The 228,775-nt window shown below is 64.2% G+C and carries 201 protein-coding genes, 1 tRNA gene, 1 pseudogene and 1 riboswitch (2 of these 204 cut by a window edge); of the genes and pseudogenes, 94 read left to right on the top strand and 109 right to left on the bottom strand.

Going from position 1 to position 228,775, the window contains the following annotated elements; genetic code table 11:
• Positions 1–317, top strand: the 3' portion of a protein-coding gene (locus QAZ47_RS22335; protein WP_278230742.1) for a DUF423 domain-containing protein. It extends 58 nt beyond the left edge of the window; the window shows 317 of its 375 coding nt (coding positions 59–375); its start codon lies beyond the left edge, outside the window; its stop codon occupies positions 315–317.
• 46 nt (positions 318–363) lie between these two features.
• Here QAZ47_RS22335 and QAZ47_RS22340 read toward each other — a convergent pair whose 3' ends face one another.
• Together QAZ47_RS22340 and QAZ47_RS22345 are read right to left on the bottom strand one after the other, a co-directional pair.
• Positions 364–501 (bottom strand): hypothetical protein, encoded by a 138-nt coding sequence (locus tag QAZ47_RS22340; protein ID WP_278202835.1) that lies wholly within the window; start codon positions 499–501, stop codon positions 364–366.
• A 56-nt stretch (positions 502–557) separates the two neighbouring features.
• Positions 558–701 (bottom strand): hypothetical protein, encoded by a 144-nt coding sequence (locus QAZ47_RS22345; protein ID WP_278230743.1) that lies wholly within the window; start codon positions 699–701, stop codon positions 558–560.
• 178 nt (positions 702–879) lie between these two features.
• Between QAZ47_RS22345 and QAZ47_RS22350 the strand changes: the two genes are divergently transcribed.
• The gene (locus QAZ47_RS22350; protein WP_278230744.1) at positions 880–1,959 is read left to right on the top strand and encodes a substrate-binding domain-containing protein; all 1,080 of its coding nucleotides are present in this window, start codon (positions 880–882) and stop codon (positions 1,957–1,959) included.
• Positions 1,960–2,014: 55 nt separating this feature from the next.
• Here the strand turns inward: QAZ47_RS22350 and opgC are convergent, their stop codons facing one another.
• The gene (opgC, locus tag QAZ47_RS22355) at positions 2,015–3,250 is read right to left on the bottom strand and encodes an OpgC domain-containing protein (RefSeq protein WP_278230745.1); all 1,236 of its coding nucleotides are present in this window, start codon (positions 3,248–3,250) and stop codon (positions 2,015–2,017) included.
• A gap of 202 nt (positions 3,251–3,452) precedes the next feature.
• On the opposite strand from opgC, the gene QAZ47_RS22360 reads away from it, so the two are divergent.
• Entirely contained in the window at positions 3,453–4,112 is a 660-nt protein-coding gene (locus QAZ47_RS22360; RefSeq protein WP_278230746.1) for an alpha/beta hydrolase, read from the top strand.
• A 74-nt stretch (positions 4,113–4,186) separates the two neighbouring features.
• On the opposite strand, the gene sthA is transcribed toward QAZ47_RS22360, so the two are convergent.
• On the bottom strand, positions 4,187–5,575 hold the full coding sequence (gene sthA, locus QAZ47_RS22365) for a Si-specific NAD(P)(+) transhydrogenase (protein ID WP_278230747.1): 1,389 nt from the start codon (positions 5,573–5,575) through the stop codon (positions 4,187–4,189).
• A gap of 199 nt (positions 5,576–5,774) precedes the next feature.
• On the opposite strand from sthA, the gene QAZ47_RS22370 reads away from it, so the two are divergent.
• The 3 genes from QAZ47_RS22370 (at position 5,775) to QAZ47_RS22380 (ending at position 8,170) form a co-directional block, all read left to right on the top strand.
• Positions 5,775–6,245 (top strand): RDD family protein, encoded by a 471-nt coding sequence (locus QAZ47_RS22370; protein WP_278230748.1) that lies wholly within the window; start codon positions 5,775–5,777, stop codon positions 6,243–6,245.
• A gap of 140 nt (positions 6,246–6,385) precedes the next feature.
• Positions 6,386–7,150 (top strand): arginyltransferase, encoded by a 765-nt coding sequence (locus tag QAZ47_RS22375; RefSeq protein ID WP_278202842.1) that lies wholly within the window; start codon positions 6,386–6,388, stop codon positions 7,148–7,150.
• A 123-nt stretch (positions 7,151–7,273) separates the two neighbouring features.
• Positions 7,274–8,170: a DMT family transporter gene (locus QAZ47_RS22380; protein ID WP_278230749.1), complete on the top strand. Its 897-nt coding sequence runs from the start codon at positions 7,274–7,276 to the stop codon at positions 8,168–8,170.
• Here QAZ47_RS22380 and QAZ47_RS22385 read toward each other — a convergent pair.
• A complete protein-coding gene (locus QAZ47_RS22385) occupies positions 8,158–9,357 on the bottom strand; it encodes an AI-2E family transporter (RefSeq protein WP_278230750.1) in 1,200 nt (399 codons plus the stop codon). The genes QAZ47_RS22380 and QAZ47_RS22385 overlap by 13 nt on opposite strands.
• A 251-nt stretch (positions 9,358–9,608) precedes the next feature.
• Positions 9,609–11,861 carry a DNA topoisomerase IV subunit A gene (parC, locus tag QAZ47_RS22390; RefSeq protein ID WP_278230751.1) on the bottom strand — a complete coding sequence of 751 codons (2,253 nt, stop codon included), beginning with the start codon at positions 11,859–11,861 and terminating at the stop codon, positions 9,609–9,611.
• Between the two features lie 434 nt (positions 11,862–12,295).
• Between parC and QAZ47_RS22395 the strand changes: the two genes are divergently transcribed.
• A complete protein-coding gene (locus QAZ47_RS22395; protein WP_278202849.1) occupies positions 12,296–13,486 on the top strand; it encodes a hypothetical protein in 1,191 nt (396 codons plus the stop codon).
• Positions 13,487–13,718: 232 nt separating this feature from the next.
• Here the strand turns inward: QAZ47_RS22395 and aspS are convergent, their stop codons facing one another.
• Complete coding sequence (aspS, locus tag QAZ47_RS22400; protein WP_278233845.1) at positions 13,719–15,506, bottom strand: aspartate--tRNA ligase; 1,788 nt, start codon at positions 15,504–15,506, stop codon at positions 13,719–13,721.
• 118 nt (positions 15,507–15,624) lie between these two features.
• Positions 15,625–16,383 carry a DeoR/GlpR family DNA-binding transcription regulator gene (locus QAZ47_RS22405; RefSeq protein WP_278230752.1) on the bottom strand — a complete coding sequence of 253 codons (759 nt, stop codon included), beginning with the start codon at positions 16,381–16,383 and terminating at the stop codon, positions 15,625–15,627.
• Positions 16,384–16,492: 109 nt separating this feature from the next.
• Between QAZ47_RS22405 and QAZ47_RS22410 the strand changes: the two genes are divergently transcribed.
• From QAZ47_RS22410 to rnd, 3 genes are all read left to right on the top strand, one after another.
• Positions 16,493–17,725: an MFS transporter gene (locus QAZ47_RS22410; RefSeq protein ID WP_278230753.1), complete on the top strand. Its 1,233-nt coding sequence runs from the start codon at positions 16,493–16,495 to the stop codon at positions 17,723–17,725.
• 135 nt (positions 17,726–17,860) lie between these two features.
• Positions 17,861–19,102: an MFS transporter gene (locus QAZ47_RS22415; RefSeq protein ID WP_278230754.1), complete on the top strand. Its 1,242-nt coding sequence runs from the start codon at positions 17,861–17,863 to the stop codon at positions 19,100–19,102.
• Between the two features lie 77 nt (positions 19,103–19,179).
• Positions 19,180–20,331: a ribonuclease D gene (gene rnd, locus QAZ47_RS22420; protein WP_278230755.1), complete on the top strand. Its 1,152-nt coding sequence runs from the start codon at positions 19,180–19,182 to the stop codon at positions 20,329–20,331.
• A 36-nt stretch (positions 20,332–20,367) separates the two neighbouring features.
• Here rnd and QAZ47_RS22425 read toward each other — a convergent pair whose 3' ends face one another.
• The 4 genes from QAZ47_RS22425 to QAZ47_RS22440 form a co-directional block, all read right to left on the bottom strand.
• Positions 20,368–21,021, bottom strand: coding sequence for a hypothetical protein (locus tag QAZ47_RS22425; RefSeq protein WP_278230756.1), 654 nt, complete (start codon positions 21,019–21,021; stop codon positions 20,368–20,370).
• Positions 20,957–22,459 carry an IMP dehydrogenase gene (gene guaB, locus QAZ47_RS22430; RefSeq protein WP_278202857.1) on the bottom strand — a complete coding sequence of 501 codons (1,503 nt, stop codon included), beginning with the start codon at positions 22,457–22,459 and terminating at the stop codon, positions 20,957–20,959. Before guaB ends, QAZ47_RS22425 begins: the two co-directional genes overlap by 65 nt.
• Positions 22,460–22,598: 139 nt before the next feature.
• Positions 22,599–23,048: a PIN domain-containing protein gene (locus tag QAZ47_RS22435; RefSeq protein WP_278230757.1), complete on the bottom strand. Its 450-nt coding sequence runs from the start codon at positions 23,046–23,048 to the stop codon at positions 22,599–22,601.
• Positions 23,045–23,293, bottom strand: coding sequence for a type II toxin-antitoxin system prevent-host-death family antitoxin (locus QAZ47_RS22440; protein ID WP_278230758.1), 249 nt, complete (start codon positions 23,291–23,293; stop codon positions 23,045–23,047). The genes QAZ47_RS22435 and QAZ47_RS22440 overlap by 4 nt, the downstream gene beginning before the upstream one ends.
• Positions 23,294–23,507: 214 nt before the next feature.
• Between QAZ47_RS22440 and QAZ47_RS22445 the strand changes: the two genes are divergently transcribed.
• Entirely contained in the window at positions 23,508–24,929 is a 1,422-nt protein-coding gene (locus QAZ47_RS22445) for an MFS transporter (protein ID WP_278230759.1), read from the top strand.
• Between the two features lie 225 nt (positions 24,930–25,154).
• On the opposite strand, the gene QAZ47_RS22450 is transcribed toward QAZ47_RS22445, so the two are convergent.
• Positions 25,155–25,868, bottom strand: coding sequence for an RlmE family RNA methyltransferase (locus tag QAZ47_RS22450; protein ID WP_278230760.1), 714 nt, complete (start codon positions 25,866–25,868; stop codon positions 25,155–25,157).
• Between the two features lie 337 nt (positions 25,869–26,205).
• The gene (locus QAZ47_RS22455) at positions 26,206–27,567 is read right to left on the bottom strand and encodes a Ppx/GppA phosphatase family protein (protein WP_278230761.1); all 1,362 of its coding nucleotides are present in this window, start codon (positions 27,565–27,567) and stop codon (positions 26,206–26,208) included.
• A 254-nt stretch (positions 27,568–27,821) separates the two neighbouring features.
• On the opposite strand from QAZ47_RS22455, the gene QAZ47_RS22460 reads away from it, so the two are divergent.
• The 4 genes from QAZ47_RS22460 to QAZ47_RS22475 all read left to right on the top strand — a co-directional run bounded on the left by QAZ47_RS22460 (position 27,822) and on the right by QAZ47_RS22475 (position 30,092).
• On the top strand, positions 27,822–28,754 hold the full coding sequence (locus QAZ47_RS22460; protein WP_278230762.1) for a YbhN family protein: 933 nt from the start codon (positions 27,822–27,824) through the stop codon (positions 28,752–28,754).
• A 146-nt stretch (positions 28,755–28,900) separates the two neighbouring features.
• Positions 28,901–28,974, top strand: a tRNA-Gln gene (locus QAZ47_RS22465).
• Between the two features lie 318 nt (positions 28,975–29,292).
• The gene (locus QAZ47_RS22470) at positions 29,293–29,574 is read left to right on the top strand and encodes a hypothetical protein (RefSeq protein ID WP_278230763.1); all 282 of its coding nucleotides are present in this window, start codon (positions 29,293–29,295) and stop codon (positions 29,572–29,574) included.
• A 284-nt stretch (positions 29,575–29,858) separates the two neighbouring features.
• Positions 29,859–30,092: a hypothetical protein gene (locus QAZ47_RS22475; RefSeq protein ID WP_278230764.1), complete on the top strand. Its 234-nt coding sequence runs from the start codon at positions 29,859–29,861 to the stop codon at positions 30,090–30,092.
• Positions 30,093–30,251: 159 nt separating this feature from the next.
• Here QAZ47_RS22475 and QAZ47_RS22480 read toward each other — a convergent pair whose 3' ends face one another.
• From QAZ47_RS22480 to QAZ47_RS22490, 3 genes are read right to left on the bottom strand one after another with little or no spacing between them, the layout of a single operon-like run.
• Positions 30,252–30,635: a hypothetical protein gene (locus QAZ47_RS22480; protein ID WP_278230765.1), complete on the bottom strand. Its 384-nt coding sequence runs from the start codon at positions 30,633–30,635 to the stop codon at positions 30,252–30,254.
• A gap of 3 nt (positions 30,636–30,638) precedes the next feature.
• Positions 30,639–32,006, bottom strand: coding sequence for a hypothetical protein (locus QAZ47_RS22485; RefSeq protein ID WP_278230766.1), 1,368 nt, complete (start codon positions 32,004–32,006; stop codon positions 30,639–30,641).
• A 17-nt stretch (positions 32,007–32,023) separates the two neighbouring features.
• The gene (locus QAZ47_RS22490) at positions 32,024–33,553 is read right to left on the bottom strand and encodes a HEPN domain-containing protein (RefSeq protein ID WP_278230767.1); all 1,530 of its coding nucleotides are present in this window, start codon (positions 33,551–33,553) and stop codon (positions 32,024–32,026) included.
• A gap of 774 nt (positions 33,554–34,327) precedes the next feature.
• Here QAZ47_RS22490 and QAZ47_RS22495 point away from each other — a divergent pair.
• Together QAZ47_RS22495 and QAZ47_RS22500 are read left to right on the top strand one after the other, a co-directional pair.
• Complete coding sequence (locus QAZ47_RS22495) at positions 34,328–34,522, top strand: hypothetical protein (protein WP_278230768.1); 195 nt, start codon at positions 34,328–34,330, stop codon at positions 34,520–34,522.
• Positions 34,523–35,113: 591 nt separating this feature from the next.
• The gene (locus QAZ47_RS22500; protein ID WP_278230769.1) at positions 35,114–35,263 is read left to right on the top strand and encodes a hypothetical protein; all 150 of its coding nucleotides are present in this window, start codon (positions 35,114–35,116) and stop codon (positions 35,261–35,263) included.
• 114 nt (positions 35,264–35,377) lie between these two features.
• Here the strand turns inward: QAZ47_RS22500 and QAZ47_RS22505 are convergent, their stop codons facing one another.
• From QAZ47_RS22505 to ehuB, 5 genes are all read right to left on the bottom strand, one after another.
• Positions 35,378–36,094, bottom strand: a complete 717-nt coding sequence (locus QAZ47_RS22505; protein ID WP_278230770.1) for a GntR family transcriptional regulator — start codon at positions 36,092–36,094, stop codon at positions 35,378–35,380.
• A complete protein-coding gene (gene ehuA, locus QAZ47_RS22510) occupies positions 36,091–36,870 on the bottom strand; it encodes an ectoine/hydroxyectoine ABC transporter ATP-binding protein EhuA (RefSeq protein WP_278202940.1) in 780 nt (259 codons plus the stop codon). Before ehuA ends, QAZ47_RS22505 begins: the two co-directional genes overlap by 4 nt.
• Positions 36,867–37,526, bottom strand: coding sequence for an ectoine/hydroxyectoine ABC transporter permease subunit EhuD (gene ehuD / locus QAZ47_RS22515; protein ID WP_278202941.1), 660 nt, complete (start codon positions 37,524–37,526; stop codon positions 36,867–36,869). Before ehuD ends, ehuA begins: the two co-directional genes overlap by 4 nt.
• The gene (gene ehuC, locus QAZ47_RS22520; RefSeq protein ID WP_278230771.1) at positions 37,523–38,251 is read right to left on the bottom strand and encodes an ectoine/hydroxyectoine ABC transporter permease subunit EhuC; all 729 of its coding nucleotides are present in this window, start codon (positions 38,249–38,251) and stop codon (positions 37,523–37,525) included. The genes ehuD and ehuC overlap by 4 nt, the downstream gene beginning before the upstream one ends.
• A gap of 260 nt (positions 38,252–38,511) precedes the next feature.
• Positions 38,512–39,375 carry an ectoine/hydroxyectoine ABC transporter substrate-binding protein EhuB gene (gene ehuB / locus QAZ47_RS22525; protein WP_278230772.1) on the bottom strand — a complete coding sequence of 288 codons (864 nt, stop codon included), beginning with the start codon at positions 39,373–39,375 and terminating at the stop codon, positions 38,512–38,514.
• Positions 39,376–39,626: 251 nt separating this feature from the next.
• Between ehuB and QAZ47_RS22530 the strand changes: the two genes are divergently transcribed.
• The 8 genes from QAZ47_RS22530 (at position 39,627) to QAZ47_RS22565 (ending at position 48,582) form a co-directional block, all read left to right on the top strand.
• Positions 39,627–40,808 (top strand): M24 family metallopeptidase, encoded by a 1,182-nt coding sequence (locus QAZ47_RS22530; protein ID WP_278230773.1) that lies wholly within the window; start codon positions 39,627–39,629, stop codon positions 40,806–40,808.
• Between the two features lie 38 nt (positions 40,809–40,846).
• Positions 40,847–41,995: a Xaa-Pro peptidase family protein gene (locus QAZ47_RS22535; protein WP_278230774.1), complete on the top strand. Its 1,149-nt coding sequence runs from the start codon at positions 40,847–40,849 to the stop codon at positions 41,993–41,995.
• Positions 41,996–42,004: 9 nt separating this feature from the next.
• Positions 42,005–43,258: a sarcosine oxidase subunit beta family protein gene (locus tag QAZ47_RS22540; protein WP_278233846.1), complete on the top strand. Its 1,254-nt coding sequence runs from the start codon at positions 42,005–42,007 to the stop codon at positions 43,256–43,258.
• A 13-nt stretch (positions 43,259–43,271) separates the two neighbouring features.
• Entirely contained in the window at positions 43,272–43,550 is a 279-nt protein-coding gene (locus QAZ47_RS22545) for a sarcosine oxidase subunit delta (protein ID WP_278230775.1), read from the top strand.
• Positions 43,547–46,489: a sarcosine oxidase subunit alpha family protein gene (locus QAZ47_RS22550; RefSeq protein ID WP_278230776.1), complete on the top strand. Its 2,943-nt coding sequence runs from the start codon at positions 43,547–43,549 to the stop codon at positions 46,487–46,489. The genes QAZ47_RS22545 and QAZ47_RS22550 overlap by 4 nt, the downstream gene beginning before the upstream one ends.
• Positions 46,482–47,012 carry a sarcosine oxidase subunit gamma family protein gene (locus tag QAZ47_RS22555; protein ID WP_278230777.1) on the top strand — a complete coding sequence of 177 codons (531 nt, stop codon included), beginning with the start codon at positions 46,482–46,484 and terminating at the stop codon, positions 47,010–47,012. The genes QAZ47_RS22550 and QAZ47_RS22555 overlap by 8 nt, the downstream gene beginning before the upstream one ends.
• A 564-nt stretch (positions 47,013–47,576) precedes the next feature.
• Positions 47,577–47,810: a hypothetical protein gene (locus QAZ47_RS22560; protein WP_278202950.1), complete on the top strand. Its 234-nt coding sequence runs from the start codon at positions 47,577–47,579 to the stop codon at positions 47,808–47,810.
• A 223-nt stretch (positions 47,811–48,033) separates the two neighbouring features.
• Positions 48,034–48,582, top strand: coding sequence for a hypothetical protein (locus QAZ47_RS22565; RefSeq protein ID WP_278230778.1), 549 nt, complete (start codon positions 48,034–48,036; stop codon positions 48,580–48,582).
• Positions 48,583–48,754: 172 nt separating this feature from the next.
• Here the strand turns inward: QAZ47_RS22565 and QAZ47_RS22570 are convergent, their stop codons facing one another.
• Positions 48,755–50,188 carry an aldehyde dehydrogenase family protein gene (locus QAZ47_RS22570; protein ID WP_278230779.1) on the bottom strand — a complete coding sequence of 478 codons (1,434 nt, stop codon included), beginning with the start codon at positions 50,186–50,188 and terminating at the stop codon, positions 48,755–48,757.
• 425 nt (positions 50,189–50,613) lie between these two features.
• Between QAZ47_RS22570 and QAZ47_RS22575 the strand changes: the two genes are divergently transcribed.
• Positions 50,614–51,546, top strand: coding sequence for a YeiH family protein (locus QAZ47_RS22575; protein WP_278233847.1), 933 nt, complete (start codon positions 50,614–50,616; stop codon positions 51,544–51,546).
• Here QAZ47_RS22575 and QAZ47_RS22580 read toward each other — a convergent pair.
• A complete protein-coding gene (locus tag QAZ47_RS22580; protein ID WP_278230780.1) occupies positions 51,543–52,040 on the bottom strand; it encodes a GAF domain-containing protein in 498 nt (165 codons plus the stop codon). The genes QAZ47_RS22575 and QAZ47_RS22580 overlap by 4 nt on opposite strands.
• A 91-nt stretch (positions 52,041–52,131) precedes the next feature.
• Here QAZ47_RS22580 and QAZ47_RS22585 point away from each other — a divergent pair, with 91 nt between their 5' ends.
• From QAZ47_RS22585 to QAZ47_RS22610, 6 genes are all read left to right on the top strand, one after another.
• Complete coding sequence (locus QAZ47_RS22585) at positions 52,132–52,560, top strand: NUDIX domain-containing protein (protein ID WP_278230781.1); 429 nt, start codon at positions 52,132–52,134, stop codon at positions 52,558–52,560.
• Positions 52,557–53,525, top strand: coding sequence for a GlxA family transcriptional regulator (locus QAZ47_RS22590; RefSeq protein ID WP_278230782.1), 969 nt, complete (start codon positions 52,557–52,559; stop codon positions 53,523–53,525). The genes QAZ47_RS22585 and QAZ47_RS22590 overlap by 4 nt, the downstream gene beginning before the upstream one ends.
• A 318-nt stretch (positions 53,526–53,843) precedes the next feature.
• Positions 53,844–55,139, top strand: a complete 1,296-nt coding sequence (locus QAZ47_RS22595) for a Xaa-Pro peptidase family protein (protein ID WP_278230783.1) — start codon at positions 53,844–53,846, stop codon at positions 55,137–55,139.
• 307 nt (positions 55,140–55,446) lie between these two features.
• Positions 55,447–56,124: an isochorismatase family protein gene (locus QAZ47_RS22600; protein ID WP_278230784.1), complete on the top strand. Its 678-nt coding sequence runs from the start codon at positions 55,447–55,449 to the stop codon at positions 56,122–56,124.
• Between the two features lie 5 nt (positions 56,125–56,129).
• Entirely contained in the window at positions 56,130–57,173 is a 1,044-nt protein-coding gene (locus tag QAZ47_RS22605; protein WP_278230785.1) for an alpha/beta hydrolase, read from the top strand.
• 263 nt (positions 57,174–57,436) lie between these two features.
• The gene (locus QAZ47_RS22610) at positions 57,437–59,077 is read left to right on the top strand and encodes an ABC transporter substrate-binding protein (protein ID WP_278230787.1); all 1,641 of its coding nucleotides are present in this window, start codon (positions 57,437–57,439) and stop codon (positions 59,075–59,077) included.
• 231 nt (positions 59,078–59,308) lie between these two features.
• Here the strand turns inward: QAZ47_RS22610 and QAZ47_RS22615 are convergent, their stop codons facing one another.
• Positions 59,309–60,091 (bottom strand): hypothetical protein, encoded by a 783-nt coding sequence (locus QAZ47_RS22615; RefSeq protein ID WP_278230788.1) that lies wholly within the window; start codon positions 60,089–60,091, stop codon positions 59,309–59,311.
• A gap of 150 nt (positions 60,092–60,241) precedes the next feature.
• On the opposite strand from QAZ47_RS22615, the gene QAZ47_RS22620 reads away from it, so the two are divergent.
• Genes QAZ47_RS22620 through QAZ47_RS22645 form a run of 6 tightly spaced genes read left to right on the top strand, consistent with a single transcriptional unit; the run spans position 60,242 to position 66,186 of the window.
• Entirely contained in the window at positions 60,242–60,868 is a 627-nt protein-coding gene (locus tag QAZ47_RS22620) for a DUF4129 domain-containing protein (RefSeq protein ID WP_278202965.1), read from the top strand.
• On the top strand, positions 60,865–62,079 hold the full coding sequence (locus QAZ47_RS22625; protein ID WP_278230789.1) for a DUF4350 domain-containing protein: 1,215 nt from the start codon (positions 60,865–60,867) through the stop codon (positions 62,077–62,079). Before QAZ47_RS22620 ends, QAZ47_RS22625 begins: the two co-directional genes overlap by 4 nt.
• Positions 62,066–63,022, top strand: coding sequence for a MoxR family ATPase (locus QAZ47_RS22630; RefSeq protein WP_278202967.1), 957 nt, complete (start codon positions 62,066–62,068; stop codon positions 63,020–63,022). Before QAZ47_RS22625 ends, QAZ47_RS22630 begins: the two co-directional genes overlap by 14 nt.
• Positions 63,019–64,323 carry a DUF58 domain-containing protein gene (locus tag QAZ47_RS22635; protein WP_278230790.1) on the top strand — a complete coding sequence of 435 codons (1,305 nt, stop codon included), beginning with the start codon at positions 63,019–63,021 and terminating at the stop codon, positions 64,321–64,323. The genes QAZ47_RS22630 and QAZ47_RS22635 overlap by 4 nt, the downstream gene beginning before the upstream one ends.
• Complete coding sequence (locus QAZ47_RS22640) at positions 64,320–65,336, top strand: stage II sporulation protein M (protein ID WP_278230791.1); 1,017 nt, start codon at positions 64,320–64,322, stop codon at positions 65,334–65,336. Before QAZ47_RS22635 ends, QAZ47_RS22640 begins: the two co-directional genes overlap by 4 nt.
• Positions 65,323–66,186, top strand: a complete 864-nt coding sequence (locus QAZ47_RS22645; protein WP_278230792.1) for an RDD family protein — start codon at positions 65,323–65,325, stop codon at positions 66,184–66,186. Before QAZ47_RS22640 ends, QAZ47_RS22645 begins: the two co-directional genes overlap by 14 nt.
• Before the next feature lie 243 nt (positions 66,187–66,429).
• Here QAZ47_RS22645 and QAZ47_RS22650 read toward each other — a convergent pair whose 3' ends face one another.
• A complete protein-coding gene (locus QAZ47_RS22650) occupies positions 66,430–67,116 on the bottom strand; it encodes a D-lyxose/D-mannose family sugar isomerase (protein ID WP_278230793.1) in 687 nt (228 codons plus the stop codon).
• Positions 67,117–67,320: 204 nt separating this feature from the next.
• On the opposite strand from QAZ47_RS22650, the gene QAZ47_RS22655 reads away from it, so the two are divergent.
• A complete protein-coding gene (locus QAZ47_RS22655; protein WP_278230794.1) occupies positions 67,321–68,379 on the top strand; it encodes a D-TA family PLP-dependent enzyme in 1,059 nt (352 codons plus the stop codon).
• A gap of 215 nt (positions 68,380–68,594) precedes the next feature.
• Here the strand turns inward: QAZ47_RS22655 and QAZ47_RS22660 are convergent, their stop codons facing one another.
• The 8 genes from QAZ47_RS22660 to hutI form a co-directional block, all read right to left on the bottom strand.
• Complete coding sequence (locus QAZ47_RS22660; RefSeq protein WP_278230795.1) at positions 68,595–69,374, bottom strand: heme ABC transporter permease; 780 nt, start codon at positions 69,372–69,374, stop codon at positions 68,595–68,597.
• A 225-nt stretch (positions 69,375–69,599) separates the two neighbouring features.
• Complete coding sequence (locus QAZ47_RS22665) at positions 69,600–71,369, bottom strand: glucan ABC transporter ATP-binding protein/ permease (protein ID WP_278202975.1); 1,770 nt, start codon at positions 71,367–71,369, stop codon at positions 69,600–69,602.
• Between the two features lie 375 nt (positions 71,370–71,744).
• Entirely contained in the window at positions 71,745–80,321 is an 8,577-nt protein-coding gene (locus QAZ47_RS22670; protein ID WP_278230796.1) for a glucoamylase family protein, read from the bottom strand.
• A 270-nt stretch (positions 80,322–80,591) separates the two neighbouring features.
• Positions 80,592–81,179 carry a HutD family protein gene (locus tag QAZ47_RS22675; RefSeq protein ID WP_278230797.1) on the bottom strand — a complete coding sequence of 196 codons (588 nt, stop codon included), beginning with the start codon at positions 81,177–81,179 and terminating at the stop codon, positions 80,592–80,594.
• A 4-nt stretch (positions 81,180–81,183) separates the two neighbouring features.
• A complete protein-coding gene (hutU, locus tag QAZ47_RS22680) occupies positions 81,184–82,854 on the bottom strand; it encodes a urocanate hydratase (protein WP_278230798.1) in 1,671 nt (556 codons plus the stop codon).
• A 37-nt stretch (positions 82,855–82,891) separates the two neighbouring features.
• Positions 82,892–83,710 carry an N-formylglutamate deformylase gene (hutG, locus tag QAZ47_RS22685; RefSeq protein ID WP_278202980.1) on the bottom strand — a complete coding sequence of 273 codons (819 nt, stop codon included), beginning with the start codon at positions 83,708–83,710 and terminating at the stop codon, positions 82,892–82,894.
• 220 nt (positions 83,711–83,930) lie between these two features.
• The gene (gene hutH / locus QAZ47_RS22690) at positions 83,931–85,466 is read right to left on the bottom strand and encodes a histidine ammonia-lyase (protein ID WP_278230799.1); all 1,536 of its coding nucleotides are present in this window, start codon (positions 85,464–85,466) and stop codon (positions 83,931–83,933) included.
• The gene (hutI, locus tag QAZ47_RS22695) at positions 85,463–86,692 is read right to left on the bottom strand and encodes an imidazolonepropionase (protein WP_278230800.1); all 1,230 of its coding nucleotides are present in this window, start codon (positions 86,690–86,692) and stop codon (positions 85,463–85,465) included. The genes hutH and hutI overlap by 4 nt, the downstream gene beginning before the upstream one ends.
• Before the next feature lie 99 nt (positions 86,693–86,791).
• On the opposite strand from hutI, the gene QAZ47_RS22700 reads away from it, so the two are divergent.
• Positions 86,792–88,147: a formimidoylglutamate deiminase gene (locus QAZ47_RS22700; RefSeq protein WP_278230801.1), complete on the top strand. Its 1,356-nt coding sequence runs from the start codon at positions 86,792–86,794 to the stop codon at positions 88,145–88,147.
• 10 nt (positions 88,148–88,157) lie between these two features.
• On the top strand, positions 88,158–88,898 hold the full coding sequence (hutC, locus tag QAZ47_RS22705) for a histidine utilization repressor (protein WP_278233848.1): 741 nt from the start codon (positions 88,158–88,160) through the stop codon (positions 88,896–88,898).
• 203 nt (positions 88,899–89,101) lie between these two features.
• Here hutC and QAZ47_RS22710 read toward each other — a convergent pair whose 3' ends face one another.
• On the bottom strand, positions 89,102–89,446 hold the full coding sequence (locus tag QAZ47_RS22710) for a RidA family protein (protein WP_278202984.1): 345 nt from the start codon (positions 89,444–89,446) through the stop codon (positions 89,102–89,104).
• Between the two features lie 229 nt (positions 89,447–89,675).
• On the opposite strand from QAZ47_RS22710, the gene aztA reads away from it, so the two are divergent.
• From aztA to QAZ47_RS22730, 4 genes are all read left to right on the top strand, one after another.
• Positions 89,676–90,506 carry a zinc ABC transporter ATP-binding protein AztA gene (aztA, locus tag QAZ47_RS22715; protein ID WP_278202985.1) on the top strand — a complete coding sequence of 277 codons (831 nt, stop codon included), beginning with the start codon at positions 89,676–89,678 and terminating at the stop codon, positions 90,504–90,506.
• Entirely contained in the window at positions 90,506–91,381 is an 876-nt protein-coding gene (gene aztB / locus QAZ47_RS22720; protein ID WP_278207913.1) for a zinc ABC transporter permease AztB, read from the top strand. Before aztA ends, aztB begins: the two co-directional genes overlap by 1 nt.
• A gap of 29 nt (positions 91,382–91,410) precedes the next feature.
• Positions 91,411–92,352, top strand: coding sequence for a zinc ABC transporter substrate-binding protein AztC (gene aztC / locus QAZ47_RS22725; RefSeq protein ID WP_278202986.1), 942 nt, complete (start codon positions 91,411–91,413; stop codon positions 92,350–92,352).
• Positions 92,353–92,498: 146 nt separating this feature from the next.
• Complete coding sequence (locus QAZ47_RS22730) at positions 92,499–92,837, top strand: TIGR01244 family sulfur transferase (RefSeq protein WP_278207914.1); 339 nt, start codon at positions 92,499–92,501, stop codon at positions 92,835–92,837.
• A gap of 232 nt (positions 92,838–93,069) precedes the next feature.
• Here the strand turns inward: QAZ47_RS22730 and QAZ47_RS22735 are convergent, their stop codons facing one another.
• A complete protein-coding gene (locus QAZ47_RS22735) occupies positions 93,070–93,537 on the bottom strand; it encodes an Lrp/AsnC family transcriptional regulator (RefSeq protein ID WP_059187534.1) in 468 nt (155 codons plus the stop codon).
• A gap of 138 nt (positions 93,538–93,675) precedes the next feature.
• Here QAZ47_RS22735 and hppD point away from each other — a divergent pair, with 138 nt between their 5' ends.
• From hppD to QAZ47_RS22750, 3 genes are all read left to right on the top strand, one after another.
• Positions 93,676–94,791: a 4-hydroxyphenylpyruvate dioxygenase gene (gene hppD, locus QAZ47_RS22740; protein WP_278202987.1), complete on the top strand. Its 1,116-nt coding sequence runs from the start codon at positions 93,676–93,678 to the stop codon at positions 94,789–94,791.
• A gap of 69 nt (positions 94,792–94,860) precedes the next feature.
• On the top strand, positions 94,861–95,085 hold the full coding sequence (locus QAZ47_RS22745; RefSeq protein ID WP_278202988.1) for a type II toxin-antitoxin system prevent-host-death family antitoxin: 225 nt from the start codon (positions 94,861–94,863) through the stop codon (positions 95,083–95,085).
• A complete protein-coding gene (locus tag QAZ47_RS22750) occupies positions 95,082–95,459 on the top strand; it encodes a type II toxin-antitoxin system VapC family toxin (protein WP_278202989.1) in 378 nt (125 codons plus the stop codon). Before QAZ47_RS22745 ends, QAZ47_RS22750 begins: the two co-directional genes overlap by 4 nt.
• Before the next feature lie 11 nt (positions 95,460–95,470).
• Here the strand turns inward: QAZ47_RS22750 and QAZ47_RS22755 are convergent, their stop codons facing one another.
• The 6 genes from QAZ47_RS22755 to hmgA all read right to left on the bottom strand — a co-directional run bounded on the left by QAZ47_RS22755 (position 95,471) and on the right by hmgA (position 99,887).
• Positions 95,471–95,791, bottom strand: coding sequence for a BrnA antitoxin family protein (locus QAZ47_RS22755; RefSeq protein WP_278202990.1), 321 nt, complete (start codon positions 95,789–95,791; stop codon positions 95,471–95,473).
• Positions 95,778–96,035 (bottom strand): BrnT family toxin, encoded by a 258-nt coding sequence (locus tag QAZ47_RS22760; protein WP_278202991.1) that lies wholly within the window; start codon positions 96,033–96,035, stop codon positions 95,778–95,780. The genes QAZ47_RS22755 and QAZ47_RS22760 overlap by 14 nt, the downstream gene beginning before the upstream one ends.
• Before the next feature lie 76 nt (positions 96,036–96,111).
• A complete protein-coding gene (locus QAZ47_RS22765) occupies positions 96,112–96,648 on the bottom strand; it encodes a DinB family protein (protein WP_278230802.1) in 537 nt (178 codons plus the stop codon).
• A gap of 4 nt (positions 96,649–96,652) precedes the next feature.
• Complete coding sequence (locus QAZ47_RS22770) at positions 96,653–97,678, bottom strand: fumarylacetoacetate hydrolase family protein (protein WP_278230803.1); 1,026 nt, start codon at positions 97,676–97,678, stop codon at positions 96,653–96,655.
• Positions 97,675–98,577: an MBL fold metallo-hydrolase gene (locus QAZ47_RS22775; protein ID WP_278202994.1), complete on the bottom strand. Its 903-nt coding sequence runs from the start codon at positions 98,575–98,577 to the stop codon at positions 97,675–97,677. Before QAZ47_RS22775 ends, QAZ47_RS22770 begins: the two co-directional genes overlap by 4 nt.
• Positions 98,574–99,887 carry a homogentisate 1,2-dioxygenase gene (gene hmgA / locus QAZ47_RS22780; RefSeq protein ID WP_278230804.1) on the bottom strand — a complete coding sequence of 438 codons (1,314 nt, stop codon included), beginning with the start codon at positions 99,885–99,887 and terminating at the stop codon, positions 98,574–98,576. The genes QAZ47_RS22775 and hmgA overlap by 4 nt, the downstream gene beginning before the upstream one ends.
• 133 nt (positions 99,888–100,020) lie before the next feature.
• Here hmgA and QAZ47_RS22785 point away from each other — a divergent pair, with 133 nt between their 5' ends.
• Positions 100,021–100,467, top strand: a complete 447-nt coding sequence (locus QAZ47_RS22785; RefSeq protein WP_278233849.1) for a MarR family transcriptional regulator — start codon at positions 100,021–100,023, stop codon at positions 100,465–100,467.
• Between the two features lie 206 nt (positions 100,468–100,673).
• Here QAZ47_RS22785 and tdh read toward each other — a convergent pair whose 3' ends face one another.
• Together tdh and QAZ47_RS22795 are read right to left on the bottom strand one after the other, a co-directional pair.
• Positions 100,674–101,708 (bottom strand): L-threonine 3-dehydrogenase, encoded by a 1,035-nt coding sequence (gene tdh, locus QAZ47_RS22790; RefSeq protein WP_278230805.1) that lies wholly within the window; start codon positions 101,706–101,708, stop codon positions 100,674–100,676.
• Positions 101,709–101,926: 218 nt separating this feature from the next.
• The gene (locus QAZ47_RS22795; RefSeq protein ID WP_278202999.1) at positions 101,927–103,114 is read right to left on the bottom strand and encodes a glycine C-acetyltransferase; all 1,188 of its coding nucleotides are present in this window, start codon (positions 103,112–103,114) and stop codon (positions 101,927–101,929) included.
• Positions 103,115–103,413: 299 nt separating this feature from the next.
• On the opposite strand from QAZ47_RS22795, the gene QAZ47_RS22800 reads away from it, so the two are divergent.
• Together QAZ47_RS22800 and QAZ47_RS22805 are read left to right on the top strand one after the other, a co-directional pair.
• Positions 103,414–105,483 (top strand): EAL domain-containing protein, encoded by a 2,070-nt coding sequence (locus QAZ47_RS22800; protein ID WP_278230806.1) that lies wholly within the window; start codon positions 103,414–103,416, stop codon positions 105,481–105,483.
• Between the two features lie 73 nt (positions 105,484–105,556).
• Positions 105,557–106,294 carry a polysaccharide deacetylase family protein gene (locus QAZ47_RS22805; RefSeq protein WP_278230807.1) on the top strand — a complete coding sequence of 246 codons (738 nt, stop codon included), beginning with the start codon at positions 105,557–105,559 and terminating at the stop codon, positions 106,292–106,294.
• 5 nt (positions 106,295–106,299) lie between these two features.
• Here the strand turns inward: QAZ47_RS22805 and QAZ47_RS22810 are convergent, their stop codons facing one another.
• A complete protein-coding gene (locus QAZ47_RS22810) occupies positions 106,300–106,728 on the bottom strand; it encodes a MarR family winged helix-turn-helix transcriptional regulator (RefSeq protein WP_278230808.1) in 429 nt (142 codons plus the stop codon).
• A 144-nt stretch (positions 106,729–106,872) separates the two neighbouring features.
• Here QAZ47_RS22810 and QAZ47_RS22815 point away from each other — a divergent pair, with 144 nt between their 5' ends.
• Positions 106,873–107,280 (top strand): hypothetical protein, encoded by a 408-nt coding sequence (locus QAZ47_RS22815; protein ID WP_278230809.1) that lies wholly within the window; start codon positions 106,873–106,875, stop codon positions 107,278–107,280.
• A gap of 216 nt (positions 107,281–107,496) precedes the next feature.
• Here the strand turns inward: QAZ47_RS22815 and QAZ47_RS22820 are convergent, their stop codons facing one another.
• A complete protein-coding gene (locus tag QAZ47_RS22820) occupies positions 107,497–109,542 on the bottom strand; it encodes an NADH:flavin oxidoreductase (RefSeq protein WP_278230810.1) in 2,046 nt (681 codons plus the stop codon).
• 141 nt (positions 109,543–109,683) lie between these two features.
• Between QAZ47_RS22820 and queF the strand changes: the two genes are divergently transcribed.
• Positions 109,684–110,145 (top strand): preQ(1) synthase, encoded by a 462-nt coding sequence (gene queF, locus QAZ47_RS22825; protein WP_278230811.1) that lies wholly within the window; start codon positions 109,684–109,686, stop codon positions 110,143–110,145.
• Between the two features lie 218 nt (positions 110,146–110,363).
• On the opposite strand, the gene QAZ47_RS22830 is transcribed toward queF, so the two are convergent.
• The 4 genes from QAZ47_RS22830 to QAZ47_RS22845 form a co-directional block, all read right to left on the bottom strand.
• Complete coding sequence (locus tag QAZ47_RS22830) at positions 110,364–110,945, bottom strand: hypothetical protein (RefSeq protein ID WP_278230812.1); 582 nt, start codon at positions 110,943–110,945, stop codon at positions 110,364–110,366.
• Between the two features lie 4 nt (positions 110,946–110,949).
• Positions 110,950–111,423 carry a DUF3828 domain-containing protein gene (locus QAZ47_RS22835; protein ID WP_278230813.1) on the bottom strand — a complete coding sequence of 158 codons (474 nt, stop codon included), beginning with the start codon at positions 111,421–111,423 and terminating at the stop codon, positions 110,950–110,952.
• A gap of 99 nt (positions 111,424–111,522) precedes the next feature.
• Positions 111,523–113,172 (bottom strand): ABC transporter substrate-binding protein, encoded by a 1,650-nt coding sequence (locus QAZ47_RS22840; RefSeq protein ID WP_278230814.1) that lies wholly within the window; start codon positions 113,170–113,172, stop codon positions 111,523–111,525.
• A 64-nt stretch (positions 113,173–113,236) separates the two neighbouring features.
• Positions 113,237–114,787: a trimethylamine methyltransferase family protein gene (locus QAZ47_RS22845; protein WP_278230815.1), complete on the bottom strand. Its 1,551-nt coding sequence runs from the start codon at positions 114,785–114,787 to the stop codon at positions 113,237–113,239.
• A 90-nt stretch (positions 114,788–114,877) separates the two neighbouring features.
• Here QAZ47_RS22845 and QAZ47_RS22850 point away from each other — a divergent pair, with 90 nt between their 5' ends.
• Positions 114,878–115,780 carry a LysR substrate-binding domain-containing protein gene (locus QAZ47_RS22850; RefSeq protein WP_278230816.1) on the top strand — a complete coding sequence of 301 codons (903 nt, stop codon included), beginning with the start codon at positions 114,878–114,880 and terminating at the stop codon, positions 115,778–115,780.
• 73 nt (positions 115,781–115,853) lie between these two features.
• Here QAZ47_RS22850 and QAZ47_RS22855 read toward each other — a convergent pair whose 3' ends face one another.
• Positions 115,854–117,233, bottom strand: coding sequence for a putative sensor domain DACNV-containing protein (locus tag QAZ47_RS22855; RefSeq protein ID WP_278230817.1), 1,380 nt, complete (start codon positions 117,231–117,233; stop codon positions 115,854–115,856).
• Between QAZ47_RS22855 and mutL the strand changes: the two genes are divergently transcribed.
• Positions 117,199–119,073 carry a DNA mismatch repair endonuclease MutL gene (gene mutL / locus QAZ47_RS22860; protein WP_278230818.1) on the top strand — a complete coding sequence of 625 codons (1,875 nt, stop codon included), beginning with the start codon at positions 117,199–117,201 and terminating at the stop codon, positions 119,071–119,073. The genes QAZ47_RS22855 and mutL overlap by 35 nt on opposite strands.
• Positions 119,074–119,265: 192 nt before the next feature.
• Here the strand turns inward: mutL and QAZ47_RS22865 are convergent, their stop codons facing one another.
• The gene (locus tag QAZ47_RS22865; protein ID WP_278230819.1) at positions 119,266–120,159 is read right to left on the bottom strand and encodes a DMT family transporter; all 894 of its coding nucleotides are present in this window, start codon (positions 120,157–120,159) and stop codon (positions 119,266–119,268) included.
• A gap of 90 nt (positions 120,160–120,249) precedes the next feature.
• Between QAZ47_RS22865 and QAZ47_RS22870 the strand changes: the two genes are divergently transcribed.
• Positions 120,250–121,176, top strand: a complete 927-nt coding sequence (locus tag QAZ47_RS22870; protein ID WP_278230820.1) for a LysR substrate-binding domain-containing protein — start codon at positions 120,250–120,252, stop codon at positions 121,174–121,176.
• 571 nt (positions 121,177–121,747) lie between these two features.
• Here the strand turns inward: QAZ47_RS22870 and QAZ47_RS22875 are convergent.
• The gene (locus QAZ47_RS22875) at positions 121,748–122,338 is read right to left on the bottom strand and encodes a hypothetical protein (RefSeq protein WP_278230821.1); all 591 of its coding nucleotides are present in this window, start codon (positions 122,336–122,338) and stop codon (positions 121,748–121,750) included.
• 114 nt (positions 122,339–122,452) lie between these two features.
• On the opposite strand from QAZ47_RS22875, the gene QAZ47_RS22880 reads away from it, so the two are divergent.
• Positions 122,453–122,686, top strand: coding sequence for a DUF2093 domain-containing protein (locus tag QAZ47_RS22880; protein ID WP_278078145.1), 234 nt, complete (start codon positions 122,453–122,455; stop codon positions 122,684–122,686).
• A gap of 13 nt (positions 122,687–122,699) precedes the next feature.
• Here QAZ47_RS22880 and lpxK read toward each other — a convergent pair whose 3' ends face one another.
• The 6 genes from lpxK to QAZ47_RS22910 all read right to left on the bottom strand — a co-directional run bounded on the left by lpxK (position 122,700) and on the right by QAZ47_RS22910 (position 128,358).
• The gene (gene lpxK, locus QAZ47_RS22885) at positions 122,700–123,728 is read right to left on the bottom strand and encodes a tetraacyldisaccharide 4'-kinase (protein WP_278233850.1); all 1,029 of its coding nucleotides are present in this window, start codon (positions 123,726–123,728) and stop codon (positions 122,700–122,702) included.
• A gap of 74 nt (positions 123,729–123,802) precedes the next feature.
• A complete protein-coding gene (gene waaA, locus QAZ47_RS22890; protein WP_278230822.1) occupies positions 123,803–125,119 on the bottom strand; it encodes a lipid IV(A) 3-deoxy-D-manno-octulosonic acid transferase in 1,317 nt (438 codons plus the stop codon).
• A complete protein-coding gene (locus QAZ47_RS22895) occupies positions 125,116–125,892 on the bottom strand; it encodes a lysophospholipid acyltransferase family protein (protein WP_278207916.1) in 777 nt (258 codons plus the stop codon). Before QAZ47_RS22895 ends, waaA begins: the two co-directional genes overlap by 4 nt.
• A gap of 5 nt (positions 125,893–125,897) precedes the next feature.
• Entirely contained in the window at positions 125,898–126,143 is a 246-nt protein-coding gene (locus QAZ47_RS22900) for a DUF4170 domain-containing protein (RefSeq protein ID WP_278078142.1), read from the bottom strand.
• Positions 126,144–126,218: 75 nt separating this feature from the next.
• Positions 126,219–127,028 carry a 3'(2'),5'-bisphosphate nucleotidase CysQ gene (locus QAZ47_RS22905; protein WP_278230823.1) on the bottom strand — a complete coding sequence of 270 codons (810 nt, stop codon included), beginning with the start codon at positions 127,026–127,028 and terminating at the stop codon, positions 126,219–126,221.
• Positions 127,015–128,358, bottom strand: coding sequence for a TldD/PmbA family protein (locus tag QAZ47_RS22910; RefSeq protein ID WP_278230824.1), 1,344 nt, complete (start codon positions 128,356–128,358; stop codon positions 127,015–127,017). The genes QAZ47_RS22905 and QAZ47_RS22910 overlap by 14 nt, the downstream gene beginning before the upstream one ends.
• Before the next feature lie 225 nt (positions 128,359–128,583).
• On the opposite strand from QAZ47_RS22910, the gene QAZ47_RS22915 reads away from it, so the two are divergent.
• Entirely contained in the window at positions 128,584–129,000 is a 417-nt protein-coding gene (locus tag QAZ47_RS22915) for a VOC family protein (protein WP_278078140.1), read from the top strand.
• Positions 129,001–129,158: 158 nt separating this feature from the next.
• Here the strand turns inward: QAZ47_RS22915 and epmA are convergent, their stop codons facing one another.
• Positions 129,159–130,202: an EF-P lysine aminoacylase EpmA gene (gene epmA / locus QAZ47_RS22920; protein ID WP_278230825.1), complete on the bottom strand. Its 1,044-nt coding sequence runs from the start codon at positions 130,200–130,202 to the stop codon at positions 129,159–129,161.
• Between the two features lie 129 nt (positions 130,203–130,331).
• On the opposite strand from epmA, the gene efp reads away from it, so the two are divergent.
• Entirely contained in the window at positions 130,332–130,901 is a 570-nt protein-coding gene (gene efp / locus QAZ47_RS22925) for an elongation factor P (RefSeq protein ID WP_040974006.1), read from the top strand.
• 265 nt (positions 130,902–131,166) lie between these two features.
• Here efp and QAZ47_RS22930 read toward each other — a convergent pair whose 3' ends face one another.
• Entirely contained in the window at positions 131,167–133,113 is a 1,947-nt protein-coding gene (locus QAZ47_RS22930; protein WP_278230826.1) for a hypothetical protein, read from the bottom strand.
• A gap of 314 nt (positions 133,114–133,427) precedes the next feature.
• Between QAZ47_RS22930 and QAZ47_RS22935 the strand changes: the two are divergent.
• Positions 133,428–133,610: pseudogene (locus QAZ47_RS22935) on the top strand (alpha/beta fold hydrolase); the annotation flags it as partial.
• A gap of 221 nt (positions 133,611–133,831) precedes the next feature.
• Here QAZ47_RS22935 and QAZ47_RS22940 read toward each other — a convergent pair.
• Complete coding sequence (locus QAZ47_RS22940) at positions 133,832–134,281, bottom strand: cupin domain-containing protein (protein ID WP_278230827.1); 450 nt, start codon at positions 134,279–134,281, stop codon at positions 133,832–133,834.
• A 116-nt stretch (positions 134,282–134,397) separates the two neighbouring features.
• Between QAZ47_RS22940 and QAZ47_RS22945 the strand changes: the two genes are divergently transcribed.
• Entirely contained in the window at positions 134,398–135,327 is a 930-nt protein-coding gene (locus tag QAZ47_RS22945) for a LysR family transcriptional regulator (protein WP_278230828.1), read from the top strand.
• 113 nt (positions 135,328–135,440) lie between these two features.
• Here QAZ47_RS22945 and QAZ47_RS22950 read toward each other — a convergent pair whose 3' ends face one another.
• Both QAZ47_RS22950 and QAZ47_RS22955 read right to left on the bottom strand, forming a co-directional pair.
• Positions 135,441–136,163: a phytochelatin synthase family protein gene (locus tag QAZ47_RS22950; protein WP_278203023.1), complete on the bottom strand. Its 723-nt coding sequence runs from the start codon at positions 136,161–136,163 to the stop codon at positions 135,441–135,443.
• 439 nt (positions 136,164–136,602) lie between these two features.
• Positions 136,603–136,851, bottom strand: a complete 249-nt coding sequence (locus QAZ47_RS22955; RefSeq protein ID WP_278230829.1) for a DUF1127 domain-containing protein — start codon at positions 136,849–136,851, stop codon at positions 136,603–136,605.
• Between the two features lie 170 nt (positions 136,852–137,021).
• On the opposite strand from QAZ47_RS22955, the gene QAZ47_RS22960 reads away from it, so the two are divergent.
• The gene (locus QAZ47_RS22960; protein ID WP_278230830.1) at positions 137,022–139,007 is read left to right on the top strand and encodes a BTAD domain-containing putative transcriptional regulator; all 1,986 of its coding nucleotides are present in this window, start codon (positions 137,022–137,024) and stop codon (positions 139,005–139,007) included.
• Here QAZ47_RS22960 and QAZ47_RS22965 read toward each other — a convergent pair whose 3' ends face one another.
• Positions 139,008–139,673, bottom strand: coding sequence for a metalloregulator ArsR/SmtB family transcription factor (locus tag QAZ47_RS22965; RefSeq protein WP_278230831.1), 666 nt, complete (start codon positions 139,671–139,673; stop codon positions 139,008–139,010).
• 112 nt (positions 139,674–139,785) lie between these two features.
• Between QAZ47_RS22965 and QAZ47_RS22970 the strand changes: the two genes are divergently transcribed.
• The 3 genes from QAZ47_RS22970 (at position 139,786) to QAZ47_RS22980 (ending at position 142,948) form a co-directional block, all read left to right on the top strand.
• The gene (locus QAZ47_RS22970; RefSeq protein ID WP_278230832.1) at positions 139,786–140,517 is read left to right on the top strand and encodes an MBL fold metallo-hydrolase; all 732 of its coding nucleotides are present in this window, start codon (positions 139,786–139,788) and stop codon (positions 140,515–140,517) included.
• Positions 140,514–141,746 (top strand): MFS transporter, encoded by a 1,233-nt coding sequence (locus tag QAZ47_RS22975; RefSeq protein ID WP_278230833.1) that lies wholly within the window; start codon positions 140,514–140,516, stop codon positions 141,744–141,746. The genes QAZ47_RS22970 and QAZ47_RS22975 overlap by 4 nt, the downstream gene beginning before the upstream one ends.
• A 113-nt stretch (positions 141,747–141,859) precedes the next feature.
• A complete protein-coding gene (locus tag QAZ47_RS22980) occupies positions 141,860–142,948 on the top strand; it encodes an acyltransferase family protein (protein WP_278230834.1) in 1,089 nt (362 codons plus the stop codon).
• A gap of 37 nt (positions 142,949–142,985) precedes the next feature.
• On the opposite strand, the gene QAZ47_RS22985 is transcribed toward QAZ47_RS22980, so the two are convergent.
• Together QAZ47_RS22985 and QAZ47_RS22990 are read right to left on the bottom strand one after the other, a co-directional pair.
• Entirely contained in the window at positions 142,986–143,624 is a 639-nt protein-coding gene (locus tag QAZ47_RS22985) for a DUF5074 domain-containing protein (RefSeq protein ID WP_278230835.1), read from the bottom strand.
• A gap of 31 nt (positions 143,625–143,655) precedes the next feature.
• Entirely contained in the window at positions 143,656–144,876 is a 1,221-nt protein-coding gene (locus tag QAZ47_RS22990) for a helix-turn-helix domain-containing protein (RefSeq protein ID WP_278230836.1), read from the bottom strand.
• 118 nt (positions 144,877–144,994) lie between these two features.
• On the opposite strand from QAZ47_RS22990, the gene QAZ47_RS22995 reads away from it, so the two are divergent.
• Both QAZ47_RS22995 and QAZ47_RS23000 read left to right on the top strand, forming a co-directional pair.
• The gene (locus tag QAZ47_RS22995) at positions 144,995–145,744 is read left to right on the top strand and encodes a DUF899 family protein (protein WP_278230837.1); all 750 of its coding nucleotides are present in this window, start codon (positions 144,995–144,997) and stop codon (positions 145,742–145,744) included.
• A 98-nt stretch (positions 145,745–145,842) separates the two neighbouring features.
• On the top strand, positions 145,843–146,091 hold the full coding sequence (locus QAZ47_RS23000; RefSeq protein ID WP_278203035.1) for a hypothetical protein: 249 nt from the start codon (positions 145,843–145,845) through the stop codon (positions 146,089–146,091).
• Between the two features lie 164 nt (positions 146,092–146,255).
• Here QAZ47_RS23000 and QAZ47_RS23005 read toward each other — a convergent pair whose 3' ends face one another.
• Positions 146,256–147,212: an AraC family transcriptional regulator gene (locus QAZ47_RS23005; RefSeq protein ID WP_278233851.1), complete on the bottom strand. Its 957-nt coding sequence runs from the start codon at positions 147,210–147,212 to the stop codon at positions 146,256–146,258.
• Positions 147,213–147,263: 51 nt separating this feature from the next.
• Here QAZ47_RS23005 and QAZ47_RS23010 point away from each other — a divergent pair, with 51 nt between their 5' ends.
• The 3 genes from QAZ47_RS23010 to QAZ47_RS23020 all read left to right on the top strand — a co-directional run bounded on the left by QAZ47_RS23010 (position 147,264) and on the right by QAZ47_RS23020 (position 150,438).
• A complete protein-coding gene (locus QAZ47_RS23010; RefSeq protein ID WP_278230838.1) occupies positions 147,264–148,091 on the top strand; it encodes an oxidoreductase in 828 nt (275 codons plus the stop codon).
• A gap of 61 nt (positions 148,092–148,152) precedes the next feature.
• Positions 148,153–149,613 carry a phospholipase D-like domain-containing protein gene (locus QAZ47_RS23015; protein ID WP_278230839.1) on the top strand — a complete coding sequence of 487 codons (1,461 nt, stop codon included), beginning with the start codon at positions 148,153–148,155 and terminating at the stop codon, positions 149,611–149,613.
• A gap of 24 nt (positions 149,614–149,637) precedes the next feature.
• Positions 149,638–150,438, top strand: a complete 801-nt coding sequence (locus QAZ47_RS23020) for an endonuclease/exonuclease/phosphatase family protein (RefSeq protein WP_278230840.1) — start codon at positions 149,638–149,640, stop codon at positions 150,436–150,438.
• Positions 150,439–150,542: 104 nt separating this feature from the next.
• Here the strand turns inward: QAZ47_RS23020 and QAZ47_RS23025 are convergent, their stop codons facing one another.
• Positions 150,543–152,516, bottom strand: coding sequence for a BTAD domain-containing putative transcriptional regulator (locus QAZ47_RS23025; protein ID WP_278233852.1), 1,974 nt, complete (start codon positions 152,514–152,516; stop codon positions 150,543–150,545).
• 150 nt (positions 152,517–152,666) lie between these two features.
• Here QAZ47_RS23025 and QAZ47_RS23030 point away from each other — a divergent pair, with 150 nt between their 5' ends.
• Positions 152,667–153,470, top strand: a complete 804-nt coding sequence (locus QAZ47_RS23030; protein WP_278230841.1) for a DUF1194 domain-containing protein — start codon at positions 152,667–152,669, stop codon at positions 153,468–153,470.
• Between the two features lie 53 nt (positions 153,471–153,523).
• On the opposite strand, the gene QAZ47_RS23035 is transcribed toward QAZ47_RS23030, so the two are convergent.
• From QAZ47_RS23035 to QAZ47_RS23050, 5 genes are all read right to left on the bottom strand, one after another.
• Positions 153,524–154,417 (bottom strand): methyltransferase domain-containing protein, encoded by an 894-nt coding sequence (locus QAZ47_RS23035; RefSeq protein WP_278230842.1) that lies wholly within the window; start codon positions 154,415–154,417, stop codon positions 153,524–153,526.
• Positions 154,418–154,481: 64 nt separating this feature from the next.
• Entirely contained in the window at positions 154,482–154,727 is a 246-nt protein-coding gene (locus QAZ47_RS32135) for a hypothetical protein (protein WP_347567156.1), read from the bottom strand.
• On the bottom strand, positions 154,660–155,541 hold the full coding sequence (locus QAZ47_RS23040) for a methyltransferase (RefSeq protein ID WP_347567157.1): 882 nt from the start codon (positions 155,539–155,541) through the stop codon (positions 154,660–154,662). Before QAZ47_RS23040 ends, QAZ47_RS32135 begins: the two co-directional genes overlap by 68 nt.
• A gap of 207 nt (positions 155,542–155,748) precedes the next feature.
• Positions 155,749–158,256: a two-component system VirA-like sensor kinase gene (locus QAZ47_RS23045; protein WP_278230843.1), complete on the bottom strand. Its 2,508-nt coding sequence runs from the start codon at positions 158,254–158,256 to the stop codon at positions 155,749–155,751.
• Positions 158,253–159,305 (bottom strand): cytochrome c peroxidase, encoded by a 1,053-nt coding sequence (locus QAZ47_RS23050; protein ID WP_278230844.1) that lies wholly within the window; start codon positions 159,303–159,305, stop codon positions 158,253–158,255. Before QAZ47_RS23050 ends, QAZ47_RS23045 begins: the two co-directional genes overlap by 4 nt.
• 96 nt (positions 159,306–159,401) lie before the next feature.
• Here QAZ47_RS23050 and QAZ47_RS23055 point away from each other — a divergent pair, with 96 nt between their 5' ends.
• Positions 159,402–160,181 carry a response regulator gene (locus QAZ47_RS23055; RefSeq protein WP_278230845.1) on the top strand — a complete coding sequence of 260 codons (780 nt, stop codon included), beginning with the start codon at positions 159,402–159,404 and terminating at the stop codon, positions 160,179–160,181.
• Positions 160,182–160,446: 265 nt separating this feature from the next.
• Here QAZ47_RS23055 and QAZ47_RS23060 read toward each other — a convergent pair whose 3' ends face one another.
• The 6 genes from QAZ47_RS23060 to QAZ47_RS23085 all read right to left on the bottom strand — a co-directional run bounded on the left by QAZ47_RS23060 (position 160,447) and on the right by QAZ47_RS23085 (position 167,565).
• A complete protein-coding gene (locus QAZ47_RS23060) occupies positions 160,447–162,435 on the bottom strand; it encodes a glycoside hydrolase family 127 protein (protein ID WP_278230846.1) in 1,989 nt (662 codons plus the stop codon).
• Positions 162,436–162,454: 19 nt separating this feature from the next.
• Positions 162,455–163,312, bottom strand: coding sequence for a carbohydrate ABC transporter permease (locus tag QAZ47_RS23065; protein WP_278203051.1), 858 nt, complete (start codon positions 163,310–163,312; stop codon positions 162,455–162,457).
• Complete coding sequence (locus QAZ47_RS23070; protein ID WP_278230847.1) at positions 163,312–164,253, bottom strand: sugar ABC transporter permease; 942 nt, start codon at positions 164,251–164,253, stop codon at positions 163,312–163,314. The genes QAZ47_RS23065 and QAZ47_RS23070 overlap by 1 nt, the downstream gene beginning before the upstream one ends.
• 372 nt (positions 164,254–164,625) lie before the next feature.
• Positions 164,626–165,873: a sugar ABC transporter substrate-binding protein gene (locus QAZ47_RS23075; protein ID WP_278230848.1), complete on the bottom strand. Its 1,248-nt coding sequence runs from the start codon at positions 165,871–165,873 to the stop codon at positions 164,626–164,628.
• Positions 165,874–165,938: 65 nt separating this feature from the next.
• Positions 165,939–166,991: a LacI family DNA-binding transcriptional regulator gene (locus tag QAZ47_RS23080; RefSeq protein ID WP_278230849.1), complete on the bottom strand. Its 1,053-nt coding sequence runs from the start codon at positions 166,989–166,991 to the stop codon at positions 165,939–165,941.
• 232 nt (positions 166,992–167,223) lie between these two features.
• Entirely contained in the window at positions 167,224–167,565 is a 342-nt protein-coding gene (locus QAZ47_RS23085) for a hypothetical protein (protein ID WP_278230850.1), read from the bottom strand.
• 146 nt (positions 167,566–167,711) lie between these two features.
• Here QAZ47_RS23085 and QAZ47_RS23090 point away from each other — a divergent pair, with 146 nt between their 5' ends.
• Positions 167,712–168,341, top strand: coding sequence for a hypothetical protein (locus QAZ47_RS23090; protein ID WP_278230851.1), 630 nt, complete (start codon positions 167,712–167,714; stop codon positions 168,339–168,341).
• Here QAZ47_RS23090 and QAZ47_RS23095 read toward each other — a convergent pair.
• The 3 genes from QAZ47_RS23095 to QAZ47_RS23105 all read right to left on the bottom strand — a co-directional run bounded on the left by QAZ47_RS23095 (position 168,297) and on the right by QAZ47_RS23105 (position 170,859).
• Positions 168,297–168,863 (bottom strand): biosynthetic peptidoglycan transglycosylase, encoded by a 567-nt coding sequence (locus QAZ47_RS23095; protein WP_347567207.1) that lies wholly within the window; start codon positions 168,861–168,863, stop codon positions 168,297–168,299. The two genes, QAZ47_RS23090 and QAZ47_RS23095, sit on opposite strands and share 45 nt — an antisense overlap.
• A gap of 357 nt (positions 168,864–169,220) precedes the next feature.
• Positions 169,221–170,108, bottom strand: a complete 888-nt coding sequence (locus QAZ47_RS23100; RefSeq protein ID WP_278230852.1) for an HNH endonuclease — start codon at positions 170,106–170,108, stop codon at positions 169,221–169,223.
• 103 nt (positions 170,109–170,211) lie between these two features.
• Positions 170,212–170,859 (bottom strand): class I SAM-dependent methyltransferase, encoded by a 648-nt coding sequence (locus QAZ47_RS23105; RefSeq protein WP_278230853.1) that lies wholly within the window; start codon positions 170,857–170,859, stop codon positions 170,212–170,214.
• A 566-nt stretch (positions 170,860–171,425) separates the two neighbouring features.
• On the opposite strand from QAZ47_RS23105, the gene QAZ47_RS23110 reads away from it, so the two are divergent.
• Both QAZ47_RS23110 and QAZ47_RS23115 read left to right on the top strand, forming a co-directional pair.
• Positions 171,426–172,703, top strand: coding sequence for an outer membrane beta-barrel protein (locus tag QAZ47_RS23110; protein WP_278230854.1), 1,278 nt, complete (start codon positions 171,426–171,428; stop codon positions 172,701–172,703).
• 111 nt (positions 172,704–172,814) lie between these two features.
• Positions 172,815–173,357, top strand: a complete 543-nt coding sequence (locus tag QAZ47_RS23115; RefSeq protein ID WP_278230855.1) for a dihydrofolate reductase family protein — start codon at positions 172,815–172,817, stop codon at positions 173,355–173,357.
• Between the two features lie 22 nt (positions 173,358–173,379).
• On the opposite strand, the gene QAZ47_RS23120 is transcribed toward QAZ47_RS23115, so the two are convergent.
• The 8 genes from QAZ47_RS23120 to QAZ47_RS23155 all read right to left on the bottom strand — a co-directional run bounded on the left by QAZ47_RS23120 (position 173,380) and on the right by QAZ47_RS23155 (position 187,389).
• Positions 173,380–174,720: an HlyD family type I secretion periplasmic adaptor subunit gene (locus QAZ47_RS23120; RefSeq protein WP_278230856.1), complete on the bottom strand. Its 1,341-nt coding sequence runs from the start codon at positions 174,718–174,720 to the stop codon at positions 173,380–173,382.
• On the bottom strand, positions 174,717–176,390 hold the full coding sequence (locus tag QAZ47_RS23125) for a type I secretion system permease/ATPase (RefSeq protein ID WP_278230857.1): 1,674 nt from the start codon (positions 176,388–176,390) through the stop codon (positions 174,717–174,719). Before QAZ47_RS23125 ends, QAZ47_RS23120 begins: the two co-directional genes overlap by 4 nt.
• Before the next feature lie 210 nt (positions 176,391–176,600).
• Positions 176,601–180,656, bottom strand: a complete 4,056-nt coding sequence (locus tag QAZ47_RS23130) for a VCBS domain-containing protein (RefSeq protein WP_278230858.1) — start codon at positions 180,654–180,656, stop codon at positions 176,601–176,603.
• Positions 180,657–181,225: 569 nt separating this feature from the next.
• A complete protein-coding gene (locus QAZ47_RS23135) occupies positions 181,226–182,059 on the bottom strand; it encodes a patatin-like phospholipase family protein (RefSeq protein ID WP_278230859.1) in 834 nt (277 codons plus the stop codon).
• Positions 182,056–183,357 carry a pitrilysin family protein gene (locus tag QAZ47_RS23140; protein ID WP_278233854.1) on the bottom strand — a complete coding sequence of 434 codons (1,302 nt, stop codon included), beginning with the start codon at positions 183,355–183,357 and terminating at the stop codon, positions 182,056–182,058. The genes QAZ47_RS23135 and QAZ47_RS23140 overlap by 4 nt, the downstream gene beginning before the upstream one ends.
• Before the next feature lie 287 nt (positions 183,358–183,644).
• A complete protein-coding gene (locus QAZ47_RS23145) occupies positions 183,645–185,006 on the bottom strand; it encodes a pitrilysin family protein (protein WP_278230860.1) in 1,362 nt (453 codons plus the stop codon).
• A gap of 84 nt (positions 185,007–185,090) precedes the next feature.
• Entirely contained in the window at positions 185,091–185,645 is a 555-nt protein-coding gene (rsmD, locus tag QAZ47_RS23150) for a 16S rRNA (guanine(966)-N(2))-methyltransferase RsmD (RefSeq protein ID WP_278230861.1), read from the bottom strand.
• Entirely contained in the window at positions 185,626–187,389 is a 1,764-nt protein-coding gene (locus tag QAZ47_RS23155) for a pseudouridine synthase (protein ID WP_278230862.1), read from the bottom strand. The genes rsmD and QAZ47_RS23155 overlap by 20 nt, the downstream gene beginning before the upstream one ends.
• A gap of 183 nt (positions 187,390–187,572) precedes the next feature.
• On the opposite strand from QAZ47_RS23155, the gene QAZ47_RS23160 reads away from it, so the two are divergent.
• Positions 187,573–188,031, top strand: coding sequence for a nucleoside deaminase (locus QAZ47_RS23160; protein ID WP_278230863.1), 459 nt, complete (start codon positions 187,573–187,575; stop codon positions 188,029–188,031).
• A gap of 91 nt (positions 188,032–188,122) precedes the next feature.
• Here QAZ47_RS23160 and QAZ47_RS23165 read toward each other — a convergent pair whose 3' ends face one another.
• Entirely contained in the window at positions 188,123–188,800 is a 678-nt protein-coding gene (locus tag QAZ47_RS23165) for a hypothetical protein (RefSeq protein ID WP_278203077.1), read from the bottom strand.
• 246 nt (positions 188,801–189,046) lie between these two features.
• Positions 189,047–192,031, bottom strand: coding sequence for an isoleucine--tRNA ligase (gene ileS / locus QAZ47_RS23170; RefSeq protein WP_278230864.1), 2,985 nt, complete (start codon positions 192,029–192,031; stop codon positions 189,047–189,049).
• A gap of 410 nt (positions 192,032–192,441) precedes the next feature.
• On the opposite strand from ileS, the gene QAZ47_RS23175 reads away from it, so the two are divergent.
• Positions 192,442–193,113 carry a hypothetical protein gene (locus QAZ47_RS23175; RefSeq protein ID WP_278230865.1) on the top strand — a complete coding sequence of 224 codons (672 nt, stop codon included), beginning with the start codon at positions 192,442–192,444 and terminating at the stop codon, positions 193,111–193,113.
• Between the two features lie 13 nt (positions 193,114–193,126).
• On the top strand, positions 193,127–194,134 hold the full coding sequence (locus QAZ47_RS23180; protein WP_278230866.1) for a hypothetical protein: 1,008 nt from the start codon (positions 193,127–193,129) through the stop codon (positions 194,132–194,134).
• A 28-nt stretch (positions 194,135–194,162) separates the two neighbouring features.
• On the opposite strand, the gene QAZ47_RS23185 is transcribed toward QAZ47_RS23180, so the two are convergent.
• The gene (locus tag QAZ47_RS23185; protein ID WP_278230867.1) at positions 194,163–194,960 is read right to left on the bottom strand and encodes a MipA/OmpV family protein; all 798 of its coding nucleotides are present in this window, start codon (positions 194,958–194,960) and stop codon (positions 194,163–194,165) included.
• Positions 194,961–195,180: 220 nt separating this feature from the next.
• Here QAZ47_RS23185 and QAZ47_RS23190 point away from each other — a divergent pair, with 220 nt between their 5' ends.
• The gene (locus QAZ47_RS23190) at positions 195,181–195,735 is read left to right on the top strand and encodes an HdeD family acid-resistance protein (RefSeq protein ID WP_278230868.1); all 555 of its coding nucleotides are present in this window, start codon (positions 195,181–195,183) and stop codon (positions 195,733–195,735) included.
• Between the two features lie 319 nt (positions 195,736–196,054).
• Here QAZ47_RS23190 and QAZ47_RS23195 read toward each other — a convergent pair whose 3' ends face one another.
• Together QAZ47_RS23195 and QAZ47_RS23200 are read right to left on the bottom strand one after the other, a co-directional pair.
• Positions 196,055–197,038 carry a bifunctional riboflavin kinase/FAD synthetase gene (locus tag QAZ47_RS23195; RefSeq protein ID WP_278230869.1) on the bottom strand — a complete coding sequence of 328 codons (984 nt, stop codon included), beginning with the start codon at positions 197,036–197,038 and terminating at the stop codon, positions 196,055–196,057.
• A gap of 47 nt (positions 197,039–197,085) precedes the next feature.
• Complete coding sequence (locus QAZ47_RS23200) at positions 197,086–197,946, bottom strand: TIGR01459 family HAD-type hydrolase (protein ID WP_278230870.1); 861 nt, start codon at positions 197,944–197,946, stop codon at positions 197,086–197,088.
• Positions 197,947–198,243: 297 nt separating this feature from the next.
• Between QAZ47_RS23200 and QAZ47_RS23205 the strand changes: the two genes are divergently transcribed.
• The 3 genes from QAZ47_RS23205 (at position 198,244) to QAZ47_RS23215 (ending at position 202,962) form a co-directional block, all read left to right on the top strand.
• Positions 198,244–200,151, top strand: a complete 1,908-nt coding sequence (locus QAZ47_RS23205; protein WP_278230871.1) for a TadE/TadG family type IV pilus assembly protein — start codon at positions 198,244–198,246, stop codon at positions 200,149–200,151.
• Between the two features lie 27 nt (positions 200,152–200,178).
• Positions 200,179–202,152 (top strand): pilus assembly protein, encoded by a 1,974-nt coding sequence (locus QAZ47_RS23210; protein WP_278233855.1) that lies wholly within the window; start codon positions 200,179–200,181, stop codon positions 202,150–202,152.
• A gap of 177 nt (positions 202,153–202,329) precedes the next feature.
• Positions 202,330–202,962, top strand: a complete 633-nt coding sequence (locus QAZ47_RS23215) for a LysE family translocator (RefSeq protein ID WP_278230872.1) — start codon at positions 202,330–202,332, stop codon at positions 202,960–202,962.
• 1 nt (position 202,963) lies between these two features.
• Here QAZ47_RS23215 and QAZ47_RS23220 read toward each other — a convergent pair whose 3' ends face one another.
• Positions 202,964–203,788 (bottom strand): DUF2189 domain-containing protein, encoded by an 825-nt coding sequence (locus QAZ47_RS23220; protein WP_278230873.1) that lies wholly within the window; start codon positions 203,786–203,788, stop codon positions 202,964–202,966.
• Between the two features lie 204 nt (positions 203,789–203,992).
• On the opposite strand from QAZ47_RS23220, the gene QAZ47_RS23225 reads away from it, so the two are divergent.
• Positions 203,993–204,538, top strand: coding sequence for a CAP domain-containing protein (locus tag QAZ47_RS23225; protein ID WP_278230874.1), 546 nt, complete (start codon positions 203,993–203,995; stop codon positions 204,536–204,538).
• 233 nt (positions 204,539–204,771) lie between these two features.
• Here QAZ47_RS23225 and QAZ47_RS23230 read toward each other — a convergent pair whose 3' ends face one another.
• The 4 genes from QAZ47_RS23230 to QAZ47_RS23245 all read right to left on the bottom strand — a co-directional run bounded on the left by QAZ47_RS23230 (position 204,772) and on the right by QAZ47_RS23245 (position 209,384).
• Complete coding sequence (locus tag QAZ47_RS23230; RefSeq protein ID WP_278230876.1) at positions 204,772–206,304, bottom strand: DHA2 family efflux MFS transporter permease subunit; 1,533 nt, start codon at positions 206,302–206,304, stop codon at positions 204,772–204,774.
• A gap of 349 nt (positions 206,305–206,653) precedes the next feature.
• Complete coding sequence (locus QAZ47_RS23235) at positions 206,654–207,898, bottom strand: HlyD family secretion protein (RefSeq protein ID WP_278230877.1); 1,245 nt, start codon at positions 207,896–207,898, stop codon at positions 206,654–206,656.
• The gene (locus QAZ47_RS23240) at positions 207,895–208,374 is read right to left on the bottom strand and encodes a MarR family transcriptional regulator (RefSeq protein WP_278233856.1); all 480 of its coding nucleotides are present in this window, start codon (positions 208,372–208,374) and stop codon (positions 207,895–207,897) included. Before QAZ47_RS23240 ends, QAZ47_RS23235 begins: the two co-directional genes overlap by 4 nt.
• A 119-nt stretch (positions 208,375–208,493) precedes the next feature.
• Positions 208,494–209,384, bottom strand: a complete 891-nt coding sequence (locus QAZ47_RS23245; protein WP_278230878.1) for a hypothetical protein — start codon at positions 209,382–209,384, stop codon at positions 208,494–208,496.
• Between the two features lie 280 nt (positions 209,385–209,664).
• Here QAZ47_RS23245 and QAZ47_RS23250 point away from each other — a divergent pair, with 280 nt between their 5' ends.
• The 7 genes from QAZ47_RS23250 (at position 209,665) to QAZ47_RS23280 (ending at position 216,536) form a co-directional block, all read left to right on the top strand.
• Entirely contained in the window at positions 209,665–210,561 is an 897-nt protein-coding gene (locus QAZ47_RS23250) for a glycosyl hydrolase family 43 (RefSeq protein ID WP_278230879.1), read from the top strand.
• A gap of 103 nt (positions 210,562–210,664) precedes the next feature.
• Positions 210,665–211,273, top strand: coding sequence for a CDP-alcohol phosphatidyltransferase family protein (locus tag QAZ47_RS23255; protein ID WP_278230880.1), 609 nt, complete (start codon positions 210,665–210,667; stop codon positions 211,271–211,273).
• Between the two features lie 31 nt (positions 211,274–211,304).
• Positions 211,305–213,092, top strand: coding sequence for a bifunctional alpha/beta hydrolase/class I SAM-dependent methyltransferase (locus QAZ47_RS23260; protein ID WP_278230881.1), 1,788 nt, complete (start codon positions 211,305–211,307; stop codon positions 213,090–213,092).
• A 75-nt stretch (positions 213,093–213,167) separates the two neighbouring features.
• Positions 213,168–214,505: a phosphatase PAP2/dual specificity phosphatase family protein gene (locus QAZ47_RS23265; RefSeq protein ID WP_278230882.1), complete on the top strand. Its 1,338-nt coding sequence runs from the start codon at positions 213,168–213,170 to the stop codon at positions 214,503–214,505.
• The gene (locus QAZ47_RS23270; RefSeq protein WP_278230883.1) at positions 214,502–214,945 is read left to right on the top strand and encodes a hypothetical protein; all 444 of its coding nucleotides are present in this window, start codon (positions 214,502–214,504) and stop codon (positions 214,943–214,945) included. Before QAZ47_RS23265 ends, QAZ47_RS23270 begins: the two co-directional genes overlap by 4 nt.
• Positions 214,942–215,601 carry a lysophospholipid acyltransferase family protein gene (locus tag QAZ47_RS23275; RefSeq protein WP_278203115.1) on the top strand — a complete coding sequence of 220 codons (660 nt, stop codon included), beginning with the start codon at positions 214,942–214,944 and terminating at the stop codon, positions 215,599–215,601. Before QAZ47_RS23270 ends, QAZ47_RS23275 begins: the two co-directional genes overlap by 4 nt.
• Positions 215,601–216,536 (top strand): phosphatidate cytidylyltransferase, encoded by a 936-nt coding sequence (locus QAZ47_RS23280; protein WP_278230884.1) that lies wholly within the window; start codon positions 215,601–215,603, stop codon positions 216,534–216,536. The genes QAZ47_RS23275 and QAZ47_RS23280 overlap by 1 nt, the downstream gene beginning before the upstream one ends.
• 11 nt (positions 216,537–216,547) lie before the next feature.
• Here QAZ47_RS23280 and QAZ47_RS23285 read toward each other — a convergent pair whose 3' ends face one another.
• Genes QAZ47_RS23285 through QAZ47_RS23295 form a run of 3 tightly spaced genes read right to left on the bottom strand, consistent with a single transcriptional unit; the run spans position 216,548 to position 219,327 of the window.
• A complete protein-coding gene (locus QAZ47_RS23285) occupies positions 216,548–217,534 on the bottom strand; it encodes an iron ABC transporter permease (RefSeq protein ID WP_278233857.1) in 987 nt (328 codons plus the stop codon).
• 29 nt (positions 217,535–217,563) lie between these two features.
• Positions 217,564–218,511 carry an ABC transporter substrate-binding protein gene (locus tag QAZ47_RS23290; protein WP_278230885.1) on the bottom strand — a complete coding sequence of 316 codons (948 nt, stop codon included), beginning with the start codon at positions 218,509–218,511 and terminating at the stop codon, positions 217,564–217,566.
• Positions 218,512–218,538: 27 nt separating this feature from the next.
• Positions 218,539–219,327, bottom strand: coding sequence for an ABC transporter ATP-binding protein (locus tag QAZ47_RS23295; protein WP_278230886.1), 789 nt, complete (start codon positions 219,325–219,327; stop codon positions 218,539–218,541).
• 179 nt (positions 219,328–219,506) lie between these two features.
• Positions 219,507–219,712, bottom strand: a riboswitch (cobalamin riboswitch).
• A 207-nt stretch (positions 219,713–219,919) separates the two neighbouring features.
• On the opposite strand from QAZ47_RS23295, the gene QAZ47_RS23300 reads away from it, so the two are divergent.
• Positions 219,920–220,753: an AraC family transcriptional regulator gene (locus tag QAZ47_RS23300; RefSeq protein ID WP_278230887.1), complete on the top strand. Its 834-nt coding sequence runs from the start codon at positions 219,920–219,922 to the stop codon at positions 220,751–220,753.
• Between the two features lie 163 nt (positions 220,754–220,916).
• Here the strand turns inward: QAZ47_RS23300 and QAZ47_RS23305 are convergent, their stop codons facing one another.
• The 4 genes from QAZ47_RS23305 to QAZ47_RS23320 all read right to left on the bottom strand — a co-directional run bounded on the left by QAZ47_RS23305 (position 220,917) and on the right by QAZ47_RS23320 (position 225,795).
• Positions 220,917–221,852, bottom strand: a complete 936-nt coding sequence (locus tag QAZ47_RS23305) for a helix-turn-helix domain-containing GNAT family N-acetyltransferase (protein WP_278230888.1) — start codon at positions 221,850–221,852, stop codon at positions 220,917–220,919.
• A gap of 331 nt (positions 221,853–222,183) precedes the next feature.
• Entirely contained in the window at positions 222,184–223,320 is a 1,137-nt protein-coding gene (locus QAZ47_RS23310; protein WP_278230889.1) for an alanine racemase, read from the bottom strand.
• Entirely contained in the window at positions 223,317–224,597 is a 1,281-nt protein-coding gene (locus tag QAZ47_RS23315) for a D-arabinono-1,4-lactone oxidase (RefSeq protein ID WP_278230890.1), read from the bottom strand. Before QAZ47_RS23315 ends, QAZ47_RS23310 begins: the two co-directional genes overlap by 4 nt.
• A gap of 13 nt (positions 224,598–224,610) precedes the next feature.
• The gene (locus QAZ47_RS23320; protein WP_278230891.1) at positions 224,611–225,795 is read right to left on the bottom strand and encodes an MFS transporter; all 1,185 of its coding nucleotides are present in this window, start codon (positions 225,793–225,795) and stop codon (positions 224,611–224,613) included.
• Positions 225,796–225,914: 119 nt separating this feature from the next.
• Between QAZ47_RS23320 and QAZ47_RS23325 the strand changes: the two genes are divergently transcribed.
• Positions 225,915–226,541: a TetR/AcrR family transcriptional regulator gene (locus QAZ47_RS23325; RefSeq protein WP_278230892.1), complete on the top strand. Its 627-nt coding sequence runs from the start codon at positions 225,915–225,917 to the stop codon at positions 226,539–226,541.
• Positions 226,542–226,756: 215 nt separating this feature from the next.
• Here the strand turns inward: QAZ47_RS23325 and QAZ47_RS23330 are convergent, their stop codons facing one another.
• The gene (locus QAZ47_RS23330) at positions 226,757–226,966 is read right to left on the bottom strand and encodes a LysR substrate-binding domain-containing protein (RefSeq protein ID WP_278233858.1); all 210 of its coding nucleotides are present in this window, start codon (positions 226,964–226,966) and stop codon (positions 226,757–226,759) included.
• Between the two features lie 379 nt (positions 226,967–227,345).
• Here QAZ47_RS23330 and groES point away from each other — a divergent pair, with 379 nt between their 5' ends.
• Together groES and groL are read left to right on the top strand one after the other, a co-directional pair.
• Complete coding sequence (groES, locus tag QAZ47_RS23335; RefSeq protein WP_040975262.1) at positions 227,346–227,642, top strand: co-chaperone GroES; 297 nt, start codon at positions 227,346–227,348, stop codon at positions 227,640–227,642.
• A gap of 62 nt (positions 227,643–227,704) precedes the next feature.
• A protein-coding gene (gene groL / locus QAZ47_RS23340) for a chaperonin GroEL (protein ID WP_278075846.1) crosses the window boundary here: on the top strand, positions 227,705–228,775 show its 5' portion. Its footprint extends 582 nt past the window's final position; the window shows 1,071 of its 1,653 coding nt (coding positions 1–1,071); it begins with the start codon at positions 227,705–227,707; the stop codon falls past the right edge of the window.

The following is a 228,775-nucleotide window of genomic DNA, read 5'->3' on the forward strand; positions in this document are numbered from 1 at the left end:
GCCTCGTCGGCGCGGCAGGCGTGGCGCTGTCGGCCGCCGCCGCGCATTTAGGCGGCGTCTTCACCGGCACGGCCGCATCCTTCCTGTTGATGCATGCGCCGGTCTTTCTCGGCATCGGCCTTGTCGGCGGCAACCGGTGTCTCCGGATCGCAAGCCTGGTGCTGCTCGTCGGCCTGCTGCTGTTCTCGGGCGACCTGCTCGCCCGGGATTTCCTCGGTTCGCGACTGTTCCCGATGTCGGCGCCGATCGGCGGCACCTTGCTTATCGCCGGCTGGCTGGCGATCGCGGTCTCGGCGCTACTGCGTCCACGGCCCTAGACTGACCCGCCTCGTGGCGGGGCTCGCCGCGAATGAAACGGCGGGATTACTTGCGCCCCGGACGCAGCTTCAGTCTGCGCGTCGCCGGCTCCGCCGCGCGCTGCCGTTCCGGGCGGTCGGTCGCCGGCGATATGCCCCAATAGTTGCGATAGATGTCCTGGAAAAGATGGCTGATCGGATGCATGACTGGCCCCATGAATTGAATCGATCCAATCGATCGACGCGAAAAAGGCTGATTTTTCAGGCGCGCTTGCGCTTCACGATGAAATGGGGTTCGCGCTTCCACGGGCTTGCACCGCCGCGGCGCCGCTCGCTCCGCGCGGCCGAGGCGATGCCCCAATCGTTGCGGTAGACGTCTTCAAACAAATAGTTGACCGGATGCATGGCACCCTCCTCTTCGAACTTTGCTCCTAATCGCCGAAGCGACATTGGATCGATTCAAATCATATGCCTCACGCCACTGGAGTCAAGCGAAAATTTGAATCGATCCAAGAAAAATGTTAGATGACCGGCAACCATTCCACGGTCATGTTGGCTCTGTGACCGGATTCGGAGGAACGACATGGCATCACCTATCGAAGGCCAAGCACGACCCATCCGGCTGGCGGACATCGCCAAGGCGGCCGGTGTCTCGCACGGCACGGCTTCCAACGTCTTCAGCCGCCCGGAGATCGTGCGCGCCGAGGTGCGCGAAAAGGTCAAGGCGGTGGCGGAAGCGATGGGTTATGCCGGCCCCGATCCGAAGGGCCGGCTGCTGCGTGCCGGCAAGGTTAACGCCATCGGCGTCGGCACGACCGAACCCCTCTCCTATTTCTTCGAGGATCCCTTCGCCCGCGTCATGATGGCCGGCATCTCCGAAGCCTGCGACGCAACCGGCGCCGGGATCGCCCTGGTCTCGGCCGCCAACCAGGAAAAGCTCGCCTGGAACATCCAGAGCGCGCTTGTCGATGGCTTCATCCTGTTCTGCATCGAAGGCGGCTCGCGCCTCGTCGATCTGACGCGGGAGCGCAGGCTGCCCTTCGTGGCGCTGGAACTCGGCTTTCACGATGAGACCATTTCGGCGATCGGCGTCGACAATGTCGCCGGCGGGCGACTCGCCGCGCGCCATGTCGCCGAACTCGGCCACCGTCGCTTCGCGGTTCTGTCGCTGACCCTCGGCGAGGAACGCACCGGTTTCGTCACGCCGGAAATGGTCCGATCGGCGGTCTATACGGGAACGCGTGATCGTCTCGCCGGCTATTTCGAGGAACTGTCCCGCTTCGGTATCGACACGACAAAGATCCCAATCTTCGAAACCGAGAACGAAGAAAAAAGCACCAGGGCCGGGCTCGAAGCGATCTTCACCCGCGGCGAGCGGCCGACCGCCATCCTGGCGATGTCCGACAGGATGGCCTTGATCGCCATCGAATGGTTGGCCAAGCGGGGCCTCAAGGTGCCGGAGGATGTTTCCATCGTCGGCTTCGACGGCGTGCCGGACGGCGCGCTAAGCGACCCGCCGCTGACCACGATTGCCCAGCCGATCACCGAGATCGGCCGCCGGGCTGCTCACATGATCCTCGACTTCGACGGCACGGTGCGGCGTGAGACGATGGGCGTCGAGCTCGTCGTCAGGGCCTCTACCGGCCCTGCGCCGAAAAGCTGAACAATTCCCAGCAGTTCAGCTAGGTAGCTGAACTACTGCTTTCCTGGATTTTATTTCAGTACCCGCCAATCCTCGCCGGTACCGGTTGCGCGCCGAACGCGGCGCGCGCGGACTCCCCGCGTGCCGGCTTGGCGCGAGCCGGACCGAGACCGGCGAACCATTCGAGATAGAGCGCCAGCGCGAACTGCATGGCGATGCCGGCCGCGATCAGCAGCGTGTCAAAGGCGAGCCCGCCCGGATTGATCAGCTTCAGCACCTGCGCAACCATGGCGATCAGCGTTCCGGCAATGAACACCGGCAGCGAGCGCTTGCCGAGGATCGCCAGCGGATTGTCGGGCTTGGCGCGGAACAAGTTCGACACGGCCGGCAGAGCCACGATCAGATAGCTGACGGCCAGGATGTGCAGCAGCCGCGGCAGCGACAGGAAGGTCTTGTCGAAACCGCCGATCACAACCGGCAGGTTGAACCAGGTGATATGACCCCAGAGCGGGCTGTGCACCCAGATCGCCGCGCCGGCCACGTAGACGCCGGCGAAGCCCACCAGCCACCGGTTCACGGGGATGGTGCCGCCGCGCTTGACGTGCAGCATGGCGGCAAGGCCGATATTGAACAGGAATTGCCAGGACAGCGGGTTCAAGAACCAGAGACCCGGTTCGGGATAGTTCGGCGGCGCGATCTGCCAGATCCCGGCAACCAGCCACAGCAGGCCGGACACCGTCAGTGCCGCCACGGGCCTGCAGCTGACGAACAGCACGAAGGCCGGCGCCGCCAGAAGCAGCGCGGCATAAACCGGCAGGATGTTGTTGTAGCCGAGCTGGTGACCGAGCGTGACGATGCCGAGCAGCACTTCCGGCGTGTTCCTCATCAGCGGCTCGATGTTGATCATCTTCAACAGCTCCGGCCGGTGGGCAAACACCGCCGTAGCGCAGAACAGGGCGATCACCGCCATGGTGATGACGATATGGGTGACGTAGAGCACGCCGGCGCGCCGCCACATCTTAAGCGTCGCCAGCAGCCTGCCGCCTGGCTTGAACTTGCTGCCATAGGCGAGCGCCACGGAGATGCCGGAGATCAGCACAAAGGCCTCGGCCGCGTCGGAAAAGCCGAGATTCTTATAGGTCAGGTTTTCGAAGACGGTGCCCGGCACATGGTCGACGAAAATGGTGAGCAAGGCGAGCGCGCGCAGCACGTCGATACGCGTGTCGCGCTGGTTGATGCGCGTATCACGGTCCTTGGTAGGCGTGTCGCGATCGTCGGCTCGCGTATCGCGCTGAGAAACGGGGATGGTCATCGACAAAAGGCCTCAGAGCTGGTGTTTCATGTCCAGCAATGCGACCCCCGACGCACCGCTTCGATTCCTCCCGTCGGGAGGGTATCGGCGCAGAAACGGCCTGAAATGCGCCCGGTTCAATCAACTTTCGCGGAGCTTGAAAACATTCCGTTTTGAAGCCGGCAAATCAACGAAATCACCATAAAATCAACAGGATGTGATCATGTCCGAACATGCCAATAAAAACAGCGTGCTGCATCATGATCTGCCTTTTCCCTACCGCTTGATGAGACCGGCAAATGCGAGCTGCGACTGCCTTTTCGTGCTGCATGGATCGGGCGTGGACGAAACGACGCTGGCGCCGCTGGCAAGGCAGATCGCGCCGCGCGCGGTGCTTGTCGCGGCGCGCGGCCGCATCCGGCAGGAGGACGGTTTCCGTTGGTTCGAGCGAATCACGCCGACCAGCTTCGAGCAGTCGAGCATCCGCGCGGAGACGGCCGCCTTCGCTGAATTCGCAACCGAAGCCGCCGAGCGCCACGATCTCGATTTTTCACGCGCGACCTTCCTCGGCTATTCGAACGGCGCCAATCTGGTTTCCACGCTCATGCTGCTTCATCCCGGGCTGGTGCGGCAGGCGGCATTATTGAGAGCGATGCCGGTGCTCGACGACGCGCCGGCGACCGACCTTTCCGGCACGCGGGTGCTGATCATCGCCGGCGCGACAGACCAGACCTACGGCCCCTTCGCGCCGGCCCTGGTGACGCTGCTCAGCGAGCACGGCGCCGAGGTCGATGCGCGCATCGTCGCCTCCGGCCATGAATTCGGCGATGCGGACGCCATGATCGCGCGGCAATGGCTTGCCGGAGCTAACCCGGCCACCTGACTGCACTCCTGACGCGGAATTCGCGTGCCGACATGGCAGCCGACTCCGGTGTAGCCGGCTCCGTCTAGGGCCACTCAGCCCTGACCCATCCTGTTCCAGGCATCCAGGCCGGCGATCTTGTAGGCTTCGGCCAGCGTCGGATAGTTGAAGGTGTTGTTGACGAAGAAGTCGACGGTACCGCCGAGATTGATCACCGCCTGGCCGATATGGATGAGCTCGGTGGCGCCCTCGCCGACGATATGGGCGCCGAGCAGGCGGCGGGTCTCGACCGAGAACAGGAGCTTCAGGAAGCCGCTGCTGACACCCATGATGTGGCCACGTGAGGTCTCGCGGAAACGCGCAACGCCGACCTCGTAGGCGATCCCGCTCTCGCGCACCTGTTCCTCCGACTGGCCGACGGTCGAGATTTCCGGCACGGCATAGATGCCGTAGGGAAAGGTTTCCGGCGCCGGCGGCAGGGTGACGCCGAAAGCGTGACAGGCAGCCACCCTGCCCTGCTCCATGGAGGTCGAGGCCAGGCTTGGGAAGCCGATGACGTCGCCGGCGGCATAGATATTCGGCGCACTGGTCTGGAACGTTTGCGGGTCGACCTTGATGCGACCTCTCCCATCGGCTTCGATGCCAACCATCTCCAGGCCGAGGCTGGCGACGTTGCCGGTGCGGCCGGCGGCGTAGAGCACCATCTCGGAACGGATGGTGCGGCCGTCGGCCAGCGTCACCTCGGCATGATCCGGCTTCGAAGCGATTTCCTTGACCGTGCTGCCGAGGCGAATGGTCATGCCACGATCGCGCATCTGGTGGATGAAGTCGTCGACGATCTCGCGATCGATGAAATCGAGGATGGTGCTGCGCGGCTCGACCAGCGTGACCGGCACGTCCAGCGCCGAGAAGATGGTCGCGTATTCGACGCCGATGACACCGGCGCCGATCACTGTCAGCGTGCGCGGCAGATGGTGGAGTTCCAGCATCTCGTCGCTGTCGAAGATGCGCTTCTTGTCGAACGGCACGTCCCCTGGGCGATGCGGCCTGGTGCCGACGGCGATCAGCGCGTTGGCGAAACCGACTTCGCTGTAGTCACCGTTATCCGCCGTCAGGCTGACCCGATTGGGGCCAAGGAATTTGACTGCGGCGCGCGCACTCCTCACGGTATTGCGCATGAACTGGTGCTGCAGCACCTCGACCTCGTGGTCGAGCGTCTTGTGCAGGCGATCGACGAGATCGGCGATCGAAATATCCTGCTTGACCCGGTAGCCGCGGCCGTAGAAGCCGCGCTCGCGCCAGCCGGAAAGGTTGAGCACCGTCTCGCGCAGCGTTTTCGACGGAATTGTGCCGGTGTGCACCGAGACGCCGCCGAGGCGACGGCCCCTGTCGACCACCAGCACCGATTTGCCAAGCTTGGCCGACTGCACCGCGGCGCGGCGCCCGGAGGGGCCGCTGCCGATGACAAGCATGTCGTAATCCATATTTCCCCATCCCCTCGGCGTCTTGCTGCGCCGCAGCAAGCTAACGCGATCCGCGCCATGAATTCAACCATAGCGCCCCGGCTCACCACGGCTTGTCGCGCATGCGTCACCGGTCGTCGATCTTGATTCCGCCGCCGGCTTTCACCATTTCAGTGGCGAATGGCCGACACCTATTTCGGGCCAATTACGAGGATATGACATGAACGCGCGCGTTCTTGACGGCGAGATCATCACCACGAGGTTCGAGGACACGCGCGCCTATCGCGGCGTGCGCACAAGGCGCATCTTCGCCTTCATCCTCGACTATTTCATCGTTGCGCTGCTCACCATCCCCTTCGCGATACTGGTCGCCGTGCTTGGCCTTTTGACCTTCGGCCTCGGCTGGGCACTGTTTTCCGTGCTGGTGCCGGCGGTTGCCATCCTCTACATCTGGAATACGTTGGGCAGCCGCGACCAGGCCACGACCGGCATGAAGATCATGGGCATCCGGCTCGACAAGCTCGACGGCACGCGCATCGACGGCCTGACAGCGGTGGTGCATTCGGTGTTGTTCTGGGCCGCCAACGTCATCCTGACGCCGCTGGTGCTGCTGGTCACGCTGTTTTCGGATCGTAAGCGCACGCTGCATGACCTGCTTCTGGGCACCGTCGTCACGCGCACCGACATTTAGCGGTGTCCGCGACCGCCATCACCACGGCGGTTATGCTAAAATATGAACAGCCTTGACCGGCCGCGGCCGCACAATCCTGTTGAATTTTTCCCCGGTCGGGCCAAAGGTAGGGCGATTCGCAGGAGCGTTTCCAAGAATCGATGACGCAGCATCCGACCCAGTCGCCGCAGTTCTTCCTGACCGCGCCGTCGCCGTGCCCCTACCTTGAGGGCCAGTTCGAGCGCAAGGTGTTCACGCACCTTGTCGGCGACAAGGCCCCCGAGATGAACGACCTGTTGACCCAGGGCGGCTTCCGGCGCTCACAGAACATCGCCTACCGGCCGGCCTGCGAGTCCTGCCGCGCCTGCGTGTCGGTGCGGATCCTGGCGCAGGAGTTCACCGCCAGCCGCAACATGCGCCGCGTGGTCCAGCGCAATGCCGATCTGATCGGCGCCATGCACGACGCCCAGCCGTCGACCGAGCAGTACTCGCTGTTCCGCGCCTATCTCGACGCCCGCCATCGCCGCGGCGGCATGTCCGACATGACCGTGCTAGACTATGCGATGATGGTCGAGGACACGCATGTCGATACCAAGATCATCGAATACCGGCGCCGCGGCCCGGACACCTTCATCACCGGCAAGGGTCAGGGTGAATTGATTGCGGTCGCGCTGACCGACAAGATGGCCGACGGTCTGTCGATGGTCTATTCCTATTTCAATCCCGATTTCGAGGACCGTTCGCTCGGCACTTTCATGATCCTCGACCACATCGCCCGCGCCAATGCGATGGGACTGCCCCACGTCTATCTCGGCTACTGGGTCAACGGCTCGCGCAAGATGAGCTATAAGATGCGCTTCATGCCGCAGGAGCATCTCGGCCCGAAAGGCTGGGAACGCTACGACCACGAAGCGGTCAGTCGCTGATCCGCTTCATCTTTCACCCTTAAACTGTTTCAGGGAGGAGGATGCCGGCCTTTCGGTCGTCAGGCTGAAAGGGCCGACGCATGGCCGCCGTGCGCCTCCTCAAGATTATTGCGAGATTGCCGAGTGTCCACCCATACCGATCACCAGAAGGGCCTGCTGATCACTGCCTTCGGCGGATTGACGCTCACCGTCGACATCCCGCTGATCCGGCTGGCCGACGGCAGCCCCTGGACCATCATGATGCTGCGCACCGGCACCACGCTCGTCGCCGCCTTGGTGGTCTGGGCTGTCTGGCGTGCACTGCGCAGCGATGCGCCAAGGCTCATTCCCGGCTGGTCAGGGCTTGCCGCGGCGCTGTGCTACGGTTTGACCGGCGTTACCTTCGTCACCGCCGTCTACCACACCTCGACCGCCGATCTCGTCTTCATCCTCGCCTTCAACACGGTGTTCGCTGCGCTGCTGTCGTGGCTGTTCCTGCGCGAAAGGCCCCGGCTCGGAACTGTAGTCGCCATGTTCGCAATGATCCTTGGCGTGCTGATCATCGTCGGCGGTTCGGTCGGCACGGGGCATCTGTTCGGCGATTTCATGGCGCTGTGCTCGACTTTCTTCGTCGCTTTGGCCATCACCATCTCGCGCGCCAGCGGCAAGGATATGGGCTTTACCGCGCTCGTCGGCGTCGTCCTGCCGCTGGCGGTCGCCTTGTTCATGGTCTCGGGCGAAGGCCTTCACGTCAACCAGCCATGGTGGATCATCTTCAACGGCGCCGTGATCATGCCGATCTCGTTCTTCTGCCTCGCCAATGGACCGAAATACATCTCAGGGCCGGAGGTGGCGATGTTCTATCTGCTCGAGACCGTGCTGGCCCCGATCTGGGTGTGGCTGATCTTTGCCGAGACGCCGTCGCGCAACAGCCTGATCGGCGGCACGATCCTGATCGTGACGCTGGTTGCCCATTCGCTCTGGCAATTGCATGAGGGCCGCAAACGGCGCGCGGCGCTGGCCGTGGTTCACCCTGCCTGAATTTTCCTGGCTTCGGGCGCCGCCTCGATCCGTGGCGGCCCTCTCTCTTCGTCGGCGGCGCGCGCCTGTTCGTCCATCATCTCGACCTCGCGCAGCCATTCGCGCCAGATGGCGACGAGCAGCGCCATCAGCACCGGACCGATGAACAGGCCGAGGAAGCCCATCGTCTTGACGCCGCCGATCAGGCCGAAAAAGGTCGGCAGGAACGGCAGCTTGATCGGCCCGCCGACCAGCTTCGGGCGCAACGTCTTGTCGACGACGAAGAGCTCGACCGCGCCCCAGACGAACAGCGCCATGCCGGCGAACAGCTTGCCGCTGGCGGCGAGATAGATCGATACCAGCGTGAAGGAAAGCGGGGCACCGCCCGGGATCAGCGCCATGATGCCGGTGAGCGCGCCGAGCGTCACCGGCGACGGCACGCCGGCCAGCCAGTATGCGATGCCGAGCACCAGGCCTTCGCCGATGGCGATGATGGTCATGCCGGTGACGGTCGACGAGATGGTGGCCGGCACGACGCGCGAAATGCGCTCCCAGCGCGCCGGCAGGATGCGCTCGCCGAGACGATCGACCTGGGCCGCGAAAGCCTCGCCATCGCGATAGGCGAAGAACAGTGCGATCAGCATGAACAGCAGCGTCAGGACCAGGCCGAAGGCGCTGCCGCCGGCCGCCAGCGCGCCGCGGTAGATGGTGCCGATATTGGAGCCGCTCACCATCTGGATCAATTCGCCGATGCCGCCGGGATGGCCGAGATTTTCCGTCCACTGCTCGTTCAACCACTCGCCGATCACCGGCATGGTGGCGATCCATTGCGGTGTCGCCGAGCCATGGCGATTGGTTTCGATCGCCCATACCACCCATTCGCGAAGCTCGTTGATTGCATAGGTCCCGGCAAGCGCGATCGGCACCACCAGGAAGGTCAGGATGAAGAGGATGGCAAAAGTCGCGCCGATAGTGCGGTTGCCGCCGACGGCGGCAAGCAGCCTGCGGTAGAGCGGCCAGCTGGCGAAAGCAATGACGAGCGCCGCAAGCACAGGGAACAGGAAGCCGTGGAAGAAATAGACGCCGGCGGCAACGATCAGCACCAGGAGCCAGCGCGCCGCCGACAGCGGCGGGATGACGGCCGCCCTGATCGGTGTCGACAGACCGAACAGGCGCTGTCCCGGCTTCTGGATTTCAGCCCGCTTCAACCCGGCGTTTCTCCCCTGCCCGACAAATTCGATAAAGGCTTATGCACCATGATAGTGCAGCAATCGTGACGATAGTCCAAATAGCTACTTTTCCTTCTCCCCTTGTGGGAGAAGGTGGATCGGCGCGCAGCGCCGAGACGGATGAGGGGTGCTGGACGGAATGAGACGTTGGCGTTCCCTGGAACACCCCTCATCCGACCGAGCTTCGCTCGGCCACCTTCTCCCACAAGGGGAGAAGGTTGGGCGCCTCGCTACCCAAATTTCCCCGTCCTCGGGAAACCCTTCGGCACTATGCGGCCGGCGGCGGCGCGGGCGCCGATCCATTCGGCCAGTTCCTCGCGCGACTTGGTGAAGGTGCGGTCGGCCGAATCCTGCCAGGTGAGCCCCGCTGCAATCGTGAAGGTTTTCAGGTCCAGCACGCCGCCATCCTTGTATTTCTGCAGGCGCACGCCCTTGCCGCGCGCCATCTCCGGGATTTCGGCGAGCGGGAAGATCAGCATCTTGCGGTTCTCGCCGACGATGGCGAGGTGGTCGCCCGCGACCGGAACGCAGCGCTTGGCCTCGTCCGGCGCCTTGACGTTCATCACCTGCTTGCCCTTGCGGGTGTTGGCGACGACCTCTTCCTCGGAGACGACGAAACCGTTCGCATCATATGAGACCAGGAGCAGCTTGCGCTTCGGATCATGGACGAAGGCGGTGACGATGTCCTGGTCGTTCTCCATGTCGACGATGATGCGGATCGGCTCGCCATGGCCGCGTCCGCCCGGCAGCCGGTCGGCGCCGATGGTGTAGAACTTGCCGCCGGTGGTGAAGACCAGGATCTTGTCCGTGGTCTGCGCATGGAAGGCGAGCTTCAGGCTGTCGCCTTCCTTGAAGGCAAGCTGCGAATGGTCGGTCAGGTGACCTTTCATCGCGCGCAGCCAGCCCTTTTCCGAAACCACGACGGTGACCGGCTCGCGCTCGATCATGGCATGCGCGATGTCGGTCAGATCATGCTCCGGCGCGTCGGCGAACTGGGTGCGGCGCTTGCCGAGCTCGGTCTCGGGCCCGAACTGATCGCGGACCTTGGTGACTTCCCAACGGATCGTCGCCCATTGCTTGGCGTCCGACGCCAGCAGCGCCTCGATCTGCTTCTTCTCCTCGGTGAGGCCGTCGTGCTCCTTGCGGATTTCGATCTCTTCGAGCTTGCGCAGGGCCCGCAGCCGCATGTTGAGGATTGCTTCGGCCTGGTTGTCGGTGAGCGACCAGCGGGCCATCATCACCTGCTTGGGCTCATCCTCCTCGCGGATGATCCTGATCACCTCGTCGATGTTGAGATAGGCGATGAGATAGCCGGCGAGGATTTCCAGGCGCTTCTCGATCTCGCCCAGGCGATACCGCGAGCGGCGGATCAGCACCTCGCGGCGGTGGTCGAGCCATTCCTTGAGCACGCCCTTGAGCGAGAGCACGTTCGGCACCTTGCCGCGCGACAGCACGTTCATGTTGAGCGGGAATCGGCTTTCGAGCTCGGTGAGCTTGAACAACGATTCCATCAGGATGCCGGGATCGACGGTGCGGCTCTTCGGCACCAGCACGATACGGATGTCCTCGGCGCTCTCGTCGCGAATGTCTTCGAGCAGCGGCAGCTTGCGCGCCATCAGGAGCTCGGCGATCTTCTCGATCAGCCTGGCTTTCTGGACGCCGTAGGGAATTTCGGTGACGACGATGCTCCAGGTGCCCCTGCCCTGGTCCTCCTGCCCCCACTTGGCGCGCACGCGAAAACCGCCGCGGCCGCTCTCATAGGCTTCGAGAATCGAGGCGCGGCTGTCGACGATGATGCCGCCGGTCGGGAAATCCGGTCCCTGGACGAAATCCATCAGCTTCGCCACCGGCGCGTCAGGATGCTCGATCAGATGCAGCGCCGCGTCGCAAAGCTCGGCGGCATTGTGCGGCGGGATCGAGGTCGCCATGCCCACCGCAATGCCGGACGAGCCGTTGGCGAGCAGGTTCGGGAAGGCGCCGGGCAGAACCGACGGCTCCTCGTCCTCCTCATTATAGGTCGGCCGGTAGTCGACGGCGTCCTCGGTGATGCCGGCAAGCAGCTCGGTCGCCACCTCCGTCATGCGCGCTTCGGTGTAGCGCATGGCGGCGGCGTTATCGCCGTCGATATTGCCGAAATTGCCCTGCCCGTCGACCAGTGGGTAGCGCATGGAAAAATCCTGGGCGAGGCGCACCAGCGCGTCGTAGATCGACTGGTCGCCATGCGGATGGAACTTGCCCATCACCTCGCCGACGATGCGGGCGCATTTGGCGAAGCCCTGATCGGGATTCAGCCGCAGGAGCCGCATGGCGTGCATGATGCGGCGATGGACCGGCTTCAGCCCGTCGCGCACATCCGGCAATGCCCGGTGCATGATGGTCGACAGCGCATAGGCCAGATAGCGCTTCTCGAGCGCTTCCTTCAGATCGACCGGTTCGATGTTGTCGCCGCCACCATCTTCGGGCGGCAAATGCCTTTTTCCCATGGATTTGGACTAGCCGAGCGGGTGATTCGCGGCAAGCGCCGGGTTGGGAGTCGGCGGATTCGTCGCGCGCGATGCGGGCAGGCGAAACCGCAACCGGCGATGTGAAGGATTTCACGGAAGCGGCAAGGCGAACATTCCAGTTTGCCGGCAATCTGCAACCGGCATCGGCTGTGCCGGGGCGCCGGCCAACATCAATCTGTTACATGCGCCCTCTATCTGGGCAAGCAACGCGATCTGAGCATGCAACGCGGGCGGAGGAGAGCCGCGGTCTTCATGACAAATTCACCGCACCATGCAAAGCGTGCCGGCCGGGTTTGCTTTTCATCGCCCTTTTCGACAAATGTGCCGGGAAACGCCTTTTTCCCGTCCCGTTCGTCGCGGAATGGTGATGGGGCAGGAATTAAAAACACTTTTCAGGACAGGGAACTCGCCAAATGACAATCCAACGCTCAATGCTCAAGAAACTGGCTTTTTCAACCTTTCTGCTGACCCTGCCGCTCAACGCCGCCCTCGCCGCCGATCCGGCCGTGGCCGAGCGCGTCAAGGCAACGCTTGCAGCCCAGGGCGTCGATATTTCCTGGACCGGTGTCACGGGTGACGATTCGAACGTCGTATTACAGGGCGTCTCCATCAAGCCGGCTGCCGAGAAGGAGGCGCTGCCGATCGGCGACGTGAAGCTGGAGGGCGTCACCGAGGCCAATGGCGGCTTCGACATCGCGACCGTCTCGACCTCCGCCTTCGAGCGCACCCAGGACGGCGTGACGCTCAATCTCAGCCCCTTCATCATCCACGACATGAAGGTGCCGCCCGAGGGCAGCACCGACCCGCTTGGCTCGCTGGTGATGTACAAGTCGGCCGAGCTCTCCAACTTGACGGTCAAGGTCGGCGACAAGACGGCCTTCTCGATGGATGAGCTTGCCGTCCAGATCACCCCACCGGCCGACGGCAAGGCGATGGACTTCACCGCCAACACGGGAAAGTTCAATGCCGACCTGACGCTGGTCGACGACCCGAAGTCGAAGGAAGCGATCGAGGCGCTCGGCTACCAGAACATCTCCGGCAACATCTCGATGGCGGGCACCTGGCAGCCCAGCGACGGCAAGATGGAGCTATCGAAATATGACATCGCCGTCGACAATGCCGGCAAGCTCGGCATGACCTTCAATCTCGGCGGCTACACGCTCGACTTCATCAAGTCGATGCAGGCCATGCAGAAGCAACTCGCCGCGCAGCCCGAGGGCGCCGACAACTCAGCGCAGGGCATGGCCATGCTTGGTCTTTTGCAGCAGCTTTCGTTCAACGGCGCATCGGTTCGCTTCGATGACGCCTCGCTGACCAGCAAGGTGCTCGACTATGTCGGCAAGCAGCAGGGCATGTCGGCCAAGGACGTCGCCAACCAGGCCAAGGCGATCGTGCCGTTCGGCATGGCGCAACTCAACAATCCCGAACTGACGGCCGAGGTATCGGCCGCGGTCAACAAGTTCCTCGACGACCCCAAGAGCCTCGAAATCTCGGCCGAGCCGCCGTCGTCGGTGCCGTTCGCGCTGATCATGGCGGGCGCCATGTCCAACCCGCTCGACCTGCCCAAGACGCTCGGCGTCAAGGTCAAGGCGAACGAGAACTGATCGAACTAGCTGCCTTCTCCCCGTCACTACGGGGAGAAGGTGCCGGCAGGCGGATGAGGGGCAGCGCCGACGCCTGCAAATATGAAATTCGATGCTGAACCGATTGGGTGTCAGAAGGCATCAGCAGCTATGATCGCCTTCTAATCGCCAGTTTCCGCGCTGCCCCTCATTGTCCTGCCGGACATTTCTCCCCGTATAGTGACGGGGAGAAAGGGCAGTTGCGACGCTGCCGTCAGTCCTTCTTCGCCACCGCGACGCGCAGCGACAGTTCGCGCAGCTGCTGCGGGGTCGCTTCCGAGGGCGCATTCATCAACAGGTCGTAGGCCTGCTGGTTCATCGGGAACATTGTGACCTCGCGCAGGTTCTTGGCGCCGACCAGCAGCATGACGATGCGGTCGATGCCGGCCGCCATGCCGCCATGCGGCGGCGCGCCGTACTGGAAGGCGCGATAGAGGCCGCCAAAGCGCTCCTCGACCGTCGCGCGATCGAGCCCAACCATCTCGAAGGCCTTGACCATGGTTTCCGGCAAATGGTTGCGGATGCCGCCGGAAGCGATCTCGAAGCCGTTGCAGACTATGTCGTACTGGAACGCCTTGATGCCCAACGGCTCCTGACCGCTCAGAGCGTCGATGCCGCCCTGCGGCATCGAGAACGGGTTGTGGGCGAAGTCGATCTTCATCTCGTCCTCGTTCCATTCGAAGAACGGGAAGTCGACGATCCAGCACAATTCGAAGCGGTCGCGGTCGACGAGGTTCAGCTCCTCGCCGGCGCGCGTGCGCGCGGCGCCCGCGAAGGCGACGAATTTCTTCGGGTCGCCGGCGACGAAGAAGGCGGCATCGCCATCGGCAAGGCCGAGCTGCTGGCGGATCGCCTCGGTGCGCTCCTCGCCAATGTTCTTGGCGATCGGGCCGGCGCCTTCGAGTTTTTCACCTTCCTTGCGCCAGAAGATATAGCCCAGCCCGGGCTGCCCCTCGCCTTGCGCCCAGGAATTCATGCGGTCGCAGAAGGCACGGCTGCCGCCGGTCTTGGCGGGAATCGCCCAGACCTCGGCCTTCGCGTCGTTGGCGAGGATGTTGGCGAACACCTTGAAACCGGAATCGCGGAAATGATCCGAGACCGCCTGCATCTCGATCGGGTTGCGCAAGTCCGGCTTGTCGGTGCCGTAGGTGCGCATCGCCTCATCGAAGGGAATGCGGCGGAATTCCTGCGTTACCGGCTTGCCTGCGGCGAAAGTCTCGAAGACGCCGCGAAGCACCGGCTCCATGGTGGAGAGCACGTCATCCTGCTCGACGAAGCTCATCTCGAGGTCGAGCTGGTAGAATTCGCCGGGCAGACGGTCGGCGCGCGGATCCTCGTCGCGGAAGCAGGGCGCGATCTGGAAGTAGCGGTCGAAGCCGGAGACCATGATCAGCTGCTTGTATTGCTGCGGCGCCTGCGGCAGGGCGTAGAAGGTGCCGGGGTGAATGCGCGACGGCACCAGGAAGTCGCGCGCGCCCTCGGGCGACGAGGCCGTCAGGATCGGCGTCGAGAACTCGGTGAAGCCTACCTCGCCCATGCGCCTGCGCATCTCGGCGATGATCTTGGTGCGCGCAACGATGTTCTTGTGCAGCGTTTCGCGGCGCAGATCGAGGAAGCGGTATTTCAGGCGGATGTCCTCCGGATAGTCCGGCTCGCCGAACACCGGCAGCGGCAGCTCCTTGGCCGCCGACAGCACCTCGATCTCGCGCGCGAACACCTCGATCTCACCGGTCGGCAGGTTGGGGTTCACCGTCTCCGGCAGGCGCGCCTTGACCTCGCCATCGACACGGATCACCCATTCTCCACGCATGGTCTCGGCCACCTTGAAGGCCGGCGAATCCGGATCGGCGACGATCTGGGTCAGGCCGTAATGGTCGCGCATATCGATGAAGAGCAGCCCGCCATGGTCGCGCACGCGATGCACCCAGCCCGACAGGCGGACGGAATTGCCGACGTCGCTCTTTCTCAATTGGGCACAGGTATGGCTGCGGTAACGATGCATTGTCATTGGTGAAGTCCGGAATTGCGGGCGAAAAGCCCGGCTCGAAAATTGGCGCGAAAAGCGCATGAGAGGCCGGCTTTGTCAAGGCAAGCGGTCACACTCGGGCGCGGGCCTGAGATCAGGCAAAGTGGATTTCGGCACCCAGGCGTTCGAAATCGGCGAGGATGGCATAAGGCGCCGTCTTCTCCACCACCAGATGGCGGATCGCGTCGGATGCCGCTACACGATAAGGCGCCGCGGTGGCGAGCTTGTCGTTGGTGGCGGCGATGACGATGCCGGCGCTGTTCCTGGCCATGGCGCGTTTCACCTCGGCTTCGGCCGAATCGAAAGCCGTGACGCCGCGCGAGGCATCGAGGCCGCAGGAGCCTAGGAAGAACAGATCGGCGCCGAGCTGCGCCACGGCCGCAAGCGTATCGCCGCCGACGCAGGTGCCGAGGTCGCGGACATAGCGACCGCCGACCATGATCAGCTCGACCCGCGGAAGATCGGCAAGCGCCGATGCGACGCCGAGCGAATTGGTGGCCACGGTCAACTCGATGTCGTGCGGGATCGCTCTCGCGATCGCCTCATTCGTCGTGCCGCCGTCGATGAACAGGGTCTGTCCCGATGCGAGCACGCCCACCGCGGCCTTCGCTAGGCGCAGCTTCTCCTCGACCGCGTGACCGCCGCGCTGGCTGATCGTTGCCGCGGCGAACGGCGCCAAGGCGACTGCGCCGCCATAGACTCGGCGCAGCTGCCCTGTCTTGGCGAGTTCCCGCAAGTCACGGCGAACCGTATCCTCAGAGACACCGAAGCGGCTGGCGAGCTCGCCGGCCAGTACCTTGCCTTCCGCCGCCAGTCGGTCGCGAATGAATTGGTGACGTTCCTCGGTCAGCATGCACGATCCTGTTTTGTTGTGCACGTTCTTGCATGTTTTGCATGTTTGTGCAAGGAATAACGCATTGGATCGGCGATGCCGTCCCACCTCCCGAACGGAAATGCTGCAAATGACCTTTGGCTTGAAACTCGCCCCTCAGCACCGCGTCTATGCCGGTTTCCTGATCTACTCCTTCGCCATGGGCAACATTTTCCCACGGCTGCCGGACATCAAGCGCGCCATGGACATCGAGGACGGCGCGCTGGGTCTCAGCCTGATCGGGACGCCGATCGGCACCTTGACCGCGCTGACGCTCGCCGCGCCGATCCTGGAGCGCGTCGGCTTTCGCCGCGCGCTGCTCTGGCTCGTTCCGCTTCTGGCGCTCGCCTATTCCATCGCGGTGCATGCACCGGGGCCGGTCGCGCTGTTCCTCATGCTGCTGCCGGTCGGGCTGATGATCGGCAGCGTCGAGATCATCCTCAATGTCGAGGCCGACAGGACCGAGTTCCTGCTCAAGCGACGCATCATGAACCGGGCACATTCGTTCTGGAGCGCTGGCTTCTTCGGCGCCGGGCTATTCGGCGGCGCGCTGGCGCATCTCGGCCTGTCGCCGCAACTCCATCTGGCGCTGGTAGTGCCGATGGTGGGAATAGCGATGGCGCTGTTTCTCGGCGGCTACGAGCCGGCGCCCGCCCGCTTCGCCAGCACTGGCGACAAGGCGCCGGCGTTCGCGCGGCCGACGCTGCCGATCCTCGTTCTCGTCGCGGTGACGCTTTCGGCGATGCTCCTGGAAGGCGCCAGCATCGACTGGTCGGCGATCTACATGCGCACCGTGTTCGACTCAGGACCCTTCGTCGCCGGCTTCACAGTGGCGCTGTTCGCCTTCTCGCAGGCCACCACGCGCTTCTTCGCGGACTCCTTTGTCGACCGTCACTCGCCAAGCGGCGTGGCGCGCGTGCTGCTGGCCGCCATGGCCACCGGCGTTCTTCTCGTCTTCTTCTCGCCGGCGCCGTCGGTGTCGATGCTGGGCTTTGCCCTGTTGGGCATCGGCAGCAGCGCCCTCTTCCCGCTGGCGATCTCCGCGGCAGCGCAACGGACGGATCGTCCGGCCGCGATCAACGTCGCGGCACTTTCGCAAATCTCCTTCATTGCCTTCCTGCTCGGCCCGCCGCTGCTCGGCTTCGTGTCGGACCATTGGGGCATCCGCTCCGCCTATGGAATCGGCATTCCCTTCATCGCGCTCAGCCTGCTGACCGCGGGCTCTCTCGGCCGAAGGCCGACCGCAGAGAGTATCAATGCGATTCCAGGCGAGGCGCCATCCACGATCGTGCAGGAGATGGAAATACGAGCCGGCAAAGCTTAGGGCCGCTACCCGATTGGCAGCCCATGTCCTTCGTCGGGTGCGAGAATGTGACCGTGTTCGTGTCGCATTTGCCCCTGGCATTGACGGGATCTATGGTCCAAGAAGAGGTCACAGATCCGTGATTGCCTCTCTTCGATGTCTTCCATCCGCCCGCTCATCCCGCTCCTCGTCGCCGCAGGCATCCTGCTTGGCGGCAACGGGCTGCAGGGCACACTGATCGCATTGCGCGGCGCGCAGGAAGGTTTCTCCGCTTCCGATATCGGCCTCATGGGCACGTTCTATTTCGCCGGCTTCCTGCTCGGCTGCCTGGCAGTCACCCGTATCCTGAAGGCGGTCGGCCATGTCAGGGCCTTTGCCGCTCTCGCCGCAATCGCCTCGGTCGGCACGCTGCTTCTGGTGCTGGTCATCGACCCCGTCATGTGGTGCGCGGTGCGCTTTGCCGGCGGCTTCTGCTTCGCCGGGCTGTTCACCGTCATGGAAGCCTGGCTGAATTCCGGCGTCGGCAACAAGGACCGCGCCCGGGTGCTCGCCATATACCGCATGGTCGACATCGGCTCGGTGACCGGCGCCCAGTTCCTGATTCCGATCTTCGGCGCCGGCGGTTTCGCCATCTTCGCCGTCATGTCGATGATGATCACCTTTTCGCTGGTGCCGGTCTCGCTCGCAGACCGCTCGAACCCGGCGCCGCCGGAAGACGTCAAGCTCGACCTGCCGCGCGTCTGGCGGATCTCGCCGCTCGGCTCGATCGGCTGCATCGCCGTCGGCGTCACCAACAGCGCCTTTCGCACGCTGTCGCCGGTCTACGCCGAGGGGATCGGCATGTCGGTTGCCGATGTGGTGACGTTCGTCAGCGTCGGCATATTCGGAGGCGCCCTCATCCAATATCCGCTGGGCTATCTTTCCGACCGCCGGGACCGGCGCTCGGTGTTGCTGGCGATGACGTGCTGCGCCATGCTTGCCGCGCTGGCGCTGGCCTTCGTGGCGCGGGCCGACCCGTTCCTCAACTTCGTCATCGTCTTCATCTTCGGCAGCTTCGCCATGCCACTTTATTCACTATCGGCCGCGCACGCCAACGACCGGGCCGATAAAGGGGAATTCGTGCTGATCAACGCGGCGCTGATGCTGTTCTATTCCTTCGGCGCCATTGGCGGTCCGTTCGCGGCATCGGCCGTGATGCAGTATTTCGGACCGAGCGCCCTGTTCGTGTTCAGCGCCGTTGTCTACGCCATTCTCATTGCCGTGATCCTCTACCGAATGCAGGTGCGAGAGGGTGTGCCGGCAGGCAAACGCGGCCGCTTCACTGCACTTTTGCGCACCTCGACGTTGTTCGCGCGGCTCGCGCGGAGAAGCGGCGATTCGGACGCGGCCAACGAATGATGACGTGGCGCCGGCTTGACGAAAGCGCACGCGGCTGAAATTGAAAGGGGCGTAAAAATGATGCCAAAAGCGATTTGATGCACGTCATCACCACCCAGAAAGAACTCGAGAGCGTCATCGCGGCGTTCGAAAAGTCGGAATTCGTCACCGTCGATACGGAATTCATCCGCGAAACGACCTTCTGGCCGATCCTCTGTCTGATCCAGATGGCCGCGCCCGGCGTGACGGCGCTGATCGATCCGCTGTCGCCGGACATCGACCTCAAACCCTTCTTCCGGCTGATGGCCAACGAAGCGGTGGTCAAGGTCTTCCACGCCGCCCGCCAGGACATCGAAATCATCGTCCATCTGGGCGACCTGGTGCCGCATCCGGTGTTCGACACGCAGGTGGCGGCCATGGTCTGCGGCTTCGGCGACAGCGTCTCCTACGATCAGCTGGTGCAGCGCATCACCGGCGCCCGGCTCGACAAATCCTCGCGCTTCACCGACTGGCGACACCGGCCGCTCTCCGACAAGCAGCTCGAATATGCGCTTGCCGACGTCACCCATCTGATCAAGGTCTATCAGCACCTCAGCGCCGAGTTGAAGCGCGAGGACCGCGCCCATTGGCTGAACGAGGAGATGGACGTCCTCACCTCGCGCCAGACCTACGATCCGCATCCGGAGGACGCCTGGAAGCGGCTGAAGATGCGGCTGCGCAAGCCGCAGGAACTGGCGATCGTTCAAACGGTGGCCGCCTGGCGCGAGCGCGAGGCGCGCGAGCGCGACGTGCCGCGCGGCCGCGTGCTCAAGGATGATGCGATCTACGAGATCGCGCAACAGGCGCCGCGCGACGCCACGGCCCTCGGCCGGCTGCGCACGACGCCGAAGGGCTGGGAGCGTTCGGCAACAGCCATGGCGCTGCTCGGCGCGGTCAACACGGCGCTTGCCATGCCGAAGGAAGCGATGCCCAAACTGCCGAAGACGTTCCAGCCGCCCGAGGGCTCGAGCGCGGCAGCGGAACTGCTCAAGGTGCTGCTCCGGATCGTCGCCGAGAAGGAAGGCGTCGCCTCCAAGGTGCTCGCCTCCAGCGACGACATCGACCGCATCGCCGCCGAGGGCGACGATGCCGACGTGCCGGCGCTGCAAGGCTGGCGGCGGGCCGTGTTCGGCGAACAGGCGCTGAGGCTGGTGCGCGGCGAGATCGGCATCAAGTTCGACAAGCGCAGGATAGCGGTATTCGATTTGTAGCGCCTTCCCTTCTCCCCTGGGAGAAGGAGAGACCGTTCAGCGCCGTTGTACTGCCAGCGCGAACACCGCGACGACCGCGACGGGAATGGCCAGAAGCGCGAACTTGGTCACGATCAGCGATGAGGCGAAGGCCAGCGAATCGGGATTGGCCAACTGGAAATCCGACAGCAGCCGCGCGATCACGAAGTTCTGCGCGTAATCGGCGAGCGTGTAGGGCAGAACCAGCGCCAATGCCGACAGCGCCTGCAACTGGGCAGGCATGGCGCGGAAATTGCTCAGCCGCCGGCCGAAAGCCAGGATCAGACTGAGCAAGGTGAGCGACAGCAGCGCCGGGAACAGCAGGTCAAAAGTCAGATAATGCCAGACGATGATGATCTCGCCGCCCCGCCGGCCGAGCGCCGTCAGCCACGCCATGCCTTCATCCGGCGTGAAGCCGGTGATGCGCATGTCGAGCGACGGGAGCCCGCCGCTCAGGCGGCGGAAATAGAAGAACTCCAGCGCCGTCATGGCGATGAAGATCGCGGCGGACGCGATGGAGAGCGCCGCCGCGTGACGCGACAGGCGCAACACCGTCACGATCAGGTTGCGCCATAGTCCCAGGCGATCCGGCCGCTCGCCGGCCTGCTCAAAGTCCGCCCGGATAGTTCGGGCTTTCGCGGGTGATCGTGACGTCATGGGCGTGGCTTTCACGAAGTCCGGCGTTTGATATGCGCACAAAGGTGGCGCGTTCACGGAACTCGGCAAGATCGCGCCCACCGACATAACCCATAGCGGCTTTCAGGCCGCCTGCAAGCTGGTGCAGCACGCCAGCCACAGGTCCTTTGTAGGGAACCTGCCCTTCAATGCCCTCCGGAACCAGTTTCAGCGTGTCGCGCACCTCGGCCTGGAAGTAGCGGTCGGCCGAGCCGCGCGCCATTGCGCCGACCGAACCCATGCCGCGATAAGCCTTGAAGGAGCGGCCCTGGTGCAAATAGACCTCGCCCGGGCTCTCGTCAGTGCCGGCAAGCAGCGAGCCGATCATGGCGGCACTTGCGCCGGCGGCGAGCGCCTTGGCGAGATCGCCCGAATATTTGATGCCGCCGTCTGCGATCACCGTCACGCCCGCCTTGTCGGCCGTCTCCACCGCCGACATGATCGCCGAGAGCTGCGGCACGCCGACGCCGGCGACGATACGGGTGGTGCAAATGGAGCCCGGGCCGATACCGACCTTGACGGCGTCGGCACCGGCGTCGATCAGCGCCCGCGTGCCTTCGGCGGTGGCGACGTTGCCGGCCAGGATGCGCACGGAGTTCGACAGCTTCTTTGCCCGCGTCACGGCATCCAGAACGCGTTGCGAGTGGCCGTGCGCGGTGTCGATGACCAGAAGGTCGACGCCGGCGTCGATCAGGCGTTCGGCGCGCTCGAAGCCGTCATCGCCGACGCTGGTGGCGGCGGCGGCGCGAAGCCGTCCCTGCGCGTCCTTGGTGGCGTGCGGGTTGAGCTGCGACTTCTCGATGTCCTTGACGGTGATCAGGCCGACGCAATTGCCCTTCCGATCAACCACCACCAGCTTCTCGATGCGGTGCTTGTGCAGCAGGCGCTTGGCCTCGTCCTGGTCGACATTCTCCTTGACCGTGATCAGGTTCTCACGGGTCATCAGCTCGTAGACCTTCTGCGACGGATCGGAAGCGAAGCGCACGTCGCGGTTGGTGAGGATGCCGACAAGGCGCCCCACCGTGTGACCGCCGGTACCGCCATTCTCGACCACCGGAATGCCGGAAATGCCATGGGCGCGCATCAGCGCCAGCGCGTCGGCGAGCGTGGCGTCGGGGCCGATGGTGACGGGATTCACCACCATGCCGGATTCGAACTTCTTCACCTGCCTGACCTGCTCGGCCTGCTCGGCCGGCGAGAAATTGCGGTGGATGACGCCGATGCCGCCGGCCTGCGCCATGGCGATCGCGAGCCTCGCTTCGGTGACCGTGTCCATGGCCGCCGAAAGGATGGGCACGTTGAGATCGATGTCGCCAGCGATGCGGGTGCGGATGTCGGTCTGGCCGGGCATGACCTCGGAATGGCCGGGCTGCAGCAGCACGTCGTCGAAGGTCAGCGCCAGCGCGCCGGTGGACGTCTCGATGATTTTTGCCATGGCCAGTCCTTTTGAATGCGGAAAAGGCGCTGGACCGGAATGGCCAGCGCCGACTCTCATCTTCCCTTTCAGGATTGGCGCTGGCTGGTAACACGTCCTGTTGCGGTTGAAAAGCCGATCGTTGCGGGCGCTTGAGGTTCTACGCCGCAGCGAGGAGAGCATCCAGCAGAGCGTGACGCGGCGATGCAAACGGATTGACAACGGTTACACCGCCCCAGGTGAAGCCGTCCTGCAGGTCTTCCGACAGAAGCAGCCGGCAACCCGTTTGCGAAGCAGCGGAAAGAATGACGGCATCCCAGATGCCGAAGCGATGGTCCGCCGCAAGATCGACAGCCATCGTCATCACCTCCGGCGTCGTTCCAGCAATCCGGTAGGCGTCACTCCAGCCAAGCAACGCATCTCGAGCTTCCTGAGGCGACCTTCCGGCCTTGCGGACAAGAACATTGAACAGTTCGCCCAGCACCTGGACCGGAATAATGGCAGCCTCTTGTGGAACGTTGTGTAACAGGTCGAGAACGAGGCCGCGTTTCTGCACGTCGTTGACGCCCTCCGCGTAGGCAAGGACATTGGTGTCGATCGCGACCTTCACCGATCGTCCTCATAAAGTTCGTCGCGGGTCCAGCGTCCGGCATCGACGATCGGTTGCCGTTCGAGTCGCGACAACAATGCTGCGCGCGAGCGGGAGGCCACGCCACCCTCATGCTTCTCGATAGGCACGATCCGCGCTACCGGCCGCCCGTGGCTGGTCACGACGTAGCTGAGACCCTCTCGCACCTCACGCAAGATATGGGAGAATCTACGATTGGCATCGGCTGCCGAAACGGCTTCGTCCATGGCTGCACCCGTCTGTAGTTATTTTCACTACAATAATAATGCAGTTCGAGTTTAGCAAGCCATTGCCGGGTCGTGACGGCCACCAGCGGTTGCGGTCGCGCAAAAGTGACCGCAATTTAATGCGACATCCGGGCCTAGGCGTGTTAACCGCCCGGGCGTGCCGGATCGCCCCCAGCCTGGCCTGGAAATCGCGAAGACAAATCAGGGCATTCCCTTGAACCGCATCATCCCGCTCATCCTGGCGGTCGCACTGTTCATGGAGAACATGGATTCGACCGTGATCGCGACCTCGCTGCCGGCGATCGCCGTCGACATCCACACCAGCCCGATCGCGCTCAAGCTGGCGCTGACGGCCTATCTGGTGTCGCTGGCGATCTTCATTCCGATCAGCGGCTGGATGGCGGACCGGTTCGGCGCCAAGAGCGTGTTTCGCGCCGCGATCGCCGTCTTCATCGCCGGCTCGGTCGCCTGCGCCTTTGCCAACTCGCTGCCGGCCTTCGTGGTGTCGCGCTTCCTGCAAGGCATGGGCGGCGCCATGATGACGCCGGTCGGGCGCCTGGTGCTGGTGCGAACCACGCCGAAGAACGAGCTCGTCGCGGCGATGTCATGGCTGACGGTGCCGGCGCTGGTCGGACCGCTGGTCGGACCGCCGATCGGCGGCTTCATCACCACCTATTTCACCTGGCACTGGATCTTCCTGATCAACGTGCCGATCGGGCTTCTGGGCATCTGGCTCGCCACCCGCTATTTGCCGGAGACCGCGCCCGCCGAGACGCCCCCGCTCGATTTTCCGGGTTTCGTGCTCAGCGGCCTCGCCGCGTCAGGCATCGTCTTCGGCCTCTCGGTGGTCAGCCTTCCCGCCTTGCCGCCGATCGCCGGCTTCATCACCGTAGCCGTCGGCCTGGTTTCGGGCGTGTTCTATCTCCTGCATGCCCGGCGCGCCAGGAATCCGCTGCTGGCGCTGGAGCTCTTCCGCAACCAGGTGTTCCGTTCTTCCGTGCTTGGCGGCTCGCTGTTCCGCATCGGCATCGGCGCAGTGCCTTTCCTGCTGCCTCTGATGTTCCAGATCGGCTTCGGGCTGACGCCGTTCCAGTCCGGCATGATCACCTTCGTCTCGGCGGTCGGCGCCATCGGCATGAAGTTCGTCACCGCGCTGCTTTTCCGGCTCGCCGGCTTCCGCCGGGTGCTGATCTGGGGTTCGCTGATCGCCGCCGGCTCGATCGCCATCTACGGCCTCTTCACCCCCGAGACGCCCTACGCGCTGATGCTCGCGATCCTTTTGGTCGGCGGCTTCATCCGCTCGATGTTCTTCACCGGCGTCAACGCACTTTCCTATGCCGAGATTTCCCCCGCCGACACCAGCAAGGCGACGCCGATAACCGCCGTCTTCCAGCAGCTGTCGATCGCGCTTGGCGTGGCGCTGGCCGGCGGCATCCTCGAAGTATCGACCTCGATCCATGGCGGCCCGCTGACCTTAAGTGACTTCCACATCGCCTTCTTCATCGTCGCGGCGGTGTCGGCGATCGCCTCGCTCACCTTCATGCGGCTGGCGCCCGATGCCGGCAACGCGGTGTCGGGCCACGGCGGGCTGACGAAGCCGAAGACGCTGGAGACGGTGGGCACTGCAGGGAAGTAGTGGGGTCGGCGCGCCGCGTGACTTCGTCATCCTAGGGCGAAGCGACGCGAAGCGGAGCGCAGACCCTAGGATCCATGCCGTGACATTTCAGCATTTCTACGGCGCAGAATCTGCGGTTTGAACGGCGGCAAAAGTCGGGCTTTTTCTGCGACGCAAGCGTTGGTCGGCAAAGGTAACGGCATGGATCCTAGGGTCTGCGCGCGTCGCTTCGCTCCTTGCTCCGCCCTAGGATGACGAAGTGCCAGAGCCCTTGAACTCCTTTGCCAGCAGATAAAGCTCCACCGACTCATCGCGCGAAGCCGGCGGCTTGACGTGGTGGACCGAGCGGAAATTCTGCTTCAGCCGCGACAAGAGCTCGTTCTCCGCACCGCCCTGAAAGGTCTTGGCCAGGAAATGCCCGCCGGGCTTCAAAACCTGGAGCGCGAAATCGGCCGCCACTTCGCATAGGTGCATGGTGCGCAGGTGGTCCGTGCGGCGGTGTCCGGTGGTGGGAGCCGCCATGTCGGACAGCACGACATCGGGTCGGCCTCCAAGCGCCTCGGACAGCCTTTGCGGCGCTTCCGGATCGAGGAAATCCATCTGCAGGATGACGGCGCCCGGCACCGCATCCATCTCGAGATAATCGATGCCGACGACATGCGGATTTTCCGCTGTCGACTTCGTCCGCGCCGCCGCCACCTGGCACCAGCCGCCGGGAGCGGCGCCGAGGTCGATCACCTTCATGCCGGGCTTCAGAAGATGATGCTTGTCGTCGATCTCGGTCAGCTTGTAGGCGGCGCGGGAGCGATAGCCGTCGGCCTTGGAGCGCTGCACATAGGGATCGTTCATGTGGCGCTCGAGCCAGCGGCGCGAGGACTCCTTCAGGCCGCTCTTCTTCTTGATCCTCGTCTTCAGCACGCGCATGCCGGCCGAGCCCGGCTTTTCAGGTTTCTTTGTCATTGCCTGATTTCTTGCCCGAGCATGATCTTATGCGAAAACCGATCGCCACTTTTCGCTGGCCCGGTCCTGAAATTCAGGATCAGGATTTCCGATCCGCTTCTTCCCGCTCGCTTCGTCGTGCCGGCTTTGCGGCGGCTTCGCGTTTCACGGAGGGCTTCCCCCACTCCGTCGCCGCTTCGCGGCGCCACCTCTCCCCCCTCCGGAGGGAGAGGAAGGATGCCAGGCGACACAAGCTCGCGCCTTTCCTCTCCCCCGTCGATCGGGGGAGAGGTGTCGAGCGAAGCTCGACGGAGTGGGGGTCGACTGCTCATCAAAACAACGCAGCCACTTTTTGGGATCATGCGCGGCGCCCATCGTTGCGCCAGACGCCGTCATCGGCCATCAGCTCGCTCAATATGCCTTCGCGCAGGCCGCGATCGGCGACGCGCAGCCGCTCGGACGGCCAGACACCGCGGATCGCTTCCAGGATGGCGCAGCCGGCAAGCACGAGGTCGGCGCGATCGGCGCCGATGCAGGGATTGGCCACGCGCTGCTGGAAATCCCAGCCGATCAGCTTTTCCACCATGCGGTCGACGCTCTGGCGGTCCATCCACAGGCCGTCGACGCGGCGGCGGTCGTAACGCTCGAGATCGAGATGGACGCCAGCCAACGTCGTCACCGTGCCGGAGGTGCCAAGCAGATGGAACTGGGGACTGGCCAGCACATGCGCCAGCCGGTCGCGCCCGTCGAAAGCCTTGAGCCGCACCGCGACGTCGTCGACCATCGCGGTGAAGGTTTCGCGCGTCACCGTGCGGCCACCAAAACGCTCGGCAAGCGAGACGACGCCCACGGGAAGCGACGTCCAGGAGACGATGTGGTTGGCGAGCCGCGGCGAGCGCTGGCCTCGGCTGAGGTCGATCAGGGCGATTTCGGACGAGCCGCCGCCGATATCGAACAGCACCACGCCGCGCGTGTCGCGCTCGACCAGCGAGCCGCAGCCGGAGACGGCCAGGCGGGCCTCGGTCTGGCGGTCGATGATCTCCAGCTTGAGCCCCGCCTCGCGTTCGACGCGGTCGAGGAACTCGACGCCGTTTGCGGCGGAGCGGCAGGCCTCGGTGGCGATCAGCCTCGCCTTCCTGATCTTGCGGTTGCGCAGCTTATCGCCGCAGATCTTGAGCGCCTCGACGGCGCGGTCCATGGCGGCCTGGCCGAGCCGGCCGCTGGCGGAAAGCCCCTCGCCCAGCCTGACGATGCGCGAGAAGGCATCGATGACGCGGAACTGGCCATGGCGGCCGGGCACCGCCACCAGCAGCCGACAGTTGTTGGTGCCGAGATCGAGCGCCGCGAATACCGGCAGTTCCTGCAGCGGCTGGCGCGGCACGTTGGGAACCGGCGGCCGCGGCTGTGACGTTGCCACAACGGGCTGAGGCGCATGGCTGGCGGGAGCGCCGGCAGCCGCCGGTGGCGGTACGGCGCCGTTTTCGTCGCGCACGAAAACCTTACGGCCGCGCCTGCGCTTGCGGCGCTTGCGCGTCTTGCCCTTCTGGTTCTCGCCTTGATGGTCGGCATGTCTTTGGTTGGCATGTCTTGGGTCGGCATGTCTGGCGTGCGCGCCCGCATGACGGCTGAATCGCACCGTGGACGGGCCTGCCTGCCCCACCGGCGACGCCCCAGACATGCCCACTTCCGACGCGCCGGCGCCGGTGTCGTGGTCTTCCACTTCCGTTCCTTTCGGCGCCGCGCGAACCGGAAAGGACGCAGCAGGCACCTCGATTTGTTTCAAGTTGACGCCAGACTAGCAGCGCGTTTGACAATCACCAAGAGCGCATGGTCCGATTTTTGCCGCCACCCGTCTCCCGCAAGGGGACGGTGCTTCGCAGTTGAATAGCCGGCTTCGATCGGGCATGTCTCAAAACGAGGGACAGAGGCCGGGCAACAAGCGATCCATGAGCTGCAACGAATGACGATCTCGCCATGAACTGGAGGCGTTATTTCTGGCCGGTCATCGGCATCGGAGCGGTGATCTTCTCGCTGCTCCTGCTCTGGCATGAGCTGCGCGGCATCTCGATCGACGACGTCTGGGACGGCATCGCCGCCATTCCGCCGCGCGGCTGGATATTGGCGGCGCTGAGCTCGATCGTCGCCTATGCCTCGCTCGCCGGCTACGACCACATCGCGCTGCTCCATATCGGCAAAAAGGTATCGTGGCTGTTCGTCACGCTTTGCTCCTTCACCACCTATGCGCTGTCGCACAACATCGGCGGCTCGGTGATCTCGGGCGCCGTGATCCGCTACCGCGCCTACGGCACCAGGAGCCTGACCGGCCAGGACGTCGGCGTGCTGGTGGCGATCTGCTGGATCACCTTCGTGCTCTCCAGCCTGCTCGTCGGGGGCCTCGTGCTGGTGCTGGAGCCACAGATCGTCGATCGCTTCTCCGGCGCGCCGCATCACGGACCGGCGATAGCCGCGGGCCTCGCCATGCTGATCCTGGTCGGCGCCTACGCCTTCGGCAGCTGGCTGCATCTGAGGCCGCTCAAGATCGGCGGCTTCCAGCTGCATTATCCGGCGCTGCCGATCGTGGCGCGGCAGTTGCTTGTCGGCCCGGTCGAGCTGCTGGCGGCCGCAGCGATCATCTACTTTGCCCTGCCGGCGGCCGGCAATCCCGGCTATTTCGTCGTGCTCGGCGTGTTCATGGTGTCCTTCTCGGTGGGGTTGCTGTCGCATGCGCCGGGCGCCCTCGGCGTGTTCGAGGTCGTCTTCCTCACCGGCTTTTCGGACATGGATCCGGTCGGCGTGCTGGCGGCACTCCTGGTGTTCCGCCTGTTCTACCTGATCGTCCCGCTGCTCATCGGGCTCGGCGTGGTGCTGTTCTTCGAGCATTCGCAATACAGCCGCGGCGACCGCTGAGCCTGCCCAAGCGTTCCGCGGCCGAAGGAGAAAAAAGGCTGCGGTTGAACTGCGGCGCGGGGTTGACTATTTTCGGGCGGCGGCTACAAGGCAGCGCTCGCGGCGCTTGAGCCGCCCGCTTCGCGCGTTATACCGATCGCGCCTGCTGGGGAATAGGTTAACGGTAGACCAGCGGACTCTGACTCCGTTAGTCCTGGTTCGAATCCAGGTTCCCCAGCCAGCGACTTTCTATTTTGTTTTCAATGTCTTGCGGCTAACGGCCGTTCATAAATTCGTGTCGCACTATCCGTGCAGGCCCTTTACATCTAAGTCATTGTAATCATTGACTGTCCTAAACTGTCGCTTTTCGTCTGTGCAACACGATTGCAGCACGGAATTGCTCGATTTGTGCCCGCATCCGCCAAGAGCTCAGCCCAAAAGAACACGAAAAAAATCGCAGACCTTGCATGCGTTAGGGTCCCCGCAACCTTGGCTGAACGCAAAGCCACACCTACATGGCGCCGCAGAGGACATCCGCCTGTTTTCGAGGAAACAAACAATGCATATTGAAGTAAACGGAACGGCCCTTATTCGGGCTCTGACGACCGGAAATGAGCGAGAGATCGAAGCTGATGAACTCGCCTGGGAGGAGCATATCGAGGAGCGCGCGATGGGTGCGGAAGCTACGTACGCCGCCCGCTTCGATTTTGAGGATGGTCATGTGGCGTGGGAGGTCACGGAATACCCGGTCGGCGCGTTCAATTCCAAGCACACGCACGAAGTGAGGGTGAAACTTGTGCGCGATTTTCAGATCTCGCTCGTGCATGACGAGGACGACTAGCTACTAGCGGCAATTCAGAATATGGGGGCAAGGGCCGCCGCAAGCGGTGGTCGTTGCCCCCATCCCCCAAATATTCCAGTTGCTGACGATGACTGGGAGCCTGCCCTACCGGCACCGCGTCACCGGCAGGCGAAGCGCAGAGGGGGCTCTCGCCCAGCGCTGATCGTGCGCAGCAAGTCGTTTACCTGCGACCGCCCCTCACCCGTGAAGGTGGTCGCGAACGAAACCTCGCATTCATCGTCGCCAGCCTCCCAGCCCTCGACACCTTCGCCAGCCTGGCGCCAATGCTCGCGGCACGCGATGGCTCGCCGGCACAGTTGGCGATCGCCTTCATGCACGGCTTCATAAACTGCGCCTTGGATGCGATGGAGCGTGGCGACGGCGAGCAGCAGATCATGCCGGACGTGCTGGAGCGGATCATGCGTTTGATCGAAGCGTTGAGAGACGGAACGGTGAGGGGCGTCATCGCCGGTCGGCCGCACTCGCGTCTGACGGTCCTGCCGGGCGGTAAGGAATGATTGCCAAGCTCGCCTTTGCCTTGGCCGTGGCGTTCGTGCAGACGATGACTTGGTGGCCGTCCTAACTCGCGTGTACACGGGGCTGCATCTATGCGGCGACGTCTAGACGCCACATCAGGAAGGGATAGGAGAGAGGAAGTATGAAGACGGACAACGATCCTATTGAGCTGAGCCGCCGGCGGCAGACGTCAGCATACGTTGAGCAAATTTCTGTGCTAGTTGATGAGGAACCTCTATTCCTAGAACAGCCTCGCCAAAATAGAACATCAGTGTCAGCGATGTTGGTGTGCGACCAGGGGCGATGTTCAATCCTGTGCATTGAACCGATGTAAGCGAAACTTCTTCATGCCTTGACATATGCGGGTTCGGTTTGCCGCTAACCCTGTGAGCCTCGGCGGCCACGCCCAAGGCTGTTCCGGCCAGCTTGCTGACTTCATCGATTGGCAGCTTGAATGAATCAATCACATCATCATCTCTGACGAGAGAGACTGTCATCGTGGGATCCGGATAATTGGCATTGAATTTCAGCCCCGCTCTAGCCATCTCCTATTGCTCTCCGCCAGCGCCGTCATCTCTGTCACCGCCAACCCGAAGCGGTGAAATGGCGGGGTCTTTTGCTCCGAAAGTGATGTCGATCCAGTCATCGTCCTGCGGATGCCCGTGCACAAGTTCGATCTTTATGATGGTCCTGCCCTCCCTTTGGAACTTGGCAAAGCGATCGGACGCCCGTAGGGGAGAGTTTACCCCTCCATCCAAAACCTCTGCCGCAGACCCTCCTGCGAGTATCTCGCCCAGAGATCGGGCCGGTATCCGTATCTTGTTTTCGCCGAAAGTTGCCACGCCCTTGCGGAATCCCATGCTGCTGCCCTCCCTCATCCGATTGGCGTATGCCGATTCTATGTTCTGCACCGGTGGATCGAGGGGGGATAACGCCTCGCGGACAAGCCCTTCAATCTTTTTTTGGATGGAATCTGTCCTTGCGATCACGTCGTAGCTGACGGTGTACCTCTTCTTCTGTCCAGTGAGTAGCGAGGCTGGCAGCAGAACCAACTGCGAGCCCGACGGTTCAAGAGGCTCATAACTTTCTTGGACAGTGAAGAGAACAATGAAATCCAGCTTGTCGGTCTTCGCCAGATAGCCTCGGGCGATGTCGTGGATGGGGAAGGTTCTATAGGACGCTCCTTTGGACCATAGGTCGGTGCCGCCATCGCAAAGGTAAACTCCTCTCAGCGATCCTTCCGGTGCCGATGCCAACTGTTCGCTAGCTTCATCGAGGGCTCTGGTGGCGACGGAGCGCTCATTGCTTCTGAGAGTCGTGAAGGACGTGTAGTTCGACCCGATTAGCGGGAAGTTTGGACGGGATGGCTTGTAAGATATCGTGGTTGTCACACCTCGAAACTGAACATTGTGCGCAAATAGGGCTGAGAAGTCACCGCCGAGGCGTTTTAGATCCTTCACGATTTCCTTAGCGATGCTCGAAATCTCGTTTTTCTCGGGCAGTGCTGGAACATGAGTTGACTGACCATCGACATCCTCCAGTCTTGATCCGAATTCGACGTGGAAATCGCCTAGCACCGGGAGGCGGCGCCGAACTTGCTCCATGAATGTGTCCATGAAGAAATTGACCGGATAAACGTCATGAGCGTTGTCGTCGGAGATCGTTTTGACGTCGATATAGACCTCATGTCGCGGTAGATGGATATCGGGCTTCTTCCCGCTTGAAAGCGGCTGCTCGTGCACTGCATCGTGAGCCAAGATATGGCCGACCAGTAGATAGAGTTCCCAGACGTCCGGAATGCCGCTTCTTTTTTTCCTGTCAACGTTCGCTGCCAGTCTCTCAAGATGCGTCTTGGCTACCCGCGGCTCTGCTATGTCGATCAGCTGCTGTACCGTGCGCCTCGAAAAAATCAGCACCTCAGACCTCCACGGGCTTAAGCGTCAGGCTTGCCGATCAGCGATTTAGCAATTTCTAGGTGTTCCTTATAGCCGAACTTGTATTCGAAAAAGGGGTGTGACAGCGTCGAGCTGCGCGATGCCCAGGCTTCGATATCCCAGCCGCCTTCAAGCAAATCAGAGGCCGCAAAAACGAACTCGAGTGACTTTGTGAAAAAGCCGCCGAGGTCCTGAAAATTGGCGGCGTAGTCGGCTTTGGCCTTGCCTAGCGCCCCGTGCACATAGTGATTTCTGCAATTGACGGCTTGGTCCAATACCCAGATTAGGTCCGGAAACTTGTCCCCCACAGCCGCAATTATCGGAGCCGCCCTGTGGCGGACCTTGTTTTTCAGGTTGGCTTTTCCGAGTCGCTTGAGCTCCAGCAGAATGCTGGCTCTTTCGGGGCTATCCGGCAGCGCCTTGAAAAGTTCACGGCTTTGATCGCGGGCAGTTTTCAACGCTACGGATAGCTCGACTTCTGCCGGCACCGCGGCACTGGGGAGAATGTCGAACATATTGGCCGATCCCACCAAGCGGTCGATGTCGAAAAGATCCTGCTTTCGCAGGCATTCCGAATAGCGCGCACGCGCATCTCGCCAATCCGGACCGCGTCTCACCCAGTCCGTCAGCACACTTGCAAATTCCTCTGGCCGCCAGACTGGATTGAGCGGCAGGTCCGCCGGGTGGGGACCTCTGCCGAGAGGAAATCGAAGGGGCTCTTTCATGCTGCTGTAGACATTAAACACCAACGGGCTGCCTGCGTCCGGTCCGTCGGTTGAGCTAGAAAGCAACCTGATTTCTTCGAATCTTTGGGGCCTTCCAGCTACCATCGAAAAAAAAGGTTCGAGCAGGAATGCCAGGTCGATGGCGCCGTTGAAACTCTGGGGGCGGACGAACTCAATGTCTAACCAGATGGAGTTGGAGAAACCGCTGCCTGTCGGCCCGCCCAATGAGATCGTCGGCGAATTGTTGGCCGAGATCGTCCCAATTTCGGTCGGAACTCGTATGATCGAGTACTTGCCAGAAAAATATGCAAGCGCAGGATGTTCCCCCACGAAGAGGTCACGATCGCCTGCCTTCGCCTTTGCCGCCAATGTCTCTTTAGCGATAGAAGGATCAACGATGGTTCCGAACGTAAAATAATCATAAAATAGTTTCGTTGAATCAGTTAGGCGCAAAGAAACTGATGTGAATATCGGATCGACGTCAGTGACGTGAATGTCTCCAAAGATAACATGGTGAGGGAATATATTATGAATATGCTTTGAAACATTTCCATCAGAATCAGCTTTCTGATTGCTGCTGATAGGAATGCAATCCAGAAGAGAGATCTTGACCGTATGGTCGACGACGCCGTGAATGGTTGGGCTCAACGATCCCGGATATAGCCCATGCTCGACGTCATGAAGCACGAGTTTTGAATCGTATCCATCCAATGACAGTTCGCCATATACGCCGGCTTGCGAAGGCAGGTCGAACTTGCCAAGGCCTTTAAAGCCGTCAGTCCACTTTCCGGTCATTTTAAGCATGCCGTTTTTTCAAGGTGGGTTCGGGGGCAGGCGTCTCTAGCTAGAGCTTCCCTCCACCAATCAGATTTAGCTCGCCGCTGCTGAAAATGCGCTCCTACGTGTGAAGGGTCCAGATAAGGATTGCTTTTTTTCAGCCAGAAGCTCGGAGCTTTCGTTTGGCGGCCCGCAATTCGATGTTTCCGCCCCTCACGCTAATGCGCTAAAGCTTCCCGGAGGTCTTCGATGCAGCGGGATTGCATGCGCAAGATGTTTCACGGCAACTATCTTCCCGGCGTGGAAGTTACCGGCGTCCGGAAACCTTCAAGTCCGCCATCGTCATCTCGTCTTTCCAAGCATGTCAGCTCTGCCGCGGTGAAGAAGAGACGTTGCGAAGAGGTTGCGCGCCTCTACTCGCCAGCCGCGCCGGCGTGGCGCATCATGCGCAGGAAGCTCATGGAGATGTGGGCGCGCCTTATGTGCCCGATCGATTCCCAGTCGCCGATCTCGGCCGCGGCCAGGACTTCCTTCCATCTCGCGCCGGAACGCGGTGAACTCCTCCACCAGTATGGGCGTCACGCGCCAACTTGGCGACATACAGTCGCCCGCGCACGGATGCCGGACCGTAGCTATGCCAGATCCGTGGCGGAGGTTGAAACCCTTTTAGCGCCCTACCGCAAATAGATGAGCCCACGTCTCCAATCGACAGAATGAAAAACATTATCGCCGGATGCTACTTTGAGGGACGGCAACCCGGTTTTGCGGCCCTAGAAGCCAGTTGGGCTTTGGGGGTTAGACATGAGCAAGACGACTCTCATTGCTATCGCTATCCTCGCGATCGGCGTCCATTGTGCCGAAGCCAAGGACCGTAAGGTCGCACCGGTTTGCACCGCGTCAAGCCGGCCCTTCGAGGTCCTGGCTGGCAAGTGTTTTCTCGTCAAAGGTTCGATGATCTATGGCGACATCGCCGATCTGTCCCAGATAATCACTTAGGGTGGTAGTCATGGGCGACAGCGCTCGGAAAATTAGCAAAAGCTTGAATTCCCTTTAAACGAGGAGCATCGTTAGGTCAGGGAGGGCCACCCGCGCGCAACAGGTGATTTTTGAAGGGGTACATCATGGAATCTGTTTGCTTCGATCCCAGTGCGATGATCTGCATTCCATCAGTTTTCCTTGCCGTCACGTTCGCCTTTCTCGCTATGACGCCGTTTGCGGCTGCGCGGCTGCTCGTTTTGAGGATGCGCGCACGCTCGGGACGATCCGGCGAAAGCTCCGTCGGCGAAGTCTTATCAGCCGGAAGGCTCCAGCCCGCTTAAGAGGGGGCCGCGGACAAACTCAATATCGGCGCCGAACCGGCCGGCAAGGTGGCGAAAGCGCAAGAGCCAAGGTCGCGGACGGCATCTGATCGACCAGGCGGTTGTTTGGGCTCGATCGTGGTCGCCGTGGCGATCTCACTTACCCCCATGGCTTTGAAGGCTGGGTGGCGCGGCTGATCAATGAGCGAATGTTAGCAACTTCTTGTATTAAAAGCTCGGCAAGATCATAATAGCGGCGCGCGTACGAGGGGCTTTGAGGGAGGTTCCGATGCGACCGATCCTATTGATCGCCGCCGCTGTTGTCGCGTTCTCTATCTGGGACGACTTGGCAAACAAGAGCGCCTATCGGATTGCGTTGATGAAGACGGTTGACCAGGTCGAGAACTTCCAAGGCCCTGTTCGCGTCACCTGGAATTAGTGTTGCAAACCGCCGAATGCCGCGGCTGCGACCTGCGCAGGTCGCGAGTAAAGTGTCAGCGAGCCGGGACGCTCCCCGCATAAGAAGGGCTGGCGCAAGATTGCGCGCCTTATCCTATTCGCCGGCCGCGCCGGCGTGGCGCATCATGCGCAGGAAGCTCATGGAGATGTGGGCCCGCCTTATGTGCCCGATCGATTCCCAGTCGCCGATCTCGGCCGCGGCCAGGACCTCCTCCATTTCGCGGCGGAACGCGGTGAACTCCTCCACGAGCCCCAGCTGCGGCATCATCTTGAGGACGACGCGCGCCACCTGGAAATACAGCCTCTCGCTGATCTCGCGCAGCGGCTGGTTCCCGGTCATGCCCGACAGTTCGGTGAAGAAATCCATGTTAAGCTGCAGGAAGGCGCGCTGATCCGGATTGAGCATGTCGGAATCGCAGCGGGCAATGAGCGCCCGGATCCGATCGAGATCCGCCGCGGTGCGCGGAATCGGCGAGAGCTTGCCGACCAGAAGCGCCAGTTCCAGGCGCAGATGATAGACCTGCTGCAATTCCTCGATGTCGACGTCGGTGACGAGGGTGCCGACGCCGTGGACGGATTGAACCAGGCCTTCCGACTCGAGGCGCGCAAGCACGCGCCGGACCGGCGTGCGGCTGATCTCGAATTCCTGGGCGAGTTCCTCCTCGGAGAGCCGGCTTCCCGGCGGATAGTCGAGCAGGCAAATGCGGTCGCGCAGGATCAGGTAGATGCGTTCGAACCGTTCTCGCGCCGAAAGCGGACGCGGGGGCGACGCGGCCATGGTCGCGGGCGAGGCATCCGTGTCAAACGTCATCCAGCCTCCAGGACGGCGTGCAGGAACTGCCGCGTCCGCTCATTCTTGGGTGCGCCGAAAAGCTCGCTCGGCGGCCCCTGCTCGCAGATCTTGCCCTGGTAGAAGAAGCAGACGCGATCGGAGAACTCCTTGGCGAAGCCCATCTGGTGGGTGACCATGAGCATCGTCAGATCATGCTCGCGGCCGATCTGCCTTATCACCTGCAACACTTCGCCGACAAGTTCCGGGTCGAGCGCCGACGTCACCTCGTCGAACAGCATGATCTTGGGCCGCATCGCCAGCGCCCTGGCGATGGCGACGCGCTGCTGCTGGCCGCCGGAGAGCTGGGAGGGATAGTGATCCTTCTTCTGCGACAGCCCGACCATGTCGAGAAGCTCGGCCGCGCGCGCCTCGGCATCCGCGCGCTTCATGCCGAGCACGGTGATCGGCGCCTCGATGCAGTTGGCCATGGCGGTCATGTGCGGGAACAGGTTGAAGGACTGGAACACCATGCCGATCTTCGCCCGGATGCGCCGGATGTGCGCGAGGTTGGCGGGCACCAGTTTTCCGTTCTGCTGCATATGCGTCAGCGGCTCGCCTTCGACCCAGATGACGCCGTCATTGATGGTTTCCAGCGTCATCAGCATGCGCAGGACAGTGGTCTTGCCGGAGCCGGACGGACCGATGACGGACACCTTCTCGCCGCGCGCAATGTCGAGATTCAGGCCGTCGAGAACCGTCAGCGCGCCGTAGCGTTTGGAAACGTTGTCGAAGCGGACCATCGGTTGCTCGGTCATCGTACGGTCCTTCTGTTGAGCAGGCGTTCGAGGGCACGGATGAGCGCGGCCGATACGAGGCTCATCGCCAGAAAGAACAGGCCGACCAGCGTGATCGGCTCGGTGTAGCGGAATGTCTCGGAGCCGATGATCTTGGCGGTCTGCATGAGTTCCAACACCGCGATCGCCGAAAGCAGCGGCGTTTCCTTGAACAGCGCGACGAGATAGTTGCCGAGCGCCGGCACGATCGGTGGGATCGCCTGCGGGATGATGATGTCGCGAAAGGTCGTCCAGGATGAGAGATTGAGCGCGATCGAAGCTTCCCACTGGCCGCGATGGATGTTGTCGAAGCCCGCGCGATAGACCTCCGAGCAGTAGGCGGCGTAGTGGATGCCGATGGCGATGACGCCGGCGGTGAACGCGTCGAGCACGAGGCCGAATTTCGGAAAGACGAAATAGATGAAGAAGATCTGTATGAGCAGCGGCGTCGAGCGGATCAATTCGACCAGCACGGAGATCGTCCAAGCCGTCCACGGCACGGCGATGCGGATCACGGCCAGGACCAGGCCAAGCGTCGCCGCTATGACGAAGCCGAGAAGCGTCGCCTCGATCGACACGACGGCCGCCTGCGCCAGCACCGGCAGGATCTGGAAGGTAAAATTCCAATCCCAGATCATGCCGCCCTCCCCCGCGCCAGGCCGAGCGAGGCCCGCCTTTCGAGGAGCCGCATCCCGATGGAAATGACCAGCGACATGGCGAGGTACATCAAAAGCACGAGCGTGAAGATCGGAATGGTCTTGAACGTGTTCTGGTTCATCTGCTGCGCCTTGAAGGCAAGATCGGTGAGCGTGATCAGCGAGACCAGCGCGGTCGATTTCAAAAGCTCGATGAACAGATTGCCCCAGGGCGGGATCATGGCGATGAAAGCCTGCGGCAGGATGATCCGGCGCAGCATCTGCGACCGGCTCATATTGAGCGCGGCTCCGGCTTCCCACTGGCCGCGCGGCACCGATTGGATGGCGCCGCGCACGCATTCGGAACCATACGCGCCGACATTCAAGCCGAGCGCCAGCACGGCGACCAGAAATGCGTCGAGCGTCACGCCGAACTGCGGCAGCACGAAAAACAGCCAGAACAGCTGCACCAAAGCCGAGGTGCCGCGGAAGATCTCGACATAGACCGTCGCCAGCCATCTGAGCGGCGCCGGGCCATACATGCGCGCAAGCGCGGCAAGCACGCCCATGACGACCGCGAGCAGGCTGCCGAGCACGGCTATCTCGATGGTCAGTTGCGCGCCCTGCAGCAGCCCCGGCAGGAACAGCCTGTAAGAGGCTTGCGTCGCCAGCACGCCGATCACGGCGAGCGCGACAACCAGCATGGCGACGAGTGTGCGAATTCCCATCTGCGCTCCTAGAGCGTTTCACCGTTTCACGGAAACGCCGAACCGCTCTAACTGTTTGTTTTCACGCAATTCCGGACGGAAAGCCGCTCACACACTTTTCCTGGAATTGCTTTAGAGCAGTTCATCGTTTTCGCGGAAACGCCGAACCGCTCCAACTGTTTGTTTTCACGCAATTCCGGACGGAAAACCGTCACACACTTTTCCTGGAATTGCTCCTGAAAAAAGAGGCGGCGCTTTCGCGCCGCCAGCAGTTGGGAACCTTACTCGCCCTTGCAGAGCTGCGCCGTGGTCTTGTTCGGCAGATAGTCCTTGCCGAAGCCGAGCGGCTCGACCAGGGCGATGTGCTCGGGCGACCCGATGAACTTCTTCAGCTCGGCGTTGAACGCTTCCTGCAGATCGGTGTCTTCCTTGCGGAAGCCGAAGCCGCCATGGCCCTTCACCGACTTGCCGGCGACTTCGCCGAACGGCTTGGTCGATTCGACGCCGTCGGCCTTCTTGGCCATCTCGGCGATCGACAGCGCGGTGAGAGCGGCCGCATCGGCGCGGCCAGACTGGACGGCCGCGACCAGGCTGGACTGGTCAGGCAAGGTGACGAGCTGCCCGGCGGCCACGCCCGCGTCCTTGGCGAAGCCGCCTTCGACGGCGCCGGCCATCACGGCGAGCTTGAGATCCGCATTGTCCTTGAAGCTGGAAAAGTCCTTCACGCCCTTGGGATTGCCCTTCGTTACCAACATGGCCTCGCCGATGCCGTAGGACGGCTCCGAGAAATTGATCTCGGCGCAGCGCTTCGGCGTGATGAACATGCCGGCGGCGATGATGTCGAAACGGCCGGCCTTGAGGCCCGGAATGAGCGAGCCGAACTCGGTCAGCACGCCGTCCACCTGCGAGATGCCCATCTTGGCGAGCACCGCCTTGGCGACCTCGGGCGCTTCGCCGGTCAGCTTGCCGTCGGGCGTCGCGAAACCGAATGGCGCCTCGTTGGCGAAGCCGACGCGGATGTAGCCGTCCTTCTTGGCGCGCTCGAGGGTCGTCTCGGCCTTGGCCGGCAGTGACGTGAATGCGGTCGCGGCGAGCGCAAGGCAAGCAGCGGCCTTCACAACCGCGCGGCGGGATATCTGTGACATGAACATGCGTTCCCCTTTGCTTTCAATGATTGTTTGGCTCGAAACGACGTTTCTCCACCACCGCCTCAAGCACAGAAGACGTATACAACTGATCTGGACATATCGCAAGATGCGCTGTACGAATCTCGATAAATAGCCGTTTACTTCCCGGTATACGGCTGAAACATTCAACAGTTGTGCACAATTAAGGCAATTTTCCCGGGATCGCGGCGCAAGCCGTGTCCCGCGCGAGATCGGGAGGAAAGACGGTTTTGAGCGGGTCGGGCGGGTTCACCAAGGTGGAGTACGAGCGGCGCCTGGCCGACGTGAAGCGGCGCATGGACGAGGCCGGCTTCGATCTCATCATCTGCCAGGATCCCGCCAACATGTGCTGGCTGACCGGCTATGACGGCTGGTCCTTCTACGTGCCGCAATGCGTGCTGGTCCATCTGGAGGAAGACCGCCCGATCTGGTTCGGCAGGGCGCAGGACGCCAAGAGCGCCCGCATGACCACCGGCCTGCCCGAACGAAACATCGTGCCGTTCTCGGAGCGGCTGGTGCAGCATCCCGCCGAGCATCCCTATGACGAGCTTGCCGGGCTGATCAGGGCGCGCGGCTGGGACCGGGCGCGGATCGGCGTCGAGATGGATGCGCACTACTACACGGCGCGCTGCCATGCCCATCTCGTCGGCGGCCTGCCGGAGGCGCGCTTCGCCAACAATCGCGACCTCGTCAACTGGGCGCGACTGGTAAAATCGGATGCCGAACTGGCGCTAATCCGCGAGGCGGGCGCGATCTGCAGCAATGCCATGAACCGCGCCATCGAAAAGATGCGCCCCGGCGTGCCGCAGAACCATGTTATCGCCGAGATCTATCACGCGCAGATCATGGGCGTGGCCGGCGCCGGCGGCGACTATGCCGCCATCTGTCCGCTGATGCCGGTCGGCGAAGGCACCAGCACGCCGCATCTGACCTGGTCGGACGCGCCGCTCCCCGACAGCGGGCTTGCCATCGTCGAGATCGCCGGCGCCAGGCGGCGCTACCATGCGGCGCTGACCCGGACGGTGCATTTCGGCAAGCCGCCGGCCGCGCTCTCCGATATGGCCAAGGTGATCGTCGAGGGCGTCGACGCCGGCCTCGCAATGGCGCGGCCCGGCAACACCGCGGAACAGGTCGAAGCCGCCTGGCAGGCGGTGCTGCGCCGGAACGGGCTCAAGAAGGAAAGCCGGGTCGGCTATCCGGTCGGCCTCGCCTACCCACCGGACTGGGGCGAGCGCACCGTGAGCCTGAGGCCCGGCGACAAGACTGAGCTTCAGCCCGGCATGTGCTTCCACTTCATGGCCGGGGTCTGGCTCGACGATTTCGGCGTCGCCATTTCGGAGTCCTTCGTCGTCGCCGAAGCCGGCGGCGAGCGGCTCTGCGACGTGACGCGCGATCTCATCGTCATCGACTGACCGCTGAAGCTCCACAACAGGCAATTCGAGGATACACAATGGACCGCAATCCCTTTTCGGAAGCCGAGATCGCCGGCCGCCTGTTGAAGGTGCGCAAGGCGCTGGCCGAGCGCGGGCTCGATGCCGCCGTCTTCGCCTCGCCGGAAAACATCTTCTATCTCACCGGCCTCGACCATTGGGGCTATTTCGCGCCGCATCTTCTCATCGTCCCGCTCGACCGGCAGCCGGTCCTAGTCACCCGGTCGATGGAGAAGGTGACGATCGAGAACCAGGTGAAGGCGGCGGAGTTCCGCGGCCATTCCGACAGCGAGACGGCCGCGGATCTCGCCGCGCGCGTCCTTTCCGAACTCGGCCTGACGGGCAAGCGCATCGGGCTCGAACACTGGACCTCGGGCCTCAGCCATGGCCTCGCCCTCAAGCTCGAGGCGCAGGCCGACGCCAAGTGGAGCGACGTCTCCGGGCTGGTCGACAGGATGCGGCGGGTGAAGAGCGCCGAGGAACAGGCGCTGATGCGCCGCGCCGCCAAGGTCACCGATGCGGCGGCGCAAGCTGCGATCGCGGCGATCAGCGACGGCGCCGCCGAGCAGGAGGTCGCCGCCCAATGCGTGGCGGCGATGGCGCGCGCCGGCGGCCATGCGCCCGGCTTCGGCCCATTCATCCGCCCCGCCGCCCGGCTCGGCGAGGAACACACGACTTGGGGCGACGGCGTCTATCGCCGCGGCGAGCCGGTCTTCGTCGAACTGTCCGGCTGCGTCTCGCGCTATCACGCGCCGCTCGGCCGGCTGATCCGGATCGGCACCATCAAGGACGAGGACGCCGCCATGGCCGAGGTGACGGCCAAGGCGTTCAACGCCGTCGTCAAGGCGCTCAGGCCCGGCGCCAGGGCGCGCGAGGTCTACGCCGCCTGGCAAAGCGTCGCCGACGAGGCAGGCCTGTCGCACTATCGCCGGCATCATTGCGGCTATCTCGTCGGCATCGGCCAGCCGCCGTCCTGGACCGGCGGCAATTCGGTGACGGGCTTGCGGCACGATTCCGATCTCGAGATCGAGACCGGCATGAGCTTCCACATCCTGTCCTGGCTGATGGGCACCGGCCGCGGCGACGACTTCATCTCCAACACCGTGCTTCTGACCGAGACTGGCGCCGAGGTGCTGACGCGCACGCCGACCGGCCCGATCGTCCGCTAGACCATGACCATGCGCTACTCGGCGTTTTCGATTTTCCGCAACGGCCTGTCCGGCCAGAAGAACTGGCAGCGCGCCTGGCGCGCCGCCGAGCCGAAACCAACCTATGACGTGATCATCGTCGGCGGCGGCGGGCACGGGCTTTCCACCGCATTCTACCTGGCCGAGAACCACGGCATCCGCAATGTCGCGGTGCTGGAGAAAGGCTATATCGGCGGCGGCAATGTCGGCCGCAACACCACCGTCATCCGCTCCAACTACCTGCTCGACGGCAACACCCAGTTCTACGAATTTTCGGTCAAGCTGTGGGAAGGCCTGTCGCAGGCGCTGAACTTCAACGTGATGTTCTCGCAGCGCGGCCAGATCGTCACCGCCCATTCGGCCGATCAGCTCGACGCTTTCAGCCATCGCGCCAACATCATGCGGCTGAACGGCATCGACGCCGACATCCTCGACCGCGACGAGGTGCGGCGGCTCGTGCCCTATCTCGATTTTTCCGACACGGCACGGTTTCCGATCCACGGCGCGATCCTGCAGGGCCGCGCCGGCACCGCCCGCCACGACGCCGTCGCCTGGGGCTATGCGCGCGCCGCCGACGGCCATGGCGTCGACATCATCCAGAACTGCGAGGTGACCGGCTTTGTCCGCGACGGCGACAGGATCGTCGGCGTGGAGACGAGCAAGGGCCGCATCGGCGCCGGCAAGGTCGGCCTCGCGGTCGCCGGCCACACCTCGGTGCTCGGCCGCAAGGCCGGGCTGGAACTGCCGATCGAAAGCCACGTGCTGCAGGCCTTCGTCACCGAGCCGCTGAAGCCGCTGGTCGACCATGTCGTGGCCTATGGCGCCGATCATTTCTATGTCAGCCAATCCGACAAGGGCGGGCTGGTCTTCGGCGGCAATCTCGACGGCTACAATTCCTATGCCCAGCGCGGCAATCTCGGCGTCGTGCGCGAGGTGTCGGAAGCGGCAATCGCGCTGATGCCCTGCATCTCGCGCGTCCGGCTGCTGCGCCATTGGGGCGGCGTCATGGACATGACGCCCGACGCAAGCCCGATCATCTGCCCGACGCCGATCGACGGGCTCTATCTCAACGGCGGTTGGTGCTATGGCGGCTTCAAGGCGACGCCCGCCTCGGGCTGGTGCTTCGCGCACACCCTGGCGACCGGCACGCCGCATCCCTTGATCGCCGCCTATCGCCTTGACCGTTTCCGCACCGGCCGCACGCTCGACGAGGCCGGCGTCGGCCCTTCGGCCTGGCTGCAATAGAGAGCAAGAGAAAATGCTTCGCATCGAATGCCCGTGCTGCGGCCCGCGCGACCATGACGAGTTCCGCTATGGCGGCGACGCTTCGGTAGCGCGTCCGGCGCATGACGATCCCGATCCGGAAGCCTGGTACCGCTATGTCTATGTGCGGAACAATCCGGCCGGACCGCACCGCGAGTTCTGGCAGCACGTGTCCGGCTGCCGGCAGTGGCTGATCGTCGAGCGCGACACCAGAAATCACACCATCGCATCGGTCGGCTTTGCCCGGAAAATGACCAGGAAAGTGCCCGCATGAACAGAAATCGCCTCGCCACCGGCGGCCGCATCGACCGCGCGCGGCCGCTGGGCTTCGTCTTCGATGGCCGCGAACTCACCGGGTATCATGGCGACACATTCGCTTCCGCGCTACTCGCCAACGGCGTCGCGCTCACCGGCCGCAGCTTCAAATATCACCGGCCGCGCGGCATATTTTCGGCCGGCCCGGAAGAGCCGAACGCGCTGGTCACGCTCGGAACCGGCGGGCGGCGCGAGCCGAACCTGCCGGCGACGACGCTCGAACTGGCGGACGGCATGACCGCCGAAAGCCAGAATCGCTGGCCCTCGCTCGCCTTCGACATGCAGAGCATCAACGGGCTGTTTTCGCCCTTCCTTTCGGCCGGCTTCTACTACAAGACATTCATGGGGCCGACGCGGCGCGCCTGGATGTTCTATGAGCATTTCATCCGCAAGGCGGCGGGCCTGGGTCGCGCCGGCACCGAGCCGGATCCCGGCCGCTACGAGGCGCGGCATGCATTCGCCGACGTCGCCGTCGTCGGCGGCGGCCCCGCCGGCCTGTCGGCGGCGCGCGCCGCCGCGGCCGCCGGCGCAAGCGTCGCTCTCATCGAGCAGGACTTTTTGCTCGGCGGCCAGCTTTTGTCCGAACGCCCGGACGGAGAGGCCGCCGCCTGGCTGAGCGCGGTCGAGGCCGAACTGGCGGGCTTCGGCAATGTCGCCCTGATGCGCAGGACGATGGCGTTCGGGACCTTCGACGGCAACACGCTGGGGCTGATCGAGCGATGCGACGATCCGGCGGCGGAAAGCGCCGCGCGCCAGGTCTTCACCATGCTTCGCGCCCGTTCCATCGTCTTTGCCACCGGCGCCATCGAACGGCCGCTGGTCTTTTCCAACAACGACCGGCCGGGCGTCATGCTGGCGTCCGCCGCCCGGACGTATCTCAACCGTTTCGCAGTCCTGCCGGGCAAGAAGGTCCTCATCGCCACCACGAATGACGGCGCCTACCGCGCCGCCTTCGACCTCGCCGCCGCCGGCGCCGAGGTGATGGTCGCGGATCAGCGCGGCGCCCCGCCCGTTAGCCTGGCTGCGGATGCGAGCCGCCTGAACGTAGCGATCCGACCCGGCACCTTGATCACCGACCTGCGCGGCGGCCATGCGGTGAAAGCCGCGCGGCTGGCTGGGCCGGACGGCAAGCTGGAAGTTGCTTGCGATCTCGTCTGCCTGTCCGGCGGCTGGTCGCCGAGCGTGCATCTTAGCTCGCATCTCGGCGTCAAGCCGGTCTATCGCGGCGAGATCGACGGCTTCGTTCCGGGCGGCTTTCCGGCAGGCCAGTTCGGCGCCGGCGCGATGATGGGACGCTTCTCGACTGTCACCGCCATCGAGGACGGCCACCGCGCCGGCGCGGAAGCCGCATCGTCTTGCGGAAAATCAAAAGCCGTGCCGGCGCCGCTCAAGCTCGACCTCGGCGAGGCGGCATCCGGTCCGTTCCGCGCGATCCCGTCCGTCGGACGCGGCAAGGCCTTCGTCGACTTCCAGATGGACGTGACCACCAAGGACATCGAGCTCGCCCATCGCGAGGGTTATGAATCGGTCGAGCACCTGAAGCGCTACACCACGCTCGGCATGGGCACCGACCAGGGCAAGACCAGCAATTTCGCAGCGCTGTCGGCCATGGCGGCGCTGCGCCAGGCGACGATCCAACAAACCGGGACCACGACCTTTCGCCCGCCCTACGCGCCCGTCGCGATCGGCGCGCTCGCCGGCCGCGCCGTCGGCCACCATTTCAAGCCGATCCGCCGCACGCCGATGCATGACCGGCATTTGGCCGACGGCGCCGAAATGCTCGAGGTCGGGCTCTGGATGCGGCCCTATTTCTACCGCGGCGCCGGGCGCGACGTGAACGAAGCCTATGTCGCCGAGATGCGCATGGTGCGCGAAGCCGCCGGGCTGATGGATATCTCCACCCTCGGCAAGATCGACGTGCAAGGGCCGGACGCCGCCGCCTTCCTCGACCGTGTCTATGCCAACGGCTTCGCCAAGCTGCCGGTCGGCCGCGCCCGCTACGGCGTCATGCTGCGCGACGACGGCATCGTCTTCGACGACGGCACGACCACGCGGCTCTCGGAAACCCGGTTCTTCATGACCACCTCGACCGCCAAGGCGGCCGATGTGCAGTCGCGGCTGGAATTCCTGCTCGACACCGCATGGCCGGAGCTGCGTGTCGCCGTCACCTCGGTCAGCGACGAATGGGCGGCGGTGTCGGTCGCCGGCCCGAGGAGCCGCGATGTCCTTGCCGCGGCCTTCCCGGGGCTCGACGTCTCGAACGAGGCGCTGCCTCATATGGGCTTCATCGAGGCCGAGTTCGACGGATGCGCGCTGCGCATCATCCGCCTCAGCTATTCAGGCGAGCGCGCCTACGAGATCTATGTCGGCGCCAGCCGCGGCGAGCGGCTCTGGAGCCACCTGCTGGAAGTGGGCGCGCCGTTTGGGCTGAAACCCTACGGGGTCGAGGCGCTCGGCGCGCTGCGCGTCGAGAAGGGCCACGTCGCCGGGCCGGAGATCGATGGCCGCACCACGCTCGACGATCTCGGCCTTGGCCGCATGGTCGGCAAGCGCACCGGCTTCGTCGGCGAAGTCCTGCGACATCGCCCGGCATTTCTTTCGCCCGACCGCCAGCGACTGGTTGGATTGGAATGCATCGAGGAGGGCAAGCGACTGCGCGGCGGGGCGATATTGTTCATGCCGAATGATGCAGTGGCCGGTCATGGACGCGGCCGGATCACCTCCGTCACTTTCAGCCCCGAGCTCGGCCGCTATGTCGGACTGGCACTGCTCGCCGGCGATGTCGCGGCAGAGGGCAGCGAGGTCGTCGCCGCCTATCCGATGCGGGCCGAGATTGTTCGCGCCCGCATCGTGTCGCCCGTGTTCCTCGATCCCAAGGGAGAGCGACTGCATGGCTGAGGCTCTGTCGTTGAACAGTTTCAACTCGTTGAAGGATTTCAAGCTTTCGGCAGCCGATTGCCCGATCGTCCAGATCGAAGGCTGGGACGGGACGCTGGCACGATTCGAAGCAAGCGTCTCGAAAGCATTGGGGGTGCCCCTGCCCGCAGCGGTCGGCGAGACGGTCCGCCATGCCGATGTCCTGATCGTCCGCGTTGCTCCGCGCCGTTTCTGGCTGATTTTTGAAACCGGCATAAAGCCGACGCCCCCGACCATCGATCCCGAACTGGGCTGTTCGGTTTTGCTCGACGAAGGTCGGGTGCGCCTCAGGATGGATGGAGCGCGTCTCCAAGAAATTCTCTCGAAATGTGTCGCCGTCAACTGGTCGTCGCCGGCGGCCGCTCCCGGCCACGCCTGGCACGCGGCCTTTCACCACATACCGGTGCTTCTGTTGCGCACAGCCGAAACCGCCTGCGACCTTATCGTGCCGCGAAGTTTCATGCGCAGTCTGACGGACTGGATCGCCGACAGCGCGGCAGGGTGAGTTGCCGAGCACCTCTCCGGCCAAGACTTTCGAATTGTGTCGTGAAAGGTTGCAGCCCCTCTTCCGGTGACGGCGAAAGCCGCATCCGCCGGTTTTGTACGGCTTTCAGTCGTCGGATTAACGAATCGTAGACCGCGCTGTCCTATTCTGGGACAGCGCGGATCCACTACCCATCGGCCGCGCAGGCGGCTCCGACCTTCAGGCAACCCTACCCCTAGTCGGAGCCGCCACCTTCTACATACCAGCAATGGTTGAATCAACCCTTACCAAGCATCCTTACTGGTGCATTTTGCCGATCGTTAGATTTTGAAATATCGGCGACACTATTCGTGGCACCGGAGACATCGTCATCGATCTCGGTTGCACGCATTCTGCTATGATTTGCTTTCACCGTGTCCAATAGCATCCGCGAACCTTCCTAAAATGCCTCGCTAAACATATTAGCGATCAACAATATATTAACGGCTATGGCGCAACCTTCCCGCGCCGGGGATGAGAACCGCCCCCTGATCGACGATCCGGCACCGATGTGCCGAGACGTTCGACCGATGCGGAGCAAAACGCATGAGTGTCGAAACTGCGCTGGCGCAACTGTTGCGCATGCTTCACCGTCGAGCCTTGAATTTGGCAACCTTGCCGGACGACGAAAGAGACCCGCACTACGACCGCATCCGCCGCTCATGCTGCGGAGCAGCCGAACATATCGGCCAGAGCCCCGACAATGCAGCCATCACAGCCAACAGCATGGTCGAGTTTACACGCGCCATGGTCGGGATCATCGAGGCAAGGCACGAGTAGGACGGCGGGAGAAGAAGAGGCGATCGGCCGCCGAACGACCTGTCCGCAGTGCGGCGGCCGGATCTAGCCAGGCTGCCCAACAATTTCGCCTTCCGGTAAAGGGACGACCCCTGCCCGCCGGCTGGCCTCGCCACGATCTCATCCACGACATCACTACAGCAATTTCTCCCAAGACCTGGAGCCCGCAACGCTGCGACGATCGGGTCGGTAATGTTGCAGCGCCTTGTCGCTGCGCGCCTATCCATCGGAGAAAAGCATGACGAGCACAATTTTCCCGTTTCTCGCGGCTCTCGGATCTGAAGGTCCCCCGGCAGACCGAGCGAAAGACATGGACCTCTATGGATGGTTGATCGGAAGCTGGGAGATGGACACCGTCCACCACCTCGACGACGGCACAATCCGGAAATGGAATGGAGAATGCCATTTTGGCTGGGTGCTCGAAGGTCGAGCGATTCAGGACATCTGGATCAGGCCCAAGCGCCCGGCACCCTCCACCATGTACGGCACGACTTTGCGCATCTTCGATCCCGCGATCGGCGGCTGGCACATCATCTGGAGCGATCCCCTCAACCAGGATTACTCGCGCCAGATCGGGCGGGCCGAGGGCAAGGACATCGTCCAGATCGGCGACGACTCGCGCGGCCTGCAAACGCGATGGCGGTTCACGGAGATCACCCCCGACAGCTTCCATTGGATCGGCGAGGAAAGATCTGCCGAGAGCGATCCCTGGCGAGTGACGTATGAGCATTTCGCGCGGCGTACAAATTCCTGACTTGGCCGGTGGCGACATCCTTCGGGCCGGCGGCGTATTACCCGCAATTCATGGTTGCCATCGTCCTTGCTGGCCGACGGGACCGATAATGCCAAAATGACAAGGCGCGGCCGAGACCGCGCCCTTTCCGATCCATCAGCGCCGACGCCAGCCGTCAGCGAACGCCTGAAGCCTACTCCGCCGCCTCGTATCCCGCGATGCCCTTGATCTCCAGAAAATCCTCCAGTCCGTATTCGGCGTATTCGCGGCCGTTGCCGGATTGCTTGTAGCCGCCGAAGGGGAGGCCGGCGTCCCAGGTCGGGTAGTTGATATAGACGTTGCCGGAGCGCATGCGGGCCGCCGCCTGGCGCGCCTTCTCGATGTCCTTGGCCTGGATGTACGAGGCAAGGCCGAAGACGGTGTCGTTGGCCTGCTCGATCGCCTGCTCGACCGTGTCGTAAGGCATGATCGACAGCACCGGCCCAAAGATCTCTTCCTTGGCGATGCGCATGTCGTGCGTGACGTTGGCGAAAACCGTCGGGCGGACATAGTAGCCGCGGTTGAGCTCGGCCGGGCGGCCGGGGCCGCCGGTGACCAGGGTCGCGCCTTCCTCGATGCCGCTCTGGATCAAGCCTTGGATCTTGTCGAACTGCAGTTGGCTGACCACTGGACCCAGCTTTGTTCCCGGCGCATCGGCCGGGCCGACGGTGAATTTCTCCGCCGCCGTCTTGGCGTAGCCGGCCGCCTCGTCATGGCGCTCGCGCGGCACGAACATGCGGGTCGGCGCGTTGCAGGACTGGCCGCTGTTGCCGAAGCAGCCGGCGACGCCCTTGGCGACGGCCCGTTCGAGGTCGACATCGGGGAACAGGATGTTGGCCGACTTGCCGCCGAGTTCCTGATGCACGCGCTTGACCGTATCGGCGGCGGCCTTGGCGACCAGGATGCCGGCCCGCGTCGAGCCGGTGAAGGACATCATGTCGACGTCCGGGTGGCTGGCCAGGGCCTGGCCGACGGTCGGGCCATCGCCGTTGACGAGATTGAAGACGCCCTTCGGCACGCCGGCCTCATCGATGATCTCGGCGAAGATGATCGCGTCGAGCGGGGCGATCTCGGACGGTTTCAGAACCATGGTGCAGCCGGCGGCGAGAGCCGGGCCGACCTTGCAGGTGATCTGGTTGAGCGGCCAGTTCCACGGCGTGATCAGTCCGACGACGCCGATCGGCTCCTTGACGATCAGCGACGAGCCCTTCACGTGGCGGAACTGGAAAGTCTTCAGCACCTCCGCCATCTTCTCCAGATGCGCCTGGCCGACGCCCACCTGGCTGTCCAGCGCCATCTGGCGCGGCGCCCCCATCTCGCGCGAGACAGCGAGCGCAAGGTCCTTGCTGCGCTTCTTGTAGACGTCGATGACGCGGTTGAGGATGTCGAGGCGCTCACCGACTTCGGTGAAGCCGAAAGTGGCGAAAGCGCGCTTGGCGGCCGCGACCGCCTTGTCGACATCGGCTTTGGTGCCCAGCGAGATCTGCGCGAAGACGTCCTCGTTCGACGGATCGATGACGTCGAAATTGTTCGGCACCACAGGATCGACCCAGGCGCCGTCGATATAGAACTGCAGATTGTGTGACATGCTTCGCTCCCTGTGGGCCGGCGGGCTTCAATCGTGGCGAGGTGATCGTCGTATATCGTCGGAGACAACGATGCGGCGACCGCCCTGTCAAACGCAAGCGGAGGCGATTGAGCCAGTGCGCTGAATTCCCGATGCATACCGCCCAAAAATGCGCTGCGGTTTCGAGAAAACGACATGCATAAAAGACAGTCCTGACAATCCGATCGCGGATCCAATCGTTCGATTAAATCGATCATTATAACTCGAATTATTCGTTGGAAAGATTAGTTCTGGAATGGCATTTCCCCGGCGAGCACGCCCGGAGAATTCGATTGTCTTTCCTGCCCGCCACCGCGAACGATCTTCCAAATGGCTTGAATTCGGCCAATTCTGGAAGCTCCGCCCCTATCTATGCCGGCATCGTGCCGGGAATCGTGCTCGCGGCGATGATCACCAGCGTCGCCTATTCGGCGCGCAATCTCTCCGGCCTCGCGCTGTTCAGCCCGATGATCCTCGCCGTCGTCGCCGGCATGGTCTATTCCAACGTTATCGGCACGCCCGCCCATGCCAAGGCAGGCATCGCTTTCGCGCAGCGCCGGCTGCTGCGTTTCGCCATCGTGCTGCTGGGCTTCCAGCTCACGCTCGGCCAGGTGGCGGGCATCGGCCTCGGCGGCGTCGGCATCGTCGCCGCCACGCTCGGCGCGACCTTCTTGTTCACCGTCGCGCTCGGCCGGCTGATCGGCGTCGACGCCAAGCTGGCGCAACTGATCGCGGCCGGCACCTCGATCTGCGGCGCCTCGGCGATCGTCGCCACCAACATCGTCGCCGATGCGCGGGACGAGGATGTGACCTACGCCGTCGCCGCAATCACGCTGTTCGGCACCGTCGCCATGCTCGGCTTTCCGCTGCTGGCGCCCTTGTTCGGCCTCGACCAGCACGCATTCGGCCTGTGGGCCGGCGCCTCGATCCATGAGGTGGCGCAGGTGATCGGCGCCGGTTTCCAGAACGGAACGCAGGCCGGCGAAACGGCAACCGTCGCCAAGCTGACGCGCGTCGCCATGCTGGCGCCGATGGTGATCGCGCTCGGCCTGATGGCGCGCCGCGGCAGCACTGAGGTTTCCGCGAAGCCGCCGATGCCGTGGTTCGTCGTTGCCTTCGTCGCGGTCGTGGCGCTGAACAGCCTGGTAGCTATCCCCGCGCAGGTTCATTCGGCGATCGCCTTGGCCGCGCAAGTCCTGCTGACCATGGGGCTCGCCGCCATGGGCCTCCAGGCCGACATCTCGCAGTTGCGCTCGCGCGGCCTGCGCCCGCTGATGCTGGCCTTCTCGGCCTTCCTGTTCATCTCGGTGTTCAGCTTGACGCTGGTGAAGCTCGTCTAGTCACCAAAGGAGCTGGCGGCGACATAGATCGCGGCGAGCTTCTCGATGCCGGCCTGGTCGTCCTTGTCGAAGCGGCCGGGCAGCGGGCTGTCGAGGTCGAGCACCCCGAACACGCCGTCGGCGTCGCGCAGCAGCACAACCAGTTCCGAACGCGAGTCGGCATCGCAGGCGATGTGGCCGGGAAAATCGTGCACGTCCTTGATCAGCATCGACATGCCGAGATCGACCGCCGTGCCGCAGACGCCTTTGCCGACCTTGATGCGCACGCAGGCGGGCTTGCCCTGGAAGGGGCCGAGCACCAGCTCTTCGTCGGACTGTAGGAAATAGAAACCCGCCCAGTTGAGGCCGGGTACCATCTGATAGATCAGCGCCGAGGTGTTGGCCGCGTTGGCGATCGAGTCGGCCTCGCCTTCCAGCAGCGCTTTCAATTGCGTGGCCAGCTCGTCGTAGAAGGCCGGCTTGTTGCTCGTGTCGATAGCCGTTGCCGCGAACATCCTGGTCGTTTCTCCGTTGCAAGGGCGCTGACGCGCCCGCTACAGTCCCGCCCTCTCTGCCACCAAAGCCGCCGCCGGGGAACAGCTTATCGTGACTTCCAGCCATGCCAAGACCGCCCTGGCAAGAACGATCCGGATCGCCGCCGCCGTGATCCGGGACGACAACGGCAAGCTGCTTCTGGTGCGCAAGCGCGGCACCAACACCTTCATGCAGGCCGGCGGCAAGATCGAGCCGGGCGAGGCGCCTGCCGCCGCTCTTGCGCGCGAACTGCGGGAGGAATTGGGCATCGTCGTCGACCCGGCCGCGGCTTCGCATCTGGGCTCCTTCTCGGCGCCCGCCGCCAATGAGCCGGATGCCCGCGTCGAGGCCGAACTCTTCGAACTGGCGATCGCCGGCGAGCCGATCCCGGCGGCCGAGATCGAGGAGATGATCTGGCTGAGCCCGGAGCTCGCAAGCGGCATGGAGCTGGCGCCGCTTACCGCCGACATAGTGCTGCCGCGCTACGGCCGCCAGCCATGAGCCAGGCAAAGCCATCGCCAGGCGATGCTCCCCTCACCTTCGCCGTGCTGATCTTTCCCGGCTTTCCGATGATGGCGTTTTCCTCGGTCATCGAGCCGCTGCGCGCCGCCAACATTCTTGCCAAGCGCGACTGCTACCGCTGGGTGATCGTCGGCGCCGATGAAGGCACGGTCGAAGCTTCGAACGGCGTCGTCATCCAGCCCGGCTTCTCGGCCGCCGATGCGCCGAAGGTCGATCGCATCGTGGTGTGCTCCGGCGGCGATGCCGACCATGTCGTGGCCGACGAGGCGATGGGCTGGATCCGGAAGAGCCTGCGCGGCGGCGCGCATATCGGCGCGGTGGCGGATGCGGCGTTCTTCCTCGCCCGTGCGGGACTGCTCGACGGGCACGCCTGCACGTTGCACTGGACCAGCCAGGCCGCCTTCACCGAGGCTTTCCCGGATATCGATCTCAGGCGCGACCTCTTCGTCATCGACCGCAAGCGCTTCACCTCGGCCGGCGGCGTCGGCAGCCTCGATATGATGCTGGAGATCATCACGCGCGACTACGGCGCCGAGCTTGCGGCGGGCGTGGCGGAATGGTTCGTGCACTCGCCTTTGCGATCGAGTGTCGACCGCAAGCTGATGCCGCTCAGACTGCGCACCGGGGTGCAGAACGAGCTGGTGCTGTCGGCCATCGCCATCATGGAGGACGCGGTCGAGGAACGGCTTGGCATGGCGGAATTGGCGGAGCGTCTGGGCGTCTCGCCCGACAAGCTCGAGCGCAATTTCCGCGCCGAGCTGGGTATTTCGCCCAACGGCTATTACCGGCGGCTCAGGCTGAAACGCGCCGCCGATCTCTTGGCGCATTCGACGCTGATGGTGCGCGATGTGGCGCTGGCGTGTGGTTTTGCTTCGATGTCGAGCTTTGCAAGGGCGTTTCGCGAGGAGCATGGGCGCGCGCCCAAGGCGATGCGGCGGCATTAGGGTGAGGCGCTGACGCATCCACAACGCCGGCGCGAAGCACCCCCCTCTGTCCTGCCGGACATCTCCCCCTCAAGGGGGGAGATTAGCTGTTGCACCGCTTTCGGCAATCTCAGACGTTGCAGGTGTGCGCGGCGGCGCCAGAGCTGCTGATCTCCCCCCTTGAGGGGGAGATGGCCGGCAGGCCAGAGGGGGGTGCCTCGCGCCCAACGTCTCTCTAGGTCTGCACGCGCAACCTGCGGCATCCAGCACAACAATCGCGGAATACCGCACAAGCTCAACGTCCTGCCCGGCTATGTTCGCCAAGAACAGGAGGCCTCCATGAGCATCGTCGTTTTCGATCCGGACAGCACCGAGGATGTGGACTTCAAGGACCGCATGCGCCATCCGGCGGCGGCCGATCCCGCCGGCGGCATGTGGCTGTCCGACACCGAGCCGTCCTTCATCGACGCCGACGCGCTGCGCAAGGGGCGACTGGCCAGGCTGCGCGCCTGGATGCGCGAGGCGGGCTATGGCGGCGTCGTTTTGTTCGATCCCTACAACCAGCGCTACGCCACCGGCTCGCGCAACATGTTCGGCTATTTCCTGCGCAACTCGACCCGCTATTTCTTCGTGCCCACCGAAGGGCCGATCGTGCTGTTCGAATATCCGCAGAGCTACCATGTCTCGATGGTGCTCGACACGATCGACGAGGCGCGGCCGTCGAAGCTGGTCTGGTCGTCGGTCTCCGGACGCGACGACGAGACCGCCGGACCGTTCGCCGACGAGATCACCGAGCTATTGAAGAAGCATGGCGGCGGCTCGATGAAGCTCGGCCTCGACCGCTGCAGCCATCTGCAGGCGCTGGCGCTGGAAAAGCGCGGCTGCGAGGTGAAGGACTGCCAGGGCGAGATCCTGGCCGTGCGCGCGGTGAAGACGCCTGAGGAAGTGAAATGCCTGCAGGCTTCGATGGCTGGCGCTGAAGCCGCGGTGGCTGCGGTGCGCGAGGCGATCAAGCCTGGCGTCTCCGAGAACGAGCTGTTCGCCATCATGTATCACGAGGTGATCCGCCAAGGCGGCGAGTTCATCGAGACCCGGCTGCTCACTTCCGGGCAGCGCACCAACCCTTGGTTCAACGAAGCCAGCGGTCGCAAGATCCGGCCGGGCGAGCTGGTCGCGCTCGATACCGACACGATCGGCTGCTACGGCTACTATTCCGACTTCTCGCGCACCTTCCGCTGCGGCCCTGGCAAGCCGACGCCCTACCAGAAGTCGCTCTACCGCATGGCGCACGACCAGGTGCAGCACAACATTTCGATCGTGAAGCCCGGCATGGCTTTCCGCGAGATCGCCGAGAAGGCCTGGAAGATCCCGGACCGCTTCGTCGACCAGCGCTATACCTCGGTCATGCACGGCGTCGGCATGCATGGCGAGACGCCCTTCATCGCGCATTCTATGGATTACGAGACCTATGGCCGCGACGGCATCATCCAACCCGGCATGGTGGTCAGCGTCGAAAGCTATATCGGCGAGAAAGGCGGCCGTGAGGGCGTCAAGCTCGAGGACGAGATCCTGATCACCGAGACTGGTACCGAGCTGCTCTCACGGTTTCCTTATGAGGACGAGTTTTTGGAATGAGCAGTTTGAAGCTGGATGTTCATCCTGGTGAAGTGTCGCTAACCTCTTGGAATAGCTGCGGCGCTCATCGTTTTCGTCATCCTAGGGCGGAGCGAGGAGCGCAGCGACGCAGCGCAGACCCCAGGATCCATGCCGTGATATCAAGGCGACACAACGCTAACAGAATTCTGCTCCGCTGCACTCCTCGGCCGAGGTCACGGCATGGATCCCAGGGTCTCCGCGACGGAGCTTCGCTCCTGCTCCGCCCTGGGACGACGGCGGAAACGTTTCAGCCAATCCCCGCTACCTGCGAACCAGTCACATCTGCATGAAAACACCCATCTCCATTCGGCGCGGCACGGTGGCCGCGGTGTTCGTCGATCTCCAGGAAGAGCATCGCAAGGACAAACGCTATCTGGTCGAGGGTTTTGCCGAGCTCCTCGCCAACGTCCAGCGGCTGCAGCAGGCGGCGCGGCGCAATTTCGTGCCGCTCTACCACTGGGCCTATATCGTCGATCTCGCCGAAGCGCGGCCGTTCCATCCGGTGGACGACAGCGGCAAGTCGGTCTTCTCCGACAAGGACGACCCGCTGACGGCGATCTGCCATGAAGTGGCGCCGCAAGATGGCGAAGCAATGCTCATCAAGGCGCAGGCGAGCGTCTTCGGCAAGGGCGATTTCGCCATCAAGCTCCAGGCTGCCGGCATCGAATGGCTGATCATTGTCGGCGTGTGGACCGAAGCCTGCATCGACGCCACGGTCAAGGACGCCATAGCACTCGGCTTCCGCGTGCTCCTGGTCAAGGACGCCTGCGGCAGCGCTACCGCGGCCATGCACCAGACCGGCATCCTCAACCTTGCCAACCGGCTCTATGGCGGCGCCGTCACCAACACGCTCGACGTTTGCCGGCTGATGGCCGGCGACACGGTGAGCGTTTGGCAGGTCGAAGGTTCGGTGCCGCTGCGCTTCACCTTCGAGAACGCGGCGCAACTCTACGCCGAGCTCTGACGGCGATGGCCAGCAACCCAGCTGATCGGGGCAGCCGCGGCAAATATGCCGACCGGCTCGATCCGGAGTTCTGGGACTATATCGACCGGGTCAACAGCTGGTACCCGCCGGAGATCGTGGCCGCACCTATCGCCGAGCAGCGCGCGGTCTACAACCGGATGTGCGTGGCGTTTCACCAAGGGCGTCCCGAAGGCGTGACCACCATTGACGGCGGCGTCGCCACGGCTTCGCATGCCGTCCCGGTACGGCGTTACCGCATGGAGAAAGGGGCCACAGCGGCGATCGTCGTCTATTATCACGGCGGCGGCTTCGTGCTCGGCGATCTCGACAGCCATGACGACATCTGCGCCGAGATCTGCGCCGGCACCGGCTTCGAGGTGGTCTCGGCCGACTATCGCGTTGCGCCGGAGCATCTCCATCCGGCCTCCTTCGACGATGCATTTGCCGTGTTCGAATGGGTCGCCGCGACGAGCACGCCGCCGATCGTGCTCTGCGGCGAAAGCGCCGGCGGCAATCTCGCCGCCGCGGTGGCGCACGCAACGCGGCACCACCCTCGACACGCCATCGGCCAGGTGCTGATCTATCCAGGCCTCGGTGGCGACAAGACCGGCCGCTCCTATGTCGAGCACGCCGAAGCGCCGCTGCTGACGCTCGCCGATATCGACTTCTACCGCCGCGTCCGCTCGGCACCGGCACAGTCGGCGGACGATCCGACCTTCTCACCACTCAAGGATCGCGATTTCTGCGGCCTGCCGCCGACGGTCATCGTCACCGCCGAATGCGATCCGCTGTCGTCCGACGGCGAGACCTATCGCGACAAGATCCTCGCCGCCGGCGGGCAGGCCGTGTGGCGAGAGGAGCCGCGGCTGGTGCACTCCTTCCTGAGAGCGAGGCCGACGGTGCCGCGCGCGGCAAAGGCGTTCGCGAGGATCATTGACGACATCGCCAGACTGGGTGCCGGCGATCGAGTGCTAATCTCCCCCCTTGTGGGGGAGATGGCCGGCAGGCCAGAGGGGGGCGCGAAGGATCGCGACCTTTCGGAATTCTGATCATCTGAACAGTTTGGGAACGCCATTGTGATTGGCTGAGACGCTGGCGGGACAGCGCCCCCTCTGCCCTGCCGGGCATCTCCCCCACAAGGGGGGAGATCAGCTGTTTCCACGCCCTGCGGAACAGCGCACAAGAACTGCGGAAAATCAAACATTTCGCTGCGGAAAGCGGACCTATCATCGTCCGGCAGGCAATGGCGCTCCGGCGGCTGCATCCGTCCCACGACGCGACCGGACCGGAGCGCCCACAAGAGGGAACGACGATGAAATTCATGCTGACCGACAGAAAATTGCACCCGCAGGCCAGGCCGACCGCCGACGATTTCAGGAAAGGCGCGATCAGCCGGCGCGAATATCTTGCGCTGATGGCCGGCCTCGGCGTCAGCGCCGCCGGCGCGCTGGCGCTGGGAGGGCTTACCCCCTCGCCTGCCCGCGCCGACGAGCCGAAGAAGGGCGGCGTGCTGCGCGTCGCCATGAACGTCAAAGGCTTCAAGGACCCGCGCACCTTCGACGGCGTCGAGATGTCGAACGTCGCGCGCCACTGCAATGAATATCTGGTGCGCTGGAAAACCGACTTCACCTTCGAACCGTGGCTGCTCGAAAGCTGGGAGACCAGCGACGATGCCAAGATGATCACGCTGCATGTGCGCAAGGGCATTACCTGGTCGAACGGCGACACTTTCAACGCCGACGACGTGATCCACAATCTCAACCGCTGGTGCGATGCTTCGGTCGCCGGCAATTCGGTCGCGGCGCGGATGGGCGCGCTGGTCAACGCCAACACCAAGAAGCCGGTCGACGGCGGCATCCAGAAGGTCGACGACTACACCGTCAAGCTCAACCTGCCCAAGCCCGACATCTCGCTGATCGCCGGCATGGCCGACTATCCGGCGCTGATCATGCACCGCTCCTACGAGGGCGATGGCGACCCGAAGAAGGCTTTGGCCATCACCACCGGCCCCTGCGAGCTGGTGAGTTGGGATGCCGAGACGGGCGCCGAGGTGAAGCGCAAGGACAAGCCCTGGTGGAAGGGCGAGTTCTATCTCGACGGCATCAAATGGGTCGATTACGGCTCCGATCCCAATGCCATGCTGTCGGCTTTCGAATCCGGCGAGATCGACACCGATCACGAGACCGCTTCCGATGCGGTGTCGCAGACCGACCAGATGGGCTTGCAGAACTCCGAGATCGCCACCGGCTCGACGATCGTCGCGCGCTTCAATGTCGGCAACGCGCCCTATGACGACGTCAAGGTGCGCCGCGCCGCCCAGCTCGCCGTCGACAATGCGGCCGTGCTGAAGCTCGGGCTCGACGGCAGAGGCAAGCCTGCCGACAACCATCATGTCGGCCCGATGCATCCGGAATTCGCCGACATCGGCCCGGCCAAGCGCGATGTCGAGGCGGCGAAGAAGCTGCTCGCCGAAGCCGGCAAGGCCGACCACGAATATGAGCTGATCTCGGTGGACATCGAATGGCAAAAGAGCACCGCCGACGCGATCGCCGCCCAGATCCGCGAGGCCGGCCTCAAGATCAAGCGCACCGTGCTGCCGGCCGCGACCTTCTGGAACGACTGGAGCAAGTTCCCCTATTCCTGCACCGAATGGCTCGGCCGTCCCCTCGGCGTCCAGGTGCTGGCGCTCGCCTATAAATCGGGCGCGGCTTGGAACGAAAGCGCCTATTCCAACAAGGAGTTCGACGAGCTTCTCGACAAGGCGCTGGCAACGCCCGACGCCGCGGCGCGCAAGGAGATCATGGCCAAGATCGAGCAGAATTTGCGCGACTCCGGCGTCATCATCCAGCCCTACTGGCGTTCGGTCTACCGCACCTACCGCAAGGGCGTGCATGGCTGCGAACAGCACCAGGCGCTCGAGCAGCATTTCGAGACGGTCTGGCTGGAGTCCTGATCATCGCGTGGTCTGTCCGGGTGCTGCTTAGAGCAGGACCCAGACTGACGCGCGGCCTGCAACAGGCGGCGCGGCGAGACCAAGGACCTATCGGTCTGCAGGCAAAACTTGCCGTGGATGTGCCGATCACTTCGTCACGCCTGTGCCGGACGATTGTGCGGGCACACTATGCTGTTGTCATTGAGCGGACGACCGCCGCCCACATCCGCGGACGGCAGCTCGAGCCATTCCCTACGAGAAGATCTTCGCCAGTTCGTCGATGCTGGTGCCTTCCTTGACCTGGCGCAGCTCGACATAGCTGACCGCCGTGGCAACGGAGAGCACCATCGACACCACGGCCTGAACCAGCGCGGCTCCCAGTTCGGCGAGGATCCCGCCGAAGAGGAGCAGCACCACCAGGATCCCCCACTGGATGACCATCGCGATGATGAGCAGGATCAGGAAGAGCCCGAACAGCGACCAGCGATTGCCCTTGGTCAGCGCACGGCTGCGCGACATCGAGCCGAACACGCCCAGCCGTTCCTGGATGAGGACCGGAACCGACATCGACCATCCGAGCCACAGGATGATGCCGGGAACGATCAGCGCGATCATCGCAAGCGCGGAGCCGATGCCGACGAGCAGGCCGATCGCAAGCGTTGGCAGCAGGAAGCGGATGGCAATCTGGATACAATCGCCGAAAGATGGCCGCCTTCCGTTCAGATCCTCGATCGTTGCCCGCACCAGCGACGACTGGAGCAGCAGCGTGAAGACGAAGGAAATCAAGCCCGCGAGGATGCTGAGATAGGAGTTGCGGAGCACCAGGTTGGGATCCGCCACGGCGCTCGGATCGCCATTCATCACCGCTTCCATCTGCGGCTGGGTCCACAATCTGATCAGCAGCGTCGGCACGCCGGCAAACAAAAGCCCAAGCCCGACGCAGAGTCCTATGTTACGCGTAATAACGGCAAAGGTGCTGTTGAACACCTTGCCAATCTCGAATTTGCCTGGTCGTCCCAATGTCGCAGTGGTCATGATAGTTTCCCCCGAGCCGCCGCCGCATCCAATTCGGCAACTTCAAGGCAAATTTGCCAAGATTGATGGGGCGCGTCCAGTGCACTTGCAATTGTTTGGGCATATTGCCAGTGTCGGAGCCGAACCGCAGGTTGCAGGGGGAACGCGCGGGTGACAGAACCGGGCACGGCCGACGCCGAATGGCTGGCCAGGATGCACAAGCAACTGCTGGCGGACGATTCCATCCAGTTCGACCTGCCGGCGCTGGTGCGGCCGGAACCGCCGGAATGGCTGAGGCCCCTGATCGAGGCCCTGGCGAAGCTCGGCCCCTATATGATCTATCTGTTCTGGGGCGCCGTGATCACCGGCGTCGCCATCATCGCATTCCTGCTCGTCCTCGAGGCGAAAGGTGTCGCCTGGCGGCTGCCATGGCGGCGCGCGCGCAAGGAGGATGAGACGAAGGAGGAATGGCGCCCGGACGCCGGCGCGGCGCAGATCCTGCTCTCCGAGGCCGACGCGCTCGCCGCGCGCGGCGACTATGACGAAGCGGTGCATCTTCTTTTGCGCCGCAGCGTCGCCGATATCGCCACTCGCCTGCCCGACTTCCTGCGCCCGTCGCTGACGGCGCGCGACATCGCCGCCGCAAGCTCCATCCCGTCCCGCCCCCGCGCGGCCTTCAGCGAGATCGCGCGCATCGTCGAGGCGGCGCTGTTTGCCCGCCGCCCGGTCGGCGCCGAGGGCTGGCGGCAGGCGCGCGGCGCCTATGAGCGCTTTGCCTTCCGGGATGCATGGGCATGAGCGCGGAAGGAACGGAGGCAGCCGAGGCGCCGTTCAGCCGCGGAACGCTGTTCTGGGGCATCTTCGCCAGTCTGCTGGCCGCCGCCGGGTTCTTTCTCCTGTCCACTTACGCTCCCGACTTCCGCCAGCCCGAGGGTGGCGGCACGCCTTTCTCCAAGGGCGGCACAGGCTACGCCGGGCTAGTCGAATGGCTGAAGCTCACCAACGGGCAGGCGCCGCCCATGGCGCGCGGCGAGAAAGACCTGGAATCCCCGTTGGCATCGACCTTCCTGCTGATCGTCACCATCGCGCCCGGCAGCGACCCGGCAGCACTGCAGCGCACCGTAAAGCTCCGCTCGGGTAAGGACACGCTGTTCGTGTTGCCCAAATGGGTCACCATTCCGCAAGGCGGCCATGAGGGCTGGGAGACGAAGGTCGAGCGGCTGCCCAGCACGGTGGTCAACGACTGGCTCGGCCGCCTCGCCAAGGCGAAGCTCGGCGAAGGCAAGCCAACGGTCGACAAGATCGATGTCGACGGCCGCAAGATCGCAGTGCCGGAAGAGCTCCAGTGGGTGGCAGACGAGCATCCGCTGATCTCGGCGGGTGACGGCAAGGCTGTTCTCACCGAGCTCGACAACGAGCCGTTCTACATCCTGACCGATCCAGATCTCATCAACAACGCGGCGCTGAAGGATGAGCAGACGGCGGCCGCGGCGCTCGACATGATCGCCATGCTGGAGCCCGCCAAGGGCGCGGTGATGTTCGACCTGACGCTACACGGCATCGGCCAGAACTACGACCTCGGCAAGCTCCTGGTCGAGCCGCCTTTCCTGGCGCTGACGCTGTCTGTTCTGGTGGCGGCGGCACTTGCCTTCCTGCACGGGCTTGGCCGCTTCGGTCCGCCGCGCGCCGAGGGCCGCGCTATTGCCTTCGGCAAGCGGGCGCTGGTCGACACCACGGCGATGCTCCTGAAGCGCGCCGGGCGATTGCAAGAACTTGGCGATCGCTACGCGGCGCTGATGCGCCAGCGCGCCGCAGCCCTGCTTGGCGCGCCGCACGGGCTGCAGGGCGAGGCGCTCGACCGCTGGCTGGATTCCCGCGACAAAAGCGAGGCGCATGGCTTCACCCAACGGTTCAAGACTGTAAACGATTCCAAAACATTGGCCGGAATGCATGAAGCAGCGGAAGAGCTGCATGACTGGACGGCAAGGAGGCTTGGTGAACGTCGATGAAGTGAAAGCCCTGGCAACAGCGATCAGGGAAGAAGTGGCGAAGGCGATCACCGGGCAGCGCGACACGGTCGATCTGATGCTGACGGCGCTGTTTGCCGGCGGGCACATATTGCTCGAAGGCCCGCCGGGCACGGCAAAGACCATGACCGCGCGCTGCTTCGCGCAGGCGCTTGGCGTCTCCTACGGGCGCATCCAGTTCACGCCCGACCTGATGCCCGGCGATATCGTCGGCGCCAACATCTACAATTTCCAGACGGGCCAGTTCACGCTGACGCGCGGCCCGATCTTCTGCGACCTGCTACTTGCCGACGAAATCAACCGCACGCCGCCGAAGACGCAGGCCGCGCTTCTCGAAGCCATGCAGGAGCATGCCGTCACCTTCGACGGCACGACGCATTCACTTGGCCGCACCTTCATGGTGGTGGCGACGCAGAACCCGATCGAGCATCAGGGCGTCTATCCACTGCCCGAGGCACAGCTCGATCGCTTCCTGTTCAAGCATCGGGTCAGCTATCCGGATGCGCAGGAAGAGCGCGCCATCATCATTCACCATGGCGGCGGCGCGGACTCGCATGACATCAAACAATACGGCATCACGGCCCAGACCGACCGCGCCACGCTCGAGGCGGCCTTGGCTACGGTCGGCGGCGTCATGTTGGTCGAGGACGTCGTCGGCTATATCGCGGCCCTTGTGCGCGGCACGCGCGAGAGCCCGGATCTGGAGGTGGGTGCCAGCCCCCGCGCGGGCGCCATGCTGGCACGGGCCGCGCGCGCCAGGGCGGCGCTCGACGGCCGCAGCTATGTCATCCCCGACGACGTCAAGGCTTTAGCCGTGCCGGCGCTACGCCACCGCGTCATCCTCTCGCCGGCGGCGCAGATCGATGGGCGCCTGGTCGAGCAGATCGTCTCCGACCTCGTCGACCAGACGGAAGCGCCGCGTTGATCTATCCGAGCGGCAGAGCAGTGTGGGCAGCGGCGGCGGGGGCGATCCCCGCCTTCATGATAGCGCTCGCGCTGCCGCATGTCTGGTATCTCGGGCTGCTGTGGATCTGCGCGTTGCTCGCCTTCCTGGCGGTCGACGCGGCGGCCGGGCGCGGGCGCTCTTCCCTCGGCGCCACGCTGACCGCGCCGCCGCAGGTCGGCGTCGGCGGGCGTTTCACGCTCCATATCGCGGCCGGCCTCGGCGCGCGGACGCGCCGCCTGCAGGCGCGCGTAGGGCACGACCAGCGGTTGGCGCCGGTCAACGGCACCGGCGGCGCGCTGCCGGCGAATGGCGGTACGCTCGACCTCGAATTCGATGCGGTGAGACGCGGCATCGCCAGCTTCGATCGGCTCTGGCTGCGCTGGCAGGGACCGTTCGGGCTGGTCTGGAACCAGGCCGTGCTGCCGATGGACCGCAAGGTGGCGGTGCTGCCGGACGTCAGCCGCGCGCGCGACGAGGCGATCACGCTCTTGCAGCGCTCAGCGCTTGCCGACGGCCATGCGCAAAAGCGCGCCGGCCAGGGCCGCGAGTTCGAGGCGCTGAAGGACTATCAGCCCGGCATGGGCCGGCGCATGATCGACTGGAAGCGGAGCGCCCGCCACGGCAAGCTTCTGGCGCGCGAGTTCCGCATCGAGGAGAACAATAACATCGTTCTAGCAATCGACAGCGGCCGCCTGATGTGCGAGCCGGTCGACGGCGTGGCGAAGGTCGACCGGGCGGTGACGGCGGCGCTGCTGTCGGCCTTCATCGCGCTGAAGGGCGGCGACCTCGTCAGCCTGTTTTCCTTCGACGCCCGGCCGCGCGTCTCCAGCGGCGCCGTGCGCGGCTCGGCGAGCTTCACCATGATCCAGAAGCGCGCAGCAGAGATCGACTATTCGACCGAGGAGACCAATTTCACCCTGGCGCTGACGACGCTTGCGGCGAAGCTCGACCGGCGCTCGCTGGTCATCGTCTTCACCGATTTCGTCGATCCGATCAGCGCCGAGCTGATGCTGCGCACCGTGGGGCGGCTGACCGAGCGGCATCTGGTGCTGTTCATGCTGATGAAGGATGTCGAGCTGGAGACGCTGGCCGACATGGCGCCGGCGGCGCCGGAGGATGTCGCCCGCGCGGTGACTGCCGGCGACCTGCTCAGGCAGCGACAGGTGGTGATCGGGCGGCTGCGACTGCTCGGTGCCCATGTCATCGAAGCCGACCACCAGCGGCTCGGCCCGGTGCTGGTCGAGCGCTATATCCAGCTCAAGGAGGAAAACCTCTTATGACGCTGCCCGCCGGCACGGATGCCGTCCGCCAGTCCCTGGCGAGCTTCCGCCAGGAGCGCGAGGCCGACTGGAAGGCGTTCGAGGCGCTGCTTGCGCGCGTCGAAAAGCGCGCGCCGCGCGCGCTGTCGGAAGACGAGCTCTTGTCGCTTCCCCTGCTCTACCGCTCGGCGCTGTCCTCGCTGTCGGTGGCGCGCGCGACCTCGCTCGACAGCGCCTTGATCGCCTATCTCGAAGCGCTCTGCCTACGCGGCTATTTCTACCTCTATGGCGCGCGGCGATCTCTGAGGACGCGCATCGGCGACTTCTTCCTGCACGACTGGCCGGCGGCAATCCGCGACCTGTGGCGGGAGGTGTGGACGTCGGTCGCGCTCACGGTGATCGGCGCCATTGCCGGCTACTGGCTGGTCGCCTCCGACAAGCGCTGGTACGACGCCATCATCGCGCCGAGTCTCGCCGGCGGGCGCAATCCGGATTCGTCCGCCGAGATGCTGCGCAGCGTGCTCTACGGCGGCGGCGACCACTTCCTGTCGGGTTTCGCCGTCTATCTCTTCACCCACAACACGCAGGTGTCGATCCTGGCCTTCGCGCTCGGCTTCGCTTTCGCGGTGCCGAGCGTGCTGATCATCCTGATGAATGGCTGCATGCTGGGCGCCATCTTCCAGATCTATGCCGCCAAGGGGCTCGGCTTACAGCTTGGCGGCTGGCTGTCGATCCACGGCACGACCGAGCTGTTCGCGATCGCGATCGCGGGCGCGGCCGGCATGCGCATCGGCACCAGCATCGCCTTTCCAGGCGAGCTGACGCGCATGGCCGCGGCCGCCCGAGCCGGACGGGTTGCGGCGACCGCCATGGTCGGCGTCGCCGTGATGCTTTTGTTTGCCGGCTTGCTCGAAGGCATCGGCCGGCAGACGATCACCAGCGACATCGCCCGCTATTCCATCGGCGGCGGCATGCTGGCGTTCTGGATCTGCTATTTCTACCTGTTGCGGATGGTGCGGCATGGCGACCGCTAGGAACCCCGCCGCCCACGTGCGCCCGCTGGTCACGCCGGAGGGCGTGGACCTGCGCGTCAAGCTGGCGGATGCCGGCACGCGGGCTTCGGGATTCCTGCTCGATGTGGTGATCATCATTATCGCCGCGATCGTTGTCAGCATCGTCGCGCTGTTCGGCCTGGGCGGCCTCGGCGTGAAGGACGCCGAACCGCTCTTCGTCGTCTGGATCATCTTTATCTTCCTGCTGCGCAACGTCTATTTCATCGCCTTCGAGGCGGGCCGGCGGGCGGCGACGCCGGGAAAGGGCATGGTCGGCGTCCGCGTCGCCTCGCGCAGCGGCGCGGGCCTTAGCCTCGACCAGGTCATCGCGCGCAATCTGATGCGCGAGATCGAGGTGTTCCTGCCGCTGTCGATCCTCGCCGCGCGCGGCAGCGCCGGCGTGGCCGATACGCTTTCGACCATCTTCGGCCTGGTGTGGGCGCTGCTGTTCTCGCTGTTTCCGCTGTTCAACCGCGACCGCTTAAGGATCGGCGACCTGCTCGCCGGCACCTGGGTGGTCGAAGCGCCGAAAGTAGCGCTGCTCGAGGATCTGTCACAGCGCAAGGACCCAATCGCGGCCCGCTTCCAGTTCAGCGCCGCACAGCTCGACGCCTACGGCATCGCCGAGCTGCACAAGCTGGAGGAAGTGCTGCGCCGCGACGACTATTTCGCGATGAAGGCGGTAGCGGAAACGATCGGCCGCAAGATCGGCGCCAGGGTGGAGCCTGCCGATTCCAAGGCCTTCCTCACCGCCTATTACGGCGAGCTCAGGGCGCATCTGGAACGCAAGCTGCTGCTCGGGAACAGGAAGGCGGATAAGTACGCGCGGTGAGCCTGGCGATAGCTGAAAAACGTCGGCGCTGCCCCTCATTGCCCTGCCGGGCATTTCTCCCCGTATAGAGACGGGGAGAAAGATGCTGTCGCTGGCGATTCGCCAATCTCAAACGTTGCAAGAAGGGCGGCGAGGTCGGGGCCATCTCCTTCTCCCCGTCACTATACGGGGAGAAGGTGCCGGCAGGCGGATGAGGGGCGGCGCCAGCCTACGAAATAAGGCTACGCGCCGGGCGGCTTCCGCCTACCCCACCCACTTCTCATAGTCGGACACCAGCAGGTGCAGCGGCGCCACATCCTCCTCGACATTGGAGAAGCGGCCGATAGGATCGCGGAAGACGTTGTCGGTGAGATCGTCATTGACGGTCGAGACCTCGCCGATCAGCACGTCCTTGCCTTCGGCCCAGAAGGCGTGCCAGACGCCGGGCAGCAGTGTGACGCTCTGGCCCGGGTCGAGCTTCAGGAGCCCGCCCGCCGGCAATCTGGTGATGGTGCCGTCTACCGGCACCGACACTTCGGCTTTCGGATCGATGCCGCCGTCGCGGTCGTGCATGAACAGTTCCAGCACCAGCTTGCCGCCGCCGCGGTTGATGATGTCCTCGGCCTTGATGTTGTGGCGGTGCATCGGCGACAGCTGGTCCTTGCGCGAGATCATGATTTTTTCGGCATACAGCATGCCCATGCCGAGCTTCATGTCCGCGTAGCGGCCGTTGCGCACGGTGAACAGAAAGAGGCCCAGCTCGTCGAACTTCTCCTGGCCATAGTCGGTGATGTCCCAGCCGAGACGCGAGCTGAAGATGGCCGCGGAGTCCGCCTTGTGCGCCTTCATCTCTTCCGGGCTCCAGTAGGCGAAGGGCGGCATGATGTAGCCGAACGAGCGGATGAAGGCGTCGGCGTCGCGGATAATGTCGTTGATGATCGAGCGTTTCATGGGTCTTTTCCTCCGGCCGCCGCCTGCTGAAATCTGCCAATCCGAATAGCCCAATGCCGGTCCGCTGTCGACGCAAACTGACGGCTCTGGCCCGGTGACAATCGGCCGGATCGGGACCATAAACCCAACCGGTCTTTTGATTGCGCATGTCTTTGTCCCGAAACCGCTCCACTTTCGGGAGACATGCTTTTGAATGGTGATTTCATGCCAAGCATAGACGACCTCGACACGCCGGCGATCCTGATCGACGCGGCCCGCGCCGAAGCCAACATCAAAAACGCGCAGGCGCATGCCGACAGCCACGGGCTGAAGCTCCGGCCGCATATCAAGACGCACAAGCTGCCTTACTGGGCGAAGAAGCAGGTCGCGGCCGGCGCCGTCGGCATCACCTGCCAGAAGATCGGCGAGGCCGAGGTGATGGCCGATGCCGGGCTCACCGATATTTTCCTCCCCTACAACATCCTCGGCCGCGCCAAGCTGGAGCGGCTGAAGGCATTGCATGGCCGAGTCACGCTTTCGGTGACGGCAGACAGCCATGAGACGCTGGAGGGGCTCGCCGCGACCTTCACCGATGCCGGCCATCCGCTGCCGGTGCTGGTCGAGTGCGACACCGGCATGGGGCGCTGCGGCGTGCAGAGCCCGGCCGAATCGCTGGCGCTGGCGAAAATGATCGACCAGGCCAAGGGCCTCGCATTCGGCGGGCTGATGACCTACCCGGCCGCCGGCCGCGCCGCCGAAGCGGAGGCCTGGCTGAGGAACGCGCGCGAGATGCTCGCCTCGGCCGGGCTCGAATGCCGGCGCATCTCCAGCGGCGGCACGCCGGACATGTGGCGCTCGGGCGAGGACAGCGTCGTCACCGAATACAGGCCCGGCACCTACATCTATCTCGACCGCTACCAGGTCGCCAAAGGCGTCGGTACGCTCGACGATTGCGCGCTGACGGTGCTCGCCACCGTGATCAGCCACCCGACGCCGACCCGCGCTATCCTGGACAGCGGCAGCAAGGCGCTGTCCTCCGACACACTGGGGCTGCCCGATTTCGGCGAGCTCCTCGGGATGCCCGGCGCGCGGCTGACCGGCCTCAGCGAAGAGCACGGCAACGTCACGCTTTCCGATGGCGCTGCCTTGCGCATCGGCGAGCGCGTGCGCGTCGTGCCCGATCATTGCTGCGTGGTGACGAACCTGTTCGACCAGGTGCACCTGATCGACGGCGACAAGGTGCTGGAAACGCTGCCGGTGGCGGCGCGGGGGAAGATGGGGTGAGGAGCGCCTTTACCTTCTCCCCTTGTGGGAGAAGGTGGATCGGCGCGCAGCGCCGAGACGGATGAGGGGTGCTCCAGCGGAGTGAGACGCTGGCGTTCCCTGGAACACCCTCATCCGGCCGCTTCGCGGCCATCACCCGGCCCTTCGCTGGCTCAGGGCGTTCGAAGCTCGAAAAGCCAAGCAATTGGCTTTTCGTCCGCTACGCGGACCGCTTCTCACCCCACAAGGGGAGAAGGGGGAGCCCGTTCCGCCTGCCTTGCCGCCACTCTCCGCATCGCACTCACGCGCCGCCTGAAAATCTCCGTGCGGATCGCCATCAGGTGCAACGCAAAGAACAAAACAGTGAATCCGAGCGCCATGACGGCTAAAGGCCACAGCATCGAAGGATCGATGGTCGGGCCGCCGAGGCGGAAGACGGAGGCCGGCTGGTGCAGCGTGTTCCACCAGTCGACCGAGAATTTGATGATCGGGATGTTGATGAAGCCGACCAGCGTGATGATGGCGGCGGCCCAGGCGGCGCGGCCGGCGTCATCCAGCGCGCGGGTCAGCGCGATGATGCCGAGATACATCAGAAAAAGCACGAAGACCGAGGTCAGCCGCGCGTCCCATACCCACCAGGTGCCCCACATCGGCTTGCCCCAGATCGAGCCGGTGATCAGCGCCAGCGCCGTGAAGACGGCGCCGATCGGAGCCGCCGATTTCAGCGCCACGTCGGCCAGCGGATGGCGCCAGACCAGCGTGCCGAGCGCCGAGATCGCCATGATCGTGTAGCACATCATGGCGAGCCAGGCGAAAGGCACGTGGATATACATGATGCGCACGGTGATCCCCTGCTGGAAATCTTCCGGCGCGGTGAAGCTCATATAGAGGCCGACGCCGAGCAGGATGGCGGCAATCGCCGCCAGCCACGGAATGACCTTGTCGGCCAGCCCGACGAAGCGCGTCGGGTTGGCGAGGTCGATCCAGCCGGCGAGGCGTGAAGTGGTGTCGCTCATGCCGACCTAAATAGACCGGCGTGAAGTTTGGGGCAATTGGACGGTTGTCGCAGCCTTTCCTTCTCCCCTTGCGGGAGAAGGTGGATCGGCGCGCAGCGCCGAGACGGATATTGGAAGGAATGAGGCATTGGGTGTTGGCAAAGTTCTTGCCAAGCTGGAGCACCCCTCATCCGTCGCCTTCGGCGACACCTTCTCCCACAAGGGGAGAAGGAAAAGTGCTGTGCCTTACGCCGCTTCGGTTACCGGACGGCTGAGGCGACGGACTTCCTCGTCGTTGAGCAGGCCGCCGGCGCGCAGCAGGGCTGCGAAGCGGCCGTTGCGCAGCGACAGCTCGGTGAAGCCGCCGTATTCGACCACCTTGCCCTTGTCCATGAAAACGACCAGGTCGGCGTCGCGCACGGTGGTGAGGCGGTGGGCGATGATGAAGGTGGTGCGGTCGCGGCGCAGCTCGTCGATCGCTTCCTTGACGCGGTCCTCAGTCTCGACGTCGAGCGCGCTGGTCGCCTCGTCGAGCACCAGGATCGGCGCATCCTTCAGCACCGCGCGGGCAATGGCGATGCGCTGGCGCTCGCCGCCCGACAACTGGCCGCCGCGCTCGCCGACCACGGTGTCGTAGCCGCCGCTCTTCGACAAGATGAAGTCCTGCGCGGCGGCGGCATTGGCTGCGGCGTGGACCTCGTCATTGCTCGCATCGGCGCGGCCGACACGGATGTTGTCCTCGATCGAGCGGTTGAGCAGGCCGGCGTCCTGGAAGACGGTGGCGATCGAGTGGCGCAGCGACTTGCGGGTCACCGTGCGGGTGTCGATGCCGTCGATCAGGATGCGGCCGCTGGCCGGCGTGAAGACGCGCTGCAGAAGGTTGATGAGCGTCGTCTTGCCGGCGCCGGTCGGGCCGACGATGGCGACCGTCTTGCCGGCCGGAACCTCGAAGGACACGTCCTCGATGCCGTGGCCCGAGTTGGCGAACTCGAAGCTGACGTTCTCGAAGCGCACATGGCCGGTGACGTTGGTAAGCTCGCGCAGGCCATCGGGCTCGGCGGCGTCGGCGGCTGAGTCCTCGAGGCGATAGAAGTCCTCGAGCTTGGCGCGCGCCTCCGATATCTGGTTGGCGAAGGCCGACATCTGGTCGAGGCGGGCGATCAAAAGCGTGGCGAAGCCGGTGAAAGCGATCACGTCGCCGACGCGCAGCTGGCCGTGGGTGACCAGATAGGCGCCGATCAGGAGCACGATCATCATCGAGATGGTCGAGGACAGCCGATGCAGCGCATTGGCGACCGCCCACCAGTCGAGCACGGGGTTCTGCGCGTCGAGCAGATTTTTGACGTAGCGCTTCAGCGTCGCGGTCTCGTGGCCGATGCGGTTGTAGCTCTGCAGCACGGCGACGTTGCTGACGGAGTCGGTCACATGGGCGAACACGGTGTGATAGTGGCGCTCGACGGCCGCCTGCCCCGCCTTGGTGCGGCGCATGACGAGCCGGCCGATGCCGAGATAAAGCGCGCCGAGGCCGAGCAGCACCATCGACATGCGGATGTCCATGGAAAGCGCGGTCGGGATCAGCAATGCCAGCGCGACGGCCGTCGACAGATGCTGACGCATGAATTCGAGCCAAAGGCTGAACAGCGTCTCGACGGCGCGCAGCAGCGTGTGTAGCGAATTGGAGGTGCCGCGCTGGTGGTGCCAGGCGAGCGGCATGGTGATGACGCGCTCGAAGGACTCGCAGAGCACTTCCGAACGGCGGGCATGGGCAAAACGGTCGGCGCCGCGCGCCACGAGCACGAAGGCGACGATGTTGAAGGCGCCAAGCGCAGCCCAGACGGCAAGCGTGGAGAACACCGAGCCGTGGCTCGAGATGGCGTCGATCACCCGGCCGAACAGGATCGGCTCGACGATGGCGATCATGGCAAGAGCGATGTTGGCGCCGCAGATGACCGCGACGCGCTTCTTGTCGGCTGCCAGATAACCCAGCGCTCTCAAGTAGATCTGCAGAAGTGTCACTTCAGCTACTCCGCCAAACTCTTTAGTCGTGCTCAATCCCGGTTTTGTGCACTGCACCATTTTTTGACACGTACCGGTTAACGCGTCGCAAAACAATGCCCGTCTATCGCTTCCGTTCCCATTTAGCGAACAAAAGATGACGACGGTGCGAAATCTGGCGTGATCACCTAACGGTTTGAGATAAAAGGTGAAATGTGAGCCTTGCGGCAAAATAATGGCACGTGCCCCGCACTGCCACATTTTTAATCACAAGGCGCTTGCTTAGCCGGTTCTAAAGGAGCCCGGGACACGCGGCGCAGGATCATCGCCAAGTAAAACGCCGAGCTTGGCCGCGCATCCCAGAGGATGCGCGGCCTGTCAGCCAAGCCGTTGATTTTACGCAGGTATCTTGACGACGACCTCGGTCTTCTCGCCGGCCTTCGGCTCGAAAGATCCCGATTTCGTCTTCGAACCATTGACTTCGAGCGAGATCGACTTGGTCTTTTTGTCGCGGGTGACGCGAACCTTGATTTCGCCATCGAACATCTTGAGCGTGGCGGCGTAGCCATCCCAGTGTCCAGGCAGCTTCGGCCTAAACGTGATCTGCTTGCCGCGCCGCTCGATGCCCAGGATGCCCTCCACCGCGGCGCGATAAAGCCAGCCGGCCGAGCCCGTGTACCAGGTCCAGCCGCCGCGGCCGCCTTTTCCTTCGCCGGCGTAGATATCGGCCGCCACCACGTAGGGCTCGACGCGGTAGTGCTCGGCCGCCGCTTCGTCCGATGCATGGTTGACCGGGTTCAGCATCGAGAAGCAGCGATAGGCCTCGTCGGTGCGCCCCATCTCGGCCAGCGCGATGACGAACCAGGTCGCGGCGTGCGTGTATTGGCCGCCATTCTCGCGCACGCCCGGCGGATAGCTCTTGATGTAGCCGGGATCGTTGTGGCTGTTCGAGAAGGGCGGCGTGAATAGCTTGACGATCTTGAGCTCGTCATCGACGAGCATCTTCGTCGCCTGTTCCATGGCCGTGGTCGATCGCGCCGGATCCCCCTCGCCCGAAAGCACGCTCCAGGACTGGGCGATGGAGTCGATCTTGCACTCGTCCGAGTTGTGAGAGCCGAGCGGCGTGCCGTCGTCGAAGCTGCCGCGCCGATACCACTGGCCGTCCCAGGCCGTGCTCTCCAGCGCCCGCTTCAGGAGGTCCGCGTGCTTCGTCCAGGCCTGGGCGCGCTTGCCGTCACCCTGCCCCTTGGCGACGGGGGCGAAATCGCCCAGCGTCTTCAAGAGGAACCAGCCCAGCCACACGCTCTCGCCCTTGCCGCCCTCGCCGACACGGTTCATGCCGTCGTTCCAGTCACCGCCGAGGATCAGCGGCAGGCCGGCCGGGCTGCTGCGCTTGATGGCGAGATCGAGCGCCCTTGCGCAGTGGTCGTAGAGCGAGGCGGTGGTCTTGGTGATCTCGGGCGTGAAGAAGGCGTCGTGCTCGCCCTCGCCGAGCTCCTGCCCGTCGATGAAGGGGATCTGCTCCTTGAGGATCGCAGAATCGCCCGTCACCTCGACGTAGCGGGCGGTGGCGTGCGCCAGCCAAACCACGTCGTCGGAGATCATGGTGCGCACGCCGGCATCGGTGCGCGGCAGCCACCAGTGCTGCACGTCGCCTTCCGGAAACTGCCGGCGAGCGGCATTGAGGATCTGGTCGCGCGCCAGCTTCGGATCGTGCGCCAGCAAGGCCAGCGTGTCCTGCAGCTGGTCGCGGAAGCCGAAGGCTCCGCTCGCCTGGTAGAAGGCCGAGCGCGCGCGGATGCGGCAGGCCAGGCTCTGGTAGGGCAGCCAGTGGTTGACCATGGCGTTGAGCGCCTTGTCCGGCGTCTCGACCTGAATAGTGTCGAGGAAGCCGCGCCAGACGCGTTCGTTGTCGGCCAGACGCTGGTCGAAATCCTTGCCGCGATGGGTTTGGACCAAGGCGCTCGCCTCGGCGGCGGTCGCCGCATCGCCGAGCAGCCAGAATAGCGTCACGTCGCCGCTGGCCGGGATGTCGATGTCGCTGGCGATCACCGCGCACGGATCGTCGCCCGCCTCGACCCGGCCGGACAAGCCGACTCCGCCAAGCACGGCCTGCGGATATTCGGTCGTGCCGTGCCTGCCGATAAACTCTGCGCGGTCGGCGGTCACCGAATGGACCGGCGCCGTCGCGGCAAGGAAGGCCACCCGCTCGCCGAAGTCGAGCCCATAGGGGTTCTGGGCCAGCATGGCGCCGGTCGCCGCGTCCCGCGTCGGCACGATGGTCGCCGCCGTGCGCGAGCGATGGCCGCCGAGCACCCACTCGGCAAAGGCATAGACGCGCAGCCTTGCTGGTGCCGAACCGGTGTTCTGGATGCGCAGCCGGGTGATCTTCACCGGATCCACCGGGTCGACCACCTGCGTCAGGTCCATCGACAGCGGCCCGCGCTTCGAGCGGAAGGTGGAGAAGCCCTGGCCGTGCCAGGTCTCGTAGATCATCGAAGGGTCGCGCACCACCGCGGCCATCGGCGAGAACGCCTTGCCGCTCAACTGATCGTGGATATAGAAGCCCTCGCCCGGCCGGTTCGACACCGGATCGTTCGACCACGGCGTCAGCTGATAGTCGCGGCTGTTGCGGCTCCAGGTGAAGCCCGCGCCTTCGGCCGAAACATGGAAGCCGAAGGAAGCGTTGGAGATGACGTTGATCCAGGGCTGCGGCGTCGTGCGGCGCCCAGTCAGCCGCGTCACATAGTGGCGGCCGTCGCCGTCGAAGCCGCCGAAGCCGTTCCAGAGGCTGAGGCCGGTGCCGTCGGCGGCGATATCGGCGCCCTGGCTTGCCGGCGCCGGCTCAGGCAAAGGCGGCGACGGCTGGCGGGCCGGAGCGCCTTCCGCCTGCAGCAAGGCGTCGCGAGCCTGCAATGCCGCCGTCTCGGCCCGCTCGAGCTGGTCGAAGATGGTGCCGTTGCGGGTGTGGAGCGCGACGCGCGCGACCGACAGCAGGGTCTTGTAGGTCGGCTCGTCCATCAGATCGCGGCGCACCGCGAAGATGTGCTGGCGAGGTCCAAGCTCGCGTCCGCGCAGGCGGCTGTTCTCGCACAGCGTCTCCACCGCGCGCTGCAGGTCCTGCACATAGGAAGACGCCTGCTCGTTGACGACGACGAAGTCGATCATCATGCCGCGGGCGCGCATGTATTCCTGGAAGCGCAGCGCCTGGGCGACGATCTCGAGGTCGGCGACGTCACCGATGCGCACCAGGAAAATCGGGAAGTCGCCCGAGATGCTGGTCGGCCAAAGGCTCGACTGGCGACCGAGGCCCGAGGCGATGGATTCGGCCGGCAAGCGCAGGAACGGATCGGGATAGATGAGGTAACGCGCCAGCTTCTGCACGTTGGCGGCATCGGTCAGGCTGAGGCCGAGATGGCGCGTCTGCACCTGGCTGCGCGTCCAGGCGAGCATCGCCTGGCGAGCGAAGCTCTCCTGATGGTCGAGGCGGCCGATCGCCTCGTCGAGCTCGCCGCGATTGGCGCCGACGACGGTCCAGAAGGTCAGCGAGATCTTCTTGTTCGCCGGCACGCGCACCTGGCGGCGCAAAGCCGCGACCGGATCGAGCGTGAAACCTTGGCCGCCGCCGAGCCTGACGCCTGGATCGAAGGCGACGGCGTTGGCGATGGTACGGCCGCGGCCGATGAAGGCGCGCCGGTCGGTTTCGGCCTCGGCATCGCGCGACGGACCCGACGGGTCGGTGACGAAATGCACCATGGTGAGGTCGGGCTCGCTCTTCTCGCGCTTGCGCCTGGTGGCGAAGATGGCGCCGTTGTTCGGCGCGATCTCGGTCTCGACGAACATCTTCGAGAACGCCGGATGGGCGTTGTCCGAGGCTTCGTTGCCCAGCACCAGTTCGGCGAAGGACGTCACCTCGATATGCCGGTCGGTTGGACCGTCATTATAAATCGTGATGCGACGGCCTTCGCCGTTGCCTTCGGAAATGACGATGCATTCGACTTCTGAGCGCAGAGACCCAACCGACTTGGTGAAGCTCGCCTTGTCGTCGGCAAATAGCGTCTGGACGCGCTCGTTCTCAGCCCGCTTGGGCTCGGCGGTGGCCGACCACCAGTCGCCGGTCGCGGTGTCGCGCAGGAAGATGTAGGAGCCGAGGCGATCCTCGCTCGGGTCCGGCTGCCAGCGGGTGACGGCAAGCTCGCCGAAGCGGCTGTAGCCGGAACCGGTTGCGGTGACCATGACCGAGTAGCGGCCATTGGACATGACGCTGGTCGCGCGCAGCGCCTTGACCGGATCGAGGATGATGCGGGTGTCCGGGCTCTCGGTCTCAGTCTCGTCCTTGGCGCGCTCGTCTGCCTCGGTCCTGACGGTGGCGGCCGGGATGTCGCGCGGCGCCTTCTCCTGCAGGAGCAGCTCGGCCGATTCGATCACCGGATCGCTGTGGAAGCGCTCGCGCAGCCGGCCCTCGAAGATGGCATCCGCCACGGCGGCGATCGACATGCCGGAATGGTGCGCCATGTAGTTCTGGACGACAGCATGATCGGTGCCTTCCGGCACGCGCTGCGGCGTGAAATCGACCGCGTCGTAGTAGCCGTGGCGGCCCATGGCGCCGATCGCGCGCAGCCGCATCAGGTTCTGCACCGCCTCGCGCGGGTTGAACTGCGCCGCCAGGATGGTGGCGTAAGGAGCGATCACGGTGTTCTGGCCGAGGCCGCGCTTCAGGCCGAGCCCTGGCACGCCGAAATTGGTGTACTGGTAGGTGAGCTCGCGGTCGCGGGCGTTGTAGGCCGCTTCCGAGATGCCCCAGGGCACATTCTTCGAGCGCGCATACTGGATCTGGCGCTTGATGATGAGCTTGCTGGTCTGGTTGAGGATGGAGCCGTGCGGCTCCTTCATCACCAGCGGCGGCATCAGGTACTCGAACATCGAGCCCGACCAGGACATCAGCGCGCCTTTGAAGCCGATCTCGACGATCGGCCGGCCGAGCCGGAACCAGTGTTCCGTCGGCAGGTCGCCCTTGGCGATGGCGAACAGGCTGGTCAGCCGCGCCTCGGAGGCGAGCAGGTCGTAGCAGCTCTCGTCGAGCTGGTGCTCCTCGACACGGTAGCCGATCGACAGAAGCTTGCGCTCCTGCCGCATCAGGAAGGAGAAATCCATCTCGAAGGCGTAGCGGCGGCAGCGTCCGCGCAGCGCGAGCAGCTTGGTGCGCAGCGCCGAGACCGCGCTTTCGTCATTGTGCGAATCGTGCACATGCGCCTCGCAGGTCGCCTCCAGCCTTGCCGCCCAGTCGGCGATGACGTCGCTCTTCGGCGACGCGGCCTCGGTGTGGATCGCAGTGGCGAGCTTGCGGATCTCGCCGGCGAGCACGGCGAGATTGATGGTGCGGATCGAGGCCATCTCGGGCTGCGCCTTGATGGTCATCACCGCGCGGCGCATGCCGTCGAGCCGATCGGCGAGACGCTGGCGCAGCGGCCTCAGCTGCCGGCGGTCGTCGGGCAGTTCCTCCAGGCTCTCGTCGAGGATGGTGACGGTGTCGAGGATGCCCTCGAAATCGCCCTGCAGGTGGACGGACGGCGCCTCGGCCCATTCGGCGCAGGCCGCGGCCACCGCGACCAGATGGCCGGCAAGGTTGCCGCTGTCGACCGCCGAGATATAGAGCGGATAAAGCGGCTTCAGCGTCGTCGTGTCGTACCAGTTGTAGAGATGCCCGCGATCGCGCGGCATGTTCTCGATGGTCGTCATCGTGGCGTCGATGCGGGTGATGGCGTCGGACAGGCTGATCCAGCCGAAGTCGCGCGCCGACACCACCGAGAGCAGATAGACGCCGATATTGGTCGGCGAGGTGCGCGGCGCCACCACCGGCGCCGGGCTTTCCTGGAAATTGTCGGGCGGCAGATGATGATGCTCCGCCGTCACGAAGGTCTCGAAATAATGCCAGGTGCGGCGCGCCACGGTGCGCAGCGCATGGATGTCGGACGCCGAAATGCGCAGCCGGTCCTCGGTCTCGGCGGAGCGGCTGATCCAGCAGGCAACCGCCGGCGAGCCTATCCAGAAAATGGCGAAAAAGAAGGCGACGAACGCGCCGGTGGAATCGGCAAGCACCGGAATGGCGAGGCCGATGACGCCGATGATCACGGCGCCGTACATCATGCTGTAATAGGCACCCAGATCGCTGCCGCCGCTCTTATGCGCCTGCGAGGCGGTGCGCCACTCTAGGAGGTTCTGGCGGCTGACGAAGAGCCGGTAGAGCGTGCGGATGATGGCGTCGCCCATCATCCAGGCAAGATGCGCCATCAGCAGCACCTTCAGCGCCACCAGCGCCGTGCCGAAGACGGTGTCGCGCGCTAGCGCCGAGAAGTGGCCGCGCGGCGTCTGGTCGCCGCTCTTCGGCAGGATGCCGTTCACGATGTCGAAGGTAGGGGCCATGAACAGGCTGAGGATCAACAGCGCCTGCCACTGCGCGGCCTGGGTAAAGGGCAGCAGCGTCCAGCCGGCGACGCAGGCCATCACCCAGAAGATCGGGGTGAGCGAGCGGCGGAGGTTATCGACCATCTTCCAGCGCGACAGCGCGGGCACGCCGGAGCGCGGGTCGAACATGAAGCCGAGCAATTGCCAGTCGCCGCGCGCCCAGCGGTGGTGGCGCGAAGCGTCGACGGAGTAGCGGGTCGGATAGTCCTCGACCAGCTCGACGTCGGTGACGAGCGCGGCGCGCGCCAGTGCGCCTTCGAGCAGATCGTGGCTGAGGATGGTGTTTTCCTCGATACGGTTCTTCAGCGCCGTCTCGAAGGCATCGATATGGTAGAGGCCCTTGCCGGTGAAGGAGCCGTCGCCGAAGACGTCCTGGTAGACGTCGGAGACGGCGAAGACGTATGGGTCGAGGCCGCGATTGGCCGAGAAGACGCGCTGGAAGAAGGAGGCGTCGTCGCCGCTGGTCAGCGAGGCGGTGATGCGCGGCTGCAGGATGGTGTAGCCGGCGGTGACGACGCGCTTGGCCGGGTCGAAATGCGGACGGTTCAGCGGATGCGCGAGCTTGCCGACCAGCGTCGAGACCGCGTCGCGCGTGGTGCGCGTGTCGGCGTCGAGCGTCATCACATAGGTGACCTTTTCCGGCAGCGGCACGTCGAGCGGCAGGAAGGTGGTGTCGCTGTCGCCGCGCAGCAGCAGGTTGAGCTCGTGCAGCTTGCCGCGCTTGCGCTCCCAGCCCATCCAGCAGCCTTGCGCCTGATTGTAGAGGCGGCGGCGGTGCAGGAGGTAGAAGCGCGGCGCGCCTTCGGACGGGTAGCGGGCGTTCAGCCTGGCGATCTCGTCGCGGGCATATTGCAGGATCTCGATGTCGGCTGCGTCGATCTCGGTCTTGGAATCCGGCCAGTCGGACAAGAGCGCGAAATGGATTTCTTCCGCCGTGTTGGCGAGGTGATGCACCTCGATGTTGCGGATGTTTTCCTCGACGTCGTCGCGCGAGCCGATCAGCGAGGGCACCACGACCAGGGTGCGCGCCTCGGCAGGGATGCCGTGCTTGAAGTCATAGCCGACAAGCCTTGTCGGCTTCAGGAACAGCGAGACGACGGTGTTGAAGAAGGCCAGCGCGCCTTCGCTGGCGGGCACGGCAAACAGCGCCAGCATCAGCGTGATCGACGGCACGGAGAGGCCGAGATTGGCAAGCGCCTTGCCCGAAAGGAGGAGCAGCAGCGCTGTCAAAAGGAAAACCGGCACGACAATGCCAAGCCAGCCGGTGGCCGCGAAGGCCCGCTTGAAGGTCACATAGAACGGAGCCCGGTAGCCGATCGCCTCTTCCAGCTCCTGCCGACGCGGCCCGACCAGGAAAAAGCCGACATCGGTATGCACAGCGGGATCGGCAGTCTCAGGCACGCCGGACGCATCGGTGACCCCAGGGGTGTGGCCCGCAAGCTCGATCGCCTTTTCGGCGACACGGTATTCGGAGAGGTCGGAGCGGCGCGCAAGCTGCTCGATCGCGGTGCGGTACTGGTCGCGCGAGAAGAAATCGAGCGCGGCGAAATCGGTGCGTTCGCGCAGCAGCGTGTCGATACGGCTGACGCCTTCGAACCAGACCGTCCAGTCGACGTCGTTGATGAGGCGCAGGCCGCGGATGATGTTGCCGGTGGTGACGTTGCCGCTGGAGAGCGTCTGATGCTCGGAGATGATGATCTCCTCGGCGTCTGAGCCCGTCTTCTCCAGTTCACCCTCGAGCCATTCCAGCGCCCGGCCGGCGTTCTGCGAGCCGTCGCGCAGGCGGTAGAGGAGCTGGGTGGCGAAAGTCGTGTCCTGCGCATGCGCGGCGTAGGTCGACAGGATCCTGGTCCGATCGGCATTGTCGTCGGTCGCGAGCACGCGATCGGCGACCTCGTTGGCTATATGGCGCATCTTACGTGTGCGCTCGACCCGCACCGCGATACGGCGCAGGTTTTCGATCAGCACGAAGCGCAGCAGCGACGGCAGCGCCCAGAGCTCGCCGATCTTCAGCGGCTCGACCGACTGGAAGCCCTCGACGATCGCCTTGAACATGGTCGCCGAGACCGCGCTGTCGGAATGCTCGACATAGCTCCAGGCGACGGCGAAGGCGCGCGGCAACGCGGTGCCGTCGGCAAGCTTGAGCGTCGGCAACTGGCGGTAGAAACGGCGCGGCAGGTCGCGCTTGACCTGAAAGATGGTCTCCTCGACCAGATAATTGTTGTCGAGCAGCCATTGCGCCGCCGGCGTGATCGTCTCGCCCTTGGCCTGGGCGGCATTGGTCGAGCGGTAGACTTCGAGAATCTTCCTGGCGCTGTCGCGGATGCGGGCCTGGAATTCGAACGGCGAGAGCCCGAACAGGTCCCTGACCTCGCCCTTGGCCAGCGCGGCACCAAGCACGCGCAGCCGGTCTTCAGGCAGGAAATTGGAGCGTATCGGCGCTTCCGTGACGGTCGGGAGGCCGGTGCTTGTCTGTTCGATCTTGGTGGGGTTCGTCTGAATGTTCATTGATTATTCCGTAAGGCGGGCGCGATGCGGCGTCACCGCCACGGCAATGGCCCTAAAACCGGTTCAAATGCAATTGGTTGCATGTCAGGTTCGGCCGAAAGTTTTCTTGCGCTCCATGACAGGGGCGTCCCCTTTCGACAACTCAAGGGCGAACGCCCCACGCTTCCTTGCCCCAGGTTCGATCAGGGGAAGGATTCAGGCTTTTTCGTGATACATGCAAGGGGCCGGGCGATATTTCGCCGACGCCGCGATCATGTTTGGCAACAGCCGTTAACCGTTAGCGGCCAGACCGAGGAACCTGATGACGAAGACCTGCCCCTGCCCTTCGGGCTCGAGGCGCAGCTTCGGGCTCGTCCGAGCGAGGATGAGCGCATCGAGCGGTCCTAATAACGAGACGCTATCCATCGGGACTTTGATGCTGCCGCCAACCGGCAAAACAATCGTCGTGCCGTCGCCCGGCACGATTTCCACCTGACCTTGGAGCGGCAAGCGCTCGACCGCATGACTGAAGCGCCCGCGCCGGGTCATGACGTTGAGATCGGTGATCGGGCCGCCGATCAAGGCGGCACCGGTCCGCACGTCGCCCGGAAAGGAAAGCGGCGCCGAAGCTGCCGTCAGCCGCGCCGGCGGCAGGCCGGCGATGTCGAGCACGATGCCGTCCCCTTCCAGCACCGCTAGCGTGCGATCGACCCCGACAAAGCTGGAGAACGGCCCACCGGTCTCGACGCGCGCCATCGAGATGCGCCAGTCGAAATCGTCGAGACCGGCGCCGTCGGGCGAGATGGCAATCTCGGTAGTCGTGCCGCCGCCATTCTTCCACGGCATGACGCGGTAGCCGGCGGCACGAAGAATGCGCATCGCGTCAGCCCAGGATGCCCGGCAGGTTGAGCTGGTGCTCTTTCGCGCATTGGATGGCGATGTCGTAGCCGGCATCGGCATGGCGCATGACGCCGGTCGCCGGGTCGTTCCACAGCACGCGTTCCAGCCGCCTTGCCGCGTCAGGCGTGCCGTCGGCCACGATCACCATACCGGCATGCTGCGAAAAGCCCATGCCGACGCCGCCGCCGTGATGCAGCGACACCCAGGTGGCGCCGGACGCGGTGTTGAGCAGCGCGTTGAGCAGCGGCCAGTCGGAAACGGCGTCCGAGCCGTCCTTCATCGACTCTGTCTCGCGGTTCGGCGAGGCGACCGAGCCGGAATCGAGATGGTCGCGGCCGATGACGACCGGCGCCTTGAGCTCGCCCCTGGCGACCATCTCGTTGAAGGCGAGGCCGAGGCGGTGGCGGTCGCCGAGGCCGACCCAGCAGATGCGCGCCGGCAAACCCTGGAAGGAGATGCGCTGGCGTGCCATGTCGAGCCAATTGTGCAGATGCGTGTTGCCGGGCGTGAGCTCGCGCACCTTGGCGTCGGTCTTGTAGATATCTTCCGGATCGCCCGAGAGCGCTGCCCAGCGGAACGGGCCGATGCCGCGGCAGAACAGCGGGCGGATATAGGCCGGCACGAAGCCCGGGAAGGCGAAGGCGTTCTCGAAACCTTCATCCTTGGCCACCTGGCGGATGTTGTTGCCATAGTCGAGCGTCGGAACGCCGGCATTCCAGAACGCCACCATCGCCTCGACATGCTCGCGCATCGACGCGCGGGCGGCCTTTTCGACGGCCTTCGGGTCGGATGTGCGCTTCTCGCGCCATTCGGCCATGGTCCATCCTTTGGGCAGATAGCCGTTGATGGGATCATGCGCCGAGGTCTGGTCGGTGAGAATATCCGGGCGGATGCCGCGCTTGAACATTTCCGGCACGATCTCGGCGGCATTGCCGAGCAGGCCGACCGACTTCGCCTCGCCGGCCTTGGTCCAGCGCTCGATCATCTCCATGGCCTCATCCAGAGTCTCGGCCTTCTCGTCGAGATAGCGGGTGCGCAAACGGAAATCGATCGAGTCCGGATTGCATTCGATGGCGAGGCAGCACGCGCCGGCCATGACGGCCGCCAGAGGCTGAGCGCCGCCCATGCCGCCGAGGCCGGCGGTCAGGATCCACTTGCCCTCGAGATTGCCGCCATAGTGCTGGCGGCCGGCCTCGACAAAAGTCTCGTAGGTGCCCTGAACGATGCCTTGCGTGCCGATATAGATCCACGAGCCGGCCGTCATCTGGCCGTACATCATCAGGCCTTTTCGATCGAGCTCGTTGAATTTCTCCCAGGTCGCCCAGTGCGGCACGATGTTGGAATTGGCGATCAGGACGCGCGGCGCATCCTTATGGGTGCGGAAGACGCCGACCGGCTTGCCGGACTGCACCAGCAGCGTCTCGTCCTCGCCGAGCGTCTTCAGCGAAGCGGCGATACGGTCGAAATCGTTCCAGGTGCGCGCCGCCCGGCCGATGCCGCCATAGACGACCAGCTCGTTCGGGTTCTCGGCGACCTGCGGGTCGAGATTGTTCATCAGCATGCGCAGCGGCGCCTCGGTCGTCCAATAGCGGGCGTTGAGCTTGTCGCCGCGCGGGGCACGCACTTCGCGGATGTTGTGGCGGGGATCGGTCATATGGTCACTTCCCTTTCGATGAGGTGCGGCGGGCGCGTCAGCGCGCGGCCCAGGCAATCGCGGTTTCGAGAATGGTCTTCAGCGTGGCGCGGATCGGCGCGGCGTAGCTCGGGTCGTAAGGCACCGGCCAGTTTTCCGGCGCTCCCTTTTCATTGGGCTCGCGCATGTAGCCGCGGTTGGAGAGTTCCATCTGCAGCGCGTGGATGCCGTTCTGCGGCTGGCCGAAGCTGCGCGTGATCCAGCCACCCTTGAAGCGGCCGTTGACCACCCAGCTCTCGCCGGTCGCGGCGAGAATCGCGGCCACCTCTTCCTGCAGCGACGGATCGGTGCTCTTGCCGTCATTGGTGCCGAGATTGAAGACGGGCAGCGTGCCTTCGAACAGGCGCGGCAGCACCGAGCGGATCGAGTGGCAGTCATAGAGCACGATCTTTTCGTGCATGCCGCGCAGCCGACCGATCTCGGCCTGCAGGGCGGCATGATACGGTACGAAATAAGTTTCGCGGCGCTGGTCGATCTCGGATGGCGTCGGCTCCTCGCCCATGCGGTAGAGCGGGTCACCATCGAAAGTGTCTGTCGGGCAGAGCGTGGTCGTCGCCTGTCCCGGATAGAGCGAGACGCCGGAAGGATCGCGGTTGACGTCGATGACGGTGCGCGAGATGGCGGTGTGCACGACGGTCGCACCGAGGTCGGCGGCGAAGTCGTAGAGCCTGTCGATCCACCAGTCGCAGTCGCGGCGCCCGAGCCAGGTCGAGACCAGCCGGCTGTCGAGCCCGGCAAGGTCGATGCCGGTGTGCGGGATCGAGACCAGCAGCGGCGCGGTGCCGCGCGTGATGGTGAGCCAGGAAGGGGTGGTCATAGAAAATCTCCCTGCGCTGGAGTTCTACGACGCCCCCCTCTGTCCTGCCGGACATCTCCCCCACTTGGGGGGAGATTGGCGGCTTCGGCGCCTCGCTTGGTCCTGCGGCTTTGGAGATTGGCGAAAGCCGGCGCGACGGCTGATCTCCCCCCTTGTGGGGGAGATGTCCGGCAGGACAGAGGGGGGCGCGAAGGAACTCGACCTCTCATGGCGTGAAGCCTCACGACGCAATCCCCGGCAACACAACCGCGCTCGCCGCTTTCACCGCGGCGCCGCTGCGCACCAGGGCGATCGCCTTTTCCATGTCGGGGTGGAAATGCCGGTCATTGTCGAGATGCGGCACTTCGGTCCGGACCAGCTTGCGCACGGCTTCCAGCGCATCGCTGGACGCCAGCGGTGCATGGAAATCGCAGCCCTGGGCCGCCGCGAGCAGCTCGATGCCGATCACGGCGGTCGCGTTCTCGATCATGCCGAGCAGCCGGCGCGCGCCGTGGGCGGCCATCGAGACATGGTCTTCCTGGTTGGCCGAGGTCGGAATGGAATCGACGCTCGCCGGATAGGCCTTCTGCTTGTTTTCCGAAACGAGCGCGGCCGCCGTCACCTGCGGGATCATGAAACCGGAATTCAGGCCAGGCTTCGGCGTCAGGAAGGCCGGCATGCCGGAGAGCGCCGGATCGACCAGCATGGCGATGCGGCGCTCCGACAGCGAGCCGATCTCACAGACGGCGAGCGCGATCATATCGGCGGCGAAGGCCACTGGCTCGGCATGGAAATTGCCGCCCGAAAGCGCCGTGTCGTCCTCAGCGAAGATCAGCGGATTGTCGGTCACGCCGTTGGCCTCGGTTTCAAGCGTATCGGCGGCCTTGCGCAGCACGTCGAGCGCGGCGCCCATCACCTGCGGCTGGCAGCGCAGGCAATACGGGTCCTGCACGCGCTCGTCGCCGACGCGGTGCGATTCACGGATGGCGCTGCCGGCCATCAGGTTGCGCAGCGCATCGGCCGTCTCGATCTGGCCGCGATGTTTCCTCAACAGATGGATGCGCGGATCGAAGGGCGCGTCCGAGCCGCGGGCGGCGTCGGTCGACAGCGCGCCGGCGACCAGCGCCGACTGGTAAAGCGTCTCGGCCTCGAACAGGCCGGCGAGCGCAAAGGCGGTCGAGAACTGCGTGCCGTTGAGCAGCGCGAGACCCTCCTTGGCGCCGAGCGTCACCGGCTCCAGCCCGTGCGAGACGAAAGCGACCTTGGCCGGGAAGCGGCCATGGGGCGTGAAGCATTCGCCGACGCCGATCATGACCGCCGTCATATGCGAGAGCGGCGCGAGATCGCCGGAGGCACCGACCGAGCCCTGCGCCGGCACCACCGGGATGACGTCATTGGCAAGCATCCCTTGAAGCAGGTCGATAGTCTCGGCCCTTACACCGGACGCGCCCTGGGCGAGGCTCGCAAGCTTCAGCGCCATCATCAGCCGCACCACCGCGACCGGCATCGGCTCGCCGACGCCGGCGGCATGCGAGAGCACGATGTTGCGCTGGAGCGTTTCGAGATCGTTTGCCGGAATGCGGACGCTGGCCAATTTGCCGAAGCCGGTGTTGATGCCATAGACCGGTTCGCCCTTGGCGACGATGCGGGCGACCGCTTCGGCGCTGGCCTTGATCTTCGGCCGGCAGGCATCATCAAGCTTCGGCACGGCGCCGCGATAGATGGCCTGCCAGTCGGCAAGCGTCGCGCTGCCGGGCTTCAGGATCAGTTCGGTCATTGTCCTCTCCAGATGCGGGCATGGAGCGGGTTGAAGCCCATGCGGTAGACGAGTTCGGCCGGGCGCTCGATGTTCCAGATGGCAAGGTCGGCCGACTTGCCGGCTTCCAGCGTGCCGGTCTTGTCGAGCAGGCCCAGAGCCCGCGCGGCCTCGCGTGTGACGCCGGCGAGGCATTCGTCGACGGTCATGCCGAAGAGCGTCGCGGCCATGTTCATGGTGAGCAGCAGCGAGGTGAGCGGCGAGGTGCCAGGGTTGCTGTCGGTGGCCACCGCCATCCTTACGCCGTGCTGGCGGAACAGATCGACCGGCGGCTTCTTGGTCTCGCGGATGAAGTAGTAGGCGCCGGGCAGGATCGTCGCGACGGTGCCGGCCTTGGCCATCGCCGCGGCGCCCTCCTCGTCGGTGTATTCCAGATGATCGGCCGATAGCGCGCCATAGCGGGCGGCAAGTGCTGCGCCATGCAGGTTGGAGAGCTGGTCGGCGTGGAGCTTTACCGGCAGGCCGAGCGCCTCCGCCTTGTCGAAGACGCGCGCGATCTGTTCCGGCGAGAAGGCGATGCCCTCGCAAAAACCATCGACGGCGTCGGCGAGCCTTTCGGCGGCGACTTCCGGCAAAATCGTATCGGCGACGAGATCGATGAAAGCGTCCTTGTCGCCCTTGGCTTCCGGCGGCAGCGCGTGGGCGGCGAGGCAGGTCGTGCGGACCGTGACCGGGCGCTCACCGACCAAACGGCGGGCGGCGCGCAGCGACTTCTTTTCATTGTCAGCATCGAGGCCGTAGCCTGATTTGACCTCGACAGTTGTCACGCCCTCGGCGATCAACGCATCGAGGCGCGGCAGCGTCTCAGTGACGAGCTCGTCCTCGCTGGCGGCACGCAGCGACTTGACCGAGGAGACGATGCCGCCCCCAGCGCGAGCCACTTCTTCATAAGTGGCGCCGGCCAGCCGCATTTCGAATTCGTTGGCGCGGTTGCCGGCATAGACGAGATGTGTGTGGCAGTCGATCAGGCCGGGCGTGATCCAGCGGCCCGCGCAATCGATGTTTTCGGCGCCCTGCCCGAGCGCCACCGGCAAATCGGCCTCGGCGCCGGCGTAGACAATGAGCCCGTCGCGAGCGGCGACGGCACCTTTTTCGACGATGCCCAGGCCTGCCGCGCCTTCGGCCATGGTCGCCAGGCGCGCGTTGCGCCACAGACGAAGGCCGCTCTTCCCGTTTTCTCCACCCATCGTCTTTTCCATTTGAAAGGATGGCAATTATGTATATACATATTGAAACGCGACGCAAGTGGTAATGTCGCTCGGACATTCAGATTCGGGAGTTGGGACGTGACGGCGATCTTTGCGGAACGGGCGCTGCTGCCTGAGGGCTGGCGAGGCAATGTGAGGATCGCTTTCACTGCCGGCCGCATCACCGCGGTCGGGGCCGGCGCCTCCCCGCAGGCCGGCGACGAGCGGCACGCCATCCTGTTGCCCGGCATGCCCAATCTGCACAGCCACGCCTTCCAGCGCGGCATGGCGGGGCTGGCCGAACTGCGGGGGCCTTCCGCCGACAGTTTCTGGAGCTGGCGCGAGGTGATGTACCGCTTCGCGTTGTCGATGACGCCGGACCAGGTCGAGGCGGTCGCCGCGCAGCTTTATGTCGAGATGCTGGAGGCCGGTTTTTCGCGTGTCGGCGAGTTCCACTATCTCCACCACGACCGCGACGGAAAGCCTTATGCCAACATCGCCGAGATGGCCGAGCGCATCGCGGCGGCAGCCGGAGAGACGGGTATCGGGCTGACGCTGCTGCCGGTCTTCTACGCCCATTCCGCTTTCGGCGGTGCCACGCCGAACCAAGGCCAGCGACGATTCATCAATGATGTCGAGCGGTTCGGGAGCCTGCTTGAGAAAAGCCGCGAAAGCGCATCGCAGTTGGAACGGGCAGTCGTCGGCGTCGCGCCGCACAGCCTGCGCGCCGTGACGCCGAACGAGCTTACGGCGGTCGCGGCGATGGCGCCGAACGGCCCGATCCACATCCATGTCGCCGAACAGGTAAAGGAAGTGGAGGATTGCGTGGCCTGGTCGGGCAAACGGCCCGTCGAGTTCCTGCTGTCCAAGGCGGACGTGGACAAGCGCTGGTGCCTGATCCACGCCACGCATATGACCGAGGCCGAAACCTCCGCCATGGCGAAGAGCGGCGCGATTGCCGGGCTGTGCCCGATCACCGAGGCCAATCTCGGCGACGGCACCTTCGCCGCGCCGCTGTTCATCGAGCATGGCGGTCGCTTCGGCGTCGGCTCGGACTCCAACGTACTGATCGGCCTTCCGGACGAGCTCCGGCAGCTCGAATATTCGCAGCGCCTCGCCCACCGCGCCCGCAACGTGCTGGCACGCGCGGGCGGCTCCACGGCGCGCGCGCTATTCGATGCCGCGCTCGACGGCGGCAGCCAGGCGCTTGGAGCCGGCCCGTCGCGGATTGCCGTTGGCGGTCCGGCCGACTTCGTCTCGCTCGACGCCGGCCATCCCTCGCTTGCCGGCAAGACGGACGACGCGATCCTCGACGCCTGGATCTTCGCCAATGGCAGCAAGGTCGATTGCGTTTGGGTGCACGGGAAAAAGCAGGTCAGCGGCGGCAGGCATGCCAAACGCGAGGCCGTCGCCGAGCGGTTCCGCAAAGTGATGACGACGCTTTCCGAGGGCTGATCCGATGAGCATGGCCGCAACGGCAGAGATGGAGGACGGCGAGACCCTTTCGCTGCATCAGCGCATCCTCTCCGACATCCGCGAAAAGATCCTGTCCGGCGCTTGGGCGCCCGGCCATCGCATCCCGTTCGAGCACGAGCTGACGGCGGAATACAAATGCTCGCGCATGACGGTGAACAAGGCGCTGTCACAGCTCGCCAAGGCTGGGCTGATCGAGCGCCGCCGCCGCTCCGGCAGCTTCGTGCGCCAACCGCAATCGCAGGCGGCGGTGCTGGAACTGCACGACATCAGGATCGAGGTCGAAGCGCTCGGCCTGCCCTATCGCTACGAGCGGCTGGAGCGCCTGAGGCGGCGCAGCAATGCCGAGGACCGCGCGTTGCTCGGGCTCTCCGGCCCAGGTCCGGTGCTTTGGCTGGAAAGCCTGCATTTTGCCGGCGAACGGCCGTTCGCGCTCGAGCAGCGGCTGATCAATCTTTCAGCCGTGACCGGGGCCGGCGAGGAAGAATTCCTGGAAATCGCGCCCGGCCCCTGGCTGATCGGCCGCGTGCCGTGGAGCGAGGCCGAGCACCGCATCCGCGCCATGGCCGCCGACGACACAATCGCCGATGCGCTCGACATCGATCCCGGCGCGCCCTGCCTGGTGGTCGAGCGACGAACATGGAGCGCGGAACACCCGGTCACGCATGTGCGCTTCATCTACCCGGCGGAAAGCCACACGCTGGTGGCAAGGTTTACCCCGTCGCAGGGGTAGCGCCAACGCCCCTTCTCCCCTTGTGGGAGAAGGTGGATCGGCGCGCAGCGCCGAGACGGATGAGGGGTGCTGGAAGAAATGAGGCGTCGAAAGGTTGAATGATTACAGGCGCCTAGCTCGCCCGAACTCGCGATCCTTCCAACACCCCTCATCCGGCCGCTTCGCGGCCACCTTCTCCCACAAGGGGAGAAGGGAACGCCGCGCTAAATCGCCGCCGTAATAATGATCTCGACCAGATATTCCGGGCCGGCGAGCTTGGCTTCGCCGGTGGCGCGGGCGGGCGTGTGGCCCTTCGGCACCCACTTGTCCCATTCGGAATTCATCTCGGCGAAGGTGCTCATATCGGCCAGCCAGATGATCGCCTGCACGATCTTGGTCTTGTCGGTGCCGGCCTTGGCCAGCAGTTCGTCGATGGTCTTCAGGATGTCGCGGGTCTGCGAGGCGACGTTGCCGCTGGGCTCGCCGACCTGGCCAGCCAGATAGACGGTGTTGCCGTGGATGACGATCTGGCTCATGCGCGGGCCGACATCGATGCGACGAATGCTCATGGGAGGTTCCTTCCTTATGGGAGTCGTGCTTCTTTAGAGTCCGTGCCGGCTCCGGGCAAGGCCGCCGGACGCGAAACCAATTGAGCCAATTGTCCGACTTCCACCTCTCTCGGCTACACGGCGAGTTGACCGGCCGAGAGACGGTTCCGCCGATCTGTCTTGTTGACTAATGTAATAACATCACATATCGACAAAGCCCCTAAGATTTGCGGCCCGACCCGGAAGCCTGATGACCAATGCCTGCCTGACCTTCAGCGACCTGACGCTCGGCTACAACAGCCATCCGGCCATTCACCACCTCAACGGCATCGTCCGCAAAGGTTCGCTGACCGCCGTTGTCGGCGCCAACGGCTCGGGCAAGTCGACCCTGATGAAGGGCATCGTCGGCGTGCTGAAGCCGATGGAAGGCAAAGTGGCGCGCGCGCCCGGCATGCGCACCGCCTATCTGCCGCAGCAGTCGGAGCTCGACCGCAGCTTTCCCGCGCGGGTCGTCGACCTGGTGTCGCTCGGCCTGTGGCCCAAGCGCGGCATGCTCGGCCGCTACACCAAAGAGGATCGCGAGTCCGTCAGCAAGGCGCTGATGGCTGTCGGCCTCGGCGGCTTCGAGAAGCGGCCGATCGACACGCTGTCCGGCGGCCAGCTGCAGCGCACGCTGTTTGCCCGCGTGCTGTTGCAGGACGCCGATTTGATCCTGCTCGACGAGCCGTTCAACGCGGTCGACCACAAGACCGTAGGCGACCTCATCCAGCTGATAAAGCGCTGGCATGGCGAGGAGCGCACGATCATGGTCGTCGTGCACGACCTCGAACTCGTCCGGCAGAATTTTCCGGAGACCCTGCTGCTTGCCCGCCAGCCCGTCGCCTGGGGCGACACGAAAGAAACGCTGCGGCCGGAGAACCTGCTCAAGGCACGGCGCTTCCACGAGGCCTGGGAAGAGAATGCGCCCTGGTGCGAGCCCTCCGAACACGATCATGGCCACGACCACGCGCATGGCGACCATGCCCATGCGCACGATCACCATCATGACCATCAGCACGGTACCGGACCGAGGGCGGCGTGATGGATTTCCTATACGGCCTGTTCATCGCGCCTTTTGCCGATTTCGCCTTCATGCAACGGGCGCTGTTCGGCTCGCTGATGCTGTCGCTCGGCGCCTGTCCGGTCGGCGTCTTCCTGATGCTGCGGCGCATGAGCCTTTCGGGCGACGCGATGGCGCATGCCATCCTGCCGGGTGCGGCCGCCGGCTTCCTGCTCTATGGCCTCGAGATCCTGCCGATGACTGTCGGCGGCCTGATCGCCGGCATCATCGTGGCGCTCGGCGCCGGCGCCGTCTCGCGCTTCACCATCCAGCGCGAGGACGCCTCGATGGCGGCCTTCTATCTCATTTCGCTCGCCGTCGGCGTGCTGATGGTGTCGATCCGCGGCTCCAGCGTCGACCTGATGCATGTGCTGTTCGGCACCGTGCTGGCGCTCAACAATGAGGCGCTGGCGCTGATCGGCGGCATCGTGGTGGTGACGCTCGCCAGCCTCGCCATCTTCTGGCGCGCGCTGGTCGCCGAATGCCTCGATCCGCTGTTCCTGCGCTCGGTGAGCCGCATGGGCAGCCCGGTGCATTTCGTATTCCTCGGCCTCGTCGTGCTCAACCTCGTCGGCGGCTTCCAGGCGTTGGGCACGCTGCTGTCGGTTGGGCTGATGATGCTGCCGGCCGCCGCCGCGCGCTTCTGGACGGTGCGCGTCGAGCCGATGTGCGGGCTGGCGGTGCTGATCGGCTTTGCTTCCTGCATCGCCGGGTTGCTGCTCTCCTATCACGCATCGCTGCCCTCCGGCCCGGCGATCATCCTTTCGGCCGGCGTCGTCTATTTCTTCTCGATCGTGTTCGGCTCGCGCGGCGCGTTGCGCGCCCGCATCGTGCATCACCGCCACCGGACCGCCTGAGCTCAAACCCAAGCAAGGAGACCTTCACAATGCTGAAATCCGTCCGCGCCGTCCTAGCGATGAGCGTTATAACATTAAGCACCTTCGCAAGCGCGTCGGCCTTCGCGGCACCGCTGAAGGTGGTGGCGAGCTTCACGGTGATTGCCGACTTCGCCAAAAATGTCGGAGGCGACCGCGTCGACATCACCACCATTGTCGGGCCGGACGGCGACGCGCATGTCTACGAGCCGAGCCCGGCCGATGCAGTGGCGATGGCGAAGGCCGATGTCGTGCTGGTCAACGGCCTGCATTTCGAAGGTTTCCTGCAGCGGCTGGTCGACGCCAGCGCCACCAAGGCTTCGATCGTCACCTTGACCAAGGGTATCACGCCGATCGACTTCAAGCCGGAATTCGCCGATGCGGACGCTGCCGAAGGAGCCGGCACCGGCGGCGGCAAGACGGTTACCGACCCGCACGCCTTCCAGTCGATCGACAATGCCAAGATCTATGTGAAGAATATCGCCGATGCCTTTTGCACAGCGGATAGCGAGGGTTGCGACAGCTACAAGGCCAATGCGGCCGGCTATACCACCAAGCTCGATGCCCTGGAGGCCGAAGTGAAGGCGGCGATCCAGTCGATCCCGGAAGCGAAGCGCGTGGTCATCACCTCGCACGACGCCTTCGGCTATTTCGAGCACGAATATGGCCTGACCTTCCTGGCGCCGCAGGGAATCTCGACCGATTCCGAACCGTCGGCCGCCGACGTCGCCAAGCTGGTCGAGCAGATCAAGCAGGACAAGGCGGCGGCAATCTTCATCGAGAACATCACCAATCCGCGGCTGATCGAGCAGATCGCCGGCGAGACCGGCATCAAGGTCGGCGGCACGCTCTATTCCGACGCGCTGTCGCAGCCCAACGGCCCGGCAGCGACCTATATCGACATGATGCACAACAACATTACACAGATCAAAGGCGCCATCCTCGGCAGCTGAGCTGTCTAGGATCCAACCGGGCCGGGAGCGGCCTGGTTGGATTTTCCGGCTCGCACTCTCTATTTGGCAGAGAAATCCGCTGGCACGGATTGCCGCCCTTGTCCCAGGGTGGCATGACTGCGGCCAAAGATTGCGAGGACAAGACGATGGAATACCGCCAGATCAGTGACGACTATTCGGTCTCCGGCCAGATCCAGCCCGAGGATATCGCCGCCATCAAGGACGCCGGCTTCAGAAGCGTGATCTGCAACCGGCCGGACAACGAGCAGCCGGGCCAGCCTTCGGCCGACAGCATCAAGGCGGCGGCTGAAGCCGCCGGCCTTGCCTTCCGCTACATCCCCGTCATCAGCGGCCAGATCACCATCGACAATGTCGAGGATCAGGCCGAGGCGCTCGACGAGCTCGAAGGCCCCGTGTTTGCCTATTGCCGTTCAGGCGCGCGCTGCACCAACCTCTATGGGCTGATCCAGCAGCAGCGGGGTTGAAGGCTTCCCGATAAGCCAATTCCGCAGGTTGGCGATCCTTCGCGCCCTCCCTCTGGCCTGGCGGCCATCTCCCCCGCTTGGGGGGAGATCGGCAACTCCGGCGCCTCGCTCGCCCTGCACCGTCTGAGATTGGCGAAAGCCAGCGTGACGTCTGATCTCCCCGTTGTGGGGGAGATGTCCGGCAGGACAGAGGGGGCGCTGTCCCGCCGACGTATCCATAAATCAGCGAAAACTAAATCGGCAGCGCGCCGGTCTCCTTCAGCGTCTCCAGCACGATCGCCGTCTTCACATGCTGCACCGATTCATGCGGCAGCAGCACACCGTTGACGAACTCCGACAGTGATTTGAGATCGGGCGTCACCACCTTCAAAATGTAGTCCATCTCGCCGGTCAGCGCATGCGCCTCCTGCACCTCGGGCAGCCGCGCCACCAACTCACCGAAGCGGCGGGCATTATCGCGGTTATGGGTGGCCAGGGTCACCGAGATCACATTGACCAGCGAAAAGCCGAGACGATCGCGGTCGAGCACGGCGCGGTAACCTCTGATGTAGCCATCCTCCTCCAGCCGCTGGCGGCGGCGCGAGCATTGCGAGGCCGACAGGTTCACGCGCTCCGACAGGTCGTTGTTGGTGAGCCGTGCATCGCCCTGCAGAAGCGCCAGTATCTTGCGGTCAAACTGATCAAGACGCGCGTCATCCATGGATTTTCCTAAAAATGTGCATGACTTGCGCATAATTCGAGCATTTCAAGCGGTTGAATGCAAGCACTGTGCGACCGCTTCGCGCTAAAATGGATGAGGATGAAAATTGGTCGGCCGCAACAGCCTTGGAGAATTGCCATGGGTCCCTTCCCGCATGACGCACCGCCCGCCAAGATCAGCAAGCAAAATCCCGCCGGCACCGACGGCTTCGAGTTCGTCGAGTTCGCGCATCCGGAGCCGGCAAAACTCGCCGAGCTCTTCACCCGCATGGGCTATGTCGCGGTGGCCAAGCACCGCACCAAGGACATCACCGTCTGGCGCCAGGGCGACATCAATTATGTCGTCAATGCCGAGCCCGGCTCGCATGCGATGAAGTTCGTCGATAAGCACGGCCCCTGCGCCGCCTCGATGGCCTGGCGCGTGGTCGATGCCAAGCACGCCTTCGACCATGCCGTGTCGAAAGGCGCGACACCTTACGAGGGCACCGACAAGGCGCTCGACGTGCCGGCCATCGTCGGCATCGGCGGTTCGCTGCTCTATTTCATCGAGGCTTATGGCGAGAAGGGCTCGGCCTATGACGCCGAGTTCGAGTGGCTTGGCGAGCGCGACCCGAAGCCCGAAGGCGTCGGCTTCTATTATCTCGACCACCTCACCCACAATGTCTATCGCGGCAACATGGACAAGTGGTGGGACTTCTACCGCGACCTGTTCGGCTTCAAGCAGATCCACTTCTTCGACATCGACGGCCGGATCACCGGGCTGGTCAGCCGCGCCATCACCTCGCCCTGCGGCAAGATCCGCATTCCGCTCAACGAATCCAAGGACGAGACCAGCCAGATCGCCGAATACCTGAAGAAGTACAATGGCGAAGGTATTCAGCATATCGCCGTCGGCACCGATGCGATCTACAATGCCACCGACAAGCTCGCCGCCAATGGGCTGAAATTCATGCCCGGCCCGCCCGACACCTATTACGAGATGTCGCACGAGCGCGTGCACGGCCATGACGAGCCGATCGAACGGATGAAGAAGCACGGCATCCTGATCGACGGCGAAGGCGTCGTCGACGGCGGCATGACCAAGATCCTGCTGCAGATCTTCTCCAAAACCGTGATCGGCCCGATCTTCTTCGAGTTCATCCAGAGGAAGGGCGACGAAGGCTTTGGCGAAGGCAATTTCCGGGCGCTGTTCGAGTCGATCGAGCAGGACCAGATCAAGCGCGGTGTGATCAAGCTGGACGGCAAGGCGGCGTAGCCAGCCGATCTGGATATCTTGCGGCTCGATCAATTATGACCTAAATTATGGTCATAAAGGATCGAGCCCATGAATGTTTCCATTGCCGAGGCCAAGGCCAAATTGTCGGAACTTGTAAGCCGCGCGGAAGCCGGTGAAGAGATCGTGCTTACGCGCCATGGGAAGGTTGCCGCGCGTATCGTACCTCCGGCAGTGGTGGAACCACTGCCACGTATCGGAGCCTTAAAGGGCAAGATCTGGATCGCGGACGATTTTGACGAACTCGGTCCTGGATGGGACCAGTACGTGAAATGACGACCGGCCCGTTTCTCGCCGACACCCACATTATTCTCTGGTCGATTTCGGATGATCGACGTCTCAGCGATCACCACCGCGCAATCTTGGAATCGGACGCGGTGGTTTTCGCGAGCGCGGCAAGTGTTTGGGAAATTTCGATCAAACGATCAATCCGAAAGCTTCATGCGCCAGACGATCTGCCAGCATTGCTTCCAAGAATGCGATTTCAGCCGCTCACCGTGACTCTTCAGCACGCCCACGCGGTCGGCGATCTGCCTCCTCACCATGGCGATCCGTTCGACCGGTTGCTGATCGCGCAGGCGCAAATAGAAAACCTGACTATCCTGACATCAGACCCGCATTTTGCCCGATATGAGGTCGCGCTGGCCTGACCGCCATGCGATCAAAGGCCGGCGGCTTTCCGCAAAATGTCGTTGATGCGGCTCTGCCAGCCGGGTCCGCCGGCGCGGAAGCGGGCGATGACGTCGCTATCGAGACGCAGCGTCACTTGTTTCTTCGGATTGTCGAGCGCCGGCCGGCCGCGCGAACGGCGAATGCTGTCGGCAAGATCCGGAAACACCTCGGCGAAGGGACGAGCATTCCGAAAGTCCTCCTCGGTCCATTCGGGATTGTCTGAAACCGCATCCCAGTCTTCCCTGGTGAAGCCCTTGCCTGACTCGAATTCCTTGTCGGGCTTCTTGATGCGTAGCTTAGACTTTGCCATCGAACAATCTCCTTTCCGCCTGGTTGGCCGGCCGCATCGAAATGATCGAAATGCCCTCGGAGCCAAGTCGGGCAAAGACCACTGCAACAACGCCGCCGACTATCCAACCAATCGCCATGAACCGACCGGCCTTGGCCGCCCGGATCGTCGACGCAAGGAAAAACTCCTCGTCCAACGCCGCGAAATCCAAGCCGTGTTTGTCGATGTTAGCCAACCGTTTCGGTTCATCCCAAACGATCTTCATCGGAATTTATGTACCTACAATAATTAAGTCAACAATTTTCGTAACTACGATAATTCTCGAGGGCATACTCGCTCGTTCACAACCCCAGCCGTTCGACCTCGTCCTTCCTCAGCTTGATGTCGTAATCGAGCAGGAATTCATCCAATTGCGGCGGCGCCACCGAGGTGCCCGAAAGCATGGCATGCACCTGGCCGCGATGGTGGATGTCGTGCAGGAAGACATGGGCGAGGATGTCGCCGATCCTTTCCGGGATCATGCCGTCCTCGCGCCTGTCGGTGATGACGCGGCGGTCGAGATCGGCTTCGGACAGACGATCGCAGAAGGCAATCAGCTTGCGGTCGAAATCAGCCTGTGCCGCCGCCAGGCTCGCCACATCGTCGAACGGCACGAAGGTGTCGTAGGCCGCGGCGCCGAGGCCGCCATCGGTCAGGAAATCGAGATAGAGACGATCGACCGCGATGATGTGGTTGAGCGTCTCCTTGATCGACGGGAAGAAGCTGGTGCGCCTGGCCTCGAACTCGCCGGGCTGGAGCGCCAGCACGGCGCGGTAGAGCCGGTCGTTCGACCACAGATTGTTGCGCGCCATGCGGCGCAGGTGCTCGATCAGGGTCACCTTTTCAGGTTCCTTTCTCCCCCTCGTATTTCTCGACCTTCTGTTCGATCGCGCCGAAGATCGAATGGCCGGCCCTGTCCTTCATCTCGATGCGCACCGTGTCGCCGAAATGCAGGAAGGGCGTCTTCGGTTCGCCGCTCTCGACGGTCTCGATCATGCGCAGCTCGGCAATGCAGGAATAGCCGGCGCCGCCGGCCGAAACAGGCTTGCCCGGCCCGCCATCCAGTTTGTTGGAAACGGTGCCCGAACCGATTATGGTGCCGGCGGCAAGCGGCCGCGTCTTTGCCGCATGCGAGATAAGCGCCGGGAAGTCGAAGGTCATGTCGATGCCGGCATTGGCGCGGCCGAACGGCTTGCCGTTGAGGTCGACCAGCAGCGCGAGGTTGACCTTGCCGCCGTCCCAGGCGTCGCCCAGCTCATCCGGTGTGACCGCGACCGGCGAGAAGGCAGAAGACGGTTTCGACTGGAAGAAGCCGAAGCCTTTCGCGAGCTCCGGCCCGGTGATGGCGCGCAGCGTCACGTCGTTGACCAGCATGACGAGGCGGATCGCGTCCCTCGCCTCGGCCAGCCCGGCGCCCATCGGCACGTCGTCGACGACGACGGCGACCTCCGCCTCCATGTCGATGCCGAAGGCCTCGTCCGCCATGCGGATCGGATCGCGCGGCGCAATGAAGGAATCGGACCCGCCCTGGTAGATCAGCGGATCGGTCCAGAAGCTCGCCGGCATCTCGGCGCCGCGCGCCTTCCGCACCAGCTCGACATGGTTCACATAGGCCGAGCCGTCCGCCCACTGATAGGCGCGCGGCAGCGGCGAATGCGCGTCATGCTCGTGGAAGCGCGCCGAGGGCACCGCGTTGGTCTCCAGCGATTCCGCCATGGCCGCCAGATGCGGCGCAATCCGCCGCCAGTCGTCGAGCGCCGCCTGCAGCGTCGGCACCAGGAAGGAAGCGTCGGTGAACCGCGTCAGGTCGCGCGAGACCACGACCAGCTTTCCGTCGCGCGTCCCGTTCTTCAATGTGGCAAGCTTCATGCGGTTTCCTCTCTTGGCGCGGCCTGGTCGCCGCTTAGCCGTACAACAAGGCCGTCGCGGGCGATCGTCAAGTCACCGGCCCATGTTTTCCTAACAGCAGCGGTCCAGTCGGCTTCGCCGATCAGAGGATCGTCGGCTGGAATGAGATGGTTGAGTACCAGCTGCTTCACGCCGGCATCAGTGGCGATGCTTCCTGCCTCTTCGGCTAAGCTGTGGCTGGCGAAGAGATGCTCGCGCAGCCGCGCGCCGTTGCTGGTCCTGGCGACCAGCCTCTCGACGCCCGCTTCCAGCATGGCTTCATGGACGAGAATGTCGGCGTCGCGCGCAAACTCGGCCAGCGGTGGGAAGAACGCCGTGTCGGCCGAGAACACGACGCTTCTGCCGCCATGCTCAAAGCGCAGCGCAAAGCAGTCGGTCACCGGCGGATGGTCTACGCGCAGCGCCGCCACCATCAGACCACGCTCCTCCAGCACCAGCCCTTCGCCGAACTCCTCGACCGAGACCAGTTCGCGGATGTCCGGCCGGCCTTCGTCGACGATGCGGATTTCGATGTCGAACTCCATCGCCTGGCAGAAATGCCGCCAGCAATTGGCGGTGCCCGGCGGCCCGTAGACAATCACCGGCGTTGCCAGCCCAGCCGTCCAGGCGGTGTGGATCAACGGCCCGAGTTCCAGCACGTGATCGGAATGGAGATGCGTGATGAAGACCAGGTCGAGTGTCTTCAGGCTGACGCCTGCATCGGTCAAGGCGCGCGTGACGCCCAGCCCGCAGTCGACGACGATTACTCGCCCGCCGATCTCGATCAATGATGAGCTCGGCCAGGGCCCGCCCGGCCGCAAGGCCGGGCCGCCCTTGGAGCCGAGAAGGACGAGGCGCTCCGACGTCTCCCCGGCGCTCAAGACCAGTCGCCCTCGGGCGTGCCGTTGAAACGCTTCTTCAGCTCGGCCCAGCAGTCGATGTAGTTCTCCTGCAAGGTGTCGAGCTCGGCGGCATAGCGGGTCAGCATCTGCGGAAAGCGGGTCTCGAACATGAAGGCCATGGTGTTGTCGAGCTTGACGGGCTTGAGGTCGGCACGTGTCGCCTTCTCGAAGCCGGAGGCGTCCGGCCCATGCGCCAGCATCTGGTTGTGCAGGCTGATGCCGCCGGGCACGAAACCTTCCTCCTTGGCATCGTACTGGCCGTGGATCAGCCCCATGAACTCGCTCATGATGTTGCGGTGGTACCAGGGTGGCCGAAAAGTGTTTTCTGCCACCAGCCAGCGCGGCGGGAAGATGACGAAATCGACATTGGCCGTGCCCTCCTCGCCGCTCGGCGCCGTCAGCACGGTGAAGATCGACGGATCGGGATGATCGAACAGGATGGCGCCGACCGGCGAAAAGGTTGCGAGATCATATTTATAGGGCGCGTAGTTGCCATGCCAGGCGACCACGTCGAGCGGCGAGTGGCCGAGTTCCGTAACATGGAACGCGCCGCACCATTTGACGATCAGCCGGCAGGGCGTCTCCTTCTCTTCGAACCAGGCGCAGGGCGTCTTGAAGTCGCGCGGATTGGCGAGGCAATTGGCGCCGATCGGGCCGCGGTCGGGCATGGTGAATTTCGCGCCGTAGTTCTCGCAGACATAGCCGCGCGCCTCCTTGTCGGCGAGCTCGACCTTGAAGACGAGGCCGCGCGGCAGCACGGCGATCTCCCCAGGGCGAAGCTCGATCACGCCCATCTCGGTGACGAAGCGCAGCGCGCCGACCTGCGGCACGATCATGAGCTCGCCGTCGGCGTTGAAGAAATGGTCGTCGACCATCGAGCGGTTGGCGACATAGACATGCGCCGCCATGCCGGACTGGCCGACCGCGTCGCCTGCCGTGGTCATGGTGCGCATGCCTGAGATGAAATCGGTCGGCTCGGCGGGCATCGGCACCGGGTTCCAGCGATACTGGCCGAGCGCCAGCTCATGGTCGCCGATGTTGGGCGCGGTCTTCCATAGAGGGAAGCTCATCCCCTTGAAGCGACCGGTGTGCCGGACGCTCGGGCGGATGCGATAGAGCCAGGAGCGCTCGTTGGTGCCGCGCGGCGCCGTGAAGGGCGAGCCCGAAAGCTGCTCGGCATAGAGGCCGTAGGCCGGCCGCTGCGGAGAGTTGCGCCCCTGCGGCAGCGAGCCTAGCAGCGTCTCGGTCTCGAAATCGTTGCCGAAACCCGGCATGTAGGAAAAGGTCATCCGATCCTCCCTGGTCCCGGGCTCTCCACCTCCTGAAGCGGCGGTTTTCCCGGGGATGTTGACCAAACTGGTTTCATTTGTAACCATTGAAAATGTAACTATCAACGCCGAGGCCGCATCGATGGTGGTTTTGATGGAACCGGAAGTCCTTGAGCTCGAAAGCTTCCTGCCGTACCGGCTCTACCGGCTGGCCGACACCGTCAGCCGGGAATTCTCGCGCGTCTACAAGGAGCGCCACGGCCTGACGCGGCCGGAATGGCGCACGCTGTCAGGCCTCGGCCAGCGCGGCACGATGACGGCGACGGAACTCGGAGAACAGTCGGCGATGCACAAAACTAAGGTGTCGAGGGCAGTGGCCGAGCTCGAACGGCGGCGATGGTTGACGCGCGCGCCGGACGAAAACGACCGCCGCGTGGAGCACCTGACGCTGACCAACGCGGGGCTCGCCGCCTATCGCGAGATGGTGCCGCTGGCGAAGGCGTTCGAACAGGAGTTGCTGGCGAGGCTGAGCGAGGAAGAGCGAGCGGCGATTGTCAGCGGGGTGGCGGCCCTGGAGAGGACGTTGGCAGAAAAGAACTGAGAGGCTGGCGGGACAGCGCCCCCCTCTGTCCTGCCGGACATCTCCCCCACTTGGGGGGAGATCAGATGTCACGCCGGCTTTCGCCAATCGCCAACGTTGCAGGATGAGAGCCGGCGCCGAAGCAGCCAATCTCCCCCCTTGTGGGGGAGATGTCCGGCAGGACAGAGGGGGGCGCGAAGGAACTCAATGTCTCCGTCGACGCGCCCCTACCAATCCATCACCACCTTGCCGGAACTGCCGCTCCGCATCGCGTCGAAGCCGGCCTGGAAATCATCGATGCCGATGCGGTGGGTGATCAGGCCCGAAACGTCGAGCGGCCCCTGCACCAGCGCGATCATCTTGTACCAGGTCTCGAACATCTCGCGGCCGTAGATGCCCTTGAGATGCAGCATCTTGAAGATGACCTTGTTCCAGTCGATCTCGAAGCCGGTCGGCGCGATGCCCAAAATGGCGATCTTGCCGCCGTTGTTCATGGTGTCGATCATGTCGCGGAAGGCCGGTGCGGCACCCGACATTTCCAGCCCGACATCGAAACCCTCGGTCATGCCGATCGAAGGCATGACGTCGCGCAGCTTCTCCTTCGAGGCGTCGACGACATGCTGGACGCCGAGCTTGCGGGCCAGATCCAGACGAACCGGATTGATGTCGGTGATGACGACTTTTCGCGCGCCGACGCATTGCGCCACCAGCGCGCCCATGATGCCGATCGGGCCGGCGCCGGTGACCAGAACGTCCTCTCCGACCAGATCGAAGGACAACGCCGTGTGGACGGCATTGCCTAATGGATCGAAGATGGCGGCGATCTCGTCGGGCACGTCGTCGGGGATCGGCACGACATTGTGCTGCGGGATCACCATGTACTCGCCGAAGGCGCCGGGCCGGTTGACGCCGACGCCAAGCGTGTTGCGGCAGAGATGCCCTCGCCCGGCGCGGCAGTTGCGGCAGTGGCCGCAGACGATGTGGCCCTCGCCGGAGACGCGCTGGCCGACCTTGTACTCGGTGACCGCCGCGCCGTAATCGGCGACCGTGCCGACGAATTCGTGGCCGGTAACCATCGGCACCGGCACGGTTTTCTGCGCCCACTGGTCCCAATTGTAGATGTGGACGTCGGTGCCGCAGATCGCGGTCTTTTTCACCTTGATCAGCACGTCGTTCGGGCCGACCTCCGGCACCGGCACTTGTTCCATCCAGATGCCCGGCTCGGCCTTGGCCTTCACCAGCGCCTTCATCATGTTGGACATCAGGTTCTCCCAGTGTTTCGGAGGCTTGCGTTCTGTCGCGCCCCCCTCTGTCCTGCCGGACATCTCCCCCACAAGGGCGGAGATCGATCATCGCGTTTGCCTTCGCCAATCGCTAACGTCGCAAGATAGACGCCGCGCCGAAACTGCCAATCTCCCCCCAAGTGGGGGAGATGTCCGGCAGGACAGAGGGGGGCGCCGTAGAGCATGAACATTCGCGATTATTTAACTATGCCGAGCTCGCGCCCGACCTCGCCGAACGCCTCGACCGCCCGATCGATATCGGCGCTGGAGTGGGCTGCCGACATCTGCGTGCGGATACGCGCCTGGCCCTTGGGCACCACCGGGAAGGAGAAGCCGATGACATAGATGCCGCGCTTCAGCATGCGCTGCGCCATCTCCTGCGCAAGTGCGGCGTCGCCCAGCATCACCGGGATGATCGGGTGATCCGCCCCGGCAAGTGTAAAGCCGTGCTTACCCATTTGAGAGCGGAAGCGTTGCGCATTGGCATATAGGCGCTCGCGCAGCGCACCGCCATTGCGGATCAGCTCGAAGACTTTCAGCGAGGCGCCGGCGATTGCCGGCATCAGCGTGTTGGAGAAGAGGTAGGGCCGCGAGCGCTGGCGCAGCCAGTCGACCACTTGGCTTTTTCCCGACGTGTAGCCACCCGACGCGCCGCCGAGCGCCTTGCCGAGCGTGCCGGTGATGATGTCCACCCTGCCCTCGACACCGCAATGCTCGGCCGAGCCGCGGCCGTTCTTGCCGACGAAGCCGACCGCATGGCTGTCGTCGACCATGACCATGGCATCGTATTTCTCGGCGAGATCGCACACCCCCTGGAGGTTGGCGATAATGCCGTCCATCGAGAAGACGCCGTCGGTGGCGATCAGGCGGAACCGGCAGTCCTTCGCCTCCTTCAGCCGCGCCTCGAGATCGGCCATGTCGTTGTTGGCGTAGCGGAAGCGCTTTGCCTTGGAGAGCCGGACGCCATCGATAATGGAGGCGTGGTTCAGCGCGTCCGAGATGACGGCGTCCTCCTCGCCGAGCAGCGTCTCGAACAGGCCGCCATTGGCGTCGAAGCAGGAGCCGTAGAGGATGGTGTCCTCCATGCCGAGGAAGGACGAGATCGTTGCTTCGAGCTGCTTGTGCTCTTCCTGCGTGCCGCAGATGAAGCGCACCGAGGCCATGCCGTAGCCGTAGCGGTCGAGCGCCTGTTTCGCGGCCTCGCGCAATTCGGGGCTGTCGGCGAGGCCCAGATAATTGTTGGCGCAGAAATTCAGCACCTTCTGGCCGGCTACCTCGATCTCGGCCGACTGCATCGAGGAGATGACCCGCTCGGACTTGTAGAGTCCGGCCGATTTCAGGCCCTGAAGCTCGTTGTCGATGTGGGAGAGGAACGCTGCGCTCATTGTCTGGCCCTGTTCGTTTGACGCGGACTGTCGCGCCGCGGGCAAGAAAAATCCATCGCAAAAACGACCGCTTCGGTGGCGCTGCGAAAGACGCGCCGCAATCCCCTCACCGCATCGGAACGAGGATGCATTCAAATGTCGGCGATGCCCGAAAGGACGTGATAACCATTTTGCGAGCTTTGTCGCGCGGCCGGGCCCGGCGCCGCGCCCGCTTGCCAAGCTGTTAACCCTTTCAGGTCAAGGGTCTTCCCGCCACGAATCCATGGCAGGAATCCGTCGACCGGAGGGGTCACCGAGTTATGTCGCAGCAGCCAGTGCAGAGCGTTTCGCGCAAGCTGATTCTGCTCATCAAGACCGGTTACTGGCTGGCGCTCACCATCATTGCCGCCATGGTGATGGCCTCCTTCATTCTCCTGCAGCAGCTGATGGCACAGCAGCGGCACAATGATGCGCTGCTCGATATCGTTTCCACGCAGAAGGCGCTGTCGCAGCGCATCGTCTTCCTGGCCAGCGCCACCGGCGCCGCCTCGCGCGACAAGCAGCCGGCGCTGGTCACGGCGCTCAAGCAGGCAACGGGCGAGTTCGAGACCAACTACGACCGGCTGCTCAAGGAGACCGGCGCCGATCCGCTGTCGCCGGCCCGCAACGATCCGAAATCGATCGAATACGTGCTGTTCAGCAAGCCGTTCCACCTCGATTATTTCTCGGTCGGCCTCGTCGCCAACGGCGACAGGCTGGTATCGTCCTTCGAATCCCAGCTCGGCATGAAAAGCGACGGCTACAAGGCCGGCGGCGAACGCGCCGGCCTCGATGCCTCGGTCGCCAATGCGACACTGTCCGGCTATGCTGCGCTCGGCCAGCGTATCAGCGCCTTTGCCGACGAGCGGTCGGGCAACATGCTCGACCTGCACCGCACGCTGTTCTTCGCCACCATCGGCGTCATCGTGCTGGTGGCGCTGTTCATCTTCCGGCCGATGTCGAAGGCCATCCTGCGCAAGACGCATGAGCTGGTCGATGCCCGCAATTCCATGGCCTTCATCGCCGTGCATGACGGCTTGACCGGCCTGCACAACCGCACCTTTCTCACCGATCATTTCGACACGCTGATCAAGGGAGCGCACCGGCGCCGCGAGCGGCTGGCGGTGATCCAGTTCGACCTCGACCGCTTCAAGCAGATCAACGACACGCTGGGGCACGCAGCCGGCGACTATGTGCTTGTCGTCACCGCCCAGCGCATGCGCGATTCCTGCCGCGCGTCGGATCTTTGCGCCCGCCTTGGCGGCGACGAGTTCGTGATGATCCTCAACGGCGCCGGCTCCACAGAGGACATCCACGCGCTGGCCAAGCGCATCCTCGGCGAAATCAACGAGCCGATCACCTTCCAGGGCACGACCATCATGCCCGGCGCCAGTGCCGGCATCGCCGTCTATCCGGTCGACGCCGACAGCGCGCAGGATCTGCTCGTCCATGCCGATCTCGCGCTCTATTCGGCCAAGAAGCTCGGCGGCGGAAGCTTCTCCTTCTTCTCCGAGGAGCTTCGGCGCGAACTCGACTACCGCAAGCAGCTCGAACAGGACATCCGCATCGCGATCGCGGAAAAGACCTTCGAGGTCTATTTCCAGCCGCAGGTGTCGCTCACCAGCGGCAAGATCAGCGGCATCGAGGCGCTGGTGCGCTGGAAGCACGCCACGCGCGGCATGATTTCGCCCGGCGAATTCATTCCCGTGGCGGAGAAATGCGGCTTCATGCCGGACATCGGCCGCATCGTCATCACCAAGGCGATCAACGAGGCGGCCGAATGGGACCGCGCCGGCATCGATTTCGGGCGCATCGCCGTCAATGTCTCGGGCACCGAGCTGCGCGAGACGGATTTCGACACGTTCCTGTTCTCGACGCTGGAGCGGGCCGGGCTCGCGCCGCAGAAGCTGTCGCTGGAAATCGTCGAATCCGTCATCCTCGACGACGAGAAGACAGGCATCGCCGCCAAGCTCAGGCACATCCGCGCCGCCGGCGTCCACCTCGAGCTCGACGATTTCGGCACCGGCTACGCATCGCTCAGCCACGTCAATCCGAACGAGATCGATCGGCTGAAGATCGACCGCCGCTTCGTACAGAACATCAACGAGAACGGCGACAACACCAAGATCGTACGCGCCATCACCGAGCTTGCCCGCGGGCTCGGCATCTCGATCGTCGCCGAGGGCGCGGAAACCGAGGCCGAGCTCGACTCGCTGATGGCGATCGGCTGCGACCAGGTGCAGGGCTATTCGATCGCCTTCCCGATGCCGCAGGACAAGGCGCGCGAATGGCTGACGGCGCGCAGCCCCAAGAAGGCGAAACTGAAGGTGCTGCGGGGCAGCCTCGCATAGCGCGATCGACCGGCAAGCTTGACAAGCGCGGACAGGCATGGCGGCCTGTCGCGATTGCAACCGGAACTTGCGGATGCCGCTGCTTCGACTCCTTGTACAGACGCTGTTGCTCATGGCGTCTCCAGCGCTTGCCGCCGACCGGACCATCTATCTCACCTTCGACGACGGTCCGCTCGCCGGCACAGCCAATATCCTCGACGTGCTGCAGGCCGAGCAGGTGCCCGCAACATTGTTCATGGTCGGCATGCATGCCGAGGCCAATGCGGCCAACCGGGCGCTGCTGCAGCGGGCGAAGTCGATGCCGTTGGTGACGATCGGCAATCACAGCTACAGCCATGCCTACAACCACTACCGGCATTTCTACGGCGACACCGAGGGCGTGGTCGCGGACATGCTGAAGGCCAATGCCGTGCTTGGCCTGAGGCCTGCCGTGCACGCGCGGCTGCCGGGGCGCGACGTGTTCCGGCTGCCGTCGATGTCGAAGGACGACAACTCGCTTGGGCTGGCGCAGGCCGGCCGCGAGGACCCGGACTACGAGTTCGTCGCCGCGTCGGGATTCTGGCTCTACGGCTGGGATCATGAATGGGTGCATGAGGACAGCGGCAAGCCGGTGCAGAGCGTCGACCTTCTGGTGAGCGAGATCGACCATCTGTTCGGCTACGGCCATTTCGCCAAGCCGGGCAGGCTGATCCTTCTGATGCATGACGAGATGTTCCAGGACGCCTTCGACGGCAAGGCGAAGCTCACGGCACTGATTGCGGCGCTCAAGCTGCGCCGCTACGCCTTTGGCGCCATTCCCACCTACGATTGAGCCGGTTAACCACCGGCATTGGCCCGCAGCGCCGCAAGCACCTGCGCGAACTCGGCCAGCCGTTCGTCCGGTAATCCGGTCCGCAGCCGCTTGTCGAAGTCAAGCGCGGCCTTGCGCAGCCTTTCGAACATCGCCTCGCCGGCTTCGGTCAGCGCCACCTGATGCACCCTGCGGTTTCCCGGATCTCGGCGGCGCGTCAGCAGCCCTTGCGCCTCCATGGCGTTGAGGTGATGGGTCAGCGTCGCGCCCTGGATGCCGATCATGCCGGCAAGCTCGCGCTGGTTGGCAAGTTCCTTCGACTTGACCGAGAGCAAGGTCAGCCAGACCGGCAGCGTGCCGCCGGCCTCCACCAGGGCAGCGTCGAAGGCTTGCGCGACCACCTTGGCGGTGCGGGCGAGGTTCATGCCGACTGGCGGGCGATCAAACGGCGTCATGGCCGGACACTAGAACAAGCAGTTGCTGGACGAAACAATATGCCATGCATTGACATCTAACCGTTAGATATCTAACTTTGTCTTATTGATGACGTCGCATCATGCTGCGACGCGCGGCGGCGGGCGGAAGAGAGGAATGCGGTCATGCAATATGTCTACATCGTCGTGATCGGCCTGCATGTCATGGCCGGCGTCTTCTGGGCCGGCACGACCATCGCGGTTGCGCGCGATCCGGAGATCAAGGCGGAGCACTTCATCCGGCCACAACTCGGCGCTTCCGGCCTGGTGTTTCTGACCGGCCTGCTGCTTTGGTATTTCTTTCATCAGGGTGCTTTCGGCTCGATGGAGATGGTGCTTGCCTTAGGCATTGCGACGGCGCTGATCGCAGCGGGCGTGCAGGGCGCCGTCGTGGCGTCCGCCAGCAGGCAATTGGCCGGCGCCGATGGGGCAACGCAAACCCAACTGCGCGCGAAGATGACGAGGGGCGAGCGCATCGCCGGCGGGCTGCTGGTCATCACCGTGCTCTGCATGGCGACCGCCAGGATGTTTTGAGAAATCGCACGTCGCCGGCACCAGGCCGGCGCCATGCGCGGCGCGCAACCGATCGAAGCGGCAGGTGGCTCTCCTTGCTAAGGCCGGTTGCGCGCCACCGATGGAGCTCCATCTTTTTGTTTGATCATGATCTTTTCCGCACCAAAGGTCAGCGCAGCAAAAACCGGTTTCCACTTTTGCTTCGCTGATCTTCGGTTCGGGATCATGCTCCACGCTTCAGATCCGGATCCCGAACCTGATGCCGTCATAGATGGCGGCGTGAATGTTGCGCGAGGCGACCGCGTCGCCGATGCGGAACAGGACGAAGCCGCCCTCCGGATTGCGCGCCGGAAAGATGTCGCCGCCGCTCACCAGCCGCTCGTAGTCGACGGCGCCGCCATTCTTCGACAGCGGCTTCAGCGCAAGGTAAAGATCGTCGAGCGGCGCCGTGCCGTGCTCGACCACCACCTGGTCGACGCGCCGCTCGCCGCGCCAGCCATCGGCGAAGTCCGACGCCAGCTCGGCGATGAGCTGATTGCCCTCGCGCCGCACCGAGCGCAGGCGGGTATTGATGGTGACGGTGACGCCTTTCTCGTGGAAGGCGCGCATATAGGGCACGTGGTTCAGACCACCCATTTCCGGCGCGAAGAAGCGTTCGGGCGAAACCAGCTCCAGTTTGGAGCCGCTGTTGGCAATGAGTTCCGCCGCGCCCATGCCCTGATGGCCGCCATTGTCGTCATAGAGCAGAACATTCTCGGCCGGCTTGACGCTGCCGGCCATGATGTCCCAGCTCGAGGTGACGAGATCGCCGCCTGCGGTCAGCGGCGGGTTCTGCGGCAGACCGCCCGTGGCGACGATCACCACATCCGGCGACAGCGCCAGAACATCGCCCTTCTCGGCCCAGGTATCGTAGCGGATTTCGACGCCGAGCCGGTCGAGCTCGGCCAGCCGCCAGTCGATGATGCCGATCAACTCCTTGCGGCGTGGGTTCTGCGTCGCGAGCCGCACTTGGCCGCCTGCCTGGCTCGACGCTTCGAGCACCGTCACCCGATGGCCGCGTTCGGCCGCGACGCGCGCGGCTTCCAGGCCACCGGCGCCTGCGCCTACAACGACCACGCGCTTGCTCGGCCCGTCGCTCTTTTGGATGACGTGCGGGATATCAGCCTCGCGGCCCGTCGCGGCATTGTGGACGCAGAGCGCCTCGCCGCCCTCATAGATGCGGTCGAGGCAATAGGTTGCACCGACGCAAGGGCGGATCTCATGCTCGCGCCCTTCCATCACCTTCTTGACGATGTAGGGATCGGCGATATGGGCGCGCGTCATGCCGACCATGTCGAGCTTGCCGGTGGCGATCGCATGGCGTGCGGTAGCGACATCGGAAATGCGTGCCGCATGGAAAGTCGGGAACTTCGTCGCCGCCCTCACCTCGCCGGCGAAGTCGAGATGCGGCGACGAGCGCATGCCGGTCACAGGGATGACCTTGGTCAGCGCCGCATCGGTTTCGATCGAGCCGCGGATGATATTGAGGAAATCGACTTTGCCGGAATTGGCCAAGCGCCTGGCGATCTCGACGCCCTCCTCCTTCGACAGGCCCTTTTCGAAATCCTCGTCGGCGACCATGCGGATACCGACGACGAATTTTTCCCCGACCGCCGCGCGAACCGCGTCCAGCACCATGTGGGTGAAGCGCAGCCGGTTGTCGAGCGAGCCGCCGAAATCGTCGTCGCGCTGGTTGGTGGCGGGCGACCAGAATCCGTCCATCAGATGGCCGTAGGATTCGAACTCGATGCCGTCGAGGCCGGCGGCCTGGCAGCGCTGCGCGGCGGAAGCATAGTCGGCGACGATGCGCTCGATGTCCCAATCCTCGATGGTCTTGGGGAAGGCGCGATGCGCCGGCTCGCGCACCGGCGAGGCCGAAAGCACCGGAAGCCAGTCGGCCTTGTTCCAGCCCGTGCGGCGGCCGAGGTGGGTGATCTGGATCATCACCTTGCAATCGTGCTCATGACAGGCGTCCGCCAGCTCTGCCAGCCACGGCACGATGCGGTCGTCATAGACGTGCAGGTTGCCGAAGGCGGCCGGGCTGTCGCGCGACACGACCGCCGAGCCCGCCGTCATGGTCAGCGCCATGCCGCCCTTGGCTTTCTCGGCATGGTAAAGCCGGTAGCGCTCCTTCGGCATGCCGTCCTCGGAATAGGCCGGCTCATGACTGGTCGACATCACCCGGTTCTTCAGCGTCAGATGCTTGAGCTGGTAAGGTTGGAGAAGCGGGTCGTTGCTGGTCATCGTCTTCCTGCCGTTTCAAATTGTGCTAATGAGCGGTCAAACGCGCTGCGCCCGAGAGGACCGCAACGCTTCTTTCAACCTTCGTTTCGCGCCCGCCGCCGTTGAACTGCGCTTCCAGCGGCTGGGAGCAAGGAGTCGCCCATGACCGATGCAAGAAACCTCACCCAGCTCGGCAAGCACGTCGAGACGCCACAGAGCCCGGAACAGGCGGTCCTGGAGACCGTGCCGTTCAATCGCGGCGACGGACCGCCGGCGATCGTGCGCTTCACCTGCCCGGAATTCACCTCGCTCTGTCCGATCACCGGCCAGCCCGACTTCGCCCACATCGTCATCGATTACGCGCCGGACAAGACGCTGGTGGAATCGAAGTCGCTGAAACTGTTCATGACCTCGTTCCGCAATCACGGCGCCTTCCACGAGGAATGCACCGTCATGATCGGCCGCCGCATCGTCGAGGCGACCAAGCCGCTGTGGCTGCGCGTCGGCGGCTACTGGTTCCCTCGCGGCGGCATCCCGATCGACGTCTTCTGGCAGACAGGAGCACCACCGAAGGACGCCTGGCTGCCCGATACCGGCGTGGCGCCCTATCGCGGGCGCGGTTGAAATCTGTTGCGAAAGGCTGGCGGGACAGCTCCCCCCTCTGGCCTGCCGGCCATCTCCCCCACAAGGGGGGAGATTGGCAGCTTCGGCGCCCCACTTATCCTGCAACGTCGGAGATTGGCGAAAGCCGGCGTGACATCTGATCTCCCCCCAAGTGGGGGAGATGGCCGGCAGGCCAGAGGGGGGCGCGAAGGATCGCCGACGCTGATCTTTAGTCACTTTCACTCGCACTGGTACTGGCTTAGCGCCCATTCGCCGGTGACCGACAGAAAGTCGGAGATCTTCCAGTCGCCGCCGACCTTCTTCAGCTTCCATTCCAGCCGATGCTGGTGGCCTTCGACGACGAAGGCCACCACCACCTTGGCATCGTCGCCATTGACGGCCTCGATGGTGCGCAGGCTCTTGTCGATGGCGAGCTTGTCGTAATCGGCATTGTCGAGCGCCATGTTGGGATCGAGGCACTCGCCCTGGCCCGAGGCGCGCAGCGCATCGCTCTTGTCGAGCACGCTCTTCGCGGGATCGATGAAGTTCTTGCGCTGAGCCGGATCCAATTCCAGCCCGAGATGCTCATAGAAGGGCCTTACCACCGCCGTTGGCGATCCGGGTAGGATGGGAGCGGCGGGCGGCGGTTCGGCCGGTTCCGGCGTTTTGGCCGACGGCGACTTGTCGTCCGCCGGCGCATTGTCTCCTGAGGACGCCTTAGGCGGCGGCGCACCGAAGAGCCCCTGGGCGCAAGCGCCGCCGTTCAGCCCCGCGGCCAACATCGACAGGCTCGACAGCGCGAGGACGAGGCGGCGCAGCACGGCATCACTCCGTCGAGGCGCCGCATCCCAGCGCGCTGAGCGTCCAGCTGCTGGTCTTGGAGGTGATGTCGGCTATCTTCCACTTGCCGTCCACTTTCTTCAGCGACCACACCATTTCACGTTTGGAGTCATCGCCTTCCGAGAAAAGATTGAAGTTTGCCGTCACCTCGGCGGTGTCGCCATTGACGGCCTCGGTGAGCTTCAGTGTTTTCGACACGGTCTTCTGATCGAAATCCTGGGCGTCGAGGCCCGGGTCGAAATCGATGCAGGATACCTCGTCGGGCTTCTCCTTCTGCGCCTTGTCGTTGGCCTCGAAGAGCTTGGTGACCGGCTCGGTGAAGCGGTCGCGGTATTTCGCGTCCGCCTCGAACTTCACTTCAGGCACATAGAAGAACTTCACGGCCTTGGACGCCGGCCCGGCAAGTGCCGAGGCGGGCAAGGCGATCGACATGGCGGCGGCCAGCACTATCGGTCTCATGCAGGATCTCCGGATGTTCGGCGGCGTGGTGGCAGGATCACCACCACGCATCCTGCATATCGGCTTTTTCGCGGCGCATGAAGTCCTTGCGCCGCCGTCTCAGGCTTCAAGCCAGACGTTCTGGAAGTCCATTTCGTAGGTCTGATGCATGGCGTAGTTCTTCACCTTCTTGTTCATGTGGCAGTAGAGCTTCTGCCAGAACGGCTGGATGATGACGCCTGAGTCCTGCAGGATCTGCTCGACGTCCTTCATCACCTCCTTGCGCTTGGCGACGTCGATCTGCGACAACGCCTCCTTGAGCTTGGCGTCGAAATCCGGGTTGGAATAAGCCGTCTCATTCCAGGCCTCGCCGGTGCGGTAGCCCAGCGCCAGGACCTGGACGCCGAGCGGGCGCATGTACCAGATGGTCATGGAATAAGGGTATTTCGTCCAGTCGTTCCAGAAGGTCGAGCCCGGCAGCACCGTGCGCTTCACCTTGATGCCGGCATCGCGCAACTGGCCGGCGATCGCGTCGCCTGTGTTCTTCTGCCACTCGTCCTCGACGGTGATCAGCTCGTGCTCGAAGTCGGCCTGGCCGGCTTCGGCCATCAGCTTCTTGGCGCCGGCCGCGTCCCGCTGCTTCTTGGGCAGCGGATAGTATTCGGGATGGATCGGGCTGACATGATGGTTCTCGCCGACCGTGCCGCGGCCATTATAGCCGAGTTGCATGACCTGGTTGTTGTCGACGGCCATCTGCAGCGCGTTGCGCACCCGTTTGTCGTCATAGGGCTTGTGCGTGATGTTGGTGCGGGCGACGAGCGTGGTCGCCGTTGCGACTTCCGATTTCACCAGATCCATCTTGTCGAGCGGGTCGATGAAGTCGGCCGGCGTTTCGAAATCGAGGTCGATCTCGCCGGAATCGAAGGCATTCAGCGTGGCGTTGAAGTCGGTGCCGTAATCGATGAACTCGACCCCGTCGAGCGGCGCTTCGCCACCCCACCACTTGCCGTTCTCGCGGCGCTTGACGACCGCCTTCTGGCCGACCGCGTAGGAGACCAGCTCGAAAGCTCCGGTACCGATCGGCTTCTTGATCGGGTCGGCGCCATCCTTGTCGAAGTCGCGATGCACGATCAGCGCCGGATAGTCGGTGAAGCCCGGTATGATCGCGATATCGGCTTCGGAAAGCGTCAGCTTGACCGTATGGTCGTCGACCTTGGTGATGGCGCCGTCCTTCGCCTTGCCGGTCTTGGCATCGACCAGCGCGCCGACGCGCGCCGCCATGGAATTGCCGGAAGCCCCCTTCTCGCACCAGCGGTTCAGGTTGAAGACCACGTCATCGGCGTTGAAGGCATCACCATTGTTCCAGGTGACGCCTTTGCGCAGATGCAGCGTGTATTCGGTGGCATCGTCGTTGACGTCCCAGCTTTCGAGCAGGACCGGCTCGAAAGTGAACTGATGCGTGTAGCGCACGAGCGGCTCCAGCCAGGTGCGGGTGACGTTTGCCATCTCCGTCCAGTCATAGGTGCGCGGATCCTTCTGCGCCTTGACGGACATTGCGACATGCAGCGTTCCGCCTTTCTTCGGCTCGTCTGCCAGGGCTTTTGTCGGCGCGGCAAGGCCGATCATGCCATAGGCGAAAGCCGTCGATGCGCCGAAGGCGCTTGCCAGAGCCAGGAATTCGCGCCGGTCGACACGACCCGCCCGGGCCTCCTCCGCCATCGCCTCGATAGCGGCCGGGACCCGGTCGCCATTGCTTCTGAAAAGTGTCATTCTCGTTCTCCCATTGATTTCTTCAGGTCTTCGCCCGGTTGGTTTCAACTGTCGTTGATATGCATCAACTAATGCTGTCCGGCAGCTTTTCCTCACGCCGCGCGATCAAATCCGCGAGACCCTCGGCGATGCTCTCGTCGAGTTTCGGCTCCTGGTAGTCGGCGAGCATGGCGCGCGCCTTTTCCCGGCCGCGCGTGTCGTGATCCTTGGCGCCTTCGGCGCTCCACTGCTCGAAGGAATTGAAGTCCATGATGTTTGGCATAAAGAAGGCGCGCTCGAAGTGCTCGAGCGTGTGCTGAGTGCCGAGGAAATGCCCTTGCGGACCGACCTCGCGGATCGCGGCCATGGCGTCCTTGAAATCGTCGAAAGGAACGCCGCCGGCATATTTGTACCAGCCGACGAGCTGCTCGCAATCAGTGGCGAATTTCGAATAGCCGCAGGTGAGGCCTGCCTCGAGCCAGCCGGCGGAGTGCCAGATATAGTTGGCGCCGGCGAGGATCGCGGCATGCATGAGCATGTTCGCCTCGTAGCCGGCCTGGGCGTCGTTGAGCTTGGAGCCGACATGGAAGCCGGAGGTGCGCCAAGGCAGCTTGTACTTCCTGGCCAGCGCGCCCATCAGATACATCATCTGGGCGGCCTCCGGCGTGCCGCCCATCGGGGCGCCGGTCTTCATGTCGACCGTCACCATGAACTGGCCGTATATCTGCGGCGAGCCGGGACGGATGAGCTGGGTGAAGGCAACGCCCGCAAGCGCCTCGGCGTTGACCTGCGCGACCGCGCCGACGGCGGAGGCGGACGTCGAGGCGCCGCAGAGCGCGAAGGGCGCCAGGATCAGCGGCTGGTTGTGGCGGGCATAGACCCGCATGGCGTCGAGCATGGTGGCGTCCCACACCAGCGGCGAATTGCAGTTGGTGATCGCCACCAGCACCGGATTGTCGCGCACGAACTCCTCGCCGAAGACGATCGCAGCCATCGCCATCGTGTCCTCGGCCCTCTCCTTCGACGTCACGATGCCCATGAACGGCTTGTCGGAGTGCTTGAGCGCCGAATGGATGATGTGAAGATGCCGCTTCGGCACCGGGATCTCCATCGGCTCGCAGATGATCGAGCTCGACGAATGCAGCGCCGGCGCCATGTAGGCGAGCTTGTGGAAATTGTTGAGGTCGGCGAGCGTGCCGTAGCGCCGCTTGTTGTCGAGGTCGCGCACATAGGGCGCGCCATACATCGGCACGAAGATCGAGTTCTTGCCGCCGACGCGGACCGTGCGCTCGGGATTGCGCGCGTTGAGCGTGAATTCCGGCGGAACCTTCGAGACGAGCTCCATCAGCAGCGCGCGGTCGATGCGCACACGCGTTTCCCTGACGTCGGCGCCCGCCGCTTTCCAAAGCGCGATCGCCTCGTCGTCACGGAATTCGCAGCCCACTTCCTCGAGGATCTTGAGCGACTCTTCGTGGATCAGTTCCACCGCCTCGTCGGGCACGATCTCGTAGACGGGGATCTGCCGGACCAGCGTCGGAAAGGACGCAACCGGGGCGCTTCTCAGCGCCTTGCGCCCAAGGCGGCCGCCACCGCGACGATGGGTCGGTTCAGTCAATTCAGCGGCCAGTGCGTTCATGGAGCCTCCTTCTTCCCGCCTGCCCAAGTTAGCGAGACGAAATATGGATGTGACGCTGGAAAATCCTGATCTCTTGTATAAGCTGCACTTATGCGAAGTCTACGCCACCTCCTCCCTTCCGCCGGCAGCCTCGTCGTCTTCGAGGCGGCGGGCCGGCTGTCCAGCTTCACTGCGGCCGGGCGCGAGCTCGGCATGACGCAGGCGGCCGTCTCCTATGCGGTGCGCGGGCTGGAGGAACAGCTCGGCGCAAAGCTCTTCCAGCGCCGCCATCGCCAGGTGCTGCTGACGGAGGCCGGCGAGCGCTTCCACGCCGACGTCTCGCTCGGCCTGTCGCATATCCGCAAATCGGCCGAGGATCTTCGGATGCAGGCGACCGGCGGGCACGTGACTTTAGCCGCCTCGACTGCCTTCGGCTCGTTCTGGATGATGCCGCGGCTGCAGCAGTTCCGCGACGAGCTGCCGGGCGTCGACCTGCGCATCCAGACCGCCGACCGCGACCTCGACATCATCGCCGAGGGCATTCCGCTCGGGGTGCGCGGAGGGATGCCCCGCGACTGGCCGGACTATCATTCCCTGTCGCTCTCCGACGAAGAGATTTTCCCGGTCGCCGGGCCTAGCTATCTCGCCAAATTCGGCATGCCGAAGACCGTCGCGGAACTGGCAACGCACAGGCTCATCCATCTCGAGGAGCCCTATCGCGAAGCCCCGAACTGGGACGAATGGTTCGCGTCCGCCGGAACCAGCCTGCGCAATGCCGAGCGCGGGTTGCGCATCAACGACTATGCGTTGGTGATCCAGGCGGTGATGGAGGGGCAAGGCATCTCGCTCGGCTGGCGGCATCTGGTCGAGCGGCTGGTGGCATCGGGCCTGCTCGTGCCGGTGACCGACCATGTGATGCGGACCGGCATCGGCTTCCACGTCATCTGGCCGAAGAACCGCGAGCTCAGCGACAACGCACGCAAAGTGAGGGACTGGCTGGTGGCGCAGGCGTGAAGGAACCGACATTGTTCGGGAATAGAATAGCGCCGACCGGCGACGTACAAAACGTCACCGGGAGACTAAAGCCTTACGCCCAAGGGATGTTCATATTGACCAGGTGAACGCCCTTTTTGACCAAAACTCGATCTTTCTCCCACCAAACTGCGCTAATTGGACCGTCCTGCGACACCACCAAAATCCGACAATCATAATCTCGACTCGCTAGTTTTACTGCGGATCGGTGGCGCATGCCAAACTGCTCGATGTCACATCTCTTGTACTTCCGACGAAACTCGTCGTTAACTTCAAAAATATTTATATCCTGGCGTATTTCCGCTCTAATTTCTGCTCCAAATCCTAACAATCTCAAGTCGTCAGAGATTACGATAGATCCATCGCAACCAGACAAACCGGCAACAAATCGAGTTGCTTCCACCAACGATTCGTAGGAGTCCTTCATCTCGCCCACCGCTTTGTACAATGCTCCCTCGGGGACTAAATGACCGTCCTCATCCAACGACTCATAATCCCCGAGAACGTTTCTTCTATTCATAAAATCGATAAATGATGCCCTCAGCGTACCCGCATCTGTCTCGTACTTTATCTTAATAATTCCTGGGTCAATCTTCGTGTCACCCGCTTTGATTATGAGCATTCCTCCATGGCCTGCTAAACTAATGGCATTTGCGATGGCCGCATAGGTATTCCACATCGCGATAAATTCGAAATCTCTGTACTCTCTCGGATGCTCATATTCAGGATAGTCAATCTCTTCGCTCATTCTTCCTAAACCGGCGTTGGCTGGTTCATGAAGAAAGACATTATAATCCATGCGGCCAGTCTCAATAACTCCGTCCGTAAGCGTAGCCACGAGGAAGCCACCTTGGTATACGCGCAAGCGTCCGGGGCGGTCGACCTGAACAAAGAGGCCACGCGGGTCTCGATAACGGTACTCCAAGCCAGTGCGGGCTCGGTGCCAAGACGTACCAAGGTCAATCAACCCAGCGATCGACCACTCTTGCTCGTTCCAAAAGGCCAATATCGCTGATTTCTTCGAATCGGTGGCGGGAGCTAGGCGACGAAGTTCCCCAACGCTGAGAGGACGCGATGATGCAAACTCATACACAGGCCCCACCGGTGACGGTGTTTTCGTAGAATTTTCCGCAAGAGCAACAATGTTGAAGGATGGATATCGCGCCTCTTCTGGAGCGCTGGCCGTAAGATAGGAAACGTCCAATAACTGCTCGAGCAACTGTAGAGGGGGACATGGGGGAGTTACATAGTCTCCGCCGACCATGTGAGGCCACCGTTTAAACACGACATCCGCTAAATCCTTCGGGAACGCTGCCACGGAAATCTCCAATTTGTTGCACGAATGCTGCAACGGCGGCGAGCGCTGGTTGTCATTCGGCGAATCCATGTAAGATAAAGCCATGCCCATTCGCCAGCTTTCAGAAACAATGATCAACCAGATCGCCGCCGGCGAGGTGATCGAGCGCCCGGCGAGCGTGGTGAAGGAACTGGTCGAGAACGCGCTCGACGCCGACGCGAGCAGGGTCGAGATCGTCACCGGCGGCGGCGGGCTTTCTCTCATCCGGGTCACCGACGACGGCTCGGGCATTCCCGAAAAGGAACTGTCATTGGCGGTCGCCCGGCATTGCACCTCGAAGCTCTCCAACGACATCCACGACATCCGTTCATTGGGTTTTCGCGGCGAGGCGCTGCCCTCGATCGGCTCGGTGGCCAGGCTTTCGATCCGCTCGCGCACGGCAAGCGGCGACGCCGCGGCCGAGATCGGCATCGACGGCGGCCGGGTTTCAGCCGTCAAGCCGGCGGCCGCAAACCGCGGCACGACCGTCGAGGTGCGCGACCTCTTCTTCGCCACGCCGGCACGGCTCAAATTCATGAAGGGCGAGCGCGCCGAAAGTTCGGCCATCAGCGATGTGGTGAGGCGGATCGCGATAGCCTTCCCGGCCGTGCGCTTCACCCTTGCCGGCTCCGACCGTTCGACGCTCGAATTGCCGGCGACCAGCGACACGCCGGAGGGCCGGCTTGCTCGCGTCGCGCAGGTGATGGGCAAGGATTTCCCCGACAATGCCATTGCCATCGATGCCATGCGCGACGGGGTGCATCTTGCCGGCCACGTCTCGATCCCTTCCTACACGCGAGCCAACGCGTTGCAGCAATATGCCTATGTCAACGGCAGGCCGGTGCGCGACAAGCTGATTGCCGGCGCGATCCGCGGCGCCTTCGCCGACGTCCTGCCGCGCGACCGGCATGCGGTCACGGTACTGTTCCTGACGCTCGATCCGGCGACCGTCGACGTCAACGTCCATCCGGCCAAGGCCGATGTGCGCTTCCGCGGCCCGGGCCTGGTGCGCGGGCTGATCGTCGGCGCCATCCGCGAGGCTTTGGCCGGCGCCGGCATCCGGGCGGCAACCACGGGCGCCGCCGGCATGATGGCGGCGTTCCGGCCGGGCGCGGCGCCATACGCGCATCCAGGCCCGACCAGCGGCCACCGCAGCTACGAGGCCGCCTACCATGCCTCAGGCTCCAGCGGTTTCGACCCCTCGCGCTCGCCGCACCGACCGCTCGATATGGGCCATGGCGGGGCGTGGCCGCCGCGAAACGGCTTCGCCGAGAACGAGCAAGCCGCTTTCGACACCGGACCGCTTGCCAGCGCCGACGCGCGGGCGGGTACTGCCGAACCGACTGAGGCGTTGCTCGGCATGGCGCTGGGCGCGGCGCGGGCGCAGGTGCACGAGAACTACATCGTCGCCCAGACCAGGGATTCGCTCATCATCGTCGACCAGCATGCCGCGCATGAGCGGCTGGTCTACGAGGCGCTGAAGAACGCGCTGCATTCGCGCGCGGTGCCGTCACAGATGCTGCTCTTGCCTGAAATCGTCGACCTGCCCGAGGAGGACGCCGAGCGGCTGGCGATGCATTCTGAGACGCTCGCCAAATTTGGCCTCGGCCTTGAGCGCTTCGGCCCCGGCGCGGTGGCGGTGCGCGAGACGCCGTCGATGCTCGGCGAGACCAATGTGCAGCAATTGGTGCGCGACCTTGCCGACGAGATCGCCGACAACGATACGGTCGAGACGCTGAAGGAGCGGCTGGACAAAATCGCCGCGACCATGGCCTGTCACGGCTCGGTGCGCTCGGGCCGACTGCTCAAGGCCGAGGAGATGAACGCGCTGCTGCGCCAGATGGAGGCGACGCCTGGCTCCGGCACCTGCAACCACGGCCGCCCGACCTATATCGAATTGAAGCTCGCTGACATCGAAAGGCTATTCGGGCGACGGTGAATAATCGCATAGGGCGCAGACCCCCACCCCGCCGCTTCGCGGCGACCCTCCCCACAAGGGGGAGGGTAAGGGCGCGGCGCCCTACCTCCCGCTTGTGGGGAGGTCGGACCGAAGGTCCGGGTGGGGGGCCAAGAAAAGAGCCGCTCGAAGCGGCTCTTTTCTTGAGTCGGGAAACGGCTTCAACCCTCTGACTTACCGCTTCAAATTCACCACGATGACGCCGCCAAGAGCCAGCGCGCCGCCGAGGATGCCGAGCAGGCTCGGCACTTCGCCCAGCCAGAAGAAGCCGATCAAGGCGGAGGTCGGCGAGACGAGATAAAGGAAGTTCGAGGCGCGCGCGGCCGGCAGGCGGGAGAGCGCTGTCGCCCAGGCGGCGTAGGCTATCATCGAGGGCACGATGCCGAGATAGATGACGGCGCCGAGGCCGGCGGAGTCGGCGACCGCGGCCTGCGAAAACGCTTCCGGCAGGAAGGGCGATAGGCAAAGCGCGCCGAGCACCATGTTGGAAGCGGCGATCGTCAGCGGATGATGGTGGGCAAAGAGCGGCTTCTGGACGATGGTGTTGACGGCCGAGCAAAGTGCCGAGCCCAGCACCAGGAGCGCGCCGGCGTTGAAATGCAGGCCGTGCCCGTCCGCCACCGCGATGATGCCGATGCCGGTGAACGAGATCACGGTGCCGAGCCATGCCAGGCCGGAAAAGCGCTCGCCGAGCAGCGCCATGGCCATGATCGCCGTGAAGATCGGGCTGACATTGATGATGAAGCCGGCGGCGCCCGCAGAGACGGTCAGCTCGCCGAAATTGAGCATTGCGGTGTAGAGCGCCACGAAGATGGCGCCGCCGAAGCCGAAGCGCCAGAGCTCGTCGACCTGGGGCAGAGCCGGGCGCCTGACGGCGAGGAAGATGGCCGCCGGCACGGCAGCGATGGCAAAGCGCAGCGCCCCCAACTCCAGCGGCTGGAAGGCGGCAAGGCCGGCGCGGATCGCCGGGAAGGCCGAAGCCCAGCCGGCCACGGTCAGCGCCACCGCTATGGCAGCGGTGGTGTCCATGCGCTGTGTCTCATTCAACGTGCCGATGTAAGCGCTCATCGCCGTGTCCTCGTCTTCCAGTGCCATGGGATGAGAAAACCCCATTGCCGACCGATTGACAAACGAGCAATTCGAGGGTCAGCTGTGAGCATGGATCACAGCTCGAACCAGATGCTACCGCTCGAAACCTTGCGCGCCTTCGACGCGGCGGCGCGCACCGGAAGCTTCTCGGCGGCGGCCGAAAAGCTCAACCTCACCCATGGCGCGGTGAGCCGCCAGATCGCCAAGCTGGAGGACTGGCTTGGCCTCAAGGTGTTCGAGCGCAACGCGCGCGGCGTGACGCTGACCAACGAAGGCAACCGGCTGCACCTTAGAACCACCGAAGCCTTCGCTCTGATCTCGGTCAACTCCGACCGCTGGGTCGAGCCGCGCGGCACCGCGGTAGTGCGGCTGGCCTCGATCCCTTCGGTCAGCGGTCTCTGGCTGATGCCGCGCATGGCGGCGCTGGAAAACAACCCGACGCGGCTGCGCATCGTGCTCGATGTCGACAACCGCCAGGCCGACCTTGCCGACGAAGGCATCGACCTTTCGGTGCGCTGCGGGCGCGGCCGCATTCCGGGCCGCGTCTCGGTGCAGCTTTTCGAGGAGCACATTTTTCCGATCGCATCGCCGGAACTGGCTAAGGAGGTCGGGCAGGGCGACCCTGCCCGGCTGCTCAAATTCCCGCTGATCAACGATTCAGACGCCTCCGGCTGGCGCGCCTGGTTCGCGGCGCAGGACGTGGACTATCGCCCTCGCCCGCAGGACCGGCGCTTCGAGGACTACAATCTGGTGCTCGACGCGGCGGCGTACGGGCTGGGCATTGCGCTGGCGCGGCCGCCGCTGACGCAGGATCAGTTGAAGTCAGGCCGGATCGTCGCCGTCGAAGAGCGCGTCGCGCTCAATCCGGTGTCCTACTGGCTGGATAGGCCGGTGGGCCGGCCGCGCGCCGCCGCCGCCGATCTTGCCCGGCGCATCGGCCAACAGGCCGGGCTGGCGCCGGCGAAGCTCCAAGCCTTCCTGCAGGACGACAACTAAGCCGTGAACTCATAAATGCGGAATGACCGGTACGGGTGGAAAGCTTACCACGAAGTTGTTATCCTCCAACCATGAAGCATGAACGCCTTTGCGCAATCGCTCACAACTTCGCCGACTCAATGGCGAGTGGCTTGGGCTTTGTTGTCGGCTACTGCCCTACTGACGTGTTTGAAGAGGCTGCGACCAGTCCTGGCGGAGTAATCGAGATCGACTTCCTAAGTGGGAGTATTATTGGGGGCCGCCCTTCCCACCAATTGAAAGGTGCTGCAGCCATATTCGGGCAAGCCTTTCCTATCTTCTGCAAAAAGAACGGTGCAGAGGCGACTGACTTCCAGAGCTTCCTAGCTGCGTTTGATGCCAAAGGAGGCAGGCGTCGCGCAATGCTGACCGTTGTAGACCGCAACGGCCGGCGATCTTGTACGGAGTATGATGGCGTCCCGCTGAAGCGCTTGAGAGTTCTGGACACTTTGGGCCGCATCCGCCGAAAAGCGAGGCAGATCGAAAAGGCAGGCCAATAAGCAAGGCTCGCAATCTGCATCTTGGTCACGCGATAACGAGTCACGTCCTTCAATCAGCGAAGCAGCAACAGCACGATCGTGGTTGTCGCGGCCGAGACGATGGCCGTCACGATGGATATCGTCCACAGCGACGTCTGGCCGGGTTGGGATCGCGGAGCATGACCCGCCGGGCGGACAGCCGCGCCACGTGCTTGCGGCGCGTTGGCGTTGGCCGCAACCAGCACCGCTGAAGCGAGAGCCGGCGAGAACGAAGACGGTGGCGCTGGCGCGGCCCTCGCTGCGCTGTCTTCGGCCGGCGGCTGCGCCCGGGTCACCGATGGCTGGTCGGCGTCGGCCGCCGGCCTGCGCGCCTGAGCCCTTGCCGAAGCATCATCCGTGCCGGCGTCCGGCTCCATGACGGCTCTGTAGGCACTTTCGATCTCGGCCGAGGACAGACGCTGCGATGCTTGCGCGGGCGGCTTGGCCAGGGAACCGTTCAGCGCCTGCGCGGCGAACTGAGCCGACTGCACCGTTTCGGGCGCCGGCGGCTGGACCAACGCCTTGACCAGCGCTGCAGTCGCCGAGTCAGGCCCGGCCGACGGCACCGGCTGCGGGGCGAGCGCCTCCCTCAGCAGAGACGCCTTGCTGGCATTGGTGATGTCCATGGCGCTTCCTGTCTACCATTGTGCCATGCAGCAATATTACATGAGCGTTGCGCCAAGCTTGACCTTGCCCGCGATTTGTGGCGATTGAACCCATATGAACCCAAGCGTCATTTCATGATGAACCGTTTTGAGGGCCCCGGCGGCAAGGAAGCGCGCATCCGCTATCTCGACGGCGACTTCCAAGTGACCAGCCCCGGCGCGTTCGTGCGCTGCGCGGTGACCGGCGAGAGCATTCCGCTGGACGAGCTCAAATATTGGAGCGTCGCCAGGCAGGAGCCTTATGTGAGCGCCGCCGCGTCGCTGCGGCGTGAGATCGAGATGCATCCGGAGATGAGAAGCCGGCGGTAGGCCCTCACCTTCGTCATCCCCTCAACTTCCGCTGCCGCCACGCATCCAGCGTCTCGCCGACGATGCGCTCCGGCACGTGCTCGATCTCGAACACCGCATCGATCTCCAGCACGTCGAGCTGATCGAGGAAGCCGGCGGGTGCGGCGCCGTGGCGGAGCCGCGCGGCGTCCTTGGCGGTGGTGACGAGGCGCAGCCTTTCGCGTTTGGCAAGCGCAGCAAGGTCGGCGAGCTCGTCCGCGGCGTAGAAATGATGGTCGGGGAAGGCGCGCGACAGCGCCACCTCGCCGCCGACACCGCGCAGCGTGTCGAAGAATTTCTCGGGATGGCCGATGCCGGCAAAGGCAAGAAAGCGGCCGCCGGCAAAGCGCGCCGGGTTCGCCGGCTCGACATGCGCCAGGAAGATCGGACGGCCGGCGCGCGCCGCCTGGCGCACCACCGTATCGGCGCCACTCCCCTCGCCCATCTTCAGCAGGCCGCTGGTGAAGACCAGCTGGTCGACGACCTTGGCCCTGAGCGGCCCGCCGGGAATGACGCGGCCATTGCCGATGCCGAAGCGCGCGTCGACCACGACCAGCGCGTAGTCGATATGAATGCGCGCCGACTGGAAGCCGTCATCCATGATCAGGAAGTCGCAGCCATGCTCTTCCAGCAGCAGCCTGGCGCCGGCGGCGCGGTTGGCCGTCACCGCCACCGGCGCATGTTCGGCAAGCAACAGCGGCTCGTCGCCGACATGCTTGGCGGCGTCGTGATGCGCGTCGACGACATGCGGCTTGGCGAAGGAGCCGCCATGGCCGCGCGACAGGAAGCCCGGCGTGAGCTGCATGCGCCTGGCCTGTTTGGCAAGAGCGATGGCGACCGGCGTCTTGCCGCTGCCGCCGACGGTGAGATTGCCGACGCAGAGCACGGGCGCTGCGACCTTCTCGCGCGGCGCGTGCCGCATGCGACGGCCAGCCACCATTCCGTAGACAGCCGACGCCGGCGACAATGCCAGCACCCGCCAGTCCGGCTTTTCCCACCAGAAGGGGGGCGCTTCGCTGGTCATGGCGCCTGCCCCACGCGCCGTATTCCTGCGCATGATCCTTGCCAAAAATCGGGTCCGATTTTTGGGTTCATGCGCTAACGCCCGTTGGCGCCTTTCAGGCGCGCCTTGACGACCAGCGGCTGGATGTAGGGCTCGAGCGATTTCAGCGTGCGGGCGAGCGCGCCGCGCATCTCGTCGACGGTCGCGGCGCCCGCCGCCATCATCTCGTGGCGTGCGGCTTCATTGGTCAAAAGGAAATTGACGGCTCCGGCCAGCATGTCGCGGTCGCGCACCAGCTTGGCGCCGCCGCGGTCGAGCAGGCGTTGATAGGTTTCGCGAAAGTTCTGCACGTTGCGGCCGGCAAGCACCGCTGTGTCGAGCATCGCCGGCTCCAGCGGATTCTGGCCGCCTTGCGAGGTCAGCGAGCGGCCGACGAAGGCGATCTCGGTCAGCCTGAGATAGAGCCCCATCTCACCGATGGTGTCGCCGAGCAGGATATCGGTGTCCGGTGAGATGCGGTCGCCCTTGCTGCGCCTCGCCACCGTCAGTCCTATGCCGGAAATCTGCGCGGCAAGCGCGTCGGCGCGGTCGGGATGGCGCGGCACGACGATGGTCAAGAGGCCATGATGGCGCTTGTGCAAGGTCGCATGAACTTCCGCCGCGACGACCTCCTCGCCGTCATGGGTCGAGATCGCCGCCCAGGTCGGCCGCCCGCCGATCTGGCGCTGCAGCGTCGCCAGCGCCCGCTCGTCGACCGGCGGCGGGTTGGTGTCCACCTTGAGATTGCCGGAGACGGTGACGGGACGGGCGCCCAGCGCCCGGAAACGCTCGCCGTCGACATCGGACTGGGCAACGACATGGGCAAGGTTCTCGAACAGCGCCTCGGCGACGCTGGAACGCTTCTTCCACGACCGGAAGGAGCGGTCCGACAGCCGGCCATTGACCAGAACCTGCGGCACGTTGCGCGCGCCAAGCTCGAGGATGGTCATCGGCCAGATCTCCGATTCGGCGATGATGGCCAGTTCCGGCTGCCAGTGATCGAGGAAGCGGCTGACCGCGGGCTTGAGGTCGAGCGGCACATATTGGTGGATGATGCGGCTGCCGAGCCGCTCGTCGGCGACCTTCGCCGAGGTCACGGTGCCGGTCGTCAGCACGACGTTGACGCCATAGTCGAGGATGCACTCGACCAGCGGCACGACGGCGATCGTCTCGCCGACGCTCGCGGCATGGATCCAGATCACCGGGCCTTCCGGGCGCGGACGGCCGGCGACGCCGTAGCGCTCGCGGCGGCGGACGCGGTCTTCCTTGCCGCGCGAGGCGCGCCAGGCGACATAGGGCCCGATCAGAGGATAGGCGACGGCCCCCGCGTAGCGGTAGGCGGTCAGGGCAGCGCGCGCCCAGCGCTCGCTCATTTGGCGCCGTCCACGAGACGGTAGGCCTCGGCGGTCGCCGCATTGAGCGAGGCGGTGACCTCCTGGCGCTTGCGCTCCATCTCGGCGTCGTCGGCGTCGGCCGGCACGAAGACGGGTGTTCCGACGATGACCGCGGAGCGGCCGAAAGGCAGGTTGATGGTTGTCTTGTCCCAGCTTTTTTCCAGCACCTTGCGGCGGCTGGTGGCGATTGCCGAAGGCAGGATCGGGCGACCGGACAGCCTGGCCAGCAGCACGATGCCCAGCCCGGCGTCGCGCGGCGTGCCATGCGGGATGTCGGCGATCATGGCGACATTCTTGCCGGCGACCAGCGATTTCTTGAGCGCGATCAAGGCTTTGGCGCCGCCTTTGTCAAGATGCCTCGAACTGTCGCGGCCGCCCGAGCCGCGCACCGCCTCGATGCCGAATTTCTCGATCATCAGCGCGTTGAGCTCGGCATCGGCGCTGCGCGAGACCATGGCGACCAGCGGCCGGCCCTTGGGATAGTAAGCGGGCGTCAGCAGATGCTGGCCATGCCACAGCGCGATGATGCCGGGCTCGAGATGCGCATAGGCACCGCCGGCAACCTGCGTCGATCCCTTGACCAGCGGGCTGGTGATGCGAATCAGGCGCACGAACCAGGCGAACAGGCTGGCGATGAAATTCTTGACGAATCGCGACTGGGCGAGCGGCTCGCGGATGCGGCGCCACAACGTGCGCGTCCCGCCTCGCCTGGCGGCGCGCCCGGCCGCCCCTTTCACCGCTTCATGCTCCATAGATGTCAACCGGTTGCCTTCGTCTCTGGGTCGAGCAACCGATGCAGGTGAACGACGAAATAACGCATATGGGCATTGTCGACGCTGGCCTGCGCCTTCGCCTTCCATGCGGCGTGCGCGGATTGATAGTCGGGGTAGATGCCGACGATGTCGAGCGCATCCAGGTCACGAAACTCGGTTCCACCCAGCTTTTTCAGCTCGCCGCCGAACACCAGGTGCAAAAGCTGCTTCTTTCCGTCTTCTACGGCCATGCCGATCCTTCGCAGATTCATGAGTTTTGTGAAACGTTTAGACCAAAGCGGTCGATTTTGGAACTGTGGGCCGACTCACCCTTCGTCAGCTCCGGCGATGACGCCGGCAAGGACGTCCAGCAGTTCGCCGCTGCCGGCGGCGAGCGCGCCGTGGTTGATCACCTTGCCGGCGTAACGCGGCGGCTGTCCGCCGCGGTCGAGCAAGGCGCCGCCCGCCTCGGCGAGGATGAGGTCGGCGGCGGCGATATCCCAATCATGCGCATTGGGCTTGACGAAGGTCGCGTCGATCTTGCCGTTGGCGATCATCGCCAGCCGGTAGGCGAGAGAAGGGATATAGGCTATGCGGCGCATCCGGCCCTGCCAGGCCTCCGGCATGCGGTCGACCAGCGGCTTGGGCCCGCCGATATCGACGGTCTCGCCCGGCGCGCGCACATGGATGCGCTTGCCGTTGAGGAAAGCGCCCTCGCCCGGCAGCGCCCAGTAGGTTTCGTCCTTGGCCGGGCATTCGAGCACGCCGGCCAGCGAGCGGCCGTCCTCGACCACGGCGACGCTGACGCACCAGGAATGCAGGCCGTCGAGAAAGCCCCGCGTGCCATCGATCGGGTCGACGACGAAGGTGCGGCGGGCCGAAAGCCTGGCATGATCGTCGGCGGTCTCCTCCGACAGCCAGCCGTAATCCGGCCGCGCTTTGAGCAGGGTCTCGCGCAGATAGGCGTCGGCGGCATGGTCGGCCTCGCTGACCGGCGAGGTGCCGCCCTTCATCCACACCTGCGGGTTGTTGCCGAAATAGCGCATCGCGATCGCCCCGGCCTCGCGGGCGGCGTCGCGCAGCAATGCAAGGTCGTCGCGCGCCTCGCTCAAGGCAAGCTGGTCAAGCACCGGCAAGGGTCATCCCCTCGATCAGAAGTGTCGGCGCCGCAGTGCCGAAATTGCGATCGAGGTCGCTTGCCGGCACCATGTTGAGGAACATGGTCTTCAGGTTCGAAGCGATCGTCACCTCGGCCACCGGATAGGCGAGCGCGCCGTTCTCGATCCAGAAGCCGGAGGCGCCGCGGCTGTACTCGCCGGTCACCATGTCGACACCCTGGCCGAACACCTCGGTGACATAGAAGCCGCGCTTCAGCGAGGCGATCAGCTCCTCCGGCGTGCGCTCGCCGGGCTCGATGGCGAGATTGGTCGAGGACGGCGAGACCGAAGAGCCACTGCGCGAGCCGCGACCGTTGGTGACAAGGCCGAGCTCGCGCGCGGCCGACGTCGACAGGAACCAGTGGTTGAGCACGCCCTTGTCGACCATCAAAAGCTTCTCGCCCTCGACGCCTTCGCCATCGAAGGGGCGCGAGGCCTGGCCGCGACGCCGCAACGGCTCGTCGGTGACGGTGATCGCGGCGGCGGCTACCTGCTTTCCCATCATGTCGCGCAGGAAGCTGGTCTTGCGCGCCACTGCGGCGCCGTTGATGGCGCCGGCGAGATGGCCGGCAATGCCGCGCGCCACGCGCGGATCGAACACGACATCGACCGGGCCGGTCGCCGCCTTGCGGGCGCCGAGGCGGCGCACCGTGCGTTCACCGGCCTTGCGACCGATGTCTTCCGGCGCGTCGAGATCGGCGAAATGCTGGCGGGAGGAAAATTCATAGTCGCGCTCCATCGCCGTGCCCTCGCCGGCAATGACGCTGGTCGATCGCGAGAAGCGCGAGGCGACATACTGGCCGAGGAAGCCATGCGAGGTGGCGAGCACCAGGCCGCCGAGCCCGGCGCTGGCGCCGCTGCCGGCGGAATTGGTGACGCCCTTGACGGCAAGGGCCGCCGCCTCCGCCGCAAGCGCCGCTTCCTTCAACTGATCGGCCGACACCTCGGTCGGATCGAAGAGGTCGAGATCGCGCAAGTCGCGGGCAAGCAGCGCCGGATCGGCGAGGCCTTGGTAAGGATCCTCGGGCGAGACTTTCGCCATGGCGACGGCGCGCTCGGCGAGCGCCTTCGGGTCGGAGGCAGCGGTGGCGGAAACGCTCGCCACGCGCTGGCCGACGAAGACGCGCAGCGAGACATCCTCGCTTTCCGACGATTCGGTGCCTTCGACCTTGCCCAGCCGCACCGACACGCCGGCCGAACGGCCGCGCACCGCGACCGCGTCGGCGGCGTCCGCTCCGGCGCGTTTGGCCGCCTCGACCAGCGCCGCGACGCGGTCGGTCAGTTTCGCTGCGTCGAGCGTGTCGGTCATGCGGTTGGTCCTGTCTGTTCAAGCTGTCCTGGAGGGCAGACGCTGCAGCACTGTCTGGGTGCTGACGTGCCAATTGGATGCTGATGCACCATCTATTGTTCCATGCTCGCTTGTGCAATGGGCGCTTGTGCAATGGGCGAAGGCCAATCAGGATGCCGCGACCAAATCGCCCCAAAGCCGCAGACACAGCCGCCCGCGGCACCCTTGCCTGTCCGGAGTTCTCGCATGACGCCTTTCCACCTCGCCTTCCCGGTCCGTGATCTCGACGAAACCCGCGCTTTCTATGGCGAGGTGCTAGGCTGCGCGATCGGCCGCTCGTCCGCGACCTGGGTCGATTTCGACCTCTATGGCCACCAGATGTCGGCGCATTTGCGGCCGCAGGCGACCGAAGCGGCCCGCGACGGCAAGGTCGACGGCGTGGCCGTGCCGATCCCGCATTTCGGCGCGGTGCTTCTGATGGACGAATGGGAGCGGCTTGCCGCACGGCTAGAGGCCCGCTCCGACATAGACTGGCTGGAACGGCCGATGGTGCGCTTCAAGGGCGAGCCCGGCGAGCAGGCGACGCTGTTCATCCGCGATCCATCTGGCAACGCGCTCGAATTCAAAGGTTTCCGCTCGCTGGAGCAGGTGTTCGCGCATTGAGCAGATCGCCAACGTCGGCGCTGCCCCTCACCCTTACCCTCTCCCCGTGAAGGACGGGGAAGGGGGGCCACCAGCGCTGGAGCACATCCCTTCTCCCCGTTCTTCACGGGGAGAAGGTGCCGGCAGGCGGATGAGGGGCAGCGCCGGCATTTGCCGGTTCACGACGCCACCGGCGCCCAGATCACATCCTCGATTTTCTGCGCTCCCGTCGCCAGCATCACCAGCCGGTCGAAGCCGAGGGCCGAGCCGCTCGCCTGCGGCATGATGGCAAGGGCGGCGAGGAAATCCTCGTCGAGCGGATAGCGCTCGCCATAGACGCGCTCCTTCTCGTCCATCTCGGCGACGAAGCGGCGGCGTTGCTCGGCCGGGTCGGTGAGCTCGCCGAAGGCGTTGGCGAGCTCGACGCCGCAGCAATAAAGCTCGAAGCGCTCCGCGACACGCGGATCCTCCGCGCTCGGCCGGGCAAGCGCGGCCTCCGATACCGGATAGCCGTAGAGGATGGTCGCGCAGCCCTGCCCCAGCGCCGGCTCGACCTTTTCCACCATCACCCGGCTGAACAGGTCGGCCCAATTGTCGTCGGGCGCCGTGCGCAGACCGGCGCGGACCAGCGCCGCGTGGAGCGCGTCGCGATCGGTGCTGCCGTCTGCCGCGACGGTCGCCAGCAGGTCGATGCCGGCATACGCCAGGAAGGCTTCGGCCACGCTCAGCCGCTCCGGCTCGGCGAAAGGATCGGCCTCGCGGCCGCGAAAGCGGAAGCTTTTGGCGCCGGCCTTTTCGGCGGCGAGCGCCAGGAATTCGGCGCAGTCGGCCATCAGGCTCTCAACTGTATCGCCGACGCGGTACCATTCGAGCATGGTGAATTCGGGATGGTGCAGCGGGCCGCGCTCGCGGTTGCGCCAGACCGCGCCGAGGCTGAAGATGCGCTTCTCGCCGGCGGCAAGCAGCTTCTTGCACGCGAATTCCGGCGAGGTGTGGAGATAGAGCCGCTGGCGCGACGCGTCGGGCGCGACCGCCTCGGTGGCGAAGGCCGCAAGATGCGCCTCGTTGCCGGGCGAGACCTGCAGTGCGGCCGTCGTCACCTCGACGAAATCGCGCGCCGCGAACCAGCCGCGCAGGGCATTCGCAATGGCGTTGCGCGCCATCAGCCTTGGCCGGCGATCGGCATGAATATGCGGCATCCACCAGGGCGAAGCGGCGGTCATGGGCAGGAAAATCGCGTGGAAGGCTGGCGGTTCGGCGCAAGATGCGCTAGGGCGCACGCGATGGCCGCCGTCGCCGCCTCATGGCAATCGACGCTTGCAGGCCGAAAAACTCGAATGGGATCGAATACCGTGGTCAAGGTCATCGCCAGTTCCTTACGCAAAGGCAACGTCGTCGATAAGGACGGCAAGCTCTATGTCATCCTCTTTGCCGAAAACATCCACCCTGGCAAGGGCACGCCGGTAACGCAGCTCGACATGCGCCGCATCGGCGACGGGGTGAAGGTTTCGGAGCGCTACCGCACGACCGAGATGGTCGAGCGCGCCTATGTCGAGGAGCGCGAGCACACTTTCCTCTATTCCGACGGCGAGGGCTTCCATTTCATGAATCCGGAAAGCTACGACCAGGTCGTGGCCTCCGAAAGCGTGGTCGGCGACATGGCTCCCTACCTGCAGGAAGGCATGGCCGTGCAACTGGCGCAGTTCAACGGCGTGCCGATCTCGCTGACGCTGCCGCAGCGCGCCGTCTTCGAGGTCGTCGACACCGAGCCGGTCACCAAGGGTCAGACGGCGTCTTCGTCCTACAAGCCGGCCGTGCTTTCCAACGGCGTGCGCACGGCCGTGCCGCCGCACATCACCGCCGGCACCCGCGTGGTTGTGATGACCGCCGACGGCTCCTACGTCGAGCGCGCGAAAGACTGAGGCTGTCATAGCAGCCTAGCAACCAGCGGCTCGCCTGCGACCAGGCGGGTCCGCCATTAGGCGACAGGCACGGATTGTTCGCCGTCTGGATGGCAGGTTCTAGCTTAGGCGGATTTTGCGTTGCCACGACGTGAGCAGATCTGCGCCTCATGTCCGCCATTGACTTAATGTGTGTGCGCCCGAGAGCGGAAGTCTGAGGCAGCATACTGTTACGAAAGCTGTCCGCCCCAAGCATCAAGCTCGCATTCTGACTGGTGTGTTGGCATTAAACGCCAAATCCCTGGCCCTTGTCGAGTGCAGGCTGAACTGGCAACGGCATGACACGCCTCAACCGGTGTTCCAATGTCGTGACGAAAAAGCGCATCGCCGCATAGATAAGAAAAGCGAATATCAGCATCTGGCCAACCATGTATGCCGGCTGACGCACATAGCCTTGATCCGTCAACAAGATCAATGCGTGTAGCCCAGCAGGTAGAATACAAGCAAGCAGACAAATCTGGTTGAAGTATCGTCTATTCTGTTTGATGCCACGATGCACATTCTGCGCCGCCTGCGTGGAGACAATGTCTGTCACTATGCACAAGCAGACTGACGCCGAAGCCAAGGCGAAAGCTATCCCAACATTTATCTGCATGACGTGGATCAGATTGTCGCGATCCGGCAACTCCTGAGACCTCGCATAGAATACGATCCACTGGAGCATCAGCGCCGGCAAGGCCATTATCCAGCTGATTAAAAACAACCCAAAGTAGGATGACACCGGGATCGTTGGCAAATCATAAAACGGCAGCCATTCCTCATTTCGAATTCGTGACGACCTCATGAACAGAGCGATCGACGCGGAGAGTAAGAATGCCAGGGCAAGAAATCCAACGTCTGACGCCGAGCTTGCTATTGAGTTACTTATGAGACTGTCTAACGTCTGGGGCTTAAGCTTCTTCAGATTTTCGACCGGAAGGACATATTTCCGAATGACGTCGTTATCGGTCGCCAGTCGATATAAAATGCAGAAAAGATATGCGAATCCAGAACCCACCAACGTTGCGAGCAAGATACTGTTGAACCATGGTTCAGCGGCTATGTTGTTACTTCGTAGAAGTTGTGCAAAGAAGCGCAGACCAGGGTCTGCGTAACGCTTGTCAAGCACACCAGGTCCGTTGATTTTGGGGTTTTTCGCATTCTCCGGGCGCACGAGCTCACGCATCGTACGACGGTCGTTTCGAACAACTATTGAAAAGAGAGCGATCAGCCGTTTAGCATCAATTTCGCACGCCTTAATATGCTCTGACCATTCCTGACGCGCGAACTTCAGATCTTCTAAAAGCGGAATCTGATTAGGGATCACGCCCTTCTTCTTGCCTTGAGTTAGCAGCTTCTCTGCCTCGATCCGAAGGGCTTGCGCCGAGCCCGGATCGATCCGACCGCCAAGTAGCACAGTTGGGTTGCTAGCCAGAACGCTCTTCACGAAAGGGTTAGATTCCGTCTCAAAAACTAAATCTTCAGTCTTCGCTCGGAGCGAGAGATACTGAGGCTTCAGCATAGCAACGACATCATTGTAACGCTGATATTCCGCTTGGGACCAGATGTCTGGCCGTTCCAACGTCCACTCGCCAAACAATCGCAAGGATACACATCTGCGCGATCCGCGCACGGCGTCATCGTACTCGATGCCGAGTATCGACAGGAGAGCAATCAGCGTCCAGAAGGTCTCAACATCACTTTCGTAGTCTGGCGCTCCTACGACGACCGTCTCTATCTCTTGGGCAGAAAGCGCGGTTACACGATTGTAGAACTCGTCTGGAATGTTGGCGATCGCGTGCGCAAACCTACGAAGCGAGTGTTCGATCTGGGCTACAACAGGAGTAGCGGGGAGAACGCCAACCACGAGAAGAGCTGCGAAAAGTGGCCACGAAGCACCCTGGAATTTGATCGTTGTTTTTCCGCCTATAATATCCACCAGAGGCTGAAAAATACAGAGGACAAAATAGAAATATAACAGGAGGAAAACGTAAAAAATGTATGCTCGATTATATGTATCTCTGCCCACAAGCAGAGGAAGAGTCAGCATGCTAGTGAAATCGTATTCTGCGCCCTTGGGTGGTGTAATCAACTCGCCCAGTCGCTTCCCGGCATAGAGAGCAATGACTAAAGTGCCAAAGAGGAAAGAAAGACCAAAAGACTTCTCTCCCAAGCGAGAAAGAAGTTCTACCAACGAACCCCAATTTGATCCGGGGCTGGAGCCTGCTCAATTGGCTCCGGCACGTTAACAAGTCGATACGTTTGGGTTGCAACCTGCCGCAGAACTCGTCGTGGGCATTGCGGCAATAAACGCCGTGCAGATGAAGAGAGCCGCTATTAGCAAAGCTATACTCTTAAGCGCCTTGCGCATTACGTGTCTCCATATATACATGCTAGCTACATTAATACACGCTTCAAAAGCCGTCAATCTGGTATGGGTGCTGATTGCTCGAAACTGGGCATCGGCGACTAGTTGCTGAGGGGCCCTGAGCTGCCGCCTGCCCAACGCCCGTCCTGGCCATCTAGGGTGAGAAGGATCCGTTCTTCATTCCGACTGGCGCCGAGGCGTTCAAGCGGGACGTGCCATCGGCCGATGTTCGTTTCGTCGACAGCGGTCACTTCGCGCTGGAGACCCACGCCCGCGAGATCGGGGCAGCCATGCGCGAGTTTCTCGCCAAGCACCTCGGCTGATGCGGTGGTCCGGGCGCCGCGTGCGGCCGGACTTCTCCCGTTTCACTGGTGACCGCCCCCCTTGCACGCAGTTGGACCCGCGCGAAGGACTGAGGGGGCCGGAGTTTCAGCAGCCACACCACCGGGACACTGCGCTGTACTCAACGCTTCGGCCGGCAAAGGCCGGAAGCGCAGGGAAACCGTCGTTTGCAGGCCGGCCTCAACCGAATATCAACGGGGCCCTAGTCGACCCACTTGGCCGGTCCACGGAACTCGATCCCATAGCGGCCTGCAAGTTCCGCCACTTCCGCTATCTGGTCGGGAATGCGCAGTTCGCGTGCGGCCGCCTCCACGAAGAATTCCTCCAGCCCGCCGGGCGTCAGGATCGTAAGGTTGCGGCCCGGCCCGGCACTCGCGACGCGGAACGTGTGCGGCACGCCGCGGGGTAGGAAGATCGACGCGCCTGGCCGCACCGCCATGACCTGACCATCGAGCCAGAATTCGTATTCCCCTTCGATCACATGGATCACCTCGTCCTCATTGTGGTGCACGTGAACCGGCGGGCCGCCCCGCGAAGGCACGGTCGATTCGAAGACACCGACGATGCCGCCGCTCTGGTATCTGCCGACATTGATCCTGTAGACCGTGTCCATCCATTTGACGGCGCGCGCCGAGCCTGTGGCGATGTTCATCGCGTTTCCCTTTCCATGTTCGGTCAGTTAGGTTCGGTGCTGCAGCGCCGTTTGCATCGTTAGGGCAATGATCCGACTGGCGGAAATCGAATGATAGTATTCGGGATATTGGCGCCGTGAATTTGGCCGCGTTCGATCTCAACCTGCTGCGCGTATTCGATGCCATGATGCTGGAGCTGAGCACGGTACGTGCCGGCGAACGGGTCGGCCTGTCGCAGCCGGCGGTCAGCTCGGCGCTCGGGCGCCTGCGCGCCATCCTCGGCGACGAGCTTTTCGTGCGCGACGGCAACCGCATGATGCCGACACCGCGCGCGCTCCAGCTGAAGGAACCGGTGCGCCAGGCGCTGGTGCAGATCGAGGAGGCCCTTGCGGCAAGCGCTGCCTTTGACCCTCAGACGTCGACGCGATCCTTCATGCTGATTGGCTCGGACTATTTCTCGACATTGCTGATGCCGAAACTGGCGGCGAGGGTCACGCCGATCGCGCCTTCGATCGTCCTCCAGATGATGGACTACCCATCGGCCGACGTTTTCGGCCTGCTGAGCGACGGTAAGGCCGACATCGTCCTGGACAGGGCGTTGGAGACCCCGGAGTGGATCGCCAGCCGGAGGCTGTTCCGTTCATGGCTTGTCTGCATCGCCCGCCGCGGGCACCCCTTGATCAGCGCAACGGAGATCCGGCCAGGGGAGGCCCTTCCAGCCGACGTCTTCTGCGCCATCCCGCAGGTGTTGCGCTCGGCCGACGGGAGCAGGTCCGGTACCATCGATCCGGCGCTCCAGAAGCTCGGCCTGTCGCGCAAGGTCGCCATCACCGTTCCGCATTTCCAGGCCGTTGCGCTTGCCGTGGCGAACAGCGACCTGCTCGGCAGCATCCCGGTTCACTTCGCGCGCCTGGCGGCCGAACACCTCGAACTGGATATTTTCATGCCGCCGATGGAATCGCCGGCGATGGACGTCACAATGTACTGGCATCGCCGATTGGATCGCGACGCTGGCAACGCCTGGCTGCGCGAGCAGCTTGGGGCGGTCGCTTCGTTCGAGCCGTAGGCGCACGCGATCGAGCGAGCAAGGATGACGGTTTGGCGGGCTACGTCGCGAACACCCCGTCGACTTCCGCAAGGGTGTGCTGGTAGGCGCTCTCAGCGGGAAGGTCAGCCAAGCTACTCTCCGGAGAGCGACGATATCAGCACATATCCGCGGGTCCTGTTCTGGTTGTCGCTGTCGACCGTGTTCATCGCCCCGAACAGGTCGACCGTTTTCACCCACACCGGCGGGTATTTGTAACGAGCGACATCGAGGATCAGGAACCTGTCCGCCTTCTCGTCGTAAGCGGCCAGCGGGGATATATGACCGCCCTTCTCCTGGCCTATCGCCTTGCGCAGATAGTTGACGATGACGAAGTGTCCGGGTTTGGAAAGGAATGAACTGGCCTGGGTCCGGAACTGCTCGGGGCTGGCGTCCGAAGCATGGCGGACTTCGGCCTTGATCGGCTGCGTGGAAAGAATGGCCCCGATCTGGTCGAGCGTCATTCCCTGCTTGTCCAGGACCTGGCGAGGAAGAATGGCCTCTGTGCGCTCATTGAGGACATTGTCCTGCGTGAACGTCCTGTAGGGTTCGTATTCCGGCACAGAAGGTGCGGGAAGGTTGAGTGCATTCAGCACCATGACGATGCTTGCCACACCACAATAGGCCTGCGTCTTTTGCGTAAGAAAGTTGCTCGCGAGAGGGAAATAGGCTTCCTTCGCTGTGCTCTCGACCAGAAAGCCCTCTCCGGATGGGGAACTGAATCCGGTCAGGTTGTCCGGAAGCTTCAGCGTCTCCGAGAAGGCGCCGGATGCAGCCAAAAGAAATATCAGCAAGAGCGAATACAAACGCGCAGACATGGTGGTCCTCCGCCCGGTTAAAGAAAGCGTCGAGGAATATACCAGCTTGTCGATACGGTGGCACGTTCGAGTTCGATGCTGCCGGCACGCCGCCACAAGCCACGCAATCCACTCCCGACGCTGATGCCGGCGTCGGGTCAAGTCCGCAAGAGGCTGCGCAGGCGAAGCCGCAGCCGGGGGCGATCGACTGGCGGTTCGGCACCCGTCTCATTGGATGTCTGCTCGCTGGGTGGCAGCAGGTAGAGCCAGGCCAGCATCTCATTGGCCTCGCCACAGCAAGGCCCCGCAATGCCGGCCGAAAGGAGGCTCAGCGCTTCCCCCCGCGAAAGTGTCGTGGGTGCAATCGACGTGCCGGTCCTCGCATGCATGATTAGCCTCCATAATTGGCGGTGGCAGCGACACGCAGGTTTTTCGAGCGACGCGAGACAGGTGGCGAACCTCATCTCATGGACATCAGGTCCGTCATGAGGCCGACCCCTACCCTGACGACGAACTTCGGCGCGAGGGGCTCCAGACAGCCGATATCCTTCAGCTGATCGGGCGTCAGGTCTGCCAACGCCCTGCGTCCTGCAACGGCCCGCCGCCAGGCCGTGAAGGCAGCGAGCGCTGCCGCCACGCTTTTCGACATTGCACCGAGCAGCCGCTGTTTCGGTGCGCGGGTCTTCGCGTGAGTTTCCGTGTGAGCCATTTCGCTCTCCCGTTCCAGACTGATGCCGGAGCGTGTCACGGAGGCGATTTGCGCTTGTTCAGCCAAGCGTGAACCGTTGAGGAAAGGCCATCGGATCGCCGTTAAATCCGCGTTAAATCGACCAGCGAAGATGTTATTGTGCCGGTGCGTTCGAAATTCGGAGGGCAGTCGTGCGCATCCGGTTGCTTGGCGGTCTCGAGGTGACTTCCGCGGATGGCCAGCCCGTCCGCTTCGCGACGCGCAAATCCGGGCTTCTCTTTGCCGCTCTCGTCCTGTCGGGGCGCCGCGGCCACCATCGCGAACGGCTTGCCGAAGGGTTTTGGCCGGGACGAGGCGACGCGCAGTCGCGCAACAGCCTGCGCCAGGCTCTTGCGGATATCCGGCGATGGTTTCCTGCCGCCGGCAGTGCGGCCATTTCCGTCGAGGGAGATCAGGAAGCGGTAGCGCTGACGGCCGGCCCGGACGAAGCGGATATCTGGCTCTTCGAACGCAAGCTCGCCGAAGGCGGCGCGGCGGACCTCGCCTTCGCCGCCGAGCTCTATCGTGGTGACGTGCTTGCGGGCGAAGCCATTCCGGACGGTCTGGATGAATGGTTCGGTCCGCATCAGGTCCGGTACCGGCAGAAAGCGCTGCAACTGGTGGAACGCCTGAGCCTCGCGCTGCCTGAAGCCGGAACCGAGGATGACACGGCCTGCGAGCGGCTCGCCGAAAGGCTGCTCGCCTCGGATCCGACCGCGGAGGCGGCACATCGGGCATTGATGCGGGTCCACGCCGCCAGGGGCCACGAAAACGCGGCCCTGCGCCAGTTTGAATCCTGCCGCGCGCTGCTGAGGAAGTACCTGGACGTCGAACCCGAGGCACAGACCAACGCATTGGCGGCGGCGCTGCAAACACGCGGTGGAAATCGGCTGTCCTCGTCGGCGCACGAGCCGCATCAGCCTATCTCCACGGCGGCGAGGTCGCACGACCAGCCCTCGGTGGCGGTGATGGCCTTCGACAATCTCGGCGGGGCGGACGACGAGTATTTCGCCGACGGCGTCGTCGAGGAGATCACCGCCGCGCTTTCGCGAATCCGGGACTTCTTCGTCATCGCGCGCCAGTCCGCCTTCACCTACAAGGGACGCTTCGTCGACGTGCGCGAGGTCGGCAGGGAACTCGGCGTCAACTATGTGGTCGAAGGCACGGTTCGGCGGGGCGGCGACCGGCTGCGCATTTCCGTGCAGCTGGTCGATGCCGAGACGCGGGCGCAGCTATGGTCCGAGCGCTACGAGGGCGCGATCGAAGACGTTTTCGAGTTCCAGGACAGGATCGCGGCGCAGGTAGCGGGCGCCATCCATCCGGCCATCCGTGGTGCCGAGATCGAGCTGGCCAAGCGCAAGCCGCCGACCAGCCTGCGGGCCTATGATTTCGTCATGCGCGCCTATCCGAACATTTGGGGCCGCCGCAAGGACACCAACGACCAGGCCATAGAGCTGCTGAAGAAAGCGATCGCAGTCGATCCGGCCTATGGCCGCGCCCATGCGCTCCTGGCTTGGTGCCACGCCTCGAATGCCGCATATCTGTGGGCCGAGCACCCGGAAAGCGAGTTGGAAAGGGCGCGCGCGGCGGTCGAGGCCGCGGGCTCGATCGGCGACGATCCTACCGCCCTGGCCGCCGCCGGCTCGGCATCGAGCATGTGCGGCGACCAGGAGCGCGCCGCCACTTTCATCGAAAAGGCGCTCAAGCTCGATCCGAACAATGCTTGGGCATGGGCACGCCATGGCTGGATCGCGATCTACAAGGACGACGCAGCCCACGCGCCGGAACGGTTCCAGCGAGCGATGATGCTGAGCCCGACGGATCCTTTCGCATTCAACATGAGACTGGGAATGGCCACCGCCATGGCCAAGACAGGTTCTCTCACCCAGGCTGTCGCGATCGCCCGCGAGGTGATCGCCGCCCATCCCGACATAATCATGTCCTATCGGTACCTCACCGCCTGGGCAGCGATGAGCGGCGACATGGAGACCGCCCGCTGGGCCGCGCAGAAGCTGCTCGCCGCCCAGCCGGACTTCACGATCGAGCGATACCGGTCGCTGCCTATCTTCCGCAACACCCCGGAATGGGCGGACCGGGTGGTCGAAGCCTTGAAGCAGGCGGGGCTTCCCGAGCGCTGATCAGGCGGCCATTTCCACCGGCAGGCCGGCGGCCTTCCACTCCGGCATGCCGTCCTCGAGACGACGCGCGGAATGGCCGAGCGAGCGCAGCGCGGCCACTGCCTCGAACGACATCACGCACCAGGGACCGCGGCAGTAGGCGACGATCTCCCGGTTCGTATCGCCGCTTTGGGACCAGGCTTTGATTTCGCCGAGTGGGACATTGATCGCACCGGGCACATGGCCGAGTGCGAACTCGTCCGGCGGGCGGACATCGATCAGCGTCACCAGCCCATCGCGCATCAGCGCCTGGAGTTCCTCGCGCCCGACGGGCCGCATGCCGTCTCGCGCCTCGAAATAGCCGCGCACGATGCGGTCGACTTCAGCGAGATGCCGCTCGGCAACGGCGCGCACAGACGCGAAGGCGGAAAGCACGCTCTCATCCGCAAGCGCATAGCGGACGAACTTGCCGTCGCGTACGGCCGAGACGATGCCGGCTCGACGCAGTGCCTGCAGATGCTGGGAGACGTTGGCTATCGGCTGGCCGAGCTTTGCGGCAAGCGCTTCGACGCTGCGCGCGCCTTGCGCTAGATGCTCGATCATTTCCAGGCGCAGCGGGTGGCCGAGCGCCTTGGCGACGATCGCGAACTGCTCGTAGAGCGCCTGTTTCGGATTGCGGATTGACATCGTCCTTTCAGCGACGCATCGTCATTCAATAAAATAATTGAATGACGCTTTCGACCATTGCTGTCAAGCCGGACAGTCCACCCGGAGCAGTCGGCCGTTCGGAGGAAAAGCGATGATTCTCAGGCAGTTCCTGCATACCGACCCGGTTGCCGCCTCCTATCTGTTCGGCTGCGGCGGCAAGGCTTCGGCGGCCGTCGTCGATCCGGTCGGCGACATTGCGCCTTATGTCGAGGCGGCACGCGCGACCGGCATGCGCATCCTCTATGTCGTCGACACGCATATTCATGCCGACCACATCTCGGCCGGACGGACGCTCGCCGAGGCGACCGGCGCCGAATACGTGCTGTTCGAAGGCGCCGAGGCAGGCTTCCCGTTCCGCCGCGTGAAGGACGGCGAGGTGCTCGAGCTTGGCAACGTCACGGCGACCGTCATGCATACGCCGGGCCACACGCCGGAGCATCTAAGCCTTTTGGTCACCGACCGGACCCGGTCGGCCGAGCCCTGGTTCGTGCTCACCGGACACACGCTGATGGTCGGCGATCTCGGCCGCACCGAACTTGCATCCAGCGCCGAGGACGGGGCACGCGCGCTCTATGCCAGCGTGCGCCGGCTGAAGGAATTACCCGACCACATCGAAGTGCTGCCGGGCGCCTATTCCGGCTCGGTCTGCGGCCGCTCGCTGAGCGGCAAGCCGACATCGACCATCGGCTTCGAGCGGCGTTTCAACAAGGCCTTCCGCATCGAGGACGAAGGCGAGTTCGTCGCCGCCATGACTGGCGACATCCCTCCCCCGCCGCCGGACGCCGCCCGCACAAGGGCCGCGAATGCCGGGGCGAAACCTTGAGCGCAGCGGCGCCGGCCGTCGCGCTCGGCCTCAAGGCCAACTGGAAACAGTTCGCGCTCCTGGTGCTGATCAACGCCTTCGTCGGCGGCATGGTCGGCATCGAGCGGACCGTGGTGCCGCTGATAGGAGCGGAGGAATTCGGCGTCGCTTCCACCACGCTGGTTACCTCCTTCATCGTCAGCTTCGGTGTGGTCAAGGCCTGCGCCAACCTCGTCTCCGGACAGCTTGCCGACAGATGGGGCCGCAAGCGGGTGCTGATCCTCGGCTGGCTGTTCGGCCTGCCGGTGCCCTTCATCATCATCTGGGCACCGAGCTGGGGCTGGATCGTCGCCGCCAATGCGCTGCTCGGCATCAACCAGGGGCTCGCCTGGTCGATGACCGTCATCATGAAGGTCGACCTCGTGGGGCCGAAGTCGCGCGGGCTTGCGGTCGGCCTCAACGAGTTCGCAGGCTACCTGGCCGTCGGGGTCACCGCCTTCCTCACCGGCTATCTGGCGAGCCGCTACGGGCTGCGCCCGGTGCCGATCTATCTCGGCGTCGGCTATGCGATCCTGGGCGCCGCGCTGTCGATCGTTTTGGTGCGCGACACGCGCGAGCATGTGCGGCTGGAACTGGCCAACCATCCGAAAGCCGCTTCGCCGCTCGGCTTCCGCGAGATCTTCATGCTGACCTCGTTTGGCGACCGCAACCTCTTCGCGGCCTCGCAGGCCGGCCTGGTCAACAATCTGAACGACGGCATGAGCTGGGGGCTGTTCCCGCTCTTCTTCGTCGCGAACGGGCTCGGCGTCGAGCGGATCGGCATCCTCAAGGCGGTCTATCCGGCGGTCTGGGGCGTCCTCCAGGTCGCAACCGGACCATTGAGCGACCGCTGGGGCCGCAAGGGCCTGATCGTCGCCGGCATGTGGCTGCAGGCGGTGGGGCTCCTGCTTACCGCCATGACGCGCGATTTCGGCTGGTGGCTGCTGGCGAGCCTGCTGCTCGGCCTCGGCACGGCGATGGTCTATCCGAGCCTGATCGCGGCGGTGTCGGACGCCTCGCATCCGTCCTGGCGGGCGCGCTCGCTCAGCGTCTACCGCTTCTGGCGCGACCTCGGCTACGCAATCGGAGCGCTGTCGGCGGGCCTCATCGCCGACTTCTTCGGTTTCGCCGCGGCGATCGCGGCGATCGCGGCGCTGACATTTCTCTCGGGCGCGATCGTGGCCGTGGCGATGCGGGAGACGGCGCGCTGACCCGGAGCGAGGCGACTGGTCGGCAGCGTCGCGTTTACGATATCCGAAGCTTCGTGCTGCCAGGGACGCGCCTGTCCGGTACTATGGCGCCGGGTGCCTTCTCGGGGTCGTTCATGAACAACTCGACGCGCATGCCGTGGGTCGACACGGCAAAAGGTCTTTCGATCATCCTAGTGGTGATGATGTATTCCGCCTACAATACCGGTGAATATACCGGCGGCGTCGGCTTCCTGCATTATGTCATCGGCTTCGCGACACCCTTCCGGATGCCCGAGTTTTTCCTGATTTCCGGGCTGTTCCTGTCGCAGGTGATCGAGCGGCCGTGGCGGCGCTATATCGACCGGCGCGTCGTCCATTATCTCTATTTCTACGTGCTGTGGGCGATCATCTCGATCGGGCTGAAGATCGGCATCTTCAGCCGCGATCCGGCCGGCATGCTGCATGACCTCGCAATGGCCGTCGTCCAGCCCTATGGCGTGCTGTGGTTCATCTACATGCTGGCGATGTTCGGCCTCGTCGCGCGCATCCTGCGCGAACTCGGCGCGCCGCACTGGATCGTCATTGCGGCCGCCGCGGTGCTGCAGATTTGGGCGCCGCATTCGGAGAGCTACGCGCTTACGCAATTCGCCGCCTATTTCGTGTTCTTCTATCTCGGCTTCGTCATGGCGCCGCTGGTGTTCCGGCTGGTCGCGTGGACGCAAGCGCGGCCGGCGATCACCGTCGCGGGCCTGGCCGCATGGGCGGTCGTCAACGGCCTGCTCGTCTATTCGCCGGGTTATGCCGTTCAGCCGGTCGGCATGCAGATGGGCCTGGCGGCATGGCCGCCGCTGCATCTTGCGCTCGCCGTCGCCGGCGCGGTGGCGCTCTGCGTCGCCGGCGGCTTCCTGTCGAAATTCGCCGCGATGGAATGGCTGCGCTGGCTCGGCGAGCATTCGCTGGTCGTCTATGTCGCCTTCACCATCCCGATGTCGATCTTCCGCGGCGCGGCGCTTGCGAGCGGCCTTCTGACCGACACCGGCTGGCTCAGCCTCGCGGTGCTGCTCGTTTCAGTGATCAGCCCGGTCATTCTCTATTTCATCGTCAAGCGCACCGGCTTCGGAAACTTCCTCTTCGAGCGGCCGGCCTGGGCGCATATCGACAGGCCGGTTGCCGGCCATATCTCGAACAAGGGGGTTGCGCGGCCGGCGCGCGAGGCGACCTGACGCCAGTTGGTTCGTCGGCAAGCCGCAGTCCTGCCGGCTATTTGCCGACAGTCGAGGGACGGCGCACGGCCTTGATCTTGCCGCTGCTGCCGCCACCGCAGAAGAAGCAGTCGCCACCGTCGGATTCCAACCCCGACACGCCGGAGGGCATCGCCACCTCCTGCAGCACGTCGCCCGTCTCGGGATCGATGCGCAAGAGGTCGCCCTCCTCGCCTTCCCAGGTGGCATGCCAGAGCTCGCCGTCGACCCAGGTGACGCCGGTGACGACGCGCTTCGATTCGATGGTGCGGATCACCTTGCCCGTCTCTGGATCGATCTGATGGATCTTGTGCGCCCTGTATTCGCCGACCCAGAGCGAACCTTCGGCCCAGGCCATGCCCGAGTCACCACCATTGCCGGGGGCCGGAATGGTGGCGACGACCTCGCCGGTTTTCGGGTCGACCTTGTGGATGCGGTCCTCGCCGATCTGGTAGAGGTGCTCGCCGTCGAAGGCGGTTCCCGCATGCGAGGCGACGTCGATCGATCGCACGATCGTGCCGCTGTCCGGATCAAGCGCCTTCAGCTTGTCGCCGGTGGCGAACCAGACATTCTTGCCGTCATAGGTGACGCCGTTGATGCGCTCGGCGTCCGGGAAGGGTCCATATTCCCGCAGGATCTCGGCGGCGGCTCGTTTCATTTTCGATCTCCATCTGAACAATGGCCGCAGACTAGTCGCTCGGCAGCGGACCCGGGAGTAACAAGACAGTCGGGAATCCGGTCATCGGCGGCGTCATCCAGCGGCGCGCCCTGCCGCGCCCGACCGCTCGCACCTTGTCCTGCGTGGAAAGCGCCTCCAGCGCGCGCTGCACGGTGCGCGGGCTGGCGCCAAGCGCGATCGCCAGCGCCGAGCTCGACCACGACTCGCCGTCGGCCAGGAAGGCGAGCACTGCCCCATGCTCCTCCTCGACAGGCGGAGCGAGCACCACGACTTCGCTGGCACTCATCGGCGTGAGCGTAAAACCGGCCGCCGTCGCGTTGATTTCAGCCAGCGCGCTGAGTTCAGCGCGCAGCCGTCCCATCTCGACCCGGAGCCGAGCGCGATGCGATTCGTCCGCGTGCCTGGCCCTGAAGGCGCGCCTCAGCAGCACCTCCCGCGGCGCATCTGCGGGCCACGCTTCGGCAAGCGTGCGCGCCAATGCAAACAGCACCGGCCGCGTCGCCAGCGGGACCGCCGTACCAGCCTGGCGCACGACATTGCGGCAGGCGTCGATGACGAGCGCGCCGGATGCGAGCAGCGCTTCGACCTCGTCGAGTTGGAGCGGCTTTTCCAAGCCCTTCGATATGAGCCGCGCGACGGGCGTGTTCAGCACCAGCGATGCGGTTTCGACCTCCGCCCTCAGCGCCGGGATGTTGGCTTCGTAGGCCGCAAGCGCCGCCCGGCCGAGCGCCGCGCGCGCAGCTTTCGTCCGCAAACGCCTGACCGCGATGCCCGCGGCCGCGAGCTCATGCGCGACGCGCGCGACCGGTGGCAGCGGCGCCGGATCGAAGCCGGCAAGCAGGCGCTCGGCCTCGTCGATACGGCCGATCAGGATCAGCCGACGCGCCTCGAGGCTTCCTGCATAGGCCGCATTCACGCGATCGCCATGCGATGCAAGCGTCGTCCTTGCGGTTCGCAACGCCTTCTCCGGCCAGCCGAGATCGCGCGAGACGAGCGCGATCTCGGCTTCGGCGACGACACAGCGGGCCCGCGCCACTGCCTCCTTCGGGCTGAAGGCGCGGGCCGCGCTCTTCAGCAGCGCCTTGGCCTTGGCGAAGTCGCCGAGTTGCGCCATCGCGATGCCGCGCAGCGCCAGCGCCGGCGCGTCGTCGCGCAGCGCGACGCGCTTCAAGGCGCCGAGCGGGTCACCCGCGGCAAGCGCGCGGCCGGCGGCATTGATCAGCGAGTCCATGCAATGCCCGTCTTAGGGTCCGCCGGATCAAATCGCGCCACACTTGTAACTCTCACCATCGCGCCGTCCGGCCCTATGTCTGTCCGCGTCACCCTCAACCAAACCGAAAGAATGAGCAATGACCCAGCAAATGCACACACCACCGGTCGTTTCGCCAGAGGCCTGGGAAGGCGCGTATGACGAGATGCTGGTGAAGGAAAAAGCCCTTACCCGCGCCCGCGACGCTTTAGCCGCCGAGCGCCGCCGCATGCCGTGGATGCTCGTCGTGAAGGATTATGTGTTCGAAGGCCCGAACGGCAAGGCAAGCCTGCTCGATCTTTTCGAAGGCCGCCGGCAGCTGATCATCTACCGCGCCTTCTTCGAGCCGGGCGTCTATGGCTGGCCGGAGCATGCCTGCCGCGGCTGCTCGCTCGGCGCCGACCAGGTCGGCAACCTTGCCCATCTCAACGCCCGCGACACCACGCTTGCCTATGCCTCGCGCGCGCCGCAGGCCGACATTCAGCGGCTGAAGCAGCGGATGGATTGGAAGATGCCCTGGTACACCATCACCGACAGCTGGGATAAGGATTTCGGCGTCGACGAATGGCACGGCCACAACGTCTTCATCCACGACGGCGACCGCATCTTCCGCACCTACTTCGTCAACAACCGCGGCGACGAGGCGTTCGGCACGGTGTGGAGCTATCTCGACGTCACCCCGCTCGGCCGCCAGGAGGTGTGGGAGGATTCGCCCAAGGGCTATCCGCAGACCCAGACCTACAAATGGTGGAACTGGCACGACAACTACGAAGCGGGCGCCGCCCCCGACCAGAGATGGGTCGAGGTGTCGGATGCCGGCGAAGCGGCGTTCCGCAATAAGGACGCCTGAACGTGACACGACTTCGGCGGCGCGAACCGCGCCGCCGAAGCCGATCCCCGCATCTCTCCGAATTTTGAAATCCCGACCGCTTCGGGAAGGTGAATATCATGAGCATCGACAATTCCGCCCCTCGCCCAACCGGCTTGAGCAGCTTCGGCCTTGCCGACTGGCTTTGCCTCGCCGCCGCGCCGACCTTCGCCATGATGGCGCTGCTGACCGCCGGCTATGACGGCCACGACATGATGTGCATGTCAGGCTCAGGCGCCTCGATCCTTAGCGGCATGGCGCCGATGTATCTGCTGATGGCCGGCTTCCATCTGACGCCATGGTTGAGGCTGATGGCAAGGCGCGGGTGAGATCTCCACTGAGCGCCACCTGGATTGCGCAGGCTGCGATATCAGGCGCTCGCCGGCTCATGGGACCTCGTCGCCATGTTCGACGTGCTCGAGCACGTTCCGAGCCTTCCTTTCCTTTCCCGCCTTCAGACCAGTCATCTGGCCGTCGCCGTCCCAATGGCGGACTACTCCGCCCAGGCGAGCTCGCCCAGATGGCGACGGACCAAGTTCATCTCTTCAGAAGCCGTGCGCCCAAAATGCCGCTTGAAGTCGCGGCTGAACTGAGCCGCGCTCGCATAGCCGACCGAAGCCGCGACATGAGCGATCCTGCCCGTGCGCGCGATCACCAGCCTTGCCTCATGCAGCCGCATCGCTTTCACGTACTGCATGGGGCTGCTTCCGGTCATCTCCTTGAAATGGACGTGGTAGGAAGGCACGCTCATGCCCGCTTCTCTCGCCAGATCGGCGACCGAGATTTCGCAGCTGTAGTTTTCCCGCAGCCATGCGAGGCTCCGCACGATCCTTCCCGACCGGCCCCTCTGCTGCAGGGCCGCGATCATTGCGCCGCCTTGCGGGCCAATAAGCACCCGGTAATGCAGCTCGCGCAGCAGGCTTGATCCAAGAACGGCGGTCTCGGCAGGGCTGCGAAGCGCCTTCAGCAGGCGCAGCAAGACGTCCTCGATGTCGGTGCCCATCCTGCTTGATACGAGACTTCGCGGCTTACCGCTTGCGGGAACGGAATGCGTCTCCAGCTGCGCTGCAATCTCGGCCGCCAGCCGCATGTCGAACTCGACATAGACCGCAAGCAACGGACGATCGGGGCTGGCCATCGACTCCATTCGAAACGGAACCGGCACCGACACCGCCAAATAGTGTTCTTCGTCATAGAGGTAGACCTCCTGTTCGAGGATGCCTCGCTTGCTTCCCTGCAGGACGAACACCGCGCCGGGTTCATAAAGCACCGGGACGTCATGAAGCACAGCCTCCGTCCGGAGCACCCGCACGCTCTCGAGTGCGGTGGCGTTGTATCCAATGCGTTCGGCGAGAGCTCCAGCCAGGTCGACCAGTTGCCGTCTTCGTCCGGCGTCCGTTCCAATAGGATTTGGCAAGTTATTCATAGGGATCGCGATCGAAGACACCATCGCCAAATACTATTTGCCAAGGCGCACTCCATCAACAAAGGACCGCAGACCATGGCGAAAAAGACCTTCTTCATCACCGGCGCCAATTCCGGCTTTGGCCTCGCCATCGCTTCCGCCGCCATCCAAACAGGCCATACGGTCATTGGCACCGTACGGTCCGAGACGTCGCGCGCGGCACTCGGCAGATCCCTGCCCGCGATCCGAACGGTCATGTGCGATGTCACGGAGTTCGACCGCGTGCCGGGCGTCGTCGCGCAGGCGGAGGAAGAGCACGGGCCCGTCGATGTCCTGATCAACAATGCCGGCTATGGCCATGAGGGGGTGCTTGAGGAGTCGCCGCTCGAAGAGATGCGGCGTCAGTTCGACGTGAACGTCTTCGGCGCCGTGGCGGTCGCCAAGGCGTTTCTTCGGAGGTTCCGCGAGCGGCGCCAGGGCTTCATCGTCAATGTCACCTCGATGGGCGGCATGATCACGATGCCGGGCATTGCTTACTATTGCGGCAGCAAGTTCGCGCTCCAGGGCATATCGGAAGTGATGCGTTCGGAAATGGCCCCGTTCGGCATACACGTTACGGCGGTCTGCCCCGGCTCCTTCCGGACGGACTGGGCCGGGCGCTCCATGGTCCGGACCGAAAGGTCCATCGCGGATTACGATGCGCTGTTCGATCCGATCCGGGAAGCTCGGCAGGCGAAAAGCGGCAGGCAGCTTGGCGACCCCGGCAAGCTTGCCAAGGCCGTGTTGGCTTTGGTGGAATCCGAAGCTCCGCCGCCGCAGCTCCTGCTTGGCAGCGACGCTCTCAAGCTCGTGTCCGAGCGTATCGAGCGCCTCCAGCAAGAGATCGAAACCTGGAGGGCTGTGACCATCTCGACCGATGGCTGAATGAGCGCGGGAATAGCCTCACTGCATTGCCTTCCGCGCCGGCCCGAACAATAGTCGGGCGATGTTCGAGGCGATAGCGAGTCACTGGTCTACGCTTATTCTTCTCCTGTCGTTGGCTATGGCGGCCGTCGGCATCGTCCATGCCATCATGACGAAGGAGGACGTGCGCGCCGCCACCGGTTGGGTCGGCGTGATGCTTTTGTCGCCTTTCCTCGGCGCCATCATCTATGCCATCGCCGGCATCAACCGCATCCGCCGCGCGACAATCAGCGCCCTGCGGCCCGTCACCGGCGAGGCCGCCGAGGCCAGGCACGACCGCGACGTGGCTGTGGAAGCGCTGATCGAAGCTCAGTACGGCCAGCGCTTCATCGGGTTGAAGACGCTCGGCGACAGGGTGGCGCGGCGGCCGCTGACTTCGGGAAACGCGATCGCCGTGCTCGAGACCGGCGACGAGGCCTATGCGGCGATGTGCAAGGCCATCGACGGCGCGCAAAAGAGCGTGCTGCTCGAGACCTATATTTTCGACAACGACGCCGTCGGGCAGATGTTCGTCCATTCGCTGGCCGGCGCCGTCAAACGCGGCGTCGCGGTGCGGGTGCTGATCGACGCCGTCGGCGTGCGCTATTCCGTGCCGAGCATTCTCCACCAGCTCAAGGAAGCCGACGTCGCCGTCGACCTCTTCAACGGCAAGATCGTCATGGGCTTGAGACTTCCCTATGCCAATCTCAGGACCCACAGGAAGATCCTGGTCGTCGACGGCACGGTGGCGTTCACTGGAGGCATGAACATCCGCAAGGGATTCTCGGCCGAATTCGCTGGCTCCGACAGCTCCAGGGACACGCATTTCGAGGTCACCGGGCCGGTGGTGGCCGACCTGTTCTCGGTCGCCGCCGAGGACTGGCGCTTCGCCGGCAATGAGGCGCTGAAGGGCGATATCTGGCCAGTCGAACGCGGCGCGCCGCCGCCCGGCCAGCCGATGCTGGTCAGGGCCGTGGCGACAGGCCCGGATGCCTCGAACGAAACCAACCACAAATTGCTGATGGGAGCGTTTTCGGTCGCGCGCAAATCGATCCGCATCATGTCGCCCTATTTCCTGCCGGACCGCGAGCTGATCAGCGCGCTGACCACGGCCGGCCGTCGCGGCGTCGAAATCGACATCGTGGTGCCGGCGGTGAACAACCTTTTCCTGGTCGATCATGCGATGACGGCGCAGTTCGACCAAGTGCTGAAGCATTATTGCCGCGTCTGGCGCCACGAAGGCCCGTTCGACCATTCCAAGCTGATGGCCATCGACGGCGTGTGGGCGTATGTCGGCTCGTCAAACCTCGACGCCCGCTCGCTGAGGCTGAATTTCGAGATCGACATGGAGATCCTGGACGCCAATTTCGCCGCCGAGATCGATGCCCGCATCGGCGCCGCGATCGCGTCCGCGCAAGAGGTGACACTGCAGACGCTGAAGGCGCGGCCGTTCGTCATTCGCGTTTTCGACCGATTGCTGTGGCTGGGATCGCCCTATCTATAGACGAGGAAGACAAGCAGCAGGCCCATGGAGAGAAACGGACGCAGCCTTCCGGAGACCGTGCTCCTGTCGATCCGCGGCAGAAAGATGCGCAAGGCGATGTCGACGCCGCGCAAGCGGATAGAGGGCGCCGAGATGGTGGTCGCCTCCTACAACGTCCATAAATGCATCGGCACCGACCGCAAATTCGACCCCGAACGGACCGCGCGCGTCATCCGCGAGATCAGTCCTGACGTGATCGCGCTGCAGGAGGCCGACAACCGGTTCGGCGATCGCGCCGGTCTGCTCGACCTCAACCGTCTCGAAATCGAAACGGGACTGGTGCCGGTGCCGATCAGCGGAAACGGCAAGGCGCATGGCTGGCGCGGCAACGTGCTTCTGTTCAAGCGCGGCACCGTGCGCGACGTTCACCAGATCAAGCTGCCGGGCCTGGAGCCGCGCGGGGCGCTGATCGCCGAGATCGATCTCGACGAGAACCGGACGCTTCGCGTGATCGCCGCCCATCTCGGCCTGCTGCGCCGCTCGCGCTCGGAACAGGCCCGCGTCGTGCTCGACATCATGAGCAGCGCCGATGAAAGGCCGACGCTGTTGCTCGGCGACCTCAATGAATGGCGGCTCGGCAACCGATCGGCGCTGAACACGCTGCACACGACCTTCGGCCACGCGCCGCCGGCCGTGCCCACCTTTCCCTCCGGCTTGCCGGTGCTGGCGCTCGACCGGATCATGGGCAACCGGCACGGCATGGTGTCAGCCGTCGAAGCGCATGACACGCCGCTGTCGCGGGTCGCCTCCGATCATCTGCCGCTGACGGCTTACGTGCATCTGTAGCCGAGCGCGGCCCAAGGCGAGGCACTGTCGGTGTGGGCGGCGAATGCATTGGTGCGGGCGCCGCTCAAGGATGAGCGCAATGCCGGCGCTCCAGTATCGGGAAGTCAGGACTCCGGAAGGCCGGCCCGCGCCAGCATTTCGAGGAACCGCGAGTGATGATCATCCCGCACATAGCGCGGCAGAAAGCCGGGGCAGACATTTTCCAGGTTGAGATGCGGAAGTTGCGACAAGCAATGATGGATGGCGCGTGAGGCTTCTTCATTGTTGCCGGTCGCCGAAGCAGCGGCCGCCCAGTAAAGGGCGCCGCGAACGAAACCCGGCTTTGTCCTGACCACCTTGCGGGCGACTTCGAGCGCCCGGCGGTCGTCGCCGCCGGCGAACAGCGCGACCGCCAGTCCATGATGACGCCAGAAGTCGATGACGTCGTGCGTGCCGAGGCGGATCGCTTCATTGGCCGAGCGCAGCGCTTCGCTCACCTGGCCGCGCAAGCCGTAAAGTTCGCCGAGATCGCCGTGGCCACTCGGATAGCTCGGGTTGAGGCTGACCGCATGACGGCATTCGACGATCGCCTCGTCGATCCGGCCATCACATTCGTAGGCGAACGACAGGATGCAACGGGCAATCTCATCATCCGGCACGGCCCTTACCGCATCTTCGGCGAGCCGGATCGCGTTGTCGACATGCTCTTGCTTGCCAGGCAGCGCGCCGAATGCAAGCCCCATGGTCGTCGCGATGGACAGTGTCCGCTTTGCCCGAGCATTTTCCGGCGCGATCAACAGCGCCTTCTCGGCGAGTTCCTTGGACTCCAGCAGCGAGTCCCTGGTCATCTCGAAGTACTTCATCAGCGCTTCATTCACCAACCAGCGCACCTCCGGAACGCCCGCAGGGCTCTTGTCACGAACCTTCCAGTTGGTCAGTTGAAGTTCGAGGCTGACCGCCAGCACAACCGACTGTGCGATCCTGTCCTGGAATTCGAGCGCGTTCTCCGAATGGCCGTCGAATTTCTGGGCCCAGACATTGTGACCACCGGCGGCGTCGACGAGCTGGACGTTCACCCTCAGCTCATCCCCGGACCTCTGGATGCTGCCGTTGAGCGTATAGCGGGCGCGCAGCGTGGTCGGCGCCTTGGAATCCTCGCCGCTCTCCAAGTGCGGGAGCCCCGAGAGAACGACATAGTTGGCCACCTCGGAGAGGGCCGTGGTGATGTCATGAACGAGACCCTTGGCGAAGAAGTCGTCGCCTCGCTCTCCCGTCAAATTGGCGAAGTCGCCGACACTGATGGATGGACGCCCGAGGCGCTGGCCGGCCGGAACCGCATTTGCAGGCTGTTGACCTGGCGACGTATCGGCGGAAGAAAGGGATTGCCAAAGCGCCCGGGTCTCCGGGCTGACGTCGACACCGAACTCTTTCTTCAACACGCTTCTGCAAGCTTCGAAAGTTCGCAGGGCCTTGTCCCGCTGACCGCAGGCAACAAGCAGCTCCATCTTCAGCCGATAGGATTCTTCCCGGGTCGGCTCCATGGCCAGAATTCGATCCGCCACGGCCAGACCGCTTTCGGCATCCACGAGGCGCGCGAGCCTCTCGAAGGACTCAAGAGCACGGCTCAGCAGCCTTTCACGTTCCGAAGCCGCCCAATCATCGAAAGCATTGCTGCCCAGGTAGAACCCGTCGAGAAACGGCCCGGTGTAAAGCGCCAGCGCCGTTTGGAGTTCCTGAGCGGAACGGGCTGAAAGACCGGTTTCAAAATCCTCCACGTCAACCCGCACCGCATCCGGTGCAAGACCGATCAGTTCCTTGTGGGAATGGACGATATCCATGCCGGCTCGCGACAGATCCCGGCGCAGGACGCTCAGCGTCTGCCGCAAACTGTTGCGCGAGTGCTCGCCGTCGCTATCGCCCCATAGAAGGTCGGCCAGCCGTTCCCGACGTGCGGCCATGCCCGGACAGCGGGCCAGATAGGCGAGGATCGCCGGGCCTCGCTTTCCGGTCAGCCAAACCGGACCGCCAGCTTCCTTTTCAATCTGGAAACCGCCGAAGAGTGAGACTTTGCTGCCGGCGACGCCCGCCCCATTTCGCATTTGCTTGAACAGCTTCTCAGAATGACGAAATTCTAACTCAAAACTAACGCTGCGGAAACTGCGCAGCCCCACCTCCAAGCGCTGCCGTGACGGTATGTGATTTAGGCTTAGCTAAATTAGTGGCTTGTTTCCAGCCGAGGGGTGCGGCGAATGTCAAAGCTCATAGCCAACGTACTGCTCCTGTTTGCCGGGCCGCGGGAGCGTGCCTATTCCTTGCTGAGACTGGCGGCGCTCGCCGCCGCGACGTTCTGGGTGCCGACCGCGCATGCCGCCGACGTCGACGGTGCGGTGCTGAACGTCGGCGTCGCGGTCGTCTTCGCGGTGGACTTCTCCTCTTCGATCGACCCCAAGATCGCCGATCTGCAGCGCGAGGGCCATGCCGCGGCGCTCACCTCGCCCGAGATCATCAGGGCCATCTCCCAGAATTACATCGGCTGCATCGGCGTGGCTTATTTCGAATGGTCGAGTCCCGGCTACTCGCGCACGGTGCTGCCGTGGACACGTATCTGCGGCCTGGAAGACGCCAAGCGGGCCGCGTCCGAGATCAGGAAGCACGGCGACACCGGCCATTTTCGCCGGGGCCGCGGCGGAACGTCGGTTTCGGCGGCCATCGATGTCGGAAGCCTTCTGCTCGACCGGTTTCCGGGCAACGCGATGAAGAAGGTGATCGATATCTCTTCCAACGGCGAGAACAATGACGGGCTGCCCGTTCAGCCGAGCCGGCAGAACGCCATTGCCAAGGGATACACGATCAACGCGATCGCCATTCCATCGGACGACGAGGTCCCCGGGCAATCGCTGGCGTCCTATTTTGCGCAGTCCGTCATCGGCGGCTCCCAGGCCTTCGTGGTTTCGTCGGCCGGGCCGCGCGACTACATCACGGCGCTGCGCCGCAAGCTGGTGACGGAAGTCAGCATGAACGACCCGCGCCTTGCAGCAACGGACATTCCTTAGGCCCGCACGGCCGCGCCGTGCCTGGCGGCCGTCTCCTGGCAACGGGCGACAGGCTATTCGACGCGCGCCGCATCCCACCATCCCGGCATGGTCGTCCATGCGCCGACGAAGGGCGGCGTCATCACGCAAGACCGCTGCTCGACCGCTTCGCGGCACAACCGTTCGGCCAAGGTGTCGATCCCGATCTCTTCGGCGGTCGCGATGCCCAGGCGCTCGGCCATAGGCAGCAGGCTGCGCAAGGTCTGCGAGATATAGTTGTAGAGCGGCGAGGCAGGCCCGGCGCCGGCAAGGCCGGCTGAAATCATCTGCGGCGCCGGGAGCCCCGCGGCAGCGAAGGTCATCGGCAGCCTGCTGCCCATGTCGATCTCGAACCCGGCGCGCTCGATGGTGTCGGAGATCCAGTCGACGCACCGGCTGAACAACGGTCCCTCGGGAAAGCTACGCGTGAGCGGCATGGCCAGTTCCTGGAAGGCGACGATGCCGCCCGGCCTGACATGGCCGGCAAGCCGCCTGAGTGTCGCGGACGGATCGGGCAGATACATCAGGACGAGCCGGCCGATCACGGCATCGAAGGTTTCCTCGCAAGCGAAAGCGTCGAGATCCTCCGTGGCAAACCTGGTCCAGTAGCATCGCCCGGTTTCGATGGCGCGACGCTCCGCCATCGCTGTGGCGTCCGCCGAACGGTCGACGCCAAGCACCATGCCGCGAGGGCCGACCAGCTTTGCGGCCAGCAGCGACACGTCGCCCACGCCGCAGCCGACGTCGAGCACGCGCATGCCCGGCCGAATTCCGGCCCGGCGCAGCACATCTTCGGTGAAGTCGCGGATCAACGCGCCCTGCAGCTCCAGCCGCTGCAGTTCGTGGCTGGAGTAGCCCAGCGCATAGGGGCGCGGGTCGGTTGCGGGCGCATCGGCACTCACGACAGGATTGGCAAGTCTCTTTTCCATGAAACTTCTCCTCTTCGCTGAGAAAGTCTGATCGGTGTTCGTCGACCGGGCCGGCGGACACTGGTCATTTGATCCCGACGATGATCGAGGTGGGGCCGGCGAGATGTTCGCAACGGACCTCGGCAAAACCGGCTTCCTTGACCCAGCCGATGCCCTCGGCCCGGGTGTAGTCGAAGCCGCCATTGGTATTGACCAGCATGTTGAGGCTCATCAGCAGCCCCGCGGCATTCTCCCGCCGCTCGTCATCGATGATCTGGTCGTAGACGACGAGCGCGCCGCCCTTTGGGCAGCGCCGACCAAGCCTTGGCAAGCAGCTCGCGCTTCACCTCCAGGTTCCAGTCGTGGAGGATGTGCCCCATCACCAGCACCTCGGCGGAAGGCAGCGGCCCGGCGAGGAAGTCGCCGGAATAGAAGCTCAGCCTGTCCGCCAGCGCATGCCGCTCGACATAGGCCTCGAACACCGGCCGCATCGGCGGCAGGTCGAAGCCGCCACCGCTGAGATGCGAATGGAGGCGGCCGACCTCGACCGGAAGCCTGCCTTCGGCCGTACCGATGTCGATGAAGGTGTCGTAGTTCGCCCAGGGAAACCGGCGGGCGAGCGCTTCCGCAGCCTGCAGGCTGCCGCCGCTCATCGCCTTGGCGAACATCTCCACCTTCTCCGGGTCCGAAAACAGCATCTCGAAGAGATCCTCGCCGTCTGCGGTGCCGTTTTGCGGCTTGCCGGTCCTGAGCGCTTCGGTGAGCAAGCCCCAGTTCGCGTAGAGCCGCCGCCCTGCCCCGGCGAGCATGCCGCCGACATAGGTCGACTTGTTGCGGTCGAGGTAGCGCTCGGTCGCCGCGGTGTTGCGGTAGACGCCGCCGTCGCGCTCCAGCATGCGCAGCGTGACCAGCGCATCGAAGAAATCGCGCGCGCCGCGCTCATGCAATCCAAGACGCTGTCGCAGCGTCTCCCCGTCGAGCGGGCCGGCGGCCAGCTCGGTGAACAGGCCTAGCTCGGCGGCGCTCAGCAACGTCTTCGAGGCCCAGAAGCCGAGACCCAGCTGCAAGATGCCTTCGGGCGAGAGCTCCGTGGCGTCCTTCGCCCCCGCCATCGCTTTCGTCGCCTCGGTGATGCGTGTGTCCATGACAATCCTCCTGGCTCCGGAGCCTGATCCATTGAACTAGGATGAGGCTCCATCCGATTGATCAGCCGCGATCTTTTCGGGCCATAAGATTTCGGATCGCGGCCCAGGTCGCCGCAGGACTGTCGCGGAAGCCTGCTACGGGCTGATTTCAGGAGGCGAGAATTTGGTTACAATGGTAACGGAGTCATCGGCCGGCCAGCATCGGCGTCAGTGCAGATGACGGGCCAGGCATTGCGCGACCGCGGCCGACAGCAGCGGCTTCTTGATGACTTCGCTTATGCCGGCCGCCGTCAGCTGGCGCGATCTCGGCGACCGGCCGTAACCGGTCATCAGCACGACCGGCAATTCCGGCCGAATCCGATGCAATTGGCCGGAGAGCTCGATGCCGGTCATGTCGGGCATCACCTCGTCGGTCAGCACAAGGTCGAAGCGCTCCGGATCCGTGCGGAATGCGCTGAGGGCAGCGGGGGTCCGGTCAAATCCGACCGGCTCATAGCCGAGCGCGGCCAGCATCTCTTCGGCAAGCTGCATGAGCGGCGTGTCGTCGTCGACGACAAGGATCGTCTCGCCGCTGCCGTACCGTATCGGAACGTCGGCGGCCCCGTCCTCCTCCACGTCCTCGGCGGCGCGCTCGATCCGCGGAAAATAGATTTCGAATGTCGTGCCTTCGCCGACCTTGCTCCGCACATCCACCGCGCCCCCGTGAGCCGCGACGATGCCGTGCGCCGTCGACAGGCCGAGCCCCGTGCCCTGCCCCGCCGGCTTGGTGGTGAAGAACGGTTCGAAGATGCGCTCGAGCGTCGCCTGATCCATGCCGCTGCCGCCGTCGCTGACGGCGAGGCGGATGTAGCGGCCGGGCGGCAGATTGCCATGCGACAGCATGCTGGCCTCCACAGGGGCCGTCGTGTCGAGATAGACCCGCATGACGCCGCGATTGTTCATCGCGTGCCCGGCGTTTGCGCCGAGATTCATGACCACCTGCTGAAGCTCGGTCGGGTCGCCCATCATCACGGCGTCGGCGGCGGCAAGATGCGTCTCCACTGAAAGCGTGGCGGGAAACGAGGCGCGCAACAGGTCGACGGCCTCCGCAACCACGGGCTGCGCCCTGAGCGCGTGATGCCGCCGCTCGCGGCGGCGGCCAAAGGCAAGGATCTGCTCGGTGACGTCCTGCGCCCGCTCGCCTGCTTTCATGATCTGCTGGACATAGCGCCGCGCGCGGGACTCCTTGAGCAGCACCGCCAGCGCCATCTCGCCATAGCCGAGGATCGCGCCGAGAATGTTGTTGAACTCGTGCGCTATGCCGCCGGCCAGCGTTCCGATCGCTTCCAGCCGCTGCGACTGGTTGAGCCTGGCCTGCAGCGCCTCGCGTTCGCGTTCGCTCCGCTCGCGTGCGATGGCATTGGCGAAAATCTCCGCGGCGGTGCGCAGGAGGGCGATGTCGTCGTCCGCCCAATGCTTCTCATGCGTCACGGCATCGAGAGCCAGGAAGCCCAGCCGCTCGCCGGTGTGCCATAGCGGTATGCACAGCCAGGATCGAAGCCGCCAGTTCTGAAGGCGCGCCTTCTCAGGGCCATCCGGCAGCTCGCCGACACGAGGGACCGAGATGCAGCCCTGCTGCTCGTTGTCCGCGAGCGACCAGCGCGAAGCGAGCTCGATCATGTCCTTCGCCGGACGACCCGGCATGTCCACGCCCTCGCGGCGATGGGCATAGCCGCCGGCCGGGCCGGCGTCGCCCGCGCGGGTGACGACGATCTGCGCACCGTCGAGCCCGGACTGTGCCACCAGACGGGCAAGACCCTCGGCGATATCGGAGCGGATGCGATCGCGCGGCAGGTTGATGAACTGGGACGAGATCGATGCGATCAGGCCCTCGAATTGCAGCCGCTCGCGCAGGATCTGCGCGTTGCGGCGCAGGCGCGCGAGCAGATAGGCCACGTAGCCGACGAGGACCAGCGCGGCGACGTAGAGCATCGCCTGGAACAGCGCCGCCCTCGCCGCCAGGCGCCCATGCGCCGCGAGATAGGCGTCCTGGAGTTCGCGGGCCCGCTCGCCTGTCGGCGCGGCTTGTAGGCGCGAGACGAGATCGTCGACCTCGGGGAGCCTCGAAACGATAAGCCGGCCATGCGAACCGAGCGACCGGACATCGCCCGCTCGCGCAGTGTCGAGCGACGGGCTTTCCAGCCGATCGAGCGCGGCGGTGACGGCCTTGGCCTCTTCCGGCTGGGGATCGCCGATGAACCGCGACATGGCGATGGTCAGGGCTCCGATCTCCACCGCGCGAAGGCCGCCCTCGGACGCAAGCCGGCCGCTCATGTAGTTGAAATAGTTCAGGGAATTCTGCAGCAGCGCATTGGCCGACTTGAACGCCTCGACAGTCGTCTCCTCGTCGCGCACCGCGGCGACGACCCCTGCTACGCGACGGTCGATGTCCGCCCGCGCCTCGCCGCTGGCGACGTCACGGGCGACCGGCAGGGCCAGCGTCGCCTCGTCCAGCCTGCCGATCGAGCGGACGAGCGGGTCGTAGTCGCGCAGCAGGCCCGTCCGCGCCCTCAGCACATCGCGCTGGAGGGCGGCGTTATAGAGAATGACGGTCCTGAGGGCGTCGAGGGTGCGCTCGTGGCGCGCGGCATCGGGTGCGGCGCCCTGCACGAGAAGATAGGTAAGCACAATGAGCAGGCAGGCGACGACCGGCGCCAGGATGGAGAGCGATTTCATGGCTGCGGATGCTCGGCTGCGCTGGTCAATAGGCGGCCGCGATAGCGGCCGGTCAACGTGCCGAGGAATTCGACGATGAGATCGGCGTCATGCTGATCGAGTTCCCGGCCAAGCTGGTTGCGCGCCATGATCCTCACCGCTTCGCCAAGGGAGGCGGTGCGGCCGTCATGAAAGTACGGAGCCGTCACCGCGACATTGCGCAGGCTCGGAACGCGAAACACGTGGCGGTCGGCTTCGATGCCGGTGACGGCGAAGCGGCCGAGATCGGCCGTGGTGACGGTTTTCTGGCCGGCGAAGGGATCCTGGAAGATGCCGAACTTCTGAAACAGGTTACCGCCTATGTTGACGCCCTGGTGGCAGGCGATGCAGCCATAGGCCTTGAACAGCCGGTAGCCCTGCTCCTCGTCGCCAGAGATGGCGCCGCGCTCGCCCTTGAGATAGCGGTCGAAACGGGCATCGGGCGTGATCAGCGAGCGCTGAAAGACGGCGAGCGCGTCGAGCACGCCCGTCCGTCCGGGCGCGGCGCCGTAGAGCTTCGCGAACCGTCCGGAATAGTCCGGATCGGCGCGCAGCTTCGCCAGCAGTTCCTCCCAGCTCGTATTCATCAATCTCTTGTCGAGCAAGGCTGCCTCGTTCTGCTCCTCGAAGGAGTGGAAATTGCCGCGCCAATTCAGCCGGAAATCGAGCGTGGCGTTGAAGACCGTCGGCGCGTTGAAATCGAGCCGCCCGCCATCCGCCGCCACGGAGCGAACCTGGCCGTCGTCGCCACCGCGATCGAGCCGGTGACAGGAACTGCAAGCGAACAGGTCGCCATGCGAGAGCCGGGGGTCGTTGAACAGGCTTTCGCCGAGCGCGACCCTGGCCGGGTCGGCAGCGCGGGCCTCCGCCAGCGGAGCGATCGGCTCGGCCGTCTCGGGAGCAGGCCGGCCGACCTCAACCAGTGCAAAAGGGGCGATTGTCAGGCAAAACGGAACAAAAAGCCCCGCCAGAACCTTACCAGTCTGCTCATGCGCCATCGTGTGAGCCTTTCGGCCGGCCAAGTAGTTCATCGGCGCTTACCAATAAATCGCCGAAAATCGATGTTTAATGATGCTCTATAAAAGCAACGGCCAGGCCATGGGTTCCATGTTTGCGGACGGTGCGACATGCCAGCCGAACGGAACACGCGCCTCGAAGAACAGGCGGAAGGCAGGATGAAGTCGGGGTCGGCGGGAAAGCATATCCTCGTCGTCGACGACGACCCCGATATGCGCGCCATGCTTGCCAACTACCTCGAGGGCGAGAACTTCAGGGTCAGCGCCGTCGCCGACGGCCGGGCCATGGCCCGCGTCTTCAACGAACGCACGGTGGACCTGATGATCCTCGACATGCGGCTTGCGGACGAGGACGGGTTCGACATCATGCGGCGGCTGGGCAGCCCGCCGGAGGCGCCCATCATCATCATCACCGGCCACAGGCGCGAGGAGACGGACCGCATCGTCGGCCTGGAGCTCGGCGCCGACGACTACATAACCAAGCCCTTCAGCCTCCGGGAGCTTTTGGCGCGCGTGCGCGCCGTGCTGAGGCGGGCGGGCGCGGCGCAGCGGCGTCCGCAGCGCAAAAGGCACACGCGCTACCGCTTTGCCGGCTGGGAGCTCGACCAGCGCAGCAGAAGCCTCAAATCGCCGGACGGCCAAGCGACGCCGCTGACCGCGGGCGAGTTCAACCTGTTGGTGGCGTTGCTGAGATCGCCACGACAGATCCTGAGCCGCGAGCAGCTTCTTGCGGCGAGCAGAATGCACGACGAAGAAGTGTTCGACCGCAGCATCGACGTGCAGATCCTGCGGCTGCGCCGCAAGCTCGAGGCCAACCCGAGCGAGCCGAAGCTCATCGTCACCGAACGCGGCGCCGGCTATGGGTTCACGGCGGCGGTAGAGGTGGTGTGAGAGGCCGGCAGGGAGGATAACGGTCGAAGCAGCGATCCTTCGCGCCCCACCTCTAGGCTAATGTAGCGCTGGTCGACCCCCACTCCGTCTCGGCTTCGCCGAGCCACCTCTCCCCCGATCGACGGGGTAGAGAAGGGCGCCAGGCTTTTTGCCGTCAGTGCTTGTCCAGCAGCGCTCCCTTCCTTTCCCTCCGGAGGGGGGAAAGGTGGCGCTGCGAAGCAGCGACGGATTGGGGGAACCACGTGGCAATCAAGCCTCAGGTCGCTCATCCCTCCCTCAGCCACACCAGCATCTCGCCGGGGTCGCGGTTGTCCCAGGCGAAATAGGGAACGGCCTTGAGCGTCGTTTGCTCCGTCGCCGGCGGCTCGGAGCGATAGAGGTCGCTGCCCCAGTCCTCCGTTTCGGCCCGGCTGCCGATGGCCGAGAGGGTGACGATGCCGCCGAGCAGGTTCGGCTCGGGATGCGCCTCGAGCCTGGCCTCGCGCGGTAGTGCGATGCGGTGCAGTCCGCCGCCATTGTCGGTCTCCTCGACGCAGTAGATCAGCGGGCCGCGCGCAAGCGCCACGCGGCCGATGTCCTGGCGCACTTCCGGGTTGGCGAAGAGGCGGGCCATCGACATTTCGAGGTCGAGCTCGACCCGGTCGCCCTTTTGCCATTGGCGGCGGATCGCGGCATAGCCGTCGCTGGTCGCGGCAGCGAGATCGACCATCTTGCCGTTCACCTTGAGCGCCGCGTTGCGGCACCAGGCGGGTATGCGCAGGTGAAGCGTGAACGCAATCGGCGTCTCCGCCTCGACGTCGATCGCGACCGCGCCGTCCCAGGGATAGTTGCTGGTCTGGACGAGGCTGACCGGCCGGCCGGCGATCTCGAAGCGGGCGGTCGAGTCGCCATAGAGGTGCACCGCCAGCGCGTCGTCGGCGAGGCCGTAGAAATAGCTGCCGATGGAAGCCACCATGCGGCCGATATTGGGCGGGCAGCAGGGGCAGCGGTGCCACTTCCAGCGATGATGCCCGCCCCGGCTCTCCAGCGGGTTCTCGTAGAAGAACAGCGAGCCGTCGAGCGACAGGCCCGAGATCGAGCCGTTGTAAAGCGCGCGCTCCATCATGTCGGCGTAGCGGGCGTTCGGCCCCATACCGAGCATGCGGCTCGCCCAGAACACCAGGCCGACGGAAGCGCAGGTCTCGGCATAGGCGGTCTCGTTGGGCAGGTCGTAGTCGCTGGTGAAGCCTTCATTGTGCGCCGACGGGCCGATGCCGCCGGTGACGTAGAGGCTCTTGGTCGTCAGATCGTCCCACAGCCGGTCGAGCGCCGCGCGCAGGCTGTCGTCGCCATATTCGGTGGCGATGTCGGCCATGCCCGAGAAGAGGTACATCGCCCGGACCGCGTGGCCGACGACCTTGTCTTGCTCGCGCACCGGCTTGTGCGACTGATTGTACTCGTAAGTCTTGAAATGATAGGCCTTCGGGTCGGCGCCGCGGGCGCGCGCCTCCTCGTCGAAATAATGCGGCTGCTGGCCGCGCTGGTCGATGAAATACTTGGCGAGATCCATGTATTTCTTCTCGCCCGTCACGCGCGCGAGCTTGACCAGCGCCAGCTCGATCTCCTCATGGCCGCAATAGCCTTTCTTTTTGCCGGGCTCCGGGCCGAACATCGAGGCGATGTGGTCGGCGTAGCGGCACATGATGTCGAGCAGCTTGCGCTTTCCGGTCGACTGAAAGTAGGCGACCGCGCCCTCGATCAGATGGCCGGCACAGTAGAGCTCGTGGCAGTCGCGCAGGTTCGTCCAGCGCAGGCCGGGCTGGATGCGCTGGTACCAGCTCGACAGATAGCCGTCCTCCTGCTGCAATTTTGCGTACATGTCGATGACGGCATCGATCTTCTTCTCCAGCTCCGGATTGCGGCGCCGGTAGAGCGAATAGGCGGCGGTCTCGATGGTCTTGCCCCAGTCGGAATCCCAGAACATCTGCGTCGTCACCGTCGAGCCGGTGAACTCGGCGCCCTGTTCATCGGCCTCGTCCGGCGACGGCGAATGGAAGGGAATGACGACGCCCGGCGACGGCCGGTCCGGATCGATCTGTTCCAGCATGCGCGCCTCGACGCAGCGGTCGTAGAGGATGCCGGCGGTCTTGCCAGCCACCGCATCGACACGGTCGCCCCAGAAGCCGCGGACATCGACCTGCGGCACCGGCAACGGGCGGAAGGCGAGCTTCGGCCTGGCGGTGTCGGTTGCGGCGGCGGGCTGCGATGCGGTCATGAACTTCACTCCATTCGAATTATTTGACGGCCCCGGCCATCAGGCCGCGGATGTAGAAGCGCTGCAGCGCCAGGAACAGGATCAGGCAGGGCACCATCATCACGGTGACGCCCGCCTGCACCGCGCCCCAGTCGATGGCGCCGAAGCGGCCGGACTGGAGCGCGGTCATCATCACCGGCAGGGTGAATTTCGACTGGTCGGTCATCAGCACCAATGCCGCCAGGAACTCGTTCCAGGCGCCGAGGAAGGCGAAGAGCGCGATGGTGACGACGCCCGGCCAGACCAGCGGCAGCATCACCTTGACCAGCATGGTGACGTTGTTGGCGCCGTCCATGCGCGCGGCCTCCTCGATCTCGCGCGGCACGGCGTCGAAGGCGTTGCGCATCATGAAGATCGAGAAGGGAAGCTGCAGCGTGACGTAGACGCAGACCAGCCCCGTCAGCGTGTTGTGCAGGCCGAGCCTGGTCAGGACCAGGAAGATCGGCGTCAGGATCGACTGGAACGGGATCATGATCGTCGACAGGATGAGGACGAAGAAGAAATCCCGGAACGGAAAGCGGAAGCGCGAGAAGCCGTAGCCGGCAAGCACGCTGACCAGCACCGAGAGCAGCACCGTCATCGCTGAGACGTAGATGCTGTTCTGCGCCGAGGCCCAGAGCCCGTCGCCGAAGGTGTTCAGCGTCTGATAGTTCTCGACCGAGAAGCCGGTGGTGGGCCAGGGCGGCAGCGGCGGCTGGCGCGCCTCCTGCGCCGGCTTGAAGGTCGAAAGCACCGTCCACACGATCGGCGCCAGGAACAGCACCGAGGCGATCATGCCGGTGGAATGCCTGGCAAGGCTGAAGGCGACTTTCCGGTTTTGCGACATCGCCTCGGCCATCAGTCGAGCCCCTCGGGCTTGCGCAGCAGCCAGAGCTGGATGAGGCTGAGCGCCACCAGGATGACCAGCAGCACCATGGAAAGTGCCGCGCCGTAACCCAGTTTGAACGAAACGAAGGACTGGTTGAAGATCCAGTACACCGCCGTCAGCGTCTGGTTGCGCGGGCCGCCGCGCAGGATGATGTAGAACTGGTCGAAGGCGAGGATCGAGCCCGCCACCGACAGGATCAGCGCCAGCGCCAAAGTGCGGCGCATCAGCGGCAAGGTGATCGCCCGGAAGCGGGCAAACGGGCCGGCGCCATCGATGACGGCGGCTTCCTGCAAATCCTGCGGGATCGACTGCAGGCCGGTCATCAGGATGATCATGGTGAAGCCGGCGACCTTCCACACCACCATGGCGATGATCGACCAGAAGGCCGGCTGGAAGGTGGCGAGCAGATTGACCTTCCTATCGGTCAGGCCAAGCTCGAAGGCGGCCGGGCTGAACAGGCCGGAATCGACGTTCAAGAGCCACGACCAGAGCAGGCTCGCCGAGGCAAAGCCCACCACCGCCGGCATGAAGAAGGCGGTGCGGTAGAGATTGGTGAGCGGCCGCGGGCGCTCGATGAAGATCGCCAGCGGGAAGGCGACGGCGAAGATCGCGATGGTGACGATCACCGTATAGTAGAAGGTGAATTTGAGCGCGTTCCAGAAACGGGTGTCGCGCAGGATGGCGAAATAATTGTCGAGGCCGACAAGGGCATGCTCGCCCATCAGCGGCCAGTTGTTGAGCGACATCCACGCCGTCATGCCGAGCGGGATGACGAAGAAGACGGTGACGAAGGCGACGGCCGGCAGGACGTAGAGCAGGCCTACCCATTGCCGGCGGCTGACGAAGGCTCGTGTCCGGGCGGGCTTGAGGGGTGTTCCAGCGGAGTGAGACGTCGGTGTTCCCTGGAACACCCCTCATCCGTCTCGGCGCTGCGCGCCGATCCACCTTCTCCCACAAGGGGAGAAGGGGGCGCGAACCTCGCGGCGCCCTCAAATTGACGATGCTGATGAGAGTGAATTGTCTCAACGCGATAGTCCTGCTGTTAGCGCTGCGTCCCCCTCGAGGGGAGGGTCCGGCCGAAGGCCGGGGTGGGGTCGCCGGCGACGCGCGCCGACGACAATGAACGTCGAGCACTGCCGAGACGACCCCACCCGGACCTTCGGTCCGACCTCCCCTCAAGGGGAGGTAGGGGCGGCCGCCCGGCCAGGGAGACGGGGCGGGCGGCCGGTCAGAGCCTTGGCGGCGAGGCGTTGCGCGATCCTCGCCGCCGGCTGGCCCTGGTGTTACTTGTTCGGCGCCTGGTCGATGATCGACTGCATCGTCTCTTGCGCGTTTGAAATCGCGCCGTCGACATCGTCGCCGAAGAACACCTCGTTGACCATCTGCGTCCACGGGCCGTTGGCGGAGTTGATCAGGTCGTTGAACACCACCGTGTAGGGCGTGCGGCCCTTGGCCATAGCCTCTGCAGCCACCTGGTAGCGCGGATCGAGGTCCTTCAGCGCGTCCTTGGCGATGTCGCCGCGCACCGGCAGGCTGCCGTATTTGGCGAGGATGGTCTGGCCTTCCAGCGAGTAGGCGAAGTCCAGGAACTCCTTCACCACGGCGATCTTCTTGGTGCCCTTGGTGACGACGAAATTGTCGCCGCCGGCAAAGGACGACCAGCCGCCGTCCTTGCCGGGCAGGAAAGTGATGCCGTAGTCGATATCGGGGTATTGCGTGTTCAGCGCGCCGATGGCGAAGGCGCCGGACGGCGAGATGCCGATCTTGCCGCCGGCGAAGGCGGCGAAGAAGTTGGCGCCGGTGTCGGTCTGCGCGCCTTCGGGCACCAGCCCCTTCTTCACCATCGAGCGGTAGAGGTCGATCGCGCCGCGCAGCTGCGGGCTGTCCAGCGTCGCCTTGGAGCCGTCCTCGGAGAGGATGTCGCCGCCCGAGGCCCAGATCAGCGGTGTGAAGGTGAAGATGTTGCAGCCGCCGCAATTGCCGGAGAAGTAGAAGCCCTTGATGTCGCCGCCGAGCGCGTTGACCTTCTCGGCGTCGGCCTCGATCTCGGCCCAGGTCTTCGGCCCTTTTTCCGGATCGAGCCCCGCCTGCTTGAACAGCTTCTTGTTCCAGATCAGCACCGAGGAATCGGCCGAGAACGGCAGGCCGTAGACGCGGCCCTTGTAGGTGCCGGTCTTCACATGCGCCGGCGAGAGACTGGAAAAATAGGGCAAGGATTTCGCCCAGTCGGTGATGTCCTCGAGCTGGCCGGCGGCGGCGAAGGACGGCGTGTAGATCAGGTCGAGCGACAGCGCGTCGGGCGCGGTGCCGCCGGCGGCGGCGGCGCCGTATTTCGGGATGATCTCGGCATTCGGAATGATGTCGAGCTTGATCTGGTCCTTATGCGCCTTGTTGAAGGCATCGACGATGCGCGGCATGAAGTTCGAGCCGTCGGCGCGCACCCAGATGTTGGCGGTCTCGGCGGACGCCGCCTGCAGGCCGCCGCCGATCACGGCCGCGGCCAAGGCCAGCCTGGCAATCAAGGTTTTCATCATTCTCCTCCTCATGGTTCTCCTCCCGGTTTGGCCGTTGCGCGACGGCCGTTTCGTTCGATGCCTCAGCCGCCCGGCGGACGGCCGCATGACTGACGCACCACCAGCCGGCACGGCAGTTTCCTGATGCCCGGCGCGGCCGGCTGGCCGCCCACGAGCGAAAGCAAGGCGAGCCCGGCCTCGCGGCCGAGCGTCGAAAGGTTCATGTCGACCGAGGTGAGCGGCGGGCGCGTCGCCTCGGCCACGATCTCCCAATTGTCGAAGCCGATGACGCCGACATCCTCGGGCACGCCGATGCCGCGTTCGCGCAGCGCGTCGATGACGCCGCGGGCGATCTGATCGTTGCCGCAGAAGACGGCGTCCGGCCAGCCTTCCCTGCCCACCTTGGCGAAGAGTTTTGCGACCGCCTCATGCCCCCAGCCTTCCGACCAGGCGCCCAGCAGCGGCTCGGCTGTGGGCAGGCCGTGCTCCTCGAGCACGTCCCGGTAAGCCTCGGCCCGTGCGTGCACCACCGCGAAGCTGGCCGGGCCGCTGACATGGGCGATGCGGCGGCGCCCGAGCCGCAAAAAGTGCTCGACCGCCAGCCGCGCGCCGCCGGCATCGTCGGAGACGAGGCCGACCGCGCCGGGATCGGGCTGGGTGAAGGCGTAGACCACCGGCACGCGCAGGTTGGAGAGGTCGACAGGCAGATGGCGGTCGATGCGTTTTCCCGTGGCGATGATGCCGTCGACGCGCTTGTCGAGCATGGCCTCGACATGCAGCTGGCCGAGCCGCGTGTCGTCCTCGACATTGCACAGGAACACCGAGACGCCATTGTCGACCAGCGCATCCGAAACGCCGGCCATCAGCGGCAGCGAGAAGCGGCCATAGGTATCGTTGGTGAGCAGGCCGACGGTGAAACTGCGCTTGCGCAAGAGACTCTGCGCCAGGCTGTTCGGCCGGAAGCCGAGATGCCTGGCCGTCTCGCGGATGCGCTCGCGCGTCTCCGCCGTCATCCGCCCCTGCCCGTTCAGCGCCTTCGAGGCCGTCGCCACGCTGACGCCGGCCGCCGCCGCCACCTCGCGAAGGGTAACCGGGGTCTTGGCGGAAACTGGCGCTGGCTCGGCGTCGGAAGGCATGGGCGCGGCGAATTCCCTTAGCTGAGAAAAGGTTTTCTCTTACCGCCCTGCGCGGTGATGACGGGTGAGGTCAGCACGTGACGGCGATTTGGGAAAAGGTTTTCTCAGACGGCAGACTAGGGGAAGGGGGCGGGGTTGGCAAGGGGGATGAAGAGCAGGCGGCGCTTGTTCCTCAACGATTGCCTTGCGCCAGGGCAAATCGAGAGCGGACGTCCGGTTCAAGCGCCAACGATCAACGCGAAATGACTCTCTCATATTTGCCGGCGAACGTTACCTTGACCCCGTATACGCCAACGGCATTGCGCTCTGACACCTCAATGACGTCGCCGTCAAACGTGAGCGTTATGAGATGGTCAACGTCGTAAGATTCTGAGTGGAGAATGCGGTTGCCATCCAAATCCGCATCAAAGTCCAATGTGCCGATGTTAGGCCCGCTGGCCCGCTTTTCACCCCAATACGCCAAACCGCTGACATGATAACGGGTTGGCGTCTCGCCCGACGCCTCAATCCATAGCTCGGATCGGTCTGCCGAGCCCACCCTCTTGTAGTACCCTGCTATGTTCATAGAATCCACGGCGATACCTGCTCATGCTTGGCTGGTCAGGTTCAGCTCCCCAAAGCATGGAATGTCATCGCTTTGGTTTCTGCCCCCGCAGACATTTTCGTGTCCAGCGTTTGCATATATCCTGTCACCTACCACCATTGTCGGACAACTCTAGTATGGGATTAATCACACTTCAGCAGGCCATCAACTGGCTCCTCGGAGCCGTGATTGGAGGAGCGATAGCCTTTGCGTGGCAAAGGCGCGGATGGGTGTTCCAACAAAGCCTCAAGCGCGGCACTGACAAGTATGAGGCGCAGGTCAGCGTCACTCGCGAAGCTTTCTCCCTTGTCGACAAGCGCATATTCGCATCTCGTCTTTATCTAGATACCCTCATTGAAAATGACAAAGACAACGTTGCAGCAGAGCGTGAACGTTACCGAAAAGTAGTCGAAGAATGGAACGAAAAGATTTCTGGCCTCGTAATATTAATTAGAGTCCGCTTCGATTTTCAATCCTCTGTTAGGTTCGAGCGGTACTTTCTTCCGGCCTTTGCTGAAATTGATCGAAAGCTAAGACAAAAAAGGCTAACGATAGCGAAGAGCGGCCACGAGCAAGCACTAATTACAAACGGAATCAGGGAAGATTTATCATTAGTAAATTTGACTGCCAGGGAAATTATGGCAGATATGCTGAAGATTACATCAGACACTCTAAATATTATCGACGACGAACCTAAAATATCCATAAAAAATAGGAGTCAGCTAACACATTTTTATCTGCTCAAATCTCTTTTCAAATTGAGGTAGCAGACGGATAGCATAATTAGATCTTCTTTCTACCTTTGCCCTCCAAACTGGATTTTCGTGGAGCGGCTTGGGATACACCAACATGGAAGCCAGGACGGCGGCCTCCTTGGGCGAGAGTTCGTAGACCGCCTTGTCGTACATGACCTCTGACGCGCGGTGTCGACCAATTAGTCCGCTGCCGAAGAAAGCAATATCCAGATAGGACCGAAGCAGAGCTATTTTATTGAAATGAAAATTGGCCAGCAGCGCCAGAAGACCTTCTCGAAACTTGCGGTACATTGTAAGCTCTCGCCGACTATTTACCGTGCGAATGAATTGCATCTCGATGGTCGAAGCTCCCCCATGTTGACAAAAAGTTGCGGCCTTCCATACTTCACGAACTATTGATCGACAGTCAATTCCATAATGATTAAAGTATCTACGGTCCTCTAAGATTATGGTCATCTTCTCAAGATTGTCGAGAGGGGTGAATATATCATATCCCTGATATCGTTCATATAGTGCGTCTATTTCCTGATTCATATGAATCAGCTTATTTTTCAGGGACGGTATAGACTTAGCCTCTGTGCGCACTCGCCTGGGTCCTGCCGTAAGTCCATCGGATCTCGTCAAACTGATAGTGCTCAAATTAACATATCGTACAAGGAATACGATAGAAGAAAGCCTGGTTGCCGCGTTGTTTAAGTCGAATTCCGCGTTTCCAATCTGAGTGCTATAAGGTGGAACTACGATTCTCTTCAGCCGGGACGCAGACGCATGGGCCGCCTGTTTATGCCTAACCGCCAAGGCGATGAGAGTGATGGTAGCGGAGACGAGTAGTTAGTGCTCGTGAACGAATGAGTCGGAACGGCGAGCATCAACCGAATTCAGCTGGCCACCTTACTGCTTAAAACAATGCTCCCGATGCCATTGCAAGAACCGGGGATGCGGGCGTTCGGACGGTCGGCGAGGCGGAAGCGCGCAGCGCGATCTGTTTATGAACCCCTGAACGCTGTCGAGGTCGTTGACCTGCCGTGAGACCAGGATTTCCAGATCGTCGGACAGGCTGATCAATCCGCGATCGAACATCCAATGCGCTGTACCGGAAAGCGCGATCCCATTGTTGATGATATCGGGTCCGTTCGCTTCAACCGGTCGAATATGCGCGGCCGAAACCTCGGCTCGGCCGCCGCCGTTGATCAACTTCAGCCCCGTGATCGCGCATCGCTCGTCATAGGCTCGCAAGACGATGCGGCGGAAGATGCGGTCCCGCACAATTCGCGATCCGAAATAACTCACACGGTCGCGGGCCTGCTCGAACTCGAATGGTGCCTGCTCTTCCTGAAAGCCGTTTTCGTCAACGCGCGGTAGCACCACCTCATTCGCATCGAAGGCCAGGTCGAGGATGCGGTTGAAGTCGGCTGGACTAAGCGGACGGACAGCGGATTGGGCGCGGCCCGAAATCTTTCCCTCCTCATTGAGCAAGGCTTGCTCAACCAGACCATGGGGTCCGTTGAATGGGACGGGATTAACGAAAGGCAGGTATGTACCAGGCTCAATGAGAGCGAGGTACATGTCCGGCGTCACAGGATCGGGAACCACTTGTTGAACCTTGGCCATCGCGTAATAGCCACGTGCGTCCTTCACCTTGCTGGGTTCGTAGTAAATGATCGAGTCGCCGACGCACGCTTCGACACGACGCAGATACGTGCTAGGAAACTGATATTGCTCTTCAGGACGGTCGTTGTATCGCGAATCCCAGCGGTGAATGAAAACCCCAAATGCCATGATCTTCCGCGATGCGTTGCTTGGAAGTACGTCCGAGCCGATACAGCCCGATATTCGGAGCTTAGTCTAGCTGCTAGCAGAAGCTTTCCCCCAGCCGGCTGACCTACCGCCTCCTGAAAAACCCCGACAAAATATTCGGCCCCGCCTCCCCTGGCCGCAGCCTGATCCCGTCCTCGAATGAGTTCAGCGTCACGCACTCGAATCCGTTGTGCGCGAGCAGCGCCACCAGCGAGTCGCGGTCGAAGTGGTGCAGGTGTTCGTTGGGGAGGCGCATGCGCCAGGTGCGGAACCAGGCGTCGCCGTCGGCGCCGAGCTCGCGCCAGCGGCAATAAGGGACGGCGACGGCGAGGTGCCGGGTCTTGAGGCGAGCCAGGAAACCGAGATCCGGGATGTGCTCGAGCACATCGAACATGGCGACGAGGTCCCACGAGCCTGCGAGTGCCTCCTCCCAATCGACAAAGCGGACGCCTGCGGGCAGCGGAAACTCGGCGATGTCGTAGCCGGCGCAGTCGGCGACGCCGGTTATCCTGGCGGCTTCGATGAAGGTGCCGGTGCCGTATCCGATCTCCAGCACGGAACGAGGAATCTCGCCGGCGATGCCCAGCACCCAGCCAAGCCACTGATAGCCGAGCTTGATGGTGCGGTCGCTCAGGTCCTCGTAATAGGAAATGTACTTCTTGTCGTACTTGATCGGCGTGAAGTCGATCTGGTGGATCACGCCAAACCGGTCCACCTCGTAGTTGTCCAGCATCGCCCTGCCGCCCTCCGGAGCCCGCATTGTTACATGGCGGAGCTAAACGCAGCGTAACCGGCGGGTCTCCGGCAAGGGCCGGTCTAAAGCGCGTCGCGATCTTTCAGATTCGCTCCATGCGCTTTAGGTTTTTGATTTTACGCATGTCTCCCGAACCGGTTCCCACTTTCGGGAGACATGCGTTAGCCCCTGAACGGATGAGGCCACCAGCACATAGCCTTAATTGAGCGACCACCGATGCGGTTGTAGATTCACCAGCACGGGGCAACCCGCACGGGCCGGCGAACATGCTTCACCCGGCCGTTCCAGCACCCGTCGCCGACTGCGGATGTACCAGCGGCGACGGGAGCTACCCTTCCAGCAAATGCGCTGCGGCTTCTAGATGACGGGGCGGTTGCGGACGGAGGCGGCGACCGATCGGCAGGCCGACCTGACCATTTCTGGGTGCATCGCCCGGATCTGCCTGTTTTTACGCCAGTTTGCCCACCGGTGTGGCATTTCTGCCACCACTCATTTCGACAACCCCTGCTAGAAACGCGCCGGGTTCTTAAACGGGGTTTGGGCTAATGCTTACGCGCTTTTCAGCGAAATCTATCTTTTTGTCTGCCGTTTCGGCGGTCGCTTTGATGTCCGCCGCTCAGGCGGCCGATGTCGTGCAGGAGCAGGCGGCGCCGGGCTTCAACTGGAGCGGCCTCTATGTCGGCTTCGGCGTCGGCACCGGTGCCACCGTGCACCAGCTCAGCGTCCCGGGCCTGAGCTTCAACGGCATCGGCGGCAATGGCGTGTTCGGCGAGCTGACCGCCGGCTACGACCATATGGTCAGCGAGCGCGTCCTGCTCGGCGGCTTCATCGATGCGACCTACGGCAATATCGGGCCTTCGCTCAGCGCATCGGGCCTTGCCAGCGCCGACCTCCAGAACGTTTACGGCTTCGATGTCGGCGTGCGTGCCGGCTATCTGCTCAACCCGAACACGCTCGGCTATGTGCTCGGCGGCTACAGCTGGCAGCATTTCAAGCTCGACGGCGACCTCGGCGGCGGTGGATTCGACTTCACCCAGAACCGCGGCGGCTATGTGCTCGGCGTCGGCATGGAAACCGTGCTGAGCGGCAACTGGACGCTGAAGACCGAGTACCGCTATGCCGATTACGGCGACAAGTCGGTGCTCGATCTGGGCGGCGGCGCCGCGCTGAACATCGAGCCGTCCACGCACACCTTCCATATCGGCGCCAACTATCGCTTCGGCGCCCAGAACGGCGGCGGCGCTTCGTTTGCCGCTCCGAGCTACAACTGGACGGGCTTCTATGCCGGCGGCGCGCTCGGCGCGGGCACCCAGGTGCACGACCTGTCGCTGGCCGGAGCCGCGGAATTGGACGGCATTGGCGGCGAAGGCGTGTTTGGCGAGGCAAGCGTCGGCTACGACCAGGACTTCGGCGCCTGGGTGGCGGGCCTGCAGTTCGATGCCCGGTATTCGGGCATCCGCTCCAAGCTCGACATTGCCGGGGTCTCGATCAAGGGCGATGCCGATTATGGCTTCGATGCGCTGGCGCGTGTCGGCGCCAAGGTCAACGAATCGACTTTGGCCTATGTCATCGGCGGCTATAGCTGGCAGCACTTCAAGCTGCATGCCTCCGCAGGCGGCGCCAGCGCCGACATCTATGATTGGGGCTCCAGCGGCTTCTCGGTCGGCGGTGGTCTGGAAACGGCCGTTTCCAACAACATGACGGTCGGCCTCGAATATCGCTATTCCCAGTACGAGAAGGAAGATTTCGGTTCCGGCGGCTTCCTCGAGGATACTCCTCGGATCCAGACGGTGCGCCTCGGCGCCAAGTACAAGTTCAACTAAGCAAGGCCCTCCAGCCAAATGCGAAAGCCCGCCACCCGGCGGGCTTTTTGTTTGTCGGAAACGCGCCGGCCTGCGCGTCCTATGGTGCGACCCTGACCAGTGGAGAGCACCATGAGAAAACTCATCGTCACCGAGTTCATCAGCGTCGACGGCATCGCCGAGGTCGAAAAGCTGCCGGGCGTGACCTGGAACGACGAGATGCAAGCGTTCAAGGAGGACGAGCTTGCCGACAGCGGCGCCATGCTTCTCGGCCGCACGACCTACGAGATCTTTGCCGGCTCATGGCCTTCCGAAACCGGAGATTTCGCCGATCGCTTCAACGCACTGCCGAAATATGTCGCCTCGACGAGCCTGAAGGCGCTCGAATGGCAGCCGGCGGAACTGCTCGAAGGACCCCTGCCGGACGCTGTCGCCAAACTGAAGCAAGGCAGCGGCGGCAACATCTATGTGCATGGGAGTCTCAGCATCGCAAGGCAGCTGCTCGGCCACGGCCTCGTCGACCGCCTCCGGCTGCTCGCCTATCCGGGTGCCGTCGGCCAGGGCAAGGCGCTGTTCCCGTCCGACAAGCCGCTTGCGCTGGAGCTGGTCTCGGCCGCGCCGTTCAGCAACGGCGTGGTGGCGCTGGAGTACAGGCCCACAGGGCCGAGGAGCTGACTCGAGGCCTTCAGTCCGGGCGCTATTTCTGCCGGAACGCCGAATGCAGCGATGTCGTCAGCGGTCCCAGAATGTAGTCCAGCGCGGTGCGTTCCTCGGTCACGATCATGACCTGCGCCGGCATGCCGGGATAGAGCTGGATCTGCGGAGCGGCGGCGAGTTCCTGCTGATCCACCGCAATGTCGGCGACATAGTAGGGAAAGCCGGTCTTGGCATCGGTGACACGGTCGGCCGAGATGCGGGTGACGCGGCCATGGATGACCGGCGTCGTGCGCTGCTTGTAAGAGGTGAAGCGCACCTCGGCCGTCATGTCGGCGCGCAGGCTGGATATATCCTCGACCCTGACCTGCGCCTGGACGATGAGCGAATTGCGGGTCGGCACGATGTCGAGAATGGTCTGGCCGGGAGCGACGATCGCGCCGGTCGAGAAGACGCTGAGGCCCATCACCTGGCCGTCATAGGGCGCACGCACCTCGGCGCGGTCGACCGTGGCCTGCGCGGCGAACATCTTCGGCACCAGGTCGGCGAGGTTCGACTGGGTGTCGATCAGCATGGCCGAGAGTTTTGCGCGGCGCTCGTTGGCGAGCTGCGCAATCTGGCTTTCGAGCTCGGCCTTGCTCTGGCGGTTTCCCGCGATCTCGCCCAGAGCCTGATCGATCAGGCCTTGCAGGTCGGAGGCGGAGCGGTCGAGCTCCAGGATACGGGGCTTCGTCGTCAGCCCGGCTTTCAGGAGCTTGTTGAGACCTGCCTTCTCGTCGATCGTCGACTTGAGCTGCGCGCGAAAAGATTCGACGCGCGCCTGCTTGCCGTCGATCTGCTCGTCGAGTTCGGCTATCCGCTTCTCAAGGATCTGCCTGGCGCCGGCCATCGAGGCGCGCTGGCTCTCGAGGTCGGCAATCTGGTTGGCCATCGCATCCTGCAGATAGGCCTGATGCTCGGCGGTGATATCCTTCGGAAAGGCGACGTCCTCATGACCGTCGAGCTCCGCGCGGATGCGGGCATCGGTGGCGCGCAGCAGCGCATATTGCTGGGAATAGAGGTTGAATTCGGACCGGGCGCGGGTGTCGTCGAGCATCACCAGAACATCGCCTGCCTTGACGATGTCGCCGTCCTTGACCCGGATTTCCTTGACCGTGCCGCCGTCGAAATGCTGGACGCTCTTGCGGTTGCCCTCGACCTTGACCACCGCATCGGCAAGGACCGCGCCATTGAGCGGCGCGATAGCCGCCCAGCCGCCGAACACGCCGAAGAAGGCGAAAATGATGAGCAAACCGACCCAGACCGGCCCGCGGATCGAATCCGGGTTGGCGTCCGCGTCTTCGGCGCCGGCGAGGCTGCGATAGGTAGCGGCGATGTCGGTCATTGGGTTGCCGCCGTGATGGGTGCCGCGCGCTGGTTGAGCAGCGCGACGATCTCGTTCTTCATGCCGAAGGCTTCGACCGCGCCGTCCCTGAGAAGCAGGATCTTGTCGACATTGGCCAAGGTCGAGGGCCGGTGCGAGACGATGATCACCGTGCTGCCGCGGCGCTTCAGCTCCAGCGCGCACTCGGCGAGCGCGCGGTCGCCGTCGGCATCGAGGTTGGAGCTCGGCTCGTCGAGCACGATCAGGTTCGGCGTGCCGAACACGGCGCGGGCAAGCGCGATGCGCTGCCGGTAGCCGCCGGACAGCACCGCCCCGCCCTCGCCGATCTGCGTCTCGTAGCCTTGCGGCAGGCGGATGATCATCTCATGCACGCCGGCGAGCCGCGCCGCCTCGATGACCTCGCGGTCGGCATCGGTCTTGAAACGGCCGATATTGGCGGCCACGGTGTCCGAGAACAGCTCGATGTCCTGCGGCAGGTAGCCGATATGATCGCCGAGCGCCTCCCTTCCCCATTGCGTCATGTCGGCGCCATCCAGCCTGACGGTACCGCGGCTCGGCTGCATGATACCGGCGAGGTGACGCGCCAGCGTCGACTTGCCGGCGCCGGACGGGCCGACGATGCCGAGCGCCTCGCCAGCGTCGAGCCGGAACGACACATCACGCAGCAGCACTTTCTGCAGGCTGGGGATGGCGAAACTCAACTGCTCCACGGCGACCTTGCCGGTGGGCTGCGGCAGGTTGAACGAGCGTTCGCTTTGAGCGCCGCCGTCAAGCAGCTTCTCGACCCTGCCAAGGGCTGCCCGCGCCAGGATCAGGCTGCGCCACAGGCCGACGATCTGCTCGACCGGCTGCAATCCCCTGCCCAGCAAGAGGCTGGCAGCAAACATCGAGCCGCCGGTGATCTGCCGCTCGATGACAAGATAGGCGCCGAGGCCGAGGATCAGCGATTGCATGGTCAGGCGCAGGAAGCGGATCAGCCCCGACATGAGCGCCGCGCGGTCGCTGGCCTGCCCCTGCCGGCGGAGCGCAAGGCCACGGTCGCGCCCCCAGCGGCGGACGAGGCCGTCGATCATGCCCATGGCGCGGATGACTTCCGCGTTCCTCAGGCTCATCTCGGTGAAATTGTAGTTGGCCGTGGCAAGGTCGTTGGCCTGCTTCAGCGGCGCCCGCACCATATATTCGTTGAGCACCGCCATGGTGATCAACAGCAGCGATGAGCCCAGCGCGAAGAAGCCGAGCCAGGGATGGAGGAGGAAGATGATGCCGATGTAGATCGGCGACCATGGCAGGTCGAACAGCGCATGGATGCCGCTGCCGGTGATCACCTGCCGGAACGTGTCGAAATCGCGGATCGGCTGACTTTGCGCAGTGCCCTGCGACGGCGTCTCGACCGACGCCGCCAGGATCCTGGCCGAGAGCAACCGGTCGAGCCGCGCGCTGGCCCGTGTCAGGATCGCGGCGCGCACCAGGTCGAGACCGGCGAGCGTCAGGAAAGCCGCAAGCAGCACCAGTGTCAGCATCACCAGCGTCGTCTCGCTGCCGCTGGTGACCACCCGGTCGTAGATCTGCAGCATGTAGAGCGGGGACGCCAGGTAAAGCAGATTGATCGCCAGGCTGAACACCGCCGCGAAGAGGAAATAGCGGCGGCAGGCGCGAAGCGCTTCCAACACGATCTTGGATTTCTTGTCGAAATTCACATCCCCAGCGGAGAACCGCCCCCTGTCCAAACTGCTTGCCCGGGAGCGATCCTACTCCCGATCCCTCAACCGGCCACGCGATCCGCTAGTAAACCTGCTGTAAACCTTAATTCGTAACCTCGAATCGTCGGCTTTCGGGAGACGAAGTGAGCCCGCGAAGCCGCGGGCTCATCTCCTTCTTCGTCACAGCACGAAGTCGCTTGCCGTCAGGCCAAGGCCGGTGCCGGTCAGCGTGATCTGGAAATCAGCTGTCGCGTTACCGTTGACGTCGACATGGACAATCGTGTTGCCGCCAACTTCCGACCAGGTGATGCTGTTCGCAACGGTGGCTGCATTCTGCCCGCCAAACAGGAAAGCCTGATCGCCGCCGCTGACCGTGTTGGCGTCGATCGACGATAGGTCGATCTTGTCGACGCCATGCACGAAGTCGGTGATGGTGTCGAAATTGCCTGCGCCCGGTGCCGAATCCGAGACGTTCGGGCCGTAGTAGAACGTGTCGGCGCCGGCGCCTCCGGTGAGTGTGTCGGCGCCCACACCGCCGACGAGCCGGTCATTGCCATCGCCGCCATTCAGCGTGTCATTGCCACCTTGGCCAAAAAGCGTGTCGTTGCCGGCCAAGCCGAAGATCTGGTCCGCTCCGCCGTTGCCGTAGAGGACGTCATCTCCGCCATTGGCGCCGTTGAGACCATCCGAGGAATTGCCGTTGCTGCCGGTGATGACCTGGAACGTCTCGGAGTATTGGTAGGCAGGCCCAACTGGGTCACCGGCCTGCGTCGCTTGCACGGTGATGGAGTACGCCTTGCTGGGCGAAAGATCTCCCGAACTCAGCGTGCTGCCGCTGATCGAGAACACCCCCGCATCCGATTGCGAGGTGATGCTGTAGACAAAGCTGCCGGGATCCGGATCGGTCGCGGCCAGCGTGCCAGTGAACTGGAAGGAACTGAAGTTCACATTGTCCGTCGTGGTGCTGGGCGTGAGTTGGATGTCGGTCGGCGCAAAGCGCGGCGGCCCATCATCGGTGCCGAGGATATCGATGGCGACCGAGGTGTGGGTGCCGTCGGCGCTGACCACGTCGAAGCTGTCGGTGTAGTGCTGGCCGGCGACGAACTCGTCATGGGCAGAGGAGGCCGTATAGGTCCAGGCGCCTGCCGCATCGATGGCGAAGGTGCCGTAGCTGCCGGCCGTGCCGGCCTGCGCAACGAAGTGCGGATCGCTGTCGACGTCGGAGATGGTCAACGTGCCCGAGGTCGAGATCGCCGCCGCCGTGTCGCCTTCGGTCAGCCCGACCGAGGCCGAGGACAGCACTGCGGCATCGTTGGTGCCGAGGATGTCGATGGCGACCGAGGTGTGGGTGCCGTCGGCGCTGACCACATCGAAGCTCTCGGTGTAGTGCTGGCCGGCGACGAACTCGTCATGCGCCGAGCTTGCCGTGTAGGACCAGTTGCCGTCGGCATCGATCGAGAACGAACCGTAGCTTCCGGCCGTGCCGGCCTGGGCGACGAAGTGCGGATCGCTGTCGACGTCGGAGATGGTGAGCTGGCCCGAGGTCGAGATGGCGGCAGCCGTGTCGGCTTCGGTCAGCCCGACCGAGGCCGAGGACAGCACTGCGGCATCGTTGGTGCCGAGGATGTCGATGGCGACCGAGGTGTGGGTGCCGTCGGCGCTGACCACATCGAAGCTCTCGGTGTAGTGCTGACTGGCGATGAACTCGTCATGCGCCGAGCTTGCCGTGTAGGACCAGTTGCCGTCGGCGTCGATCGAGAACGAACCGTAGCTTCCGGCCGTGCCGGCCTGCGCGACGAAGTGCGGATCGCTGTCGACGTCGGAGATGGTGAGCTGGCCGCTGGTCGAGATGGCGGCAGCCGTGTCGGCTTCGGTCAGCCCGACCGAGGCCGAGGACAGCACTGCGGCATCGTTGGTGCCGAGGATGTCGATGGCAACCGAGCTGTGGGTGCCGTCGGCGCTGACCACATCGAAGGTGTCGGTGTAGTGCTGGCCGGCGACGAACTCGTCATGCGCCGAGCTTGCCGTGTAGGTCCAGGCGCCGTCGGCGTCGATCGAGAACGAACCGTAGCTTCCGGCCGTGCCGGCCTGCGCGACGAAGTGCGGATCGCTGTCGACGTCGGAGATGGTGAGCTGGCCGCTGGTCGAGATGGTGGCAGCCGTGTCGGCTTCGGTCAGCCCGACCGAGGCCGAGGACAGCACTGCGGCATCGTTGGTGCCGAGGATGTCGATGGCGACCGAGGTGTGGGTGCCGTCGGCGCTCACCACATCGAAGGTGTCGGTGTAGTGCTGGCCGGCGGCGAACTCGTCATGCGCCGAGCTTGCCGTGTAGGACCAGTTGCCGTCGGCATCGACGGAGAACGAGCCGTAGCTGCCGGCGGTGCCGGCCTGCGCGACGAAGTGCGGATCGCTGTCGACGTCGGAGATGGTGAGCTGGCCGCTGGTCGAGATGGCGGCAGCCGTGTCGGCTTCGGTCAGCCCGACCGAGGCCGAGGACAGCACTGCGGCATCGTTGGTGCCGAGGATGTCGATGGCGACCGAGGTGTGGGTGCCGTCGGCGCTGACCACATCGAAGCTCTCGGTGTAGTGCTGACCGGCGATGAACTCGTCATGCGCCGAGCTTGCCGTGTAGGACCAGTTGCCGTCGGCATCGATGGAGAACGAGCCGTAGCTGCCGGCGGTGTCGGTCTGGGCGACGAAGTGCGGATCGCTGTCGACGTCGGAGATGGTGAGCTGGCCCGAGGTCGAGATGGCGGCAGCCGTGTCGCCCTCGGTCAGGCCGACCGAGGCCGAGGACAGCACTGCGGCATCGTTGGTGCCGAGGATGTCGATGGCGACCGAGGTGTGGGTGCCGTCGGCGCTGACCACATCGAAGCTCTCGGTGTAGTGCTGGCCGGCGACGAACTCGTCATGCGCCGAGCTTGCCGTGTAGGACCAGTTGCCGTCGGCATCGATCGAGAACGAACCGTAGCTTCCGGCCGTGCCGGCCTGGGCGACGAAGTGCGGATCGCTGTCGACGTCGGAGATGGTGAGCTGGCCCGAGGTCGAGATGGCGGCAGCCGTGTCGGCTTCGGTCAGCCCGACCGAGGCCGAGGACAGCACTGCGGCATCGTTGGTGCCGAGGATGTCGATGGCGACCGAGGTGTGGGTGCCGTCGGCGCTCACCACATCGAAGCTCTCGGTGTAGTGCTGGCCGGCGATGAACTCGTCATGCGCCGAGCTTGCCGTGTAGGTCCAGGCGCCGTCGGCGTCGATCGAGAACGAACCGTAGCTTCCGGCCGTGCCGGCCTGCGCGACGAAGTGCGGATCGCTGTCGACGTCGGAGATGGTGAGCTGGCCGCTGGTCGAGATGGCGGCAGCCGTGTCGCCCTCGGTCAGGCCGACCGAGGCCGAGGACAGCACCGCCGCATCGTTGGTGCCGATTATATTGACGACAATGTTGTAATTCGCCGTCCCATCGGCCGACGTCACGGTCAAAGTATCAGTGACATGCTGGCCCTGTGTCAGCGGGTCGGCTAACGCCTGGTTGAGCGCATAGGTCCAGGCCCCGGTCGCCGCGTCGAAGGTGAAGGTGCCGTAGGTGCCGTTCAGGTTCGCCGGCGCCTGGAAGTGGTTCTGGCCGGCATCAACGTCCGAAACGATCAGTTGCCCGGAGGCATTGGGGTCGCCAGGCGTACCGTTGGCGACGCCACCGGCCTCCACCACGGCGTTGTCCACGACAGGCGCCGCAGTAATCGTCGCACCGTCGTTGCTGCCTTGAATGTTGACCGAGACGCTTGCCCAGCTCAGCGTTCCGTTTCCGAGCTTGATCGCATAAGTGAAGGTCTCGTTGATATGGTCGTTCTCGCCGAGTGCCTGCAGGCTGGAGAAGCCGTGCGCCGTCAGATAGGCGCTAAGGTCCATCTCGACCTTGCCGTTGTTAATGCGGATCAAGACCCCGTCGGCGATGCTTTCCCACGCGGAGATACCGCTTGCCTGCACGTCCTGGGTCGTCAGGTCGATCGGTGCGTATTGCTTCGTAGATGTCGATGCGGACTGACCGTCGTCAATCGAATAGAGGGTCTTGGCATTCCCGCCCAAATCATTCGCCAGAACGTCCAGCAGGATGATGGACTGGCTGGGGGATACGATGACAACGGTGTCCTCGGTGTAATTGAAGACGTCATTCTGCGCCTGCGGCGTGTTGGAGAACGACGTCGTGGTGCCGCCCGCGCCGGCGACTTGCTGAGTGGCCATTTTTACCCCCTGTCGGCAGATGTCGACGCATCCGCCTTGGCCGTCCGAGACGGCTGACAAACCCCATGCCGAAACGTGGTTGACGTTCGGCGCCCAATTACGTGAGGCGGGAAGATCCGTGCACCAAGCCGCGACCCCTCGCTCCCGGCCGCGAACGGTCCGCACAGGTGCGGCTATTCACGGACAGGTGGTGGCTCAATGGTGACGACAACAGCGGCCGAGACGGCCGCGTTCGCAATTTCCCCTACCCCAGTAGCGCCGCGACTCGTTGTTGCCCGTCGAGCGGCCTTTTACGCTACTCGTACATTAGGATATTATTAACTCTACCGCGTCAACGGGCAATTTGATGAAGAGTTAATGACAAAATATAAACTTAAACTAAAATGTGACCATACTGCACCAAGGACAGTTCATATTTCTCTGCGGGGTCCAAACTGCGCAGGACCTATGCGACGACCTGTCAGACTTTGGTCGCCAGACCTTAGTCGCCATCGCGCGCAGAATGCGCGCAGAATGGTTGAGAGGCAACGCGCGGTTCCCGACATGATTCGCGCCGCCCTCTTGCCTCGTTAGCCGCCGTGCTCCACAACCGCCTTCTCGACCGCGCGCTTCAGCTCGTCCTTGATCTCGGCGGTGTCGGCCATCAGCGTCTCGATCTTCAGGAAGTCGAGCACGCGATATTTCGAGACGGCGGGGCGGATGAGGATGTCCGGCGGGTGCTGCCGCAGCTTGTTGGCGATGATCGACTGCATCATCAATTGCGTCGCGCCATACATCAGGTCGACCGTGGTCGGATGCTTGCGCTCGGCATCGCTCGGCGCCCCCACCACGTCGATGGCGATGATGATGTCGGCATCCTTCTCGACGAGATCGAAGGGCACGGGGTTGTAGATGCCGCCGTCGATCAGCACGCGGCCGTCGCGCGTCACCGGGCGGAACACCGCTGGAATGGCGGCCGACGCCGCCAGCGCCGATTGCAGGTCGCCCTCCGCGAAGACCGCGAGCTTGTGGCCGAAGTAATCGGTCGCCGTCACCTTGAGCGGGATTTTCAGCTCTTCGAAGGTCGCCGGGATGGCGTCGGGCAAAAAGGCTTTCAGGATGCGCTCGACATTGAACTGGCCGACGCGGATGCCGCCCTGCATGGCTTCGGCGATCGTGCCCGGCCGCGAGCGCCACATGCGCGCGGCCACCTCGGCGCGGCTGCCGAGGATCGAGCGGGCATAGAAGTGGATCTCCGCACCTCGCATGCCGGCAGCCATGCCGGCGCCCATGATGGCGCCGATGGAGGAGCCGGCGATCGCCACCGGCCTGATGCCGAGCTCGTCCAGCGCCTCGATGGCATGGATATGCGCCAGTCCCCGCGCGCCGCCGCCGCCGAAGGCAACCGCGAAGGTCGGGCTCATCCCTTGCCGCTTCCCGCCACCCGCACCAGCGGCGGACCGATCACCATCACCGCCGGATCGGCTGACAGGAGCTTCCTCGCCTCGGCTTTGACGTCTGCAAGCGTCACCGCGCCGATCAGCGCGGCACGGCGCTTGATGTAGTCGATGCCGAGATTGTCGAGCTGCAGCTCGACCAGCGTCGCGGCGATGGAGGTGGAGGAGTCCAGATTGTTGATGGCGTAAGCGCCGATCATGTATTTCTTTGTCGCCGCGAGCTCTTCTTCCGTCGGCCCCTTCTCCGCCATCTCCTTCACCACCTGGCGCACGATCGAGAGCGTCTCGGCAGCGCGATCGGAGCGCGTCGCCGTCGTGACCAGCAGCGCGTTGGAATGCTCATGATCGACGAGATCGGAGCTGACGCCATAGGCAAGACCGCGTTTCTCGCGCACCTCCTCGTAAAGCCGCGACGTGAATGTCGAGCCGCCGAGAATCTCGTTCATCAGCACGGCGGCGTAGAAATCGGGATCGCTCCGTTTCACGCCAGGCCAGGCAAGCTGCAGGGAGGTTTGCGGCAGGTCGTAATTCACCTCGAGCTGCTGGCCGAGCTTCGGTGCCACGTCGCTCACCCGGGCCAGCGTCTGCTTGTCCGGCAGATCGCCGAACACCTCGTCCAGTTTGGCGCTCAGCGTCGCGGCGTCGATGTCGCCCACCACCGCTACATGCAGGCCGCCGCGCGCGAAATTCGCCCTGTGGAAGGCCCTGATATCCGCGGCCGTGATGGTGGCCAGGCTATCCCTGGTGCCCTGATCCGGCCGCGCATAGGGATGTTCGCCATAGATTGCACGCAGCCAGCGCTGCTGGCCGATCGTGTTCGGATCGCGCTCATTGGCGAGGATGCCGGAGAGCACCTGGGCGCGGATGCGCTCGATCGGCGCCTCGTCGAAGCGCGGGCTGTTCACCGCCAGCTTCAGCAGGCCGAAGGCCTCGTCCTTCTGTTCGGACAGCATGCGCATCGAGCCATAGGTGCCGTCGCGCGCCGCCTCAAAACTCATCTCGGCGCCGGCGTCGTCGAGCTTCGACTGGAAGGCCTCGCTGTCGAGGTCGCCGGCACCCTCGTCGAACAACCCGGTCATCAGGTTGACCAGCCCTTCCTTGCCGGCGGGGTCCTGCGCGGTGCCGCCGTCGAAGACGAAGCGGATGGCAACCAGCGGGATCGAATGGTCCTCCACCAGCCAGGCGGTGATCCCCTTTTTCGACTTCACCTCCTGGATGTTCATCTCCGCGCGGGCGGCCAACGCCGGCAGCAGCAGGAAGAACATGGCAAAGCAAAGGGTGACGAAGATGCGCGCCACCTTCCCTTCTCCCCTTGTGGGAGAAGGTGTCGCCGAAGGCGACGGATGAGGGGTGCTGGACGAAGTGCGACCTTGGAGGTCGCCAGTTCTCGATGCCCGACCAGAGAGGTCGCGTTTCTTCCAACACTCCTCATCCGTCTCGGCGCTGCGCGCCGATCCACCGCCCGGGGGCGAGCCACGGGTCTCGCCCCGTCCTTCGGACCCCACAAGGGGAGAAGGGAAGAACTGCCGGCGTCCGCAAACCACGCTCATCATCAATTCCCCGCCTGTTGCTGCGGCAGGAGATAGCCGGTCGTCGAGCGGTCGAGCACGAGGTAGCGGGTTGCCGCTGCCTTGACCTCTGCGGCCGTCACCTTGCGAATGCGGTCGGGCCATTCCTGGACATCCTTCACGTTGCCGCCGGTGGCGAGCGTCGAGCCGTACATATTGGCCATGTCGTCCTGCTTGTCGCGGGTGAAAATCATGGAGCGGACATAGCGTGTCTTGGCCCGCTCCAGCTCGTCGTCGGTCACGCCGTCCTTGGCGATGCGGGCGATCTCGGCGCCGACGGCGGCTTCGACTTCGGAAAGCTTGGCGTCGCCGCGCGGCGAAGCATAGACGGTGAAGTTGGTGGCGTCGAGCATGGTGCCTTGGAAGAAGGCGCCGGCCTCGGAGGCGATGCCCTCTCTGACCACCAGCTGCTGGTATAGCCGACTGCGGTTGTCGCCACCCAGGATCTCGGCCAGAAGGTCGAGCGCCTCCGCCTCGCCGGGCTTGGCGGTATGATAGGACGGCACCACCCATTGCGTGGAAAAGCTCGGCACCGAGACGCGCGCGTCGGTCAGCGTGACGGTGCGCCGTGTGTTCTGCTCTGGCTCGACCGGGCGGATGCGCGGCCGCAGATCCGGCCCGCGCGCCACCTTCCCGTAGGTCCTTTCGGCCATCGCCTTCACCGCGTCCGGATCGACATCGCCGGCGACAATCACCACGGCGTTGTTCGGCCGGTAGAAGGTGTCGTAAAAGGCCTTGGCATCCTCGCGATTCAGCTTTTCCATTTCCTGCATCCAGCCGATCACCGGAATGCGGTAGGGCTGGTTCTGCCAGAGCGTCGCGTCGACCTCCTCGTCGAGCACCGCTTGCGGATTGCTGTCGATGCGCGAGCGGCGCTCCTCCAGGATCACATCGCGCTCGGTCTTGATGACGTCGTCGGTGAGGACGAGGTTGCGCATGCGGTCGGCCTCGAATCCCATCATCTGCTCGAGCGCCGAGGGCGGCACCGTCTCATGAAAGGCGGTGTAGTCATAAGAGGTGAAAGCGTTGTTCGAGCCGCCGATGTCGGCAACGGCCCGGTCGAACTCGCCGGCAGCGTGGTTGCTTGTCGCCTTGAACATCAGATGCTCGAAGAAATGCGCGATGCCGGACTTGCCGGGCGGCTCGTCGGCGCTGCCGATCTTGTACCACACCATATGGGTGACGATGGGCGCGCGATGGTCCGGGATGACCACCACTTCCATGCCGTTGTCGAGCAGGAAGTCCTTGACCTCCGCGTCGACCGCGGCGTGCGCCGGCGCCTGTAGAGCTAGTGCCAATGCGCCGGCAAGGAATGCTGCGCGCAGCCCTCTGGTCGTGAATGTCATCAAATGCTCCGTCCCGGTCGCGCGACGATAGAAAAGCTTCGCTGGCGAGGCAAAGTGAATTGTTCGTCATTTTCGAGGCGGCGTTTACGCAACCTCGATGAAGCGGATCACCGTATCGCCATAGCCGCGCTCGTCCACCACCGAAAAACCCGCGCCCGGCTCGAACGACGCGGAGGCCGCCTCCTCGACGACACAGAGCGCGCCGGGCAACAGCCAGCCGCCGGCCTTGGCGGAACGCAGCGCGCGCTCGCCGAGGCCCTTGCCGTAGGGCGGATCGGCGAAGACAAGGCCGAAGGGCGAGAGCGTGCCGGCCTCGCCGAGATGGGTGGCGTCGCGACGGAAGATCTTCGTCCGGCCGGTGAGCCCGAAGGCCTCGACATTCTCGCGGATCAGCCCGCGCCCTTCCGTCGATTCCTCGATGAAGACACAATAGGAGGCGCCGCGCGACAGCGCCTCCAGCCCAAGCGCGCCGGTGCCGGCAAAGAGATCGAGCACGCGGCCGCCTTCGAGCTTTTCGGCATGGCGATGCGCCAGCACGTTGAACACCGCCTCGCGGGTGCGGTCGGTGGTCGGGCGGATGGCATTCGAACGCGGCGTCGCCAGCGGACGCCCGCGAAACTCACCGCCGACGATCCGCATTGCCGCCCCTCGGACCCCTTGGCCTGTCGCCACCGCTTCCCTCGGACCGATCGCCCTTTGGCTTGCCGAACGGCTTGCCCTTGCCGCCGGGCTTGAACGATGCCTTGCGCGCCTTAGCCTCGGCAGCCTTCGCGGCGTCGGCCTCCGCCCTTCCCTTGCCTATGGGGCGCGCTCCCGGCGCCATCCAGACATTGGCCTTGCGCTGACCGGGCGGCTCGATCGGGCGCGGCTCGCCTTTCTTGCCGCCGAAGTCACGGCCGGACTTGCCGAAGCCGCGTTCGGATTTGTCGAACTTGGGGCCGCGTTCGCCGAAGACCCTTTCCGGCTTCGTCGAAAGCTTGCTCAGCGCCTCGTCGCGGCTGCCTTCGCGGCGCTTGCGGGCCTTGATCAGCCCGCCCTCGCCGATCGGCCGGCGGTCGCCGTCACGCGAGAATTTCGCCCGCTCGCCCTCGTCGCGGCGCGGCTCGCTACGCCGCACCGGCTTGTTGGAGAAAGGCTTTTGGATTTCCGCCTCGAAGTTGGCGCCGGACTCCTCGACCAGCCGCTCGCCGAGCTGCTCGCGCAGCGTGCGGCCCTTGATCTCCAGCACGTGGCCTTCGGGCAGCTCGTTCAACTGGAACGGCCCGTAGGAGATGCGGATGAGCCGCGTCACGTCCAGGCCAAGCGCGCCCAGAATGTTCTTCACCTCGCGGTTCTTGCCCTCGCGCAGACCGATCGTCAGCCAGGCGTTGCTGCCCTGCTCGCGATCGAGCGAGGCTTCGACCGAACCGTAGAAGACGCCGTCGACGGCAATGCCGTCGCGCAAGGCGGCCAGCGCGCTCTCCGCGACCTTGCCGTGGACGCGCACGCGATAGCGCCGCAGCCAGCCGGTGGCCGGCAATTCGAGCACCCGCGACAGCCCGCCGTCATTGGTGAGCAGCAGCAACCCTTCGGTGTTGATGTCGAGACGGCCGACGGTCATCAGCCGCGGCAGGTCGGCGGGCAGCACCTCGAAGACGGTCTTGCGGCCCTCCGGATCGCGGTTGGTGGTCACGACGCCCGCCGGCTTGTGGAACAGGAACAGCCGCGTGCGCTCGATCGGCGGGATTTCCGTGCCGTCGAGATGGATGACGTCGTCGGCCATGACGTTGAAGGCCGGCGAGGACAGCACCTTGCCGTTGACCTTGATGCGGCCGGCGGCGATCAGTTCCTCGGCGTCGCGGCGCGAGGCAATGCCGGCGCGCGCCAACCGCTTGGCGATGCGCTCGCCGACTTCCGGCACTGCTTGCGAAGGCCGCGGGCGCGGCTTGAAGCCGCCCTCGGGCTTTCCCGCGGCGGCGCGCGGCGGGCGATCGGCGAAATCTCGCTTGGGGCGGTCGCCGAAGTCGCGCTTGGGGCGGTCGAAGCGCCGTTCGCCGCGCTCGCCTTCGGCGGCTACGGGCCGGTCGCCGCGCGGCGTGTAGGGTTTGCGGCCCTCGCGCTTCTCGAAGGGCTTGCCCTCGCGTGGCGGGCCCTTGCGGAACGGTCTTTCGCCACGCTCTCCACCCTCGCCCACTTCACGCGGCTTGTAGCTGCGCTTGAAATCGCGCGCCGGGCGCTCGCCATCCGCGGCCATCGACCGGTCGCGCTTGGCGAACGGCTTCTTGCCGCCGAAGGATGGCTTGCTATTGCTGCCCGCGGCTCCGCCGCGGCCGCGCGGGCCTGCCGGCCTCGATCCGCCTTTGCCCGCACCCTTGCGCGGAAATTTCTTGTCGTTGTCGTCCATTACCTTGGCTCTTCTTAAAGCTGCTACGATGCCGCCCGCCTTTTCGGGCGCCCAACGCAGGCAGTGTCGTCTTGATTTTTGCGCATATGTCAGCGCGGCAAAAACCGATTCCGGTTTTCAGGGTCTCGCGCTAGATAACAGGATCACCATCGGGTGGCGAGGAGTAATCGGAATGGAAACCGCGTGAGGCGGCCGGATTTCATGGCTTTGGCCCTCCAGGAGGCCGAGGCGGCCGCAAGCCGCGGCGAAGTGCCGGTCGGCGCGGTGATTGCCAATGGCAGCACTGTAGTGGCGAAGGCAGGCAACCGCACGCGCGAGCTCGCCGACCCGACCGCCCATGCCGAGATGCTGGCGATCCGCGAAGCCTGCCAAAGGCTCGCCAGCGAACGGCTTACCGGTCACGACCTCTATGTGACGCTGGAGCCCTGTACCATGTGCGCCGGCGCCATCTCGTTCGCACGGTTGCGGCGACTTTATTTCGGCGCCGCAGACGAGAAAGGCGGCGCGGTGGTCAACGGCGTGCGCTTCTTCACTTCACCCACCTGCCACCACACGCCCGATATCTATCCCGGGCTGGGCGAAAGCCAAGCCGCTCTCATCCTGAAGGAGTTCTTTCGCGAGAGACGGAATGGTGAATGGTGAATGGTGAATGGTGAATGGTGAATGGTGCAAGTAGTGAGTAGTAAGTTAGCAGTTTGTGAATAGCGCAGAGGAAATATTCACTATTCACTATTCACAGACCCAGCCAGTCGAACCAGCCGCCGCTCTTCTTGCCTTCCGCCTGCGCCTTCAGCCGGCGCTCCTTCTTGTATTCGTCCTCGCCGAGCTCGTTCTGCGGCGCGGTGTCGGCGGCCTGACGATAGGCGAGCGGCGGCTCGCTCAGATATTTGCGGACATTGGGATTGCCCTGCTTCTGCTCGGCAAGGCGGCGCTGAATCTCGGCGGTGCGGGTCGCGCTGGAATCGTCCGGCGACCAGCGCGGCGGATGGCTGGACGCCGAATCGGCCATCGCCTTCTTCACCGCCACCGGATCGGTCTGCACATCCTCGACGGCTTCCGGCTGATAGTTCGGATCATTCTGGTGGGCGGTGGCGTCGGCGCGGATACGGGCGCGGCGCGCCTCGGGCGATTCCGGCCAGTCGGCGCTCGCCGTCTGGATGCTTTCCTGCGGCGGCGGCAGGTTTTCCTTCTGTCCCGGCGCCGGCTTCACCAGGTCGGGGCGCGGCTTGTAGTCGATCGGATCGCGGTGCTTCGGCGTGATCGAGGCGGCGCCGGAAACGTCGTCGAAAAGCTGGGCGGCAGCAGTCTTATCGGTTCCGTAGGTGGGCGAACTGACGCAGCCGGACATGGCGAAGGCCGATGCCACAAGCGGCGCCAGCAGCGCGGCGCGCGCAAACGTTCTTTCGGTCATGCCAAAAAGTCCCACTCTAAAGCCTTTCGGTCGCCACCGGCCACAGGGGCGCGGTCCCCTTCTTCCCCGCATTTGCGATGGAAATCCGGCGACAATTTGTCTGCCGGAGTGCCGCGTGTTTACCTCAACCGCTTATCAAGGGCAACGCGCGGACGGATTTGCGCCGCCCGGCGTGGCACTTTTGCACTTGTTTGATGGTGCATGTCGTTGTCCCAAAACCGCCGCACACTTTTGGACGACATGCAGCTAGAGCCGCCCAAGCGCTTTGAGCTCGTGCAGCACAGCCGCGTCGCGGGCCGAGACGTCCGGGAATTCCGGGTCCTGCCCGACATCGGCCGTGTAGCGCCAGGAGCGCGCACATTTGACCAGACCGCGATCCTCGGCCTTTTCCACGACCACAGCGACGCCCTTGACATCGTCGAGAGTGAAAGCGCCCTCAGGCGCCGTGCCGTGCTGGATGACGAGGTCGCTGGTGATCGCCATCTCGGCCATGTCCACATCGGCGATCGCGGCTTCCAGGGCGGCGTCGTCGATGGTGACCACCGGCACGGCTTCCAGCGAGGAACCGATCAGTTTTTCCGCGCGAGCGATCTCGAGCGCGCCGGTGACGACGCGGCGCACCTGCCGGACCTTGCGCCACTTCTCGGCCAGCGCCTCGTTGCGCCAGTTTTCCGGGATCCTCGGGAACTGGTCGAGATGCACCGAGACGGCATCCGGGTGACGGTCGAGCCAGGCCTCCTCCATGGTGAAGGGCAGCATCGGCGACAGCCACTTCACCAGGCATTCGAAAAGGTGGCGCACGACCTGCACGGCCGCCTTGCGGCGCAGGCTGGATGGGGCGTCGCAATAGAGCGCGTCCTTGCGAATGTCGAAGTAGAAGGCCGAGAGCTCGACCACCATGAAGTCCAGCAGCACGCGGGTGATGCGCTTGAACTCGAAGGCGTCGTAGCCCTGGCGCACCACCTCGTCGAGCTCGGATAGCCGGTGCAGCATCAGCCGCTCCAGCTCCGGCATGGTCTCCAACGGCACGTCCTCGCCATCGTCATGGGCCAGCGTGCCCAGCATCCAGCGGATCGTGTTCCTGAGCTTGCGGTAGGCGTCGATATTGGTCTGCAGCACGTTCTTGCCGAGCCGCTGGTCTTCCCAATAGTCGGTCGTCACCACCCAGAGCCTGAGGATATCGGCGCCGGACTGTTTTATCACGTCCTGCGGCACGACGGTGTTGCCGAGCGACTTCGACATCTTGCGGCCTTCCTCGTCCATGGTGAAACCATGGGTGATGACCGTGTCGTAGGGCGCCCTGCCCCTGGTGCCGCAGCTTTCGAGCAACGAGGAATGGAACCAGCCGCGGTGCTGGTCGGAACCTTCGAGATAGACGTCGGCCGGCCATTTGAGATCCGGACGATCCTCCAGCGTGAAGACATGCGTCGAGCCGGAATCGAACCAGACATCGAGGATGTCCCTGACCTGGTGCCATTTCGATGCGTCGTGATTGCCGAGGAAACGTTCCTTGGCGCCGGGCGCGAACCAGGCGTCGGCGCCCTCCTTCTCGAAGGCGTCCATGATGCGCTGGTTGACGGCCTCGTCCTTCAGCACGTTGCCGTCCTCGTCGGCAAAGACGGCGATCGGCACGCCCCAGGCGCGCTGGCGCGACAGCACCCAGTCGGGCCGTTCCTCGATCATGGCACGAATGCGGTTCTGGCCCGCCGCCGGCACGAAGCGGGTGTCGTCGATCGCCTTCAGCGCGCGGCTGCGCAGCGTCGTGCCGTCGCCGAGGTCCTTGTCCATATAGACGAACCATTGCGGCGTGTTGCGGAAGATGACCGGCTTCTTCGAGCGCCAGGAATGCGGATAGCTGTGCTTCAGCCGGCCGCGCGCGAAGAGCGCGTTGCGCTTGATCAGCTCGTCGATGACCGCCTGGTTGGCGTTGCCCTTCTTGCCGCTGTCGTCGATGACGCGCGCGGCACCGCCCTCGCGGTCCGGGCCGAAGCCGGGCGCGTCCTTGGTGAAGAAGCCTGCGTCGTCGACCGGGAACGGGATCGTGGTGTCGACGCCGCGCTTGAGCAGCTCTGCCACCGCATCCATCCAGGCATCGAAGTCCTCGCGACCGTGGCTGGGCGCGGTGTGCACGAAGCCGGTACCGGCGTCGTCGGTGACATGCTCGCCGGCAACCATCGGCACCGGGAATTCGTAGCCGCCGCCGAGGCCCTTGAAGGGATGCGAAAGCGTAAGGCTTGCAAGCTGTTCGCTTGAGACGCTGTGAAGCCGGTTCAAGGTGACCTTGGCCTTGGCGGCGCTTTCATCGGCGAGCGCGTCGGCGAAGATCAGCTTCTCGCCGGGCTGCGGGCCGAAGGCGTTTTCCGCCGCCGTGACCTCGTAAAGACCGTAGCCGACGCGCGGCGAATAGCTGACGGCGCGGTTGCCGGGGATGGTCCAGGGCGTCGTCGTCCAGATGACGACATGCGCCTCGACGAGATCGAGCGCGGTCTCGCTCAATGCCGGTGTCGTGTCGGCGCCGGCGACCGGCTGGGCGAGACTGGCGACCGGGAACTTCACCCAGATCGTGTCGCTCTCATAGTCCTGGTACTCGACCTCGGCCTCGGCGAGCGCGGTGCGCTCGACGACGCTCCACATCACCGGCTTGGAGCCGCGATAGAGCTGGCCGGACATGGCGAACTTCAACAGCTCGCCGGCGATCCGCGCCTCGGCGTGGTAGGCCATGGTGGTGTAGGGATTGTGGAAATCGCCGATGACGCCGAGGCGCTGGAACTCGTCGCCCTGCACCTTGATCCAATGCTGGGCGAAGTCGCGGCATTCCCTGCGGAACTCGTTGACCGGCACCTCGTCCTTGTTCTTGCCCTTGGCGCGATACTGCTCCTCGATCTTCCATTCGATCGGCAGGCCGTGGCAGTCCCAGCCGGGCACGTAATTGGCGTCGTAGCCGCGCATCTGGAAGGACCGGTTGATGACGTCCTTGAGGATCTTGTTCAGCGCATGGCCGATATGGATGTTGCCGTTGGCGTAGGGCGGGCCGTCATGCAGCACGAATTTCTCGCGCCCGGCGGCCTCTTCGCGCAGCTTGCGGTAAAGGTCTAAGTCCTGCCAGCGCTTGACCAGCACCGGTTCCTTCTCGGGCAGGCCCGCGCGCATCGGGAAATCCGTCCGCGGCAGGTAAAGCGTGCTGGAATAGTCGATCGTTTCAGCGGTATCGGTCACTGGGGTGTCGGTCATCGATCTGTCATCTCAATTGCCCGGCGGCGGGCGCTCGGGCGCTGAAGTATCATGTTCTGGAAAAAGCGCGAGGGGCGCGCGCGAAACTTCCCGGCGGCTCCGGCGGCGCTCAGGCCGCCCGGAACACCGGGCCCGTAATTCGTATCGCGATCGCGAAAAGGCGCGAAAAGCTCGTCATGGCGTGGCTTTTAGCGGATGGCGCGGCAGGAATAAAGCGCGGATTTCAAGGCAGAGCGCTGGTTTCTTGCCGCATGCCATCTGATTTGCTCGAGCCCTGGTTTCGGGTTCTGCGGTCGTTGCTTGTAGGCGTCTTCGCACGAACAAGGATTATATTCCTTTCTTTGGAAAAATCGGCTATCGATCTAAATTCCGAGGTGCGGCGAAATTCGCTGAGCGCTTTGAGGACAAACGTGACCACAAAGACTGCCGATCAGTCGCGCGCTGACTGTGAGATCGCCATGGGTCAGGAGCTCGGCGCTATCTATGCCGAACTCATACAAGAGCTATCGAACATCTATTTGGTCTGGGGCCAATACAAAATCTTATTCGGGACAAGGGAATCGCGAGTCGACCTCTTGAACAGCGCTGCCGGCGGTTTCTTTGGCCTCATCCAAGACAACATCTGGCATCAGGTGCTGCTTTCCATCTCGCGCCTGACCGACAGGCCGACGATCGCCGGACATGCGACTCTTACCGTGCGGCGGCTGGCAGACCTCATTGCCGATCAGACCACGGCCGAAGCCGTCAGAGCCGAAGTCGATCTCGCCATGAAGGCTCAGGAGTTCTGTCGTGACTGGCGAAACAACTTGATCGGCCACAACAATCTCGACATGCGTGTGAACCCGGCCGCACGGTCGCTGGCGCCTGCGAGCGAAAGGCAGGTCGATGACGCTTTGGCGGCATTGGCCGGTGTGCTCAACACGCTCGCTTCGCATTACCTCCTCCCGAAAACTCTTTTCGAGGATGTGTCGGATGCGAGTGCTCTGCTATACGTGCTGCACGATGGGGTAGCCGCGCGCAAAGAACGCCAGGCCCGACGTGAGGCGGGCATTTTCGAGAACGACTATCCGCGCGATCTCTGATGAGGAAAAGTCAGTGACCAAGCTAGGTCGACCCTATGAACAGGTCGTTGGCGACGTAGCGAAGCAGTTTGACCCCGCCGCTCAGGTGACGGTCGGGGAATGGGTAGAAGGCCCCGACGGTCGACGGGAGGTCGACGTGCTGATTACCGGCACCGTCGACGATGTGCCCAGGCGGGTCCTGATTGAATGCAAGGACTACGATTCGCGGAAACGCCGAATAGGGATCGGCATAATCGATGCCGCCGATTCGAAGCGTCGAGATCTCGGGATCGATCTTACCCTGATTTGCAGCAATGCCGGCTTTTCGACGGATGCAATGCGAAAGGCACGTAGGGTGGGCATCGGTCTTATCGGGATATTGAAAGAAGCTGACCCTCGCATTCGCTACAAGGTCTTCGATGAGATCTACGCTCGACGGATCAATCTGTCGATGAAAGCCGATATCGACATCAAGGTCGTGTCTGGCAGCGTCGCGGCCTGGGCCGTGGAGGCAATAACCTTTGAAAGCGCCTCCGTATTCGCATGGCTGCAACACCGAGTCATCCTATTCGTGACGCACAATCGTGTGGTGAAGGGAACGCATTACCTTCGCTTTAGATTCAGACCGCCAGTCCTTATCCAGCAAGGAACTCATTCGGCGTTCATGACCGAAATCTCTTTGAGGTTCACCCTCACTGGTCAATGGATTGCCCAACAGGTAGAGATTGACGCCACTTCGGGTCTCTACGACTGGCTACGCAAGAGAGTTCAGCTCGCACCGGTGCCTGGCGATAGCAGGCTCGTTTATAAAGACGTCAAGTTTGGGACGGGCGGGACGGTCATAGATTCCCATCCGGATATTGACTCTCTTTCGCCAAGTCCGGTGAAGGAAAACGAGGTGCATATGGAGATAATCGATCTTGGCGGATTCGTCGTGCCGACCGAATACGCCCAGCTCGACTCGCACGTGGTCCCTGAAGATGCCGATCCCGTCCGACCGGATATCATTCCCGAGGCCTTCCGTTCTTCGCCGCGCCTGTGAACCGCGCGCCTGAACTGCTGGGGCCACCCTACATCGAGAAATTGAAGCGATAAGTGGTCGAGACGCCGACGGTCCACTGGTTGCGGTCGCCGCGCTCCTTGACCAGGCTGGAATCGGCGGCCGGCCCCACCAGGCGCGAATATTCGGTGAAGACGCTCGCCGTCATCGGCTCGGTCACCTTCCAGGTGATCGCGCCGCCGAGACCGGTCGACTTCAGCCCGCCGCCCGGATGGTATTCGCTGAGGCCCGACGCCGCCGCTTCCTTGGCATTGACGCCGTAATAGGCGTCGAAATAGCCGGACGAAGCGAAGGACACACGCGGGCCGCCGGAGATGCGGACGGTGGGCGTGACGTCGTAAAAGGCGTCCGCCGCGATGTCGGCGACGAAGCCGTCATGGGCGCGGATGCCATGCCGCAACTCGGCGCGGGCGCGCAGCCAGTCCAGGGGATAGAATTCGAAGAAGCCGCCCACCTCACCGCCGAAGCGCACCGGGTCGAGGCCCTGGAGCTCGTCCTTGCTGGTGCGATGGAACAGGAACTTGCCGGTGAGGCCGGCGCGCACACTGCCGTCGTCGATCAGCGCCAGCGAGATGTTGTCGTTGCGCGAGGTGAAGCGCGCCTCGGGACCGGCCTTGCCGAGCGAGATGATCGGCTGGGCGCTCAGCATATACTTCTTGCCGCCCTCGAAATTCGGGGCGACGAGGCCGGTGGCGCCGAGCGTCAGGTACCAGTCGCCAGAAATCCAGCTCCCCTCGCCCGCCTGGGCTGCGGAGACTGCCATCAGGCCAGAGGCGAGAACCAGCGGAATCGTCCCGACAATACGCATCGTCACCCCTTACGCGAAACGGGCCGGCAGGAACACCCGGCAGTGCAGAAGCCATGGCGCGAGTTCGGTAAAATTTGACTTAAAATCCGTAACAGAGGCGGCGACCCCGGAGCCGTTTTCGACAGGTGGCGGCATTGGCGCTCGCTGGACGGGCAAGGCCATTGGGACTACCTTGCCTCACCCGCAGGATGCGCGGCGAACTCTGGAGGGAGACGAAGCCATGAGCTTGCAAGGCAATACCCTGGGAGACGCGATCGGCCGGACGCGCGACAAATGGGGATGGTTCGTGGCGCTCGGCGTGCTGCTGTTGATTTTCGGCGGCATCGCCTTCGGCAATCTCTTCATCGCCACGGTCGCTTCGGTCTATGTCGTCGGCTGGCTGATGCTGATGGCCGGCGCCATCGAGATCATCCATGCTTTCGGCGTCAAGACCTGGGGACGCTTCTTCTATTGGCTGGCGAGCGGTCTGCTCTACGCCATTGCCGGCTTCTTCGCCTTCGACAATCCGTTGCTTGCCTCGGCGGTGCTCACCCTGCTGCTCGCCGTCGCGCTCGTCGCTTCCGGGGCGCTGAGGGCCTGGGTCGCCTACAATCACCGGCCGGAGCAAGGTTGGGGATGGCTGTTCGCGGCCGCCGTCATCACCATCCTGCTTGGCCTGATCATCGCCATGGGCTGGCCGGTCAACAGCCTGTGGGTGCTCGGCATGTTCCTGGCCATCGACCTGATCTTCCAGGGCTGGAGCTTCATTGCCATCGGGCTGGCGTTGAAGAGGTAGGGGCTCGGCCTTCGCAGTTTAGCCGAGGCATTCCAACGTCGTCATCCCAGGGCGAAGCAGGAGCGAAGCTCCGTCGCGAAGACCCTGGGATCCATGCCGTAACCTCAGCCGACGAATGCTGCGGAGCAGAATTCTGCACCGAAGCAAAGTTTTGAAGTCACGGAATGGATCCTCGGGTCTGCGCCGCGTCGCTTCGCTCCTTGCTTCGCCCGAGGATGACGAAGCGACGGGCGTTTTCGCCAATCTCCAAGGTTAGCAATCTGCTGGTCAGGGCGCTGCCGCGTTAACGAGCCGCTTTGCGTTCGATGCGCTCCAGAGGTCAAAAACAGATCGCCGCGTCCAGATCCGACAGCGGGCGCACGCCGGCGAGCAGCGCCCTCGCCTCGGCCTCGTCCCGCTTCATCTGCACCACCAGCGCATCGAGCCCATCGAACTTCAACTCAGGGCGCAGATAGCCGAAGAACGACACCTCGCAGGTCTCGCCGTAGAGATCGCCGGAGAAATCGAAGACATAGGTTTCGAGCAGCGGCGCGCCGTTGTCGTCGACGGTCGGGCGGCGGCCGAAGCTGGCGACGCCGTCATGCAGCGTGCCGTCGGCGTGGCGGAAGCGGACGGCGTAAATGCCTTCCCTCAACGTGGCTTCCGGCGACAGCCTCATATTGGCGGTCGGAAAGCCGAGCATGCGGCCGAGCTGCTGGCCGCCGATCACCTCGCTCTCGACGGTGAAGCGATAGCCGAGCAGGCCGGCGGCCTCCTCCACATTGCCTTCGCAAAGCAGGGCGCGGATGCGGCTCGACGAGACCACCTCGGCGCCCTCGTCGCGGAAGGCGTCGACCAGCGTGACGCCGAAGCCGTGGCGCTCGCCGGCCGCCATCAGGAAGGCCGGACCGCCCTGGCGGTCCTTGCCGAAATGGAAGTCGAAGCCGGTGACGGCATGGGAGATGCCGAGCTTGTCCTGCAGCACGTCGGTCACGAACGCCTCGGCCGAGAGCGCGGCGAAGTCGCGCGTGAACGGCTGCTCGACCAAGGCGGCGAAGCCGAGCTTGGCCAGGAGCCGTGCCTTCATCGGCGGCGGCGTCAGCACGAAAAGCGGCACGTCCGGCCTGAACACCTTGCGCGGGTGCGGCTCGAAAGTGAGCACAAGAGCCGGCACGCCACGGCGGTTGGCTTCGGCCAGCGCCCGCTCCAGCACCGAGAGGTGACCGCGGTGGACGCCGTCGAAATTGCCGATCGCCACGACGCCGCCGCGCAGATGCGCGGGGAGCGGCGCGACCGCCGAAATGCGTTCGAAAGCTTGCGTCATGTCGACCTGCGTGATGTGGGGGCACCCGTCATGACCCGGCTTCCCGCCTATTGCAGCCGCGGAATGACGGCGACCGGCCGATAGCCGTGCGTCGCGAGGAAGCCTGCGAGCCTTTCGGGATCGGGCCGCAGCGGGTCGCCATAGTCGCGGGCATGAATGCCGCCCGAGACATAGAGCACGTCGAAGCCGTTGTCGGCGGCGCCCTTGACGTCGGTCATCATGCCGTCGCCGATGGCGAGCACCGCCGTACGCTCGACAGCGTGGCCGAGCAGGCCGGCGACTTCCTTCATGGCGACGTTGTAGATCGGCGCGAAAGGCTTGCCGGCGATCAGCGTGCGGCCGCCGAGCTGCGCGTAGTCGCGGGCGAGCGCGCCGGCGCACCAGATGGTGCGCTCGCCGCGCTCCACCAGTATGTCGGGATTGGCGCAGATGAACGGCAGGTTGCGGGCACGCAGCCGCTGCAGCAGCTCGGCATAGTCGGCCGGCTTCTCCACCTCGTCGTCATAGAGCCCGGTGCAGACGATGCCGGAAGCCTCGAACTCCTCGACAACCTCGACGTCCAGGCCGTCATAGAGGGTGAAATCGCGCTCCGGACCGATGTGGAAGATCTTCCTCGGCCCCTCGGCGATCAGGTCGCGGGTCACGTCGCCGGACGTGACGACGCGGTCATAGGCTTCAGCCGGAACGCCGATCGCATTCATCTGCGCGATGACGTCGGCGCTGCGGCGCGGCGAGTTGGTGATCAGCACCACCGGGACCTTTGTCGCGCGCGCCCGCGCCAGCGCCTCCGCGGCGACGGGAAAGTGCCATTCGCCATTGTGCACCACGCCCCATACGTCGCACAGGATGGCTGCGTAGTTTCCCGCCAGGTCGGCGAGCGAAGCGATGATGTCGGGCGAATCCGCCATGCGTTATCCTGATCCCTGATCTCGGGCAAAGCCGCGAAAGCCATCCTTTGGTTCAGAGGCCGCCACGGCCGGTCCCGCATAGCCGAAGCGCTTCATCCTGTCACCCGCTTTCCCCATCGCCGGCGCGGCGAGCCACGATATCGCCTTCGGAAGCACAGGGTTAATGCGTCGCAAAAAACGCCGTGCGTTCTTGATTGTTTCGCGCAAGCTGAAATTTAACGATTTGTGACCATGGTAGTAGGTCAACTGCGACCTTGGTCGCATATCAACATGGATCCTTGGCGGGGGCTGAGCGCAATGATCCGCAGATTTCTATGCGACAAACGGGGCAACTATGCCCTGATGACGGTCATCACGATGATACCGCTGATGGGCGGCGTGGCGCTTGCCATCGACTACACGGAGTTGATCCGAGAGAGGCAGGAGACGCTGAACGCGCTGGACGCGGCCGGTCTTGCCACGGCGCAGCAGATCGTCGCCGGAGCCAGCGACGCCGATGCAGTGGCTTACGCCAAGCAGTTCTTCGAGGCCAATCTCGCACACGTGCTGCCGTCCAACACGACGTTGACGGTCACATTGCCCAAGGACAATACCGGCAGCGGCACGCTGGTCATGCAGGCCACCATGAAATACCAGCCCTATTTTCTGCCGGTCGCCGCCGCGCTGCTCGGAGGGAAGGCCAGCGACACCACCATCAACTTCTCGGCGAAATCAGAGGTGAAGCTCAAGAACACGCTGGAAGTGGCGCTGGTGCTCGACAATTCCGGATCGATGACCGAGCTCGGCCACGGCTCGAATCAGGTGCGGTTCGATCTGCTGAAAAGCGCCGCCAAGCAGTTGGTGGATCAGTTGGCCGGCCAGTCGCAACTGATGACGCAGGTTACCAGGCCTGTCCAGTTCAGCCTCGTTCCGTTCGCCGCCTCGGTCAATGTCGGGCCGGCGAATGAAAAGGCGGCCTGGATGGACAAGGACGGCATCTCGCCCATCCATCACGAAAACTTCGACTGGACGACGATGAGCCAGGCGAAGTCGCCATGGGGATCGAGCAAATATGCGGAGAAGGTCGGGGATGCTTGGTATGCACGCGGGAGTGGCTGGGACGCGACCCAGAAGGATGCGCCACTGACGCGCACCTCGCTCTACAAGCAGATGCAGCGTGTGGCAACGACGACCTCCACGACAACGTGTACCGGCAAAGGCAACAACAAGGTTTGCACGACCACCACCACACCGGCAACCTATGCCAGCATTGCGAGTTGGGGCGGCTGCGTGGAATCCCGCCCGTACCCCTACAACATCGAGGACACCCCTGCGTCCACGGCGACCCCGGCAACATTGTTCGTGCCGATGTTCGCTCCAGACGAAACCGACAACATCGACAGCTCTTGGCGCCCCGCCTACGCCAATTGGCATGCCGATGTATGGGCAGGTACGGATGCCGAGCGGCAGCGTTATATGCCGAAATATTTCACGCCAGGCAGCGCCATCACGCCTGCCTACGGCATGGACGCAGGGCCGAATACAAGCTGCAGCACCACTGCAATCACGCCTCTCACCGATGTATCGGTCTCGGCGGGCGCCACGTCCATCAAGACAGCTATCGACGCCATGGCCGCCAACGGCGCCACCAACGTGCCGGAAGGCATGGCCTGGGGCTGGAGGACCCTTTCCAGCACGGCTCCGTTTACCGAAGGCAGGCCCGAAAGTGAAAAGGGCAACGACAAGGTGCTGATTGTCCTGACGGACGGCGCCAACACCTATTACACACCAAACTCGCTCAGAGCCAACAACCTGGCCAGCGCAGAATCTACCTATTCAGCCCTCGGTTATGTGAAGCCGTACCACACGACCTATGGCGATGGCCGCATGTTCCTCGGCACCACCAATGTCAGCAAGACCGATTATTCGAACGCCAACTATACCAAGGCCATGAACGAACATTTCGCAACGCTCTGCGACAACGCCAAGACGGCCGGCGTCATCGTGATGACCATCGCGCTCGACCTCGATTCCAGCAAGGCGACGGAGGCTGCGCAGATGGCTGCCTTGAAGACCTGCTCGTCGAACTCGCGCCACGCTTTGGATCCCGCCGACCCGACCGGCAAGACGCCGAAGAAGCTGTTCTGGAATTCAACCGGCGCCACGCTGTCGGATGACTTCAAGGAAATCGGCAACGAATTGTCGAACCTGCGCATCGTCGGCTGATCAAGAATGAGGCGCCGCTTACCCGAGATGCGCGAATTCTGGCGTCGATTTTGCCTCGACCGGCGCGGCAACTATGCCCTGATGACGGCCATCGCCATGGTGCCCCTGATGGGGGCCGTGGCAATGGGCGTCGATTACACGGAGCTCAACCGCCAAAAGCAGATGGTGCTGAACGCGCTCGACGCGGCCAACTTTGCCGCCGCGAGGCGGTTGGCGGAAGGCGCCACCGACGACCAGATCAAGGCCTATGCGGTCGACTTCTTCAACGCCAACCTCAACAATATCGACCCCGCCAACATCTCGCTTGAGGTCACGCTGCCCAGCAGCCAAGCCGGGGGCGGCCTGGTGACCTTGTGCGCGACGCTGAACTACCATCCCTATTTCCACCCGGTGGCGGCTCTGCTCAACGGCGCGTCCGAAGGTGACGCGAACAAGCCGATCACGGTCGCGCCGTGCTCTCAGGTGCGGCTGAAGAACACGCTGGAAGTGGCGATGGTGCTCGACAATTCGGGCTCGATGTCGACGGCCGGCACCGGCACCGGGCAGAAGCGCATCGACCTGCTCAAGCAGGCCGCCAAGCAGCTCGTCGACACGCTGGCGCAGCAGGCGGCGCAGATCAAGCAGATCGACAAGCCCGTCCAGTTCAGCCTCGTGCCGTTCGCCGCCTCGGTCAATGTCGGACCGCGGAACGACAACGCCGCGTGGATGGATACTTACGGCCTGTCGCCGGTCGCGAACGAGAATTTCGACTGGTCGACGCTCAGCGCGCCCGACAAATATGCCCAGAAGATCAACGGCATCTGGTACAAGAAGGGCACCGGCTGGGGCACGGAGGAAGGCCAGATCCTGACCCGCTTCGAGCTCTACCGCGACATGAAGGTGGTCACCAGCCACGAACGCATCGCCGGCAGCAAGCGGGTCGTCTGCGACAGGTACCGCTCCAATCATACCTGCTCGGACAGCCACGACGAGTACGACTATAACGACACCTACGGCCCATTTGCCAGCTGGCAGGGCTGCGTCGAGGTGCGGCCCTACCCTTACAATGTCGACGACACGCCGGCCTCCGGCGGACCGAACAACACGGGGGTCGGCGTCGGCGACCCCGCGACGATGTTCGTGCCGATGTTCGCCCCGGACGAGCCCGGCAACCACTGGTACGTGACCCAGGATCCGGACGAGCCGAAGCCGGTGACCTATGGCGCGGCCAACAGCTGGTGGAACGACGACCCGTCGAGCACCACCGGCAAGACCCGGCAGTCCAACATGGCCAAGTATTTCCAGCCTCGGCCGATGAATGCGCCGGTGCTGAGCAAGGGCGCAGGCCCGAACTACAGCTGCACCACCACGCCGATCACGCCGCTCACCGACGTCACCAATGCGGATGGGCTGGCCGCCATCAAGGCGGCGATCGACCTGATGGTTCCCAACGGCAACACCAATGTTCCGGAAGGCATGGCCTGGGGCTGGCGCACCGTCTCCAGCAGCCCGCCCTTCACCGAGGGACGGCCGGAGAGCGAACGCGGCAACGACAAGGTGGTCATCGTGCTGACCGACGGCGAGAACACCTATTCGACGGTGAGCTCCGACCCCGCCGGCAACAAGTCGACCTATGCGGCCTACGGCTATACCGGTGTCGGCTACAACGGCACCTTCGTGACCCGCCTGTTCGGCGGCACGTCGAGCGCCATCGGCCAGTTCAACTATTCGTCCGGCAACTACACCAACGCGCTCAACGAGCAGATGGCCAAGCTCTGCGACAACGCCAAGGCGGCCAACATCATGGTGATGACGGTTGCGCTCGACATGTCCTCGGCCGACGCCGGCGACAAGAAGGCGATGGACGCGCTGAAGACCTGCTCGTCCGACTCGCGCTTCCGCAAGGATCCGACCGATCCCAGCAAGCCGGCAAAACTGTTCTGGAACGCGACGGGAGCGACGCTGTCCGACAATTTCAAGGAAATCGCCAACGAGTTGTCGAACCTGCGGGTGGTTGGCTGACGGGAATTCCTAGCGACATTTGAAAGGCCGGCAGGACAGAGGGGGGCGCGAAGGAACGCTGCCTGAATTACTTTTTCCATAGATGGATAATGGCTGGCGCAACAGCCGGCGCCTTGAAGCCCTTGTGCCGTTCCGCGAGGCAGGGCACATCTCAGGCGCGCTTTCCAGGAGACGCCTGTGCCCGACGCCGCCAATCATCTCACTTTCGCGCTGATCTGCCTCGGCATGGTGCTCACGCCTGGGCCGAACATGATCTACCTGATCTCGCGCTCGCTGTCGCAAGGGCCGAAGGCGGGGCTGATCTCGCTGGGCGGCGTGGCGCTGGGCTTCCTGTTCTACGTCGTGTCGGCCGCTCTCGGCATCACGGCGCTGATTTTCGCCGTGCCTTTCGCCTATGACGCGCTGCGCATCGCCGGCGCGCTTTACCTTTTGTGGCTCGCCTGGCAGGCGCTGAGGCCCGGCGGCCGCTCGCCGTTCCAGGTGCGCGAGCTGCCGAAGGACAGGCCGCGCAAGCTGTTCGTCATGGGGCTGATGACCAACCTGCTCAACCCGAAAGTGGCGGTGCTCTATCTCTCGCTGCTGCCGCAGTTCATCAACCCTGCCAAGGGCCATGTGCTGTCGCAGCTTCTGGTGCTGGGCGTGACGCAGATCTCGATCAGCCTCACCGTCAACGCCGTCATCGCGGTGACCGCCGGCTCGATCGCCGCCTTCCTCGCCGGACGGCCGTTCTGGCTGGTCGTCCAGCGCTGGATGATGGGCACGGTGCTGACCGCTCTCGCCTTGAAGATGGCGACCGAAGCGCAGCGTTAACCTACATCGGCCGGCGAACCGGCCGGATCTGCTCCGGCTCGACCACCTTGCGGTAGAGGTGCCAGGTCGCGTGGCCGAGGATCGGCATGACGACGGCGAGCCCCGCAAACAGCGGGATCGAGCCGATCACCAGAAGCACGGCGACCGTCAGGCCCCAGAGCGCCATCTGCAGCGGATTGACTATTACCGCGCGCGCCGAGGTTTCGATCGCCGAGACGGCGCCGACATCGCGGTCGAGCAGCAGCGGGAAGGCAATCACGGTGGTGGCCAGCACGACGACCGCGAAGATGAAGCCTGCCGCATTGCCGAGCAGGATCAGCGTCCAGCCCTTGCCGGTCGTCAGCACGTCGCGCAGGAAGGTGCCGACCGAAGCCGGCGGCTCGGCGCCGAACAGGCTGGTGTAGAGCGATTGCGCGGTGAACAGCCACAGAAGGAACAGCGCGAAAAGCAGGACGCCGATCACCGCGATCGAGGGCAGCGCCGGCGAATGACGCACGTCCAGCGCATGGTGCCAGCGGCTGCTCATGCCGAGTTCGCGCCGGCGGCTGATCTCATAGAGGCCGATCGCCGCGAAGGGTCCGATCAGCGCGAAGCCGGACATCAGCGGATAGACGAGCTGAATGGCGTTGGAGCCCGACGACCACTGCGTCAGGATCAGGCCGACGATCGGATAGATCAGGCATAGGAACACATAGTGCGAAGGCTTGGCCCAGAAATCCTCGGCGCCGAGCCGCAACGCATCCCACAGATCAGACGTGGTGATGTGGCGCACCGTGGGCTGCACATGCATCCCTCGCGCGTCCGCCATGACATGAAAACCGGCCATTACCGTCCTCCGTATTGCTCGGGGGCGGTCACCGCCTGGGTGGCCGCCCGTGGCTGCCACTAAAGCCTTTGTTTTTATGCATGTCGTTTCCGCAAAACCGCTGCACACTTTTGCGCGACATGCATTGGAACGCGGCGATCATAGCCGATCTTCCGGGGAATGTCGCCGCATAACGCGATTTTCAACGCCTGCCCGGCAAAAGCCATGATCGCCCGTATCAGAGGCCGCATGACCAGCCTGACCACCGATTTCCGCAATCTCGACAGACGCGCATTGCTCAAAGCCATTGGACTCAAGGCCGCCGGCCTTGCGGCGCTCACCGCCATTGCCGCCTGCACCAGCGTCTCGCTGCCGACCGGCGAAGGCGCCGGCGTGTCGTCCTCCGCTATCACCACCTTGAGCACGATCCGCACATCGGCCGGACTGCCGGCGCTGGTTCCGGATGCGCAGCTCGAACAGGCCGCACTCCAGCAGGCCGGCTACATGGCCTCGCGCGCCCGCATGAGCCACACCACCGGCTGGGGCAAGGATTTCGCCTCGCGCATGAAGGACAACGGCGTACACGGCGCGGCGGGCGAGAACATCGCCGAGGGCCGCTTCGACCTGCAGAAGCTGTTCGACATCTGGATGCATTCGGACGGCCACCGTCGCAACATGCTCGATCCGGACTTCAGCCGGTTCGGGCTCGCCTATGTGCGCGACGGCCGCGACCCCGGCCTGCGCTACTGGGCGCTGGTGCTGGGTAGATAGCGGAGAGAGGGGCGTTCCTTCGCGCCCTCTGACCGATTGCATAATCTCCCTCCTTGAGGGGGATATGGCCGGCAGGCCAGAGGGGGTCGGTCCGACTGGGCTCGGCTTGCTTGTGCAGATGGAGGTTGGCGTTCTATGCGCGGCGAACCCCTCTGTCGCCTTCGGCGACATCTCCCCCTCAAGGGGGGAGACTACGCAGTCGACCCAGCGTCGCGGAGCCGAAGCGATGAAAATCAATCCATATGCGCTGCCGGCGCGCCGCCGGCCGGCGCGGCCTTCGGCTTGCGCAGCAGGATCACGAACGGAACGGCGATCAGCGTCATCACCATCAGGATTTTGAAGTCGTTGATGTAGGAGATCATCATCGCCTGGACGTTCACCAGCCTGTCGACCTGCGAAAGCGCTGAGGGATCGCCGCCCGCGGCGGCCGGCGAGGCAGCCCACAGATTGGGGTTGTAGGGGTTGATGAAGGCTCCGAGCTCGCTGTGGTTGATCTGCGTGTTCTGCACCATCAGCGCCGCAACCACCGACACGCCGATCGAGGAACCCAGATTGCGCACCAGGCTGAACAGCGAGGTGGCATCGGTGCGATAGCGCGCGTCGAGCGTGGCGAAGGCCACCGCCGACAGCGGCACGAACACCATGCCCATGCCGAGGCCCTGTATGACGCCGGACGAGATGATCAGCCAGTTGTCCATCTGCGGCGTGAAGCTCGCCATGGTGTAGAGCGACTGCGCGGTGAGCAGGAAGCCGATGGCGACCAGGATACGCGCGTCGATCCGATGCATGATGCGGCCGACGACCAGCATCGAGATCATCGTGCCGATGCCGCGCGGCCCCAGCACGACGCCGATGGTCACAGTCGGGTAGCCGAAGATGTTGGCAAGCATCGGCGGCAGCAGCGACATCGAGGCCAGGATCAGCACACCCATGACGAAGATGAAGCCCAGCCCGGTCACGAAATTGCGGTCGAGGAAGATTTTTGGGTCGATGAAGGGATGCTCCGACGTCACGGTGTGGATGATGAACACCCAGAAGCCGGTGATCGACAGGCCGAGCTCGACCCAGATCTCGGTGGAAGAGAACCAGTCGACCTCGCCGCCGCGGTCGAGCAGCAGCTGCAGCGCGCCGACGCCGAGCGAGATCATGGCGAAGCCGAAGAAATCGAAGTTGCGCACGCGCTTGGCGACGGCAGGCAGATAGGCTGCCATGCCGAGGAAGGCGAGGATACCGACCGGCAGGTTGATGAAGAAGACCCAGCGCCAGTTGAAATTCTCGGTCAGCCAGCCGCCGAGCGTCGGCCCGAGGATCGGCCCCAGCATGATGCCGGCGCCCCAGATGGCCATCGCCTGGCCATGGCGCTCCCTGGGATTGATGTCGAGCAGGAAGGTCTGCGACAGAGGCACGATCGCCGCGCCGAACACGCCCTGCAGCAGGCGAAAGAGCACCATCGTCTCGAGGCTCCAGGCCATGCCGCAGGCCATGGAGAAGATGGTGAAGCCGACGACGGAGGCCAGGAACAGCTCCTTGCGGCCGAGGCGGTCGGCGAGCCAGCCGGTGACCGGCGTCATGATCGCGGCGGCGACGATGTAGGAGGTCAGCACCCAGTTGATATTGTCGGGCGAGGCGCCGAGATCGCCGGTCATGGTCGGCAGCGCGACATTGGCGATCGTGGTGTCGAGCGCCTGCATGATCGTCGCCAGCATCAGCGCGACCGTGATCAGGCCGCGATGCGGCACTTCCTTGAAGGGTTCGGGCGTGCTCATGATGGCGAACTTCCAGCAGGTAACAAAAACGTGTAGCTATTTGTTTCTACGCAATTCCGGACGGAAAACCGCTACACACTTTTCCTGGAATTGCTTTAGGTTTCCGGGCGGCAAGGCCTTCCGTTGAGAGACCCTCATCGCGGTGGGACGCGAGGATCGATGTGGGGGTTACATCGACCGAAAGTCTCTGTTCGAGCGGATGCCTGCCGCCCGGAAACCTGAGGACCGACGGGTCCGTGTCGAAAGCTTCAGCCTGGATCGAGCCGCGAAGCGGCTCGTCTCAAACGCTTAGCTTTCCCACTTCTCCCATCATACCAATTCCCTGCTCCAACTCCCTGTCTCCAGGTCGCTATTGCGCCTGCTCGCCGGCCGTGGCGTGGCCGAAGATCGACGGCAGGCCGCGCGCCACACCTGTATCGACGGTGACCGTCGCGCTCATGCCGGTGCGCAGCGCCATCTTGGCGTCGGGGTCGATCAATTCCAGGCGCACGGGGATGCGCTGGGTGACCTTGACCCAGTTGCCGGTGGCGTTCTGGGCGGGCAGCAGCGAGAACTCGGCGCCGGTGCCGGCGCCGATCGCCTTGACGGTCGCCTCGAAGGTCCGGCCCGGATAGGTGTCGACCACGATCTCCGCCTTCTGGCCCGGCTTCATATGGGTGAGCTGGGTCTCCTTGAAATTGGCGTCGATCCAGGTGTCGCCGGTCTCGACCAGCGCGAACAGCGGCGTGCCGACGGCGACATACTGGCCGACCTTGAAGGACGAGGCCTGGTAGACGACGCCGTCGGCGGGCGCCTTCACCGTGGTCTGCGCGAGGTCGTAGGCGGCCTTGTCGCGCGCGGCGATCGCCGACATCACGGTCGGATGCTTGTCGGTCTCGATGTCCGGGTTGCCGCCGAGCGCCGCCTTGGCGCTGACGATGCCCTGCTCGGCGACCGCCAGCTGCTGCTTGGCCTTGTCGAGGTCGTTGCGGGCCTCATCCAGCGCCGACTTGGCATTGATGCCCTTCTGGGCGAGATCGGCGGCGCGGTCATATTGCGACTGTGCGTAATCCACTTCGCTGCTCGCCGACTTCTCCTGCGCCATGGCCTGGCTGTAGGCGGCGCGCAGCTGCTCGACATTGAGGCGCGCGGCGGCCACCGCCGCGTCCGCCTGGGCCAGCGCAATCCTGTAGGGCTCGGGGTCGATGACGAAGAGAAGATCGCCCGCCTTGACCGTCTGGTTGTCGGCAATGCCGACCTTAACGATGCGGCCGGCCGTATCCGAGGCGATCGAGATCCTGGCCTGCTGCAGGTTGGCGTTCTCTGTTTCCTGGTAGCGCCCGCCCGTCACCCAGACATAAGCGCCGCCGGCGAGCAGCGCGAGCGGCAGCGCGACCATCAGCAGGAAGCGGCCCGTACGGCGCTTCTTCCTCGGCGCCGGCGTCGGCTGCGGCGCGGGTGCCACCGAAACCGGGGCGGGCGCCGGTTGCGCCGGGGCTTCGGCAATCGGCTCCGCCGACGCCTTGCCGATCGGCTCCGCCGACGCCTTGCCGGCCGGCTGCGCCTCCATCTCAAGCTTGGTGACGTTGTCTTCTATCTTGGCTGCCGCGTTCATGCTGCTGCGCCTTCCTTATTCTTCATCTTTTCCAGGGACGACGTTTCACCGTCCGTCAGATTCTGCACGATCGTGTCGAGCACCCGGATCAGGATGCGGCGGTCTTCCGGCGACACGCCGGTGAGCGATTCCTCATAGACCTCGCCGGCGAGGCTCTTGACGTCGGCATAGGCCGCGTTTGCCTTCTCGGTCGGGAAGATCATGCGAACGCGGCGGTCGGTGGCGTCCTGGCGGCGCTCGATCCAGCCGCCCTCCTCCATCCTGTCGACCAGGCGCGAGACGCTGATCGGCTCGATCTCGAGCAGTTCGGCAAGCCGCGCCTGCGCCACGCCCGCCTCCTTGGCGACGCGGACGAGAAGCCGCCATTGCGCCGAGGAGAGGCCCAATCCACTGGCGCGCGCCTCGAAGCGCTTGCGCATGAGACGCTGCACGTCGTGGATCAAAAATCCCAATCTGTCGATGCCGTCTGAAACCATGAGCGGCATATATAATAAGCGTGCTTACTATTCAAGCAAAATGCATTGTTCCAGATGCCGGCAAATCGCATGGCAGCCATGCGATGCGTTCATGGTTACCGGTCGGCGAAGAAATGCTGTCAGGAAAGCGTGGCGAAGTCCGGGTCGGGTCCGGCCTTGAGCTCCAACAGCCTGCCGATCACCCTTGTGCCGAGTGGCTGCCGCAGGCTCAGGCGCTTCGCCTCGGCCATCTGCACATCGAGCGGCGCAGCGCGATTGCGCTGGAAGAACTCGAATATCCTGCGGCGCGCAAAGGCTCTTGTCCTGGAAGTCGAGAAGATGCTGAAGCTGCCGTAGGATCGCACCACCTGATGATCCTTGGCCAGCGCCACGCCGAGGGCGAACTGTTCCAGCGTATGCGTGTCGACCTTCCCGAACAGTCCGCGGATGACGCGGTCGGCGCACTCGACACTTGCCCGCATGTTCCGGTGCAGCCCCATTACCGCCGAGCTCCAAAGCGGCGCGCTTGGCGACAGGACGAGATCGTCGTCCGCGAACAGGTCTTTCGGCAGGCCGGCAAGGCCCCGGTAGTGCGATTTCGGCGACCTGTTCGCCCGCCCTTCGCTGCGGAACAGAACCGCCCTCCCCGGCGTGACGCGGCCGATGTCGATATCGGGATTGCCGGTGAAAGCGATATCGCTGTCGATGTAGAGCACGCGCTCGAAGCCGCGGCCCAGCACGTCATGCATGACGCGGTTCTTGATGCGGAACCAGTAACGGCCTTCGAGCGACCAATCGCTGATCTGCTGCGGCAAGATCGGCACGATCTGGAACGGATAGTTTCGGAACAGCTCAGGGCGATCGGTATAGATCACGATCGGACTGGCATCACCCTTGTAGGCGCTGATCAGCAGACCTGCAAAAATCGCGCTATAGTGATAGCCAAGTCCGTTCCCATAAGCGATTATGACATATGCCTGCGACAAACGCTGCTCGACAGTGCTGTCATGGACAGCACCGAGCACACCCACACCAATTTCCGTACAACCCCACCTCTCGATTGCGCATTCACCGCAATCGAGCACCCCCATCTTGCTTATACTGGGAGCAACCCAGCACCTAAACCCGGTCTTCACATAATGCTTTGTTCTTTCCCCAGTCAAGGGCAGCACTATCTGGCCAGGATTACGTCAGCATGACATGCTCGACTTAGGCCAAAAGAATTGGCGAATGGAAATCGCCGGTCCATACACACGGTTTGCGGGCGATACAGTTTGCTGCGTAGATGCGCCGGCGCGAGGGGGCGAATCCATGGTCGACATCTGGCAAGTGGGCATTGTGCCCGAATCGATCGGAAATGCTCTTGCCCCGCACGGTCTCGACAAGAGCCGTGTCGTCTGGCTGCCGCCGCAGGGATCGTTCCGCTTCGTCGCCGACCCGTTCGGCCTTTTCCATGGCGACCGTTTCACGGTGATGGTCGAGGCCTATGACTACCGGGTGAAACGCGGCGAGATCCATTACTACAGCTACGACCGGGACTGGACGCTTCTGGAGCGCGGCGCGGCCCTGAAGGAGCGGTTCCACCTCTCCTATCCATTCCTGATCCGGCAGGGCGAAGACATCTTCATGCTGCCGGAGGCTTACCAGAGCGGGCGGCTGACGCTTTACAAGGCGACCGAATTTCCGAAGGCATGGCAGCCGGTTGCGGTGCTGCTTGACGAGCCGGCGGTCGATGCGACGATCTTGCGCCACCAGCAGCGCTGGTGGATGCTCTATGCGCTGCATGGTCCCGACGGCCAAGACACGCGAGAGCTGCACGCCGCCTTCGCCGACAGCCTGACCGGCCCATGGCGCAAGCACCCGCAAAATCCGGTACGCACCGGCCGCGCATCGTCGCGGCCTGCCGGCTCGGCCTTCGAGCATGAGGGCCAGCTCCATTTCCCGACGCAGGATTGCGAGGCGGGCTACGGCACCGCCATCAACCTGTTGCGCATCGAGCGCCTGACGCCGGAGGAATTCTCGGCCGGCATCGTCAAGCGGCTGTCGCCGGAGGAGTGGCTCGACGGCTTCGACACGGGCCTGCACACGCTGTCGGACGGTGGCGGCGTCACGCTGATCGACGTGCGGCGCGTTGAGCGCTCACCGACGCGGCACCTGATCAAGCTGCAATACTGGTTGCGGCGACGGCTTGCGGCGACGCCTTCATAGCCGGGCGTCAACCGACTGAAAATTCACTGTGTTTTCGCCGTGCGCTGGCGTCGTTCGGCATGTTCATGATACAGATGTTGGCGTGGATCGGGGGATCAACGCAATGCCGACGCTCTATGTGCTGAAGCCAGCCTTCCAGGACAGGCTGCGGCCGCTGGTCGGCAAGTTGGCTGCAATCGGCGTGACGGCCAATGGCATCACCATACTGGCAGCCGTCCTCTCCGTGGCGGCCGGTACGGCGATCGCGGCCTTGCCCGATTGGCGCGCGCCGCTCTTCCTCATCCCTGTCGTGCTTTTCGTTCGCATGGCGCTCAACGCCATCGACGGCATGCTCGCGCGGGAACACGGCCAGGCCTCTATCCTCGGCATGTACCTCAACGAAATCTGCGATGTCGTCTCCGACCTCGCGCTGATCCTGCCCTTTGCCGCCTTTCCGCAATTCGGCGCCTGGGGCGTCGTCGCCTTTGCCGTGGCGGCGGCGCTCTCCGAATTCGCAGGCGTGCTCGGCATCGCCGCCGGGGTCGGGCGAAACTATGCCGGGCCGTTCGGCAAAAGCGACAGGGCGCTGGCGCTCGGCGTGGTGGCCGTGCTCGCCGCCGCCGGGCTTTGGCCGGCCGCAATCGCGCCTTTTGTGTTTCCGGCCATGGCTACGCTTTCGCTGCTGACCGCCATAAACCGGATACGCGCCGGTCTTATTGGCAGCGCCGGCTGAGCATCGAGCCATGCCGCCCGGGGGAAACGCCATGCTTCACGAACAGATCGCCACCGTACCGGCGCAAAACCTTGCCCGGCAGGCGCAGGAACGCACGTTCCGCAGCCATGACGGCACGGAGATCTTCTACCGTTTCTGGCCGGCGGTGTCCGCCGAGGCCAAGGGCGCCATCGTGCTCTTCCATCGCGGCCACGAGCATGGCGGCCGCATGGCGCATCTGGTCGACGAACTCGGCACGCCCGATTACGCCTTCTATGCCTGGGACGCGCGCGGCAACGGCCGCTCCACCGGCGAACGCGGCTATGCGCCGTCTTTCGCGGCGCTGGTGCGCGATATGGACTGTTTCATGCGCGAGGTCGCCGCCAGGGACGGCTTTGGCACGCAGGACATCGCGCTGATCGCGCAGTCCTTCGGCGCGGTGCTTGCGGCCGCTTGGGTGCACGACTATGCGCCGAAACTTCGCGCCATGGTGCTGGCCTCGCCGGCCTTCTCGGTCAAGCTCTACGTGCCCTTCGCCAAGGAAGGCATCGCGCTCTGGCAGAAGATCAAGGGGCGCTTCTTCGTCAATTCCTACGTCAAGGCGAAGCTGCTGACCCATGACCCGGCGCGCATCGCCTCCTTCGAAAACGATCCCCTGATCACGAGGCCGATCGCGTCGAACATCCTCGTCGAGCTCTACCAGCATGCGGCGCGCATCGTTGCCGATGCGCGCGCCATCACCGTGCCGACGCAGCTTCTCCTGTCGGGCAGCGACTGGGTGGTGCGGCATGGCCCCCAGCACGAGTTCTTCGTCAACCTCGGCAGCCGCATCAAGGAGCGGCACGTTCTGCCGGGCTTCTTCCACGACACGCTGGGCGAGCGCGACCGCGCCGAAGCCCTCGACCTGATCCGACCGTTCCTCGAAGCGCGATTCGCGGCGCCGGCAGAGGCCGTCGACCTCAAGCAGGCGGATATCGCCGGCTACACGCGCGACGAGGCCGACCGGCTCGCCTCGCCGCTCGATCTCCTGTCGCCCAAGGGCCTCTACTGGGCGATGAGCCGCGCCTTCATCCGCATCGGCGGCTGGTTCTCGCAAGGCATGAAGATCGGCGTCGGTAACGGCTTCGATTCCGGTTCGACGCTGGACTATGTCTATGAGAACGAGCCGCGCGGTCTCGGGCCGATCGGACGCATGGTCGACCGGACATTTCTGGACGCCATCGGCTGGCGCGGCATCCGCCAGCGCAAGGCCAACATCGAGGAGCTGATCGGCTCGGCGCTGGCAACGCTTAAGGCCGCGGGACGATCCACCAACATCCTGGACATCGCGGCCGGCCACGGCCGCTATGTTCTCGATGCGATCGCCAAAAGCCCGGAGCAACCGACCAGCGTGCGCCTGCGGGACTATTCCGACCTCAATGTCGAGCTCGGACGCAAGCTGATCGCCGAACGCCAATTCCCGGCGAGCGTGTCGTTCCAACGCGCCGACGCCTTCGACGGCGATGGGCTCGTCGCGCTGGATCCGGCGCCGGATCTCGCCATCGTCTCCGGGCTCTACGAGCTCTTCTCCGACAATGCCCTAATCGCCCGCTCGCTTGGCGGCCTTGCCCGCGCCATGCAACCCGGCAGCCTGCTCCTCTATACGAACCAACCCTGGCACCCGCAGCTCGAGATGATCGCGCGCAGCCTGACCTCGCATCGCGGCGGACAGGCCTGGGTGATGCGGCGTCGAACGCAAGGCGAGATGGACCAGCTGGTCGAAGCGGCCGGTTTCGAAAAGCTCGACCAGCGGATCGACCAATGGGGCATCTTCACCGTCTCGCTGGCAAGGCGTGTTTAGATCAAGAGACAGAGCACTATGTCGTCCGGAAGCCGCTTCACACTTTTCGGCATCATGCTCTAGGACCACCGACGCATGCCGACCGGTGTCGAGACCCCGCCGCTTTCAACCAGCCCAGCCGCCGAGCCCTATGGGCGGATCGTGATCGGGGCCGGGCTTTGGCTCGCCTTGCTCGCGCCGTTCTTCTATTCGACGTACGGCTTCGCCAACTGGCTGGCCTCGACGCGCGACCATGTCGGCAGCATCGTGTTCTCCTGGGAGCACCATGTTCCGTTCGTCGCCTGGACCATCGTGCCCTACTGGTCGATCAACCTGTTCTACGGACTGTCGCTCCTGCTCAACGACAGCCGGCGCAGCGTCGACCGCCTGGCCGGTCGCTATCTCACCGCGCAGATCGTGGCCGTCGCCTGCTTCGTCCTGTTTCCGCTCACCGCCACTTTCGTGCGGCCGGCGACGAGCGGCCTGCCGGGCTTCCTGTTTGCCGTGCTCGGCGGCTTCGACAAGCCGTTCAACCAGGCGCCGTCGCTGCACATCGCGCTTTTGGCGATCATCTGGGATCACTGGCGCCTGCGCCTTGCCGGCCCGCTTTCGATGCTGTGGCACGGCTGGTGCTTGCTGATCGGCGCCTCGGTGCTGACGACTTGGCAGCACCATTTCATCGACATCCCGACCGGCGCGCTGCTCGGCTTCTTCGCGCTGTGGCTCTTTCCGGCCCAGGGCGAGTTGCCCTTCGCCGATTTCAACCTGACCACCGACGGCAAGGCGCGGCGGCTTTCGCTGTGCTACGCGCTGGGTGCCGCCCTCGCGCTCGCGGGCACTGCGATCGGCACCGCCATTTCCGCCGTCGCGCTCGTCCTTTTGTGGCCGGCTCTGGCGCTGGCCATCGTCGCCTTCGCCTATGCCGGAGCCGGCGCGAAAGTGTTCCAGAAGACGGCGGACGGCCATGTGTCGCTGGCAAGCCGCATCCTGCTTTGGCCTTACCGGTTGGGCGCCTGGGTCAACGTGTGGGTATGGACGCACAAGCTGCCGCCGGTCGTGGCGGTTGCCGACGGCGTCTTCCTTGGGCGTTTTCCCGTTGCCGGTGAGGCCAACGGCTTCGCCGCGGTGATCGACCTTGCCGCCGAGCTGGAACGGCCGCGCGGCGTGACAGGCCGTTGGCAAAGCTTCGGCATGCTCGATCTCCTGCCGCCGCCGGCGGACATGCTCGACCGGGCGGTGGCGGCGATCGAGCCGGCACGCCGGCAAGGCACGGTGCTGGTCTGCTGCGCGCTCGGCTTCCAGCGCAGCGCCACCGTCGTCGCCCGATGGCTGGTCGCCACCGGCCGCTCGCATACGCCGGCGCAGGCGCGCAAGCAGCTCGCCGCCTCCGGCCGACCGGTGCATCTCCAGGCCGGACTGGATGAGCCGCCATGAGGGACGAAGCCTATCAGCAACGGACAACCGCCTTCGCCGCCATGCTGATCAAGCAGGCGGCGTGGCCGGCCGCCATCGTCATCGCCGGCGACAGCGTCGCGCCTCTGGTCGCTTCGGCGCGCGGCGCGTTCCAGGCGCCGATCGCGGTCCTGGCGCTTCTGGTCGCGGCGGCGAGCGCCGTCGTGGTGCTGGGGCTTTCGGCACTTCTCGTCTTCGACGCGCTGCTGTTCCGGCTGATGGCGACGCACCCCGACGAGCTTTCCGGCGGCGCCGCGGTCGACGATATCCTGGCGCGCATGCAGCTGAAGCCCGCCTCTTCCGCTTCGCGCCCGCTCGACGACCGCATCGCCGGAACGCGCCGCCTGCTCGCCCGGCAGCGCTTCGCCTTCGCGATCTTCGTCGCCGCGTTCCTCGCAGCAGGGTTCTGGATGCCCAGATGAGCAGGCTTGCGCTCCGGACCTTCACCCTGCTGCAGACGGTCACTTCCGTCGGCCTGTCGGCGCTGGCATGGGCCGTGACCGGCGTGCGCCCGATCTGGAGCGGCAGCCAGCCGTCCGACCGGCAGCGCATCTATTTCGCCAACCATACCAGCCATGGCGATTTCATCCTTTTGTCGGCATGCCTCAGCGAGAAGGAGCGCGCGATAACGCACGCGGTGGCCGCCGCCGAATATTGGGGAAAGTCGCGGCTGCGCCGCTTCATTGCCGAGGACATGCTGTCCTCCGTGCTGATCAGCCGGCAATGGACGAGCCCGGAAGAGAACCCGATCTCCGTTATGCTCTCGGTCCTCGACCAGGGCCATTCGCTGATCATCTTCCCGGAAGGCACGCGCAACATGAGCGACGAGCTGCTGCCGTTCCGCTCAGGGCTCTACAACCTGTCGATGGCGCGGCCCGATGTCGAATTGATCCCGTGCTGGATCGAGAACATGTCGCGCGTGCTGCCCAAGGGCCAGTTCCTGCCGGTGCCGCTGCTTTGCCGCGTCGTCTTCGGCGCGCCGGTGGCGGTGGCGCCGGGCGAGGAACGCCGCGCCTTCCTCGAGCGCGCCCGCGCAGCACTTCTGGCGCTCAATCCGCGCCCCGACCGAGACGATTGATGCGCCACGAAATCAGCATTCTCATTGTCGGACTCTTCGTGGTGCTGACCACCGCCAGCGCCACCGCCGCCATGTTGTCGGCGCGCGCGCCGAAGCCGCTGAGCGCGACGCTCGTCAACCTCACGCAGCGCATCAACGCCTGGTGGGTGATGGTGGCGCTGATGACGGTCGCCTTCTTCTTCGGCCGCTACGGCATGACCATCCTGTTCGCACTGATCTCGTTCGCGGCGCTGCGCGAATTCGTGACGCTGACGCATAGCCGCCGCAGCGACCATTGGGTGCTGCTCGGCATGTTCGGCATCGTCATTCCGTTCCAGTACTGGCTGGTGTGGACGGCCTGGTACGGCCTGTTCGTCATCTTCATCCCGGTCTACTGCTTCCTGCTGATGCCGGCGATCACGGCGCTGCATGGCGATACCGGGCGCTTCCTGGAGCGCGTGTCGGCGCAGCAATGGGCGATTATGATCTCGGTCTACTGCGTCAGCCATGTCCCTGCCCTGCTGACGCTCAACGTGCCGGGCTTCGAGGGCCGCAATCTCCTGCTCATCGCCTTCCTGATCATCGTCGTGCAGGGCAGCGACGTGCTGCAGTACATTTTCGGCAAGCTGTTTGGAAAACACCGCTTCTCACCCAACGTCTCGCCGTCGAAGACCTGGGAGGGCCTGATCGGCGGGCTGGTCGCGTCGAGCCTGCTCGGCGCGCTGCTCTCCTTCATCACACCGTTCTCGCCGCTGCAGGCTTCGGCCGTCGCGTTCGTCGCCTGCACGATGGGCTTCCTCGGCGGGCTCGTCGCCTCGGCCATCAAGCGCGACCAGGGGGTCAAGGACTGGGGCCACCTGATCGAGGGCCATGGCGGCATGCTCGACCGGACCGACAGCCTGGTCTTCGCCGCGCCGATCTTCTTCCACATCGTGCGCTATTTCTGGACGGTGTGATCGCCGGCGAACTAAAGGCGGTTGCGCATCAGCAGCGTGACGACGAAGAAGGCGCCGAGCGAACTGGTGATGATGCCGATCGGCAGTTCCTGCAGCGGCAGCAGCGTGCGGGCCAAGAGATCGCTGGCCAGGAGCAGGATCGCCCCGAACAGCGCGCAGATCGCTATCAGGGGCCGATGCAGCGGACCGGCCAGCGGCCGGGCGAGATGCGGGATCATCAGGCCGACGAAGCCGATGACGCCGGCCACGGCAACGAGGATCGCGGTGGCCAAAGCCGCGATGAGGAACGTGGTCTTGCGCATCCTCGCCACCGGCACGCCGAGGCTTTCGGCAGCGCTTTCGCCGGCGAGGAAGGCATCGAAGCGGCGGTGGTTCCACAGGCCATAGGCGAGGATAATGGCGGCGCCGAGCGCCGCCAGGCCGATATTGTCCCAGCGGGCGAGACCCAGCCCGCCCATGGTCCAGAACAGCACCGAATGGGCGGCGCGCTGGTCACCGGCGAAGACGAGGTAGTTGGTTAAGGCGGTGAACATGAAGGAAACGGCGAGCCCGGCGAGGATCAGCCGCTCGGGCCCTTGCCCTCTCACCCGCGACACGAGCAGAAGCACGATAGCCGCCGCCAGTATGCCGCCGGTGAAGGCCGCCACCGGCAAGGTCCAGATGCCGAAACTGTCGCCGAAGATGGTGATGACCGAGACCGCGCCGGCGGCGGCGCCCGAGGAGAGGCCGAACAGGAACGGGTCGGCGAGGTCGTTGCGGGTGACGGTCTGCAGCAGCGCGCCGACGACACCGAGGCCGGCGCCAACGGAGATCGCCAGCAGCGTGCGCGGCAGCCTGAGGTCGACGACGATGCCGCCGACAGGTCCCGGCACGGCCTGGCCGTTCAGACCGGCCGCACGCGCCAGGGCGCCGAAAACCTCGCGAAGCGGTATCAGCGTCGAGCCATAGGCGATCGACAGCAGTGCGAGCGCGACCAGAAGGATCGCGCCCAGCGTCATGGCGAGGGTGAATGGCCTCTTGTGCAAGTCTAGAACGCTTCCGGATGCATGGCCCTGGCGATCTTGCCGATCGCCTCGATGTTGGCGGGTCCGGGCGTCAGCTCGGCGTAGCGCAGAGCCACGAAGCGCTCGTTCCTGACCGCGTCGGTCTCCTTCATTGCCGGATGCGCCTTGAGAAAATCGAGCAGCTTCCGATAGCCGCCGCCATCTTGGTAGTCGAGCAGGATGAGGAATTGCGGATTGCGCGAAGCGACCGTCTCCCAGTCGGTGTTGCCCCAGCTCGTTTCCATGTCGGCCATGATGTTTTCGCCGCCCGCGGCGGCGATCATGGCGTTGGGGATGGCGAACTTGCCGGCGGTGAAGGGCTTGTCCTCGCCGGAGTCGTAGAGGAACACGCGCGTGCCCTTACGGTCGCCCACCTTGGCGGTGATGTCGGCGAGCTCGGCCTTCCAGCCGGCGACCAGCTTATCCGCCTCGGCCTCCTTGCCGAAGATCTTGCCCAGCTTCTCGACATCGCCAAAGAGCAGGTCCATCGAGGCGGCGGGCCGGTTCTTGTCGAGATGGACGCAGCTCTCGGTCAGCACCAGCGTCTTGATGCCGTGCGGGGCGAGCGTGTCGGGCGTGACCTCGCCGCCCGGCTTCATGCCGTAGTACCAGCCGGCGAAGAAGAAATCGGGCTCGACGGCGACGAGGTTTTCCAGCGTCGGATATTTCGGCGCGAGCTCCGGAATAGACCCTTGCTCGGCCTTGAATTCGGGGCCGACCTTGTACCAGCCGGTGATGCCGGTGAGCCCGACGATCGACGGCTGCAGCTTCAGCGCGAAAGCCATCTCGGCCATGTTGAGGTCCTGGATGACGGCGCGCTTCGGCGGGGCGTCGAAGGTGAGCGGCTTGCCGCAACTGTCGACGGTGACCGGGAAGGCAACAGCCGCCGAGGCGAAAAGCGACAAGGCAAGGGACGGCACGAGGCGTTTCATCGGAAGATTGCTCCTTGTTTGGACGGTTCAGGCTGACGAGGAAGCGCGACCGGCAAGGTCGAAGACGGTGAGCTCGCGATCCTCGGTCGGGTGCTGCAGATGCAGCACGTCGATGCCGAACACCTCGCGGATGAGCGGCTGCGCCAGCGCCTGGCGCGGCGGCGCCAGCGCGTGCAGCCGGGCGTTGCTCATCACCGCGACACGGGTGGCGAAGGGCGCCACCAGAGCGAGATCATGCAGCACGGCGACGACGGTCATGCCGAAGCCGGCCACCAGGTCGAGCAGCTCGCCGCGGGCGCGCGGATCGAGGTGGTTGGTCGGCTCGTCGAGGAACAGGATTTTCGGCTCCTGCGCGATAGCGCGGGCGAGCTGCGCGCGCTGGCGTTCGCCGCCGGACAGCGAGCCGATGGTGCGCGCGAGCAGCGGCAAGAGCCCGGTCCGCCGCAGCGCTTCGACGACGATGTCGCGGTCGTCGCGCCGGCGCCTCAGGCCGGCGTGCGGGACGCGGCCAAGCTCGACATAGTCGATGACGGCAAGTCGCGGATCCGGCTGGTCCGTCTGGCCGACGACGGCGATGCTGAGGGCGCGCTCGGCCGCTGCGATCCTGTCCAGCCGGCGTCCGGCCAGCCGTACCTCGCCGCGGCTCGGCGACAGAGCGCCGCACAGCATGCGCAGCAGCGTCGTCTTGCCGGCGCCGTTGGGGCCGACGATGGCCAGCCGCTCGCCCGCCGCCAGCGACAGGCTGACATTGTCGACCAGCGCGCGGCCGTTGGCCGTCGCGCCGAGGCCATGGGCTTCGAGGACCGGCGGCATCACGAGCCAAGCCCCGCCAGGTTGCCCGGATGGTATTTCCCGGCCGCATATCCGATGGCTTGATGGATATGATCGATGGAGCCGTCCAGCATTCCGTCACTCTCCAAAAATGGCGACGGAAGGATGCTGGACGAGCCGGCCGACAAGACCGGTGCCCGCGTCTCCTCCCGGCACACCCCGTCCGGTCAACTCGTGTCGATGGCAGGTCTCCTGGCTCGCGGGTCGTTGCGCCATCCGCCTTCCCAGCCTTGCCGGCCAGTGGCGTTCGGATGGAGCTCGCCGCTCACAGTTGCGGGGGCAGCCACGGCCTCGACCCGAAGCAGGTCTCACCGTGTTCCCTTTTCACCCCTCGCCTTGCGGCTCGGGGACCATGACGCCACCATCGTAGGTTGTCCGCGCGCGAGTCGCAACGGGCCGCCGCGCATCCCCTCACTACAGCTGCCATTTTGTTCTCCCTTCGTTATGTAATAACGTTACGCACTAGAGAATGCCGCCTTCGTTTGTCAACATCGTTTCGACTTCGCTCACCGCGCAATTTCGATCAAACTGGCTGTCGGCGCGGTGGCTAGTGTCACCCCGCCAAATGCGAGGAGCCATGAACCCGACCGAGAAAGCGCTGTGGTTTGTCGAAAGCCGTCTGCCCGATGCGATTTCGCTCGACGATGTCGCGGCAAGCAGCGGCGTGTCGCGCTTCCATGTGACGCGCGCCTTCGGCGCCGCGACCGGACGGTCGGTGATGGGCTACGTGCGGGCGCGCCGGCTCAGCGAAGCGGCGCGCAAGCTTGCGGGCGGCGCGCCCGACATCCTGTCGGTCGCGCTCGATGCCGGCTACAACTCGCATGAGGCTTTCACGCGGGCTTTCCGCGAGCAGTTCGGCACCACGCCGGAACTGGTGCGCGCGCAGGGCTCGACCCAAAATCTCGACCTCGTGGAGCCTATCCTGATGGACAGTTCATTTCTCGCCGCACTCGAACCGCCGCGCTTCGAGACCAGCCGGCCCTTCCTCATCGCCGGTCTCGGCGAGCGCTACAGCTGCGAGAGCAGCGCCGGCATCCCGATGCTGTGGCAGCGCTTCGGCCCCTATATCGGCCACATTCCCGGCGAGGTCGGCGACGTCGCCTACGGCGTCTGCGTCAATGGCGACGATGCCGGCAATTTCGACTACATCGCCGGTGTCGAGGTGAGCGATTTCTCCGACCTGCCCAAGGAGTTCTTCCGGGTGCGGGTGCCGGCGCAGAAATACGCGGTGTTCACGCATCGCGAGCACATCTCGACCATCCGCCGCACCGTCAACACGATCTGGAACAAATGGCTGCCGGCCTCGGGACACGAGATCGCCGACGCCCCGGAATTCGAGCGCTACGGGCCGGAATTCGATGCACGCAGCGGCAATGGCGGGCTGGAAATCTGGGTGCCCGTGAAGGGCTGAGGCGCCTTCCCTTCTCCCCTTGCGGGAGAAGGTGGATTGGCGCGCAGCGCCAAGACGGATGAGGGGTGTTCCAGCGGAGTGAGACGCCGGCGTTCCCTGGAACACCCCTCATCCGACCGAGCTTCGCTCGGCCACCTTCTCCCACAAGGGGAGAAGGAAGAGGCTACAGCTCCAGATTCCAGGTCTGGCCGACCAGATCCTTGCCGAAGGAATGGTGGCGTTCTTCCTCGACCAGCTTGAAGCCCGCCGCCTGGTAGATGCGGCGAGCCGAGCCCAGTATGTCGTTGGTCCACAACGTCAGCGTCTTGTAGCCCTTGGCGCGCGCGAAGGCGATGCACTCGTCGACCAGCCGCCGGCCGATGCCCAAGCCGCGCGCCGAGGGCTCGACATAGAGCAGCCTGAGCTTCGCCACCTTGGGCGATTTGCGGACAACGAAGACCGAGCCGACCACCTCGCCTTCGCGTTCGGCGATCCAGCTGCGCTCCCATTGCGGGACGAAATTCTTGACGAACTCGCCGAGGATCTCGGCGACCAGCGCTTCGTAGGTCTCGTCCCAGCCATATTCCTGCGCGTAGAGCAGGCCCTGGCGGTGCGTGACCCAACCGATGTCGCCGACCTGCAGCGGCCGCAAGATATAGGGCACCTTGGGTTCGGGTTTGTCGCCGAGCAGGTCCTGCACGGTCCGCATCGCCTTGACCAGGCGCTCCTGGTCGGCCGGCGCCAGACGATCGAGCAGCGCGCGTACCTGATTGTGCGAATCCTGGTTGAGCGGCGCGAAGGCTTCCCTGCCTGCCTTGGTCAGCGCGATCGGCGAGCGCCGCGCATCGGCCTCCGAAGCGGCGCGCTCGACCAGGCCGCGCTCCTCGAACTTCTTCAGCAGCCGGCTGACATAGCCTGGGTCGAGGCCAAGGTCGCGCACCAGATCGCTGGCGACGAGGCCGTCGCGGTGGGCAAGCTCGTAAAGCACCCGCGCCTCGGTCAGCGAAAAGCTGCTCTTCAGCCAGCCCTCGTCGAGCACGCCGATCTGCCGGGTATAGAAGCGGTTGAAGGCTCGCACCGCATCGATGCGTTCCTTGCCAGGATGGTCGTGGATGGTCATAGGAGTTCCTCCTGTCGCGGACAGGATCAATCATTTAGTTGACTGAGTCAATAAATAGGCGAGCGGGACATTACACAACTTCGTCATTCCAGGGCGGAGCAAGGAGCGAAGCGACGCGCGCAGACCCTGGAATCCATGCCGTGACTTTAGAGCCTCACAACGGTGCAGACCTTGGGGCTGGAGCACCAGCGTAGGCTGTCCTTCGTTTGCATCGCATCATCCTACGGCGAACGTAACGGCATGATCCTAGGGTCTGCGCGACGCTTCGCGTCGCTCCGCCCTAGGATGACGACGTCGCGGATGCCGGCGCCAAATTGGCCCGGGCACACTCTCACCCCATCGGCAGCGCCGGCCAGAATTCGACGATGCGCCCGCCGGAAAACACCGCAAGCGAGCCGAAATGCTGCAGCACGGCCTCGCTCTGCGTCGGCCTCAGAAAAGCATAGTCCCCCGGCTTCACGTCCGATCCGGCCGGCAACCCCATGAACTGCTGGTTGGACGACAACCCTATCAACCCGCTCGGCTTCATGCCTTCGGGAAACAGCGGTTCGGCCATCCACTTGCCGCCATAGAGATAGCACCCCTTGCGCGGGAAGAGGCCGAGCGCCTGCAACGTTTTGGACAGCGCCGCCGGGCCGGGCAGCACCGGGTCGAGCGCCTTCAGGATCGGCGTCGCGATCAGGGCCGCAGGCTGGAAGCCGTCGAGGCCGGGCGTGTCGAAGTCGCTGGGCAGCACGAAGGCCGAGCCGATCGAGACTTCATTGGCGACGCCGCCGCCATGCAGCAGCGCCGTCTTCGAGCCGCCGATGTTGAGGATGCGGCGCTGGTCCGGATCGAGGGCCGCAACGAAATCGGCGGCCTTGGCCGACGCCTGCTTCAGAGCCTTGGCCGCGCCGCCGAACAAGCCGGGAATTTCCGGCGCATGCGCCTCATAGGCCATGATGCCTTCGCAGCGCAGGCCTTTCGGAATCGAGAGCGCCCCGATCTCGGCCGGGCTGGAGAACCCGCCGCGATGCAGGCCGACATCGACCTCGAAGGCGAAACGCAGCTCCGTGTCTAGCGCGCTTGCCAGCGCGCCGTATTCGGCCAGCCGCTCCGGCGTGTCGATCAGCCAGCAAACGCGCGACCGCCAGCCGGCGCCGCCCCTGGTGAGCGCGGCCCTGGCCGCGCCGGCCGGCATCGGCTTGCCGTAGAGCAGGTCGCCCTCCGGGAAAGCGTCGAGCACGGCCTGCGTCACCGGCGGATGGAAGGTCATGAACCGGTTGGTTTCAAGCGCTCTCGCGATATAGGAAAGCAGCGGCAGGCAGGGCAGCGACTTGTCGACGAGACGCACGTCGAGGCCAGGCGCCAGCCTCTGCTTCACCAGCGCGATGTTGGCGTCCAGCCTGTCGCGATCGAGCACCAGACAGGGCCGAAAGATCTCGGCCACCTTCAGCGCCTTCGACAGTTCGGCGAAATATTCGCTCATCGATCGATGCCGAACAGGCCGGCCATATAGGGCGACACGAAACGGTTCTGAGGGTCGATGTCGCGGCGCACCGCCATCGCATCGTCCCAACGCGGATAGAGTTTCTTGAAATCCGCCGCCTTCAGGCCGTGCATCTTCCCCCAATGCGGCCGGCCGCCATATCTGCGGAAGATCGGCTCGGCGGCGCGCATGAAAGGCAGCGGGTCGTTCGCCGCATCGTGGTGGATGGCGATCGAGCAGGTCAGCCTCTTGTAAAAGGGCGAGAGCCAGAATTCGTCCGGCGCCACCGAACGCACCTCCATCGGGAAGTAGACTTCCGGAAAATGCTTTTCCGTCAGCGCGATGATCTCGGCCAGCGCCTTCGGGCCTTCCTCGTAAGGCAGGTGATATTCCATCTCATTGAACCTGGTCCGACGGTCGCTGACATAGACGTTGAGCCAGTCCTGCACATAGTCCTCGGACGGCACCTTTCTCACCGCGCCCTTGATCAGCGCGCGGCGCAGCGCCGGCAGCCAGCGCAAAACGGTGCGCAGCTTACGCAACGTCGCCAGCCCCTCCTCGTCGTCCTCGGTCGGCCGCGGCGTCGGCTGCGCGTCGCTCAGATCGCTGGCGATGAACTGCGCGTAGCCGGAGAACGGGATGTAGTAGAACTCGGCCGAACGATGCGCGGCCATCATCGTCTCGAAATCGCGCAGCATGTCGCCGATCGGCATCACCCATTTGCGGCGGCGCAGCCGGTAGCTCGCGATGTTGTTCATCGTCACTTCGGTGAGCACGCCGAACGCACCCAGCGCGACGCCGGTGGCGTGGATCATGTCCTGGTCGCCCGCCCGGCTGAACTCGCGCAGCTTGCCTTGCCCGTCGACCAACTGCACCGTTTCGAGCTGCGTGTGATAGGCGCCCAGCGTCGGACCGGAGCCATGCGTGGCGGTGCCCAGCGCGCCGCCGATCGCCTGGCGGTCGATGTCGCCCATATTGGGCAGGCCCTGGCCGATGTCTTGCAGGATGCGCATCAAGGCGCCGAGGCGCGTGCCCGCCCTCACCCGCGCCCGGTTGGCGCCGGGGTCGTGCGAGACGAGCCCCTCGATTTTCTCCAGCGAGACGATGGTGCCATTCGACTGCACCAGCGGCGTGAAGGAATGGCCGGCGCCGGCGACGCGCAGGGGGCCTGGCGCCGAGCGCACCAGCTCGGCCAGCTCGCCAGCGTCGGCGGGCGCGGCGATCAGCTTGGGCGCCGCCGTTACAAAGCCCGACCAGTTGCTCCAGGCGCTTACCATCGTCACCTCCCGCTCAGGCTGGAACGCGCCGCCGCGCCACCAGCACAAAGACGCCGAGCAGCGCGACGCTGGCCAGCGCGCTTGCCGCGGCGAATTCCGGCACCGGCCGAAAATTCTCGCCGTCGATCAGCAGCGACGCGGCGATCGGGCCGATGGCGAGGCCGAAGAGCTGCGCGGCCGGCACCAGGAGCACCGCCGTTCGCGTCTCGTCGGCGGTGATCGCCATGCGGATCTGATAGGGCACGATGAAGAGCAGGATGAAGCCCATCGCCAGCACGACAGCCCAGAAGACGGAGAGCGCCGGTCCCGACGCGAGCAGCGCCGAGCTGATCGCAGCGACAGCGCCGATGCCGGCGATGGCGAAGCGGTAGTCGATACGCGCTTCGAACACGGTCGCGGTCATGGCGCCCACCACCTGCGCGGCGAGGCTTGCCGAAACCATCAGGCCGACGGTGCGGCCGTCGATGCCGAACTCGGCGCCGAGCGGCTCGAGGAAGGCCCAGACGGCGCCGAAGAACATGAAGTAGCAGAAGATCGACAGCAGCGCGGCGATGGCCGGCACGGTGAGCACGTTGGAGAGATGCTCTTCCTTCGGCAGATCGGCATAATCGTCCGGCACGATCCAAGCGGCGACGAGCGACAGCAGGCAGACGATGCCGAGCGCGATAAACCCGCCGGCGGAGCCGGCCGCAGGCACCGCATAAAGCGCGAGCAGCAGCGCCAGCGCGCATTGCGCCAAGGTCTGCAGCGTGACGAAATAGCCGCCGATACGCTCGGCCCGGCGCGAGCGGGCGATCAGCTCGGTGGCGACGGCGACCAGGCCGCCCTCGGCAAGGCCTGCGAGCGTGCGCGCGCCGATCAGCGCATTGGGACTTCCTGCATAAGCCGTCCAGAAATTGGCGAGCGCCAGCAGGATCAGGAGCAGAGCGCTCTTCCAGCGCATGTTGCGAGCCGGCAAGAGCATCGCCACGATCGCCGATCCGATGGCGATCGCGACCATCTCGGCGGTGGCGACCAGTGCCAGTTCGTCGCCGGTGACATGGCCTTCCTCGTAGAGCGCGCCGAGCAACACCGGCTGGAGCCCCAGGATGAGCACGCCGACCGAGCCGATCCACAATGCCGAGGCGAGTTGCAGGCCGGTCGGATTGCCAACCAGCCAGTCGCCGTTTTCGGCTTGCGCGACATCGGTGACGGTCACGAAGCGCCTCCCTTGCAGCCCGCGTTAAAAGCTGACAAGTTGTCAGCATTTCACGAAACTGATACTTGATCAGTTTCCTGTCAACCGAGAATTCACAGCTCTCGCGAGAGATTTGGTGGATGAGAGAAGCAAAGCGAAAGGCGACGGAACCCAGGCGTAGGCCGAAGCAGGAGCGCAGCCGCGAGCGCATCGATGCGATCCTCGCCACGACCATGCGGCTGATCGGCGAGAAAGGCATCGACGCGGTGACGATGAAGGAAGTCGGCGCGCTGGCCGGCGGACCGATCGCCACGGTCTATCATTACTTCCCGAGCAAGTCGGCGATCGTAGCCATGCTCTACGAGCGCTTCTCGGAGGAGAGCCGCGCGCGGCTCTGCGAGATCATCGCCCATGTGCGGCACCGCGACGACGTGATGCCGGCTGCGGACCGGCTGCTCGACGACTATCACGGCCGCGTCGCCGGAGATCCGGCGATCCAGGACCTGCAGAACGCGATCCAGGCCGACAAGGCGCTCAAGAATCTCGACATCGCCGAAACGAGGCGACAGGCGGAGATGTTCTGCGATCATGTCGGCCCGCTGATCGAACCGGAGCGGCGCGAGGCTTTCGCACGCATAGTCTTCCTCATCTTCCAGCTCGCCGGCGGCGTCGTGCGGCTGGCGCTGACCCAGGACGAAGACGAGGGACAGCGCACGATCGAGGACTACCGCTCGATCATCCATGCGCAGCTAAGGTTGTTTTTGTAGGACAGTTCGCAGCCCACCAACGCCGGCGCTCACCCCCCTCTGGCCTGCCGGCCATCTCCCCCTTCAAGGGGGGAGATTGGCAGCTTCGGCGCCTCGCTCATTCTGCAACGTTGGGGATTGGCGAAAGCCGGCGCGATAGCTGATCTCCCCCCTTGAGGGGGAGATGGCCGGCAGGCCAGAGAGGGGTGCTGTCCCTCCAGCGTCAATAGGATCGCTCACGCCTCCAGCTTCGGCCCCAGGATCTCCACCAGCCAGTCCACGAACACCCTCACCCGCGGCGAGAGCTGCCGGCTGCGCGGATAGAGCACCGAGATCGGCGTCGGCGTCGGCGGGAAATCGGGAAGCACCTCGACCAGCCGGCCGGCCTCGATATCCTCGGCGTAGCGGAGTTTTGGCGCCTGGAACAGGCCTAAGCCCAGCCGCACCAGCGCAGCGCTGCTGTCGGAGGACAATCGCTGGGTCAACGCCCAGCGCATCGAGGTGTCCGGCGGCATGAACATCTAACGCGGACTTATCCGCTCCGGTCCGCCCCTCATTCGCATCGCACCGTGCTTCGCCGCTGTTTGCCGGCGAAACACGGCGCTTCTGTTTTGATACCCACCCGCGATCCGCCTTTTTCGGCATCGCGTCATGCGCAGAAAAATTTCGCGCCATTGCCCCTTCCCGCGCGCCTTGACTCTGGCAAGGCGCCAGCCTATTTCAGCGCCACGTTAGCACTCGCCATAGGTGAGTGCTAACTCATATATCCGGCGGCCTCGCCGGATGGAGGAACAGTTCTCACCGTTCTCATTCGAGGAAGACAACATGGCAAAGTCCAAGTTCCGCCCGCTTCATGACCGCGTGGTCGTTCGCCGGGTCGAATCCGAATCCAAGACCGCCGGCGGGATCATCATCCCGGATACGGCGAAGGAGAAGCCGCAGGAAGGCGAGATCATCGCCGTCGGCTCCGGCGCTCGCGACGAAAGCGGCAAGCTCGTGCCGCTCGACGTCAAGGCCGGCGATCGTGTGCTGTTCGGCAAGTGGTCGGGCACTGAAGTCAAGCTCAATGGCGAGGACCTTCTGATCATGAAGGAATCCGACATCATGGGCATCATCGGCTGAATATCGGCCTCTCCATCAACTGAGTTTTCGGGCTCTGTCCGAGCCCCTGTCAGGAGCTAACTATGGCTGCAAAAGACGTAAAATTCTCCCGCGATGCCCGTGAGCGCATGCTGCGCGGCGTCAACATCCTCGCCGACGCGGTGAAGGTGACCCTCGGCCCGAAGGGCCGCAACGTCGTCATCGACAAGTCGTTCGGCGCCCCGCGCATCACCAAGGACGGCGTCACCGTCGCCAAGGAGATCGAGCTCGAGGACAAGTTCGAGAACATGGGCGCGCAGATGGTGCGCGAGGTCGCCTCGAAGACCAACGACATCGCCGGCGACGGCACGACCACCGCGACCGTTCTCGCCCAGGCCATCGTCCAGGAAGGCAACAAGGCTGTTGCCGCCGGCATGAACCCGATGGACCTGAAGCGCGGCATCGACCTCGCCGTCGGTGAAGTCGTCACCGCCCTCGGCAAGGCCTCCAAGAAGATCAAGACCTCCGAGGAAGTCGCCCAGGTCGGCACGATCTCGGCCAATGGCGACGAGTCGGTCGGCAAGATGATCGCGGAAGCGATGCAGAAGGTCGGCAACGAAGGCGTCATCACCGTCGAGGAAGCCAAGACCGCCGACACCGAGCTGGAAGTCGTCGAAGGCATGCAGTTCGACCGCGGCTACCTCTCGCCCTACTTCGTCACCAACGCCGACAAGATGGTCGCCGATCTGGAAGACGCCTACATCCTGCTGCACGAGAAGAAGCTCTCCAACCTGCAGGCCATGCTGCCGGTCCTGGAAGCCGTCGTTCAGACCTCGAAGCCGCTGCTCATCATCTCAGAAGATGTCGAAGGCGAGGCTCTGGCCACGCTGGTCGTCAACAAGCTGCGCGGCGGCCTGAAGATCGCCGCCGTCAAGGCTCCGGGCTTCGGTGACCGCCGCAAGGCCATGCTGGAAGACATCGCCATCCTCACCGGTGGCCAGGTCATCTCGGAAGACCTCGGCATCAAGCTCGAGAATGTCGGCCTCAACATGCTCGGCCGCGCCAAGAAGGTGTCGATCTCCAAGGAGAACACCACCATCGTCGACGGCGCCGGCAAGAAGGCCGAGATCCAGGGCCGCGTCGCCCAGATCAAGCAGCAGATCGAGGAGACCACC

Source organism: Mesorhizobium sp. WSM4904 (assembly GCF_029674545.1).
Classification (GTDB): domain Bacteria; phylum Pseudomonadota; class Alphaproteobacteria; order Rhizobiales; family Rhizobiaceae; genus Mesorhizobium.

Excerpts from the sequence above, each read along its gene's own strand:
- QAZ47_RS22865 (WP_278230819.1), bottom strand. The coding sequence starts at position 120,159 with ATGAGCGCTTACATCGGCACGTTGAATGAGACACAGCGCATGGACACC.
- QAZ47_RS23135 (WP_278230859.1), bottom strand. The coding sequence starts at position 182,059 with ATGAGCCCGACCTTCGCGGTTGCCTTCGGCGGCGGCGGCGCGCGGGGA.
- QAZ47_RS23010 (WP_278230838.1), top strand. The coding sequence starts at position 147,264 with ATGGCGAAAAAGACCTTCTTCATCACCGGCGCCAATTCCGGCTTTGGC.
- hutU (WP_278230798.1), bottom strand. The coding sequence starts at position 82,854 with ATGACCGATCCCCGCCACAACATCCGCGAAGTGCGTGCCCCGCGCGGC.
- QAZ47_RS22495 (WP_278230768.1), top strand. The coding sequence starts at position 34,328 with ATGAGCAAGACGACTCTCATTGCTATCGCTATCCTCGCGATCGGCGTC.
- ehuA (WP_278202940.1), bottom strand. The coding sequence starts at position 36,870 with ATGACCGAGCAACCGATGGTCCGCTTCGACAACGTTTCCAAACGCTAC.
- QAZ47_RS23225 (WP_278230874.1), top strand. The coding sequence starts at position 203,993 with ATGATCGCCCGTATCAGAGGCCGCATGACCAGCCTGACCACCGATTTC.
- QAZ47_RS22710 (WP_278202984.1), bottom strand. The coding sequence starts at position 89,446 with ATGAGCATTCGTCGCATCGATGTCGGCCCGCGCATGAGCCAGATCGTC.
- QAZ47_RS23005 (WP_278233851.1), bottom strand. The coding sequence starts at position 147,212 with ATGGTGTCTTCGATCGCGATCCCTATGAATAACTTGCCAAATCCTATT.
- hutC (WP_278233848.1), top strand. The coding sequence starts at position 88,158 with ATGGCCGCAACGGCAGAGATGGAGGACGGCGAGACCCTTTCGCTGCAT.
- QAZ47_RS23325 (WP_278230892.1), top strand. The coding sequence starts at position 225,915 with ATGAGAGAAGCAAAGCGAAAGGCGACGGAACCCAGGCGTAGGCCGAAG.
- QAZ47_RS22575 (WP_278233847.1), top strand. The coding sequence starts at position 50,614 with ATGATCACCAGCGTCGCCTATTCGGCGCGCAATCTCTCCGGCCTCGCG.
- QAZ47_RS22615 (WP_278230788.1), bottom strand. The coding sequence starts at position 60,091 with ATGACCACTGCGACATTGGGACGACCAGGCAAATTCGAGATTGGCAAG.
- aztB (WP_278207913.1), top strand. The coding sequence starts at position 90,506 with ATGGATTTCCTATACGGCCTGTTCATCGCGCCTTTTGCCGATTTCGCC.
- QAZ47_RS23290 (WP_278230885.1), bottom strand. The coding sequence starts at position 218,511 with ATGAAACGCCTCGTGCCGTCCCTTGCCTTGTCGCTTTTCGCCTCGGCG.
- queF (WP_278230811.1), top strand. The coding sequence starts at position 109,684 with ATGACCGATGCAAGAAACCTCACCCAGCTCGGCAAGCACGTCGAGACG.
- QAZ47_RS23220 (WP_278230873.1), bottom strand. The coding sequence starts at position 203,788 with ATGGCCGGTTTTCATGTCATGGCGGACGCGCGAGGGATGCATGTGCAG.
- QAZ47_RS22900 (WP_278078142.1), bottom strand. The coding sequence starts at position 126,143 with ATGGCCGTAGAAGACGGAAAGAAGCAGCTTTTGCACCTGGTGTTCGGC.
- waaA (WP_278230822.1), bottom strand. The coding sequence starts at position 125,119 with ATGAGCGAGCGCTGGGCGCGCGCTGCCCTGACCGCCTACCGCTACGCG.
- QAZ47_RS22560 (WP_278202950.1), top strand. The coding sequence starts at position 47,577 with ATGAGTGTCGAAACTGCGCTGGCGCAACTGTTGCGCATGCTTCACCGT.
- QAZ47_RS23000 (WP_278203035.1), top strand. The coding sequence starts at position 145,843 with ATGAGCATCGACAATTCCGCCCCTCGCCCAACCGGCTTGAGCAGCTTC.
- guaB (WP_278202857.1), bottom strand. The coding sequence starts at position 22,459 with ATGGCAAAAATCATCGAGACGTCCACCGGCGCGCTGGCGCTGACCTTC.
- rnd (WP_278230755.1), top strand. The coding sequence starts at position 19,180 with ATGCACGTCATCACCACCCAGAAAGAACTCGAGAGCGTCATCGCGGCG.
- QAZ47_RS23065 (WP_278203051.1), bottom strand. The coding sequence starts at position 163,312 with ATGGCCGAGGCGATGTCGCAAAACCGGAAAGTCGCCTTCAGCCTTGCC.
- QAZ47_RS22800 (WP_278230806.1), top strand. The coding sequence starts at position 103,414 with ATGTCGCAGCAGCCAGTGCAGAGCGTTTCGCGCAAGCTGATTCTGCTC.
- QAZ47_RS22460 (WP_278230762.1), top strand. The coding sequence starts at position 27,822 with ATGAACTGGAGGCGTTATTTCTGGCCGGTCATCGGCATCGGAGCGGTG.
- QAZ47_RS23230 (WP_278230876.1), bottom strand. The coding sequence starts at position 206,304 with ATGAGCACGCCCGAACCCTTCAAGGAAGTGCCGCATCGCGGCCTGATC.
- QAZ47_RS23075 (WP_278230848.1), bottom strand. The coding sequence starts at position 165,873 with ATGAAAACCTTGATTGCCAGGCTGGCCTTGGCCGCGGCCGTGATCGGC.
- QAZ47_RS22370 (WP_278230748.1), top strand. The coding sequence starts at position 5,775 with ATGAACGCGCGCGTTCTTGACGGCGAGATCATCACCACGAGGTTCGAG.
- QAZ47_RS22760 (WP_278202991.1), bottom strand. The coding sequence starts at position 96,035 with ATGAAGATCGTTTGGGATGAACCGAAACGGTTGGCTAACATCGACAAA.
- QAZ47_RS23275 (WP_278203115.1), top strand. The coding sequence starts at position 214,942 with ATGAGCAGGCTTGCGCTCCGGACCTTCACCCTGCTGCAGACGGTCACT.
- QAZ47_RS23040 (WP_347567157.1), bottom strand. The coding sequence starts at position 155,541 with ATGGACACACGCATCACCGAGGCGACGAAAGCGATGGCGGGGGCGAAG.
- QAZ47_RS22590 (WP_278230782.1), top strand. The coding sequence starts at position 52,557 with ATGAGCCAGGCAAAGCCATCGCCAGGCGATGCTCCCCTCACCTTCGCC.
- hppD (WP_278202987.1), top strand. The coding sequence starts at position 93,676 with ATGGGTCCCTTCCCGCATGACGCACCGCCCGCCAAGATCAGCAAGCAA.
- parC (WP_278230751.1), bottom strand. The coding sequence starts at position 11,861 with ATGGGAAAAAGGCATTTGCCGCCCGAAGATGGTGGCGGCGACAACATC.
- QAZ47_RS23315 (WP_278230890.1), bottom strand. The coding sequence starts at position 224,597 with ATGGTAAGCGCCTGGAGCAACTGGTCGGGCTTTGTAACGGCGGCGCCC.
- QAZ47_RS22940 (WP_278230827.1), bottom strand. The coding sequence starts at position 134,281 with ATGAACATCGCCACAGGCTCGGCGCGCGCCGTCAAATGGATGGACACG.
- QAZ47_RS23255 (WP_278230880.1), top strand. The coding sequence starts at position 210,665 with ATGCCGACGCTCTATGTGCTGAAGCCAGCCTTCCAGGACAGGCTGCGG.
- QAZ47_RS23140 (WP_278233854.1), bottom strand. The coding sequence starts at position 183,357 with ATGTTCTTCCTGCTGCTGCCGGCGTTGGCCGCCCGCGCGGAGATGAAC.
- QAZ47_RS22910 (WP_278230824.1), bottom strand. The coding sequence starts at position 128,358 with ATGACCGACACGCTCGACGCAGCGAAACTGACCGACCGCGTCGCGGCG.
- QAZ47_RS22820 (WP_278230810.1), bottom strand. The coding sequence starts at position 109,542 with ATGACCAGCAACGACCCGCTTCTCCAACCTTACCAGCTCAAGCATCTG.
- QAZ47_RS23305 (WP_278230888.1), bottom strand. The coding sequence starts at position 221,852 with ATGACCATCCACGACCATCCTGGCAAGGAACGCATCGATGCGGTGCGA.
- QAZ47_RS22980 (WP_278230834.1), top strand. The coding sequence starts at position 141,860 with ATGAACAACTCGACGCGCATGCCGTGGGTCGACACGGCAAAAGGTCTT.
- mutL (WP_278230818.1), top strand. The coding sequence starts at position 117,199 with ATGCCCATTCGCCAGCTTTCAGAAACAATGATCAACCAGATCGCCGCC.
- QAZ47_RS22985 (WP_278230835.1), bottom strand. The coding sequence starts at position 143,624 with ATGAAACGAGCCGCCGCCGAGATCCTGCGGGAATATGGACCCTTCCCG.
- QAZ47_RS22850 (WP_278230816.1), top strand. The coding sequence starts at position 114,878 with ATGCGAAGTCTACGCCACCTCCTCCCTTCCGCCGGCAGCCTCGTCGTC.
- ileS (WP_278230864.1), bottom strand. The coding sequence starts at position 192,031 with ATGACCGACACCCCAGTGACCGATACCGCTGAAACGATCGACTATTCC.
- QAZ47_RS22580 (WP_278230780.1), bottom strand. The coding sequence starts at position 52,040 with ATGTTCGCGGCAACGGCTATCGACACGAGCAACAAGCCGGCCTTCTAC.
- lpxK (WP_278233850.1), bottom strand. The coding sequence starts at position 123,728 with ATGACCAGCGAAGCGCCCCCCTTCTGGTGGGAAAAGCCGGACTGGCGG.
- QAZ47_RS23025 (WP_278233852.1), bottom strand. The coding sequence starts at position 152,516 with ATGCGAAATGGGGCGGGCGTCGCCGGCAGCAAAGTCTCACTCTTCGGC.
- opgC (WP_278230745.1), bottom strand. The coding sequence starts at position 3,250 with ATGACCATCCCCGTTTCTCAGCGCGATACGCGAGCCGACGATCGCGAC.
- QAZ47_RS23235 (WP_278230877.1), bottom strand. The coding sequence starts at position 207,898 with ATGAACGCGGCAGCCAAGATAGAAGACAACGTCACCAAGCTTGAGATG.
- QAZ47_RS23280 (WP_278230884.1), top strand. The coding sequence starts at position 215,601 with ATGCGCCACGAAATCAGCATTCTCATTGTCGGACTCTTCGTGGTGCTG.
- QAZ47_RS23165 (WP_278203077.1), bottom strand. The coding sequence starts at position 188,800 with ATGACCGAAAGAACGTTTGCGCGCGCCGCGCTGCTGGCGCCGCTTGTG.
- QAZ47_RS23260 (WP_278230881.1), top strand. The coding sequence starts at position 211,305 with ATGCTTCACGAACAGATCGCCACCGTACCGGCGCAAAACCTTGCCCGG.
- QAZ47_RS22360 (WP_278230746.1), top strand. The coding sequence starts at position 3,453 with ATGTCCGAACATGCCAATAAAAACAGCGTGCTGCATCATGATCTGCCT.
- QAZ47_RS22970 (WP_278230832.1), top strand. The coding sequence starts at position 139,786 with ATGATTCTCAGGCAGTTCCTGCATACCGACCCGGTTGCCGCCTCCTAT.
- QAZ47_RS23155 (WP_278230862.1), bottom strand. The coding sequence starts at position 187,389 with ATGGACGACAACGACAAGAAATTTCCGCGCAAGGGTGCGGGCAAAGGC.
- QAZ47_RS22480 (WP_278230765.1), bottom strand. The coding sequence starts at position 30,635 with ATGGCTAGAGCGGGGCTGAAATTCAATGCCAATTATCCGGATCCCACG.
- QAZ47_RS23045 (WP_278230843.1), bottom strand. The coding sequence starts at position 158,256 with ATGAAATCGCTCTCCATCCTGGCGCCGGTCGTCGCCTGCCTGCTCATT.
- QAZ47_RS23265 (WP_278230882.1), top strand. The coding sequence starts at position 213,168 with ATGCCGACCGGTGTCGAGACCCCGCCGCTTTCAACCAGCCCAGCCGCC.
- QAZ47_RS23300 (WP_278230887.1), top strand. The coding sequence starts at position 219,920 with ATGAACCCGACCGAGAAAGCGCTGTGGTTTGTCGAAAGCCGTCTGCCC.
- QAZ47_RS22450 (WP_278230760.1), bottom strand. The coding sequence starts at position 25,868 with ATGACAAAGAAACCTGAAAAGCCGGGCTCGGCCGGCATGCGCGTGCTG.
- QAZ47_RS22735 (WP_059187534.1), bottom strand. The coding sequence starts at position 93,537 with ATGGATGACGCGCGTCTTGATCAGTTTGACCGCAAGATACTGGCGCTT.
- QAZ47_RS22755 (WP_278202990.1), bottom strand. The coding sequence starts at position 95,791 with ATGGCAAAGTCTAAGCTACGCATCAAGAAGCCCGACAAGGAATTCGAG.
- QAZ47_RS22955 (WP_278230829.1), bottom strand. The coding sequence starts at position 136,851 with ATGGCTCACACGGAAACTCACGCGAAGACCCGCGCACCGAAACAGCGG.
- QAZ47_RS23050 (WP_278230844.1), bottom strand. The coding sequence starts at position 159,305 with ATGAACTACTTGGCCGGCCGAAAGGCTCACACGATGGCGCATGAGCAG.
- ehuD (WP_278202941.1), bottom strand. The coding sequence starts at position 37,526 with ATGATCTGGGATTGGAATTTTACCTTCCAGATCCTGCCGGTGCTGGCG.
- QAZ47_RS22540 (WP_278233846.1), top strand. The coding sequence starts at position 42,005 with ATGCGCTACTCGGCGTTTTCGATTTTCCGCAACGGCCTGTCCGGCCAG.
- QAZ47_RS22410 (WP_278230753.1), top strand. The coding sequence starts at position 16,493 with ATGACCTTTGGCTTGAAACTCGCCCCTCAGCACCGCGTCTATGCCGGT.
- QAZ47_RS22570 (WP_278230779.1), bottom strand. The coding sequence starts at position 50,188 with ATGTCACACAATCTGCAGTTCTATATCGACGGCGCCTGGGTCGATCCT.
- QAZ47_RS22840 (WP_278230814.1), bottom strand. The coding sequence starts at position 113,172 with ATGACACTTTTCAGAAGCAATGGCGACCGGGTCCCGGCCGCTATCGAG.
- sthA (WP_278230747.1), bottom strand. The coding sequence starts at position 5,575 with ATGGATTACGACATGCTTGTCATCGGCAGCGGCCCCTCCGGGCGCCGC.
- QAZ47_RS23120 (WP_278230856.1), bottom strand. The coding sequence starts at position 174,720 with ATGACCGACATCGCCGCTACCTATCGCAGCCTCGCCGGCGCCGAAGAC.
- QAZ47_RS22600 (WP_278230784.1), top strand. The coding sequence starts at position 55,447 with ATGAAAACACCCATCTCCATTCGGCGCGGCACGGTGGCCGCGGTGTTC.
- QAZ47_RS22545 (WP_278230775.1), top strand. The coding sequence starts at position 43,272 with ATGCTTCGCATCGAATGCCCGTGCTGCGGCCCGCGCGACCATGACGAG.
- QAZ47_RS22645 (WP_278230792.1), top strand. The coding sequence starts at position 65,323 with ATGGCGACCGCTAGGAACCCCGCCGCCCACGTGCGCCCGCTGGTCACG.
- QAZ47_RS23055 (WP_278230845.1), top strand. The coding sequence starts at position 159,402 with ATGCCAGCCGAACGGAACACGCGCCTCGAAGAACAGGCGGAAGGCAGG.
- QAZ47_RS23205 (WP_278230871.1), top strand. The coding sequence starts at position 198,244 with ATGATCCGCAGATTTCTATGCGACAAACGGGGCAACTATGCCCTGATG.
- QAZ47_RS22415 (WP_278230754.1), top strand. The coding sequence starts at position 17,861 with ATGTCTTCCATCCGCCCGCTCATCCCGCTCCTCGTCGCCGCAGGCATC.
- QAZ47_RS23020 (WP_278230840.1), top strand. The coding sequence starts at position 149,638 with ATGGAGAGAAACGGACGCAGCCTTCCGGAGACCGTGCTCCTGTCGATC.
- QAZ47_RS23240 (WP_278233856.1), bottom strand. The coding sequence starts at position 208,374 with ATGGTTTCAGACGGCATCGACAGATTGGGATTTTTGATCCACGACGTG.
- QAZ47_RS23310 (WP_278230889.1), bottom strand. The coding sequence starts at position 223,320 with ATGAGCGAATATTTCGCCGAACTGTCGAAGGCGCTGAAGGTGGCCGAG.
- QAZ47_RS23200 (WP_278230870.1), bottom strand. The coding sequence starts at position 197,946 with ATGGCGGATTCGCCCGACATCATCGCTTCGCTCGCCGACCTGGCGGGA.
- QAZ47_RS22785 (WP_278233849.1), top strand. The coding sequence starts at position 100,021 with ATGGAACCGGAAGTCCTTGAGCTCGAAAGCTTCCTGCCGTACCGGCTC.
- hutH (WP_278230799.1), bottom strand. The coding sequence starts at position 85,466 with ATGACCGAACTGATCCTGAAGCCCGGCAGCGCGACGCTTGCCGACTGG.
- QAZ47_RS22895 (WP_278207916.1), bottom strand. The coding sequence starts at position 125,892 with ATGGAGCATGAAGCGGTGAAAGGGGCGGCCGGGCGCGCCGCCAGGCGA.
- QAZ47_RS22500 (WP_278230769.1), top strand. The coding sequence starts at position 35,114 with ATGCGACCGATCCTATTGATCGCCGCCGCTGTTGTCGCGTTCTCTATC.
- aspS (WP_278233845.1), bottom strand. The coding sequence starts at position 15,506 with ATGCATCGTTACCGCAGCCATACCTGTGCCCAATTGAGAAAGAGCGAC.
- groES (WP_040975262.1), top strand. The coding sequence starts at position 227,346 with ATGGCAAAGTCCAAGTTCCGCCCGCTTCATGACCGCGTGGTCGTTCGC.
- QAZ47_RS22375 (WP_278202842.1), top strand. The coding sequence starts at position 6,386 with ATGACGCAGCATCCGACCCAGTCGCCGCAGTTCTTCCTGACCGCGCCG.
- QAZ47_RS23195 (WP_278230869.1), bottom strand. The coding sequence starts at position 197,038 with ATGACGCAAGCTTTCGAACGCATTTCGGCGGTCGCGCCGCTCCCCGCG.
- ehuC (WP_278230771.1), bottom strand. The coding sequence starts at position 38,251 with ATGGGAATTCGCACACTCGTCGCCATGCTGGTTGTCGCGCTCGCCGTG.
- QAZ47_RS22915 (WP_278078140.1), top strand. The coding sequence starts at position 128,584 with ATGACGCCTTTCCACCTCGCCTTCCCGGTCCGTGATCTCGACGAAACC.
- QAZ47_RS23185 (WP_278230867.1), bottom strand. The coding sequence starts at position 194,960 with ATGCGTATTGTCGGGACGATTCCGCTGGTTCTCGCCTCTGGCCTGATG.
- hutG (WP_278202980.1), bottom strand. The coding sequence starts at position 83,710 with ATGACCACCCCTTCCTGGCTCACCATCACGCGCGGCACCGCGCCGCTG.
- QAZ47_RS22815 (WP_278230809.1), top strand. The coding sequence starts at position 106,873 with ATGCAATATGTCTACATCGTCGTGATCGGCCTGCATGTCATGGCCGGC.
- QAZ47_RS22995 (WP_278230837.1), top strand. The coding sequence starts at position 144,995 with ATGACCCAGCAAATGCACACACCACCGGTCGTTTCGCCAGAGGCCTGG.
- ehuB (WP_278230772.1), bottom strand. The coding sequence starts at position 39,375 with ATGTCACAGATATCCCGCCGCGCGGTTGTGAAGGCCGCTGCTTGCCTT.
- hutI (WP_278230800.1), bottom strand. The coding sequence starts at position 86,692 with ATGGGTGGAGAAAACGGGAAGAGCGGCCTTCGTCTGTGGCGCAACGCG.
- QAZ47_RS22990 (WP_278230836.1), bottom strand. The coding sequence starts at position 144,876 with ATGGACTCGCTGATCAATGCCGCCGGCCGCGCGCTTGCCGCGGGTGAC.
- QAZ47_RS22675 (WP_278230797.1), bottom strand. The coding sequence starts at position 81,179 with ATGCGCATTCTTCGTGCCGCCGGCTACCGCGTCATGCCGTGGAAGAAT.
- QAZ47_RS23080 (WP_278230849.1), bottom strand. The coding sequence starts at position 166,991 with ATGCCTTCCGACGCCGAGCCAGCGCCAGTTTCCGCCAAGACCCCGGTT.
- QAZ47_RS23270 (WP_278230883.1), top strand. The coding sequence starts at position 214,502 with ATGAGGGACGAAGCCTATCAGCAACGGACAACCGCCTTCGCCGCCATG.
- QAZ47_RS22345 (WP_278230743.1), bottom strand. The coding sequence starts at position 701 with ATGCATCCGGTCAACTATTTGTTTGAAGACGTCTACCGCAACGATTGG.
- rsmD (WP_278230861.1), bottom strand. The coding sequence starts at position 185,645 with ATGCGGATCGTCGGCGGTGAGTTTCGCGGGCGTCCGCTGGCGACGCCG.
- QAZ47_RS22555 (WP_278230777.1), top strand. The coding sequence starts at position 46,482 with ATGGCTGAGGCTCTGTCGTTGAACAGTTTCAACTCGTTGAAGGATTTC.
- QAZ47_RS22440 (WP_278230758.1), bottom strand. The coding sequence starts at position 23,293 with ATGGACGAAGCCGTTTCGGCAGCCGATGCCAATCGTAGATTCTCCCAT.
- QAZ47_RS22640 (WP_278230791.1), top strand. The coding sequence starts at position 64,320 with ATGACGCTGCCCGCCGGCACGGATGCCGTCCGCCAGTCCCTGGCGAGC.
- hmgA (WP_278230804.1), bottom strand. The coding sequence starts at position 99,887 with ATGACCTTTTCCTACATGCCGGGTTTCGGCAACGATTTCGAGACCGAG.
- aztC (WP_278202986.1), top strand. The coding sequence starts at position 91,411 with ATGCTGAAATCCGTCCGCGCCGTCCTAGCGATGAGCGTTATAACATTA.
- QAZ47_RS22835 (WP_278230813.1), bottom strand. The coding sequence starts at position 111,423 with ATGAGACCGATAGTGCTGGCCGCCGCCATGTCGATCGCCTTGCCCGCC.
- QAZ47_RS22535 (WP_278230774.1), top strand. The coding sequence starts at position 40,847 with ATGGACCGCAATCCCTTTTCGGAAGCCGAGATCGCCGGCCGCCTGTTG.
- QAZ47_RS22745 (WP_278202988.1), top strand. The coding sequence starts at position 94,861 with ATGAATGTTTCCATTGCCGAGGCCAAGGCCAAATTGTCGGAACTTGTA.
- QAZ47_RS22750 (WP_278202989.1), top strand. The coding sequence starts at position 95,082 with ATGACGACCGGCCCGTTTCTCGCCGACACCCACATTATTCTCTGGTCG.
- QAZ47_RS22405 (WP_278230752.1), bottom strand. The coding sequence starts at position 16,383 with ATGCTGACCGAGGAACGTCACCAATTCATTCGCGACCGACTGGCGGCG.
- QAZ47_RS22670 (WP_278230796.1), bottom strand. The coding sequence starts at position 80,321 with ATGAACATTCAGACGAACCCCACCAAGATCGAACAGACAAGCACCGGC.
- QAZ47_RS22730 (WP_278207914.1), top strand. The coding sequence starts at position 92,499 with ATGGAATACCGCCAGATCAGTGACGACTATTCGGTCTCCGGCCAGATC.
- QAZ47_RS22655 (WP_278230794.1), top strand. The coding sequence starts at position 67,321 with ATGCCAAGCATAGACGACCTCGACACGCCGGCGATCCTGATCGACGCG.
- QAZ47_RS22475 (WP_278230764.1), top strand. The coding sequence starts at position 29,859 with ATGCTCGCGGCACGCGATGGCTCGCCGGCACAGTTGGCGATCGCCTTC.
- aztA (WP_278202985.1), top strand. The coding sequence starts at position 89,676 with ATGACCAATGCCTGCCTGACCTTCAGCGACCTGACGCTCGGCTACAAC.
- QAZ47_RS22660 (WP_278230795.1), bottom strand. The coding sequence starts at position 69,374 with ATGAGCGACACCACTTCACGCCTCGCCGGCTGGATCGACCTCGCCAAC.
- QAZ47_RS23090 (WP_278230851.1), top strand. The coding sequence starts at position 167,712 with ATGGGATTAATCACACTTCAGCAGGCCATCAACTGGCTCCTCGGAGCC.
- QAZ47_RS22650 (WP_278230793.1), bottom strand. The coding sequence starts at position 67,116 with ATGAAACGCTCGATCATCAACGACATTATCCGCGACGCCGACGCCTTC.
- epmA (WP_278230825.1), bottom strand. The coding sequence starts at position 130,202 with ATGACCGCCGCTTCGCCCTGGTGGATGCCGCATATTCATGCCGATCGC.
- QAZ47_RS23060 (WP_278230846.1), bottom strand. The coding sequence starts at position 162,435 with ATGACCGCATCGCAGCCCGCCGCCGCAACCGACACCGCCAGGCCGAAG.
- QAZ47_RS22805 (WP_278230807.1), top strand. The coding sequence starts at position 105,557 with ATGCCGCTGCTTCGACTCCTTGTACAGACGCTGTTGCTCATGGCGTCT.
- QAZ47_RS22595 (WP_278230783.1), top strand. The coding sequence starts at position 53,844 with ATGAGCATCGTCGTTTTCGATCCGGACAGCACCGAGGATGTGGACTTC.
- QAZ47_RS22605 (WP_278230785.1), top strand. The coding sequence starts at position 56,130 with ATGGCCAGCAACCCAGCTGATCGGGGCAGCCGCGGCAAATATGCCGAC.
- QAZ47_RS22395 (WP_278202849.1), top strand. The coding sequence starts at position 12,296 with ATGACAATCCAACGCTCAATGCTCAAGAAACTGGCTTTTTCAACCTTT.
- QAZ47_RS22875 (WP_278230821.1), bottom strand. The coding sequence starts at position 122,338 with ATGGACATCACCAATGCCAGCAAGGCGTCTCTGCTGAGGGAGGCGCTC.
- QAZ47_RS22625 (WP_278230789.1), top strand. The coding sequence starts at position 60,865 with ATGAGCGCGGAAGGAACGGAGGCAGCCGAGGCGCCGTTCAGCCGCGGA.
- QAZ47_RS23190 (WP_278230868.1), top strand. The coding sequence starts at position 195,181 with ATGAGCTTGCAAGGCAATACCCTGGGAGACGCGATCGGCCGGACGCGC.
- QAZ47_RS23250 (WP_278230879.1), top strand. The coding sequence starts at position 209,665 with ATGGTCGACATCTGGCAAGTGGGCATTGTGCCCGAATCGATCGGAAAT.
- QAZ47_RS22950 (WP_278203023.1), bottom strand. The coding sequence starts at position 136,163 with ATGTCTGCGCGTTTGTATTCGCTCTTGCTGATATTTCTTTTGGCTGCA.
- QAZ47_RS23030 (WP_278230841.1), top strand. The coding sequence starts at position 152,667 with ATGTCAAAGCTCATAGCCAACGTACTGCTCCTGTTTGCCGGGCCGCGG.
- QAZ47_RS23110 (WP_278230854.1), top strand. The coding sequence starts at position 171,426 with ATGCTTACGCGCTTTTCAGCGAAATCTATCTTTTTGTCTGCCGTTTCG.
- QAZ47_RS23015 (WP_278230839.1), top strand. The coding sequence starts at position 148,153 with ATGTTCGAGGCGATAGCGAGTCACTGGTCTACGCTTATTCTTCTCCTG.
- QAZ47_RS22350 (WP_278230744.1), top strand. The coding sequence starts at position 880 with ATGGCATCACCTATCGAAGGCCAAGCACGACCCATCCGGCTGGCGGAC.
- QAZ47_RS23130 (WP_278230858.1), bottom strand. The coding sequence starts at position 180,656 with ATGGCCACTCAGCAAGTCGCCGGCGCGGGCGGCACCACGACGTCGTTC.
- QAZ47_RS22490 (WP_278230767.1), bottom strand. The coding sequence starts at position 33,553 with ATGCTTAAAATGACCGGAAAGTGGACTGACGGCTTTAAAGGCCTTGGC.
- QAZ47_RS23105 (WP_278230853.1), bottom strand. The coding sequence starts at position 170,859 with ATGCTGGACAACTACGAGGTGGACCGGTTTGGCGTGATCCACCAGATC.
- QAZ47_RS22795 (WP_278202999.1), bottom strand. The coding sequence starts at position 103,114 with ATGAGCGCAGCGTTCCTCTCCCACATCGACAACGAGCTTCAGGGCCTG.
- QAZ47_RS23210 (WP_278233855.1), top strand. The coding sequence starts at position 200,179 with ATGCGCGAATTCTGGCGTCGATTTTGCCTCGACCGGCGCGGCAACTAT.
- tdh (WP_278230805.1), bottom strand. The coding sequence starts at position 101,708 with ATGTCCAACATGATGAAGGCGCTGGTGAAGGCCAAGGCCGAGCCGGGC.
- QAZ47_RS22470 (WP_278230763.1), top strand. The coding sequence starts at position 29,293 with ATGCATATTGAAGTAAACGGAACGGCCCTTATTCGGGCTCTGACGACC.
- QAZ47_RS22880 (WP_278078145.1), top strand. The coding sequence starts at position 122,453 with ATGATGAACCGTTTTGAGGGCCCCGGCGGCAAGGAAGCGCGCATCCGC.
- QAZ47_RS23115 (WP_278230855.1), top strand. The coding sequence starts at position 172,815 with ATGAGAAAACTCATCGTCACCGAGTTCATCAGCGTCGACGGCATCGCC.
- QAZ47_RS22810 (WP_278230808.1), bottom strand. The coding sequence starts at position 106,728 with ATGACGCCGTTTGATCGCCCGCCAGTCGGCATGAACCTCGCCCGCACC.
- QAZ47_RS22870 (WP_278230820.1), top strand. The coding sequence starts at position 120,250 with ATGGATCACAGCTCGAACCAGATGCTACCGCTCGAAACCTTGCGCGCC.
- QAZ47_RS22550 (WP_278230776.1), top strand. The coding sequence starts at position 43,547 with ATGAACAGAAATCGCCTCGCCACCGGCGGCCGCATCGACCGCGCGCGG.
- QAZ47_RS23035 (WP_278230842.1), bottom strand. The coding sequence starts at position 154,417 with ATGGAAAAGAGACTTGCCAATCCTGTCGTGAGTGCCGATGCGCCCGCA.
- QAZ47_RS22965 (WP_278230831.1), bottom strand. The coding sequence starts at position 139,673 with ATGTCAATCCGCAATCCGAAACAGGCGCTCTACGAGCAGTTCGCGATC.
- QAZ47_RS22845 (WP_278230815.1), bottom strand. The coding sequence starts at position 114,787 with ATGAACGCACTGGCCGCTGAATTGACTGAACCGACCCATCGTCGCGGT.
- QAZ47_RS22610 (WP_278230787.1), top strand. The coding sequence starts at position 57,437 with ATGAAATTCATGCTGACCGACAGAAAATTGCACCCGCAGGCCAGGCCG.
- QAZ47_RS22505 (WP_278230770.1), bottom strand. The coding sequence starts at position 36,094 with ATGACGTTTGACACGGATGCCTCGCCCGCGACCATGGCCGCGTCGCCC.
- QAZ47_RS22770 (WP_278230803.1), bottom strand. The coding sequence starts at position 97,678 with ATGAAGCTTGCCACATTGAAGAACGGGACGCGCGACGGAAAGCTGGTC.
- QAZ47_RS23285 (WP_278233857.1), bottom strand. The coding sequence starts at position 217,534 with ATGACGCTGGGCGCGATCCTTCTGGTCGCGCTCGCACTGCTGTCGATC.
- QAZ47_RS23145 (WP_278230860.1), bottom strand. The coding sequence starts at position 185,006 with ATGACATTCACGACCAGAGGGCTGCGCGCAGCATTCCTTGCCGGCGCA.
- QAZ47_RS23095 (WP_347567207.1), bottom strand. The coding sequence starts at position 168,863 with ATGAATCAGGAAATAGACGCACTATATGAACGATATCAGGGATATGAT.
- QAZ47_RS23100 (WP_278230852.1), bottom strand. The coding sequence starts at position 170,108 with ATGGCATTTGGGGTTTTCATTCACCGCTGGGATTCGCGATACAACGAC.
- QAZ47_RS22340 (WP_278202835.1), bottom strand. The coding sequence starts at position 501 with ATGCATCCGATCAGCCATCTTTTCCAGGACATCTATCGCAACTATTGG.